The following is a 230,686-nucleotide window of genomic DNA, read 5'->3' as shown; positions in this document are numbered from 1 at the left end:
TGCTCGCTCCATTCCTGGTGGGCGGCGCGGAGGAAGAGGCTGATGACGAGGAGCGAGGTTGCCTTGGGATCGAGAAGTGCGCAGCCGTCTGTGCTGGCGTGGTGGAGGTAGTCAAGAACGCCGACGCTGTCCGTATGGAACAGGCCGTGGGCGATGTCCATGCCGATCGGACCTCCGAAGGCGGTGGTTTCCGGCTCGTACAGAGACGGCCACCAGCGCCTGACCACGCCTCGCGCGACCGCGCTGTCGAGGGCCTCGCTGATAGACCTCGTTGCATCCTCGATGGTGGTAGCCGGGCCGGAGGTAACACGGAGGCGCCAGCAGGGGTGCTTGCGGACGAACCACCAGCCGACGAGCGTCCCGGTCTCTGTCTCTTGCCGCAAGAGCGGTAGGAGGTGGGTGCTGAAGGTGCGCTCGGCATTCGAATAGTCGGTGAACTCGATGTTCACCTGGTGCCCCTGGGACGGTTTGGGTTGTGTGCCGAGGGCGGCTTGTCCGGCCGCGCGGTACCGCACGGCGGCTTCCTTAAGGAGATATGTGGACGAGTGTGCCCGTGCGGCGGCCTCTGCGATCGGGGCGCCGGTGAGGACGGCCAGGATGGCCTGCTCGACGGCACTGTTGTCGTGCGGCGGATCCATCCAGAACCCTTCAGCGGCGGGCATCAGATGAGAAGCAGACAGGCGTCCCAGTCGCCCATAGGTGTGCCTGCTTCGGCGTCTTGGAGGGCGAGGTCCGCGCCGGCTGCACCTTCGAGGAACCCGGCCTCTGTGGGAGGACCTACAGAGAGGAAGCGGTGCGTGAGCTGGGGCAGGTGGTCGGTGAAGAGGTGTGGTTCGTCGGCGTCCATGGCGACGCGTTGGACGGTACGTAGGAGGCCGCCGACACCATGACACAGACCGCGGTTGGTGAGGTGGTCGAGTTGGAGGGGGTCGGACAAGCAGTGCAGGAGCGCTCGTTCGGCCATTCGTTGGCGGTCGGTGTCGCCCAGGGCGAGGGCGGCAAGTTGCTGGGCACGGGCGAGGCCAGGGGTGCCGTAACACCAGGACGGCGCCGCTGAGTTCACGGGACTCACGGTGGTATCGGTGATCCAACGTGGCCATCGGGGTCCTCGGTGGTCGCTGACGCGTATCCGGTCCAGCCAGCGGCAGATGCGGATCATCGCCTCCTGGTGGCCGGGCACAGTGACGCCGCGCAGGTGGGCGAGTGCGAGGAGAGCCAGGGGTCCGGTGATGCCGTGGGCGAGCCCGGCGTTGGCGTGGCCACCGGGGGTGGGGTTGCCGAGGTTGACGGGGCTGTGGCCCACCCACCAGCCGGGCCGGGGGCGCCCGTTGGGGCCGGGGAGCGGTTCTGCCAGGCGTACGAGGTATTCCAGGACGGCTTGGATCTCCGCACCGTCGGGGGCGCGACGCAGGAGGAGGGCGCCGAGGCCGGTGAGGCCACGCAGTAGGTCGTACTCGGCGAAGCTGGCGGGTCGGCCGTGGTCGATGCGGGTGTGGGCTGCTTTCAGTCGGCGCCGGGTGTGGGTGGTCACGATCCGGTCGAGGGCGTTCAGGGCGCCGACGTACTGGTTGCTGCCGGCGGCGGCCAGGTGCAGGACGTACGTCATCGCGGGTGCGCCGAGAAACAGGCCCGCTGTGTCTCCGTCGAGCAGCGGGCCGACGCCAGTGAGTTGGCGGTGGACGTCCTGCCGCGATCCATCGCCCTGGCGGGCCCGCTCGATGTGGAGCAGGGCGATACCGAGAGAGCCGTGGGCGAGCGACTGCCGGAAGGCGGTGTCCTGTTCGGAGGCGGGTGTGACGGCGGTGGTCACTGCGGTACTCCTTCGGTGCGCGCGTTCCAAGACAGGGCGGCGGTGCGGGCGAGGCGGCGGCATGTGGCCTCGCTGTCGGGATCGATGCCGGCTGCCCGGTTGTGGTGCATGTGCAGCAGGGAGGGCAGGACGTCGGTGGGTTCGGCGCCGTGGTCGGCGAGCGCGGTCCGGTACGTCTTCAGCGCATCGCGGCGGTAGGCCCAGGCGGCGACGACGTGTTCGCCGCCGGGCAGGGCTCGCAGTGCGGCGAAGTCGCTGTCTGGGGTGGTCAGTTGTAGGGCCTGTGCTTGGACATCACGCGAAGGCATCTCGCCCTCTCCCTTGAGCAGGCGCTCGGTCAGCCAGCGGTTCCCGGCGGCCGGGCTGTCGGTGAAGGCGGCGGCAATGTCCGCGAAGCTGGCGGCGGTGACTGCTGGTTGCATGTGGGGAGGCAGGCCGAGCCTCAGTTGGGCGACCGCGGCGGTGGAATCAGCGGCGAAGGCTCGTTCGGCGACGGCCAAGGTGTCGCCGGTGCCGTAGCGGCCGGTCTCCGGTTCATCGGTGTCCCACTGGACGCGGCGGACCAGCCCGTCGTCGCGGAGTGCCGCCGCCCAGGCTCCGACGTGCTGCGCGGTGGTGCCGAAGGCGTCCGGGGTCGGCAGCCGGAGCCGTAGGCGCAGGTGGGTGTCCGGATCGCTGTAGCGCGTGTACCACCACAACGGTTCGCCGCCCTCCTGGTCTTGGAACAGGGTGGGCAGGTGCGTGGTGAGGATCTCCGGGGTGCGTTCGGAGTGGCAGTAGATCTTCAGGTACGCCCATGCGGAGGTGCCCGGCAGGCGGCTGCTGTCGCGTCTTACGACCGCTGTTGTTCGGGGGCGGTGGACCGCTGGTTCAGCTGTGGAGGCGAACGGCATGGTGATCTCGTGGGCGCGGCCCAGCCAGCCGTACGCCCCCTCCTCGGGCGCCTCGTGCAGCATCACCGTGCCGGTGCGCTCCAGTTCCATGCGCAGGAGCTGTTGGTGGGTGGAGTGGTCGAGGTCGAGGCGGAGGCGCTGGTCGTCGGTGCCGAGGAACACGGTGCGGGTCACGCCGTAGCGACAGCGCCAGTCGGTGAAGTGGCGTAGCCAGTCGGGATGGCCGTCGTGAACGAGGTCGTGTGTCCGGAGGCGCCAACAGGCGGGCGAGAGAATGGTGCGGCCGACGCGGACCTCGGGCAGGAACGGTAGTCGGGCGGCTGCTCCCCACGCGAAGGGGGCCAGTACCGCGCTGTGTGAGCGGTGCACTTCGGTGAGGAAGCGGACCAACGGGTGTGTGGCGTTGGTGAGTTCGACGGCGTTCATCGCCGACGGTTCGGCGAGGCGGCCGGTGGACAGCGAGACCAGGTAGAGGCGCTGGGGGTCTGCGGTCACGGCGAGGTCGTCTAGGTCGAGCGTGGCAGCGGAGTTGTGCTCGCCCAGCGAGAGTACGTGGCGTACGACGGCGGGGGCTCGGCTGACGTTCTGGGTGCGCAGCCGGAGCGGCGGGCTGGAGATCTGTACGCGGTCCGTGGTGGCGGTGAGCGTCGGCAGGGACGCGTACACGGTCGTCATGCGGTCGCGGTCGGCCGACGCAAGCATGGTTAGGAATCGGCCGGTCGTGGTGCCCGCCGCCTGGGAGAGACCCGCGGGGCTCAGTGTGTATCGGCCCTGGTTCAGGGCGCTCAGGGAGGTGGCGAGTACGGAGAAGCACAGCTCGACATGGGCGGGAACCTGGGTGACCTCGCCGACGGCGAGCGCGGCGAGGTCCTCTTCGGTCAGCGTGATCTCGCGTGCCTGGTTGATCGCGGCGTCCTGGGCGAGGGCGAGGAGGTGTTCGTCTCGGCGGGTGGTGGCCTGGACGGGACGCTTGAGGAGGGAGCCGCGGTAGCCGGCCGGGAATCCTAGGCCGATGTCGGGGTCGGTGAGGTCGCGGACGGGCACGAGGGCGCCCATGCTGTAGCGCTCTAGGAAGCGGGCGCGGTAGTCCTGCCAGGTCGGAGGCCCGGCAGGGTAGGGCGAGATACGTGCCATGACCTGGAGGGCTCGTTCTGCTTCCCGTGCGACCTCGGCGGGCAGGACGACATCGCAGTCGGGCCGCAGATTCACCACGAGGGTCCGCCCGTTCACGCCGGTCGCGGCTGTCATGCGCTTCGTGGCCTCGGCGCGGAGGGTCCGCTGCTCGTCGGCCAGAGCGTGGTTGTGGCGGATCAGGAGCTGGTGGATCCGGCGGAGGTGCCCGGCTGTCTCCGCCTGGAGATCTGTGCTTAAAGAATCGAGTTGGGCCACCAGGTGGCCGAGTGCGTCGTCGCAGGTCATGGGAGCCCGCAGGCTGGTGATGAGGATCCGGTGGGCGACGAGGTCCCGAACCATGTCCTCGATCACCGGCGTGGGTGTGCTGGGGTAGCTCGCGTGCAGCTTGGCGACGATGTCCTCGACAGCGATCGGCGCGCGGGCGAGTTCGAGCACTGCATCGGCAGCGGGGGTGCGGCGCAGGGTGACCTTGGCAGGACCGTCCCTACCCGGTTGATGCGGTACGGCGATTCTGGTGCCCCGGACGACGCACGTGTGATCGGCGATCACGGGCAGGTGCCGCAGCAGGTCGGTGTTCTGCTCCAGGGCGGTGACGATCTCCGTGAGCCACTCGGCGTCCGCTCGGACGGACGCCCGGTGTTCGGTACCCCATCGCACCTGGGCGCGGTCTCCGAGTCGTACGGGCGCGGGGCCGGCGAACAGACCGAAGGGCGTGGCACGGTGCTGCATCCGCAACAGGTAGCGCATCAGCGAGATGACAGCGCGCCGGACGGTGCGCGGTCGCTGGTTACGGCCGTCGAGTACGCCGTGCACGGCCTCGACCAGCAGAGGGCTGGCGACCTCGATGGCCGCTACTATGGCCTCGTCCGCCCAGACCTCGCCGATCCACTCCCGCCAACGCTCGACGTCGCCGGAGGTGTTGCCGCCGAGGTCCGGCCAGGGAGGCTGTGGGGCATCCAACGGCCGTGCGGCTGCTCTGATCAGAACCGCGTCGACGGCGTCGTACATCGCAATGCCTCCTTCGTTCGTCGTCTTGTGTGGCGAGGGGCGGTGCCGGTGACCCCGGCCCCGCCCCTCAGCGGTTGATCAGCCGCCGATGCAGGTGCTGTTGGAGCAGGCGGACTGGCAGGTGGAGGTGCAGCCGTCGCCGGTGTCGTTCAGCAGGCCGGGCACGACCGGAGCGGACGCGATGGTCTCGATGTCGAGGTCGAAGTCCGTATCGGTGCCGGACGTGAAGTCCGTCGCGGCCTTGAGCGTGGTGCTGCCCTGTGGTGCCATCTCGATTCCTCCTGAGTGAGTGGGATGTGCCTTGCTGTCCTGGCCGGTGGGCGCTCTCAGCTCTACGGCCAGGTGATCAGGACCCGCGTGTGCGGGCGGTCGACGACGCGGCCCGAGGGAAGCTGCCCGTCCGGTGCGCCCGTCGGGTGGATCTCGATCCGTGCTCGGTCGCTGCGGTGCTCGCGGTCCCAGACCTGGATCTCCTCGACCAGGCGCTCGGCGACCTTCTGGCCCTGCGGCCCGTGGCCGATGGCGCCGAGCTCGAACCGGTCCGGGTTTTCGGTACGCCGAACAGTTCGATAGGCGAAGCTGTCGCCGTCGACGAGCGTGGGGACCCCGAGCGGCGAGGCCGAGGCAACCAGGCCGCGCTCGCGGGCGGCCGGGGTCGCGGCCAGGAGCGGCAGGTTGTCCAGTGCGGTCGTCAGCCACATGTCCAGGTGCTCGCTGGACTCGTCGCCGGCGAGTGTCACTCCGGACCATGCTTTGACGCTGGGGCTGCGAAGGGCGGCCCGCAGTCCGTCGGCGTCCGGCTCGGGGTGACCGTCCAGACGCAGGCCCACTTCTTCGCCTTCGGCGTCGTGCAGGAGGACCAGGCGAACGCGGTTCTCGCCGACGCCCTGCATGGGCACGAAGCCGCACAACTCGACGCTGTCGCTCAGCAGTTGGTCGCCGTGGTGGACGAGCGCGACGGTACGGGTCATGCCACGCATCCGCAGAGGCACGACGATGCGGCCGCCGTCGACGAGCTGCTCGGTCCAGGCCGGCGGGATGTCGGCGGCTTGGACGGTGACGAGAACGCGGTCGTACGGAGCGTGGTCGGCCACGCCGTATTCGCCATCGGCGGTGACGACGCGCACCCGTTGGTCGTAGCCGGTCTCGGCCAGGAACTTCTCGGCGCGTGCGGTGACGTCGTGGTCGATGTCCACGGTGACGACGAGGCCCTCGGGGCCGACGATCTCGGCCAGATAGGCGGCGTTGACGCCGCCGGAGCCGATCTCCAGTACCCGCATGCCGGACCGGAGGTCGGCCTGTTCGATCTGCATGGCCTGGATGCGGGCGGCGGACACCGAGCTGATGGCCACACCGTCGGCGTCCTTCTTCGTGATCGCGGCGAACTCCGTCTGATAGGCCGTGGCTAGATCCAGCTCTGGGGTGGCCAGGTGCCGGGGGACCTTGCGGAACGCGGCCACGACGTGCGGGCTACGGACGGCGTCAACTTCGATCAGTTCTCGGACCATCTCGTCGCGCAATTGCTCGGCGGATGCGGGGGCTTCCTCTTGGTGGGTTGTCATATCGAGGACGTTATTCACGAGCTCTCTCTTTCTCGGCTGTCTCTGCCGAGCCGGTCGCGACGTGGAGGAGATGTGGGTTGTGTCGGATAGGGCTAGGGGACGGTTCCGTCGAGGTGGGCCAGCCCCTCTCTGTCAGCCTTGGGTGAGACATCCCGCTTTGTCGGGTTAGCCTGAGAGGGCACGACAGGAGAACCACCCCCTCATGACCAGCACCACGCCCGCCGGATCCGACCCGGCGCCCCGGCCGAAGCGCCGCACTTTCAGCCCCGAGTACAAGCTGCGGATCGTGGCCGAGTACGACGCCGCCCCGAAGAACGAGAAGGGCGCAGTCCTGCGCCGCGAGCGCCTGTACCACTCGCACGTCAAGGAATGGCGGGCCGCGCGGGATGCCGGGGCCCTGGAGAAGCTGGTCGACCAGCGCACCAGTCCGGCGAGGCCGAAGAAGCCTGCCGCCGAGGCGGAGAACGAGAAACTGCGCCGCCAGGTAGAACGGCTGGAGAAGGAACTGGCCCGGAACAAGGCCGCGTTGGAAGTCATGGGAAAAGCTTCCGCGCTCTTGGAAATGATCTCCGAGAGCGCGGACTGAACGCTGCCGCCGAACCGGTGCTCGACGACGCGTTCACCGGTGTCCAGGGCGAACTGGGCATCACGGCCGCGTGCCGGCTGACCGGCCGCTCCCGGGCCACCCACTACCGCCGGCTGCGGCCCCCGACCGAGCGAAAACCCAGAAAACCGCAGGTCCAGCCCTCATCCCTCACACCCGATGAGCGGGCGGCGGTCCTGGAGATGATGAACAGCGACGAGTACGCCGAGATGCCGCCCGCGCAGATCTGGGCCCGCGAGCTGGATGCCGGGCGTTACCACTGTTCCGTCTCCACGATGTACCGGATCCTGCGCGAGAAGGGGCAGTCCGGCGAGCGCCGCCGCCAGGCCACCCACCCGGCGAAGACGGTGCCCGAGCTGGTCGCCACCGGGCCCTCGCAGGTGTTCACCTGGGACATCACCAAGGCGGCCGGACCGGCCAAGGGCATCTGGTATCACGCCTACGTCATCATCGACATCTTCAGCCGCTACGTCGTCGGCCACACCGTCGAGCGGGCCGAATCAGCGCTGCGGGCCGAGGAGTTGATCCGCGAGACCATCACACGCAACGGCATCGTGCCCGAGACCGTCCACGCGGACCGCGGCACCTCGATGACGAGCAAGAAGGTCTCCCAGATGCTGATCGACCTCGGCGTCACCCGGTCGCACTCGCGGCCGAAGACCTCCAACGACAACCCCTACAGCGAGGCCCACTTCAAGACCACGAAGTACATGTCCGACTACCCCGAACGGTTCGACTCGCTGGCCCATGCCCGTGAGTGGTTCGAGGCGTTCATCGCGTACTACAACCACGAGCACCGGCATTCGGGCATCGGCTGGCACACACCGGCCAGCGTGCATTTCGGCACCGCCGAGGAGGTCCGCGACCAGCGTGCCGTCACCCTCGCCGAGGCCTACGCCTGCCACCCCGAACGCTTCGGCCGCCGCCCCCGACCACCCCGGATACCTCAGCAGGCATGGATCAACGACCCGGCCAAACGCAGAGAGTCCGCACCACAAACCTCATAGCGTCACGACCGTCTCACTGGACTTGAAATCTTCCGGCTCGGGGAGCGCAGGTTGGCCCACCTGCGAGGTAGCCACGGGGCTCAGTGATCGGCTGCACCAGACCCACTTGCCCCTACGCCTTCGTCGCGTACGGCATCCCCAGTCGTCGGAGAAGGCTTCCACCAGGGATAACCCGCGGCCGGACTCGCCCTCGGTGGACTGGGTGCGGGGCACCGGCAGACTGGGAGAGGTGTCGGCGATCTCGGCCAGGATGGTGTCGTCGCGCTGCTGCAGAACCATCACGATGGGGCCCTCGCCGTGTTGCACGGCGTTCGTGACAAGCTCCGACACGACCAGGACCATGTCGTCGGCCAAGTCGCCCAGGCCCCAAGAGGTCAGGGTGTCGCGCGTCGACCTACGTGCCTTGGACGCCGCGTGCGGATCGGACTCCAACGGGATGGCGATCGCTGTCAGAACGCGGCCGGCGTTCGTGCTCTGTCGAGGAATCGCCATCATGCCCACCTGCGCTGAGTGTCCCGGACCCGCCATACCGTCGGCGTGCTGTTGTCGAAGGCGCCCAAAGCCGCATGAACGCGTGCTCCACTGGCCGGAGTTGTCCATGGCTTCGCGGGCAACCGCACGGGCCAGGTCTGGCCGCACGGCTGGTGGGAGAGCGTCCGTCTGTCCTGGAGGGCCGGTGGGGGGCTTTCCTGCTTCACGGCGGTGCTCCTTGGGAAGAGACGGACTGTCCGGGCAGGGACGCCTCCAGCGGCGGGTACGTCGCAGGAGATGGTGTCCTCGCACTAGGTGACGGCGATCAGAGTGAGGCCGGGACGGATGTCGTCACCATGGCCCAGCGGGTAGCGTCTGCCGCTCTTCCAGGTGACGCACGTGGCACGCGGGTAGCTTCGAAGTGTCGTCTGCACCAAGGCGGTTGCGGCTCCCTCGTATGGCGGGGTCCCCTGAATGCGAGGGAGCCGCAGGCCAAAGGCCGACGATGGTTGGTCAGTGGTCTTCTTTGGCCGAGAGGGGCCGATGATGGATGAACGTCCCAGGACGCTGCTCAAGGCCCTGGTGGCCCAACGTCACTGGCGCTACGGCGACTTCGTGGGCCACTTCACCCGCACCGCCGAGAAGGTCATCAGGAAGGGCACCGCGAACCCGACGATCTCCGAGGCGCAGTTCCGCCGTTGGACCGCGGGCACCATCCGGACCCTGCCCGGCCCGGACGCCTGCCGGGTACTGGAGGAGATGTTCGGCGTCAGCGCAGCTGCCCTGTTTCAGGCGCCTCCCTCAGCCGAGTCACCCGCACCCGCGTTCAGCCTGAAAGACGAGATCGACATGACCGCACGCGACGCGTCCAACGAGGCTGGTGCTGCCGCCTCCGCGTCCATCTCCGACACCACACTCGACCAGCTGCGCGACGACGTCGCCGAACTCGCCCGCAGCTACCACTCCTTCTCGGCATTCGAAGTCCTCCAGACCGCACGGAAGTTGAGGGAGGAAGCCGAACAGCACCGCGACCGCACCCAGGTACCCGCCCAGCAGCAGGACCTGTTGGTCATCGCCGGACAAGCCTGCGCGCTGCTGTCCGCCGCAGCCTTCGATCTCGGCTCGCTCGACGGTGCCACCCGTCTCGCCCGGGCCGCCGCCCTGTATGGCGAGACCGCCCGCTTCACCCCACTGCGGGCTTTCGCTGGCGGTGCCCTCGCCTACATCGCCTACTTCTCGGGTCGGCCCGCCGAAGCGGCCCAGATCGCCCAGCGAGCGCAGATGTTCACGGGGCTCGGCGATGTCGCACATCGTCGCCTGGCGGCCATCGAGGCACGCGCGCACGGCCACCGAGGAGACGCTGCCTCGGCCCAGCAGGCGCTCAACGCCTCTCGCCAGGAAGGGCGTGGACACATCGACGACCTGCACGACGGCGTGGCGGGCGAGTTCGGCTTCCCCGACGACCGACTGGCCATGTCCAACGCCTCGACCTGTCTGCTGCTCGGCGACGGCGAACAGGCCGAGGCCGCTGCCCGCACTGCGCTCGACCTGGTGGCAGGCAAGCCCGAGGCCCTCCGCTCCGCACGCGTCGTGGGCGGGGCTGCCGCGGACCTGGCCGCGGCCCGGCTCCTGTGCGGTGACCTCGACGGCGCCGCCGACGCTCTCGAACGCGTCTGGATCGTGCCCGGCGAGCAGCGCGCCACCGGTCTGTTGACCCGTACCGCGCGCGTCCGCCGCGCATTGACCGACGAGCGGTTCCGACGGGCGCCCCTCGCTGACGAAATGAGTGAGCGCCTGGAACACTTCAGTCGCCTCGCAGCTCAGCACCAACTGGGCGTGGGAGCCGGCGCGGTGGCCGTTCTGGAGGGATGAGCCGACTCAGGAGGTGGAGGCCAGTGCAGCGAGGATCTTGGCCTCCTTTTCAGGGGCGATTCCGTGCTCCGCCCAGCGAGGGTGATCCACCGGGCGTCCGTCGGCCCGCAGCCAGGCCCACGTGTCCGTGATCGTCTCGGTCAGCGGTCGGCACCGCAGCCCGGCCGCCATTGCCTTGCTGGAGTCCACCGACCACACGCCGGCGTGGGTACGCCAGAGGGGCAGCTCGGTCCACTGCCGGACCTCGTGCTCGATGAGCACCTCGGGCTCCACCCACACCAGGTGATCGTTCGACTCGGTGACGGCAAGGCAGGCGAGCAGGAAGTCTCCGAACCTCATGCCCTCCGGATGGGCCAGGTTGTAGGCGCCGCCGGTGCTGGCAGCCGCCTGGTCCAGGGCGAAGGCCGCGACATCGCGCACATCGACCGGCTGGATGATCTGGTCGGCCGGAGCCGGTGCCAGCACCGATCCGCCCCGGCTCGCCCGGTTCAGCCACCACGGCAGCCTGCCCACGTACTCACCCGGCCCGAGGATGACCCCCGGCCGCAGGAACACCACCCCATCGCCGAACGCCTCGGCGACCGCCCGCTCCCCGCCGGCCTTCTGGAACCCGTACTTGGTGGGTGACCCGTCGGCGCCGGTGTAACCGAAGGACTCGTCCGCGTCCGACGGGCACTCCAGTACCTCGGACTCCTCGGTCAGTGTGTGGTGCGGCCACCCCGCGTACACCGACACGGTGGACACATGCACCCATCGGGGTGCCGCGTCGCGCAGGGCCTGTGCGGCCAGCCGCACGTCGCGCGGCGGAAACTCGGAACTCGACGTATCGATCACCGCGTCCCAAGGACCCTGGGCAGCAAGCCGGTTGAGATCCGCAACCTTGGTGCGATCGCCATGGACCGTGTGCACCTCGGACACGTCGTGCCCGGACCGGCCGCGGTTGAACGTTGTCACATCCCAGCCGCGGCGTAGCGCCTCCGCCACGATGCTCTTGCCCAAGAACCATGTACCACCCAAGACCAGAATCTTCATACCAAGATCCTGCCCTCCTCGATGGCACGGGAAAAGGGACCGCGGAACAAGTGGAAATCCTCCAGTTGCCGCGAACAAACCCGGGCTGGCTGATGCGGCGGCTGGTGCTGAGCGAGTGCCTCAGGGGGCGACGTCCGGAGCGTCAGGCAGGCGGTATTCAAACCACACGACCTTGCCAGTGCTGAGTCGAGTGCTGCCCCATCGGCTGGCGATCGTGTTGACCAAGTGCAGACCAAACTCGCCCTTATCCGGGGTCCATGGTTTTTTGAGCCGCGGAAGTTGGGGCGTGCCGTCGCCAACTTCGCAGCGCAGCACGTCTGTGCGCAGCAGTCGTAGCGTGATTGGCCCCGACGCATGGAGTATGGCGTTGGTCACAAGTTCGTTGATCAGAAGTACGACAGCATCGCTAGTGGCCTCCAAGCCCCAGCGTGCCAGCGCCTGGCGTGCCACTTGCCGGGCCCGGCCTGGCGCTTGGTACTTCGGGTCGAGGGACCAGTACGCCACGTTGCTTGGTGAAATTCCCTCGAAGCGGGCAGCGAGCAGCACGACGTCGTCGTCCTGGAAGCCGGAGCCGAGCATGTCGAGCACCTCGTCGCACAGCGCCTCGAGCGGCGGCGGATGGCCGGGGTCGGCCTGTTGGGCGACCCCGGCGAGCCTCTCGCGCAGCTGTTCTATCCCGGTCCACACGTCCTGCTCGCGCGACTCGACTAAGCCGTCGGTATACAACAGCAGCGTCGCCCCGGCCGGGGCATTTAGCTCCACGGCTTCATAGTTGATGCCGCCGACACCGACCGGCGCGCCCTCCGGCACCCGCAGGACCTCGGCCCGGCCGCTCAGGTGCAGCAGCACCGGCGGCGGGTGTCCCGCGTTGGCGATGGTGATGCGGTGCGAGACCGGGTCGTAGACCGCGTAGAGGCAGGTCGCCATGCGGTCGGTGCCGAGGCGCTGGGCCTGTTCGTCGAGGTGGTGCAGGACCTCCTGCGGGGGCAGGTCGAGGCTGGCCAACGTCTGGGCGGTGGTGCGGAGTTGGCCCATAATCGCGGCCGACGTCGTGGTGTGGCCCATGACGTCGCCGACGACCAGGGCGATCCGGCTGCCGGGCAGCGGGATCGCGTCGTACCAGTCGCCACCCACCTGGGCCGTCTGCGAGGCAGGAAGGTATCGGGCGGCGAGTTGGATGCCGCTTGACCGGGGCAGCGTCTCCGGCAGCATCGCACGCTGCAGTTCCTTGTTGCTGCCCGCCTCCTGCCCGTAGAGCACGGCCTTGTCGATCGCGATCGCGCTGTGCGTGGCCAGTTGGGCCGAGAGCAACAGATCGTCGCCCGCAAAGGGCACCCGGTCTCGGTCACGCAGAAAGACGACGGCGCCAATCACCCGACGGCGGCCACGCAAAGGCGCAAGGATGGCTCGCTGGCCACCCGCTGCGGTGTGTCCGTCGCCCAGAAGTTCGTTCAACGCATCGACGGAGGTGGGCGAATCCATGAACATGGGCCGTACTCGACGTAGCACGTCGGCGAGTGCGCCGTCGGGCAGCACCTCGCACAGCTCTGCGGCCTCTCCGACATCAGGCTCCGGAAGGAAGGAGGGCGCCAGGAAGTCCTCAGCGTCATAGCCCCTCCAGCTTCGGTCCGTACGCCATCGCCTCAGCACCACAGGGCCCAGGGGCCGCTCGTCGCCGACCGGCAAGGGGTCGCGCAGGTAGAGGACGAGGCCGTCAGCGAAACCCGGGATCGTGGTTTCGAACAAGGCACGGCTGATCTCATCGATGTCGAGTTCCCCAGCAATCCGAGCCGTCGCCGAGGCGACGACCGCCGCCATACCGGCTGGCTCGTCTTCGCCGTCGTCGGCGTTGAGCGCCCGTAGAACATCAAGGGCAGCCTGACCGAACGGCCTCATTTCGGCGGGGAGCCGGTGCAGCGCTTCTTGATCGTCCAAAACCGCGGGCACACTGGTACCGGGAGCGCAGACGCTCACGTATCTATCTAGCATCCCGTACAGTCGCCACGCCTCATGTTGAGGTAGCAGTCGCTTCAGTTCCTCTTCGGCGCCGCTGCGGAAGGTCACAACCAACGTGCCGTCGTCCTGAGGATGAAGAGACACGATGTCACTCGTGATCAGTTCGGCAATGTCGGCGACCGTGGCCTCGGGTACGAACTCCTGCCGGATCAAGTGGAGAACGGGCAAACTGACGCGTCCAGCCAATGCGCACAGGATGGCCAGTTTGGCCGCGTCTGGTGAAGCTGTCCGCACGAACGCTTGGACAGGGTCCACCCGGGCCACGTGGGTGTGGCGGACGTTGCCGCGCTGAACGCGCCCCGCTGGGGGAACGAGCACCGCGTCGCAGCCGCCTGGATCGCCGCGCATCTGCGCGCGTGCCCAGCGGCCGAATGAGTGAGGGCTCAACGAGAGGACGGGGACAGGGAACCACGGCGATCTATCGGTTCCCGAGTCCTGCAGGAGCAGCGGCATGTCAAAGCGCAGCGTGGTGCTGCCGTTGCCTGGCACAGGCTGCCTGGCGGTGACGCCTGGGAGGTCCAGCGCGCTGCGCCTCCAGAGCTTCGGAGGTAGCGGATCGAGCAGTGCCACCGGTGTCGACTGAGCCCAGGCGCGCAGCTGCCTCCAAACTTCCGCGCGGTACCACCCGTGGGCCGAGCAGTCGGAGATGACGAGGACCAAACGCCTCCCCTGGGGTGAGAGCACGTGGTCGGGGCCAGCCGCCGCCCCCTGGTGATCGTGGAGAAGGGGCTGCGAGCCCTCGAAAGTCAGCCCCCAGGTGCGCAGAAGGCGGAAGGCTCCAAGGTGGTTAAGCACGCGCTCCAGCTCGGCGATGGTTTCTTTCCACACCTGCATGGACAGCGTCCGGTCGACAATCAGCAACAGGTCGAACCACCGCTCCGGAGCCGCTCGGAACGCCGGGATCAGCTCACCGCTGCGCGCGTATCCGTCAATCGTCTGCTCGACGTCGAGTTCCGTGTGCAGGCCAGCCGCCCACGGCCGTTTGTAGGCCCGCAACGCACGTGACAGATCCAGGGCTTGGGGCAGGGCCCGGCCACGCGTGACGGCGACCAATTCGCCCGACACACTGCCCCGGCTGTCGGACAGCTGCTCATGTATCGCCATGCCAGACCGGGGCGAGCCCGCGACCGCCCGACCGCTACGCGGCCGGTGCCTCTGTGAACCGTCGGTCCGCGGCGTCACCGGTTCGGGTTCTTCGGTGCCTGTGTGCGACCGGACCGGTTTCCCACGGAACGTGGCAGCCAGCCAAACGGCTTCGGCCAGCGCCGTGTCATCCAGGTCCAGCGCCCCCTCCGCAAGGAGGTGATGCAACACATGCGACAAGTGGTCAGGCACGTGACAGCTCTCGCATCAGCAGTTCGACGACATACTGCCGTCTGCCGTCGCCCGGAACTGTGGTTCCGGACATCACATGAACGGCATTGAGTAGTTGATCGATGGCCAGGCTGTCGCCGCCGTCGACTCTGGCCACGAATTCCTCGACAAGGTCTTGGACCGGTCCTCCGTCCTCGATGTCGATCTGCAAATGAGCCATGATCATCTGGCGAAGCAAGGAAACCGTGGGCGGCTGCATGGTGTAGCGGATGCATCGGCGAAGGAAGGCGGCTGGGAAGTCACGCTCGCCGTTACTCGTCATGACGATGAAGGGAAACTGCGTGCAGCGCACACGGCCCCGCTCGATGTCGTGGTGCTCGTCGCCGCCCCACTGCCGGACGGAGACGACGTCCTCTTGGTAGCGGGCGAGTTCGGGGATCTCAAATTCGCCGCGTTCCAGGACGTCGAGCAAATCGCTGGGGAGATCGAGGTCGCTCTTGTCCACTTCGTCGATCAGTAGCGCGTTGGGCTGGTCCGAAGGCAGCAGGGCTGTGCCAAGCGGCCCCAATTGCATGAAAGGTGCGATGTTGTCGACCCCGCCTGATTGGCCGAGGCGTTGCGCATGGATGCGGCCCAGGGCGTCGTATCGGTACAGCGCGTCGGTCAGGGTACTGCGGGAGGTGATGTGCCAGCGCAGCACGCCTCCAAGTTTCAGCTCGCTGGCCACCTGCTCGATGACGGTTGATTTACCCGATCCAGCCGGGCCCGTCAGGAGCAATGGCCGCCGCAGGTGCAGCGCCGCGTTCACGGATTCCACGAGTCCTGCGGGCGGCTGGAATTCCTTCGCCATTGCACGGCGTGGGAACGTCCGCCACGGCGGAGGAGGTGCGAGTTCCACGTCTCGCGGGACGCCGTCCCCGGTGTAGTACGGACTCCAGGTCATGAAACGCTCCCGTTTACGACGTCGCGACTGTCGAACCAACTGCAGAAGTCGAGCCATTCGAGGTCGTGCCAGACAGATCTCAGATCGGCGAGCCGGTCAGACGGGGCAGCAGAACCGCCTTGCCAGCGCTGTCGGTACGCTTCGGCCAGTTCTGTCGGCAGACGGTCCCAGAACATATCCAGGAGAGTCTGTTCCGCCGATGAGAAGTCATTGTTTGTGTCGGGCCACAGCACGACCGGCACGTATGCCAGTAGCAGTTCCATCAGCTGCTTCAGATGAGCCGGCCGGTGCGCGAACGCCACGGCACGCGTGTACCTGCCAGCCCGCAACAGGTCTCCGAAGTCCTGCGGTTGGCCCGTGTCCTGTTCGGCCAGCCAGTCGACGGGAGCCTTGGTCGCGCAACTGCTCATCCGCTCCAGGCCCGCCCGAGCGTGATCGTTGATCCACCATAGGTGAGCAGGTGGGTTCAGGCGCATGCTCCAGCGCACCACCACGTCGTAGTTCACGCCCAGACGCACGCCGAAGTCGGTTTCTTCGGGCTTCCAACGAAGGAGCAGCGAAGTGGGGACGGCGACGTCCACGTGTTTCAGCGGCGCACGGCGCTGCCGCGCGTGCTTGCGGGCCCAGGCGACAGCTTCTCCGACCTTTGCCTCGACCGCCGCCTGCGTGGGCGCGCAGGCGATCTCCGCTCGTTCGCACACTGCGCCGTCGTCCAGCAGCCACAGGTCCAGCGACTCGGGCCAGTCGTCCGCCACCGTGGCGTGCAGGCTGACTACCAGCCGCAGTCGCCGCTCGGCTTGGCCGCGGGAGAGATTCTCCTGGGTGTCGTTGAGCTCGATCTGGGCCCCGCAGACGTCTGCCCATGTCGCAACTTCGGGAGCGGAGAGGTCCAGCCCGGCATCGGCTCCGAGCGCCGCGACGAAGCTGGTGAGTAGTGCTGTCCTACTGTCGCCGACCCGCGGTGCGCGTAGGACGAGCAGTTCGAGGAGATCCGTGAGCAGCGCAGTGCCCGTGGTGTGTGGCACTAGCGCGTGCGCGTCGGCAGGCATGGCAGGCAGTGCCTTGCGCAGCCGTTGAGTAGTCAGCTTGCTGCCCATCCAGGATGCGAGGAAGGACCGGCTGACGAGGCAGATACGCAGGCCGTCAACGATGTGCACCGCCCGTTGGACGAGGGCAGCCGGGCCGATTCCTGTGCCGGTCTCCTTGATCCGTTGAATCTCGTGTCGCACCCGGTCCAGCTCGTGCAGTGTCCAGGGTTCCGGCCAGGTCACGGCGGGGCCGACCGCTTCCAGAGCCAATCGAAGGTCCTCGTTACCGAACTTGCCAGGGCCAGGGCGATCGGCGCCGACGAGGCGGGGATTGTGCGACAGCCACAGCTCGTCCACCGCAAAGTGATCACCGTCGTGCTCCAGACTGACGACGTCCTGGCCGGTGACCACATGCCTCAGCGCCTCTCTGAGCGCGGATACCCCCATGTGTTTCCCTGCGCCCGAGAGGCCCTGTCTCAGCAATTCGGTGAGCTGCCGGCTGAACACGAGGTCGTAGGCTTTCTGGTCGGCCCCAGAGGCCATGAGCAGGGATACTCGGGTGCGCCCGCCCCGTACACCTGCCACCAGAGCCTTAACGTCGGGCACGGCTCCTGCAGCGTGGCAGGTGTCGACCAGACCGATGACGCCGTTGACTCCGGGCTGGTCCGCTGCCTCGATGATGAGATGGCCGACGTTCACCGCAGTACTGAGTACATCCGGCTTCGTGTCGGCCCCCATTACGTATAACTCCGAGCGTCCGGGCGGCGCCATGCCATGGCCGAGGAAGGCCAGGACCAGTGTGGCGCCGACGTCCCCGGCCCGCCGGGCGGCAGCACGCACTGCGGCCTCAATCCGGACCTGCGTCACTTCTGTGCCGTACAACAGGGCAACTCCGCCAGCCGGTGCGGGTAAGCACCGGCCCAGATCGTTTTGCTGGAGTACCTCCGCCAAGGCACGCGCGGCGCCTTCCAACTCGTCCAGATAGCCCACGACGGTGTTCTGGGGCGCCACGACGAGAAGCAGCCGTGAGTCGGTCATGCAGCTGTCCCCTCCCCGGCGAGCCGCATGGCCTCCACGACCGGACCGGCCACGCTTGCCTGCGCCAGGTATTTAGTGGCCGTGTGGACCCAGATGCCGTCCGAGTCCACCCGATCGCTCACCGGCAGGCAGCCACCAGCGTTGGGCAGTACGTCCCGCTCCAGCCATGGGCGAGGAGCGATGATGTCGTCCCGGTCCCAGAGGTTGAGCCAGCGCTCCACGCAGTCCGGGGTGGCAGGCGGCTGAGGGCGCAGCCGAGGGCGTACGACGGTGCGCATGCCTATCGGGGATCCCAAAGTCACGAGCAACGGGATGCGACCCCCATGGTGGTGTAGGGATTCCAGTGCCACGACGCTCCCGAGGGAGTGCGCTATGACGACTGTTGGCCTGCCGTTGTCCAGGAAGTCCAAGACGCGATTGCGGATGCGTTCGTCGAGAGTGCGTCCGTTGCTGTCCACCTCGGACCTGGCCAGATAACGGGTCACTTGGGAAAGGTGCCCTGCCATGAGGCGACCGCTCGCCCACTGGCCCCCGCGACGTAATCCCGGCAGGGCTAGCAAGGTTGTGCAGACATTCACCAGTCGTCGTGCGACATCTCCGCTCCCCTGAGCCTGCTGTGTAGCCGTCAGCTCCACGCGCGCGTACTGCAGGACGCGCCGTTCACTGTCGCCGGGGTAGAGCGCCAGCTGAGTGTCAATCAAGTCCTCCAGCATATGCCGGAACACTTCGCCCTCACCTACTTCGACGTGGGGCGCCGCGCCTCCTTGTGTTTGCGGGGGCGCGAACAGATCCCCGTAGTAGGCGAAGGCCGTGTCAACGAAGCCGTTTTGAGCCAGTGCCAATCCGTCCGGCGAATGACCCGCCTTGTGGGCTCCGACAGCCAGGGCCGCGAGCCAGGAGTCACGTTCCGTCTCGGGGTCTCGTGCGCCACCGATCCCATGAATGAACACCAAGGCAGGTCTCACGCCGTGGTCCCCCTCCCCGTCCCACCGCACATGTGCACTGGCCCAACAGCGCTGCACACAAAGGCAGTCGACACGGTCCGCGTTCTTAGAGAAAAGTCGAGATTAGCAAGCGGAGCCCTCGCGCGGGCACGGCTGCGCGAGGTTAGCCACCAGGGCAAGAGGAGCCTCCAGTTGGACGGTAGCGCTGTCCGGCACCATTTCCAGGTGGTCGGGCAGGCACTAGTGACCATTGAGCTCACGAGCCGTGGTGCTGCCTCGGCGGTGTTGGAGCCGGGCAGACGGCGCGGCTTGCGCTCGCTGACCAGCGCGTTCGCGGATATGGGCTGGCCTGGGACAGTCAGAGTCGGCGCGATCGCATCACTTCTTGCCGGGGCGCGGTCGCGACGGCGGGGACTGCAGTAGGAGTCGGCTTCGAACGGCCAGGCGGCGTGGTGATGTAACCGAGGTGGTGCAGCCTCCAAACCAAGACGTCGCTGGCCGAGTCGGCGCTGTCGAGTTCGCGTTGGGCTGCGGCTTTGGCCAGCAGGGCCGCCGTGTCGTGGCCAGCCTGTTCGGCCTGGTCGAGGACGGCTGTCAGTCCGTCCCAACCGGGCTCGGCTTGGAGGCGGTCGGCCAGGTGGGGGAGGGCGGTGCGGACCATGGCGGCGTGGCGTCGTCGGTTCGGGGCGGGCAGGCGTTCGCCGTGAGCGCGCAGTGTGGCCAGTGGGCCGGCAGCGGTGGCCTGGTAGGCGCTACGCAGGTGGCGAGCGGCGAGCTGTGCGGCCTCGGCCTGCTGGGCGTGGCCACGAGCGGCGTGCCAGTGGGCGGCAGCGACAACGGCCAGAATCACGACATCGAGGATCAGGGCGGTTGCGGCACCGTCCGGGCCGCGGCCGAGGGCCGTGCCGGAGTGGACGATCTGGCCGGCTGCACGGCGCAGGGCGTACATCTCCTCGTTCTTGGCGCGGATGTGGGAGCGACTTGCGCGCTCGAAGTGCCGTGCGGCTGCTTGCAGTTCGGCGCGGCTGGAGGGGGGTGAGGTCTGGGCGAGAGCGTCGAGGACCTCGCCGACCCCGGTCAGCTGGGCTGCCACTGTGTTGTCGTCCGCGGATGTCATCGACGCGAGGGCGGAGTCGGCGGCCTGGACGGCGACGTAGCGGGCGCGGGCTGGTGCCGAGGCGCCGCTCGGGTCCAGCGCCGTGGGCTGCGCGGCCGTGTCCGTGGGGGCGGTGAACCGTTTCCGGATTCGGGGCAGGGACAGATCGGGGGCGAGGGTGGATCCGGCGAACCAGATGGGCTCCTTATCCCCGTTGCGGTCGTCGGGCAGGGCGACCTTGTACCCCTGCAAGTCGCCGGAGGGCAGCATCTTGGTGCGTACGAGAAGTCCGGCGGTCTTGAGGCGGCCGAGGAACTCCTCCTCACTGCTCGCGCCGGCCACCGCGCGGCGCACAGCCTCGCGCAACTCCTCGCGGGCAGTACGGTCCCGGCCCTCGCGTTCGGCTTTGTGCCGTTCGGCGCTGGTTGGCCGCTTGGCGGCGGTCCCGTCCCCGGCTGGGACGCGGCGCAGGCTGTAATCGGCTTCGATGCGGCGGCACTCGGTCTGGGCACGGCGGGCCTCGTTGTGCAGGCGGGGTCGGCGGCCGTCGTCGCGTACGAGGGTGGCGATGATGTGGATGTGATCGTCGGCGTGCCGGATGGCTGCCCAGCGGCAGGCGGTTTCGTCGCCTTCGGGGGCGATGCCGGTGGTGGCGGCCATGCGGCGGGCGATGGCTGCCCAGTCCTCGTCGGACAGGATCGGGTCCTCGGGGGCGGCCCGTACGGACAGGTGCCATACGTGCTTTTCGGGGCGTTTGCTGGCGGGCAGGGCGTTGACGGGCTGGTCGAGCAGGTGCTGGAGCTGTTCGTAGGTGGCCTTGGGGTCGCGGCCGGGGTCGGGGGTGAGCGGGTCGAAGGCGGCCACCAGGTGCGGGTCGATGTGCTCCTCTTTGGTGCCGGGGCCGTAGAGGTAGCTGATGAGCCCGATCGTCTCGCTGCCGCGGTCGTGGATGCTGGGGATCACTCAGGCGCACCGCCGTCGCGGTGGGCGAGCAGAGCATCGGCGGCGTCCTCCATGCGGCGGGCGGCAGTGCCGACGGCTTGGGCCATGGCGTCCAGGTGGGGTGCGTCGGCGCCGGAGTTGAGGGCCTTGGCGACCTGGTTGAACAGGCCGTGGATGCGGCCCAGGTGCCGACGGGCGGCGAACAACTCGGCGATGACCTCTCGTTCGGTGGCGATCTCGGCGGCGGTGCGGGTCAGGTCACGGGCGGCCTTGTCGACGGAGTAGGCGAGGAAGGCGGCGTTGGACATCTCGCAGTGGGCGGCTGCGTCAGTGAAGCGCTTGAACTCGGCGTCGTTCATGCGGCAGCTGGGCTGGCGCAGGCGCTTGCGTGACTTCGGCTGACGGGCGCGCTGACGTCTCTTTGCAAGGGACTCGGCCTGCCGTTCCCTTCCCTGCTGCGGTCCGCCCTCGGTCGCAGCCTGACTGTCCGGTGCCCCCTGGTGCCGGGCTGTTCCCGCCACCCTCGGGGCGGGAACTCCGGAAGCATCGCTTCCGGTACAACTTGCTCCCGATGGCGCTGAGATGGTCATCTCCCTTTGGACTGTGGGCAGTTCGTGGTTCGAGCCGTGCATTGAGTGTTCTTCCTTGGGTGTTGAGATCGGAGCGGTTCAGTGGGGATGGTCGGCGTGAGCGGCCCTCAGCTCGGCCTTGACGGTGCGGACGACCTCCCCGGCGGTGTCGCTGGCGACGCTGTAACCGTCCTCGCGCACGGTGTCCTCCAGCAGATCGCGGGAGAGACGTCCGGTCTCGCCGTGGATTCGGTGGGCGTAGGAGGTGAGGACTTCCCGTGTCGCGCGCGGTCTGGGGCCCGGGCGGTTCGGCTTCGCCCGCGTGGCCTTGCCCGGATCGGCATCCGACGGTTCCTTGCCCGGATTTAGTTCTCGGCTCGTGGTGGTGCGGGCGGGCTGGTGCGGGCGGATTTCGGGCTCCCGGTGGGCGGTGTCATCGCCCGCGTCGCTCTCGGACGGGCGGCCCGGATTCTCGGCCCGCTTCGTCGCTACGGCGCGCGGGCGGGCAGTCGTAGAGCTGACCGTCCTGCCCGTGACGAGGGCGGGCCAACGCCGGGGCAGCGGAATGGAGGCCAGGGTGAGGGCCTGTTGGCGGGTGGCGAGCTTGCGCAGCAGCAACTCGTCCTGGCGCTCGTCGCGGTCGACATCGGCCTGTTCTAGGGCCTGGTGCAGGCGGCGGGTGAGGCGCCGGCCTCGCCAATTGGTGCGCTGATTGGGCGTCATTGTCTCTGCCCGGAGGATCAGGGTGACGGCTTGGTCGAGGGCGCGGTCGCGGATGATCCGGGCGGCGTCCGCATCCCGGTCGGCGATCCCGAGGCGTGCCAGAAGGCGTTCGCGTGCCTGTCGGGCGATGACGGCCGTCAGGCTGCGGGAGTCGGCGTCAGGGGTGCGGTGGCGCAGTTCGATGCCCATGGCCAGGTGCCACAGTAGGGCTGCCAGGACCGGGCCGACGAAGGCCCGCACGGTTCCGCCGACCAGCCCGGACTCGGCGTAGGCGGGCACGATCTGCACGCCGGTGATCACCCAGATGAGGGTGCCGGGCATACCGGGTGCTTGCTTCGGGCCGTTGAGGTTTGCCCGGGCGAGCAGGGCGGTGGAGAACAGCGCGAGTTCGGCGGCGGCGAACATCGCCGCCCGTTCGATGCTGCTGCCCATGTCGAGATAGTCGGCGGCGAACCGCCAGCTGGTGTCCGCGCTGTAGGCGGTACAGCCGATCGCGGCGATGGCGACGACCCGGACCGCGGCGGTGCTACGGCGCTGCTCGGGGTCCCGATTCTGTAGGCGCCGCCGTATGGACCATGCGACGGACAGGGCGACGGCGACCAGGACCGCGACGGGCACAGGCGCAGGGATCCAGTGCGGCCAGGCGGGTATGCCGGTGCCGTTGGCGCTGATGAGTGCGGTGGTGCCAGGGGTCATGCAGAGGCTCTCCAAGGGTCCACGCGAGCGAGTGCATGCCTCTTGCGTGGGCGGCGGGGTGAGGTGAGGGCGAGGGGGAGACGCGGGCTGCCGTCAGGCGGTGGGCGCGGTGCGGCGTCGGTCGGGTCCGGTGAGGATGACGCGTTCGGTCATCTCGGCGAGGCGGGAGGCGACGCGGTCGCCGAGTGCGGTGCGCAGCTCGGGGATCGGCAGGTTCGTGGTGATGAGGGTGGGGAGCATGTGCTCGTAGCGGTGGTTGATGAGCCGGTAGGTCAACTCCTCGGTCCACTTGCTGGTCTTGGCCGCGCCGAGGTCGTCCAGGAGCAGCAGGGGGCAGCGGGCCAGCGTCTGAAGCTCCCGCTCGCCGTCGTGCCCGGCGCGAGGGCGGAGGCGCGCGTGCAGGTCGGCGCTGGTGGTGGCTTCCCAGCGCAGGCGCACCCCTCGCGAGAGGAGGGCACGGACCGCGCCGTATCCCTGGTAGGTCTTGCCGGTGCCGGTGGGGCCGGCGATCAGCAGCGACGGTCCCTCGGCGATGCCCGGTCCGCCGGGTCCGGGGCGCCCGGCGCGGGCGATCCGGTCGGCCCAGGCGGTGATCTGCGGGTGGTCGGCCAGGGCACGACGGTAGCGGGCGGGGATGCGGGCGTCAGCAAGCTCCAGGGCGGTGACCGGTTCGGCGGGTGGTTCCTGGGCCGTGACCGCGGGGTCGATGCCGCGCGTGGCCAGGATGCCGTTGAGCCGGTCGGCGATCGGGCCGACCCGGTGGGGCTCGCGGGTGAGGATGGCGGTCAGAGGTCACCTCCGTAGGCGGCGTCGACATCGGCGGGATTCGTCCATGCCTTGTGGGTGGCTGGTACGGGCGCGGCGTTCATGACCTCGTGGACGAGACTCGGCAGGACGCTCGGGGACAGGCCCTTGAGCCGATGGAGTCTCAGAGCGGCCCGGAGGTAGTCGGTGGCGATGCCCTCGTCGAGCAGCTTGCGCACCTGTCCGCCGAGACGCTTCAGGACGTCGTCCGGTGGGCGGTGGTTGCACGCGCTGACGTACTCGGCAAGGAGCTCCCTGGCCGAGAGGGTGTCGGGCGTGTGGGCGCTTGCGCCCCCCGAAGGGGTATTTCCTAGATCCATGGTCCTAGGTCCTAGATCCGGACGGTGAGGCGTCACCGCCGATGCGGGGAGGGTTCCTGACTCCCTCACGGAGGGCTCCGTGAAATCGTTCTGACCTGCCGGTTTCCTATCAGATCCCGAATGCGGTGCAGGCTCGCGCGCTTCGCAGGAGGTCTCACGGAGGGTTCCGTGAGGCAACGGTGCGGACTCCGTGACGCTCGCCTCCGCCACCGGTGCGGCGGCAATCGGCCGGGTGCCGGACGGCCCGTTGTGGCGAGGGCAGCCGGGCAGACGGCTCACGCTCGGCCGGTTGATCTTCTGATGCTGGTGCCATGTGACGACGTGCAGGTACCGCTTGTCGTCCGGGCTTGTGTATCGGCAGATCAGTCCGGCGTCGGCGAGCTGGGCGAGGTCCGTCTCGACGTCGGAGGGTGTGTGGTCGGGGCGCAGGACCCACAGCTGCCCGGCGATGATGGCGGCGTGGTCGCGATGACGGCCCTGGTCGTCGGCCTGGGTAAGCAGGCCGAAGAAGGTGCGCTCGGCGGTCAGTGAGACGGCGGCCAGGGACTCGGAGACGAAGGCTTCGGGCTTGATGGTGCGGATTCGTGCCAAGAGGGGCGGGTCCTCACTCGGTTGCAGGTGGGCAGGTGCCCACGGCTCACCGTCGCTCGGCGGTACGGGCGTACGGGGTGGGGGAGTTGACCGGCCGGCGGCACGGGGCGCGCTAATGGCCGCTCGCGCTTTCCGGGGGTGTCGTCAACATAGCCACACCCAGGTCGCGCAAGTCCAGCCCCATCCCGCGCAATCTCTTACGGCAGAAAGGCAGCCGTAAAAGCAGGCGGTAGAGGGCGGTGGCAAAACGGTAAGGCACGATCGCCGGTTGACCAAATAGTTGTGCCGGTTTCCGAGCCAGAAGCATCACATCGGGAAGCCGTTGACGTGCTGGCGACGGGCAAGCTACAACACAACACCCCATGTCGCAGCAGTCACTGAGCGGCGATCAGCGCGGCGGCTCTCGGGTCATGTCAGCGCGGGGAACCGCTCCGCATGCGGACAACGCGGGGGAACATAGACCACGATCGCCGGTTAACCAAACCGGCGAATGGACGCTACAACTGGAGCCATGCCCGCACGCTCATTGGAAATCGGCCCCGCAGGAATACGGGCGGCCCGCACCATCGAAATCCTCCGCACCGAACGCGGCTTGTCGCAACGCCAACTCGCCCGCCACGTCACCGCACTTGGCCACCCGATGTCCAACACCATGCTGTCTCGCATCGAACGCGTTCAGCGCCGGTGCGACATCGACGACCTCGTGGCTCTCGCCGAGGCACTGCACGTCGCACCCCCAGTGCTCCTCGGAGACCCCACACTCGTCTGACCTGACCCCGGAGCTGGATTCACAGTCCGGGTCCGTCGGCGAGTGCTTGCCCCGGGCCGTACGGCTCGTACTCGCTGGGGCGTATAGCACGAGATCCCCGGTTACCGAAACCGGGGATCCTCCGCACCATTGATGGTGTTCGCCAACCGCGCTCGGCAGAGAGCGCCCCTTTCCAATGTCGCGCCGCCTGGCAGACCACACCCACCCCCGCGCCACACCCACGGAGGCCAACCATGCCTGCACGTCCGCCTTCTGCTCCGAAGCCGAGTTCTATCCAAGTTCCGGATGCCACCCCCACAACGCGCCAGGCATTCCTGAGCGTGAAAGACGCCGCCGAATACCTCGGTCTGTCCCCGCACACCCTCTACGTCTGGCGGCATCGCCGAAACGGCCCGCCCAGTTTCCGGATGGGGTCGCGTGGTCGCGTCATGTACCGGATAGAAGCGCTCGACGCCTGGATCCGCGAACAGGAGCAGGCCGACTCGCGTTCCAATACGACCCTGAGCCCATTGGATGCCGCACCGCAGAAACGCTCGGACTACGCCACGGGCGCCTGACCCCGGGCTGACTTCTACCGCACGCAACCTGCCATCGAGGGAAGTATTTGGCCGGCTACATAGAAGACCGTTGGATCAAGAAGAAGAAGGACCCCGACACCGGCAAGCGGGAACGCACCACCCGCTACGGCAAGGGCTCCCGGTACCGCGTCGCCGGTATCCCTGGCGTCCGGGACAAGTCGTTCGACGTGCTCGAAGACGCCAAGGCGTGGTTGCGCAGGGCCGGCACCGACAGTGAACGCGGTGAGTTCGTCGATCCCCGCGACGGCTCGATCACTCTGGACGACTACGTAACACGCTTTTGGCAGACAGGAGTTCGTGGAGCGCCCGGCACGGTCAAACGCATCGACGAACGCGTCCGCCTCCACATCCGGCCTCAACTGGGCACCGTCGCCCTGCGGGACATCAGTCCGGCGGTACTGCGCGAGTACATCGCCACGCTGGAAAGCGAACTCTCACCGCGATACGCCCGGCAGATCCTCGGCTCGCTCTCGAACATCTTCGAGACCGCCATCGACGACAAGCGCCTGGTGCGCAACCCGATGCGGGCCAAGTCCGTGCGGTGGCCCAAGCCGCCGGAGGATCAGAGGGAAGCCTGGCCCTTGGAGACCGCGCAGCGCGTACGAGACGCGATCAGCGCGCGCTACCGTGTCGCAGTCGTGCTCGCGCTGGGCTGCGGGCTGCGGCAGGGCGAGGTCTTCGGGTTGTCGCCGGAGGATGTCGACTTCGCCCGTGGAGTCGTGCGTATCCGCCGACAGGTCCAACTCCTCGGCGGGCGGCTGTACTTCACCTTGCCGAAGGGCGGCAAGACCCGCGTCGTCGACATGCCTCCGTCGGTCGCGGCTGCCCTGGCCCAGTACTTCATGGAGTACCCAGCGGTCGAGGTGGAGCTGCCATGGGGCGGTCCGGAGTCCGACCGGGAGACGAAGAAGTTCCCGCTCGTCATCACCACGACGTACGGCAACGCCCTTCGCGCGAACATCTTCAACGTCGAGGTGTGGAAGCCGGCCTTGGCAGCCGCCGGCGTCATCCCCATGCGGCAGAAGGGCGAGCGGTGGAAGGCGTCTCGCAAGGACGGCTTCCACGTGCTCCGGCACACGTACGCTTCGGTCATCCTCGAAGCGGGCGAGTCCGTCGTCACCCTGGCCCGCTGGCTCGGCCATTCGAGCCCGACCATCACCTTGGACTACTACGCCCACTTCATGCCGGAGGCCGGCGGCAAGGGGCGCGGCGCCATCGACGCCCTGCTCAGCCAGCCTGCACTGGTCGCGTAGACATCCGCTCAACACGACCCACGAAACGGGTGGGCACAGCGATCGGCTGTGCCCTCCCGTTTCGGCGTTCCGCGAGGGAAGTTCGCTACTCTCCGTGCTGATCCTTGCTCCCAGCCTGCGCTTCAACGGCGAGGCTTCCGCAGGTCAACGCCCGCGATCGCAGGACACCGCCCGCATCGGAGCGCGGCTCATTCTCCCCAGATTCTCCCCAGCGGCCTGGAAAGAGTCGCCGGAGCCTGCGATCCGGGCCGTGCCCACTCCCGGGAGTGCCTCCAGAGGCGATTACTCAGAGCCAGTCTTTCCGCTTGAAGATGACGTACAAACTGGTGCACACCACCGCCATCAGTAGGATTGCGAAGGGGTATCCAAGTACCCAGTGCAACTCCGGCATCCGATCGAAGTTCATCCCGTAGATCGTCCCCACCAACGTCGGCGCGAACAGAATCGCCGCCCAAGAAGAAATCTTCTTGATCTCCTCGTTCTGCTCGAACCCCGCCTCCGCCAACGCCCGCATCTCCGCGTTCTGTTGCTGGGTGACGAGGGTCGCGTTCACCGTGAGCATGTCCGTGAGGGCCTGGCGGAAGGCGTCGACGCGTTCGCTGGTGTGGGTGACGTGGTCGGCCACGTCGCGGAGGTAGCGCTGGAGTTCCTCGTCGGTGCCGTACTTCGCGAAGCCTGCCATCAGGCTGTGCAGCATGCCGACCAGGGGGCGGGTGGCGCGCTGGAACTCGACCATTTCGCGGGAGAGTTCGTAGATGCGGCGGGAGACCTCCGGGTCGCCGCGGAAGACCTCCGTCTCGATCTCGTCGATGTCGATCTGGACGCCGGCGACGACGGGCGCGTAGCCGTCGACGACCGCGTCGAGGATGGCGTACAGCACCGCCTCGGGGCCGAGTTTCAGCAACTCCGGGGATTCCTCCATGCGTTGGCGGACCGCCGACAGATCGGGGGCCGCGCCGTGCCGGACCGTGATCACGAAGTCCGGGCCGACGAAGACGTGCAGCTCGCCGAAGTCGACCTCCTCCGTGGTGTCCAGGTAGCGGGCCGCGCTCAGGACCACGAACAGCGTCTCGCCGTAGCGCTCCAGTTTCGGGCGCTGGTGGGCTTCCATCGCGTCCTCGACCGCCAGCGGGTGGAGGTCGAACTCCGCTGCCAGGGACAGGAGTTCATCTTCGGTGGGGCGGGCCAAGCCGATCCAGGCCATGCCGGACGGCTGTTCGCGCAGCTCGCGGAACGTGTCGGCGAGGGTGTCCGGTGCCGAGACGCGTACGCCGTCCCGGTACAGGGCTGCCTGGACGACGCTGCCCGCGTCGGACGGTTCCGAGGGGGTCGCGTCGGAGGTGGACACCGGGGGCTCGGGTGCGGGCGCCGGGGGCGGGGTCGGTGTGCGGCGCCAGCCGGACGTCCTGGCGGGCGGCCTGCCGTTTCTGCCGTTGTTCGACGTGGGGCGGGCGCGTCGCTGGGGCATCGCGGTGCCTCTCGATCGGGCCTACGTCTGCGTGATCACGGAGCACGAGCAGGATATACGGGGCAAAGGGTAAACGGCCTGGGTGTGGATCGGGATCGGGATCGGAGGTCTGGGGTCCGGGGTCTGGGGTCCAGGGTTCGGTGAGAGTTGCGGACAGAAGGTGTCCGCAATCACCGTTAGCGTGCGGAGCGTGACGACCAAGGCAACCAAGGCAACCAAGGTGACGAAGGCGGCGACCATGACGAAGGCCCCCGTACTCGACCCCCGCTCCCTCAACCGCGCCACCCTCGCCCGGCAACTCCTCCTCCGCCGCTCACCCCTCTCCGCTCACGCCGCCGTCGAGCATCTCCTCGGCCTCCAGGCCCAGAACGTCAAGCCGCCGTACTACGCCCTCGCCGCCCGCCTCGACGGATTCGCGCCCGAGGAACTGTCCGGGCTGATGGCCGAGCGCGAGGTCGTCCGGATCGTCAGCATGCGCTCCACCATCCACACCCACACCGCCGCCGACTGCCTCACCCTCCGCCCGCTCGTGCAGGCCGCCCGCGATCGTGAGCTCGGCAATTTCCGCAAGGGGCTCGTCGGCGTCGACCTGGACCGGCTCGCGGTACTCGCCCGTGAACTCGTCGAGGTCGAGCCGCGCACCATGAAGGAGTTGCGCGAGGCGCTTCTCGTCGAGTGGCCCGACGCCGACCCGCAGGCCCTCGGGATCGCCGCCCGCTGCAAGCTCCCGCTCGTCCAGGTCACCCCGCGCGGGCTGTGGGGCCGTAGCGGACAAGTCGCGCTCACCACCGCCGAGCACTGGCTCGGGCGGCCCGCCGAACCCGCGCCCGCCCCGGACGCGACCGTCCTGCGCTATCTCGCCGCCTTCGGGCCGGCCTCCGTCAAGGACATGCAGATCTGGGCGGGTCTGACCCGGCTGCGTGAGGCCTTCGAGCGGCTGCGTCCGCAGCTCGTCACCTTCTACGATCCGAACGGCGTCGAGCTCTTCGACCTCCCGGACGCGCCCCGGCCCGACGCGGACACCCCGGCCCCGCCACGTTTCCTGCCGGAGTTCGACAACCTGCTCCTCTCCCACGCCGACCGCACTCGGGTCGTACCGCCCGAGTACTGGGGCCGTGCCTGGTGGGGCAACGTCGCTCACCGCACGTTCCTCGTCGACGGGTTCCTCGCCGGGGTCTGGAAAGTCGACGAGGGGAACGGCCACCTCGTCGTCGAGCCCTTCGGCAAGCTGAGCAAGGTTCAGCGGGATGAGGTGGTCGCCGAGGGTACGCGGATGCTCGACACCATGCACAAGGGGACGTCGTACGACATCCGGTTCGGGACGGTCGTACAGAGGTAGAGCCAGAGAACCCGCGACCCGCGGACGGTGTCAGTCCGCGCGGCCCGTCACCGCGACCGTCACGCCCAGGCCGATCATCGTGCAGCCGCCCGCGCCGCCGATCAGGGACAGGCGGCGGTCGGAGCCGGCGAACCACGTGCGGGCCGCCGAGGCGGTGAGGCCCCAGAGGGTGTCCGTGACCAGGCCGATCGAGATCGGGATGAGGCCGAGCAGGAGCATCTGGAGCGGGACGTGGCCCGCGGAGTGGTTGACGAACTGGGGGAGTACGGCGGCGAAGAACACCACGCCCTTGGGGTTGGTGACGCCGACCAGGGCGCCGTCGAGGACCGTGCGGAGGTCGCCTCGGGGCTCCTGCCCAGGAGCGGTTCGCATCGCGGATGCCTTGAGGTCCTTGCGGTGGCGGAACGCCTGGACCCCGAGGTACACGAGGTAGGCCGCGCCCGCCAGCTTCACCGTCAGGTAGATCGTGACCGAGCGTTCGACCAGTGCGCCGATGCCGAACGCCACCGCCGTCACCAGCAGGTACGAGCCGAAGACGTTGCCGAGCGCCGTCGCCACCGCTGTGCGGCGGCCGTGGGCGAGTGCGCGGCCGATGACGAACAGGACACTCGGGCCCGGGATCACGATCACCAGCAACGACATCGCGGCGAAGGCGAGGAAACGGTCCGTGGACACCATGCGATCACTCCTATCCGGCGCTCATTGAAACAGGCGGGAAGGGGTCCGCTCTAGGGTCGAGGACTGCCCAGTACACATGGATAGGGTGCGTTGCGGGCTGCTCGTGGAAGCCCGCAACGCACCCTGGTTTTTCCCTGAGGAGTGCTCAGGAGTTCTTCCGGGTTACGAGTTGACCTGTGTGGTCACCAGGCTGGAGAACGTGGTCAGCCGGGAGTAGACACCCGGGTAACCCGCCTCGGCACAGCCCTCGCCCCAAGAAGTGATCCCTGCCAGGACGCCCCCGATGAGCAGGGGACCGCCGCTGTCGCCCTGGCAGGTGTCTACGCCGCCGGATGTGTATCCGGCGCAAACCATGTCGGACGCGATGAAGTCCGAACCGTAGGAGCTCTTGCAGCTGGAGTCGGACACGATCGGGACGGTCGCGGTCCGCAGCTGGTTGGAGGAGCTGCCGCTCTCCGAGGTGGTGCCCCAGCCGAGGATGCGGGCGGTGGTGCCGGCCGCGTACACGCTGGTCTGGGAGGAGGAGACGTACGAGGCCGTGGTGTACGGCATCGACGTCGACAGGGTCAGCACGGCCACGTCGTCGCCGTTGGTGGCGTCCGTGTAGCTGGGGTTGATCCAGATCTTGCTGACCTTGCTGACGGTGCCGTTCGTACCGTTGAGGTACGTACGGCCGCCGACCACGCGCACGCTGCTGGTGGTCTCGCCGACCATGCAGTGGGCGGCGGTGACCACCTTGGTGGCGGAGACGAGCGTGCCGCCGCAGAACTGGTTCTGCGAGGCGTCCGTGATCTGCATGACGAACGGGTACGACGTCGTCGTGGTCGTGGAACCGCCGACGATGGGCTGGGGGGCTGCCACAGCGGTGGGGGCGCTGAGCAGTGCGGTCGCTGCGGCAGCGGCGGCTGCTGCGACGACTGCGGTGGTTCTCTTGGCGCGGTTGAGCCCGAACATGAGTCTCCTCATTGGGTTGCCGGTGGGGGTCGCGCGGGTGTGGGGGGTGCAACGGGGGTCGCGGGACCGACCCCCGTATGCCCGGGCGAGCGGCACACCCATAAGCTAGAACCCGGAACACCCTGCTCCCAATGAGGGAACCCCCTAGGGGAGTTGGGCAGGGAAAACCCTCGGTCGCCGCACAGTAAACCCGTAGGGTCCTCAGTTCGGACGGCGCCCCGCCGCCAGTCGGACGATATCCACCCGGGAGCGGATCCCCAGCTTGCGGTAGACGCGGGTCAGGGTCGCCTCGACCGTCTTGACGCTGATGAACAGCCGGGCGGCGATCTCCCGGTTGGTGGCGCCCTCCATGACGAGCGCGGCGACCTGACGCTCCATCGAGGCCAGCCCGTCGAGTCCTTCGAGGGTGGGCGCGGGCGTGGGCACGGGCGCCGGCTCCGGCGCCCTGGTGACGGCAGCCTCGTCCACTTGGCGCAGCCAGGGCAGCGCCCGGCACCGGCGGAACAGCCGGGTCGCCTCGTCGTACGAGGTGGGTCCGGGCTGTCCGGTGCGCAGCGACGCCAGCGCGAAGGCGGCGCGGGCCTCCTCCAGGCCGTAGCCCAGTTTGGCGAGGCGGTCCTGAACCGACGTCAGTTGGGCTACGGCCTCGTCGTGTTCGCCGCGGGCCGCCCGGACGAGGGCCTCGGCGCGGTCGAGTACGGCGAGGACGCTCTCGCGGCCGAGGCGCAGCGCGCGTTCACGTGTCACGTCGATGACGTCCTGGGCCTCGGTGGTCTCGCCGATCCGGACGAGGGCCTCGGCGAGGTCGCCGTGCCAGCGGCCGCGCGCCGGGTCGGTCACCCCGAGGGCCTGCTCCAGCTCGCGGACCCGGCGCAGCGAGCGGACCGTGCCGTGCGCGTCCCCGGCGACCAACTGGGCGTACCCCAGGGCCCCGAGAGCACGGGAGAGATACATCTGGTCGCCGTCCTCCTCGGCGTGCTCCACCGCCTCGCGGGCCAGCGCCAGCCCCTCCTCGACGTCACCGCCGGAGGCCTCGGCGAGCGCGGTGAGCATCGCGGACGCCGTCTGGCCGATCCCGGAGTCGCGGGCCAGCCGCAGGCCCTCGCGGGCCAGGTCGAGGGCGCGGCCGCAGTGCCCGGAGCGCAGTTCGGTCTCGGCGAAGCCGCGCAGGAAGTGCACCTCACTCTCCACCGACCCGCGACGCCGCACCTCGCGCAGCAGCGCGGTGATGGTCGCGCGTGCCTCGGGCAGCTGATCGCTCATCACCAGCCAGCGGAACCGGGCCGAGCCCGCGCCGTTGTGATGGCACGCCACCCTCGGGTCCTGGGGCTCCTTCAACGCGCGCTTGATGGTGAGCGGGGCGTCCGGATGGCCCATCAGGGTCTCGGTCTGCGCCTGGAAGGAGAGTGCGAGGAGTTCGGTGCGCCGGTCACCGGCGCGGGCGGCGAGTTCGGCCGAGCGCGCGGTCTCGGCGCGGGCCTCGGCGAAGTCGCCCTCAACGAGCAGGGCGCGCCAGGCCAGTTGGTAGCGGACCAGGGCGAGCAGCCGGGGGTCGTCGCCCGCGTCGGCGAGGGCCTGCGGGAAGACGGCGTCGACGTCCGCCATGGAGTGGCCGGCGGTGTCGATCACGATGATCCAGGCCCGCACCCGCTCGGCGGGCACCGAGGTCCGGGTCAGCACCTCGCGCGCGATGTCCCGGGCGAGGTCCAGCTCGCCGGCGGTGATGGCGTCCTCGGATGCCTGCAACCGGCGCTCGTCGGGCCCCGGCACGCTGTCGCCGGGGGTGTGTCGGGCGGCCAGCAGTCCGAGCGACGCGGCGACCGAGGGGGCCCCGCGGTCGCGGGCCAGGGTCGCGGCCTCGGCGAGCCGGGCGGCGACCTCCGGGTTGGTGCCGGTGGTCGCGAGGGCCAGGTGCCGGGCGCGCTCGATGGGGTCGGAGGCCGCGGTCGAGAGCGCCGCGTGCGCGGCCCGCCGCTCCTGCGCGGGAGCCTCCGCGTACAGCGCGGCCGAGATCAGCGGATGCGCGAACCGTACGGCGGGAGCCTCGGACTCCGTTGCCAGCAGGCCGAGTTCGGCCGCCTGGGCGGTCTCGGCTTCGGCGTTCTCGCGGCCGGCCGTCTGGAGCAGGGCGACGGTGGGCCGGGCGCCCGCGCTCGCGACCAGCAGCGTGCGGCGCGCCTCGGCGGGCAGCATGTCGAGCCGGCTCAGCACCAACGCGCGTAGTGAAGTGGGCACGGGCAGCGGCTCGCCCGGTCTCGGCGGGGTCGGGTTCTCGGCCAGCGCGCGCCCCAACTCCAGCGCGAACAACGGGTTTCCGCCACTCGTACGGTGGATCTCGCGGACCGTGGAACGCGGCAGCCCGGTGTACCCGCGATGGTCGAGCAGCGCCGACACCTGCGCCCGGGACAGCGGACTGAGCCGGAACGCGAGGGTGTCCGGCGGCGACGCGCTCAGATACCGGTCGTACTCCTGGCCCTCGGTGCGCACCGCGAACACCATCTGCACCTGGGTGTCCCCGAGCCGCCGCGCGGCGAACCCGAGCAACTCCGCGCTGGCCGGGTCCAGCCACTGGAGATCGTCCGCTACGACGAGCACGGGACCGTCGGCCGCGAGGGCGCGCAGCGCGGACAGGACGGCCAGGCGCAGGGCGAGTCCGTCGCGCTGGAGGGAGGACTCGCCGCGGCCGGTGAGCGCGGATTCCAGTGCGGTGCGCTGGGCGGCGGGCAGTCGCTCGGACACCTCGTCCAGGACCAGACCAAGGAGGTCGGCGAGGGCCAGGAAGGGGAGATGGGATTCGGACTCCGTGGCCGAGCAGCGCAACACGGTGCGCGCCGTCTCGCCGTATTCCGCGGCCAACGCCCGCAGGACGGTCGACTTTCCTATTCCGGCGGGGCCGTGGAGCAGCACACTGCCACCCTCGGCGAGCTGGTCACGGGCGGCGTTGAACATCTCCTCCCGGCCGATGACCAGGTCGGGGCGCGTTCTGGCAGGCTCCTTGAAGTCCCGTCGCACGGTCACCGCTCCCCTCGTGTGTCGTGTCCGGGCCAATATTAGGCAATCAGTCCTTGAAATTCGGATGGACGGGGTCGTGAGGGAAATAACAACTGTGCAGCATCAGGAAATTCAAAGCTCCGATGAATGAATAGCCGCTCGTCGCGGGAGCCCCCTCAGGGGTCGCCGACGGGGCTACCACCACCCCTCTCACGGCAGTACCCCCGCCCGTCGCGCCGCCACCACGGCCTCCCCGCGGGTGTGCGCCCCGAGCCTCCGCATCGCCGAGCGCAGATACCCCTTCACCGTCTCCGGCCGCAGCCCGAGCCGCTCCGCCGCCACCGCGTTCGTCGCCCCGGCCGCCACACACGTCAGGACGTCCAGCTCCCGAGGCGCGAGTTCTACGACCCCGGTGGCGGCCTCCGCCGTCAACAGGCCGCAGGCGTCCAGCAGTTCGGCCCGCAGTGCCGGGTCCGGGATGCGCGGAGCCAGCGCCCGCAGCGCCGCGTGCGCCTCCCGCACCTGCTCCCACGCCGCGCTCGCCGCCGGGTCGGGGGCCGGTGCCGGGTGCGCCGCGCTCAGCAGCTCCCGCACCTCCTCCCGTACGACCAGCGCCTGTTCCACGTCCCGGGCGGCCTCCATCGCCGCGCTGAGCATCCGGTCGCCCAACGGCTGGGCGGTGCGCAGCGCGCCGTAGAGGACACCGCGCACCCGGCGGCGTACGACGACCGGGACCGCGAGGATCGCGCGGAGGCCCTCGGTGGCGACCGGGGCGTCGTACTCGTGGCTGATCTGGTGGGAGGACGAGTAGTCGGCGACGGCGCACGGGCGGGCGAGGGCGACCGCCTTGCCGCCGAGGCCGTTGCCCGAGGTGATCGCGAGGGCGCGCAGGGACGGGGTCAACGTGCCGCTCAGTTCGCTGATGCGCATCTGCTGCCGGCCGGTCTCCACCAGGCCGCCGAAGGCGACGGGCAGCCCCGTACCCCGCCGGAGCCGTACCAGCGCCGACTGAATCTCCACCATTCCCGCCGCGTCCGTCGCCACTCGCTTGCCCCTTCATTGCGGCCGCCGTGCTGCACACACCCCCGTACGGGGGTAGTGAGACCCACATCACGGATTACACGATGTCAGAGAGCCGCCCGGCAATGGTCCGGTACTTAGGAGGACAGATGACGACGGCGAGTGAGTCGTTCCGTAGCGCGAGGGATTTTCTGCTGGCGCACCGTACGGACTATGCCACGGCCTACGAGGGTTTCTCCTGGCCCAGGCCCGAGCACTTCAACTGGGCGCTCGACTGGTTCGACGCCATCGCGGCCGGCAACGACCGCACCGCGCTGCACATCGTCGAGGAGGACGGCACCGAGGCCGCCCTGTCCTTCGCGGAGATGTCCGAGCGCTCGAACCGGGTCGCCAACTGGCTGCGCGCCCAGGGCGTCCGCGCCGAGGACCGCATCCTCGTCATGCTCGGCAACCAGACCGAGCTGTGGGAGACGGCCCTGGCCGCGATGAAGCTGGGCGCCGTCGTCATCCCGGCCACCCCGCTGCTCGGCCCCGCCGACCTGCGCGACCGTGTCGAACGCGGCCGGGTCCGGCAGGTGATCGTGCGCTCCGGGGACGTCGACAAGTTCGACGAGGTGCCCGGGACGTACACGCGGATCGCGGTCGGCGGCGCGGTCGAGGGCTGGCGGACGTACGAGGACGCGTACGCGGCTTCCGCGGAGTTCACGGCGGACGGCCCGACCCTGGCCGACGACCCCCTGATGCTGTACTTCACCTCGGGCACGACCGCCCACCCCAAGCTGGTGGAGCACACTCACACGTCGTACCCGATCGGGCACTTGGCGACGATGTACTGGATCGGTCTGCGCCCCGGCGACGTGCACCTCAACATCTCCTCGCCCGGCTGGGCCAAGCACGCCTGGTCGAACCTCTTCGCGCCGTGGAACGCGGAGGCGACCGTCTTCATCCACAACTACACGCGCTTCGACGCGGCCCGGCTGATGGCCGAGATGGACCGTGCGGGGGTCACCACCTTCTGCGCCCCGCCGACGGTGTGGCGGATGCTGATCCAGGCCGACCTGAGCCAGCTGCGCACCCCGCCCCGCGAGGCGCTGGCGGCGGGGGAGCCCTTGAACCCCGAGGTGATCGAGCAGGTGCGGCGCGCCTGGGGCGTCACCATCCGGGACGGTTTCGGCCAGACGGAGACGGCCGTGCAGGTGTCGAACAGTCCCGGTCAGCCGCTGAAGACGGGTTCGATGGGGCGGCCGAGCCCGGGTTACCGGGTCGAGTTGCTGGACCCTGTGTCGGGTGCGCCGGGCGCGGCCGAGGGCGAGATCGCGCTCGACCTGTCCGACGCGCCGGTCGGCCTGATGACCGGCTACCACGGAGACCCGGACCGTACGGCGGAGGCGATGGCCGGCGGCTACTACCGCACCGGCGACATCGGCTCCCGCGACGAGGACGGCTACATCACCTACGTCGGCCGCTCCGACGACGTCTTCAAGGCCTCCGACTACAAGATCTCCCCGTTCGAGCTGGAGAGCGCCCTGCTGGAGCACGAGGCGGTGGCCGAGGCCGCCGTGGTGCCCGCGCCGGACGAGCTGCGGCTCGCCGTACCGAAGGCGTACGTCGTCCTCGCGGCGGGCTGGGAGCCGGGACCCGACACCGCGAAGGTGCTGTTCGAGCACTCGCGGGACGTCCTCGCCCCGTACAAGCGCATCCGCCGCCTGGAGTTCGCCGATCTGCCCAAGACCGTCTCCGGCAAGATCCGCCGGATCGAACTGCGGGAGGCGACGGCCGCGGGGTCGGACGCCGAGTACCGCGAGGAGGACTTCCGATGAACTCGCAGTCGAACGCGCCGATGAACTCGTACAGCCATGGAACCAGCGGGACTTCACTCCTCGGCGACACCATCGGGGCGAACCTCGACCGGGCGGTCGCCGCGTGGCCCGACCGCGAGGCGCTCGTCGACGTCCCGTCCGGGCGGCGCTGGACCTACGGCCAATTCGCCTCCGATGTCGACCAGTTGGCGTACGCGCTGCTCGCGAGCGGGGTCGCCAAGGGTGACCGGGTGGGGATCTGGGCGATCAACTGCCCCGAGTGGGTGCTCGTTCAGTACGCCACCGCCCGCATCGGCGCGGTCATGGTGAACATCAACCCGGCGTACCGGACCCACGAGGTCGAGTTCGTCCTCAACCAGGCGGGGATCTCGGTCCTGTTCGCCTCGGCCGGCCACAAGAGCAGCGACTACCGAGCGATGGTCGAGCAAGTCCGGTCCAAGTGCCCGCAGTTGCGGGAGACGGTGTACATCGGCGATCCGAGCTGGGACGCGATGGCAGCCCGGGGCGCGGCCGACCGTGCGGAGGAACTGCGGTCCCGCGAGGCCGAGTTGTCCTGCGACGACCCCATCAACATCCAGTACACCTCGGGTACGACGGGCTTCCCCAAGGGCGCCACTCTCTCCCACCACAACATCCTCAACAACGGTTATTTCGTCGGTGAGTTGATCGCCTACAGCGAGCAGGACCGGGTCTGCATCCCGGTGCCCTTCTACCACTGCTTCGGCATGGTCATGGGCAACCTCGCGGCCACCTCGCACGGTGCGTGCATCGTGATCCCGGCCCCGTCCTTCGACCCGGCGGCGACCCTGAAGGCGGTCCAGCAGGAGCGCTGCACATCGCTCTACGGCGTACCGACCATGTTCATCGCGGAGTTGAACCTCCCCGACTTCGCGTCCTACGACCTCTCGTCACTCCGCACCGGCATCATGGCGGGCTCGACCTGCCCGGTCGAGGTGATGAAACGGGTGGTCGCCGAGATGCACATGGCGGAGGTGTCCATCTGCTACGGCATGACGGAGACGTCCCCGGTCTCGCTCCAGACGAGGATGGACGACGACCTGGAACACCGCACCGGCACGGTCGGCCGCGTCCTCCCGCACCTGGAGGTCAAGGTCGTCGACCCGGCGACGGGTGTGACCCAACCCCGGGGCACGGCAGGCGAGTTGTGCACCCGCGGCTACAGCGTGATGCTCGGCTACTGGAACGAGCCCGAGAAGACGGCTGAGGCGATCGACGCGGGCCGCTGGATGCACACGGGTGACCTCGCGATGATGCGCGAGGACGGCTACGTCGAGATCGTCGGCCGCATCAAGGACATGATCATCCGGGGCGGCGAGAACATCTACCCGCGCGAGATCGAGGAGTTCCTCTACACCCACCCGAAGATCGCGGACGTCCAGGTGGTGGGGGTGCCGCACGAGCGCTACGGGGAGGAGGTGCTGGCGTGCGTGATCCCGAGGGATCCGGCGGACCCGCTGACCCTGGAGGAGCTGCGGGGGTTCTGCGAGGGAAGGCTGGCGCACTACAAGATTCCGAGTCTGCTCCAGATCATGGATGCCTTTCCGATGACGGTGTCGGGGAAGGTACGGAAGATCGAGCTGCGGGAGCGGGCCGTTCGGGGGCGGTGAGGTGGGGGAGTCCTCGGGTGCGGGTGGGTGTCTGAGGGCGTCGTGGTGGGCCGGGGTGCTGGGTTGCCGGAGTGTTGTCGGGTGACTTGGGTGGCCGGTCTGTCGGGGGCGTGTACGGGGCGTTGGGGCGTGGGGTGCTGGTACCCGGCGGGCCTGCCGTGACTCGCTGCGTGGCTGCGTACGGCGGCCTGAGATGCATCTGGCGGGACGGTTGGCGGCGGCTACGGCGGCTCCGGCGAGTCCGGCGGGCCTGCGGCTTGGGGCGCGGCCTCGTGGCAATGTCCCGCAGCCCGGTAGCTGCCCGCTGCCCGTTGCCCATGGCCCGGCGCCTGTCGTCGCGAACCGACCCCGGCCGCTCAACTAGCCCTCCGCTGAGTCGAGTTGGTTGGCCAGGCCGCTCACCGGCCGGAGTGTGCCGGTGAGGTCGAATGGGGCGGCCTGCGGCGAGGCCTGCGATGTACGGCCCGGCCTTGGGACAATGTCCCGCAGCTGCGGACGCAGCCGCACGTCGCCGTCGGCGGACGGCCTCCCGGGGGCCCGCGCCTTCGTCCAGCGGTCCGGCAGTCGCCCGCTGCGCGTCGCCCGGCGTCAGTCGTCGCGAACCGGCTGCGACCGCTCAACTAACTCCCGGCTGCTTTGAGTTGGCAGGCCGGGCCACTCGCCGGCTGGGGTGTGTCCGTGGGGTCGAGTGGGACGGTCTGCGGTGAGGTCGGCGACTTGGGGTGCTTCCTCGCCGTACCGTCAGGCAGTGGTCCGCCGCCCGCTGCCAGGCATCTGCCGTCACGAACCGGCCGTGGTCGCCGCGAACCGACCCCGCCCGCCCAACTAACTCCCCGCCGCGTCCAGTTGATCCGCCAGGTCGTTCACCGGCTGTGGTGTGCCCGTGAGGTCGAGGACGAACAGGGGGACTCGGAGGGCGTCCGCGCGGGCGCGGGCGTCGTCGGCGTAACCGGCGAGCGAGAAGTAGACACACTCCGTGGACTCCGTCATGGCCGTCAGCCACAGGCATTCCACGTCGCGCAGTGAGGCGGGCCGTACGGTCGGGTCGACCTGGGCCAGGATGCCGCGGGCGGCGAGGCCGATGCCGGACGGGGGTCGCTGGTCGGCGCGGCGGATGTCCCGGTAGCCGAGCCAGCGGAGGTAGAGCGCGGCGGCGGTGACCGCGTCGCGCGCGGTGCGGATCGTGACGGGCTGGAAGGCGGGGCGGCCCTCGACCTCGGCGCCGCCGACCTTCGTGGTCCTCGCGGCGGGTTCCGACGTCGGTTCCGCGCCCGCGACCGGTATCCGCAGCAGGGTCCCGCACGGGCAGCCCAGCTCCGGGTACGGCCACTCGTCGAGCCGGCCGCAGGCCGCGCAGCGGACCGCGATCCAGTCCTCGTCCCACACTCGGTGACTCACGACGGTCGCCACGCCGCGCTGGTCCAGCGGCGGGGCGACAGGGGCCCCGCACACACAGGGATACGACGGCGCGGCGTAGACGTGTTCTCTTCGGCACGCCGGACAGCGCACCGGCACGCTCTCGGACATGAGCCCCATAGTCCTCCTGAAAACCCCTGCTTGTCCGTCTCTTGACGGCCTTGGTCACCCCACTTACATTACTTCCAGATAGTAGAAGTTAGATTCCGCAATACGGAAAATGTGCGGAAGTCAGAAGCTCGCAAGGAGTTTTCACCGCAGGGCGCGCCGGTGATGTGATTCCGACAGCCGAAGCAGGAGTACTCCATGGCTCGTATGACCGCTGCCCGCGCGGCAGTCGAGATCCTCAAGCGCGAGGGCGTCAGTGACGCGTTCGGCGTCCCGGGCGCGGCGATCAACCCGTTCTACGCCGCGCTCAAGGCATCCGGCGGCATCAACCACACCCTCGCCCGCCACGTCGAGGGCGCCTCGCACATGGCCGAGGGCTACACCCGCACCGGCCCGGGCAACATCGGTGTCTGCATCGGCACCTCGGGCCCGGCCGGCACCGACATGATCACCGGCCTCTACTCCGCGATCGGCGACTCGATCCCGATCCTGTGCATCACGGGCCAGGCCCCGACCGCCGTGATCCACAAAGAGGACTTCCAGGCCGTCGACATCGCGTCGATCGCGGCCCCGGTGACGAAGATGGCGATCACGGTCCTGGAGGCGGCCCAGGTCCCCGGCGTCTTCCAGCAGGCCTTCCACCTGATGCGCTCAGGCCGCCCCGGCCCGGTCCTGATCGACCTCCCGATCGACGTGCAGCTCACGGAGATCGAGTTCGACCCGGACACGTACGAACCGCTGTCGGTCTACAAGCCGACCGCGACCCGCGCCCAGATCGAGAAGGCGATCGGGATGCTGAACGCCTCCGAACGCCCCCTGATCGTCGCGGGCGGCGGTGTCATCAACGCGGACGCGGCCGAACTCCTCGTGGAATTCGCCGAGTTGACCGGAACCCCCGTCGTCCCGACCCTGATGGGTTGGGGTGTCCTGCCCGACGACCACGAACTGAACGCCGGCATGGTCGGCCTCCAGACCTCGCACCGCTACGGCAACGCGACCTTCCTGGAGTCCGACTTCGTCCTCGGCATCGGCAACCGCTGGGCCAACCGCCACACCGGCAAGCTCGACGTCTACACGGCGGGCCGGAAGTTCGTCCACGTCGACATCGAGCCGACCCAGATCGGCAAGATCTTCGCCCCCGACTACGGCATCGCGTCCGACGCGAAGGCGGCGCTGGAGCTGTTCGTGGACGTGGCAAGGGAGTTGAAGGCTGCGGGCACCCTCCCCGACCGCTCGGCCTGGGCGGCATCGGCCCAGGAACGGAAGTCAACTCTCCAGCGCCGCACGCACTTCGACGACATCCCGATCAAACCGCAGCGCGTCTACGAGGAGATGAACAAGGCCTTCGGCCCGGAGACCCGGTACGTCTCCACCATCGGCCTCTCCCAGATCGCCGGCGCCCAGATGCTGCACGTCTACCGTCCCCGCCACTGGATCAACTGCGGCCAGGCGGGCCCCCTCGGCTGGACGATCCCGGCCGCACTGGGCGTCGCCAAGGCCGACCCCGACGCGTCCGTGGTCGCCCTCTCCGGCGACTACGACTTCCAGTTCATGATCGAGGAACTGGCGGTCGGGGCACAGCACCGGATCCCGTACGTCCATGTCCTGGTGAACAACGCCTACTTGGGCCTGATCCGCCAGGCGCAGATCGGCCTGGACATCAACTTCCAGGTCAACCTGGAATTTGAGAACATCAACTCGCCCGAGCTGGGCGTCTACGGCGTCGACCACATCAAGGTCGTCGAGGGCCTCGGCTGCAAGGCCATCCGCGTCACCGACCCCACCGAACTGGGCACGGCCTTCGAACAGGCCAAGAAGCTCGCGGCGGAGTTCAGGGTCCCGGTCGTGGTCGAAGCGATCCTGGAACGAGTCACCAACATCGCGATGAGCAAGACGAACGACATCAGCAACGTGGTGGAGTTCGAGGAGATCGCGACGGAACCGGGTCATGCACCGACGTCGATCAGGACGTTGAAGGTCTGAGAGGCGGGGGGAGACAGAGGGGGCGGCCCATCCGGGAGGATGGGCCGCCCCTGCTTTTTTGGGAGGCGCGAAGCGCCGACCAAAGGGGCGCGGGGCTGTGTCAATTTGCGGCTCCGCCGCGTGGGCGCGACCAGCTACATTCGACCCGCACCCCGCGACGAACAGTCCCAGGCAGGACCTACCCGGCCCCACAAGTGAACCCGCCCCCGGACCCCCCACCCCAGGTCTGCGGCAACCCCTCGTCCGCGATCCCGCCCCGCCCGATCAACCCCGCCGCCTCAGCAAACCGCGGCACAAGCGAGAGCAACGTCTTGTCCCCGTACAGGGCAACCGCCAGCAGAACATCGCCTGACGACACCCCCTCCCGCCCGACAGGTAGCGGGAGTTGAACCCGCAGGGATTTCAACAGCACGCGCGCAGCGCGAGTACGCCGAGGCGGAACCCTGCGCAGCAACCCCGCCGCCACAAGATCCCCACGCAACTCCCCGAGCGCCTCAACCACACCCCGCCGGTCAAGCAACTCCCGCATACCCGCCGGCCGGTACAGCGCGGAGTGCACAGCCTTCGTGAGCCGAGGAAGCGCCCCCGCCCCCGCAGCCACCCCCGACGTCCGCATCGTCCCGCGCCGCCCGGCCCGCACCTCACCCCGCAGATGCAAGGCGACCACCGCCACGGTCACGGCCGCCCGAGAACCGCCCCGCAGCAACGCGACCTCGTGAGGCTGGAGCCGGATCGTAGGATCACCGCTCATGACACCCCCTGATACGAGGCCCGCCGCCCCCGTGCCGGCGGGCCTCGTGCGACGAATGTGCCCGTGTGCAGGGGTGGTTGAAGCCTCGCGAGGGGGGTTCAGAGGTTTATTTGAGGTTCACTGATCGTGGTGCTCCGACAGACCGGGCCAGTGCTCGGGCCCGCCGCCCTGCCAGTCGATCAGGTCACTCTCCTCGACCTCGATCCGGTCCAGATCGGCGAGGCGCAGGATCTCGACGACGTCGTCCAGGTGCGAGGCGATACCGAGGGTCTCGTCGCCGGTGGTGACCCTGCGGGAGCCGTCCAGCGCCGGGGGATGGACCACGATGTGCGGGTGTTCCGATGGGTGTGCCATGCCTTCAGGCTGCTGTGCCCACGGCGGATCCGCACCCGGAAACACGGAAGAGCGCCGGATACGGAACCGTCCGTATCCGGCGCTCGTCGTGCTGGCCGTCCGACGGCGCGAGGCTGGGCGCGACAGGACGTTCGCGCCGCCGGACGGAGTCTGTGGGCTGGCGAGGGGAGCCCTTCTGCACAAAGGGGAGCCCCAGGGAGCCCTGCGTAAAGGAGTTCGGCTGGGACCGCGGCGGTCGCGACGGGACCGGGGTGCTTCTTCCCTCAGGTCGAGAAGTAGCCCCTGGAACCTTCACCACCGCACTGGCTCGCATTCCGCCGCGGTCCTGGCCCTGCCCGCGCGGTGCCGCCGACCACCCCTCATCCGGGTCGTCCGGCACACACGGGCCGTCTGTGGGATCTTTCGGTTCTCCGGTCCCCGGTTCAGTCCTCGCGCAGGGCGTGGACCGCCTCCTCCACGCGTCGGCCGTACTCCGGGTCGGCGGCGTGGAAGTGGGCGAGGTTCTTCTCGATCACGTCGTCGCGGGAGACCTGGGCGAGGCCGCCGGCGATGTTCGCGACGAGGCGGGTCCGCTCCTCGGGCGACATCAGGCGGTACAACTCGCCCGCCTGGTAGAAGTCGTCGTCCTTGGTGTGCTGCGGAGCCTCGTGCGTGCCCGTGTAGCCGGTGACCGCCAGTGGGGCGGACAGGGCGCGGCCGGTCTCGGCGGGACCGTCGTAGGAGTTCGGCTCGTAGTTCTTCGCCGCGCGGCCCTGGGCGGTGGAGTTGGACGCCATGAAGCCGTCCCGGCCGTAGTTCTGCGCCGTCGTCGCCTTCGGGGCGTTCACCGCGAGCAGGGTGTGGTTGACGCCCAGGCGGTAGCGGTGTGCGTCCGCGTAGGCGAACAGGCGGCCCTGGAGCATCTTGTCGGGCGAAGGACCGATGCCCGGCACGAAGTTGTTCGGGGAGAACGCGGCCTGCTCGACCTCGGCGAACACGTTGTCCGGGTTGCGGTCCAGGACCAGGCGGCCCACGCGCTGGAGCGGGTAGTCGCGGTGCGGCCAGACCTTGGTGACGTCGAACGGGTTGAAGCGGTACTCCGCCGCGTCGGCCGCCGGCATGAGCTGGACGTGCAGCGTCCAGGACGGGTTCACGCCCCGCTCGATGGCCTGAAGCAGGTCCGTCTGATGGGAGTTGGGGTTCTTGCCCGCGAGCTCCGCCGCCTGCTCGCCGCTCAGACTGCGCACGCCCTGGTTGGTCTTGAAGTGGTACTTGACGAAGAAGGCCTCGCCCTCCGCGTTCGTCCACTGATAGGTGTGCGAGCCGTAGCCGTTCATGTGGCGGTACGACGCCGGGATGCCGCGGTCGCCCATCAGCCAGGTCACCTGGTGCGTGGCCTCGGGGCTGTGCGCCCAGAAGTCCCATACGTTGTCCGGCTCTTGACGCCCCGTGAAGGGGTCGCGCTTCTGCGAGTGGATGAAGTCCGGGAATTTTATGGGGTCCTTGATGAAGAACACCGGGGTGTTGTTCCCGACCAGGTCGTAATTCCCCTGCTCCGTATAGAACTTGACCGCGAAGCCGCGCGGGTCGCGCACCGCGTCCGCGCCGCCGAGCGAGTCCGCGACCGTGGAGAAGCGCAGGAACGCCTCGGTGCGCTTGCCGACCGTGCTGAGGAAGTCGGTGTGGGTGAAGTCGGTTACGTCGTCGGTGACTTCGAAGTAGCCGTACGCGCCGGAGCCCCTGGCGTGCACCACGCGCTCCGGGATGCGCTCGCGGTTGAAGCGGGCCAACTTCTCCAGCAGATGCTGGTCCTGGAGGAGGAGCGGGCCGCCGATGCCGGCGGAGGCGGAGTTCTGGTTGTCGGCGACCGGGGCGCCGGACTCGGTCGTGAGCACGCGCTTCGACATGGGGAGCAATCCTCGATGATTCGTTGAACTCGTCGAATTCGTTGAACTGGTGGGCATGGTTCCGGGCGGCGCCAACGCCTGGGCGCGACAGGACAGTTGTCAGCGACGGCGCCGCCCGGGGTCTGGGGGGAGAGAGTGCTAGAGCCGCGCACCCGACAGGCGTTCCACGGCGCGCAGCAGCGCCGAGTGGTCGAGCCCGCCGTCTCCCTGCGCACGCAGGCTCGCGACCAGCTGCGCCACCACCGCACCCACGGGCAGCGCGGCGCCGACGTTGCGCGCCGCGTCCGTGACGATGCCCATGTCCTTGTGGTGCAGGTCGATCCGGAAGCCCGGCTTGAAGTCGCGGTTCAGGAAGTTGTCCTTCTTCCGCGTCAGCACGGTGGAGCCCGCGAGCCCGCCGTTGAGGACGTCGAGGGCGGCCGCGAGGTCCACCCCCGACTTCTCCAGGAAGACCACGGCCTCCGCGCACGCCTGGATGTTCACGGCGACGATCAGCTGGTTGGCGGCCTTCACGGTCTGGCCCGAGCCGTGCGGACCGCACAGCACGATGGTCCGGCCGAGCGCGTCGAAGATCGGCTCGGCCTCCTCGAAGTCGGACTGTCCGCCACCGACCATGATGGACAGCACGGCCTCGATCGCACCGGCCTCACCGCCGGAGACGGGGGCGTCCAGGACCCGAATTCCCTTTTCTACGGCGGCCTTTGCCAGGTCGACCGAGGTCTGCGGGGTGATCGACGACATGTCGATCAGGAGGGTGCCGGCGCGGGCGTTCTCCAGGATGCCGTCGGGGCCGTAGGCGATGGCCTCGACCTGCGGGGACGCGGGGACCATGGTGATCACCACGTCGGCGTCCCGCACGGCCTCGGCGATGGAGCCGGCCGCGGTGCCGCCGGCGGCGGTCAGGCGGTCCAACTTGTCCTGTTCCAGGGTGAATCCGGTGACGTTGTAGCCCGCCTTGATCAGGTTCTCGGACATGGGGGAGCCCATGATGCCGAGGCCGATCCAGGCAACCGCCGGGTGGGTCGGGTGGGAAGAGTCTGCGAGCTTGCTCATGCGGGTGCCTCTCTAACTGCTCTGCTGCGTCGGGGAGTTCAGCGCGCTGCGTGCGGGAGCCAGTCGAAGGCCTCGGCGCTCGGGCGGTCGCCGGGCTTGTACTCCAGGCCCACCCAGCCGTCGTAACCGGCCTTCCTCAACTGGTCGAGGAGATCCTCCAGTTGGAGCGTGCCGGTGCCGGGGGCGCCACGGCCCGGGTTGTCCGCGATCTGCACATGGCCGGTCTTCGCGGCGAACTGCTCGATCACGGACGGGAGTTCCTCGCCGTTCATGGACAGGTGGTACAGGTCCATGAGGAAGCGCGCGTTGCCGAGGCCGGACGCGGCGTTGACCCTGTCGACGACATCCACGGCGGCGGGCGCGCTGACGAGCGGGTAGAGCGGCGACTCGGGTTTGTTCAGGGCCTCGATCAGCAGGACCGCGCCGATCCGGTCGGCGGCGCGGGCCGCGAGGACCAGGTTCTCCAGCGCGAGCGCGTCCTGCTCGGCCGGGTCGACGCCGGCCACGCGGTTGCCGTAGAGCGCGTTGAGGGCCGTAGCGCCGAGCGAGTGGGCGAAGTCGGCGGCCACGTCGATGTTCGCGCGGAACCTCTCCGACTCCTCGCCGGGGATCGACAGGGCGCCACGGTCGGGGCCGGGGAGCTGTCCGGCGTAGAAGTTCAGGCCGGTGAGCTGGACGCCCGCGTCCTCCAACGCCCGTTTGAGCGCGTCCAGTTGGGACTGCTCGGGAGTGGGGGAGTCGACCCAGGGCCACCACAGCTCGACCGCGGTGAAGCCGGCCGCGGCGGCGGCCGCGGGGCGCTCCAGGAGCGGGAGTTCGGTGAAGAGGATCGACAGGTTGACGTTGAAGCGCTGGTCTTCGAATCCCATGGGGGCCGCGCTCCCTTCCGTGTCGAGAGTCCGTGTCGTAATTCCGTATTGCGGAAGTTCGTTTCTGCTTAATGGAAGATTGCCGTCGGGTGTCGGGGCTTGTCAAGGGGGCTCGGCGGAAAACGGCACCGCGCGTTAGGTTGTGCGCGTGCGATTGCGAGTGGAGTTCACGACAGAGCCCTTCGATCTCGACGAGGCGCCCGCGCATGCGCTGGTGGCCCGGGAGGTCATCGAGGCTGCGGAGCTGGACGCCGTGGACGTCGGGCCGTTCGGCAACACGGCCGAGGGTGGTACCGACGCGGTGCTCACCGCCGTCGACGCGCTGCTGCGCAGGACCCTGGAGGCCGGTGCGACCCGGGTCTCGCTCCAGCTCAACGTGATCGGCGAGGGCGACCGGTGACCGGTATCGCGGACGAGCCGTTCATCACGGCCGTGAAGCCGCTGGTCGACGCCATGGGCGGCGAGATGCTCCCGCCCGACGAGGCCGGCCCCGACGACGTCGTGCTCGCCTGGGAGGGCGCGGACGTGGTCGCCGTACGCCTGCCGCAGCTCGCGGACTCGCTGGACCACATCCTGGCCGCCATGGAACGCAAGAAGGGCAAGCCCCTCGCGGACCTCGACCGCAAGGCCAAGCAGGAGGTCGTACGGATACTGGAGGCGCGCGGCGCCTTCTCGGTCCGGCACGGAGTGGAGACCGTAGCGAGCGCCCTCGGGGTCAGCCGGTTCACCGTGTACAACTACCTGAACCGTGAGAAGGACGCCTGAGCGGGCTTCGCGCTGCGGGGTGCGTGTTCGGGGCGGGCGTGAGGTGGATTGGGCGGGGTGCTGGTCGCCGTGACGTGTTCGCCCGGGGCCTCCGGGGTGTGTCCGGCCCTCTCGGCCTCCGGCTTCCGGGGTGTGCCCGGCCGTGCCAGGTGTGCCCGCCGCCGCTGTCCGGCCTGCAACGGCTGCCTCGATTCCGTCCGCATGCGCCCGCAGGGAGTCGTCGTGCTCTCCGCGATCGCCCCCCCGGGGCGGACTTCCCGGCTTTGTTACCCGGAATTTTCAACAAAGTGTTGACGTGGTGTTCCGTGGGGCGTTAGCTACTGGGCAGCCCGTTCAGCACAAGGCCACGGAGGCTCCCGTGACTACGACTTCCATGCCGCCGGGGCTCGTCCGGTTCAACGTTCTGGAGGAGCACGCGGCGTTCGTCGCGCTCCTCGACGCATGTGCCTCCACGGCGTGGGCGCGACGGCTGCTCGCCGCCCGTCCGTACGCCGGATCCGAGGACCTGTACGCCGCGAGCGACTCCGCGATGGCGGAGCTGACCGCCGACGACCTGGCCGAGGCGATGGCCGGTCACCCGCCGATCGGCCGGCCCAAGCCCGGCGACCCCACCTCCGCCCGCGAGCAGCGCGGCATGGCGGGCGCCTCCGAGGACCTCAGGGCGGAGATGCTCGACCTCAACCTGGCGTACCAGGAGAGGTTCGGCCATGTCTTCCTGATCTGCGCCACCGGCCGCACCGGCGAGCAGATGCGCGACGCGGTCAGGGAACGGATCGGCAACTCGCCGGAGCGGGAACGCGAGATCGTCCGCACCGAGTTGGGCAAGATCAACCGTATCCGGCTCGCCCGCATCGTCGAAGAGGAAGCCCGCGCATGAGCACCAGCACCACCGCCTCGGTGTCCACGCACATCCTGGACACCAGCGTCGGCCGCCCCGCCGAGGGCGTCGCCGTCCAACTCGCCGCCCGGAGCGGCCCGTTGGGGGAGTGGCAGCCGCTCGGAGGTTCCGCCACCGACGCGGACGGCCGGTGCAAGGACCTCCCGGCGCTGCCGGAGGGCACCACACACGTACGGCTCGACTTCGCCGTGGAGCCGTATTTCGAAAAGAAGCAAGCCGATGCGCAGCAGGACGCCCCCGCGAATCGGGACAGCGATGCGACGACCGGAGTGTTCTTCCCGGAAGTGGCGATCACCTTCGCCGTGAAGCCTGGCGAGCACTACCACGTACCGCTGCTGCTCAACCCGTTCGGCTACTCCGTATACCGAGGGAGCTAGCAGACACATGCCTACGATCCTGGGCCAGAACCAGTACGGCAAGGCCGAGAACCGAGTCGTCAAGATCACGCGGGACGGCGCCACCCACCACATCAAGGACCTCAACGTCTCCGTGTCGCTGAGCGGCGACATGGATGAGGTCCACTACTCCGGCTCGAACGCCAACGTGCTGCCGACCGACACCACGAAGAACACGGTGTACGCGTTCGCCAAGGAGCACGGCATCGAGTCCGCCGAGCAGTTCGGCATCCACCTCGCCCGGCACTTCGTGACGAGCCAGGAGCCGATCAAGACCGCGCGCATCCGCATCGAGGAGTACTCCTGGGAGCGGATCGACACCTCCGACGCCAACTCCCAGTTCATCGGCGCCGACGAGGTCAAGCACTCCTTCGTCCGCAAGGGCCAGGAGACCAGGGTCACCCAGATCACCTACGACGGGGAGTCGTGGGAGGTCATATCCGGCCTCAAGGACCTCGTCGTGATGAACTCGACCAACTCCGAGTTCTGGGGCTACGTCAAGGACAAGTACACGACCCTCCCCGAGGCCTACGACCGCATCCTGGCCACCCAGGTCTCCGCCCGCTGGCGCTTCAACTGGTCCGACGACGAGCAGAAGATGCCGAGTTGGGAGAAGTCCTACGAGCAGGTGAGGAAGCACATGCTCCAGGCCTTCGCGGAGACGTACTCGCTGTCGCTCCAGCAGACCCTGTACCAAATGGGTTCGCGGATCATCAACAACCGCAGCGAGATAGACGAGGTCCGCTTCTCCCTCCCCAACAAGCACCATTTCCTTGTGGACCTGGAGCCGTTCGGGCTGAAGAACGACAACGAGGTGTACTTCGCCGCTGACCGGCCCTACGGGCTGATCGAGGCGACGATCCTGCGGGACGGCTGCGAGCCGAAGATCCCGGTGGATCTCACCAACCTCTGAGCAACTTCCTCTGGACCGGCGCCCTTTCGGCCGGTTCGCCTGCGGCACCCGTGGCCCGCCCGTCCCGTGCGGGCCGCGGTACTCAAATCCCCGGGTCCTGCCGTGCCCGTTCCACACAGTGAATAGGACGAACCATGGCGGCAGTTCAGCGCATCGTCATCGAGAACTGTTCGATCGCGACCGTCGACGCCAACGACACGGAGTACGCCACCGGTTACCTCGTCGTCGCCGGCAACCGCATCGAGTCCCTCGGCGCGGGCAGGGCGCCCGAGGGCCTGGAGAACGTCGTACGCCGTATCGACGCGTCGGGCCACCTGGTGACCCCCGGCCTGGTCAACACCCACCACCACTTCTACCAGTGGATCACTCGGGGCCTGGCCACCGACCACAACCTGTTCAACTGGCTCGTCGCGCTGTACCCGACCTGGGCGCGCATCGACGAGCCGATGGTCCGTGCCGCCGCGCAGGGTTCCCTCGCGATGATGGCCCGCGGTGGTGTCACCACCGCGATGGACCACCACTACGTCTTCCCGAAGGGCTCCGGCGACCTCTCCGGCGCGATCATCGGCGCCGCCCGCGAGATGGGTGTCCGCTTCACGCTGGCCCGCGGCTCCATGGACCGCAGCGAGAAGGACGGCGGGCTGCCTCCGGACTTCGCCGTCGAGACCCTGGAGGGTGCCCTCGCCGCGACCGAGGCGACGGTACGGGAGCACCACGACGCCTCCTTCGACGCGATGACCCAGGTGGCGGTGGCCCCCTGCTCGCCGTTCTCCGTGTCGACCGAACTCCTGAAGCAGGGCGCCGAGTTGGCGCGTCGGCTCGGGGTGCGGCTGCACACGCACGGCTCGGAGACGGTCGAGGAGGAGCAGTTCTGCAAGGAGCTGTTCGGCATGGGCCCGACCGACTACTTCGAGTCCACCGGCTGGCTCGGCGAGGACGTGTGGATGGCGCACTGCGTCCACATGAACGACTCCGACATCGCCGCCTTCGCCCGCACGAAGACGGGTGTCGCCCACTGTCCTTCCTCCAACGCCCGCCTCGCCGCCGGTATCGCCCGCGTCCCCGACATGCTCGCCGCCGGTGTCCCGGTCGGCCTCGGCGTCGACGGCACCGCCTCGAACGAGTCCGGCGAACTCCACACCGAGCTGCGCAACGCGCTCCTCATCAACCGCCTCGGCGCCCACCGCGAAGCGGCCCTCAACGCCCGCCAGGCGCTGCGCCTCGGAACGTACGGCGGCGCCCAAGTGCTGGGCCGCGCAGGGGAGATCGGTTCCCTGGAGCCGGGCAAGCTGGCCGACCTGGTGCTGTGGAACCTGGACACCCTCGCGCACGCCTCGATCGCCGACCCGGTGACCGCGCTGGTCTTCGGCGCGGCGGCCCCGGTCACCGCGTCGTTCGTGAACGGTCGTCAGATCGTCGAGGACAACCGGCTGTTGCACGTCGACGAGGACACGATCGCCCGCTCCACGCGGGAAGAGGCCCGGCGACTGGCGCGGATCGCCGCGCAGGGCTGACCACGCTCGGCATGAAGCGCCGTACGGCGTCGCTGAGTTGAAGATCTCCGGTTGAGGGGGACGGCCCTCGGCCGGTGGCCGTGGCCGGGGCGTGCATGGATGTGTGCGCCCCGGAACGGCCTTATCTACCCCTTTTGTTGGGTTCCGTCCCTCGGTCCCGCACGACCGCGCACCACCTCCATGAAACCCACGTCAGAGCCGACGTGTTAGCTGACCCGGAGGAACCGCCGTGACTACCCACCCCGTCGACGAGAAACTCCCCGCACTCAAGATGGCCACCACGGGCCTGCAACACGTGGCCGCCATGTACGCGGGAGTCGTCGCCCCGCCGCTGATCGTCGGTGCGGCCGTCGGCCTCTCCGGCACCGAACTCACCTTCCTCACCGGCGCCTGCCTCTTCACCGCGGGCCTCGCGACCTTCCTCCAGACCATCGGCGTCTGGAAGATCGGCGCCCGGCTGCCCTTCGTCAACGGCGTCACCTTCGCCGGAGTCGCCCCGATGACCGCGATCGTCGCCTCCACCAAGGACAAGTCCGACGCGCTGCCCGTCATCTTCGGCGCGGTGATCGTCGCCGGACTCCTCGGCTTCCTCGCCGCCCCCTTCTTCAGCAAGGCGGTCCGCTTCTTCCCGCCGGTCGTCACCGGCACCGTGATAACGCTGATAGGCGTGTCCCTGCTGCCCGTTGCCTTCGGCTGGGCGCAGGGACCGGACCCCTCGGCACACGACTACGGCTCGCGCACGTACCTCGGCCTGGCGGCGGCGACACTCGTCATCGTCCTGGTCCTCCGCCGCTTCACCCGCGGCTTCGTCAAGCAAATAGCCGTCCTGCTCGGCCTGTTGATCGGCACGCTGCTCGCGATCCCGTTCGGCGCAACGGACTTCAGCCCCGTCGCGGACGCGGACGTGGTCGGCTTCCCGAGCCCCTTCCACTTCGGCGCACCGCAGTTCCAGGTCGCCGCGATCGTCTCGATGTGCGTGGTGATGGTGGTCTCGATGACCGAATCCACCGCGGACATGCTGGCGTTGGGCGAGATCGTCGACCGCCCCGCCGACGAACGGACCATCGCCGCCGGCCTGCGCGCCGACACTCTCGGCTCGGCCCTCAGCCCCCTCTTCAACGGCTTCATGTGCAGCGCCTTCGCCCAGAACATCGGCCTGGTCGCCATGACCCGCATCCGCAGCCGGTACGTCGTCGCCACCGGCGGCGGCTTCCTGGTGCTGATGGGGCTGTGTCCGATGGCCGCGTCGCTCATCGCCGTCGTACCGCGCCCGGTGCTGGGTGGAGCGGGTGTCGTCCTGTTCGGCTCGGTCGCCGCGAGCGGCATCCAGACCCTCGTCAAGGCGGGCCTGGACCGGGACGACAACATCCTGATCGTGGCGGTCTCGTTGGCGGTCGGCATCATCCCGATCACGGCGCCGGACTTCTACCACGCGTTCCCGCAGACCGTCCGGATCGTCCTCGACTCGGGCATCTCCACGGGCTGCGTGGCCGCGGTGGCGCTGAACCTGGTCTTCCACCACCTCGGCCGGGCCCGCGAAGAGGCCGGGAGTACGACCGGAGCCGTACCCCTCGCCCGTCAGCCGATCTCGTAACTGTCCCCGTACACCTTCCACTTGAGCGGCGTGTCCAGGTCGAGGTTGCCCTGTTTCAGGAACACCCGTTGGGCCGTCTCGACCCGGGTCACGTCGCTGTGCGCCGCCTCCTGCTTCATCGCCCGGACGCGGGCGTCGAGGAAGGTGCCGAGATACGCCGTCTCGTCGCCGCCGTCGGTGGGCGTGGCCGCGTGTTTGCGGGCCCGGGCGCGGATGCCGCCGAAGGCGAGGGTGTCCGTGCCGGGGCCGTGCATGACCATCGCGTCGTAGTAGACGAACTGCCCGAGCGTGCCCACCCCGTCCTTCTTGGCGCGCGCCACGGCCGGGTCGAAGTAGCCGCGGTCCCGCTCGTCGCGCTGCGCTTTGCGGAACGCGGCGGAGGTCTTGGCGGCCTTGCGCCACGCAGCCGGGAAGCCCGGGGTCAGCCCCTTGTGCGAGGCGGTGCCGTCGACGGCGCGCAGCGCGGGCAGATAGGCGGCGAGGGCATTGCCCGGGGCCCGCTCCGTGTACAGCTCGACGAGGGCCAGCATGTCGCTGGTACCGGAGCAGAAGCCGATGATCCCTCCGGTGTAGCCGCGGCCGTCGCCGATGTCCTCGATGTACTTGTACTGCGCCTCCCAGTCCAGGGAGGAGTTCTCCGCGCTCGACACCAGCCGCATCGCGATCTCCTTCTTCGCCGGGGCGTCGAGCCCCGCCGAACCCGTCGTCGAGGCGTCGGCGGACGGCCACTGACTCGCGATCGCCGCGGTGCCGACAGCGGCGAGCAGGGTGCGGCGGGTGGCTTTTCTTCGGAAGAACGGCACGTCGACTCCAAGGCGGGCGCGATACACAACAATTCTGAAAGGCAGCTGAGACTCGCGCGTCAACTTGGGAGAGCCGTGGGGTGGTGTTAGCAGGTCACTGTGAATTCCCCTGCCACGCAAGGAAGTTGGCGTGCCCGAGTCCTCATGCCGAGACTCCCGGAGTGCCCGAACCGCATGCGCGTTCAGACGCGCCGGACCGACTGGCAGGGCATCGCCGCCGGGAGTCGTCCCGTGAAGTACGACCGGGGTGGCACACCCATCAGAGCGCGGAAGTCGGACGTCATGTGGGACTGGTCGTAGTAGCCGGTGACGGCGGCGAGTTGGGCCCAGGAGAGTTCGGTGGCGTGGGCGACGACGGCACGTACCCGGTTGATGCGGGCGTAGTGCTTGGGGGAGAGGCCGACCCCCTCGGCGAACAGGTTCCTCAACTGCCGCTCGCTGACGGCGAGTTCCCGGGCCACGTCGGGCACCGGGCCGGGCAGGTGCCCGGTGCGGATCGACATCGCGTCGACGCCGGCCCGGACGAGTCCGGTGCGCGAGGGGTCCGTGACGGCGGTGAGCCGGGCGGGGAGGATCTCCGCGAGCCGCTCCACCGTCCGCTCGGGTTCGGGACCCAACCAGCGCAGATCGTCGGCGAGTTGGCGGGCCTTCCGGTCGGGCAGGTCCCCGAGGTTCATCGCCCGGCCGACGAGATCGACCGCCGGAACACCCAGCAGCGGCAACGTCGTGCCCGGCGCCAGCCGTACCTCCACGCAGGACACCAGCGGCTTGCCCGCGTGGTACGTGGCCCGGACCCGCGGCCCGACGACGAGGACGCTGCGCCGGCCGTTCCCCTCGACCCGCACGACCACCTTCGTGTCCGCGTCCGGGAGATGCACGAACGGCTCCTTCGGCACGGCGTCCAGCCACAGGGCACCGATGCGCGTGATCCAGGGGCGCAGTTCGTCGGGCAGGGGCACGGCCCACTGCGACAGGGCGTTCGTCACCCCTCCACGGTAAGCGCGCCACCGGTCCGAACACGGCCCCCGAACGTGCCGGAATCTCCTAGAACCCAGGCCGTCTCCCCGCCCACTGTGGTGGCCATGATCCTCGTCACGGGTGCCACGGGCACCATCGGCAGTGAAGTCGTACGACAGCTCGCGGCGCGCGGTGAGAAGGTGCGCGCCCTGACCCGGGACCCCGCAAAGGCCCAATTCGCGGAGGGAGTTGAGACGGTGCGGGGCCACCACGCAGACCGGGCCTCGGTGGAGGCGGCGATGACCGGAGCCGAAGTCGCTTTCCTGGTGGGGGTGTTCGGCCCGGACGATTCCGCGCACGACCGGGGTCTCGTCGAGGCGGCACGGGCGGCGGGCGTACGCCGCATCGTGAAGCTCTCCGGGATCGGCGCCGGTGACCCCGCCGTCGGACCGGTCGGCACCTGGCACGTACCCGGTGAACAGGCCGTGCGGGAGAGTGAGTTGGAGTGGACGATCCTGCGCCCCTCGGCCTTCGCCACGAACACGCTCGGCTGGGCGGCGTCCGTGCGCTCGGGCAGCCCGATCCCGAACACGAGCGGCACCGGCGGCCAAGGGGTGGTCGACCCGCGCGATGTGTCCGAGGTGGCGGTCGCCGCGCTGCTCGACCCGGCCCACTCGGGGCGGACGTACACCCTGACCGGCCCCGAGGTGCTCAGCGTCCCGGACCAGGCCGCCGTCCTCGCCGGGGTCCTCGGCCGCCCGGTCGAGGTACGCGACCTGTCCTCGGCCGAGGCGCGCGAGTACCTGCTCGGGCTGGGCTTCAGCGACACGTTCATCGACGCCTCCGAGATCAGCAGGGAGTTCATCCGGGACGGCGGCAACGAGGTCGTGACCGGTGACGTAGGGGAGGTGCTGGGGCGGTCGGCGCGGACTTATCGGGAGTGGGTCCAGGACCACCGGGCGGCGTTCGGGGAGGGGTGATTCGGGCGGGGGTGGCGGGCGGAGTGTGCGGCCGGCCCGGGCGGGTGTGAGGGGCGGTGATGTGCGGCGCGGCGGGTGAGTGGAGGTGTGGGGCGGGCGGTCGTGATGGGTGCAGTGTGCGGCCGGCCCGGGCGGGGGTGAGGGTCGGTGGTGTGCGGCGCGGCGGGTGAGCGGAGGCGCGGGCGCGGGGCGTGGTGAAGGGCGGAGCGTGCCGTGGGTCCGAGCGAGGGTGAAGGCGTGCGGCGTGCGGCGCGGCGGGCGAGTGGCGCGGGGCAGGCGGCCGTGAAGGGCGCAGTGTGCGGAAGGTCCGAGCGAGGGTGAAGGCCCGCGGCGTGTGCGGAGGCGCGGGGCGGAGGCGTGGACGCGGGGCGGGCGGAGGCGTGGGCGCGAGGCGGAGGCGTGGGGCCGGCCGGGGCGTGACGCGGGCGGAGGCGTGCTGGCGCGGGGCGGTCAGACGCACTGGCGGAGGCGCTGGTCGACGTTGAAGCGTGGGCGCGCGGACGTGGGGGATGTCAGCCCCGCCCCCGCCCCGATCGAAGCACCGCCGCCGCCAGCACCAGGGCTGCCACCGCGATCAACGCGCCCGTCCGGAAGGCAAGTTGGTAGCCCTCCGCCGTCGCCGGAATCAACTCCGCACCCTTGGCGAGCAGTTCGTCGGTCCGGCCCGCCGCCAGCGTGGACAGCACCGCCAGCCCCAGCGAACCACCCACCACCTGCGTGGTGTTGAAGAGCCCGGAGGCAAGGCCCGCGTCCTCCTCCCATGCCCCCGACATGGCGAGCCCGGTCAGCGCGGGCATCGCGGCGGCGAACCCGGTGGCCAGCAGGAGCAGGGGCGGCAGAACGTCCGTGACGTAGGAGCCGTCGGCGGGGGCGCGGCCCAGCAGGGCCATCCCGGCGACGATGAGGACGAGTCCGGCCAGCAGTACCCGGTACGCGCCGAAGCGGCCGATGGTCCGTGCCGACAGGCCGAGCATCAGCACGCCGATCGCGACCGGCGCCGGCAGGAAGGCCGTACCGGTGAGCAACTCGCTGAAGCCGAGCACCCGTTGGACGTACAGGGCGCCGATGAACTGGAAGCCGAACATCGTGCCGATCATCAGGATCTGCACGGCGTTCGCCCCGGTCAGGAGGCGGGAGCGGAACAGTCGGAGGCGGAGCAACGGGCGGGCGGCCCGGGCCTGGCGGACGGTGAACGCGACGAAGAGGGCCAGGGTGAGGGCGGCCAGGAGGAGGTTGGTGGTGAGGGGGCGGTCTCCGGACCCGACGATCACGTACACGCTCAGCATCAGCGCGCCGGTGACCAGTGCGGCTCCCGGATAGTCGGCGCCCTTGCCGAGTCCGGCGCCCTCTTCCGGGGCGAGGACGCGGACCGCCGCGAGCCACGCCACGATGCCGATCGGGAGGTTGATGAGGAAGATCCAGTGCCAGTTCAGGGCCTGGGTCAGCGCTCCGCCGAGGAAGGTGCCCAGTGCTCCGCCACCGGCACCGACCGCGCTGAACACCGCGATGGCGCGGGCCTGTTCACGCGGTTCGGGGAAGAGGGCGACCAGCATCCCGAGGACCACCGCCGAGGCCATCGCCCCGCCGACGCCCTGCACCGCCCGGGCCGCGATCAGCATGCCCTGGCCGGTCGCGACCCCGCACAGCACGGAGGCCGTGGTGAACACGGCGAGCCCCGCCGTGAACATCCGCTTGCGGCCCACCAGGTCGCCCAACCGGCCGACGAGCAGGAGCAGTCCACCGAACGGGATCAGATACGCGTTGACGACCCAGGCGAGCCCCGGCCCCGAGAAACCGAGGTCGCTCTGGATCGCGGGCATGGCGACCGTGACGATGTTGCCGTCGAGGATCGTCATCAACGTCCCGGCACACAGCACGACGAGGGATGCCCAGCGGGAGTACGTTCGGGGCGACGGACGCGTCCGTGATGTCTTCGACTCGGACCCGGTGAGTGCCGTCATGACGGTCTGACCTCCGTGGATATCCAAAGGAACCATAGGTGCACGACTTGTAACGGAGTACATCGTCAGGAACCATGGAGGTCGTCGTAAGGAGGCACTTCAATGTCCCAGGGGAACACCGGTGTTACCGCCCAGGTCGTGAACGCGCACGCCTGTCCGGTGCGGGAAGTTCTTGACAGGGTCTCCGGCAAATGGAGCGTGCAGATCCTGGTCGCGGCGGCCCACGGACCCATCCGCTTCACCGAGTTGGAGCGCAGCATCGAGGGCATCAGCCGCCGCATGCTGACCCTCACCCTGCGCAACCTGGAGCGCGACGGACTCGTCACCCGCACCTTCCACCCGACGGTGCCACCGAAGGTCGAGTACGAACTCACCCCGGTGGCCCAGGAGTTGCACGAGACCCTGCAACGGCTGACGGACTGGGCGGAGCGCAACCGCGTCTACATCGCGGAGTCCCGTGCGGCCTACGACACCGAGCGCCTGCCGGAGTAGTACCGGCTCAGAGCCCGAACAGGCCCGGATTCGTGGTCAACTTCCGGAAGAACTCCTGCGGTTGGGTGACCAGCCTGCGCTTCTGGAGGTCCAGCAGTCCGCCGGTCGACACGATCTCAGCGGACACCGTGCCGTCCGCCTTGGTGATCGACTGCAACACGCGGAACGTCTTGCCCTCGCCCCACTCGAAGCCGCAGCTCACCGTCACCTCCTCGTCCACGCGCAGCTCGCGCAGATAGCGGATGGTGGTCTCCAGGACGACCGGCCCGATCCCCTGGGCGATCAACTCGGGCTGGCCCGCCCCCGCGGCGGTCAGCGCCGACCAGCGGGCGTGCTCCGCGTACTGCAGATACACGCTCTGATTGAGGTGCCCCAGGCTGTCGGTCTCGTATCCGCGGACGGTCACCGGGACGGAAAACGGCTCGCTCAACTGCGTTCCCTTCTCGCACTGACGGACGATCTGACCGACCGATCTTGGCATGCCCTTCAGGTCCGGTCAGGTCCGTTCACGTCCGACGCGGCGAGGCAAGCAGATAACTCGCCCCCGTTCGCGGCTCCTTGTGCTCGCTCACCTGCCAGCCCGCCCGCTCCAGCGTCCCCGCACAGGCGCGCAGCGCCTCCCCGTCCGGGTCCCGCACGGCGACGGCCTCGGGCTGCGGGGTCACACGCACCCGGTAGCCCTCCGCGTCCCGCCCGGCGGGCCGGTGCCCGGCGGCCTCCAGGGCCAGCGCGGCGGCCTGCACCAGATGCGTCCGCTCCCAGCCGCACGGTCGCTCCACGGAACCGTCCGGATTCGTCATCCGGCGCAGCTCCAGCAGCCCCTGCCAGGCGCTGTGCACTTCGCGGGTGCGGACAGCGGGGGCGATGCCTGTCTCCTCCTCCCCACCGATGCGCGCGGCGAACACCCCGGCGGTCGTGGTGGAGTTGGAGGTCGCGGCGGTTTCGGCAGCGGCGGCAGCGGCGGCGGGCTCGGCGGCCTCCGGTTCGGACTCCCGTATTCGATGCCCCGCCGGCGTCAGAAAGTGATCGTGCGGCGGGCGCGGATGCCGGAACGCCAGCTCCCGCTTCACCAGCGCGGCGAGCTGCGCCTCCGTACCCCGCAGCCGCCCGGTGACGGGATCGGCGGCGTCGATGACACGCCGTTGCGCGGCGGTCGGCGGTCGTGTCACGGCGTGCTCCTCTCCAGCCGGCGGCCCGTCGGGACGCCCTCGCGCGTCCCATTCGAAGATTACGACGGGGGTCTGACATTCCAGGCGGCGATGACCGGCCGTCCATGCTCCGTGCTCAGCCGGCACAGCGTCCCGGTCGCGAGCTGGAACAACGCGCCCTTCGACGGCGGCAGCCCGAGCCACCGCGCGGTGAGCACCCGTAGGAAATGGCCGTGTGCCACCAGGACGACCACGCCCTCGGTGTTGCCGAGGGCCGCGTCCACTTTGGACAGGGCGCGGTCGGCGCGCTCGCCCACCTGTTCCGGGCTCTCCCCGGGATGGTCCGGTGGTCCGGGGGCGACCCCGTCGGTGAACAGGAACCAGTCCGGGCGGGTGCGCTGGATCTCGACGGTCGTGATGCCCTCGTAGCCGCCGTAGTCCCACTCGCGCAGATCCACATCGATGCGGACGTCCGTGAGCCCGATCAGCTCGGCGGTCTCCCGCGCGCGCTGCATGGGGCTGACGAACGCGGCGCCGACCCGGTGCGAGCGGATCAGCGGCACCAGCCCGCGTGCCTCCTCCCGTCCCTTCGCGGTGAGCGGGACATCGGTCGAGCTGGTGTGCCGCCCCGACCGGGACCATTCGGTCTCTCCGTGCCGTACGAGGAAAAGATCGCCCATAGCTCACAGGCTATGGGCCCACCGCTCCAACGTCGCGAAATCGCCCTCCCGTAGACCCCTGCGCGGGTCCACCTTGAGGAGGAGAGCCGGCCCGTCGTGGTGGGCCTCGACATGCCGTACGTCCAGGTCGGTGACCAGGTCGTCGACCCAGACGAAGGGGCGGCCGGCCGCCCAGGCCACGATCTGGCGCGTCTTCCAGTAGAGGCCGTCCGGGTCCTCGGCGAACAGGTCGGTGAACTCGATCACCGGGAGGTCACCGGGGAGCCCGATGACCGGCGCGACCATCTCGTCGGCCTGGTGCATCCAGGTGGTGGCCCAGGCCGGCTCGTACGGCAGGGCCAGTATTCGCTCGCCGTGCCCGGGGTGCAGGCGCACCCGCAGCCCGCGCCGCAGCCGCCGGGAACCCGGCTCCTGCCGGGCCGACCAGTTCGCCGGCCACAGCCGACGGGTGACATAGCCGCGGTGGCGCAGGAACCGGGCGCCGTACGGGTTGAGGGGGCCGTCGACGTCGAGGAGCAGCAGGGGGCGGTCGGTCATGGGGAGGAGTTACCCAGGGCGGTGCGGAGGTATCTGCTACTGGCGATACCCGCCCAGGAAGCGCCCGATCCGGCCGATCGCCGCCTCCAGGTCGTCCGCGTACGGCAGCGTGAGGATGCGGAAGTGGTCGGGGGTCGGCCAGTTGAAGCCCGTGCCCTGGACGACCTGGATCTTCTCCCGGAGCAGGAGGTCCAGGACGAACTTCTCGTCGTCGTGGATCTTGTGCACCTTCGGGTCGAGCCGGGGGAACGCGTACAGGGCGCCCTTCGGCTTCACGCACGAGACCCCCGGGATCTCGTTCAGCTTTTCCCACACCACGTTGCGCTGTTCGTGCAGTCGCCCGCCGGGGACCGTCAGGTCGCGGATGGACTGGCGGCCGCCGAGCGCGGCCTGGATGGCGTACTGCGCGGGCGCGTTGGGGCACAGCCGCATGGAGGCCAGCATCGTCAGGCCCTCCAGGTAGTTCTTGGCGTGCTGCCTCGGGCCCGTGACCACCAGCCAGCCCGAGCGGAAGCCGGCCACGCGGTACGTCTTCGACAGGCCGCAGAAGGTGAGGACGACCAGGTCGGGGGCGAGCGCGGCGGCCGAGTGGTGCACGGCGTCGTCGTAGAGGATCTGGTCGTAGATCTCGTCGGCGAAGACCATCAGGCCGTGCCGGCGGGCGAGGTCGAGGATGCCCTCGATGATCCCCTTGGGGTAGACGGCGCCGGTGGGGTTGTTCGGGTTGATGATGACGACGGCCTTGGTGCGGTCGGTGATCTTCGCCGCCATGTCGTCCAAATCCGGGTACCAGTCGGCCTGTTCGTCGCAGAGGTAGTGGACAGCCTTGCCGCCGGAGAGGGTCGTCACCGCCGTCCAGAGCGGGAAGTCCGGGGCGGGGATGAGGATTTCGTCGCCGTCCTCCAGCAGCGCCTGTACGGCCATGGAGACCAGCTCGGAGACGCCGTTGCCGAGGAATACATCGTCTACGTCCACCTCCAGACCCAGGGTCTGGTAGCGCTGGGCGACCGCGCGGCGGGCCGAGAGGATGCCGCGTGAGTCCGTGTAGCCGTGCGCCTGGGGGAGCATCCGGATCATGTCCTGGATGATCTCCTCGGGCGCCTCGAAGCCGAAGAGCGCGGGGTTGCCGGTGTTCAGGCGCAGGACGCTGTGGCCTGCCTCCTCCAGTGCGTTGGCATGCTCGATCACCGGACCGCGGATCTCGTAACAGACCTCGCTGAGCTTGCTCGACTGCCGGAACTCCATTGCGCCCTCGCCCCATCGGGTTCGTGTGTTGCTTGGTTTTACCAAGTGTGAGCTTGGAAAGTCCAACAACCTGTCTAGACTGCGTCGCATGTCACCTCGCCGAAGCTACGACCAGTACTGTTCCGCGGCCCGGGCGCTCGACCTCGTCGGCGACCGCTGGACCCTGCTGATCGTCCGCGAACTCCTCGCCGGCCCGCGCCGCTACACGGACCTGCACGCCGATCTGCCGGGTGTCAGCACGGACGTACTCGCCTCACGGCTGAAGGACATGGAACGGGACGGGCTCACGACGCGACGGCGGCTGCCGCCTCCCGGTGCCGCCTTCGTCTACGAACTCACCGGTCGCGGGCGGGAGTTGCTGCCCGTGCTGCAAGCCCTCGGTGCGTGGGGTGCGTCCGAGCTGGGGGAGCGCCGGCCCACCGACGCGGTGCGGGCGCACTGGTTCGCGCTGCCGTTGCTGCGGGCGCTGGAGGGGGAGGGCCTGGTCGAAGTCCGGCTGGAGGAGGGGGAGTTCCACCTGTGGGTGGGGGCGGAGGGGGACGGGCCGGTCTACGGCGAAGGGCCCGCGCCCCGGGAGCCCGACGCCCGGCTCGTGCTCGGTGTCGACACGTGTACGGCTGTCGCACAAGGGGAGTCGAGCCTTCGCGACGCGGTGCGTGCCGGGCGCGTCGAGGTGAGTGGTGACGGGACGTTGGCGAAGGCGCTGCGGGAGGCGTGAGTCGGGCCTGAAAATGGCAGAAGGCCCGCTGTGGGCGGGCCTTCTGACGAGACGTCACAGACAGATCTACATGCCGGGCGGCGGGACCCGCCTCGGCCGTCCCGAACCCCGGGTCAGCGCGTACCCGCCGATCCCCGCGAGCGCGGCCAGCACACCGCCCACTCCGGTCCACACCCAGCGGTCGGACCACCAGCCGGAGGACCAACCGCCGTCGGGCTCGATGCTGGACAGTGCGGCCGAGGTCGAGGACGACGAACTGTCGTCATCGGACGTCGACTTGGCCGCGATCCCCGGCGTCAGCGGCTGCGCCAGCGAACCGTCCACCGCCGCCGAACCGCCGATGTCCTTGGAGTCCACCCGCAATTCGGTGCTCACCGGCTGGCCCAGGTCGGACGACGGGAGGTCCACGACGGTGAGCCGCACGTAGTACGTGCCCGGCAACGGGTCGTTGGCCCACTGCTCCGACCAGGCGCGGACGGTACGCAGCGTGCACGCCAGGTCCAGGGAGGTCGCGTCCTGCGCGGCGGTGCGCGTCGATGCCCCGTACTGGCAGGCCTGGCGGCGCCGCAGCCCGTCGTAGACGTCGAGCTGCCAGGTCTCGCCCGCGTGGGTGTCCGGCAGCTTCACCGTCGCCTTGACGGTGGGGCGTTGGCCGGCGTCCGCGGCGAACGACCAGTACAGGTAGTCGCCCGTGGAGCCGCTCGCGGTGGCCTGCCGGCCCTGGTCCAGTTCCGTCGCCGTACGGAAGGAGGTGCCCGCCTGGGTGGGCGCCGAGCTGTCGTCGGAGGGGCTCGCGGAGGGCGAGGAGTCCGCCGCAGCCGGCGCCGCCGCGAGTCCCGCCATCAGCAGGGCCGTGCTCAACACGCGTGTGATCCGCATCAGTTGGTCCTCCAGACCGCGAGACGCCAGCGGGACAGCCAGCCCCAGAGCAGACCCGCGACGAAGCCGGTCAGCACGAGGGCGGCGAGGAGCCACCAGCCGCGGCCGAGGCCGAAGGAGGCCACGTCGCTCGCCTTGCTCGGCCCGTCCACGACGTCCACGGTGAGTTCGAGGGGCAGACCGGGGGTGGTCTTCACCCCGGAGGCCGCCGAGAAGGAGTTGGTGACCTGCAAACAGACCGTCTCGGCAGGGGCGTTGTCGTCGTCGCTCTCCGCCTTCGGGTAACGCAGGCCGGTGGAGATGACGTCCGTGCGGCCATTGCCCGTGCCCTCGCCGCGCACGATCTCGCGGCCGTGCACGGTGACCGCCCGCAGCAACACCCCGTAGTCCGGGTTGACTTCACGGTCGGCGCCCACGCTCACCGAAGCGCGCAGCTCCTGGCCGGGGTCGACGTCGACGCGGTAGAAACGCTGCTTGCCGAACTCCTCGCGGTCCGTGTACAGGCCGGACTTGAGGGTCGGGGCGCTGGTGCACTGAGCCGTGCCCTCGGTGGCGACCGGGGTCACCACCGGGTCGGCGGCGCGGTCCACCAACTGGCCCACGCGGTCGGAGAGTTCCTCCTTGTGCTGCACGGAGGTGTACGTGCCGCCGGTCGCGTCCGCGATGCAGCTGAGCTGGTCGCGGGTCTTGGCGTCCGGCACGAGGCCCAGCGTGTCGATGGTCAGGCCGATGCCCTTGGCCGCGATCTCGCGGGCCACCTCGCACGGGTCCAGCGGCTGGCAGGTGTCCTCGCCGTCGCTGATCAGGACGATACGGCGGGTGCCGTCACCGCCGTTGAGGTCGTCCGCCGCCTTCAGCAGCGCGGGACCGATCGGGGTCCAGCCGGTGGGCTGGAGCGTGGCGACCGCGGTCTTGGCCTCGGTGCGGTTCAGGGTGCCCACCGGGTAGAGCTGCGCGGTGTCCTTGCAGCCCGTCTTGCGGTCGTTGCCGTGGTAGTTGGCGCCCAACGTGCGGATGCCGAGCTGCACTTCCTCGGGTGTCGCGTCGAGCACCTCGTTGAACGCCTGCTTCGCCGCTGCCATCCGTGAGCCGCCGTCCATGTCCTTGGCGCTCATGGATCCGCTGACGTCCAGCACGAGTTCGACCTTGGGGGAGGCCGCGGAGTCCGTCTCGTCGGCGACCGCTCCGGCAGGGAAGGCGACCCCGGCCGTGAGGGTGGCGAGCAGGGCACAGATCCCCGCCGCCAGCCGTTGTCTTGTGATCATCGCCGGATCCTATTGATCAGATGGACCGGGCTCCAAAACGAGCGGGTTCGGCAGCCCGGTCCACTGGTCCCCGGGCAGCTCCGGCGACAGCCGCATCAGCGTCAACGCCTTGCTCGGCAACGGCTGTTCAAGCAGCGTGCGCAGGTCCGGCGTGCGCGGCAGATCCGGTACGACGGCCGCCAGCGCCGCCCTGAGCGCCGTACCGGAACCGGCCGTACCCGCGAGGGCTCCCGCCACGAGGGAGCCGAACAGCTTGCGGCGCAGGGTGAGTTCGTCGTCGGTGACGATGCGTCCGCTCAGCTCGGGGATCGGAATGCCTTGCTCGGCAAGGCGCTTGGGGCTGACCCGGATGTCGGCGAGATCGCGGTAGACCAGGCGCAGCGGGGCACCCGTGCGGGACAGCACCACCAGCAGGTTCTGACCGTGCGCCTCAAGGGCCACACCGGACTCCAGCAGCCGCAGACAGACGACGAGGGCGAGACGGGTGAACTCGGCCAGCCAGGCGGGGGATCGGGGCAGGTCGGTGACCGCGAGGGCGGCCACCGGCAGAACCCGCTCGCCCGCTTCCGTGTCCGCGTACGTCTGCGGCGACTCGCGCAACACGGCCGCGAGATCGGGCGAGTCGGCCGTCGCGGCGCCCAGCGTGCGGGTCACGTGCAACAAGCCGTCCGAGCGCGCCGCCAGTGTCTCCCCGAACGCGGACAACGTCGCCGACAGCCCGATCGAGTAGACCGAGATGTCCCGCACCGAGGACGTCAGCCGGGCACTCAGCGCGGTCTTGACGTGCGGTCCGTCCGGCACGGCGAGGGTACGCAGGGACATCAGCGGATGCGCGCCCACCGGACCGTCCCCCGCCCGCTTCAGCACATGCGCCGCCTGCCACGGGTGCACCGGGATCAACAGCCGTCCGGCGTCCCGCAGTTCGTCCGGCCACACCCCGGTCAGCAGGCATTCCTCCGCCCGCACCGGCACCGATCCGAGCGCCACCACGGGCCGGTGCTCGGGGCCGTACGCGAGTTGCTCGGCCACCGAGAAGCCGGGCCGGGAGCGGCAGTTGGGGTGGAAGGGGTGCCCGTCGACGATCCGCTGCTCCCACTCCCAGTCGTGCACCGGCCAATCCTCCGAAGGGGCGGGCTGGTTGGCCCGGGACAGTGCCAACGAGGCGACACTGTGCCCGAGTTCGACCGCGAAGGCGGTCCCGTGCGGCACGGCGAGGTCGGTCATCAGGCGAGCCGGATCGTCGTAGGCGATGTCGTCGAGGTGGACGACGGTGACGTGGGCGTCGGTCGCGTACGGGTCCGCGCGCGGGCCGCGCAGCCGTCGGCCGTCGGAGAGCCGTAGGACGGGGCCCGGCGTCCTGTCGGCGATCCACGGCAGGGGTTCGAAGGCCAGCGCCCGCCACAGCCGGGTGAGCACCGCCGCACGGGCGCCGGGGAGTTCGGCCGCGTACCGTTGCACCAGGTCGGGCCGTACGGCGGCGAGTTCCTCGGCGACCTCGGTCTCGGGAAGCGGGGGACGGTCCACGGTCGACTCCTCGGGTGCGGACGGGGCGTCATGATCGGTGACGACGAGAGACAGGGCGGGGAGAGGGAGAGGCGGAGCTGGCGGAGACGGGACGGGCGGAGACGGGGCGTCGGGACACTGTGCGACGAGAGACATACTGATCGCGATCGCAGGACACGGACTGAGGGAACGTATGGATCGCGTCGACTTCACACCCCCGGGCGACGACGTGGCGGAGCGCGCCGACGCGTACGCGGCCGCGCCCCTGCTCAACTGTCTGCTCCGGGAGGTGGCCCAGCCGCTCCCGGACCAGGGGGAGCGGCACGTGTACCGGCTGCCGGGCAGCGGCCGGCTGCTGCGGGTGCGCGGCGAGCGGCGGCCCGCCGAGCCCGAGGTGTACGCGGACGGCGATTGGCGGCGCGTCGACCACAGCGAACTCGTGAAACTCGTAGCCGAGGAACTGACCCGCCACACCGGCGTGTCCAACCACGAACTGCCCGCCGAGATGACGGACAGCCGTGACGCCGTCGCCGCGCTGCTCACCGCGCGCGAGGGGGCGACGGCGCCGGACGACCCGTATCTCCGCTCCGAACAGTCCTTGATCACCGGCCATCCCTACCATCCCGCGCCCAAGGCACGCGGCGGCGGCCCCGTCGCGGGCTGGCTGCCCTACGCTCCGGAGGCGTACGCCCGTTTCCCGCTGGTGCTGCTCGGGCTGCGCGAGGACGCGGTGGTCGAGGAGGGCGACGTCTCGGCGCTGGACGCCTTCGGGGAGGCCCCGCCCGGATATCGGCTGCTGCCCGCGCACCCGTGGCAACTGGACCTCGTCGGCACCGGCCTCGCGGACGCCTTTGCGGACGGGCGGCTGATCCGGCTCGGTACGACCGGGGCGGAGGTGTGGCCGACGGCGGCGATCCGCACGGTGTACAGCCCCGGGTCCGCGGAACGCGGCGAGGATCTGTTCCTGAAGTTCAGCCTCGATGTGCGCATCACCAATGACGTACGCCGGCTGTGGCGCCACGACCTGCTGAAACTCCGGCGCACCGATGCGGCCGTCCGGGACGCCTTCGCCGCGATGGGCGGGCCGGCGGCCTGGCTCAGCGATCGCGGTTACCGCACCGCCGACTTCGCCTTCGAGGAACTCGCCGTCCTGGTCCGCGACGGGCTGCACGACCACCTCCTCCCCGGCACAACTCCGTTGCTGGCGGCGGGACTTGTGGAGGGGTTCGCGGGCAACCCGCTCGACGGTACGGGCGATCCGGGGGCCTGGTGGGAGGCGTATCTGCGGCAGGTCGTACCGCCCGCGCTGACCGCCTTCGCCGAGCACGGCGTCGTACTCGAAGCGCATCTGCAGAACACGCTGGTCGCCGTGGACGCGGACGGTACGCCCGTGCAGGCGCTGTACCGGGACGCGGAGGGCGTGAAGCTGCTGGCGGACGTGGACCGGGCCGCGGGGTGGGAGCGGCTGGTGTACTGCCTGGTCGTCAACAACATCGTCGAGATCGCCGGGGTGCTCGCCGAGCGACACCCGGGGCTGGACCCGTGGCCCGCGGTTCGCGCGGAACTGGCCCGGCACGACGTCCCCGAGGCCGCTGAACTCCTCGCCTCGCCCACCCTGCCCGGGAAGACGAACCTGCTGTTGCGCTGGACCGGGGCGGACGGCGCGGACGCTCGCTATCTGCCGTTGGGGAATCCGCTGGCGGGGTGAAGGGAACCGTCGACGGACTCGGTGCCGGTCCGTCGACGAGGACGGGAAACGACGGCGGAGCAACTCTGAACAGGCTCCGGGGTCCGTTCAGCGGAACATGCTGCTTGTGGGATGGGCGGTGGCTTTGGATATTTCCTGCCACCACTGGAGCCAGCGCCCATGGAGATTCGCTGTATGCGAACTGGAACAGCAGAGAAGGACGTGCCTGCCAGACAGACAGTACTGGCGGTAACAGGCATTACCAAAACGTTTCCCGGCGTCGTGGCGCTTTCTGACGTCAGCCTGGAAATCAACTCCGGCTCCGGAAGCAGCGGCGGCTCCCGCGAAATCGTCTACCTCAGCCCCGTGGCATCCCAGCCCGGGCAGCAGGACATCTTCTGGGCCATGCAGAAGGCCGGCAAGTCGCTCGGCTGGAGTGTGTCGCAGACCGACGCGAACCTGTCCCCGGACAAGCAGGTCGCCGGCGTCGACACCGCCATCACCCAGCAGAAGTCGGCCATCGCGAGCTGGTCGCTCGACCCGGACTCGGTCGCCGCCGCGTACCAGCGGGCCCGCGACGCCGGTATCCCGGTCGTCGGCGTGAACTCGCCCGGCAGAAACGTCAACACCGAAGTCCTGTGGCAGAACGCCACCTGTCCCAAGGGAGGTGTGCAGGACCAGACGGCCGCCTACCTCGCCAAACTCAAGCCCGGCGGGAACGTCGCCCTGATCAGCGGCCCTCCCACCCCGTCCGGCCTGAAAGCGCTGACGTGCTTCCGGAACTACCTCAAGGCGGACGGGCTGAAGATCGTCGCCGACACCGCCAACACCCAGGACTCGTCCGACGCCGCGTCCAGAATCGCCGCCGACCTGCTCACCGCGCACTCCGACATCGACGCGATCTGGACCTACAACGACTCGACCGCGCTCGGCACGTCCTCGGCGGTGATCAGCGCCCACAAGAAGGTCGCCAGTGCGGCCGACCCGGCCGACGGAGTCGTGGTGATCGGCTCGAACGCCGACAAGGACGCTCTCCAGGCGATCAAGCAGCACCGGCTCACCGCGACCTGGGACCCGGACAACATCGCGACGGGGTACGCGATCATCTACCAGATGAAGCGGCTGCTCGGCGGCAAGAAGACGGTCCCGGACATCACCATTCCGGCCCTCCTCGTCGACTCCTCCAACATCGCCGAACAGGGCAACGCCCGCACCCGCGCCTACACCCTGTCCGACTTCCCCGGCCTCAAGGGCGCGTCGTCATGACCTGGGCAGAGGTCGGCGCCGGTATTCGGCTCAAGCTCAGCGACCGCGGCGCCGCGGACGGCCCGGCGCTGGTCCTCGTACACGGCTGGAAGGGCTCGCACCGGATGTGGGACCGCCTGTCCTACCGGCTCAGGAACGACTTCCGCGTCGTCAGCTACGACCTGCGGGGCATGGGCGAGTCGGACAAGCCGCGGGCGGCGTACAGCTTCACGGAGATGGCCGACGACCTCACGGCGGTCCTGGAGCAGCTGGACATCCAGGACGCGACCCTCGTGGGCTCGTCGATGGGGTGCAGCGTCGTCCTTGAGTACATGCGACGCAGTGCGGCGCGGGTGGCCCGTGTCGTCCTGAACAACGGGCCGATCATGCTGACCACTCGCGACGACTTCAAGTGGGCGATGCCTCCTGAGCAGTTGAACGGCTACCTGGACGACATCGAGCAGCGCTGGCCGCTGTCCGAGTGGGACGACCTCGGCGACGAGCCGCTGGATCCGGCCCGGCGGATCTCGTCGTACCTGACCGCGTTGCAGACCCCCATGGACATCGCGCTGGCGGTGGTCCGGCAGCAGGCCACGCTGGACCACCGGGACGCCGTCAGGAACATGCCGGTCCCCGTCCTGGCCGCGTACTCGGTCCGGGATCCGTTCTACCCACCCGAGTTGGCGAAGTGGATCGCCGACAGTGCTCCGCAGGGATCGTTCGAACTCTTCCACGAGAGCGGGCACGCGACGCCCTACGAGGAACCGGAGAAGTTCGCCCAGGTCATCCGTGCGTTCGCGGGGATCGACGGCGGCCCACCGGACAGCTGACCGGCGGCCCGCACTCCCGTCCACCACCCCTCGCCGTCGATCACCCTCGGTTACAATGCTCACTTCAAGCCGAAGGCCGGAAGGGCTGAAGAGTGAGGTGGCCCGAGGACATGCTGAGAGAGGTCACCGCGACCCGCTACATCGAGCCCCTGCGCTCCGGCGGTTCCGTCCCCGGAGTCGTAGAGGCCGACGACCTCGGCACCTACGTCGTCAAGTTCACCGGCTCCGCGCAGGGCCGCAAGGCGCTGGTCGCCGAGGTGATCGTCGGGGAGCTGGCCCGCGCCCTCGGGCTGCGCTTCCCCGAGCTGGTGCTCGTGCACTTCGACCCGGAGATCGCCGACGAGGAACCCCACCAGGAGGTGCGGGACCTGCACAGCGCGAGCGCGGGCCTGAACCTCGGCATGGACTTCCTGCCGGGTGCCCAGGACTTCACTCCGGAGATCGCCGCCCGGTGCACGGTCGACCCGCTGGAGGCCGGGAAGATCGTCTGGCTCGACGCGCTGACCGTCAACGTCGACCGTACGGTGCACAGTTCGAACCTGATGATCTGGCCGACGCTCGGCATCGCACCCCCGCGCCTGTGGCTCATCGACCACGGCGCCGCGCTCGTCTTCCACCACCGCTGGGACGGCGCCGACCCCGCCAAGTCCTACGACTTCCGCCACCACGCCCTCGGCCACTACGACCCCGACACCCGCGCCGCCGACGCCGAGTTGGCGCCCAGGGTGACCGAGGAACTGCTGCGCCGCATCGCGGCCGAGGTGCCGGACGCCTGGCTGGCCGGCGAACCGGGCTTCGCGACACCCGACGCCGTACGGGAGGCGTACGTCGGCTACCTCCACGCGCGCGTGCAGGCCTCCGCGGCCTGGCTCCCCACCGACTTCCCCAGCAGGGAGGAGCGCGCCGCCGAGGAGGCCCTCCGCGCGGCGAAGACACAGCAGGGCCGCCCGAGTTGGCTCAAGCGGGTCCCCGACCTGCACGGCAGACCGGCGGCGGAACAGGATTGGTCGGTACACCTCGGATGACAGACACCCCGATCGACAACCCCGTACAGCCCGAGCACCGCGTACAGATCGAGTACTGCACCCAGTGCCGTTGGCTGCCGCGCGCGGCCTGGCTGGCGCAGGAGCTGTTGACCACCTTCGAGACCGAGTTGACGGAACTGTCCCTGAAGCCCGGCACCGGCGGTGTCTTCGTCGTCCGCGTCAACGACGAGGTCGTGTGGGACCGCCGTGAACAGGGCTTCCCGGAGCCCACGGCCGTGAAGCAGCTCGTACGCGACCGAGTGGCCCCGGACAAGTCCCTGGGCCACTCGGACAAGTGAGCTTTTCCTGACGCCTGTTGAGGGTCAGCCCCGCAGCTTCTCGTACGCCGGCAGCGTCAGGAAGTCCGCGTAGTCGTCGTCGAGCGCGACCTCCAGGAGGAGGTCGTGGGCCTGCTGCCAGTGGCCCGCGGCGAAGGCGTCCGCACCGATCTCCGCGCGGATGTTCTCCAGCTCCTCGGCGGCAACCTTGCGCGCCAGCTCGGGAGTTGCCTTCTCGCCGTTCTCGAACTCGACGCCCGCGTTGATCCACTGCCAGATCTGCGAGCGCGAGATCTCGGCGGTGGCCGCGTCCTCCATGAGGTTGAAGATGGCGACGGCACCGAGCCCGCGCAGCCACGCCTCGATGTAACGGATGCCCACCTGAACGGCGTTGACGAACCCCGGGTACGTCGGCTTGGCGTGCAGCGAGTCCACGGCGATCAGGTCGGCCGCCTTGACGTCGACGTCCTCGCGCAGCCGGTCCTTCTGGTTCGGCCTCTCGCCGAGCACCGCGTCGAAGGAGGCCATGGCGATCGGCACCAGGTCCGGGTGGGCCACCCACGACCCGTCGAAACCGTCCCCGGCCTCACGGTCCTTGTCCGCCTTGACCTTCTCGAACGCGACCTTGTTGACCGCCTCGTCACGGCGCGACGGGATGAACGCCGCCATGCCGCCGATCGCGTGCGCGCCGCGCTTGTGGCAGGTACGGACGAGGAGTTCGGTGTACGCCCGCATGAACGGGGCCGTCATCGTCACCGCGTTGCGGTCCGGGAGGACGAACTTGGGCCCGCCGTCACGGAAGTTCTTCACGATGGAGAACAGGTAGTCCCAGCGGCCCGCGTTCAACCCCGAGGCGTGGTCGCGGAGTTCGTAGAGGATCTCCTCCATCTCGTACGCGGCGGTGATCGTCTCGATCAGCACGGTCGCGCGGACGGTGCCCTGCGGGACGCCGACGTAGTCCTGCGCGAAGACGAACACGTCGTTCCACAGCCGGGCTTCGAGGTGCGACTCGGTCTTCGGGAGGTAGAAGTACGGGCCCTTGCCCAGGTCGAGCAGCCGCTGCGCGTTGTGGAAGAAGTACAGCCCGAAGTCCACGAAGGCGCCCGGGACTTGCTCACCGTCGACCAGAAGGTGACGCTCGTTCAGATGCCAGCCGCGCGGGCGCATGACCACGGTCGCCAGCTCTTCCTCGGCCTTCAGGGCGTACGACTTACCGGAGTTGGGGTCGGTGAAGTCGATGGCGCGGGTGTAGGCGTCGATCAGGTTGAGCTGGCCCGTGACGACGTTCTCCCAGGTCGGCGCGGAGGCGTCCTCGAAGTCCGCGAGCCAGATCCTGGCGCCCGAGTTGAGGGCGTTGATCGTCATCTTGCGGTCGGTGGGGCCGGTGATCTCGACCCGCCGGTCGTTCAGGGCGGCGGGGGAGGGGGCCACCTTCCAGGAGTCGTCGGCGCGGATCGCGGCGGTCTCCGGGAGGAAGTCGAGGGTGGAGGTGCGGGCGATCTCCGCGCGGCGCTCGGCCCGGCGGGCGAGGAGTCCGGCCCGGCGGGGCGTGAACCGGCGGTGCAGCTCGGCCACGAAGGCGAGGGCCTCGGTGGTGAGGACCTCCTCCTGCCGGGGGAGGGGTTCGGCGTCGACGACGACCGGCGAGGACGGCGCTGGTGCGGACATGAACTGTCACTTCCTTCAGCGTGGCACCGGGTGTCAGGTGACCCGGGTAGGGCTGGGAGCACCCGAGAGGCCGTCGGGCGCTTCTGAACAGTGGATACTAGTTTCCTCATCGTGGAAGTTCAATGGTTTGTTGACGTCGAGATTCTCCGGATCGAGCCAAAGTGGCGCTCAGTGCCACTCCGCTCACTCAAGGTGGACGAGATCCGCCTCAGTGTCGATGTCGTACGGCTCCGCCGCATCCCCGCACTCGACGAGCGTGACCGCGTCCGCGTGCGCCTTGAGATACGCCCGCGCCCCCCGGTCCCCGGTCGCGCTCTCGGCGATCCCGGCCCAGTGCGCGGCCCCGAACAGCACCGGATGACCGCGTACCCCGTCGTAGGCGGCCGAGACGAGCGAGTCAGCGTCCGTGAACCCGGCCAGCACCCGCGCCACCGCCTCCGCGCCGATCCCGGGCTGGTCGACGAGCGACACGAGCGCCGCCCGGGCTCCCGTACCCGCGAGCGAGTCGAGCCCCGCCCGCAGCGAGGACCCCATCCCCCGCTCCCACTCCGGGTTCTCCACGACCACGCACCCGGTCAGCTCCGCCTGCTTCCGTACGGCGTCGGCGCGCGCCCCCAGGACCACGTGGACGCGGGTGAGGCCGGCCGTGCGCAGGACCCCGACCGCGTGCTCCACGAGGGGCCGCCCCCGGTGCTGTAGCAGCGCCTTGGGCCGCCCGCCGAGCCGCCGGCCGCCGCCCGCGGCGAGCAGCAGCCCGGCGACCTGGTCTTCGTTTCGCGTCATGCGTCCTGCATACCTGACGCGGCGGCGACCGGACGGAATCCTCCTACTTAATTTCGGTCCATGGAGTGGCGCGCGCCGCACCGGGTGGCGTTTACTTGCCCGCGTCCCTCGGCGCCCGACCAGTGTTGCGGGGCGCGTGGCGGGACCGCGGAGTTCTTGCGCACGAAGACGTGCGAGGGGGGAGAGCTGTGTTGCGGAGCTTGGGGCAGAGGTCAGTGACCGGCAGCGACGAGGATCCGAGGGTGGCGGAACTGCGGACCGCGGTGTCCCGGTTGCGCCGCGAACTGGCCGCGCATCCGGCCGAGTTCCCCGACCGTGTCATCGCCGAGGACGAACTCGCGGCGCTGGCCGCGATGACCATCGACGGCACTCCCGAAATCCCGCGCCTGCGCCGCTCGTTGCTGCTGATCGCGGGCGCGATCGGCTCGGTGAGCGCACTCGCGAGGGGGCTGACGGACGTACGCAACGCGGTGGACCTGTTCGGTCAACCTCGGCGCGGGCAGGGCTAGTTCACGACCACGGGCGTGACGGGAACGATCCCCGGTAGCCCGCGTCCGCGGCCCGGTGCTCGAACTCCCCGCAGAGCCAGGTCTCCTGGACGAACTCGGTGTACTCGTCCCAGATCGCGAAGATCCCCGTCGGGCCGTGCTTGCCGTCGACCTGGCGGTAGCGGTCCTTCACGTCACGGAAGCAGGCCAGCCCCGCCATCAGCCCGTTGCCGGCCGGGTTGTAGTCGGACCAGGCGCACGCGATGCATGCCTGGAGCCTTACTCCTGAAGGGAGTTGGCGTTGGACGTCGTGCAAGGCAGACTCGAAGTCCCCCTGGCCGTCCTTGTTTTGGTACGTGCGCCCGTCGAAGCGCAGGGTCGTGGTCAGCGTCTCCGCGTCAAGACCGCGCCCCGGTCCGGCCGGACCTCCGAGCCGCAACGCGCAGTCCAGCACCGCCGTACGCACGCCCTGCCCCTCGACCGCGACCGGCATAGGTACCTCCCACTCCAACAGGCAGGAGCACAACGCCCCGTCGAAGAAGGCGAACGGGGCCTCCGGTGGCTCGCCGCCGAGCGCGCCGAGGTCGTCCATGCTGTCGCCCTCGAAGCGGACGCCCCGGATCGTCGTGCGGATCGACTCCCGGCCGTCCGACTCGAAGACGACGACCTCGGTGCCGTGCCGGTCGGTGTACCGGCCGGGCCAGAACTGCCCGGCGCTCACGCGGGGTTCTGGCTGGCCAGTGCCTCCGACAGTTCGCCGGCCACCTGCTGGAGCACCGGCACGATCTTGTCGGTCGCCGACTCGGTGACCCGGCCCGCCGGGCCCGAGATCGAAATCGCCGCCGCCGTGGGGGAGTTGGGCACGGAGACGGCGAGGCAGCGGACGCCGATCTCCTGCTCGTTGTCGTCGATCGCGTAGCCGAGGCGGCGCACGTCCTCCAGCGCCGCGAGGAAACCGTCGGGCGTGGTGATCGTCTTGTCGGTCGCGGCGGGCATGCCGGTACGGGCGAGCAGTGCGCGCACCTCGTGGTCCGGGGTGTTGGCGAGGAGGGCCTTGCCGACGCCGGTGGAGTGCGGCAGGACGCGCCGGCCGACCTCGGTGAACATGCGCATCGAGTGCTTGGACGGCACCTGCGCGACGTACACGATCTCGTCGCCGTCGAGCAGCGCCATGTTCGCCGTCTCGCCGGTCTCCTCGACCAGCCGGGCCAGATAGGGGCGGGCCCAGGTGCCGAGCAGCCGGGACGCGGACTCACCGAGGCGGATCAGGCGCGGGCCGAGCGCGTACCGGCGGTTCGCCTGCTGACGGACGTAACCGCAGACCACGAGCGTGCGCATCAGACGGTGGATGGTGGGGAGCGGCAGGCCGCTGCTCGCGGAGAGCTCGCTCAGGCCGACCTCACCGCCCGCGTCGGCCATCCGCTCCAGCAGGTCGAAGGCGCGCTCCAGGGACTGGACACCGCCCGTGGTGGACTTGGTGGAGTCGGTGCTGCTCACGCTGGACGGCGGCACGGCGCGTTCCTTTCGGCCCGGGCGGGAAGGGCTGAAGCCTACCCGGGGGTCGGTTGACTCCCCGCCTGTGCGTAGCTACGTTCTGCTTGCCGGAAGTTTAATTCCGCTTTGTGGAAACGTCCAGAGTGTGTGCGTGAGGCGCATCGTGGAGATGTGTGCCCTTGACGGTACGGGAGCGGGAGTGAAGACTCCTTCAACAGAACGTTGAATTCCGTTACGTGGAAGTAAATCCCGTTTCCCGGAAGTAACGGGCGTAGCGGGAGCAGCGGAAGTGACGACGACGGCAGAGAGAGGGGTCCGGGTGTCCGACGCTGAACTGGTGGTGCGCTCCACACGTGTCATCACTCCCGAGGGGACACGCGCAGCGGCGGTCGCGGTCGCCGGGGGAAAGATCACGGCCGTCCTCCCGTACGACGCCCAAGTCCCGTCCGGGGCACGGTTCGAGGACTTCGGCGACGACGTCCTGCTGCCCGGTCTGGTCGACACCCATGTGCATGTGAACGACCCCGGCCGCACCCACTGGGAGGGCTTCTGGACCGCCACGCGCGCGGCGGCGGCCGGCGGCATCACCACGCTCATCGACATGCCGCTCAACTCCCTCCCGCCGACGACGACGGTCGACAACCTCCGTACGAAGCAGCGAGTCGCCGCGGAGAAGGCCCACATGGACGTCGGTTTCTGGGGTGGCGCCCTGCCCGACAACGTCAAGGACCTGCGCCCGCTGCACGACGCCGGCGTCTTCGGCTTCAAGGCATTCCTGTCCCCGTCCGGCGTGGACGAGTTCCCGCACCTGGACCAGGACCAACTCGCCCTGTCCCTGGCCGAGATCGCCGGTTTCGACGGCCTGCTCATCGTCCACGCGGAGGACCCGCACCACCTCGAAGCGGCCCCGCAGCAGGGCGGTCCCAAGTACGCCGACTTCCTCGCCAGCCGCCCGCGCGACGCCGAGGACACGGCCATCGCGGGGCTGATCGCGCAGGCGAAGCGCCTCAACGCACGCGTGCACGTGCTGCACCTGTCCTCGTCCGACGCGCTCCCGCTCATCGCCGCCGCCAAGGCAGAGGGCGTCCGCATCACGGTGGAGACGTGCCCCCACTACCTCACCCTCACGGCGGAGGAAGTCCCGGACGGCGCAAGCGAGTTCAAGTGCTGCCCGCCGATCCGCGAGTCCGCCAACCAGGACCTCCTTTGGCAGGCGCTGGCCGACGGCACGATCGACTGCGTCGTCACGGACCACTCACCATCGACGGCCGACCTGAAGACCGACGACTTCGCCACGGCCTGGGGTGGCATCTCCGGCCTCCAGTTGAGCCTCGCGGCGGTGTGGACGGAGGCGCGCAAGCGGGGCCACGACCTGGCCGACGTGGTCCGCTGGATGTCCTCAAGTACGGCCGAGCTGGCGGGACTTGACCAGAAGGGCGCCATCGAGGCGGGCCGCGACGCCGACTTCGCGGTCCTCGCCCCCGACGAGACGTTCACCGTCGACCCGGCGGCCCTCCAGCACCGCAACCGCGTCACGGCGTACGCCGGCAAGACCCTCAGCGGCGTCGTGAAGTCGACCTGGCTGCGCGGCGAACGCATCGTGCTGGACGGCGAGTTCACCGAACCGAAGGGCCAACTCCTGTTCCGGCGGCCTTGATTCGGCTCCCCGCACTCACCCGCAGCGGCCCAGTTCTGAGAGGCGGACCCAGTAGTGAAGGCGACTCCGGCAACACCCTCGGCAGGGTCGTCGAGCCGACCCGGCTGCGCGGCGAACGCATCGTGCTGGACGGCGAGTTCACCGACCCGAAGGGCCAACTCCTGATCCGTACCCCCTGATTCACCCCCCCGCACCCGCAGCGGCCCACTCCCGAAAGGCAGACCCAGCAGTGACGGCGATTCCGAATTTCACCGGCGACGCGAACCCCTACGCAGGCGGTGACCCGTACGCGGACTACCGCACGGCCGACTTCCCCTTCACCCAGTACGCCAACCTCGCCGACCGGCAGTTGGGCGCCGGTGTCATCGCCGCCAACGACGAGTTCTTCGCCCAGCGCGAGAACCTCCTCGTGCCCGGGCCCGCCGAGTTCGACCCCGAGCACTTCGGGCACAAGGGCAAGATCATGGACGGCTGGGAGACCCGACGCCGTCGAGGCGCCTCGGCCGAGCACCCCTGGCCGACGGCGGAGGATCACGACTGGGCGCTGGTCCGCCTCGGAGCCCCCGGCGTCATCAGGGGCATCGTGGTCGACACGGCCCACTTCCGCGGCAACTACCCGCAGGCGGTGTCGGTGGAGGGCACGTCGGTACTGGGCTCCCCGTCCCCCGAAGACCTCCTCTCGGACGACGTGAAGTGGACGCCCCTTGTCCCGCGCACGCCGGTCGGCGGCCACGCGGCGAACGGCTTCTCGATATCCACCGAACAACGCTTCACCCACCTCCGCGTCAACCAGCACCCCGACGGCGGCATCGCGCGCCTGCGGGTCTACGGCGAGGTCGTCCCCGACCCCAACTGGCTCGCGGCGCTGGGCACGTTCGACGTGGTCGCCCTGGAGAACGGCGGCGGCGCCGAGGACGCCTCCAACCTCTTCTACTCACCCGCGAGCAACACCATCCAGCCCGGCCGCTCCCGCAAGATGGACGACGGCTGGGAAACCCGCCGCCGCCGCGACCAGGGCAACGACTGGATCCGCTACCGCCTGGCAGCGCAGTCCCAGATCCGCGCCGTGGAGATCGACACGGCGTACCTGAAGGGCAACAGCGCGGGCTGGGCGTCGGTATCGGTACGGGACGGCGAGACCGGCGACTGGACCGAGATCCTTCCGCGCACCCGCCTCCAGCCCGACACGAACCACCGCTTCGTGCTCCCCACTCCGGCGATCGGGACGCACGCGCGCGTGGACATCTATCCCGACGGTGGGATCTCGCGGCTGCGGTTGTTCGGGACGCTGACGGAGCAGGGCGCGGCGACGCTGGCGGCCCGGCATCAGGAACTGGGCGGCTGAGCCACCCCGTCGACGCCGGAGGGGCTGATTTTCAGCCCGTCCGGCGCTTGAGGACGAGGCCCTTCAGGCCGAAGGGGGGGGCTGGGGGCGCAGCCCCCAGGGACGCGAGCCACAACGCACCCGCACGTACCCGGCCAACCGCCGGAGGCCTACGCCGCATGCCCGCCGTCCACCGCGAACTCCGCCCCCGTGACGTAGTCCGCCCCCGCCAGATACGCGACCATCGACGCCACCTCGTCCGCCGTCCCGAACCGTCCCAACGCCGTCATGGCCGCCTGGTCGGCCGCGTACGGGCCGTCCGCCGGGTTCATGTCGGTGTCCGTGGGCCCCGGGTGCACGATGTTCGCCGTGATCCCGCGTCCGCCCAGCTCACGGGCGAGCGCCTTCGTCAGCCCGATCAGCGCCGACTTGCTCGTCGCGTAGAGGGTTCCACCAGGACCCGGCACCCGCTGCGTCATGCACGTACCGATCGTGATGATCCGACCCCCGGACGCCATCCGCGCGGCAGCCGCCTGCGAGGTCAGGAACACCCCGCGGACGTTCACCGCCAGGACCCGGTCCACGTCGGCGAGGGACAGCCCGTCCAGCGGGCCGAGCAATCCCATCCCCACGTTGTTCACCAGCACGTCGAGCCCGCCCAGCGCCTCCGCCGTACGTTCCACCGCGCCGGCCGCCTCGACGGCATCCGCGGAGTCCGCGCGCAGCGCGACCGCCCGCCGTCCCAACGCCTCTATCCGCTCTACGACGTCCTCGGCGGCCTCCTTGCCGTCCACGTAGGTGACCGCCACGTCCGCGCCGTCCCGCGCCAGCCGTAGTGCCGTCGCCGCGCCGATGCCGCGACCGCCGCCGGTGACCAGGGCGACCTTGCCGTTCAGGGTTCCGTAAGTCGTTGTCATGAGCCCATTCCAGTGGTCGGCGCACCCGCGTGCTGGCGGCGAACGGACGCCGACCTCGCGCGGCCGGAACTGATTCCACCACCTCCGGCGTTCTCCTCTCGTGACCCTTCAGCAAGAGATCGTCGGCAACGCCATGCAGATGGCGGTCGTCAACCTGAACCCCGGCCAGACCGTGTACTGCGAGGCCGGGAAGTTCCTCTTCAAGACGACGAACGTGACCATGGAGACCCGCCTCGGCGGATCGTCGAGCGGCGGCCAGCAACAGGGCGGCGGCTCGGGCGGTGGCGGTATGGGCGGCATGCTCCGGCAGGCCGTGGGGACGGCCATGCAGGTCGGCCAGCGCGCGCTCGCCGGTGAGTCGCTGGCGTTCCAGTACTTCACCTCCCAGGGCGGCGAGGGCACCGTCGGCTTCGCGGGCGTGCTCCCCGGGGAGATGCGCGCCCTGGAACTGGACGGCACGCGCGCGTGGTTCGCGGAGAAGGACGCCTTCGTGGCCGCCGAGTCCAGCGTCCAGTTCGGCATCGCCTTCCAGGGCGGCCGCACCGGCATGAGCGGCGGCGAGGGCTTCGTCCTGGAGAAGTTCACCGGGCACGGCACGGTGATCATCGCCGGCGCGGGCAACTTCATCGACCTGAACCCGGCCGACTTCGGCGGCCGCATCGAGGTCGACACCGGCTGCCTCGTCGCCTTCGAGGAGGGCGTCCAGTACGGCGTCCAGCGCATCGGCGGCCTCAACCGCCAGGGCCTGATGAACGCCGTGTTCGGCGGCGAGGGCCTGTCCCTGGCCACCCTGGAGGGCAACGGCAGGGTCATCCTCCAGTCCCTCACCATCGAGAGCCTCGCCAACGCCCTGAAGAAGGCCCAGGGCGGCGACAAGCAGGGCCCGACCGGCGGCATGTTCTCGACCCACGCCGGCTGAGATGTCGTAGCGAAGACCGGGAGATGCCGTAGCGAGGACCGATGAGTTGCGGGGGCCCGCGGGGTCTGAGCTGATGACACCATCCGCTCCCGCACCAGGAAGCAGGCACCCGACATGGGCAAGCTCGTCTCCACTCTCTTCGTCACCCTCGACGGCGTCTACCAGGCCCCCGGCGGCCCGGAAGAGGACACCCGCGGCGGCTTCGAGCACGGCGGCTGGAGTTTCGTCTACGGCGACGACGACTTCGGCCGGTTCGTGGTCGAGGTCTTCGACCGCTCCGGCGCCTATCTGCTCGGCCGTCGTACGTACGACATCTTCGCCGGGTACTGGCCGGACAAGACCGACCCCGCCGACCCGATCGCCGCCAAGCTGAACGCGCTGCCGAAGTACGTCGCCTCGTCGACCCTCACCGACCCCTCCTGGGCCGGCACCACCGTCCTCGGCGGCGACCTCGCCAAGGAGGTCACCGACCTCAAGGAGCGCACCGAGGGCGAAGTCCAACTGCACGGCAGCGGCGCCCTCGTCCGCTCCCTCCTCGCGCTCGGCCTCGTCGACACGCTCCACCTGGTGACCTTCCCGGTCGTGCTCGGCAGCGGTCTGCGCCTGTTCCCCGAGGGCACCGAGCCCATGGCCTTCCGGCACACGGGCGGGCGCGTGACCAGCACCGGCGTCTCCATCCAGTCGTACGACCTGGCGGGCCGCCCGACCTACGGCTCGTACGCGGACGCCGATGCGGAAAACGCCTAGTCAGCCGGGGGGCGCGCCGGTACGGTGATCGTTCCGTGTGGCAGCCACCGATGTCTCCACCCCTTCGTCGGAGACCGGGAGAGCCGCCCTCATGTCCTCGATCGCCGTACCGCGCACCGCCCTGCCCCGCCGGGCCTGGCTCACCGACCTGCCCGTCCTGCTGGTCGCGGTGGTCTGGGGCGCCAGTTATCTCGCAGCCAAGGACATCACCACGGCCCGTACGGTCCTCACCGTCCTGGTCCTGCGCTTCGCCCTGGTCCTCCCCGTCCTCGCGGTCGTAGGCCACCGCTCGCTGCGCGCCCTGACGGCCGCCCAGTGGCGCGGCGCGGCCCTGCTCGGGCTGATCCTCGCCGGGATCTTCCTCCTGGAGACCTACGGCGTCGTCCACACCTCGGCGACCAACGCGGGCCTCATCATCAGCCTCACCATGATCTTCACCCCGCTCGCCGAGGCTGCCGTGACCCGCACCCGGCCCTCCCGCGCCTTCCTCGGCGCGGCGGCTCTCTCCGTGCTCGGCGTGCTGCTGCTGACCCAGGGCGCGGGCTTCTCCCGCCCCTCCCTCGGCGACCTCCTCATGCTGCTCGCGGCGCTGGCCCGCACCCTGCACGTCCTCGCCATGTCCCGCACCAGGTCGGTCCAGGGCGCGGACGCGCTGCCCCTGACCACCGTCCAACTCGCCACCGCCGTCGCGGTGTTCGCGATCCTGTCGACCGGCGCCGACACCACACCGTGGGAGACGGCCGCCGACTTCGGGCCGCGCGAGTGGGCCGGGCTGCTGTTCCTGTCCGCGTTCTGCACCCTGTTCGCCTTCTTCGTCCAGATGTGGGCCGTACGCCGGACCTCGCCCTCCCGTGTCAGTCTGCTGCTCGGCACCGAGCCGCTGTGGGCCGCCGCGGCCGGTATAGCGCTCGGCGGCGAACGGCTCGGCGCGTTCGGGCTGGCGGGTGGTGTGCTCGTCCTCGTGGGGACGGGATGGGGGCGCGGGGCCGCACGGTGACTCCCGGAAGACTCAACGGCCGGCATCGGCCAGTCATCGGATAAATAGCCCGGAATATTCTTGAATCACCCCTTAAGTGGCCACGATTCGGGTGTGGTTCGGCCTAGAGGTCGGATCTTTTGGCTGCACGCCCATTGCTTGTTCCTCGGCGTCTCATTAATTTACGAATTAATCCCGACCCTCTCGCCCGAGGAGTTCCGCCGTGCCTCCTTCCTCCCGCCGTGACTTCCTTCGCCTGACCGGTGTCGCCGGTGGCGGCCTCGCCGCCTTCGGTGGCCTGCCCCCGTTCGTAGCGCACGCCGACCCCGAGCGTCCCGCGCACGCGAACATCGTCCCGGAGAGCGAGGCCACCACCCTCTGGTACCGGAAGCCGGCCGACGAGTCGCGCGTCATCCAGGAGGCGCTGCCCGTGGGCAACGGCAGGATGGGCGCGCTGGTCGGCTGCGACCCCGCGGACGACTTCCTGTACATCACGGACGGTTCGTTCTGGACGGGCGGACGCAACGACACCCCCACCAGCGACGGACAACTTCCCTACGGAGCCGATGACTTCGGCAGTTTCGGGCTGCTGGCCAAACTCCGGGTCACGCTGCCGGGCCACACCACGGAGGACATCAGCGACTACCGTCGCGGCCTCGACCTGAGCAACGGTGTGGTGTCGGCGACCTATCGGCACCGCGGAGCCCGTTTCCGCCGGGAGATCTACGCCAGCCACCCGGACGACGTGATCGTGGTCCGGCTCACGGGAGGCGGGAGCCATACCGGTGTGATCTCCCTGGAGGGCACGCACGGTGAGACCACGTCGGCGGACGGGAAGCGGCTGTCGTTCGCCGCGACGCTGAAGAACGGCCTGCGATACGCGGCTTCGGTGACCGCCGTGAGCAGTTCCGGAACCATCAAGGCGGAGGACGGAAAGCTGTCCTTCTCGGGCTGCCGCGAGGTGCTGATCGCCGTCTGTGCGGGTACCGACTACTCACCCGATGCCACCAAGGAATTCCGGGACTCGTCCATGGTCCCCCTCACGGTGGCCCGTACGAAGACCGCTGCCGCGGCGAAGATCTCCGGCACCGCTCTGCTCGCCACCCATGTGGTCGACTACCAGCGCCTCTACGACCGCTTCTCGATCGATCTCGGCAGATCCTCGGCGGTGCAGCGGTCGTTGGACTCGTGGTCGCGCATCGCCGTCCGATACACCGACGCGTCCACCCCGGACCCGGAGCTGGAGGCCGCCTATGTGCAGTACGGCCGCTACCTGACCATCACCGGGTCCAGGGACTGGCTGCCCATGAACCTCCAGGGGCTGTGGATCCACAACAACACCCCTGACTGGTACGCCGATTACCACACGGACATCAACGTGCAGATGAACTACTGGCTGGCCGACCCCGCCGGACTGGGCGACAACGCGGAGGCGCTCGCCCGCTACTGCCGGTCCCAGTTGCCGGTGTGGACCGATGTGACCAAGCGGCTCTTCAACAGCCCTGACAACCGTTTCCGCAACAGCACGGGTGAAGTGGCCGGCTGGGCCATCGCGTTCTCCACCAACATCTACGGCGGCAGCGGCTGGGCCTGGCACCCCTCGGGCAATGCCTGGCTCTGTGCCACGCTGTGGCGCCACTACGAGTACACCCAGGACCGCGCGTACCTGGAGACGATCTATCCGGTGGTGAAGGGAGCGGCCGAGTTCTGGAAGGCGCGGCTGATCACCACCAAGGTGACCGATGCGGACGGTTCGTCCCGCGACGTCCTGGTGGACGACACCTCCTGGTCGCCGGAGCACGGACCGGACGGCAAGGGAAACACCTACGGCCAGGAGCTCGCGTGGGAACTCTTCCGGGAGTTCGCCGCCGCGGCCCGCGTCCTGGACCGCGACGCGGACCTCGCCGCCGAGCTGGAATCGATGCGGGCCAGGCTCTACCTCCCGCGGGTCAGCCCGAAGAGCGGCTGGCTGGAGGAGTGGATGAGCCCGGACAACCTCGGTGAGACGACTCACCGTCATCTGTCACCGCTCATCGGATTCTTTCCCGGCGACCGGATCTCCGTCGACACCAGCCCGCGCGAACTGGTGGACGGCGTACGCGCACTCCTCACCGCCAGGGGAATGGACAGTTTCGGCTGGGCCTGCGCCTGGCGATCGCTGTGCTGGTCGCGGCTGAAGGACGCCGAAAAGGCCTACCAGCTCTATCTCACCGTGCTGCGCCCTTCGATGAACAACGGCAACGGGACCTCCGCGAACTGGTTCGACATGTACAGCCAGGGCAGTTACACGATCTTCCAGATCGACGCCAACCTCGGCGGCCCCACCGCCGCGCTGGAGATGATCCTCTACTCGAAACCGGGAGTCCTCGAACTGCTCCCGGCGCTGCCGAAGGCCTGGTCGGCGAAGGGTTCCGTCACCGGGATCGGCGCCCGCGGCGGATTCACGGTCGACTTCTCCTGGCGGGACGGCAAGGCGACCACGGTGACGGTCCGGAGCGTCGGGGGGACGGAGACCGAACTCCGCGCCGGGAAGTTCCGCAAGAAGATCTCCCTCAAGCCCGGGGCATCCGTGAAGATCGACCTCTCCTGAGCGACCGCGGAATCCGACGCCGGGATGATCTCGCGCGGTTGATGACGATGTCCTACGGTGTGGGCGGATCACGTTGGAGGTTTCATGTCGACCGTTGAACTCACCCGCTTCCGTGTCGAACCGGGGCGAGTCGCCGAGCTGCTGGACAGCAGGCCCGCGATGCTCGCCGACTTCCGGGCCGATCGTGCCGGTTTCCTCGGAGCCCGCCTGGTCCGCCTCCCGGACGACGAGTGGCTGGACATCGTGACCTGGCGGAGTTCGGAGGACTTCGCGGCCTCACGGGCCAAGGGAGCCAACCTGCCGGGCATCGCCGCCTTCTTCGCGGCGATCGCCTCGCTGGTGAGTTCGGAGGAGGGGGACGAGCCCGGGACCGGGGACGTCGAGTGGTGAGCGGCACCTGACGGCACGAAGGCGGAACACACGGCGATGCGAGTCCGCGCGGGACTCGCATCGCCTGGCTGTGTACGGCTCCGTCGGCGCTACTTGGTGGTGAGGAACAGGTAGTCCGCCGTGTAGGGGACACGGGCGGTGGGCTGCTCGGCCGGGTCGCAGGTGCCGGTCGGGGCGACGCCGCCGGCGGTGTTGAGCCGCAGCACCGATGTGGTCCTGGACAGGAGTCCTTCACTCTTGCCGGTCTGCCGCGCGCGGAGCAGGAGTTGGGGGATGTTGCCCTTGCCGTTGTCGAACTTGTTGAGGACGGTGCCGGTCACCGAGGAACCGTCGGGTGCGATCCACTGCGGGGGACCGGCGGGGCCGTGCTCGGCGAAGCTGTGCTGGATGCCGCCCTGGAGGGTGGCGTCGACGTTGTCCTGGGTGAAGGCGTAGGAGCCGTCGTCCTGCTTGGTGCAGGCGTAGATCTGGGCCCCCTTGACGACTCCGGCCAGGGACGAGTGCCGGATGGCGGCGGGCAGCGAGACGGCGCCCGGCAGCGCGACGGTCTGTCCGCGGACCGCGCCGCCGGGGAACTCGCCGGTGTGCAGGTTGAAGTAGAACTGGTCGGGATGTGCCTTGATGCTCCGCAGCAGGTCCGCGTCCTTGACCTTCACGGTGCCGAACACGAACGGCGTGCCGTCCTTGAGCTTCTCCATGAAGAACGGGATCTTCACGTCACCGTTGGTGCCCCGCGCACCCTGGTGGAGATGGGCCATGGTCGGGGTGCCGATACCGGTCCACGCGAACGCGAAGGACACCTCGTCGCCCTGGACCCGCATGAGGGCCACCGCGCTGCCGTCCTTGTCACCCACCGCCGGCTTGCCCTTGACGGGCACCTCGTTGTCACCGGTCAGGATGGACGTGAAGTACCGCGCCCCTGGGGCGTTCTCGGAGTAGCGGCCTATGGCACCCGCCGCCTGAGTCGCCCCGGCCGCCGGATGCGACACGGTGGCGTCGGCCGCACCGTCCGCGCCGTTGCAGGCGGTCAGGAGCAGGGTGCCGGTGAGCGCTGTCGCGGCGATGGTCCCGAATCGCTTGAACTTCATGTGTCTCGTTCTCCCCGTGATGGCCGATCCGCGGCTGACCCGCGGTCGTTCTCCCTCCATCACGGGGCCCCTGTGGCGATCCCTCACCCGATGACACTCCTGAGACACGCCTGAGAAGGGATGGCATCACTGAGGACACGATCTCGACATTACGACGCTCACCGGCCGCGCTGTGAGCGGCAGGGTGCGCGTGGTGCCCGGCCCGGGGAGGGCGGACGGCACGCGCTCCAGGACACCGCCCGCGAAGACGTCGTACAAGGGCAGGGACTCCAGGTGGACATAGCCGATGTGGCAGTCGCAGACGGCCAGCGGACACGCGCGCGGTCGCAGCGCCGCCCGGTAGGAACCGTCGTACAGGTTCCCCAGTTCGTCGCGGACGAAGTGGCAGCGGCGGACCGTGCCCGCGCCGTCGACCGAGATCACGGACTCGCCGGTACGGCACGGGAGTCCGGCGCTGCGGTGCGGGTGACGGCTGTACGGGAACAGGGGGTCGAGCGCGGTCCAGTCGTCGGCCTCCGCGTCGTCGTAGGTGTGTCCCTCGGCGGCGTTGATCCAGAGGTAGACGTGCGGGGGCAGGTCCTCGCGGAGGCGGCGGGCCACAGCCAGGTGGCCGGGCAGACCCACCACGCCGACGCTGAAGCGCACCCCGCGGTCGGCCAGTTCACGGCACTTGCCGAGGAAACGGTCGTAGGGGGTCTGGCCCGGATGGTAGGTGCACCACAGGGCGAGCGTGTCGAGGTCGGCCTCGGCGAGCCAGCCGGTGCGGCAGCTCAGGTTGGTCTGGATCGCGACCCTGCGGACATGCGGCAGCCGGGACAGCTCGGTCAGGGTCCGCCGGTACCAGGAGCGGACCAGGCCCTCGCCCCACGGTGTGAACAGGAGCGACAGGTCGTCCTCGCTGTCCGTCGCCCACCGCGCGAAGCGCTCCAACGCCTCCCGGTCCGCGCGGAGTTGGGCGGTCGAGTCGCGGCGCTTGGCGAACGGGCAGTAGGGACAGTCGTAGTCGCAGGACGCGAGCGGCCCCCGGTATAGGACGGTGAGATCCATGACGGTCCGTCACTTCCGTTCGTAGGAGGCCATCGCGGACCGCACCTCGGGGGAGAACAACTCCGGCCCCACGGCGTCGGAATGGGCCAGGCCCTCCGGGGTAAGTACAAGCAACTCGCCTGCCCTGTCGGTCAGCCAGCCGTGCCCGGCCAGCCGGTCGAGCTCCGTCCCGAAGTCGTCGTCGGGCGAACTCCCGAAGCGGGCGCGGTAGTCGGCGACGGACAGCCCCTCGGCCTGGAGGAGGGACTGAAGGAGATGACGGCGGCGCGCCTCGTGGCCGTCCATGTCGTAGCCGACCTCCGCGTGCGTGAAGTCGGTCGTCGTGACGTAGTCGTCGATGATGCCGCGGATCTCGTGCATGCCGACCGCGTAGTCGAAGGAGTAGTGCAGCGTCGACGTGTACGAGCGGGCCCCGCAGCCGAGCCCGATCATGCCGTCCGTCTGGCAGGCGTAGTCGTCGGTGCCCTGGGGCGGGGCGTCGGCCCGGCGGAACATCCGCATCGACTGCTGGACATAGCCCCGCGCGAGGAGGTGGTCGCGCCCCGCCCGGTACAGGCGCAGCCGCTGCGTGTCCCACTCCGGGTCGGTTCCGGTGTCCCCTTGGTGCCGGCCGAGGCCGGTCAACGGGCGGACGTAGAGCGGGTACAGGTACAGCTCCTCGGGCCGCCAGGCCAGGGCCGCGTCCAGCGAGGCGCGCCAGGTCCGCTCGGTCTGGCCGTCGATGCCGTAGATGAGGTCGATGTTGAGCACCGGGACGGCGGCGTCCCGGATCCGGCCGAGCGCGGCCTCCACGTCTGCACGGCGCTGCGGGCGTACGGCGGCCCTGGCCTCGGAGTCGACGAAGCTCTGGACGCCCAGGCTGAGGCGGGTCGCGCCGCGGTCCGCGAGGACGGCGAGCCGGTCCGCGGTGGCCGTGGCGGGCGAGGCCTCCACGGAGAGCGGGACCGCGCGCAGGTCGGCGCCCATGCGCCGCTCGGCGATGTCGCACAGGCGCTCCAGCTCGGACGCGGTGAGGAAGGTCGGGGTGCCGCCGCCGAACGCCGCGGTGGCGAAACGCACCGGCTCCCCGTCGCCGAGCGCCGCCCGGACGGCGTCCGCCTGCCGTTCCAGGGCGTCCAGATAGGCGCCGGTCAGGCCGTCCGGGGCACCGATGCGGGTGAAGAGGTTGCAGAAGCCGCAGCGGACCTCGCAGAACGGTATGTGCACATACAGCGAGAGGGCGCTTCGGTCCTGCGCAGCCCACAACTCCCGCAGCGCGGGCCGGTCTTGGAGGCGACGGTACGCCGTCTTGTGCGGATACGCGTACACGTAGTGCTGGTAGGGGCTGGTCTGTTGGGCGGTGGTCATCGGGCGGCCTCGGCGGGTTCGAGGAGGAAGTGGGCGTACGGCACGGTCCACACGGACTCGTGGCCCAGACGGTGGCCGGTGTAGCCGTCGTCGCCGTAGGCGGTGCCGTGGTCGGAGCAGACGATGACGAAGCAGCGGCGCCGGGAGCTCACCGCGGCGAACAGCCGCCCGATGTGCCGGTCGACGTACTCCAGCGCGGCGGCGTGCGTCTCCCGGGTGTCTCCCGCCTCGCGGGTCGCGCCCGGCAGGTGGAACCAGTTGGGCTGGTGCAGTGCCGACACGTTCACGAAGAGGAACAGGCGCTGTTCGGCGGGCAGTTGGCCCACCACCTGTTCCACGCGGTCGATCTGGTTCTCGAAGGAGTGCGGCGAGGTGACGCCGAACTCCTCCTCCCAGTGCGCTTCTTGGAACAGGCCGGGCAGTACGGAGCCCAGCGGACCGCGCCGGTTGAAGAAGCCCACGCCCCCGACGCAGACGGTGCGGTAGCCGGCCGCCGCCAGTCCGGACACCAGGTCGGGGGTGTCGTAGACGAAGGTGCCCTCGGCGGTGGTCTCGCTGCCGGCGAAGCTCGCCGCGAACAGCCGTGGATGCGGGCCGGGTTGGGCCGGAGTGGGCAGGAATCCGGCGAAGATCGCCTGGTGCGAGGCGTAGGTGAAACTGCCCGGAGCGTGCCTCTCCTCCCAGCGTCCGCCGGGCAGATGGCGGGCCAGGTGCGGGATGCGCCCCTCCGCCGCCAACTCGACGGCCACGTCGTGCCGTAGCGTGTCGAGGGTGACCAGCAGGATGTCGTGGTCGCCGACGATCGCGTTCATGTCGGGCTCAGGCATGGGCTGTTCCTGTTCTGTACGGGTGACGCGGGCCGCTTCCGGCCGGTGCGCGCAGGACGGCCGCCACCTGCGCGCCGTAGGTGTCCAGACCCTCGGCGCCACTGCCGGGCAGTCCGGTGAGCCGGGGCAGCAGGTCGCCGAAGGCGTTGACCTCGCCGACGAAGCTGCGGCGCCAGTCCACGGCCGGCAGCAGATCGACCCCCACGCACAGCGTGCGCGGGAAGCAGGACGCGGCGCGCTCGCACACGTCCAGGACGTCCGACCACCGGGCACCCGCGGCGGTGACGGCCCGCCGGACGCCGTCGAGGTCGCCGCGGCTGCCGCCCAGATGCAGGTTGGTCAGCGGCCAGCGACTGGCGCGCACCACCGCGTGGGTGGCCCGGCCCGCCACGACGACCACGCGGAGATCCGCGGCCCGGCCCGCCTGGGAGGCCTTCGGCACCCAGCGTTCGAGATGCAGCCCGTCCGGGGCCAGCGCGTCCACGATGCGGGCGACGTCCCGCTCGTCGTGATACCGCCGCACCCGGAGGGAGTTGTGGAGCGCGCCGTCCGGACCGGTCTCCACGGACGTGGTCGCCCTGATCCGGCCGCCGCCCGCCGTCTCGACCGCGAGGACACCCGACGCCGACGAACCGTGCGCGGGCTTGACGAACAGCCGGGGCATCCGGTGCTCGCGCATCAACGCCCGTACGTCGTCCCAGCCGTGCACGCGCGCGCCGTGCGGACCCGACGTGGGGGAGTCCGGGACGGGCACACCGGCCGCGTCCAGCACGGCGTGGCACGCCCGTTTGTCGAACAGCGCCGCCAGGTCGTCCGGGTCGGCGAGGGGGATGCCGCCGCGCAACGTGCGCAGCGCGGCGGTGAACCGCGTGTACCAGCGGGCCGAACCCTCCACCCGGGTCGGGTCCGTGACGTCCCGCAGCAGCCGGTCGACCTCGGGGTTCTCGCCGGGGGAGTCGACCCGGACGAACTCGTCGGCGGCGAAGTCCGCTCCCCGCGCGCGCAGGACGTCCGTCCAGGTGACGACGCGGGGTGCGGGCAGCCAGGCCGCGCGCACGGCGTCCGCGAAGAGGGACACCCTGCGGTTCTCGGGGTTGCCGACCACCGCGAACCGGGGCCCGGTACGGGCGGACGACGCGGCGGCGATCGGCCGGGCCGCGGTGGACGCGGTCACTCCCCGACGGCGACGTAGCGCCAGACCGTGCCGTCGTCCTCCGTGTCCTCCTCGGCGTCGTCACGGTCCAGGTCGACGTCCACGCCCACCGGCACCAGCGTCTGCCGTACCCGCTCCGCGACGGCCTCGCTGAGGTAGTTGTGGTGCAGATCCAGCTTCTTGAGATGCGTCAGCGGCTGCCCGCTCAGCAGCGCCACGGCGCCCTCGTCGGTCAGTACGCCCATCGACAGGTCCAGCACCTCCAGGCGCTCCACCACCGGGGCGGCGGCGACCGCGGCGGCCACCGCGTCCTGCATCTCGCTGTTGCGCAGGGCCAGATGACGCAGGCGCGGCAGCCGCGCACCGGACAGGATCGGCTCCAGGTCGGCGGCCTCGCTGTCACCGCCGTAGTCCGGCGTGCCCAGCCACAGGTCGAGGTGCTCCAGGGCGGGCAGGTCACTGGCGCCGATGCCGCGCACCACCCCGACGGGCAGCCCGCCCGTCTCCGCCACCAGCCGGCGCAGCGCACCGTGCCGCAGCGCGGTGAACTCCAGCCCGGTGCCGCCGCGCACTCCGAACTCCTCCAGCGCCGGGTAGGCGTTGAGCAGCGGTGCGACATCGGTCTGGTTGATCCAGGAGATCTCGCACTCCTCCATCACCAGGTCGCCGACGAACAGCGCGCGCAGTGCCGGGAAGACGTCCCGGGCCTCCACCAGCGCCTCGAACATCTCGGTGGGCGCGCTGTCGTAGGCATCTGCCCAGGCGCCGATGATCAGCGCCCGGACCCGGTTCGTGTCGACGGCGGCACGGAAGCGGGTGAACATGTCGGTCCACGCCTCGTCGGAGTCGTACACGTCGCTGTCCAGGCGCCAGGCGACCGAGTCCGGCTCGGGCAGCCGGTCGGCCGGGGCACCCGGCCCGGGAAAGGTGAACGAGGGCAGCCCGTGCAGTGCGTCGAGGTGCTCACCGATGGTCATGCGGCCGCTCCTGAGAAGGAAGTGTGCGTGGTCTGTGGTGCCGCATTTCTACCAACCGCCACTGACAGTGCCCGTCGGCGGGGCGGGCCAGGGGCCGTTGTCAGTGGTGACGCCTAACGTCGTGGTCATGAAGCCGGTGCGCGGCGCACCCGGCGGTGAGGGGACAGCCATGTACCGACAGGGAGACGTGCTGATCGTGCCGGTCGCGCGGGACGCGGTGCCCGCTCACGCGGCACACGCCCCGAGGGAGCGGCGCGACGGACGCGGGCGGCTCGTGCTGGCGCTGGGAGAGGTGACGGGGCATGCCCACGCGGTCGTCGGGCCGGGGGAGTTGGTGCGCGAGCCGGGCCCCTACGGTCCGTTGCTGCTCCATCTGCCCCAGGGCGGGCGGGTGGTGCACGAGGAGCACGCGGCGATCGCGCTGCCCAAGGGGTGGTTCCGGGTCGTCAGACAGCGGGAGTACGTGCCCGGGTCCGTACGGATCGTGGCCGACTGAGCCACCGGGACGCATCGGCATCAGGACAGAACCGGGCGGGACAGGGGAGGAAGCGCACGTGAGCGGGACGGACACCGGGGTGGACAGGATGACGGGCCTGAAGTCGGGCGGCACACCGGACTCGGTGGCGGGGAGCGTGGTGACCGGGCCCTCCGGTGACCTCGCGGAGTGGCGGGCGTGGGCCTCGGCGACGGGGCCCGCGGACCGGGCGCGCGCAGAGGAGGGCGTCCGGCGGGCCTACCGGCTGGCGGGACTCGCGGAACCGGAGCGCGTGGTGTGGGTGGGCTCGCCCCGCGCGGCGGTCGCTCTCCTCCGGGAGCGGGCGGACCGGGGCCCGAGCGTCCGGGAGGCGGTGCGCAGTGCTCCGTGGGCGGCGGCGAGACGGCGGCTGCACGCCGAGTTGGGGCCCGCGGGGTGGTCGGCGCACTGGGCGGCGACCGGCGGACGGCTGTGGCCGTCGACGCAGGCACTGGTGGACCGCATCCGTACCGGCGTGATCGAGGAACTGGCCGGAAGGGACACCGGAAAGGAGGCCGCGGAGATCCGGCTGATCCTCCTGGACGCCGTGCTCGGACAGCACGACGCGCCGTGGCTCGCGGCGTTCCCCGCCGACGACGGTCCGATCGACGCGCTGGCCGCGGTGTGCCGCGGCGCCGGCTGGTGGTGGCCGTTCGCGCGGGTCGCCGTCCTGTCGGAGCGCCCCTCGGCCCTCCACCGCGACGAGGCGGGACGACTGGACCACGGGGACGGCCCGGCGCTCGCCTACCCGGACGGCTTCGCCCTGCACGCCTGGCGCGGCATGCCGGTTCCGGCCGCCTTCCTGGCCGAACTGCCCACGCTGACCCCGGAACGCATCCGCGCCGAGGAGAACGCCGAGCTGCGCCGCGTGATGCTGGAGTACTACGGCTACGACCGGTACCTCACCGATTCGGGCGCCCGCCCCCTGCACCGGGACGAGACGGGCACGCTGTGGCGGATCGACCTGGCCGACGACGAGCCCGTGGTCATGGTGGAGGTCCTCAACTCGACCCCGGAACCCGACGGCACCCACCGCACGTACTGGCTACGGGTCCCCCCGTCGACGCGCACGGCCCGAGCGGGGGTGGCCTGGACCTTCGGCCTGGACGCCGAGGCGTACGCACCCGAGCGGCAGACCTGAGAGCCCCCCCGGCGGCAGGACGTGCCTCGCCCCGCGACCCATGAACGTGGGGGGAGCCGCGGGGCGAGGGGTGAGCGATGGTGCAGCCGGTGGGGGCCGGACGCCCGGGTGGCTACGGGCCGGACCTACAGCCGGGCACGTCGTTCCTTCGGGCGCCGAACCTGACCGATCGGCTCAGCAGCCGAAGTTGATCAGGTTGAAGGTGACGTAGTGGTCCGAGGTGTAGTAGTCCTCCTGGGTCTTCGTTCCGGTGACGATGCGGCGCGCTCCTCGCGTGGACGAGCCAGGAGTCTTGACCGTGTACTCGTGGTAGTAGCCGGACGCCTGGCTGGGGAGGACGCCTTCCTGGTTGCGGAAGACGACGCCGTCCTGCGAGTAGGGGAAGGGGCCGTTCGTCGCGATCAGGTCGAGCGTGTCGTACGCCTGGGAAGGCAGGGCGCTGTAACAGATGCTGCCGACCGCGGCGGCGGCCGGGGTCGCGGTGGCGACGGTGCCGCCGACGAGGAGAGCGGACAGGACGGCGGCTGATGCGCCGATGCCGGTGATCCGTGGGGGGAATCTCATGCCCTCATGATGACGCGCGTAGATAGTGGCATGTCAATGACAACAGCGGAGATTTTCCCGCCAAGTCCGATGAGTTTTCAGGGAGTTAACCTGGCGCGCGCCGTCTCCACACGGTCTGCGCACGGGCAGGGAACCTTGGCCTTGAACCGCCCGTCGCGTGGTTCGCGGGGCGAGGCCTGTCCGCCGAAAGTCTGTGATCGCGCGACTTTGGTCGCCGTTCCCCCGCACGGGGTGGGTGACCGGACCCGGTGCCGCATAGATTTGTCGACCGTGACAGGTGACAGGACCGCGAAGGTACCGCAGGCGTTCGCGGGGCGCCGATGGCTGCTGCCGTCGGCCGTGGCCGACGAACTCGACCCCGACGTCGAACGGCGCGGACGGCCCCGCCGTACCGCACGCGACTGGGTCGTCGACACCTGCTGCTTCCTGCTGGCCGTGGGCATCGGACTCGCCGCCGCGCAGACCCTCGACAGCGACACCGCGACCCCGCACTCCCTCGCCGTCGTGGACCAGTTCTTCGGGGTCCTCGCCTGCGGCGCGGTGTGGCTGCGCCGCCGCTGGCCGGTCGGTCTCGCGGTCGCGATGATCCCCGTCGGCTTCGTGTCGAACACGGCGGGCGGCGCCGCCATGGTCGCCGTGTTCACCCTCGCCGTGCACCGCCCCTTCCGCTACGTCGCCTGGGTCGGCGGCGTCCAACTCGCCCTGGCCCCGCTGTTCTTCTGGCTGCGCCCCGACCCCGATCTGCCGTACGCCGGCGCGGTCGTGTTCACCGAACTGCTCACCCTCACCGTCATCGGCTGGGGCATGTTCGTGCGCTCCAAGCGGCAGCTCATGCTGAGCCTGCGCGACCGCGCCCGGCGCGCGGAGACGGAGGCGGAACTGCGCGCCGAGCAGGCCCAGCGGCTCGCCCGCGAGGCCATCGCGCGCGAGATGCACGACGTGCTCGCCCACCGGCTCACCCTGCTGAGCGTGCACGCGGGCGCGCTGGAGTTCCGGCCGGACGCGCCCCGCGAGGAGGTCGCGCGGGCGGCCGGTGTCATCCGGGAGAGCGCCCACGAGGCACTCCAGGACCTACGGGAGATCATCGGCGTCCTGCGCGCGGGCGAGCCCGACGAGACGGGCCGCCCGCAGCCCACGCTCGGCGCCCTGGACGCGCTGGTCACTGAGTCCCGCGAGGCCGGCATGAAGGTCACCCTCGCCAACCGGGTCACCGACCCCGCCGCGGTCCCCGCCTCGGTCGGCCGCACCGCCTACCGCATCGCCCAGGAGGCCCTCACCAACGCCCGCAAGCACGCTCCCGGCACGGAGGTCACGGTGACGGTCACCGGCACCCCGGGCGACGGCCTGGTGATCGTCGTACGCAACCCGCCTCCGGAGGGGGAGGTGCCCCATGTCCCCGGTTCCGGCCAGGGGTTGATCGGGCTGACCGAGCGGGCGACGTTGGCAGGGGGACGACTGGAACACGGGCCGGAGGCGGGCGGGGGGTTCCAGGTGCGGGCTTGGCTGCCGTGGGGGTGAGGCTCGTTCGGCGCCACGGGCAACTCCCGTCCTGGGCAAGGAGGATGGAGGCCGCTCAGGGAGTGAGGTGAGGGAGTGCGCGCCGCGCGGCCCGGTCCGCTCCGGTGCCGCCCACGCGAACTCCGGCCAACTGGCCGACTCCGCCGACGTGTTGGCGTAGGACAGCAGCCGGATCAGGGTGTCCAGGGCGCTGCCGTGGAGTACCGGTCGCCCTGCCGTCCCGCCGCCCCGGAGCCGCTCCCCGAGGATCATCCCGCTCGTGCCGCCTCGGTGGCCGCTGCGCGTACGTCTCCCTGGGCGCCCCGCCCGGCACCGCGGACCGCGCCACCACCCGCCGCGTCGCCATGGTTACGTAGCCCCATGACTGCGATCAGACTGCTCCTTGTCGACGACGACCCGCTGGTGCGGGCCGGGTTGTCCTTCATGATGGGCGGCGCCGCCGACATCGAGATCGTCGGCGAGGCCGCCGACGGCAGCGAGGTCGAGGAACTCGTCGACCGTGTCCACCCGGACGTCGTGCTGATGGACATCCGCATGCCGTCGGTCGACGGGCTGACGGCGACGGAGCGGTTGCGCGCCCGCGGCGACGCAGGGCCGCAGATCGTCGTCCTCACCACCTTCCACGCCGACGAACAGGTGCTACGGGCCCTCCGCGCGGGCGCCGCCGGCTTCGTCCTCAAGGACACCCCGCCCGCCGAGATCCTCGACGCCGTACGCCGGGTCGCGGCCGGCGATCCCGTGCTGTCGCCCGCGGTCACCCGCCAGTTGATGGAGCACGCGGCGGGCACCGCCACCGACACCCGTCGGGCACGCGCGCGTGAACGCGTCGCCGCCCTGGGGGACCGCGAACGCGAGGTCGCCGTGGCCGTCGGCCAGGGACTCGCCAACGCCGAGATCGCCACCGGCCTCTTCATGAGCGTCGCCACCGTCAAGACCCACGTCTCCCGCATCCTGGCCAAGCTGGACCTCAACAACCGAGTACAGATCGCCCTGTTGGCGTACGACGCGGGTCTGCTCGAAGAGGACGGGGAAGGCGGGCACTAGCGGCGCACGCCGTCCGTTCCCACTGCACTGGGAGACCTCGGGGGATCGACCAGGAGGGGGCAGGCATGACCGAAGTGATCGATCTGGGGGAGTTCGGCGAGACGTTCCGGCGGGACCCGCATCAGGTGTACGCCATGCTGCGGACGTCGGGCCCGGTGCACCGCGTACGGCTGCCCGCGCCCGACGAGCACCACGTGACCTGGCTGATCGTGGGGTACGAGGAGGCGCGCTCGGCGCTCACGGACCCGCGACTGGCCAAGGACGGCGGCAAGATCGGGGTGACGTTCCTCGACGAGGAGCTGATCGGCAGATACCTGCTGACCACCGACCCGCCGGACCACACCCGCCTGCGTGGGCTGGTCAGCCGCTCGTTCACGATGCGCCGGGTCGAGGAACTGCGCCCGCGCGTCCAGCGGATCACCGACGACCTGCTCGACGCCATGCTGCCGTCCGGCCGCGCCGACCTCGTCGAGGCGCTCTCCTACCCCCTGCCGATCACCGTGATCGGCGAGCTTCTGGGCGTGCCCGAGATGGACCGCGCAGAGTTCCGCAAGCTGTCCACGGAGGCGGTCGCGCCCAGCAGTTCGGGCACCGAGTACGACGCGATCGTGCGGCTCGCCGAATACCTCGGCGACCTGATCGAGGACAAACGCTGCGCCGGGCCCAGCGGCGACCTGCTCAGCGACCTGATCCGCACCACCGCCGAGGACGGCGACCGGCTCTCCCCGCAGGAACTGCGGGGCATGGCCTTCATCCTGCTCATCGCCGGCCACGAGACCACCGTCAACCTCCTCACCAGCGGCATCCACGCTCTGCTCACCCACCCCGCCCAACTCGCCGCCCTGCGCGCCGACATGACCCTGCTCGACGGCGCGATCGAGGAGATGCTGCGCTACGAGGGCCCGGTGGAGAACGGCACGTTCCGGTTCGCCGCGGAGCCCCTGGAGATCGCCGGCACCTCGGTGGAGCGGGGCGATCCGGTCATGGTCGGCCTGACCGCCGCCGACCGCGACGGGCACCGTTTCCCCGCCCCGGACCGCTTCGACATCCGCCGCGACACCCGCGGCCACCTCGCCTTCGGCCACGGCATCCACTACTGCCTCGGCGCCCCCTTGGCCCGCCTGGAAGCACGCACGGCGATACGCACCCTGCTGGAGCGCGCCCCCGCCCTCACCCTGTCGGGCCCTCCCGGCGACTGGCTCCCGGGCATGCTGATGCGCGGGATGCGCGCGCTGCCGGTGCGCTGGTAGAACGGCTGCACGGAACAGTCGCCGTAGCCGTAGAAGTCGTAGCAGCCGCAATGTCGTGGACCCCGTAGGAGGCCCGCCCTCGTGACCGCAAGCGCCGAGTTCGCCGAGTTCGACCTGACCATGGCTCGGAAGGCGCTGGAGAGCCAGCCCTTCAGCAGGCTGATCGGAGCGCGGCTGAGTGCTTTCGGGGACGGCGTCGCCAGGCTGGAGATCGACATCAGGGAGGACCTCCAGCAGCAGAACGGGTTCGTGCACGGCGGAGTCCTCGCCTACGCCGCCGACAACGCGCTCACCTTCGCCGGCGGCACGGCACTGGGCCCCGCGGTCCTCACCGGCGGTCTCTCCATCCAGTACGTCCGCCCGGCCGCGGGTCGCCTCCTGCGCGCCCACGCGGAGGTCGTGCAGGCCGGTCGCCGCCAGGCCGTGGTCCGCTGCGACGTCCTCGCGGTCGCCGACGACGGCACGGAGTCCCTCTGCGCGGTCGCCCAGGGGACGGTGCTGGCGGTCCGTACGTCCTGAGCCTCCCCTGAAGGGAGCGCGGGCGGATCACCGTCTACGAGACGACTGCTCAGCTGTAGGGGAAGGCGCCCGCGATCTCCGCGAGGCGGACCGGTCTGTGTTCGCGTCTGGACACTTCGCAGGCCTCGGCGATACGCAGCGCCTGGAGGGCCTCGCGGCCGTCGCACGGGTTGGTGCGCTGGCCGACGACGACCTCGACGAAGGCGATCAACTCGGCCTCGTAGGCGGGCCCGAAGCGCTCCAGGAAGCCGGTCCACGGCTTGGTCGCGGCCGGAGGGCCGGTCGGCTCGGTGGACGCGATCGGCGTGCGGTCGTCCAGGCCGACGACGACCTGGTCGAGTTCTCCGGCCAGCTCCATGCGGACGTCGTAGCCCGCCCCGTTCAGGCGCGCGGCCGTCGTCGTGGCCAGCGTGCCGTCGTCCAGGGTGAGGACCGCGGCGGCCGTGTCGATGTCACGGGCCTCGCGGAACATCGCGGGACCGGCGTCCGAGCCGGTCGCGTACACGTCGACGACCTCGTGCCCGGTCACCCAGCGCAGCATGTCGAAGTCGTGGATCAGGGTGTCGCGGTACAGCCCGCCGGAGATCGGCAGATAGGCGGCCGGGGGAGGCGTCTGGTCGGAGGTCATCGCGCGGACCGTGTGCAGCCGTCCCAGCCGCCCCGAACGCACCGCCTCCCGGGCGCCCGTGTAGCCCGCGTCGAACCGGCGCTGGAACCCCATCTGAAGGATCGTTCCCGCCGTCTCGACCTCGGCGATCGCCTGCAACGAACCCGGCAGATCGAGCGCGATGGGCTTCTCGCAGAACACCGGGAGCCCCGACCGCGCCGCTCTCCCGATTAATTCGGCGTGCGCCGACGTCGCCGTAGTGATCACCACGGCGTCCACGCCCCACTTGAAGATCTCCTCCGTACTCGGTGCCGCCGTTTCCCCCAGCCGGTTCGCCAGCTCCTGGGCCCGAACCGGGTCCACGTCCGTGAGGATCAGCGAACCGACCTCGCGATGACGGCTGAGCGTCCTGGCATGGATGGTCCCGATGCGGCCCGTACCGATGACTCCGATGCGCATGGGAACAAACTGAGGGCCGACCAGCCACGCTGTCAATGCGTATGTCCGGACAATCGAACTACATCACTTCCCGTCAACCATTCACACAGCTACGCTCGGCCCCGTGCCGAAACCAGATGTGGACCCGACAGTGCCGCTCGAACTCAGCGTGGACCGGAGCAGCCCGGTGCCGTTGTACTTCCAGCTGTCCCAACAGCTGGAGGCCGCGATCGAACACGGCTCGCTCACCCCCGGCAGCCTGCTGGGCAACGAGATCGAACTGGCGGCCCGGCTCGGCCTGTCCCGGCCCACCGTCCGCCAGGCCATCCAGTCACTGGTCGACAAGGGTCTCCTGGTGCGCCGCCGGGGCGTCGGCACCCAGGTCGTGCACAGCCAGGTCAAGCGCCCGCTGGAACTCAGCAGCCTCTTCGACGACCTGGAGGCGGCCGGACAGCGCCCCGCCACGAAGGTCCTCGTCAACAGCATCGTCACGGCGTCCGCCGAGGTCGCGGCGGCACTCGGCGTGGCCGAGGACAGCGACGTACACCGCATCGACCGGCTGCGCCTCGCACACGGCGAGCCGATGGCCTACCTGTCCAACCACCTGCCGCTCGGCCTCCTCGGCCTGGACACCGCGCAACTGGAGGCCACCGGCCTGTACCGCATGATGCGCACCGCCGGAATCACCCTGCACAGCGCCCGCCAGTCCATCGGCGCCCGCGGAGCCACGGCGGAGGAGGCCGAACGCCTGGCCGAACCCGAGGGCGCCCCCCTGCTCACCATGCAGCGCACGACGTTCGACGACACGGGCAGAGCGGTGGAGTTCGGCAGCCACACCTACCGGCCGACGCGTTACTCGTTCGAGTTCCAGCTCCTGGTACGTCCCTAGAGCGCGCAATTCCGCCCGCGACGTTCGTCATAATGTCCGGACAATAAGATTCGATCGGCGCCCACGACAGCGCCCCTTCAGGGGCGCGGGGCTGTGTCGATATGCGGCTCCGCCGCAGGGCGCGACCAGCCACGACGAACCCGCACAAGACAACGATCCGCATCCCCCTTGACGCCCCCGCACAGCACCGACCGTCACGGTGAGGCAGAATCGGGCCCGATGAGCACCTACGGCAACTTCAGCGCCCCCATAGGCTCCCGGCGTGCCCCCGCACTCAGGACGGTCGGCACCCGCGAGCGAAGGTCGCACCTCACGGCCCCCCGCGTGCCCACCGTCGGCATCGACATCGGCGGCACCAAGGTCATGGCGGGCGTCGTGGACGCCGACGGCAACATCCTGGAGAAGCTCCGCACGGAGACCCCGGACAAGTCCAAGAGCCCCAAGGTCGTCGAGGACACCATCGTCGAACTGGTCCTGGACCTGTCCGACCGCCACGACGTGCACGCGGTCGGCATCGGCGCGGCCGGCTGGGTCGACGCCGAGCGCAACCGCGTCCTGTTCGCCCCTCACCTGTCCTGGCGGAACGAGCCCCTCAGGGACCGCATCACGAGCAGGCTCTCCGTACCGGTCCTGGTGGACAACGACGCGAACACCGCCGCCTGGGCCGAGTGGCGCTTCGGCGCGGGCCGCGGCGAGGACCACCTCGTCATGATCACGCTCGGCACCGGCATCGGCGGCGCGATCCTGGAGGACGGCCAGGTCAAGCGCGGCAAGTGGGGCGTCGCCGGCGAGTTCGGCCATATGCAGGTCGTGCCTGGCGGCCACCGCTGCGCGTGCGGCAACCGCGGCTGCTGGGAGCAGTACAGCTCGGGCAACGCCCTGGTCAGGGAGGCGCGGGAGCTGGCCGCGGCGGACTCCCCGGTGGCGTACGGGATCATCGAGCACGTCAAGGGCAACATCGGCGAGATCACCGGGCCGATGATCACCGAGCTGGCCCGTGAGGGCGACGCGATGTGCATCGAGTTGCTCCAGGACATCGGCCAGTGGCTCGGCGTCGGCATCGCCAACCTCGCCGCCGCCCTCGACCCGTCCTGCTTCGTGATCGGCGGCGGTGTCTCGGCCGCCGACGACCTGCTGATCGGCCCCGCGCGGGACGCCTTCAAGCGCCAGCTCACCGGCCGCGGCTACCGCCCCGAGGCCCGCATAGTGCGCGCCCAGCTCGGCCCCGAGGCCGGCATGGTCGGCGCCGCGGACCTCGCCCGCCTGGTCGCCCGCCGCTTCCGCCGCGCCAAGCGCCGCCGGGTCGAGCGGTACGAGCGCTACGAGCGGTTCGCGGAGTTCCGGCGCGGCAGCCAGGACACGGCATGACCGCATCGCTGCCCCGCCAGGCCATGCCCCGTGACGAGCCGCCCCGACCACCCGAGGACCCCCGCCACAAGGCCCGCCGCCGAGCGATCACCCTGCTCATCATCGTGCTGCTCATCGGCGTACCGGCCGTCTATCTGGCGATCTCCGCCAACCAGAGCCGCAACAGCGGCAAGGACAAGGAGTACAAGTACTCGGCGACCGGGCTCACCGTGGGCTGGCCCTCGAAGGTGCAGCGGCGCCTCTACCAGGTACCGGTCCCGCACCCGGCGGAGAAGGTCGCGTTCTACGAGACCAACAACTGGAAGACCAGCCGCCTCTACGTCCAGTTCGAGACCACCGACGCGGGCCTGGACACCTTCCTCGCCGGGATAAACGTCGACCGGGGCACGCTGAAGAAGAAGGACATCACCATCAGCGCCCGCGACCAGAAGATCACCGGCTGGAAGTTCACCGGCCCCGGCCCCTGGTGGGGCGTCGTCAACAAACAGAAGGACCCGGCCCCCACCCAGGACATCGTGGTGAACCTGTCCGATCCGAAGCTCCCCATGGTCTTCGTCGTCTCCCGCACGGTTCCCTAGCAGGTGGCCCCGGCCGGTCGCCGGGGCCGATTGTCAGACCCCGCCCGTAGAGTCGAAGACAGCTGACACGACTGACGGGCGGGAGGTGACAGGACGTATGACGGACACGGCGATGACGGAGCAGATCTCCGTAAGACTGGCCGCGGTCTTCCTGCCGTCCCCCGTCGTCCCGCGCGAGGGCCGCATCGCCTTCTGGGACCCCGACGGCGAGCGCGCACTCCCTGAAGCGGAAGTGGGCGTGGAACAGACCGAGTTGACCGTCGTACGACGACAGGGCACCGTGGTCCGCCGCAGGTCCGCCCCCGCACTGACCCTGCCGATCGAGGCGGCCCTCCCGCTGCTCGTGCGCGCCCGCCGTGACCCCGCCGCCCACCCCGCCACGGCCTGCTGGGGCGCCGCCGCCCTGCACGCGCTACGGCTCGCCGCCCGTGGCCGACTGCTCCCCGGCCTCACCGCCGCAGGCCATGACGCGTGGCGCGCGGGCCCCCTGGAGCCGGAGGACATCGCGCACGTCCGCGCGGTGGCGGCGGCCCTTCCGTACGAGGGCCACGCGGTCCCGCTGCCCGGCCCGGGCCCGCTGCGGCTGCCCGAGCCGGAAGCGCTGATGCGGTCCTTCCTGGACGCGGTCGCGGACACCCTGCCCCGCACCCCGGCCGCGCCGTACACCTCCGGAATGCCCTTCGCGGCCCGCAAGCCGCAGCGCCTGCGGGACGCCCAGGACTGGGCCGCGGAGGTCGCCGCCGGTATGGACGCGGGCGTGCGGATCTCGCTCCGCCTGGACCTGTCGGCGTACGACCTGTTCGACGACGGCGGACGGGTGCGCAGTGCGGGCGCGGCGATCGTCCAGGTGCACAGCCTCGCCGACCCGACCCTCGTGGTCGACGCGGCGGCCCTGTGGGCGGGCACGGCCGACACCGCCTTCGGCCCCCGCGCGCGCGTGGACGCCGCGCTGGCCGTACGACGGGCCGCGCGCGTATGGCCTCCGCTGGACCGTCTCTCCGAGCTGGACGTGCCCGACGTACTCGCCCTGTCCGAGGAGGAGTTGGGCGACCTGCTCGGCATGGCGGCCACCCGGCTCGCGGCGGCCGGGGTCGCCGTCCACTGGCCCCGGGACCTTGCACAGGACCTGACGGCAGCGGCCGTGGTCCGGTCGGCGCCGGGCTCCGCGACCGATGGCACCGGCTTCTTCGAGAGCGAGGAACTCCTCCAGTTCCGCTGGCAGTTGGCGCTCGGCGGCGACCCGCTCACCGAGGCCGAGATGGACATGCTGGCCGAGGCCCACCGTCCGGTGGTACGTCTCCGGGACCAGTGGGTGCTGGTCGACCCGGCCCTCGTCCGCAAGGCCCGCAAACGCGAACTCGGCCTGCTCGACCCGGTGGACGCGCTGTCCGTCGCGCTCACCGGCACGGCAGAGGTCGACGGCGAGCGGGTGGAGGCCGTCCCGGTGGGCGCGTTGGCGACCCTGCGCGACCGCCTCACGGCCGGCATCCAGCCCGCCGAACCACCCCCGGGACTGGACGCCACCCTCCGGGACTACCAACTCCGGGGCCTGGCCTGGCTCGACCTCATGACCTCCCTCGGCCTGGGCGGCTGCCTGGCCGACGACATGGGCCTGGGCAAGACGATCACCCTCATCGCCCTGCACCTGCGACGGGCCCACCGCGCCCCCACCCTGGTGGTCTGCCCCGCCTCACTCCTCGGCAACTGGCAGCGGGAGATCACCCGCTTCGCCCCCGGAGTCCCCGTCCGCCGCTTCCACGGCGCGGACCGCACCCTGGAGGACCTGACCGGCGGCTTCGTCCTCACGACGTACGGCACGATGCGCTCGGCCGCGTCCACATTGGCCCAACAGCAGTGGGGCATGGTCGTCGCGGACGAGGCACAGCACGTGAAGAACCCGTACTCGGCGACGGCGAAGGCCCTGCGCACGATCCCGACCCCCGCGCGCGTGGCGCTGACCGGCACCCCCGTGGAGAACAACCTCTCCGAACTCTGGGCCCTGCTGGACTGGACGACCCCCGGACTCCTCGGCCCCCTGAAGTCCTTCCGCGCCCGGCACGCGCGTGCGGTGGAGAACGGCGAGGACGAGGAGGCGGTGACCCGGCTCGCCCGCCTGGTCCGCCCGTTCCTGCTGCGCCGCAAGAAGTCCGACCCGGGCATCGTCCCCGAACTGCCGCCCAAGACGGAGACGGACCACCCGGTCCCGCTCACCCGCGAACAGGCCTCGCTGTACGAGGCGGTGGTACGGGAGTCGATGCTGGCCATCGAGACGACGGAGGGCATCGCCCGCCGGGGCCTTGTCCTGAAGCTCCTCACCTCCCTCAAACAGATCTGCGACCACCCGGCGCTGTACCTGAAGGAGGAGCACGCGGCAGCACAGGCTACCGGAGACCGCCTCGCCGCCCGTTCCGGCAAACTCGCCCTGCTGGACGAGCTGTTGGACACCCTGCTGTCGGAAGACCGTTCCGCGATCGTTTTCACGCAGTACGTCGGCATGGCCCGCCTGATCACCGCCCACCTGTCCGCCCGCGCGGTCCCGGTGGAGCTGCTCCACGGCGGCACACCGGTACCGGAGCGGGAGCGCATGGTGGACCGCTTCCAGGCGGGCGCGACCCCGGTCCTGGTCCTCTCCCTGAAGGCGGCGGGCACCGGCCTCAACCTCACCCGCGCGGGCCACGTCGTCCACTTCGACCGCTGGTGGAACCCGGCCGTCGAGGAACAGGCCACCGACCGCGCCTACCGCATCGGCCAGACCCAGCCGGTCCAGGTCCACCGCCTCATCACCGAGGGCACGGTAGAGGACCGCATCGCCGAAATGCTCGAATCCAAGCGGGCGTTGGCAGACGCGATCCTCGGCTCCGGTGAGTCGTCGTTGACCGAGCTGTCGGACCGGGACCTGTCGGACCTTGTGTCATTGCGGAGGTCGGAGTGACGGGGGATGTGCGGCGGGGTGCGGGCGTGGGGTCGGTTCGCGGTGCCGAGGAGCGTCGTCGGGGCGCTGAGGCCGCGGAGGGTGCCGAGGTGACGCCGGAGGTGGAGGACGAGCGGGGGCCGGACGCGGCGTCGGCGGGAGGAGTACCGGAGGGGTCGCGGGGCTCGGTGGACGACGCGGCGGGGGTGCGGGTGCGGTCGGCGGGGGAGGCGTCGCGGGGCCCGGCGGATGAAATGCCGGGGGCGGAGCGGGACTTGGCGGTAGAAGGGCCGCGGGGCCTGGCGGAAGACATGGCCGAGGTGCTGCGGGGCCTGGCGGCGAAGGGGGTGCGGGGTCAGGTGTCCGAGGCGTCGGTGGCAGAAGTGGCGGAGGTGGAGCGGCATTTGGCGGTGGAAGGGTCGCGGGGCTCGGTGGACGACGCGGCGGGGGTGGAGCGGCACTTGGCGGGGGAGGCGTCGCGGGGCCCGGCGGATGAAATGCCGGGGGCGGAGCGGCAGTTGGCGGGGGAAGAGCGCCCCGCGGACGTAGTGCGGCGGGCGTTGCAGGTGGCCCGTGAACGCGGGGGCCAAGGGGTGGACGCGGAAGTCGCCGGGCCTCCGGAGTCTTCTCGGGCACCTAGGTCTCCTCACGCACCGGGCGCGGACCGTACGGCAGTCGACAAGGCGTCCGAGCCCCAGGCCCGGCCGGGGGACGCGGCACGCGCGGCGCTGCGACGGGCCGTCGCCGAGCGGCGCGCTGTCGGCGCCCCGGGAGAAGACGCCCACGCGTCGGGTGACGGTCCGGCCCAGGATGCCGGAGCGAGTAGTCCGGGAGGCAGCTCCGGAGAAGGAACAGCGGACGGGCTGCGAGACCCGGTGCGGTCCGGAGCGGCCGTTCCGGACGCGGGAGTTGGTGAAACCGGTGAAGCGGAGCGGTCCGGGGACGCCACGGGTGACGAGTCGGCCGGCCTTCCGAACGCGACCATCCTTCAGGACTCGGAGACCGTTCAGGAACCGGCGACCGTCGCGGACGGCGGTTCGACGCGCCCCGCGGATGCCGCGCGTGAGGCGTTGCGGGCGGCCCGTGGCGCGGCGCGGAAGGCCCGTGAGGATGTCGGGGCCAGGGGAGTGGAGCCGGTGTCCCGGCCGGCGGCTCGTGCGGGCGCCGGTTCCGAGGGGCGACGTGGTATGCGTAGCGGCGCCGGTGAGGCCGGGGCCCGTGAGCTGCGGGACTTCCTCGCCGGGGCCTTTCGGTTGCCGGCCGATGTGACGGAGCCGGACGATGTGACGTCGGCTGCCGAGGAGGCCGTACCGGACAACGACCCGGCGACACCCGGGAGTTCACACTCCGAGGCGTTCACCTCGACGTCCGTCCACGCGTCCGGGGTCTCTGCCCGCACATCTGAAACGCCCGCCCATACGCCCGACCGGACCGACCCCCCGTCACACTCGTCGCTCATCGCCCCCGACTCGACCTCTGCCCCTGTACTCGCGCCCGACCCCGACCTCACCCCCGCACCCCCCCGAACCCCCACCTCCATGGCCTCCCCCTCCCGCGACAGCGACCTCCGCCGCACTTTCCCCGCCTTCTCACCCCGCCCCTCGGACAGGGACAAAGACAAAGACGGCGGCGGAGCCGCCAACGCCCGCTTCGCCGACACCTGGTGGGGCAACGCATGGGTCACCGCGTTGGAAGAAGGTGCCCTGGATCCCAAGCGGCTGCTGCGGGGGCGGAGTTACGCGGAGAAGGGGCACGTCGACGCGATCACCGTGACGCCGGGGCTCGTGCTCGGGTATGTGCAGGGCAGCCGCGCGCGGCCGTACCGCGTGCAGGTGCGCTTGCGGACGCTGGACGACGCCGACTGGGAGCGGTTCCTGGACGCCGCCGCCGACCGGCCCGGGCACATCGCCGCGCTGCTCGACAAGGAGATGCCCAAGTCCCTTGCCGAGTGCGGGGTTTCGTTGCTGCCGGGGCCCGGCGACCTCGCCCCGCAGTGCAGTTGCCCTGATTCCGGGCATCCCTGCAAGCACGCCGCCGCCCTCTGCTACCAGACCGCCCGCCTCCTCGACGCCGACCCCTTCGTCCTGCTCCTGCTCCGCGGCCGGGGCGAACGCCCCCTGCTCGACGCCCTGTCCCGGCGTAGCGCGGCCCGTGCCGCCCGCGCCGCTCAGGAGCAGGAACCGGCGCCTCTCCCCGGCGTAAGGGCCACGGACGTCCTCGCGGAGCAGGGGAAGCGCCGACTCCCCCCGCTCCCACCCCCGTTGCCCATGCCCCCACACCCCGAGCAGCCTCCCGTGTATCCAGCCGCGCCCGGCGGCCCGGACCCCTTCGCGCTCGACCAGTTGGCGACCGACGCCGCCGCCCGCGCGCACGCACTGCTCAGCACCGGCCGGGACCCGGTGGGCGGCCTGACGCTGTGGCAGGACGCGGTACGGCTCGCCGCGGCCCGACCCGGTTCGGGGCTGACCGTCACCACCCGTTCCCTCTACGCCTCCCTCGCCAAGGCCACCGGACGCACCACGGCCGAGCTGGCGCGCGCGGTCGCCGCCTGGCGGCAGGGCGGCATCGAAGGGCTCGCGGTGCTCGAAGAACCCTGGGACCCGCCGGCCGGCCGCTTCGACCGGGCCCGCCCCCTCCTCCTCGCCGCCGACCTCCCGGCCTTCCGCCCCTGGCACAACCACCTCACCCACCCCCACGGCCACGTCCAACTCCGCCTGGGCCGCGACGGCCTGTGGTACGCCTACGAATCCGAACCGGGCGACGAGGACTGGTGGCCCAGAGGCACCCCCGACCTGGACCCGGTCGGCGCGCTCACGGGCCTGGGCGCGCCGAGCGAACTCTGAGTCGCCGAGAGACACCGAGAGACACCGAGGTTCACCGGGATTCGCCGAGTGTCCTTCGACACAGAGGCCCACCGGTCTCACCGGTCTCACCGGTCTCACCGGTCCAGCAACCCCACCGGTCCCACCTGACCCACCGGTCCACAACCCTCCCGCTCCCACCCCCGTCCCGTGAAGGCGATGTGAGGGTTCCCCACTGATGTGTGGGAGCCGAGTGGGGAGACCGGGGGCCCCACAGCCGGACCGTAAGAAACGGCGGATACGTTGGAGCGGTGAGCGACATGAAGACCCCCGCACTCCAGTACCGCTTCGACGGCCCCGAAGACGCGCCCGTTCTCATCCTGGGCCCGTCCCTCGGGACGACGTGGCACATGTGGGATCGCCAGGTGCCCGAGCTGATGAAGCAGTGGCGGGTCTTCCGGTACGACCTGCCGGGCCACGGCGGCTCGCCCGCGCACCCGACCGGCTCGGTCGCCGACCTGGCCGACCGGCTGCTGGCCACGCTCGACGCCCTCGGCGTGCAGCGCTTCGGCTACGCGGGCTGCGCGCTCGGCGGCGCGGTCGGCCTCGAACTGGTCCTGCGCCACCCGGAGCGCGTGGCATCCCTGGCGCTGATCGCCACCTCGCCGCGCTTCGGCACGGCGGACGAGTTCCGCCAGCGCGGCGTGATCGTACGGACGAACGGGCTCGACCCCATCGCCCGCACCTCGCCCGACCGCTGGTTCACCACCGGGTTCGCCGCCTCGCAGCCCGCGATCACCGAGTGGGCCGTCCAGATGGTGCGCACCACCGACCCCGGCTGCTACATCGCCGCGTGCGAGGCACTGGCCGCGTTCGACGTACGGTCCGAACTCGGCCGCATCGGTGTGCCGACCCTCGTCCTCGTCGGCTCCGACGACCAGGTCACCGGCCCCGCCGAGGCCCGCACGCTGGTCGCCGGCATCCCGGACGCACGCCTCGCCGTCGTACCCGGCGCCTCGCACCTGGTCCCGGTCGAACAGCCCGCGGCCGTGACCGACCTCCTCGTCCGGCACTTCTCCACCGCCTGGCAGCCCGCCTACGAGCACTCCACCGGGCAGTTCGCCATCGCGGCGACCCCGGTCAAGCCGGTCCTCGCCCCGCCGCCGCAGCTCGCGCCGATCGCCGAGATCGCGCCGCCGCCTCCCGTACCGCCGCAGGTCATGGGCCGTCCGGACCCCTACGACGCCGGGATCAAGGTCCGCCGCGAGGTCCTCGGCGACGCGCATGTCGACCGGGCGCTGGCGCAGGCCGACGAGTTCTCCGGGGACTTCCAGGACTTCATCACCCGCTACGCCTGGGGCGAGATCTGGGACCGGCCCGGCCTCGACCGGCGCTCGCGCAGCTGTGTCACCCTCACCGCGCTGGTCGCGGGCGGCCACCTGGACGAGCTGGCCTTCCACACCCGGGCGGCGCTGCGCAACGGCCTCACCCCGGCCGAGATCAAGGAAGTGCTGATGCAGGCGGCCGTGTACTGCGGGGTTCCGGCCGCGAACAGCGCGTTCAAGGTCGCCCAGCAGGTCATCCGCGAGGAGACGACCCCCACCGAGTGACCCACCTGGTGACCCCACGGAGTGATCTTCAGACGGGCACCGAAAGCACCAGCCTCACCCGCCCGTCCGCCGTTCCGGCGCGGCAGGATGGACCCATGAAGCTCACCAAGAAGTCGCACGCCTGTATCCGTCTGGAGAAGGACGGCCGGTCGCTCGTCATCGACCCGGGCTCCTTCACCGAGGAGGACGCCGCGGTCGGCGCGGACGCCATCCTGGTCACCCACGAGCACCTCGACCACTTCAACGAGGACCGGCTGCGGGCCGGCCTGAAGGCCAACCCGGCGGCCGAGATCTGGACGCTGAAGTCGGTCGCGGACCAGCTCTCCGCCGCTTTCCCGGGCCGCGTGCACACGGTCGGCCACGGCGACACCTTCACGGCGGCGGGCTTCGACGTCCAGGTGCACGGCGAACTGCACGCCGTGATCCACCCGGACATCCCGCGCATCACGAACGTCGGCTTCCTCGTCGACGGCGGCCGCGTCTTCCACCCGGGCGACGCCCTCACCGTCCCCGACCACACCGTAGAGACGCTGATGCTCCCGGTGATGGCCCCCTGGAGCAAGATCTCCGAGGTCATCGACTACGTCCGCGAGGTCAAGCCGCAGCGCGCCTACGACATTCACGACGCCCTGCTCACCGACCTCGCCCGCCCGATCTACGACATGCAGATCGGCGCGCTCGGCGGTGCGGAGCACCTGCGGCTGGCGCCCGGCGAGGCGGCGGACCTGTGAGTGTCAGACCTGCCCGGTAGGTTGTGGGGCATGCGCATCGCGACCTGGAACGTGAACTCGATCACCGCCCGTCTGCCGAGGCTCCTGGCCTGGCTGGAGAGCAGCGGCACCGACGTGCTGTGCCTCCAGGAGGCCAAGCTGGCCGAGGCGCAGTTCCCGTTCGACGCGCTGCGCGAGGCGGGCTACGAGGCGGCGGTCAACGCGACCGGGCGGTGGAACGGAGTGGCGGTGCTCTCCCGCGTAGGGCTCGACGACGTGGTCAAGGGCTTTCCCGGGGACCCCGGTTACGACGGCGTCCAGGAGCCCCGCGCCGTCGCGGCGACCTGCGGCCCGGTCCGCGTCTGGTCGGTGTACGTGCCGAACGGCCGCGAGGTGGACCACCCCCACTACGCGTACAAGCTCCAGTGGTTCGAGGCCCTCAGGGCGGCCGTCGCCGACGACGCGCAGGGCACCCGCCCGTTCGCGGTGCTCGGTGACTACAACGTGGCGCCGACGGACGACGACGTCTTCGACGTGGCCGCCTTCGAGGGCCTCACCCACGTCACCCCCGCCGAGCGCGCCGCCCTGACCGCCCTGCGCGACGCGGGCCTGTCCGACGTGGTCCCGCGCCCCCTCAAGTACGACCACCCGTACACCTATTGGGACTACCGCCAGCTCGCCTTCCCGAAGAACCGCGGCATGCGCATCGACCTGGTCTACGGCAACGAACCGTTCGCGAAGGCCGTCACCGACTCCTACGTCGACCGCGAGGAGCGCAAGGGCAAGGGCGCCTCGGACCACGCGCCCGTGGTCGTCGACCTGGACGTCTGACCCGAGGCACCCGCCGAGACACCCCGAGGCACCGGCCCGCCGCTCAGCCCAGGGACGCGAACCACCGTACGACGGCCGCCGTCGCCGCCCGCTGGGAGCCGAGGTGGCGCGAGCCGCCGTAGTCCGGAGTGCCGAGGTCGACCAGGGGCGCCTCGACACCCCGGGCGCGGAACGAGGCCTGGCAGTGCTCGCTGTTCCCGTTCACGGCCTGCTCGTCGCCCTCGGCGTAGTACAGCCGCACCGGAGCCTGTGGCGTCCAGTCCGCGCACACCCCGTCGGTGACGCGCAGCGCGTCGGCCAGCCCATCCGTCGGATGCGCGAGCAGTGCCCGCCCGCGCGCGGTGAGCAGCTCATCCACGGTGTCCGGGGTCCGGGCCATCACCTCCTGCCCGGTGTGCGTGCCGTCCAACAGGCCCTCGATCGTGCCGGAGTACGGCGCCCGGAAGACCTCGCCGGGGCTGTCGTAGACGTGATGGAGCCGGTTGAAGGAGACGAGGGCCAGCGCGGTGTAGATCACGCCGTCCTTCGGGTCCGCGTGCCCGTCCAGCAGGGCGGGCAGCGCCACGTCCCGGAAGGCGTACGCACCGCTGACCGGTGCCAGCGCCTTGACCCGGAAGCGGGGATCGGCCCCCTCCTGCAAGGCCCGCGCCAGTCCGAGCGCGGCCGAAGCCCCTTGCGAGAAGCCGGTGATGAACACGTCCCGCCCCAACTGCCGCCCGATCGTGGGCGCGTAGGAGTCCGCGGCCCGCAGCAGGTCCAGCGCGGTGGTCGTCTCGGAGGGGATGTCCATCCACTGCTGCCGACCGGGGCCGAGGCCCAGGCCGAGGTAGTCCGGGAGGACGACGGCGAAGCCCGCGGACGCGTAGGTCAGGGCGGGCGCCTGGCTCCACACTTCGGACGACACCGAGGCGACGTCTTCCTTGAAGAGCTCGGTGCCGTGGGCGAACGAGACGGTGCGCAACCGTCGTTCACCGTTGCGCGGGAAGGCCAGCAGCCCGCTGGCGGTGGTGGGCCGGCCCTTCGGATCCACCGTGCGGTACACCACCCGATAGGTGTCGACGCCGTGGCGGACGGCCCCGGCGTCCCACGCACCGTCCTCGTCGCTCCGCAGCTCGGCGGCCACCTCCCGCGCGGACAGCGTCCGCAGATGCACCACCGACACCAGCCGCCCCCGCGCCGTATCGGGCGCCCCGTGCGCCGACACAACAACAACAGCCCCCGCCCCCACGGCACCCGCGGACACCGAACCGCTCATCACCAGGGCGACGGTCACCGACGACAGCACCATCAACTTGCCTGTCCGATTCATACCGCGACCGTACGAAGGGGACATCGCGCCCACCATCCGGCCAACCCGCCCTCGGCAGAAGGGTTTTCCCCCTTTCGGGCCGGGGGCTGACACGCCACCCGCGACGCCCTGTGGTGCGTACGGCGGTACGAATGACACGCTGGGAGTATGAACATCCCTTTCCTGGGCAACCGGGGCGAGAAGCGCGGTCTGCACGACCCCGAAGGCATCGCCGAACCGCTGTCCGAGTGCGAACTGCTCCGCTCCCACGCGGCCCGGGAGGGCGTCCAACTCGACGACTCCGTGGGCTCGTTGGAGGCGCTCGACCAACTGGTGCCCCGCTGGCGGGACGACGAGGAGACCATGTCCTGGCTCGGCAACGACGCCGGTCTGTATCTGGGGACGGTGATCGTACGGACCGTGCCGGGCGCCGCCTGGGCGATCCGGCCGGACGGCCAGCCCGTCGTACGGCTCGACTCCGGGCGGGAGTTCGACGTCGTGGCCTCCGGACACGAGTGGGCCGCCAGCGGTGTGCCCGAACTCTCGCAGCTGTACGCCGAGGTCGCGGAAGAGTAACGCCGGGCTTAAATACGGCTAATGCCCGAAAAGTGCGTGTCGTGCCTTAACTCCACTCTTGTCTGGATAGTTTGCGGCGACCACGACACAGCTGAGAGTGAGTAGGGCTGGGCATGGCCGTCGATCCGTTGATCGAACTGCGTGACGTCAACAAGTACTACGGGGAGCTGCATGTCCTCCAGGACATCAACCTCACCGTCGGCAAGGGGGAGGTGGTCGTGGTCATCGGCCCTTCGGGGTCGGGGAAGTCGACGCTGTGCCGGGCGATCAACCGGCTGGAGACCATCGAGTCCGGGACGATCCAGCTCGACGGGCGGCCGCTGCCCGAGGAGGGCAAGGCCCTCGCGCGGCTCCGCGCCGAGGTCGGCATGGTCTTCCAGTCCTTCAACCTGTTCGCCCACAAGACGGTCCTCCAGAACGTCTCGCTGGCCCAGGTGAAAGTCCGCAAGCGCAAGCGCGAGGACGCCGACAGACGGTCGATGGAGCTCCTGGACCGCGTGGGACTCGCCTCCCAGGCGCCCAAGTTCCCCGCGCAGCTCTCCGGCGGCCAGCAGCAGCGCGTGGCCATCGCCCGCGCCCTCGCCATGGAACCCAAGGCGCTCCTCTTCGACGAGCCGACCTCGGCCCTCGACCCGGAGATGATCAACGAGGTCCTTGAGGTCATGCGCCAACTCGCCCACGAGGGCATGACGATGGTCGTCGTCACCCACGAGATGGGCTTCGCCCGCTCCGCCGCCAACCGCGTCGTGTTCATGGCCGACGGCCGCATCGTCGAGGACCGCACCCCCGAGGAGTTCTTCACCAACCCGCGCAGCGACCGGGCCAAGGACTTCCTGTCCAAGATCCTCAAGCACTGAGCGGGGGAGTGCGATCCATGTTCCGTACCACCCGTGCGCCCCTCGCCGTCGCCGTGCTCGCCGTGCTGTGCGCGAGCGCCTGCGGCAAGGAGGGCAGCCCGCCCGTCAAGGGACCGGCCGCCGAGAAACTCCCCAACTACGAAGTGGCGCAAGGCTTTCAGCTCCCCGACTCCAAGACCTGGAAGCGGGCGAAGAAGCGCGGCTACTTCACCGTCGGCGCCAAGGAGGACCAGCCCTACCTCGGCGAGAAGGACCCGGCGACGGGCGCCTACTCCGGCTTCGACATCGAGATCGCCAAGATGATGTCGGCCTCCCTCGGCTTCGCCCCGAAGACGATCCACTTCCGCACGATCGCCTCCGCCAACCGCGAAACCGCCCTCCAGAACGGCCAGATCGACTACTACGTCGGCACCTACACCATCAACGACATGCGCAAGAAACTCGTCGGCTTCGCCGGCCCCTACTACATGGCCGGCCAGTCGCTCCTCGTCCGCACCGACGAGCACGACATCCACGGCCCGCAGGACCTCGCCGGCAAACGCGTCTGCTCGGCGGCCGGCTCCACGCCGTACCAGCGCATCAAGGACGACTATCCGAAGGCCCAACTCGTCGCCTACGACACGTACTCGGTCTGTGTCGACAACCTGCTCACCTACCAGGTCGCCGCCGTCACCACCGACGACGCGATCCTCATCGGCTACGCGGCGAAGGTCCCCGACCAGCTCAAGGTCGTCGGCAAGCCCTTCTCGAAGGAGCCGTACGGCATCGGCGTCCCGCACGGCGACAACGCCCTGCGGTTCGCCCTCGACGACGCGTTGGAGGCCCGTGAGAAGAACGGCGACTGGAAGAAGGCGTACGAGGCGACGCTCGGCCTGTCCGGAGTGCCCGCGCCCACCCCGCCCGCGATCGACCGCTACCCGGCGAGCTGAGGGAGGCAGACGTGAACGTACTGACCGACAACTTCTCGACCTTCGGCGACGGCTTCCTCGGCACCGTCGAACTGACCGTCTACGCCTCGGTGTTGGCGCTCGTCCTCGGCTTCCTCATGGCGTCCTTCCGGGTCGCCCCGGTCGGCTCGCTGCGGGTCTTCGGGACGGTGTGGGTGACCGTGCTGCGCAACACCCCGCTCACCCTGCTGTTCTTCGCGGTGCTGCTCGGCCTGCCGCGCTTCGGACTCGTGCTGCCCTTCAAGGTGTTCGCGGTCCTCGCGCTCGGCTGCTACACCTCGGCGTTCATCTGCGAGGCGCTGCGCGCGGGCATCAACACCGTGCCCAGGGGCCAGGGGGAGGCGGCCCGCAGCCTCGGGATGTCCTTCGGGCAGAGCCTGAGCCTGGTCGTCCTGCCGCAGGCGTTCCGCTCGGTGATCCCGCCGGTCGGCTCCACCCTCATCGCCCTCGCCAAGAACTCGGCGATCGCCGGCGCGTTCAGCGTCACCGAACTCCTCGGCACCTACCGGACGTTGAGCGAACTCGGCTACAACATCGTCTGGACGTTCGTCTGGATCGCCGTCGGCTACCTGATCATCACCCTCGCCATCAGCGCGCTGTTCAACGCGCTGGAGAGGAAGTGGGGAGTCGCCCGATGACCACCGCCAACGCCCTCTACGACGTCCCAGGGCCCAAGACCCGCAAACGGCACCGCCTTTACGGCATCGCGTCCACGGTCGTCATCCTCGCGCTGCTCGGCTGGATCCTCTATCTCCTGTTCGACACCGACCAGTTCACCTACACGAAGTGGATGCCCTTCGAGTACAAGGGAATTCAGGAACTGCTGCTGCGCGGCCTCGGCAACACGCTCAAGGCCTTCGGGCTCGCGGCCGTACTGTCACTGGCACTCGGCACCCTGCTCGCCGTGGGACGGCTCTCGGACCACCGTCCCGTGCGCTGGCTGTCGACGCTCGTCGTGGAGTTCTTCCGCGCCATGCCCGTCCTGGTGATGATCTTCTTCATCTTCGTGGCGCTCAAGGTGCAGCCGCTGCCCGCACTGGTCGCGGGTCTCACGCTCTACAACGGCTCGGTGCTCGCCGAGGTCTTCCGCTCCGGCGTCAACAGCGTCGAACGCGGCCAGCGGGAGGCCGCGTTCGCGCTCGGCATGCGCAAGGTCCACGTCATGTCGTACGTCCTCGTCCCGCAGGCCGTACGGGCCATGCTGCCCGCGATCATCAGCCAGTTGGTGGTCGCGCTGAAGGACACCTCGCTGGGCTATCTGATCACCTATGAGGAGTTTCTCCATGCCGGGAAGCTGATCGCGTCGAACCTCGACTACGATTTGCCGTTCATCCCCGTGGTGATGGTGATCTCGCCGATCTACATCGGGATGTGCATGCTGCTCTCGTGGTTCGCCGGTTGGGTGTCCCGTCGGGAGCAGCGCAGTCCCAAGACCGGGGCCGTGGATGTGGCCCCGGCGGAACCAGGGACGCTGCTGCCGCGGGAGCAGTAGTCGAGAGGGCACTTGCCCGGCCGGCAGCAGCCGGAGATCACTGCTCGCGGAGCGGGATCGACACGTACGACGGGTCGTTCGCCGGCGAGGAGAAGGTCAGCTGCGCGCCGGACGGGTTGTGCTCGATGTAGAGCGGGTCGACCGTGTCGACGACCAGGGCGAGACGATGCCCTGCCGGGACGTCGTAGGCCGTGGAGAACAACTCCAGGTCCACACCGAACGGTTGGCCGGGCGTCTGCCCGTGCCAGGTGTACGGCGCGTTGCTGACCAGCTTGCCGAGGCCGAGCGGGCCCACGTCGTAGAGGTACGCGACGAGGGTGCCGCTCTCCTTGGTGTCCGTGACCGTGGTGTGCAACTTGACGGTGCCGCGCACCTGTTGGGCGCTCGCGTACTTCCCCGACTGCCATACGGCGGCCCAGCGGCGCGGGAGCAGCGGGACGTACGCCACCGGCGGCACCTGGGCGACCTGGTCGAGGATGCTGGACAGGAAGACGATCCCGCCGTCCGCGCCCGAGTCGACGTTGGTGTGGATGGTGGTCGTGCCCGCGAGGTCGATCTTCTTCCGGGTCGCGCCGACCGACTTCCAGTCCGGGTAGCCCTCGTAGCCGCCCGTGGAACGGGACTTGAGTTCCACCGGCTGCTCGCGATTGATCCCGTTGTCCTCGCCCTTGAGGTAGTGGTCGAGCCAGCGCTCGGTGTCCGTCCACACGTCGTTGGGCAGTCCGAACAGTCCGGTCAGCTCGGCGGTGGCGTGGTCGCCGGGGCGGAGTTCGAGCCGCTTGGGACCGGTCAACTTCCCGTAGAAGTCGGCTATTTGATTGGGCGGGAAGATCGTGTCGCCCCAGGCGTTGGCGAGCATGATCGCCGCGCCGTTCTTGTTGATCTGATCGACGTAGGTCGAAGCCGAACGCACCTTCCCCCAGTCGATCAGCTCCTGTTCCTTGGACAGGTCGGAGGCGAAGAAGTCCTTGAAGACCTGGCTCGTCTCCGCGCTCGGCCGGCCGGTCACGAGGCCGACGCCGTCCAACAGGGCGGTCGCCTGGGAGTGTTCGGTGCGGCCCGAGTAGATCGAGTCGATCAGGTCCGCCCAGCCGCTCAGCGAGGCGACCGCCTTGATCCGCTTGTCGTGTGCGGCCGCGAGCAGACTGATTCCGGCGCCGTACGACACGCCCGCCATGCCGATGTGCCCCGCGTCGGACGGGGTGTTGGCGAGCGCCCAGTCGATCACCTTGGACGCGTCGGCCACGTCCTTCGGGCCCGCCACCTCTATCCCGCCGCCGGACTGCCAGAACCCGCGGACGTTGTAACTCACCACGACATAGCCCGAGTTCGCGAGCTTCTCGGCCTGGGCCAGGTACTGAACCTGGGGGAATCCCCAGGCGGTGGGCATGACGAGCAGCGGGTAGCTGTGCGAGCCGTCCGCGCCCGCGGGCGTGACGACGTTCGCCGCGAGCTTCGTACCGCCGTCGCCGGCGATGTCGACGAACCGGACGTCGTTCGTGGCGGCCTGGGCCGCGGGTGCGAGCCCGAGGACACCTCCGGCGATCAGGGTCGCGGAGACGGCGCCCGCGGCGGTCGTACGCAGGGCCTGGCGATGGGTTCGCACGGGTCACTCCTCACACGTGTCAATGCAAAGTGACCCGACGGTAACCGGGATTCCCTACCTCGGGTAACCCGCCAGTAAGTTACGTGCCAGTAAAGATTGTTGACGTGTGTGCGAACTCAGGTGGCGCGGTGTGTGCTTCGAGGAGCCGGTGCAGGCAGCGGGGTCTCCGCGGCCCGTGTCACGTCCGCGACCAGCTCCACCACATCGGGGCCGTACGCCTGCGAGTTGACCACCTTCAGCAGCAGGACGAAGGTGTTGCCGCCGTGTTTGCGGGCCAACTTCTCATGGTTGCGGGCGAGATAGCGCGACGCCGCCTGGTTGGTGATCGCGCGCTGGCCGCAGAAGAGGAACACCGGGCGCGCGCCGCCCAGTTGGCCGGCGGTGAGGCGGGCGAGGAGGACGTACTCGCCCTTGCCGGGCTCAAGTCGGTAGCGCTCGCTGCCTATTTGGAACGCGCCCCGGTCCGGACCCGGTTCCGGGTCGACGTTGACGCGGATGCCGGGGAGCAGGGACGCCAGATGTGCGGCCATGCGGCGGTTGGAGGAGGGGCCGCCGACGCAGAACTCGGTGCGTTCGCCGAAGCTCTGCTGGGCCGCGTCGTGCGCGACGACCTGGGCGTGCGCGTTGCAGTCCTTGATCAGGGCGGCGAGTTCGAGCAGCGCGAACACGTCGTGCCGCATCACCGAGAGTTCGGCGCCGCCCGCCTCGCGGTTCACCACGAGCAGCGACTCGGAGTTGTCGGGCAGCCCGAAGAACGCCTGCTTGCGCCGGAGTTTGCGCCGCCACAGATAGGTGCGGGCGAGCCAGCCGAGCGCGGCGCTGATGCCGGCGGCGGCCACGCCCAGAACGATGTTGCGCACGTCGTCATTCATGGGCGCGCATGTTAGCGGCCCAGCATGGCTGGTACGTACCGGTGTTCGACGTGTGGCACTCGTGTGACAGTGGCGCGAGGTGGTCTGTTGGGGTCATGGCAATGTGGCTACGCTGCGCGGACGGTCCTGACTGGAGGTATGGATGCGTCGCCCTGTGGCACGGAAACTGTCGGTCCTGGCGGTCTCGGCCGCCGTCGTGTCGGTCGGGGCAGCGGCCCCACCGGCGGCAACGAGCAGCACACCGACGAAGGTTCCGGTCGCCGTCGGCTACGGCGGTGCTGTGGCGAGCGTCGACGCGGACGCCACCGCCGCCGGTATCGAGGTCCTGAAGAAGGGCGGCAACGCGGTCGACGCGGCCGTCGCCACCGCCGCCGCGCTCGGCGTCACCGAGCCCTACTCCTCCGGCATCGGCGGAGGCGGCTACTTCGTCTACTACGACGCCAAGTCCCGTACGGTGCACACCATCGACGGCCGCGAGACCGCGCCGCTGACCGCCGACTCCAACCTCTTCGTGGAGAACGGCAAGGCCCTCGCCTTCAACGACGCCGTCAGCAGCGGCCTCAGCGTCGGCACCCCGGGCACGCCGGCCACCTGGCAGACGGCCCTCGACCAGTGGGGCAACGAGAAGCTCGGCACGGTGCTCAAGCCCGCCGAGCGGATCGCCAGCGACGGCTTCACGGTCGACGACACCTTCCGCAGCCAGACCGCGTCCAACGAGACCCGCTTCCGCTACTTCCCGGACACCGCCAAGCTGTTCCTGCCGGGTGGCGCGCTGCCCGTCGTCGGCTCCACCTTCAAGAACCCCGAACTCGCCAAGACGTACAAGGAGTTGGGCAAGAAGGGGATCGGCACGATCTACCGCGGCGACCTCGGCAAGGACATCCTTGCCACGGTCAACACCCCCAAGGTGGACGCGAGTTCGGGCTGGAACGCCCGCCCCGGCAAGCTGTCCGCCAAGGACCTCGCCGCGTACCGCGCCAAGCTCCAGGCACCCACGAAGACGTCGTACCGCGGACTCGGCGTCTACTCCATCGCGCCCTCGTCCTCCGGCGGCACGACCGTCGGCGAGGCCCTCAACATCCTTGAGAAGACGGACCTTTCGAAGGCCAGCGAGGTCCAGTACCTGCACCACTACATCGAGGCCAGCCGGATCGCGTTCGCGGACCGGGGGCGCTGGGTCGGCGACCCCGCCTTCGAGGACGTACCGACGAAGGAACTCCTCTCGCAGAAGTTCGCCGACTCGCGTGCCTGCCTCATCAAGGACGACGCGGTCCTCACCAGCCCGCTGGCACCCGCCGACCCGCGCAACCCGACGGCCTGCACCGCCAAGGGAACGGCCGCGCCGACGACGTACGAGGGCGAGAACACCACGCACCTCACCGTCGCCGACAAGTGGGGCAACGTCGTCTCCTACACGCTCACCATCGAGCAGACCGGCGGCAGCGCGATGACCGTGCCCGGCCGCGGTTTCCTGCTCAACAACGAGCTGACCGACTTCTCCTTCACCCCGGCAAACCCGGCCGTCCACGACCCGAACCTGCCCGGCCCTGGCAAGCGCCCGCGCTCGTCGATCTCGCCGACGATCGTCCTCGACAAGCACAACAAGCCTGTTGTGGCGCTCGGTTCACCCGGTGGCGCGACCATCATCACGACCGTGTTGCAGACCCTCACCGAGTTCCTCGACCGGGGCCTGCCGCTGGTGGACGCGATCGCGGCGCCCCGCGCCAGCCAGCGCAACGCGGCCAACACGGAACTCGAACCCGCGCTCTACAACAGCGACTTGAAGAAGCAGCTGGAGGCCATCGGGCACTCCTTCGCCCTGAATCCGGAGATCGGCGCGGCGACGGGTGTGCAACGGCTGCCGAACGGGGAGTGGCTGGCCGCCGCCGAGAAGGTACGGCGGGGTGGCGGGTCGGCGGCGGTCGTCAACCCGGTTCCGTAGCGAGCCGGTTGGGGTCGGGCGGTGGTGCATCCGTCTGGAACGCGAGCCGTCCGTCCTCCACGTCCACCGTCACCCGGCCGCCCTCCGCGATGCGGCCGTCGAGGAGCAGCCGGGAGAGCTGGTTGTCGACCTCGCGCTGGATCGTGCGGCGCAGCGGGCGGGCGCCGTACTCGGGCTGGTAGCCCTGGCGGGAGAGCCAGTCGACCGCCGGGTCCGTGAACGCGACCGTGATGCCCTGCGCGTGCAGGAGACGGCGGGTGTGTTCCAGCAACAGCCCGGTGATCAGCCGGAGTTGCTCGGCGGTGAGCCGGCGGAAGACGACGATCTCGTCGATGCGGTTGAGGAACTCGGGGCGGAAGTGCTCGCGCAGCGGGCGCAGGATCTGCTCGCGCCGGGCCTCCTCGTCCGCGTCGGCGCCGCCAGGCCCGAAGCCGATACCGGCACCGCGCCGGGTGATCGCCTCGGAGCCGAGGTTGCTGGTCATCACGATCACCGTGTTGGTGAAGTCGACCGTGCGGCCCTGCGCGTCGGTCAACCGGCCGTCGTCCAGGACCTGGAGCAGGATGTTGAACACGTCCGGGTGCGCCTTCTCGACCTCGTCGAGCAGGAGCAGCGAGTACGGGTGCCGGCGTACGACCTCGGTGAGCTGCCCGGCCTCCTCGTGGCCGACGTAGCCGGGCGGGGCGCCGACCAGCCGGCTGACCGTGTGCCGTTCCTGGTACTCGCTCATGTCCAGGCGGACCATCCGGTCCTCGCTGCCGAACAAGGACTCGGCCAGCGCCCGGGCAAGTTCCGTCTTGCCGACGCCGGTTGGGCCCAGGAAGAGGAAGCTGCCGATCGGCCGGTCCGGGCTCGCCAACCCGGCGCGGGAGCGCAGCACCGCGTCCGACACGACCCGCACCGCCTCCTCCTGGCCGACGACCCGCCGGTGCAGATGCTCCTCCAGACCGAGCAGCCGGTCCTTCTCCTCCGCCGTCAGACTGCTCACCGGGATACCGGTCTGCCGCGACACGACCTCGGCGATCGCCTCACCGGTGACCTCCAGGTTCTGGCCTTCGTCACCCTGGTCCTCACCACCGGCCTCGGCCAGTCGCACCTTCAACTCGCTGATCCGGTCCCGGAGTTGGGTCGCCTTCTCGTAGTCCTCGTCGGCCGCCGCCTGGTCCTTGTCCCGGGCGAGCTGCTCCATCTCGCGTTCCAGGGCCCGTACGTCAGTGCCCTTCGTGCGTGCGCGCAGCCGTACCCGCGCGCCTGCCTGGTCGATCAGGTCGATCGCCTTGTCGGGGAGGCGGCGGTCGGTGAGATAGCGGTCGGAGAGTTCTACGGCGGCCATCAACGCCTCGTCGGTGTACCGGACTTGGTGGTGCGCCTCGTAGCGGTCGCGCAGGCCGCGCAGGATCTCGATCGCGTCCGGGACGGTCGGTTCGGGCACGAGGATCGGCTGGAACCTGCGGGCCAGCGCCGCGTCCTTCTCGATCCGGCGGTACTCCTCCAGCGTCGTAGCGCCCACGATGTGCAACTCGCCCCGGGCCAGGGCCGGTTTGAGGATGTTGCCGGCGTCCATCGAACCGCCCTCGCCGCCACCGCCCGCGCCGACCACGGTGTGCAACTCGTCGATGAACACGATCAGTTCGTCCGAGTGGGCGCGGATCTCGCCGACGATGTTCGTCAGCCGCTCCTCGAAGTCGCCCCGGAAACGGGTGCCCGCGACGACACCGGTGAGGTCGAGGGCGACGACTCGCCGCCCGACCAACACGTCCGGTACGTCGCCGTCCGTGATGCGCTGCGCGAGGCCCTCCACGATCGCGGTCTTGCCGACGCCCGCGTCGCCGATCAGCACCGGGTTGTTCTTGCCGCGCCGGGACAGCACCTCGATGGTCTGCTCGATCTCCTCGTCGCGGCCGATCACCGGGTCGATACGGCCGTGGCGGGCCAGGTCGGTGAGGTCGCGGCTGTACTTGTCGAGGGCGGGGGTGCCGGTGGGGCGGGGCTGGTCGGTGCCGGGCTGGATGCCGTCCGGTGCCTCGGGCGGCAGGCCTGTGGGGGCGTAGCGGGCCGCGTTCAGGATGTGTCCGGCGGCGGAGTCCGGGTTCGCGGCGAGTGCGCCGAGGACGTGTTCGGGGCCGATGTATCCGGTGCCGCCCGCTCTGGCGAGGTCGTGGGCGTCCAGGAGGGCGCGTTTGACGGCTGGGGTGAGGGCGAGGGACGTGCCGTCCGGGGGGTGGGCCGGTCCCGAGCGCTCGTCGATCTCCGCGGCGAGGGAGTCGGGGTCCGCGCCTGCCCGCGTGAGGAGGCCGCGGGTCGGCTCCGCGGAGAGGGCGGCGCGGAGGAGGTGCTGGGTGTCCAGGTCGTGGCTGCCGTGTTCTGCGGCGTACTGGGCTGCGCCTCGGACGAGGTCCCTGGCCGGTTGGCTGAGTAGGCGGCCTATGTCCACGTGCCGCGGGCCGGGCGGGGCTGCTCCGCCCGGCCCGCTCGTGGCTCCGCCGAAGAACCGGGCCAGGAAGTCGCCGAAGGGGTCGTTTTCGGGGTCTGTGTAGCCGCTGGTCATCAATCCACCATGGCACGGGCCACTGCGTGGGGCATGTGCAGGTTTGCGCGGATTACGGTTGATTTTCGTCTGCGGCTTCATCGTGGCTGGTCGCGCCCACGCGGCGGAGCCGCAAATCGACACAGCCCCGCGCCCCTTCAGGGCGCTTCCCTTAGCGGCGCTCGGTCAGCACCCTTGGGCCCGCCTCCGTGATCGCCACCGTGTGTTCCACGTGGGCCGCTCTTGAGCCGTCGTTTGTCTTGAGGGTCCAGCCGTCCTTCGCCGCGTGGTAGTCGTCGCGGCCGCTCGCGATCAGCATGGGCTCGATCGCGATGACCATGCCGTGGCGGAGGGGGAGGCCGCGGCCGGGGCGGCCCTCGTTCGGGACGCCCGGGTCCTCGTGCATCTGGCGGCCGATGCCGTGGCCGCCGAAGTCCTCCATGATGCCGTAGCCGGCGGTGCGGCACACCGTGCCGATCGCGTGCGCGATGTCGCCGATGCGATTGCCGACCACGGCCGCCTCGATGCCCGCCGCGAGGGCGCGCTCGGCGGCGTCGATCAGGCGGACGTCGGCGGGGCGCGGCTCGCCGACGATGAAGCTGATCGCCGAGTCGCCGGCCCAGCCGCCCAGCTTGGCGCCGAAGTCGATCGAGACCAGGTCGCCGTCGAGGAGGCGGTAGCCGTCCGGGATGCCGTGCACGATCGCGTCGTTCACGGAGGCGCAGATGACCGCGGGGAACGCGGTGGGCGCGAAGGCGGGGCGATAGCCGAGGAAGGGCGAACTCGCGCCGGCCGCGCGCAGCACGTCGTGCGCCACCTCGTCCAGTTCCAGCAGGGATACGCCCACGTCGGCGGCCTCCCGCACGGCCGTGAGGGCACGGGCCACGACCTGGCCCGCCTCGTACATCGCATCGACAGACGTGTCCGTCTTCAGTTCCACCATGCCAATTACTATACCGGTATTAGAATGACGGCATGGTACGCACCCCTCTCACCCCCGAAGAGCGCGAACGCGGCGAACGGCTCGGCCGGCTGCTCCGCGAGGCCCGTGGTGGCCGGAGCATGACGGACGTGGCGGCGCACGCGGGCATCTCGGCGGAGACCCTCCGCAAGATTGAGACGGGCCGGGCTCCCACGCCGGCCTTCTTCACCGTGTCCGCCCTCGCCGAGGCGCTCGGGCTGTCCATGGATGAACTCGTGGTCAGGTGTGCGCCGTTGGCGGCCTGAGGCGGAGAGTGTGACCGGACCGCGCCCTGGTGGGGAACGTGTGCCGGAACGGCCGGTGCGTGCCGCCCTGTGGTGCTCGTGCGCGGTTCCGCGCCGGGGCCGCTTCTCGCCCTGCCCGGAGTTCGCTGGTTCCCCCCTTTCCCGCCCGGGTGTTGCCAGATCGCCCATCAACCGGACGGGCGCACAGTCGGGAGGCGTAGGCTCCGAGATCTCTGCGCCCGGCTCGAAAAGCTTCCGTAGCCGCGTCGTAACACAAATGGTGTTTTCTACGGATCGGAGCATTCCGGTCTGGCGGGAGTTGGGGCATGGCTGTGGATCAACTCCCCGGACAGGTACGGGAGTTCGCGAACTATCTCGACGGACTGCTGGCGCGCCTGGACCAGGGCGGCGGCTGGTGCGGAGTGTTCTGGCAGCGTGATCCCGATGGCATGCAGGCTTGTCTGAGCGGGCGTGAGGTACCGCCCTGGGACGTCGTGGAGGCGCTGCTTCAGGACCTCGCCGCGGAGTACGGCCACGGTGTCGCGAGCCAGGAGAAGGAGCGGGCCCGCGCTCTGCACGCCGCCGCGCTCGCCGCGTTCGACGTCCGGCCCGGCAGCCGGGACGCGCTGAGCGATCGGCTCGACGTGATGCTCCGTGAGCAGAAGTACGCGGCCGAAACGCAGGCGAAGCTGGGGCGGTTGCTCAACTCCGCCACCACTCAGGAAGCGGCCGACGCCCTCCGCCTCGACCTCGCCTGGGCCCGTGACGACCACGATCGCGCCACCGCCCGCTGCGCCGAACTCCGCGCCCGCATCGAGCAGTTGGACAACCGCGTCCACCTCCAGGGCGGTCAGGCCGTCCACCGCGACCGGCACGGCAACGTGTTCCGCGTCGACGAGCCGTTCCAGGACCAGAACAGCGCCACGTACGACCGGAACCAGGCCGCGCACCGACTGCCCCGCCAGCGCGACACCGAGCAGGTGCCGGTCACCGGATCGCAGGGCGGATACGGCAGTTCCGACGGTGCCGAGGCGGCGTACCGCGAAGGCCGGAACCCGGACACCCGCCACGGCTACGAGGAGTTCGAGCGCGCGAACCCCGGCTACGGCGATCCGGACCCCACGTGGGCCGACCTCGCGAGCCCCGACGCCGCCACCCCTACGACCGAGACCGAGACCCCCGACCAGGCCGACGCCGAGGCCGAGACCACCGCCCCCGCCCCCAAGCAACGCAAGCGCCGCCGAGGCAGCGCCCGCTTCGCCGGCCTGGCCGAGGACGACGACGCTGCCACCGCGGCCCCGGGCCCCGCGGCCGTCGTACCGGAACTCCCCGCTCCCGCGCCCGCCGCTCGCCGGACCCCGCGCGGAGCCCGTTTCGCCGGGGCCGCCCGGCCGGTCGAGCGGGCGCAGCCGAAGCGGGAGCCGTTGGACGCGGAGGCGCGGCAGGCGACCGTGGAGGCCGTGCAGCGGCTCGTGGGGCTGCGCCGCGAGGGCCGTAGCGGCGAGGCGCACGCGCTGCTCGTCGAGGCCGCGTACTGGCCCGCCGCGCGCTTCCCGCTGCTCGCGGCCGAGTTGCAGCGCGCCGGGCTCGGCGCGGACTGGGCGACGCTGCTGTGGGAGGCCGCCTCGCTGCCCGCCGAGCGGCTGGTCGGCGCGGCGGACGCGCTGGTCGCGGCGGGCCGTACGGCGGACGGTGAGCAGATCCTGCGGCAGGGCGTGGCCCGTCCCGCGGGCGAGATAGGCGAGGCCGTGCTCGCGCTGGCCGCGGAGGGGCGCCGCCGGGAGATCCACGCGCTTCTTGACGCCTACGTCCGGGTCCGCACCCCCGAGGAGGCGGCCCGCAGCGTCGCGGCCGACCCCCAGCAGCTCGTACCGCTCCTCGTGGAGGCCGCCCAGGGCGCCTCGGACGAATGCCACTGGGACCTCGTCCACGCCCTGCGAGTGGCCGGCTTCAGCGCGTGAGCGCTCCGCTGGGTTAGCGGTTGGGTACGTGGTTTTTTGGCCGCGCGTCGGTGGGGGCTGGTCGCGCAGTTCCCCGCGCCCCTGCGGGGCCCGGCCCGGCTAGCCGGCCCAGCGGCTCACCCACCGGAGGGTGAAACGTGATCGACTCCGCGGGTTAACGGTGATGGTCTTGGCAAGGCTCCTCCGGAGGCTTACGTTCATCCCTCTACGGCCTTGTCTACGGGCGTAGAGGCTCTGGCGTCCCGTCGAAGGAGCAGCTCATGGCCAACGTCGTACGCGCCGCTCTGGTCCAGGCCACCTGGACCGGCGACACCGAGTCCATGGTGGCGAAACACGAGGAACACGCCCGCGAGGCGGCCCGCCAGGGCGCCCGGATCATCGGGTTCCAGGAGGTGTTCAACGCCCCCTACTTCTGTCAGGTCCAGGAACCCGAGCACTACAGCTGGGCCGAGCCGGTGCCCGACGGGCCGACCGTGCGCCGTATGCAACAGCTCGCGCGCGAGACCGGCATGGTGATCGTCGTCCCGGTCTTCGAGGTCGAGCAGGACGGCTTCTACTACAACACCGCGGCCGTGATCGACGCCGACGGCACCTTCCTCGGCAAGTACCGCAAGCACCACATCCCGCAGGTCAAGGGCTTCTGGGAGAAGTACTACTTCAGGCCGGGCAACGCGGGCTGGCCCGTCTTCGACACCGCCGTCGGCAAGGTCGGTGTCTACATCTGCTACGACCGCCACTTCCCCGAGGGCTGGCGTCAACTCGGGCTCAACGGCGCCCAGTTGGTCTACAACCCGTCCGCCACCTCGCGCGGCCTCTCCGCCTACCTCTGGCAGCTGGAGCAGCCGGCCGCCGCCGTCGCCAACGAGTACTTCATCGCCGCGATCAACCGTGTGGGACAGGAGGAGTACGGGGACAACGACTTCTACGGGACGTCGTACTTCGTCAACCCGCGGGGCCAGTTCGTCGGCGAGGTCGCAAGCGACAAGGACGAGGAACTCGTCGTGCGCGACCTGGACTTCGGGTTGATCGAGGAAGTTCGCCAGCAGTGGGCGTTCTACCGCGACCGGCGTCCCGACGCCTACGAAGGGTTGGTGCAGCCGTGACCAAGGACCTGCTGGGACGCCACCGGGACGTGCTCCCCGACTGGCTCGCCCTGTACTACCAAGACCCGTTGGAGCTCACGCACGGCGAGGGCCGGCATGTCTGGGACGCCGAGGGCAACAAGTACCTCGACTTCTTCGGCGGCATCCTCACCACCATGACCGCGCACGCGCTCCCCGAGGTCACCAAGGCGGTCAGCGAGCAGGCCGGGCGGATCATCCACTCGTCCACGCTCTACCTCAACCGGCCGATGGTCGAACTCGCCGAGCACGTCGCCCAGTTGTCCGGCATCCCCGACGCCCGCGTCTTCTTCACCACCTCGGGGACCGAGGCCAACGACACCGCCCTGATGCTGGCGACGTCGTACCGCAAGAGCAACCAGATCCTGGCCATGCGCAACAGCTACCACGGCCGCTCCTTCAGCTCGGTCGGCATCACCGGCAACCGCGGCTGGTCCCCGACCTCGCTGTCCCCGCTCCAGACGCTGTACGTCCACGGGGGTGTTCGGACCCGCGGTCCCTACGCCGACCTGAACGACGCCGAGTTCATCGCGGCCTGTGTCGAGGACCTGAAGGATCTCCTCGGTCACGTCCGCCCGCCCGCCGCCCTGATCGCCGAACCGGTGCAGGGCGTGGGCGGGTTCACCTCCCCGCCCGACGGCCTCTACGCCGCCTTCCGTGAAGTCCTCGCCGAGCGCGGGGTGTTGTGGATCGCCGACGAGGTGCAGACCGGCTGGGGGCGTACCGGCGACCACTTCTGGGGCTGGCAGGCGCACGCGGAGAACGGGCCGCCGGACATCCTCACCTTCGCCAAGGGCATCGGCAACGGCATGTCCATCGGCGGAGTCGTCGCCCGCGCCGAGATCATGAACTGCCTCGACTCCAACAGCATTTCGACCTTCGGCGGCACCCAGATCACCATGGCGGCCGGCCTCGCCAACCTGACCTACCTGTTGGAGCACGACCTCCAGGGCAACGCCCGGCGCGTCGGCGGCCTCCTCATCGAGCGGCTACGGGCCGTCGTCGCCCAGCATCCCGGTGTACGGGAAGTGCGCGGGCGCGGGCTGATGATCGGCATCGAGCTGGTGAAACCGGGCACCGACGAGGCCGACCCGGATGCCGCGTCCGCCGTACTCGAAGCGGCCCGCGAGGGCGGCCTGTTGATCGGCAAGGGCGGCGGACACAACACCAGCGCCCTGCGCATCGCCCCACCGCTGTCCCTGACCGTCGCGGAGGCCGAGGAGGGCGCCGCGATCCTCGAACAGGCTCTGAGGAGCACGCAGTAGAGCACAACGGGCTCCGCGGAGCACGCTGAACAAGGGAAGACCGTCATGACCACCTCCTTGGGAACCCCGCGAACCCTGGACGCCCTGGAGCCCGCCCTGTCGGTGCGCCAGATCCTCGGCCTGGAACGGGTCCTCGCCGGGGAACCCGAGGTGGTGGCCGGCGCGAGCCAACTCGACCGGCCCGTGCGCTGGGTGCACGTCGCCGAGGCCGCCGACGTCGGCGTGATGCTCACCGGCGGCGAGATGGTCCTCACCACCGGCGTGCTCCTCGCCGGTGACGAGGCCGCCCAGGCCGAGTACATCCAGTCCCTGCACCGCGCGGAGGCATCCGCCGTGGTCCTGGGGCTCGGTCGCGCGTTCCCCGCCCCGCCGGACGTGATGCGCCGGGCCGCCGAGCGGTGCGGGCTGCCCATGGTGGTGCTCCACCGCCCCTTCCCCTTCGCGGAGTTGACGGAAGAGGTCCAATCCCGGCTGGTGCGGCGGAAGTTCGCCGCCGTCAGCCTCTCCGAGGCCGTACGGACCGCGCTCACCGGACTCATCACTGGCGGCGCCCCGCTCCAGAGCCTGCTCGACGAGATCGCCGGGCACAGCGCCTGTCCGGTCGTCGTCACCAACCTCGCCCACCGCGTCCTCGCCACGGCGGGGGAGCGGTCGGCCGTCGACGACGTGCTGCGCGACTGGGAGCGCATCTCGCGGCAGGCCGGCGGCAGCGAGGGCGACGGCTGGATCCGCGCCGAACTGGGCGGACGCGGCGAACGCTGGGGCCAGATCATGCTGTGCGGCTACCGCGGCGACACCGCCACCGGACGCCTCCTCGCCGACCGCGCCGCCGAGGCCCTCGTCCTGCACCGCATGCTCGGCGGCTCCGCCCACACCTGGGAGGAACAGTCCGCCCAGAGCCTGATGACCGACCTCGCGAGCGGTGTCGTGCCGGCCCGCCAGCTCCTGCCCCGCGCCCGCGCGGCCGGACTCCCGGTCAACCGGCGCACCTTCGTCCCGATGGTCGTACGCGACGGCGACGCGGCCCAACTCGACCGGGTGCTACGGCTGTTGGGGCTCCCCGGACTCGTCGCCGAACTGGCCGACGGTGTCACCGCCGTCCTCCTCAGCCTGCCCCGCGACCAGGACGCGGACGCCCTCGCCGCGCACTTCGCGAGCCGACTGCGCACCGAGTCAGGGGCGTTGAAGGCGGTGGTGGCCGCCGCCGGGCAGCGCACCGTCTGGGACGACGTGCCCGCCGGTCTGCGCGAGGCACAGCACGTCGCCGACGCCGTGGCCGACTCCAAGGACCTCCTGGACCTCCCCGCCGTCGTACGCCTCAAGGACGTTCATCTGCGCGGCCTGATCCGGCTGTTGAGGGACGACCCGCAGGTGCAGTCGTTCGCCGAACGGGAGTTGGACGGGCTGCTGTGCGCGGCCGACGAGGACCTGCTCGCCGTACTGCGGACGTATCTGGCCACCGGCCGCAACAAGTCGCGCACGGCTCAGCTACACCACGTGTCGCGGCCCGCGCTGTACCGCCGGCTGGAGGCGATAGAGGGGCGGCTCGGGGTGGACCTCGACGACTTCGAGCAGGCCGCGTCGGTGCACATCGCGCTCCTCGCGCACGACGCGCAACAGGGGTGAAACATGGGACTACCTGGGAAAACGGCGGTGAAACATGCGCCCACGACAGGGTGACACCGTGGAACGCCACGCGCCCGCAGACGTGACACCGTGCAACTCAAACCGGACATCAGGACTTCCTAGGCTCCTCACACACCTAGCGACCGGAGGTCCCGATGAGCACAGTGATTCGTGCCGCTCTCTTCCAGACAGCCTGGACGGGCGACAAGGAGTCCATGATCCAGGTACACGAGCAGGCGGTCCGCGACGCGGCCGCGCAGGGTGCTCAAGTCCTGTGCTTCCAGGAGCTGTTCTACGGACCGTACTTCTGCCAGGTCCAGGACAAGGCGTTCTACGAGTACGCCGAGGCGATCCCGGACGGCCCGATCGTCAAGCGCTTCCAGGCGCTCGCCAAGGAGCACGGCATCGTCCTGGTCCTGCCGATGTACGAGGAGGAGCAGCCCGGCGTCCTCTACAACACGGCCGCCGTGATCGACGCGGACGGCTCCTACCTCGGCAAGTACCGCAAGCACCACATCCCCCAAGTACCGGGATTCTGGGAGAAGTTCTACTTCCGCCCGGGCAACAGCGGCTGGCCGATCTTCGACACCAAGGTCGGCAAGATCGGCGTCTACATCTGCTACGACCGCCACTTCCCGGAGGGCTGGCGTGCGTTGGGCCTCGCCGGTGCCGAGATCGTCTTCAACCCGTCGGCGACCTCGCGCGGCCTGTCCGCCTACCTGTGGCAGCTGGAGCAGCCCGCGGCTGCTGCCGCCAACGAGTACTTCGTCGGCGCCATCAACCGTGTCGGCGTAGAGGAGTTGGGCGACAACGACTTCTACGGCACGACCTACTTCGTCGACCCGGAGGCCCAGTTCGTCGGCGAGGTGGCCAGCGACAAGGAGCCCGAACTCGTCGTCCGGGACCTGGACTTGGCGAAACTCCGAGAGGTCCGCGACCGCTGGCAGTTCTACCGCGACCGCCGCCCGGACGCGTACGGCCCCCTGACCGCCCCGTAAGACAGGCAGGGCTTTCGCGCCCCTGGGGAGCGCAGCTCCCTCAGGGGCGCGGGGCAGCGTCCATTAGCGGCTTCGCCGCGAGGCGCGCCCAGCCCCCACAGACCCGCACCCGACCACAACCCAGCGGAGTCAATCGATGAGCACCCGTACCGTAATCCGCGGCGGCCTAGTCATCACCGCGTCCGACGAACTCCACGCCGACGTCCTGATCGAGGACGGCCGAATCGCCGCCCTCGCGGCCTCCGGCACCACCGTCGCCGAGGGCTGGACCGCCGAGAAGGTCATCGACGCCACCGGGAAGTACGTCATCCCGGGCGGTGTGGACGCCCACACCCACATGGAGATGCCGTTCGGCGGAACGAAGGCGGCCGACACCTTCGAGACCGGCACCCGGGCCGCCGCCTGGGGCGGTACGACGACCATCGTCGACTTCGCCATCCAGAGCGTCGGCGGAGCCCTCCGCGAGGGCCTCGACGCCTGGCACGCCAAGGCCGAGGGCAACTGCGCCATCGACTACGGCTTCCACATGATCGTGTCCGACGTCAACGAGGACACCCTCAAGGAGATGGACCTGCTGGTGCAGGAGGGCGTCACCTCCTTCAAGCAGTTCATGGCCTACCCGGGCGTCTTCTACAGCGACGACGGCCAGATCCTGCGCGCCATGCAACGCGCCGCCGACAACGGCGGGTTGATCATGATGCACGCCGAGAACGGCATCGCGATCGACGTCCTCGTCGAGCAGGCGCTGGCCCGCGGCGAGCGGGACCCCCGCTACCACGGCGAGGTCCGCAAGGCCCTCCTCGAAGCCGAGGCCACCCACCGCGCCATCAAGCTCGCCCAGGTCGCCGGAGCACCTCTCTACGTCGTGCATGTCTCCGCGATGGAGGCGGTCGCCGAGATCGCCCGGGCACGCGACGAGGGCCTCCCCGTCTTCGGCGAGACCTGTCCGCAGTACCTGTTCCTGTCGACGGACAACCTCGCCGAGCCCGACTTCGAGGGCGCGAAGTACGTGTGCAGCACGCCCCTTCGGCCGAAGGAGCACCAGGCCAAGCTCTGGCAGGGCCTGCGCACCAACGACCTCCAGGTGGTCTCCACCGACCACTGCCCCTTCTGCTTCGTGGGCCAGAAGGAGCTGGGCCGGGGCGACTTCTCGAAGATCCCGAACGGCATGCCGGGCGTCGAGAACCGCATGGACCTGCTCCACCAGGGCGTCGTCGACGGGCACATCAGCCGCCGCCGCTGGATCGAGATCGCCTGCGCCTCCCCGGCGCGGATGTTCGGCCTCTACCCGAAGAAGGGCACCATCGCCCCGGGCGCGGACGCCGACGTCGTCATCTACGACCCGCACGCCGAGCAGACCGTCTCCGCCGAGACCCACCACATGAACGTCGACTACTCGGCGTACGAGGGCAAGCGCCTCACCGGCCGCGTCGAGACCGTCCTCTCGCGCGGCGAACCCGTCATCACCGAGCGGGAGTACACCGGGCACGCGGGCCACGGCGTCTACACCCCGCGTGCCACCAGCCAGTACCTCAACTAGGAGCGGCGCCAATGGACTTCGGACTCGTACTCCAAACCGACCCGCCGGCCTCGCGGGTCATCAGCCTGATGAAGCGCGCCGAGCGCAACGGCTTCACCTACGGCTGGACCTTCGACTCCGCCGTGCTGTGGCAGGAGCCGTTCGTGATCTACAGTCAGATCCTGGCCAACACCACGAAGTTGACGGTCGGCCCGATGGTCACCAACCCGGGCACCCGCACCTGGGAGGTCACCGCCTCCACCTTCGCCACCCTGAACGACATGTTCGGCAACCGCACGGTCTGCGGTATCGGCCGCGGCGACTCCGCGATGCGGGTGGCGGGCCGGACTCCCAACACCCTGGCCCGGATCAGCGAGGCCATGAAGGTCATCAGGGCGCTCGGCTCCGGCCAGGAGGCGGACCTCGGCGGCACGGTCATCAAGTTCCCCTGGGCCAAGGAGGACGCCCAACTCCCGGTCTGGATGGCCGCGTACGGCCCCAAGGCGCTGAAGATGACCGGCGAGGAGGCCGACGGCTTCATCCTCCAGCTCTCGGACCTCTACCTCACCGAGTACATGGTCAAGGCGGTCAAGGACGCGGCCGTCGCCGCCGGACGCGATCCGTCCGAGGTCAAGATCTGCGTCGCCGCCCCGGCCTACGTCACCGAGGACGACTCGCCCGAGGCGCTCGCCCACGCGCGCGACCAGTGCCGCTGGTTCGGCGGCATGGTCGGCAACCACGTCGCCGACCTCGTCGCCAAGTACGGCGAGCACTCCGCCGCCGTACCCGACGAACTCACGGACTACATCAAGGCCCGTGAGGGGTACGACTATTCGCACCACGGTCGCTCCGACAACCCCGACACCGCCTTCGTGCCCGACGAGATCGTCGACCGGTTCTGCATCATCGGATCGGCCGAGAAGCAGATCGAAAAGCTCAACGCCCTGCGCGAGTTGGGCGTCGACCAGTTCGCCGTCTACGACATGCACGACGCGCAGGAGGCCACGATCGACGCCTACGGGTCGAAGATCATCCCGGCCGTCAACGCCTGACGCACACCCGCACCACCGCTCAACTCCCCGTCCCCCCACTCCAGTTCTCCCCCTCCCCACCGTCCTGGGGAGGGGGGTGGCGGGGCCGGGGAAGGGCAGGCACGCCCCCACGACGCCCGGCACGCACTCTCGCCGCACCGGGCGAAGGCCCAAGTAGCTCCGCCACGAGGACCTTCGCCCGGCACGCCGAGAGCACGCACCGAACGACGCGGGAACGCACCCGCCCTTCCCCGGCCCCGCCCAGCCCCCGCACGGCCTTTCCGGATCCGCCCCTCGTTTGATTGGCCTGCCCATGACCGACACCGCTCCCGCGGCCATACCGCCGACCGCTCAAGTCACCCTCGCCGACGGGCGGGTGGAGCTCGCCCCGGGGTCTCCGCTGCCCAGCGGTCCTTACGCCAACGACGATCTGCTCCCGGTTCCCGTCGAGAAGCGCACCTGGACCACGTACAACTTTTCCGCACTGTGGGTCGGCATGGCCCACAACACGGCCTCCTGGACGCTTGCTTCGGGTCTCATCGCCGTCGGCATGGACTGGAAGCAGGCGGTGTTCACCATCGCCCTGGCCAACCTGATCGTGCTCGTGCCGATGCTGCTCACCGGGCACGCGGGGCCGAAGTACGGCATCCCCTTCCCGGTCTTCGCGCGTGCCTCGTTCGGCGTGCGCGGCGCCAACCTCCCCGCTGTCGTACGGGCGTTGGTGGCCTGTGGCTGGTTCGGCATCCAGACCTGGATCGGCGGTGAGGCGATCTTCTTCCTCGCCGGCAAGCTGATCGGGGACAGTTGGGCCGACGCCTCGCACATCGGCGGGTACGCCTGGACGATGTGGCTGTCGTTCGCGCTGTTCTGGGTGCTCCAAGTGGCCATCATCTACCGGGGTATGGAGACGATCCGCCGCTTCGAGAACTGGGCGGCGCCCTTCGTGCTCGTCGGCGCCTTCGTGATGCTGTGGTGGATGAGCGACAAGGCCGGCGGCTTCGGCCCGCTCTTCGACCAGCCGTCGAAGCTGGGTTGGGGCGGCAGCTTCTGGAAGCTGTTCTGGCCCTCCCTGATGGGCATGATCGGGTTCTGGTCCACGTTGTCCCTGAACATCCCGGACTTCACCCGCTACGGCAAGAGCCAGAAGGCCCAGACATGGGGCCAGGCGCTCGGACTGCCGACCACGATGACCCTGTTCGCGTTCCTGTCGGTCATGGTCACCTCCGGTTCGCAGGCCGTCTACGGCACGGCGATCTGGGACCCGGTGCAGCTGGCGGCGAAGACGGACAACGTCGTGGGCCTGCTGTACGCGCTGGTGACCGTGCTGGTCGCGACCCTGTCCGTGAACATCGCGGCCAACCTGGTCTCGCCTGCCTTCGACTTCTCCAACATCGCGCCCCGGAAGATCAGTTTCCGCACCGGCGCCCTGGTGACCAGCGTCCTCGCGGTGCTGATCTTCCCCTGGAAGCTGTACTCCGACCCGCAGGGCTACATCTTCACCTGGCTCGGCCTGGTCGGCGGTCTGCTCGGCACGGTCGCCGGCATCCTCATCGCCGACTACTGGATCCTGCGCCGCGGCAAGCTCGACCTCGCCGACCTGTACCGCAAGGGCGGCCGCTACTGGTACGACGGCGGCTGGAACTGGCGGGCCGTCGTCGCCTTCGTGGTGGGTGGCGTGCTCGCCGTCGGCGGCGCCGACTTCCACCCGCTGATCGACGGCCGGCCCATCCCGGCCCTGTCCTCGCTCGCCGACTACGGCTGGGCCGTGGGCCTGGGCACGTCGATGCTGCTCTACGTAGTCCTCACGTTGCTGACCGGAAAGCGGACGGAACCGGTGCCGGAAGCGGCACCGGAGACCGTCGAGGCGTAAGGACTCCGCGACTCGGGGGGCGGCCGAGGCTAGCTGGCCTTGCCGCCCTCCAGCGCGGTCACCGCCTCCTTGGCGGCCTTGATCGCACCCTTGTTGATGACGTCCGTACTCGGCGCCTTCTTGTTCTCGAAGTCGCTGCCGTTGTACGTGATGGTCACCAGCGCGTTGCCCGCGCGGACGACGACCGTGCCCTCACGCGTCTGCTGCTTGTCCTCTGTGGTGAGGTTCACGATGGAGTAGGCCTGGTCGCCGAGTCCGGGAACCGCGCCGCCGCCGCTCTTCTCCGTAGTCGTCTCGGTGTACGACTTCTGTGCCGCCGCGTCCGATTCCGTGATCTCGTACGACACGTCGAGCCAGCGGTAGTCGTACCCCTTGAGCGCGTTCCACGAGCAGGTGCGGCGCACCTGCGTGTCCGTCGACGGGATCTCCTTGCCGGCCGTCTTCGCGCCCGGCACCAGCGACTTGATCGTCGCCACCGCCACGCTTCCGCACGGGGCGGGGGAGGTGGAGTACGTCTTGGCCACGGGTGCCGTCGACGGGGCCGAGGTCCCGGACGAGGCGCCGGCCTCGGGCGTCGACTTGTGGTCGGCGGTCGTCGTCGCGGCGAACGGCCCGGACGTCAGGGCCCAGCCCATCGCGGCGAGCACGACGACCGGCGACAGACGCGCGGTGAGAGCGAGCGGCAGAGGAAGAGAACGCAAGTCGCACTTCTCGTGGGGGATCACGTGCGGAGCGGGTCCGCACTGCGGACGGGGACGGCCAGTGTCACATGACTGCCTGTGAGGCGGAAGTGTGAACTCGCTCCGTGCCTGTGCGGTGACAGTGCCTCACTGTCGACGGGCTGTGTGTCCCCAAATGTCCCTCCCTTGTGGGTGCATCAGGGCCGGGTGACGGGCACGCGCATCGTCGTCTCGATCCGTTCGACGGCCGCGAACGCCCCGTACGCGATCAGCCGCACGAGACTCGCGTCACTGTGCCGCGCCCCGCGCCAGGCGGCGACATCCTCCTCCGTGATCCGGTACGGCGCGAGCGCGGCCAGCACCGCGAGGCGCGCCGCGGGCCGCTCCCGCCGGTTCGGGAAGCCGCGCAGGACGACCGGCGGATGCGAACCGTCCCAGGCCCACAGCGTCTCCCGTACGAGCGTCCGGTCGTCGGCGTCGAGCAGCTCGGTGCCCACGTGCGCGGCCGTACGCAACGCGTCGTAGGCCGGGCCCACCGGCGTTCCGGCCGCCCAGTCCGGGCCGGGGCCCGGCGCGTCGAGCAGGGGAAGTGCCGCTCCCGGTACGGCACTTCGGCGCACGGTGCGGGCGACGCTGCGGCCCGCGAGGCTCCGGACGGCCCGGAAGCGCTGGGCGTTGCCCGGGAGGAGCTGTTCGGTCAGCAGGGCCGACACGACGCGGTTGATGAAGTGGAAGGCGAGGGCGGTCCCCAGGTAGGCGGGCGCCTGCTCGCGCGGGAACGGGTACGGCGTGAGGGCCGCACCCGGGACCCGCGTCCGGCGGCCCCAGTCGAGCACGCGCGCGTGCTCCTCGTTCTCCGGGGTGCCGCCCCGGGCCAGGTGCTCGGCGAGGGCGTGGTCGCCGGTGGCGTGCAGCAGGACGGTGTGCGCGTCCGCGCAGAACGGGCACTTGTTGGCGAGTGAGACACCGAGCGCGGCCAGCTCCCTGCCGGTGCGGCTGCCGGCGCCCGCGATCAGCGACTCCCGCATCAACGCCCAGGCGGGCGCGAGGAGTTCGGGCGCGGAGGAGAGGACCACGAAGGTCGGGGGCCGTTCGATCCCGAAGTCGACGGCGATCTGCTCGAAGACCTCGGCGGTGCGGCCGGTGGCGGACTTCGGCGACGGGGGCTGAGTGTGCCGGAAGGGTGTGGGCATGGCAGCAGCGTGCGCCGCGGGGGCGGGCCGGGTCGTCGTACGGGCGAAGGCAGTTGAGGCTACGACGGGGAGGTCCGGGGCGGCGCGGACTACTGCGGGGGGAGTAGTCCAGGAGTTGTCCACAGGGCTGACGCCCGTGTCGGCGCGGCGGTCTAGTGTGCGGACATGAGCGGGTATCCGGTCGATGTGACCCCACGCAGGCGGCTCGCCGACGCGTCCCTCGCGGTCGTGATCGGCGGCCTCGTCGTGACGGTCGCGGCCTTCGACGCGGACACGACCGCCGTCGACTACGTGCTGATGGCCTTCGCTGCGGCGGCGCTGGCGTTCTACCAGACGGCTCCGAGAGCGGTCCTCGCCGTGACCACGGCGACGGAGGCGGCCTACGTCCTGCACGCCCACCCGGGGCCGGTCGCCGGTCTGCCCGTCTTCGCCGCCATGCACACGGCGGCCCGCGCGGGACACCGCGGTACGGCGGCCGTGGGCGGCGGGGTGTTCCTGGTGGCGTACTTCGCGACCGGGCCGACGACCCAGCAGGTGGTCGAGCGGACCGCGCTGCTGGCCGGCTGGTTCCTGTGCGCGGTGGTCACCGGCCTCGCCGACCGCAACTGGCAGGCGTATCTGCGCCAGACCGAACAGCGCGCCCTGGAGGCCGAACGCACCCGCGAGGAGGTCGCGTTGCGGCGCGCGGGCGAGGAACGCCTGCGCATCGCGCGGGAGTTGCACGACTCCCTCACCCACAGCATCTCGATCGTCAAGCTCCAGGCGGGAGTCGCCGTCCACCTCGCCCGCAAGCGCGGCGAAGAGGTGCCGCCCGCGCTGCTCGCCATCCAGGAGGCGGGCGGTGAGGCGATGCGCGAACTGCGGGCCACCCTGGAGATCCTGCGCACCACCGAGGAGCCCACCGGCACCCCCGCGCTGCTCGTCGAGCGGGCCTGCGCGGCCGGCCTCGCCGTCGAACTCGCGGTGACCGGCGAGGAACGCCCCCTCGCCGCGACGGTCGACCGCGCGGTGTACCGCATCGTCCAGGAGGCCCTCACCAACGCGGCCCGGCACGCGGGCCCGGCAAAGGTCAACGTCCAACTCGACTACGGCGACGAGGACTTGACGATACAGGTCGAGGACGACGGGGCCGCCGACCCCGACTGCCCGCCGAAACCGGGCATCGGCCTCACCGGCATGCGCGAGCGCGTCAGCGCGCTGGGCGGCACCCTGCACACCGCCCCGCGCGCGGAGGGCGGCTTCTCGGTCCGGGCCGAACTGCCGCTGGGGGAGGCGGGATGATCCGGGTCGCGGTCGTCGACGACCAGGCCCTGATGCGCGCGGGCTTCCGCGCCCTGCTCGACGCCGAGGAGGGCATCGAGGTCGTCGGCGAGGCGGCCGACGGCGAACAGGGCCTGGCCCTCGTCCGCGCACAACTCCCGGACATCGCGCTGATCGACGTACAGATGCCGGTGATGACGGGCATCGAGGCCACCCGCCGCATCGCCGCCGACCCGGCACTCTCCGCCGTCCGGGTCGTCATCCTCACCAACTACGGCCTGGACGAGTACGTCTTCGAGGCGCTGCGCGCGGGCGCCAGCGGCTTCCTCCTCAAGGACACCGACCCGGCGGACCTGCTCCAGGCGATCGCGATCGTGGCCGGCGGCGAGGCACTCCTCTCCCTGGCCGTCACCCGCACCCTCATCGGCGAGTTCGTGTCCCGGCCCCCGGACCGCTCCACCCCCTCCGGCCTGGAACACCTCACCCGCCGCGAGCGCGAGGTCACCGCGCTGGCCGCGCGCGGTCTCACCAACGAGGAGATCGCCGCCCACATGGTCATCAGCCCGTTCACGGCGAAGACCCACATCAGCCGGGCGATGACGAAGCTCGGAGCCCGGGACCGCGCCCAACTCGTCGTGTTCGCCTACGAGTCGGGGCTGGTGACGGCCCGCACGCCGGAATCCCGTTGCGAGGCGGACACGCCGGATCGCACCCTGGGGCGATGACCGAGACGACACGCGCGCAGGACCCCGCCGTCGGTGTTCGCGAGGAGATCCTCGACTACTACGCCCAGGGCAAGGAGGACGGCCGCCTCAGACAGGGCTCCGACAGGCTGGAGTTCTGGCGCACCCAGGACGTGCTGCGGCGGCTGCTCCCGGCGGCCCCCGCGAAGCTGCTGGACGTCGGTGGAGGCAGCGGTATCCATGCCGAGTGGCTCGCGCGGGACGGGTACGAGGTCCGACTCGTCGACCCCGTACCGCTGCACGTGGAACAGGCGGGCCGGCTGCCCGGGGTCGACGCCCGCGCCGGGGACGCCAGAGCGCTGCCCGCCGAAGACACCTCGTACGACGTGGTGCTGCTGCTCGGACCGCTGTACCACCTGCCCGAACGGGCCGACCGGGTACGGGCGTTGAGCGAGGCGCGTCGGGTGGTGCGGCCGGGCGGTCTGGTGGTCGCGGTGACGATCAACCGGTTCGCGGGCCTGCACGACCTGCTCAAGCAGGAGCTGTACTTCACCGCCCCGCACCGCGCGCGGGTCGACCGGGAGACGGAGGAGGGACGCCACGACTCCCAGGACGGCGGCCTCTTCACGACCGCCTACTTCGCCCGACCGCACGAGGCCCCCGAGGAGTTCGCGGAGACCGGCCTGACCGTCGAGGGCCAGTACGGCCTCGAAGGCGTCGCCTGGCTGATGGGCGGCATCGAGGACTGGCTGGACGACCCCGACCGCCGCGAGGCCGTCCTGGCGGCCACCCGCCGGATCGAGTCCGAGCCCACGCTGCTCGGCACCAGCGGACATCTGCTCACCGCGGGCAGACGGCCCCGCTGACCGTACGCCTCGCCCTTTACGGTCAGCCGGCCGTCCTCGTGAGTTCGAGGAGCAGGGCCTGCTCGGGGTTGAGGTTCGGCAGGGGCAGGCCGGCGACGGTGAGGACGGAGCCGGGGAGGGACAGGCCGTCGGCGAGGGCCGCGGGCAGCCAGGCGGGTTCCGTCACCTCGTGGAAGGACGGCCGGCCCAGCTCGCTGCGCACCCGCACCCGATAGGTCGCCTCGGGATCGAGGCCGGGCAACGGCACCCGCCCGTACTGTCCCTCGGGGGAGGTGGCGAGCCGCGCCCAGCAGTACAGCGCGGCCGACCCGTCGTGGGCCACGACTCCGTGCAGCAGGGTCGACTCGTCGGCGAGATCGGCGCGGACCGTGCGCCCGCCGTGGAGCAGCGGACGCAGCTCGCGGTGGAGCGCGGTCCAGGCGGTGAGCCGGGCGAGTTCCTCCGGGGAGCAGCGGGTGAGGTCCTGTTCGATGCCCGCGTGCCCGAACAGGGCGGTGGTCAGGCGGAGTTGATCGGAGCTGGCGCGGTCCGTGGTGTGGCTGGTGTGCGGGCCCACATGGGTGCCGACCAGTTCGGGGGGCAGCAGCTGCGCGGTCCAGCGTTGGATGGTCTGGCGCTCCACCGGGTCGTTGCAGTCCGAGGCCCAGACCCGGTCGGTCCGCTCCAGGATGCCCAGGTCGACCCGTCCGCCACCGGCGGCGCAGCTCTCGATCTCCAGCGCCGGATGGCGCTCCCGGAGCGCGTCGATCAGCCGGTAGAGGGCCACCACCTGGGCGTGCGCCACGGGACGGTCGGCGGCGGAGTGCACGGTCTCGTGGAGTTCCCGGTTGTGGTCCCACTTGAGATAGGCGATGGCGTACTTCTCCACCAGCGCGTCCAGCGCGTCCAACAGGTACTGCCAGGCATCGGGGTTGGCCAGGTCCAGCACATGCTGATGACGTGCCGCGGGACCGACCCCGCGGGCGGGGCCCAGCACCCAGTCGGGGTGCTCGCGGGCCAGGTCGGAGTCCAGGTTGATCATCTCCGGCTCGACCCACAGGCCGAACTCCATGCCGAGCGAGCGCACATGGTCCACCAGCGGGGTCAGTCCCTCGGGCCACACCACCGGGTCGACGGTCCAGTCGCCCAACCCGGCGTCGTCCGAACGACGGCCCCGGAACCAGCCGTCGTCCAGCACGAACCGCTCGACCCCGACCTCGGCGGCCCGGTCGGCCAGCCGTAGCAGCCGGTCGAGATCGTGGTCGAAGTACACCGCCTCCCAGCTGTTGAGGATCACCGGGCGGGGGCCGCGAGGATGGGCGGGGCGGGCCCGGAGCAGGGTGTGGAAGCGGTCGGCGAGCCCGTCCAGGCCCAGGTCGGACCAGGCGAAGTGACAGACCGGGGCGGTGTACGACTCGCCGGGTGCGAGCCGGATCTCCCCGGCCCGCAGGAGTTCGCCGCCGCCGAGCACCGCCGCATGGGTGCCCGCGCCCTCCGGCAACTGCTCGGCCAGATACCGCTGGTCGCCGCTCCAGGCCACGTGAACGGCCCAGATCTCCCCGGCGCGGAAGCCGAATCCGGGCACGCCCACCGCCATGACGTACGGCGAGTCCAGTCCCGGCTTGCCCCGCCGCACCTCACGGGCATGGGTGCCGAAGCCCAGCGGCTGCCGCTGGGGTGAGCGCTCCCGGCTCCACTTGCCGGTGAAGTCGAGGACCTCACAGGCGCGGCGCGGCAGCGGCAGCAGCGTGGTGATGTGCGCCAGGTCGTACGGTGCCGGGTCGGCGTCCGGCCGACGGGTGAGCGTGGTCCGTACGCCCAGTACTCCGGAGGGTTCCAGACGGTAGGAGAGGGTGACGTCGAGTCCGGTTCCGGGGTCGGTGAGGTAAAGGGTCAACTCCCCGCCCGCCGCCCGTGGTCGGCAGGAACTGTCGGCCAGGGTCAGCCGGGGCGCGGCGAACGCGCCGGCGAGATGGCCCTCCTGGGCCGGGGTGCCCGACCAGGCGTCGGCCTCGGTGGGCCAGACGGTGAACCGGCGCGGGATGTCGACGGAGTTGTTGAGCACGGCGGGTTCGCCGGTCAGGGCGAGCGCGGCCAGGGCGTCCTGCGAGAGGTCACCCAGGTCGGCCCCCCAGTGCAGCACTCTGGGCACCGGCTCGGTGAGCTCCACGACGAGGGCGGTGCCCGCCGCGCGCAGGATGTGGATCCGCGCCGTGGGGTCAGACATGCGGAGTTCCTTTCCGGTCGTCCGGCTCCACCGGACAGGCCCGGCTCAGTGGGCCCGTCCGGCGGTCGGACAGGGAGTGCGGAGGGGTGGTGGGGTCACTTCTTGGCGAGCAGCTGCTTGCTCTGCTTCTGCATGTCCGTGAAGACCGAGTCGCTCTTCTGTCCGGCGAAGTAGCCCTGGAACAGCGGCTGCAGGGCGTCCTGGAGGGCCGCGCCGTTGCCGTAGACCGGGGACGGGTAGAGAACCTTGTCCTTGATCATGTCCGTGAAGACGGACAGGTCCACGCCCGTCTTGGCCAGTGCCTTGGCCGAGGCGTCCATGGAGGCGGGGATCGACGGGAAGAAGGTGCCGGTCAGGGAGGCCTTGGACTGGCAGGCCTCGCTGCCCATGTAGGAGACCCACTTCCAGGCCAGGTCGGGGTTCTTGGTGCCGGCCCAGATGTTGTTCCCGTTGGAGTTGCTCAGCACGGCCCGGGTCTTGCCGTCGGGGCCGTAGGGAGTGGGTGCGATGCCGACCTTGAGGCCGGGGATCTTCACGAAGGTCGAGGCCTCCCACGAACCGCCGGTCTCCATCGCGACCTTGCCGGAGGAGAGCAGGTCGACGTCGCTGACGCTGTCGGTGAACTGCCCGATCTTGGGCGCGTAGCCCTTGTCGGTCAGCGAGCGGATCCAGTTCATGGTCTTCACGAACCGCGGGTCGGAGTAGTTGAACACCGTCGGCCAGCTGGCCTTGTCGCCCAGCCGCCAGCCCGTGGTGCTGACCAGCGGGCTCCAGGTGGTCTGGCCGATGAAGTCCTTGGCCGCGATCTCCCCGTAGCCGTAGGTCTTGATGTGGGACTTGTCGAAGCCCTTCTCGTCGCCCCGGCGCCCCTTGGTGTCGATCGTCAGGTGGGCGATCATCTTGCCCAGCGTGCCGCCGTTGTCGGGGTTCCAGTTGAGCGAGTCGACGTCCTTCTCGGTGTACCCGGCCTTCTTGACGGCGTCGTCGTTGAAGTAGAGGCCGGCCGCCGCCCAGTCCAGGGGCAGGGCGTACTGCTTGCCGTCGGTGAACTTCCAGGCGTCCACACCGACCGAGAACCGGGACAGGTCGAAGTCGTCCTTCTTGATGTAGTCGTCCATCGCCAGCAGTTGGTGCTGGGAGGCGTACGCCTGGAAGAACTGGACGCTGTTCTGGAAGGCGTCGGGCGCGCTGCCGGCCACGAATCCGGCGGTCAGCTTGGTGAAGTAGTCGTTCACGTTGTACTGCGTGATCTTTACCGTGGTGCCGGGGTTGGCCTTCTCGAAGTCCGTGGCGCACACCTTGTACGCGGCGGCCTGCTTGTCGTCCCAGGTCCACCAGTTGACGGTCTTGGAACCGCCGGCGGAGGAGGAGCCGTTGGAGCACGCGGAGAGCAGGGCGGCCAGCGTGAGCGTGGCGCCCAGCGCGACCGTCTTTCGAACTCCCTTGATTCTTCTCATTGTTCCTTCTTTCGGGATGACGCGGTGGGTGCGGGGGACGGCAGCACCGCCGGATGGGACGACGTCTTGAGGAGGGCGCCGAACGCGCCCAGGGCGACGGCCAGGTCCTCGGACCCGCCGGCGTCGTGGCCGTTGAACTCCCACAGCCGCAGCTCCTTGGGGCCGGCGTAGGCGTGGTAGGCGGCGATCGCGGTGACCGGCGGGCACACCTCGTCGCGCAGCCCGGCGGAGAACCGGGCCGGGGCGGTCGCGCGGCGGGCGAAGGCGAGTCCGTCGAAGTAGCCGAGGGTGTCGAAGGTTTGCTCCACCCGGTCCCGGCGGGCCGCCAGATAGCCGATGATCTCGGCGTACGGTTCGGCGGAGGTGAGCCGGGTGGCCTGCCGGATGTCGCAGAGGAACGGCGACTGGAAGTGGGCCGCCGCCAGACCGGGCACCAGTCCGGCGACCGCGAGGGCGATGCCGCCGCCCTGGCTGGGGCCGACCAGGGCGACCCGGTCCGGGTCGACGAGGTCGGTGCGGGCGCGCAGCGCGTCGACCGCGCGGACGGCGTCGGTGAACACCCGCCGGTAGACGTAGGTGTCCTTGTCCTCGATGCCCCGGGTGAGGAAACCGGGATGCGCCGGGCCGCTGCCGACCGGGTCGGGGGTCGCGCCCCCGCCCGCCCAGGCGCCGCCCTGGCCGCGCGCGTCCACCAGCAGATGCGCGTACCCGGCGGACGGCCACAGCAAGTCGTCGATCGGGGCGCCGCGCCCGCTGCCGTAGCCGTGGAACTGGACCACGGCGGGCAGCGGGCCGCCGCGGTGCCGGGGCATCCGGAGCCAGGCGTGGACCGGGTGGCCGCCGAAGCCCGGGAGGACGGCGTCGAAGACGTCGACCGTCTCCAGGCCGGTGGCGACCTCCGTCAGCCGCAGTTCGGCTTCCTGTCCGGCGCGGGTCTCGGCGAGGGTGCCCTTCCAGAAGGTGTCGAAGTCGGCGGGTTCGCGATAGGCGCTGCGGTAGGCGAACAGCTCGGGGACGTCCTGTTCGCTCAGCACGGCACCGGCTCCCCCCGGGGCCGCAGCAGAGCGTCCAGCTCCACCTGGTGACCGGCCGGAAGCAGCAGCTCGGCGGTGCGGCCGAGACACCGGATCCGCACGGTCTCGGCGGAGTCACCGGTGAGCCTGCGCACGGTCGCGCCGGTCAACTCGCCCTCGTTCCAGGCGAAGTCGACGGCCAGGCCGCCACGGCAGCGCAGGTCCCGGGCCTCACCCTCGGTCCACTCGGCGGGCAGCGCGGGCAGCAGGTCGAGGACGCCGGTGTGGCTCTGCACCACCATCTCGGCCACGGCGGCCATCAGCCCGTAGTTGCCGTCGATCTGGAACGGCGGATGCGTGGAGAACAGGTTGGGCAGCAGCCCGCCCCAACGGGAGCCGTCCACAGGGGCGTCCACCCCCGCGTCACCGTCGAGCGGCCGGATCGCCTCAAGGAACAGCGAGCGCGCGGTCGGGGCGTCACGCAGCCACGCCCGCAGAACGATCTTCCAGGACCACGACCAGCCCATCGCCCCGGGCCCGCGCAGATCCATCGACTTCCGTGCGGCGGCGGCCAGTTCGGGGGCCGAGTCGGGATCGATCAGACCGAGCGGGTGTACGGCGATCAGGTGCGAGAGGTGACGGTGGTGCGGGTCGGCCTCGGTCAGGTCCTCGGCCCACTCCTGGAGCCGTCCCTCCGGCGAGAGAGGCAGCGGGCGCAGCCGGGGCAGCGCCGCACGTATCTCGCCGGTCAGCGGTGTGTCCAGACCCAGCAACTCGGCTGCCGCCAGGGTCCGTTGGAAGGTGGCCCGGATCAGCGCCAGGTCCATGGCGGCGGAGCGGGTCAGTGACCTCGGGACGCCGTCGGCCAGGAACAGGTTCTCCGGGGAGGTAGACGGCAGGGTGTCGAGATGCCCCGTGCCGTCGTCGACGAGCCAGTCGAGCAGGAACTCCGCGCAGCCGCTGAGCAACGGCCAGGCGCGCTCCCGCAGGAAGCCGAGGTCGCGGGTGAAGTCGTAGTGGTCCCACAGGTGTTGGGACAGCCAGGCGCCGCCCATCATCCACAGTGCCCACGAGGTGTTGCCGTGCCCCATGCCGACCGGCAGCGCCCACCCCCAGGGATCGGTGTTGTGATGCGCCACCCAGCCGCGCGCACCGTACAACTCCCTTGCCACGTGCGCGCCTTGTACGGCCAGGCGGTCGAGCAGGTCGAACAGGGGCTCGTGGCAGGCGCTGAGCCCGACCGCCTCCGCGCCCCAGTAGTTCATCTGCGTGTTGATGTTGATCGTGTAGTTGGACGACCAGGCGGGGCGCGGGTCGGCGTTCCAGATGCCCTGGAGGTTGGCCGGCGGGCCGGTGTGCGGGCGGGAGGCGGTGGCCAGGAGATGGCGGCCGAGCTGGAACAGCACGGTGGCGGTGAGGAGTTCGTCGTCGCCGCCGAGGATGTCGCGGGCGACGTCGTAGGTGCCGGAGCGGCGCGGCCCGACACGCAGGGAGGTGCCGCCCGACAGGGCCCGTACGTCGGCCTCGTGGTCCTTGAGGAGACGGTCGGCGCCCTGTGCGAGGGCCCGCGCCGCGAGCTCGCCGGCCTCGGCCAGATGAGCGGCGCGGTCCAGGGCCGGAGCCCCGCTCCAGTCGCGGTCGGCCGCGGTGGAACTGGCGAGGGTGAGCAGGACGCGGGAGGCGCCGGTGACGCGCAGTCCTCCCTCGTCGTCCACGGTCGGCGTGCCGTCGGTGTGCACGGCGAGCGCGAGGGCGCCGAAGGGGTCGTAGCCGTCGACGGGACCGTCCGCGTAGCGCAGCGGTTCCGCGACCCCGGGTTCGTGGTCGGGGGCGCCGTCCACCGGTATCGCGATGCCCAGTGTGATGCCGTCGGGGGCGGCCGAGCGCAGTATCTCCCGCAGTGGGGTGGAGAGTTCGACGGCCAGGTCCACGGTGCCGCCGTCCGCGTCCAGCGTCACGCACAGCGCGCCGCTGACGGCGTCGGCCCAGACCCGGCGCCGTACCGAAGTCCCGTCGAGGTCGAAGCCGTCCTCGGCGACCGCGGTGTCGAGGTCGAGCGTCCTGCCGCGGTACTCGGCGCGCTCGCCGCCTGCCACCGTCAAGTAGAGGTCGGCGTACGGCAGGTACTCCTGGGTGTAGGGCCCCTCGAAGGTCATGAGCAGGGACTCGGCGCGGTCCTGGTCGCCGGCGCGCAGCGCGGCGCGGACCTCTTCGAGCCGCTCCGGTCCGGCCCCCTGCGCACGGAGTGCGGCGAGGGCGGTGGCCGGGCCGGTAGGGGTGCCGGACCAGACGGTGGAGTCGTTGATCTGGATACGGGCCCGGCCGGTGCCGCCGAAGACCATCGCGCCGATCCTGCCGTTGCCGACCGGGGCGGCCTCCGCCCAGGTGGCGGCGGGCGCGGGCCAGCTCAGCACCAGGTCGCTGGAGTGCATGGCTGTGTCGTCCAATCGCGGGGTACGGCCGGTCACTTGAGGCCGGAGAAGCCGATGGAGTTGACGATGCGCTTGCCGAAGGCGACGAACAGCAGCAGCATCGGCAGCGCCGCGACCAGGGCGGCGGCCATCAACCCCGCCCAGTCGGGGGCCGCTTGGGGCGAGGACTGCTTGAAGACGCCGAGCGCGAGGGTCAGCGGTTGCACGTCCTGGCTGTTGGTGATCAACAGCGGCCAGAAGTAGTCGTTCCAGGCGTTGACGAACATCAGCAACGACACGGTCGCGATCGGCGCGGTCGACATCGGCAGGATGATCCGGAAGAAGATCCGCAGCGGGCCCGCGCCGTCGATGATGGCGGCTTCCTCGACCTCGGTGCTCAGGCCGAGCATGAACTGCCGCAGGAAGAACAGCGTGAAGGCCTGGAAGAGCGCCCCGGGCAGGATCAGTCCGGCGAACGTGTTGGTCAGTCCGAGGTCTTTGACGAGGACGAAGTTGGGCAGCAGCGTGAACACGCTGGGCACCATCAGCGCGGTGATCAGGATGTTGAACACCAGGTTGCGGCCACGCCAGTGCAGCCGGGAGAACGCGTAGGCGCCGGCCGAGGCGAACAGGACGATCAGCACCGTCTGCACGGACGCGTAGATCAGCGAGTTGCGCAGATAGAGCGCGATGTTGATGGCCGCGCCCGAGCCGCCCTGGGCCTGTGCCTCGGCGGTGGAGGCGATCCCGAGGACGCGTTCGAAGGCGCCCCAGGTGAAGCCCACCGGCAGGGGCGACGACGGGTGCGTCGACAGCTTGTAGTTGTTGGACAGCGAGGTGCGCAGGATCCAGTAGAAGGGGAAGAGCGTGATGAGGACGACGATGCCCAGATAGATCCAGGCGACGATCCTGCCGGGGGAGAGGCTCCGGCGGTTCTTCCGGGGCCGGGCGGTGGCCGCCCGGCCGGGGGCGAGGGTGACTGCCATGACGGGCTCCTTCAGCTCAGGTCGGATTCGTTGGCGCGGGCGAGCCGCAGCTGGGTGAAGGTGACCGTGATGAGCAGGGCGAACAGGGCCAGCGAGAGGGTGGCGGCGTAGCCGAAGTCGAACTGCCTGAACGCCTTGCTGTAGATGTACATCTGCAGCACGTTCGAGGCGTTCGCCGGGCCGCCCTGGGTGGTGACCTGCACGATGTCGAACACCTGGAAGGAGTTGATCACCGTCAGGACGACCACCATGACGAGGATCGGCCGCAGCAGGGGCACCGTGAGGCGCCGGAACATCTGCACCTCACTGGCGCCGTCCACCCGACCCGCCTCGTAGATGGTGGTCGGGATGGTCTGTAGTCCGGCGAAGATCAGCAGGGAGTAGTACCCCATCCACTTCCAGATGCTGATCGCGGCGAGGGACGGGATGGCCCAGCCGCTGCTGCCGAAGAAGAGGATGGAGTGGCCCGTCAGATGCTGAAGGACGAGGCTGACGACACCGAGGGACGGGTCGAGCATCCACTGCCACACCAGCGCGGCGATCACGTTGGAGATCAGGAACGGCAGCAGGATGACGCCGCGCAGTGCCGACGACTTGGTGACCCGGTGCAGCACCACGGCCGTCACCAGGGAGGCCAACGTGCCGAAGACGACGGCCAGGATCACGAAGTAGACGGTGACGAGGAGCGAGTGCCAGAAGACGTCGTCGCCGAACATCTGGTGGAAGTTGGACAGTCCCACCCAGTTCGGCGGGGTGAGGACGTGGAAGTCGGTGAAGCTGAGGTAGATGCCGCGCAGGGTCGGATAGGCGTAGAAGACGGCGAATCCGACGACGGAGGGAATGATCAGCAGGAGGGCGACCGGCAGGTCGCGGCGGCGGGCCGCCGCGGACCTGGTCGGCGCGTAACGGCTCGCCCTGCGGGCCGAACGGGTCTTGCGGACGTGGGGGGTCGAGCCGGGGGCGGTGGCCGTGGTGGTCACCGCGGCGGACGGCGGTGTGGTCGGCGTCTTGGGCTCGCCCTGTGATGTGACCACCACGGAACTCTCCTCGGATGTCGGTCGGTTGGAGGCTGGTCAGGTCGGACGGACGACGGTCAGAGGGTGATGCGGTCCACGTCGGAGGCGTAGTCCGAGGCGTTGCCGAAGGCGATGGTGTTGTCGCCGGCCTTCAGCTGGACGGGCACGGTGATCGAACTGGGTCGGCCCCAGTTGTTGTCGTTGCTGCCCGGCAGGAACTGCTGGAAGGAGCTGCCACCCGTGCTGATGATCATCGTGCGGCCGGTGTCGCCGTCGAGGTAGTCGACCTTCATCAGGTAGGTGCCGTCACGGGGCGCGGTGACGTGGTTGACCGCCAGGGTTCCGGTGCCGCCGAGGTTGCCGACCTTCTTGCCGCCCGAGCACGCGGAGCAGTCGCCCACGGAGGCGTTGCCGCTGAGCGTGTTCCCGGAGGCCTCGGCCTCGTAGGAGACAGGCCCGCCGGCCGCCGGGGTGGTGACGTCAACGCCCTTGCTGGGGCTGGACTTTCGGCCCTTCGCGTCGTGGGCGACCACGGTGAGGGAGTAGGCGGTACCGGCCTTCAGACCGCTCACGGTGGCGGAGGTGCCGGTGACGGTGGCCTTCTTGGTGCCGTTGGCGTACACGTCGTAACCGGTGCTCTTCGTACCGGAGTTCACCGCGCTCCAGGCGAGCGAGACACTGTCGCCGGTCGACGCGGTGCCGTGCACGTTGAGCGGCACACCCGGGTGGCTGCCGGTGCCCGGAGGCGTGATGCGCAGCAGACGCGAGCCGTGCGGGGCCAGGTTGTCGGTGAACTTGCCGCTCACCGAACCGAGGTTCTTGTGGCTCCACAGGTCGCGGACCTTGGCCTTGCCGCTGATGCCGAGGTCGCTGAAGTCGGCGGTCACGTCCGAGTAGCCCTTGCCCAGGTTGAACAGGGCCACGGTGTAACTGCCGTCCGCGTTGCGGGTGTACCAGGTCTGCTGCGGGGTCTTCTGGCTGACCGGCCTGGCGGGGGTGCCCGCCTGGTCGACCGCGATGACCTCGTCGTTGGTGAGCAGCTTCAGGCCGTACTTGTCGAGTTTGGTGAGGTCGTCACCGATGTACAGCGGCGCGGCCTCGATGGCCCACAGCGTCATGTAGCTCTGCCGCTCGGTCTGGTTGACGCCGTCCATGACGTCCGAACCCACGTCGAGCGAGTCGAGGTTGTTCCAGTGGCCCGGCCCGGCGTCGTCGATCCACGGCACGACGTCGTTCCAGCGTGCCTTCACGGAGTTGTTCCACGTCACCAGGGTGTCGCAGTAGCACTCGACGTCCGTGTCGACGCGCCAGCCGTTGGAGTTGGCCTTCCAGACGTCGGCCTGGTTGTGGCTGAGCGACCAGGACAGGGTGAACTCGATGGGCCGCCCGGTGTTCTTCAGGGCGGTGTGCCACGCCTGGATGTCGGGGACGTTGTTGTGCGCGTCGTCGCCCTGGTTCGAGCCGGGGCCCACCCCGTCGATCTTGAGGAAGTCGACGCCGAACGAGGCGAGTTGGTCGGCCTCGGACTGGATGTACTTGGTGGTGCAGGGGCTGGCGAAGTTCAGCTGGTACGAGACGTCGTCCCAGCCGCTGGTCTTGCGCAGGTCCGGGTAGACGATGTCCTTGGTGGTGCAGCCCGGGGCGTTGTAGATGGGCGTCTTGCCGTCGTTGTACGCCTGCTGGTAGAGGCCGACGGCCAGATAGAGGCCGAACTTCAGTCCCTTGCGGTGGAGTTGGTCCGCGAGGTACTTCATCCCGTGCGGGAACTTCGTCAGGTTCGGGGTCGGCCGGGCATAGGCGTCGCCCTTGGCGTCGTTCCAGCCGGCGTCCACGTTCACGTAGTTGTAGCCGTGCGACTTCAACTTCGAGGACAGTACGTCCGCCTGTTGCAGGACGTGCGCCTCGGTGAGCCAGTCCCCGCCGTAGCCGGGGAAGTTGGTGGATTCGACGCTCCAGGTGCTGTAGCCCATGTACGGCTTGGCGGCCACGAGGGGCGTGCTCGTGGCACCGGACGCCTGGGCCCCCGAGGCGTCCGCGCCGGTCGCGGCCCGTGCGGAGGCGGGCACGATGAGGGCCGCCGTGAGCGCGGTGAGGCAGGTGAGGGTTCTCAGACGTGTGGGTCGAGCTGGACGAGGCATGTGTGTACTCCGTCAGGGCGCGGCTACAGGCGGGGTTCCCGCCTGAGGTGTCGGGTGCGGGGAGCCTCTCGGTGGTGGTCGTCCCGGGACATCACCGAGAGGGTTCGCTGGGACCAACGGGCGAGTGGGTGGGGGCCACACACTCCTCACCGGCGCAGGACCGTCCCGTCCGCCCCGACGAGGAGTGCGGCGAATCTAGGCTTAGTTTCCTTCCAGCGTCAACATAGTCAACGCGTAGAAAACTCCGACCTTTGTGAGGCCAGGTGGGGGGTTTCGGCCACCTGCTGTCGAATGACCTGCGGTTTCAGGCCGATAGGGCCGATGTATAGGCCTTGTCTTACTTTCCAAAGGAAAGGTAACGTCGCCCCATGAGCCTCGCCGACCAGCCACCCGCGGCCGCCCTCGTCCTGCAGACCCTGCTCCAGCACGGTCCGCTGAGTCGCGCCGAGATCGGCCGGCGGACCGGGCTGACCCCGGGAGCCGTCACCAAAGTGGCCACCTCGCTCATGGCCGACGGCTGGATCACCGAGGGCGGCCGGCCCGCCACCGAGCGGACGAACGGCCGCCCGGCGACCCCGGTCGAAGTACGGGCCGAACGCGCCCTGTTCGCCGGTGTGAAGGTCACCGGCGAGGAACTCATCGGCGTACTGGCCGACTTGACGGCCCGTCCACTGGCCTCCCGGCGCGTCCGCCTCGACTCACGCGACGTGGGCACCGTGGTGCTGGCCATCGCCCGGCTGGTCGACGAACTGCGCACGGCGGCGAACCTGGAGGGCACCACCGGCCTCCACGGCATCGGCGTCACCATCTCCGGCGACGTGGACAGCCAGTTGGGCACGGTCCAGTACTCGCCCTTCCTCGACTGGCGCCGGGTGCCGCTCGCCCAGCTCGTCGAGACGGCCACCGGGACACCGACGGTCATCGAGAACGACGTACGGGCCCTGACCGTGGCCGAGCAGTGGTTCGGCGCCGGCGTCGGGCTGTCGATCTTCGCCCTGGTCACCGTCGGCGTCGGCATCGGCGCCGGGCTCTGCGTCGCCGGCCGGGTGGTCTCCGGAGCGCACGGCGTGGCGGGCGAAGTGGGGCACCTGCCGGTGAGCGGTACCGACCGGGTCTGCACCTGCGGCAACACCGGGTGCGTGGAGGCGGTCGCCTCCACCCACGCGATCGTCGAGCAGGCCCGACAGGCCACCGGCGACGCGGAGTTGACCATGGACGGCGCGATCCGCCTCGCGCACACCGGCGACCCCGCCGTCCGGACCGTCTTCGCCCGCGCCGGACACGCCGTGGGCCTCGCCCTGGCCTGCGTCGCCAACCTCATCGGACCGGAGCGGATCATCATCTCCGGCGAGGGCGTCGCCTCCTACGACCTGTTCGCCGACCACATCCGGCAGGCCTTCGTGGACCACGCCTTCGGTGCCGCGGTGGACTGCGATCTCGTGGTCCGCCCCCTGCCGTTCGAGGAGTGGGCACGCGGCGGGGCGGTCGTCGCGGCCCAACGCGTCTTCGCTCCCGCGAAGTAGGGCCGCGAAGCGTGAACGCGCCCGGTCGATAGTCTGCTGCCCGACCAGGGCGACCGGAGCCGAGCCCCGGCGCACGCGCGCGAACACCGAGGTGAGATATGCACTTCACCACCCGACCCACGCTCCAGGGCACCTTCGGCATGGTGTCCTCGACCCACTGGCTGGCCTCGCAGTCGGCGATGGCCGTCCTGGAGGACGGCGGCAACGCGTACGACGCCGCCGTCGCCGGGGCGTTCGTCCTGCACGTCGTGGAACCGCACCTCAACGGCCCCGCCGGCGAGGTGCCCATCCTCCTCGCCCCGGCGGGCGGCGAGGTGCGCGTCCTGTGCGGACAGGGCGTCGCCCCCGCGGGCGCGACGATCGACCACTACAGGGGACTCGGTCTGGATCTCGTACCCGGTACGGGCCCCCTCGCGGCGGCCGTTCCCGGCGCCTTCGACGCCTGGATGCTCCTCCTCAGGGACCACGGCACGAAGTCCCTGGCCGACGTCCTGAAGTACGCCATCGGGTACGCCGAGGACGGCCACGCGTGCGTGGAGAACGTCGGCGCGACCGTCGAGGCCGTACGGGAGCTGTTCGAGACGGAGTGGACCTCGTCGGCGGACGTGTACCTGCCCGGTGGGAAGGCACCCCGGCCCGGCGAGCTGTTCCGCAATCCCGCCCTCGCCGCCACCTGGAAGCGGCTCCTCGCCGAGGTGGCCGGGGCGGGGGACCGGGAGGCCCAGATCGAGGCGGCACGGGAGGTGTGGCGGTCGGGATTCATCGCCGAGGCCCTTGTACGACAGTCCGCGCGGCCCACCATGGACACCAGCGGCGAGCGCCACACCGGCACCCTCACGGCCGCCGACCTGGCCTCCTGGTCCGCGTCCTACGAGGCCCCGGCGACGTACGACTGGAACGGCTGGACCCTGTGCAAGGCCGGCCCCTGGAGCCAGGGCCCGGTCCTCCTCCAGCAACTCGCCCTGCTCCCGCCCGAGTTGCCCGCCTACGGATCCGCCGACTACGTCCATCTCCTGATCGAGGGCTGCAAGCTCGCGATGGCCGACCGGGAGGCCTGGTACGGGGACGCGGACCCTGACGCCGTACCGCTGGGGGAGTTGCTGTCGGTGGACTACAACGCGGCGCGGCGGGAGCTGATCGGCGCGAAGGCGTCGTACGAGCTGCGGCCGGGCAGTCCCGGAGGGCGCGCGCCGCGCCTGTGCGGGCACGCGCGCGTGGTGGCGCCCGAGGAGTCCGGCTTCGACCCGATGGGGGCGGGGGAGCCGACCGTCGCGCGGGTGAGCGCCGACGGCGGTACCCGCGGCGACACCTGCCACCTCGACGTCGTCGACCGCTGGGGCAACATGATCGCGGCCACGCCCAGCGGCGGCTGGTTGCAGTCCAACCCGGTGGTGCCCGAGCTGGGCTTCCCTCTCGGTACCCGGCTCCAGATGGCCTGGCTGGAGCCCGGCCTGCCCAACTCCCTTGTCCCGGGCCGTCGTCCGCGCACCACGCTCACCCCGTCGATCGCCCTGCGCGACGGAGTGCCGGTCCTGGCGTTCGGCACACCAGGCGGGGACCAGCAGGACCAGTGGCAGCTGCACTTCTTCCTGGCGGTCGCCGCGCGCGCGAAGGCACGCGGCGGCCTCGACCTCCAGGGCGCGATCGACGCCCCGAACTGGCACAACGACAGCTTCCCCGGCTCCTTCTACCCGCGCGGCATGCGCCCCGGGAGCGTCACCGTCGAGTCCCGCATGGACGAGGCGGTGGTGGAGGAGCTGCGGCGACGCGGCCATGACGTGACCGTCGGCGACGCCTGGTCCGAAGGGCGGCTGTGCGCGGTCGCCCGGGACCCGGAGGCCGGGATCCTGTCGGCGGCGGCGAATCCGCGGGGCATGCAGGGGTACGCGGTGGGGCGCTGACCTGCCGTGGGAGGGACCGGCTCCCGGTGATCTCCGGAGCCGGGTGTTCATGGTGATTCCACCCGGAGTGCACCGGGCGGGTGGGGATTGTCAGTGACGCGTGCTCTCATGGAGGCATGATCGAAGACACCGAAACCATCGACGAGTTTCTCGTACAGCACACGGCCGACGTCGAAGAAGCAATCCGCAGGGCGGCGGCCACGGAGATCATGCCCCGCTTCCGCCAGCTCGCGGCGCACGAGGTCGACCAGAAGAGCGGCCCGCACGACCTGGTCACGGACGCCGACCGCAACGCCGAGCTGTATCTGACCAAGGTGCTCGGCTCCCTCCTGCCCGGCTCCGTCGTCGTCGGCGAGGAAGCGGTGCACGCCGACCCGGAGACGTACGAGGCGATACAGGGCGACGCCCCGGTCTGGATCGTCGACCCGGTCGACGGGACACGGCAGTTCGTGCGCGGCGAGACCGGCTTCTGCACCCTGGTCGCGCTCGCCCGGCACGGAGAGCTGCTCGCCTCCTGGACCTACGCGGCCGCCCGCGACCAGATGGCCACCGCCGTCAAGGGCCGCGGTGCCTTCCTCGACGGCGTACGGCTGCGCTCCGGCGCCCCGGACCCCGCCCGGGACCTGGAAGTGGCCACCTCCCACCCGGACTACACGACGGACGCCCAGAAGCGCGCCCTGCTCGGCCTGTGGGCGGACGGCGTGCACACGCGCCCGTGCGGCTCGGCCGGCCTTGAGTATCTCGCCGTCGCCCGGGGCGAGTTGGACGCCACGGCCTTCTCCTGGGAGGCCGCCTGGGACCACGCGGCGGGCCTGCTCCTCGTCGAGGAGGCGGGCGGCGCCCACCGCACGCTCACGGGAGAGCCGTTCCGCATCACCGGTGGAAACGCGCTGCCCTTCACGGCGGCCCGGGACGCGGCGACCGCACAGCGCGTGATGGAGCTGCTGAGGGCGTCGTAGGGTCACGGGTTGCGCTCACCTGGTGGGCTGACCCCGGGAGTGTCAGTCCCGCGGCATATCCTGATGTCGAGTGGCCATCGGCTGACGAAGGGGTCCCAAGGTGCCGTCGATGCTCGATGCGGTCGTGGTGGGTGCGGGGCCGAACGGACTGACGGCCGCCGTGGAGCTGGCCCGGCGCGGTTTCTCCGTGGCCGTGTTCGAGGCCCGGGACACCGTGGGCGGAGGCGCCCGCACCGAGGAGCTGACCCTCCCCGGTTTCCGGCACGACCCCTGTTCGGCGGCGCACCCGCTCGGCATCAACTCGCCCGCGTTCCGCGCCCTGCCGTTGGAGCGCTACGGCCTGGAGTGGCTGCACCCCGAGCTGCCCATGGCGCATCCCTTCACCGACGGCAGCGCGGCCGTGCTGTCGCGGTCGGTCGCGGAGACGGCCGCGTCGTTCGGGCCGCGTGACGCGGGCGCGTACCGCAGGCTGGTCGAGCCCTTCCTCCCCAAGTGGGACACCCTGGTCCGCGACTTCATGTCCCTGCCGCGCACCGCCCTGCCGCGCGACCCGGTCACCCTCGCCCGCTTCGGACTGACCGGCCTGCCCCCGTCGACCTGGCTGACCAGCCGCTTCCAGGACGAGCGCGCCAAAACCCTGTTCGCCGGACTCGTCGGCCATGTCATGGCCCCCCTCAGTGGCTTCGCCACCGGCGCGATCGGCCTGGTCTTCGCCCTCGCGGCACACGCGCGTGGCTGGCCGGTGGCGCGCGGCGGCTCCCAGTCCATCTCGGACGCCCTGGCCGCCTACCTGAAGGACCTCGGCGGCGCGATCCACACCGACTACGAGGTCAAGCGCCTCGACGACCTCCCGCCGGCCCGCGCCTACGTCTTCGACACCTCGCCCACCGCCCTGGCGAAGATCGCGGGCTTCGGCGACTACTACGCCAACTACCGTTACGGCGCAGGCGTGTTCAAGGTCGACTACGCCCTGGACGGCCCGGTGCCCTGGACCGCCGAGGAGGCGCGCACCGCCGGCACGGTTCAGATCGGCGCCGACAGCACGGAGATCGGCACCGCCCTGCGCGCCGCGTCCCGCGAGAACCGCGCTCCCGACAAGCCGTTCATGATCACCGTGCAGCCCAGCATCGTCGACCCCACCCGCGCCCCGGCCGGGAAGCAGGTCTTCTGGGCCTACGGCCATGTCCCCAGCGGCTGGACCGGCGACCTCACAGACGCCCTCGAACGCCAACTGGAGCGCTTCGCCCCGGGGTTCCGCGACCGCGTCCTCGCCCGCGCGACCGCAGGGCCGCCCGAACTCGCCGCCCGCAACGCCAACTACGTGGGCGGCGACATCGGCTCCGGCGCGGTCACCGGACTCCAGATCCTGCTGCGCCCCAAGCTCTCCCTCTCCCCGTACGGCACCCCGCACCCGGCCGTCTTCATCTGCTCCTCGGCGACCCCGCCCGGCCCCGGAGTGCACGGCATGTCGGGACACAACGCGGCGAAGGCCGTCTGGCGACGACTGAGGCAGTCATGACCACCGTCACCATCACCCTCGTCCGGGGTGACATCACCCGCCAGAGCGCCGACGCGATCGTCAACGCGGCCAACTCCTCACTCCTGGGCGGCGGAGGAGTCGACGGCGCGATCCACCGCCGAGGCGGCCCCGCGATCCTGGCGGACTGCCGCAAGCTCCGCGCCTCGCACTACGGCAAGGGCCTGGCCACGGGCAAGGCGGTCGCGACGACGGCCGGCGAACTGGACGCGAGGTGGGTGATCCACACGGTGGGGCCGGTGTACTCCCGCGAGGAGGACCGCTCGGAGCTGCTGACCTCCTGCTACCGCGAGTCCCTGCGCGTCGCCGACGAACTCGGCGCCCGTACGGTCGCGTTCCCCGCCGTCTCGGCCGGGATCTTCGGCTGGCCGATGGACGACGCGGCGCGGATCGCCGTAGAGACGGTTCGGGCGACGGAGACATCGGTCGAGGAGGTCACGTTCGTGCTCTTCGACGAGGCGGCGTACGAGGCGTTCGGCCGGCAGACCCGCTGACCGCCAGCCGGGGCCCGGCCACCCGACTCGTGTCCTCACGCGTCGATCACGACGTCCTCCAGCGGCTTTGAACAGCACAGCAGGATCTTGTTCTGGGTGATCTCGCGCGGCCGGATGCCCCCGTTGTGCTGCATGTCGACGGAGCCGGAGAGCAGGGTCGCCTTGCAGGTGCCGCACATGCCCTGGGCGCACGAGGCCGGCAGGCTGAGGCCGGCCCGGGAGGCGGCGGCGAGGAGCGAGGTGTCGGGGTCGCAGTCGAGGGTGCGGCCGCTGCGCGTGAACTCGACCTTGAATCCGGCATCCGTGGCGGTGGCCGGCGAGGCCTCGGCCTGTGTGGCCGGTGTCTCGAAGGTGAAGCTCTCCTCGTGGTAGTGGTCCATGTCGAGGCCCGAGTCCGCCAGCATGTGCCGTACGGCGGCCATGTAGGGGGCGGGACCGCAGGTGAAGACCTCCCGTTCCTGGAAGTCCGGCGCGACCTGGCGAAGGGTCTCGATCGTGAGGCGGCCGCGGTATCCGCCCCAGGGGGCGTACGGGCGGTCCTCCTCGCAGATGTGGACCACTCGGATGTTGGGCGCGGTCGCGGCGATGAGGTCGAGTTCATGGCGGAAGACGATGTCCGCCGGGGTGCGCGCGCTGTGCACGAACACCACGTCGGCGGGGTCGGCGAGGTCGTACAGCGTCCTGGTCATCGACATCGACGGCGTCACCCCGACACCCCCGGACAGGAACAGGTACTTGGGCGCCGGATGCCGGGCCGTGCTGAACTCGCCGAGCGGTCCGTGCGCCCGCACGGTGTCGCCGGGGCGCAGCCGATCGTGCAGCCGGTTCGACACGAGCCCGCCCGGGATGCGCTTCACCGTGATCGAGAGCAGGAACGGGCGGGTGGGCGACGAGGAGATGGTGTAGCAGCGCTGGACCGGCCGGCCGTCGATGTCGAGGGTCAGCGTCAGGAACTGGCCCGGGTCGTGCCGGAACAGCCGGGGCTCGGCGTACTCGAACACGAACGTGGACACGTCGTGCGTGAGCGGGTGCACCTGACGGCAGACCAGCAGCTCTTCGGTCTCGCTCATGGCTGGAGCTCCAGGTGTGCCTTGAGCCTGGTCACATACCAGTTCACGAACGCCTCGACCTGCTCCTCCGTCGGGCCGTACGGGCCCGGCAGATAGGCCGGGCTGCTGATGCCCTGGTGGGCGCGGGCCACCAGCACCGCGTCCTGGTCGTTCGTGGCCTTCCACACCTTCGTCATCGTGTCGAGGTCGTAGTCGATCCCCTCCACGGCGTCGGCGTGCACGAGCCAGGTGGTGCGGACGAGCGTGCGGTCCGGGCCGAGCGGGATCGTGGAGAACGTGATCGCGTGGTCGGCCATGAAGTGGAACCAGGAGTTGGGCTGGATGTGCATGGAGAGCCGGCCCAGGCGGGCCGTGGGGAAGTCCGCCAGCAGGCGTGTGCACGCGGCCGTGCCGTCCGGGGTGTAGGACTCCCCGGCCAGGTCGAGGGGTTCGCGCTGGATGCGGAAACCGGTGGGGCGGGTGTCCAGTTCCTCGATCTCGGCGTAGGGCAGGCCCAAGGAGTCGTAGGTTTTTCGGGCCTCGGCGTCGGCCAGCAGGAAGCGCTCGTAGGCGGGGCGCAGGGCGGGCGGGATGTCCTGCTCCTGGTAGCCGTAGATGGGGAAGTAGCAGGCCTGGAGCTCGGGATGGCCCACGCAGTGGTAGCACTCCCGGTTGTTCTCCATGGTCAGCTTCCAGTTGCCGTTCTCGATCAGGTCGATCTGCGTGGCGACCTTGGCCTTGGCCAGGTTGTGGGGTGCGAGGTACGGCTCGATGCGGGCGGCGACCTCGTCGAAGTCGGCGGGCGGTTCGTCGGCCAGGCAGATGAAGACCAGCCCGGCCACCGTGCGCGCGTGCACGGTGCGCAGCCCGAAGCACGACGGGTCGAAGCCGGGCGCCTGGGACTCGGCGTGCAGCAGTTTGCCGTCCACGCCGTACGTCCAACGGTGGTACCCGCAGACGATGTTGCCCACCGAGCCGCGCTCCTCGTTGAGGACGCGCGCGCCGCGATGGCGGCAGACGTTGTGGAAGGCCCGGACGTCCTCGTCGTCGTCGCGCACGACGATGACCGAGTACGACCCGATGTCGACCGTCACGTAGTCGCCGGGCTCGGGAAGCTCCGCCTCGGCGGCCACGAACAGCCAACTCCGGGCGAAGACGGCCTCGATGTCGAGGTCGAAGAACTCCTCGCCGACGTAGAACGGGGCTTCGAGGCTCTGACCGGCGGGACGTCGGGCAACGAGGTCGCCGACGTCGGGGGTCGCTTGCTTCATCTCATCTCTCCGGTACGACTGGGGAGTTGACGTGCGGACGGGGTGGCGCTCAGACCGGCAGACACAGCCGCAGTCCGTCGTAGACCGCGGCGTGCACGGTGCGGGCGGCCACGGCGTCGCCGATGCGGAACAGCTGGTAGCGGCCCGCCTCGTTGCGGACCACCGACTGCTCCTCGTACGCCAGCAGGGCGCGGTGGTCGACCTCGCCGAGGTTGGTCGAGCCGGGGAGGAGTTCGACGTACAGCTCGTCGTTCGGGAGGGTCCCGTGCTCCACGATCACGTGGTCCACGGTCCGTTCGGTCTCCGTCTCGGTGTACTCGCTGTACAGGGTCGCGGTGAGCCGCCCGTCCCCGGACCGGCGTACGGAGCGCAGCCGCCGGGCGAGCGTGGTGGTGACGTCGTGCTTCGCGAACGCCCGTAGATAGGCAGGGGAGTTCATGCTGCCGACGTCAGGGGCGAGGGTGCGCTCCGGGGTGACGTACTCGATCCGGACGCCGGGCGACGCGGTGAGGACCTCCACGGCGTCCATCGCCGGGTAGCCGCCGTGGTCGTCGTAGACCAGGATCTCGCCGCGCGGTCGGCGCAGTGAGCCCGTCATCACGTCCCAGGTGTCGGAGACCAGGTCCTGGCCCGCGGTGAGGAAGCTGCGGTTCGGCAGGCCGCCGGTGGCGACGATCACGAGGTCGGGGCGTTCGGCGAGGATGTCGTCGGCCTCGGCGTACGTGCCCAGGCGCAGGTCGACGCCGAGGTGTTTGCACTCGGCGAGGCGCCAGTCGACGATCTGGATCAGGTCGGCCCGGCGCGGGTTCGACGCGGCGAGCCTGATCTGCCCGCCGGGCCGGTCGCCCGCCTCGAACAGGACGACGTCATGGCCGCGTTCACCGAGCACACGCGCCGCTTCCAGTCCGGCCGGGCCCCCGCCGACCACAACTGCCCTTCTGCGGCGGCCGATTGTGGCGGCGACGATGTGCGGTACCTGGAGTTCGCGGCCGACGGCCGGGTTGTGGATGCACTTGGTGTCGCCGGAGTCGTAGATCGCGTCGAGGCAGTAACTCGCCCCGACGCAGGGCCGGATGCGGTCCTCCTGGCCGGCCGTCACCTTGGCGACCAGGTGCGGATCGGCGATCTGCGCGCGGGTCATGCCGACCAGGTCGAGCAGTCCCTCGCGCAGGGCGTGCCGCGCGGTGGCGACGTCGGCGATGCGGGCCGCGTGCATCACGGGGACGGAGAGGCGCCGTTTTATCTCGCCGGTGAAGTCCAGGTACGGGCCGAGGGGGGTGCCGATGGACGGGATGGCCTTCGCGAGGGACGCGTCGCTCTCGATGGAGCCGTGGATGACGCTGAGGAAGTCGATGCCGTCGGCGGCGTACCGCTCGGCGGCGGTGAGCGCTTCGTCGAAGGCGAGACCGGAGAGGCCACCGGGGTGCGCCTCGTCGAGCGACATCCGGATGCCGACCACGAAGTCCGGGCCGACGGCCTCGCGGACGGCCCGGATCACCCGGCGCGGAAACGCCATCCGGTTCTCCAGGCCGCCGCCCCACTCGTCGTCGCGGTGGTTGGTCGCGGGGGACAGGAAGCTGTCCAACAGGTGGCCGTACGCCTCCAGTTCGATGCCGTCCAGGCCGCCCTCCTGGCAACGGACCGCCGCGGCCGCGTAGTCGGCGACGATCCGGTCCAGGTCCCAGGACTCGGCGGCCTTGGGGAAGGCGCGGTGCGCGGGTTCGCGGAGCGCCGAGGCGGAGACCACCGGGAGCCAGTCGCCGGTGAAGTTGCTTGTGCGGCGGCCCAGATGGGTGACCTGGCACATCACCGCGGCCCCGGCCTCGTGCACGTCGTCGGTGAGCCGGCGCAGCCACGGCACGATGTCGTCGCGGTACAGGAGCAGGTTGCCGAACGCCGGCGGGCTGTCGGGCGAGACCACCGCCGAGCCGCCGATCATCGTGAGGCCGACCCCGCCCCGCGCCTTCTCCACGTGGTAGGCCCGGTAGCGGTCCTTGGGCATGCCGTCCTCGCCGAACGCCGGTTCGTGGGAGGTGCTGACCACGCGGTTGCGCAGGGTGAGGTGCTTGAGCCGGAAGGGCTGGAGCAGGGGATCCAGGACGTGTGCGGGCACAGCGGCGGGTGAGGGCACAGCAGCGGGTGAGGGCACAGCAGCTCCTCAGGAGAGCTCCGAGCGGATGGTTTCGCTATGCGAAACAGCTCCGCGATACGAAACAAATGGTGGAGCTGGGAATCCCCACCCGTCAAGAGCCCGCCGTGTTAACTCGCCGTGCGCGCGGCGCTCATCCGCGTTTCACGTACCCCCGGCGCCAGGAGATCTTCGCGGCGGCGGCCAGCACCTGTTCCGCGAGACCGGGCACCGTGTCCTCGTTGATGCGGAAGGTCGGCCCCGACAGGGTCACGGCCGCGATGACACTGCCGTCCAGGGCGCGGACCGGGGCGGCGATCACGGCCAGCCCGATCTCGTGCTCCTCGCTGGTGGTCGCGTAGCCCCGCTCGCGGATCGCCTTCAGCGCCGCCGCGAGGGGCGCCGGGTCGACGATGGTGTACGGGGTGTACTTCTCCACCCCGCGCGCGAGGATCTCCGCGACCTGTCCGGGGGACATGTGCGCCATGAAGAGCTTGCCCGCGCCGGTGGCGTGCATCGGGGTGCGCCTGCCGACCCAGTCGATGCTCGTGATCGCCGCCGCGCCGATCGCCTGGTCGATGCTGATCACGTCGTGCCCGTCGTGGATCGCCACGTTCACGGTGTCACCGACGGCCGCGGCCAGTTCCTGGCAGACGGCGCGGCTCAGCAGGGAGAGGTCGTTCACCTTGCTCGCCCCGGCGGCGAGTTCGACCATCGTGTACCCGATGCGGTACCGCCCGCGCTCGGTGTCCTGCTCGACCAGCCCCCGTGACTCCAGCGTCGCCAGCAGCCGGAACACGGTCGACTTGTGGACACCCAGCTCCTCGGCGATCTCCGTCACACCACTGGGCCCCCGCGTGGCCAGCACCTGGAGGATCGACACCGCCCGGTCGACGGACTGCACCGAATGATCGCGCGGGCGGCTTCCGTTGCTGGTCATGGCGGAAGGGTAATCGAGGGGGAGGGGCCGTCCGTGAGCCCGGTGAGCCGCCGCCCGGAGCGACGCTGAGGCCGTCTCCCGGCTCGACGGTGAGGCCGTCTCCCAGCGCGAAGGTCAGGCCGTCTTCCAGAGGGTCAGCTCGGTGACGTAGTCGCGGGCCTCGATGCCGGACGCGTCCTTCTGGACGACGACATCCTTGATCTTGAGCATCGCCAGGTTCTTCTCGTCGGTGACGGTGCAGAGCAGCGTGCCCTTGGTCAGTTCCTTGCCCTGGTCGGTGCCCGCGAGTTGAGAGGGCAGCGCGTTCGCCGCCGCGCCCTCGGCGCACTGCTCGGGAGTGGGGCCCGCGCTCTTTCCCGTGGTCGTCACGAGGTTCAGGGTGTGGGTGGTGCCCCACTCCGCGTACTGAAGCTCGGCCCCGGTCGTCGAGCTGGAGGCGTGGGTGTCGATCCGCGGCGAGTCCAGGTCGACGTTGGTGTACGAGCTGCGGCCCGTCGTGAACTGGGCGCGCAGGGTGAGCGGCTTGTCCTTGAAGACCGCGGTGTAGCCGCCGGCCGTCGAACTCGTGGAGGGTGACGCGGTGCTGCCGGTGGGCGCCGACGAGGCTGTCTGCCCGGTGCCGCCCTTCGCGCCGGTGTCCTTGTCGTCGTCACGGGTGAGGACCCAGGCCGCCGCCGCTACGACTACCACGGCGAGCGCGGCGGCGCCGACCGCCAGCGGGGTCCGGCCGCGGGCCGGTGCCGTGGCGGAGGGCGGTGTCCCGGGCGGGAACGAGGGTGCCGGTCCTGAGGCAGGCTGCGGCGGGCGCGTCGGCGCGTGCTGTGTCGGCTGGTCGGACCCCGGTGTGTGGGTGGGCGTATATCCGCCGGGCGACGGGGAGTTGGGCGGCACGGCACCGTGAGAGCCACCGCCGGGCGGCACGGCACCCCGAGCCCCGCTGCCGGGCGGCACGGTCGTCGCGCCCGCCGCTCCTGCGGAGTCGCCCGAACCCGCGGACACCTCGGCCTCGGCAGAGGCACCCGCGAGATCCCCGCCACCCTCCAATGCCCCCTGCTCGCGCGCGAGTTGCTCCTGCCGGGCGATGTCCGACGCGACGGGCACCGGCAGCCAGCCGGTGAAGTCCCGCAACCGCCGCTCGGTCAACTCCTCGCACAGGGCGGCCAGTTCGGAAGGAGAGGGCCGGGCGGCGGGGTCGGCCGCCAGCGTGCGTTCCAGGGCCGCGCGCAGCGGCTCGGGATACGACGTCAGGTCCGGCGGCCGGAACTCGGTGTTGGCGATCTTCGTGGCCAGCGTGATGGCCCCGGAGTCGCCGTACGGATGGCGGCCGGTAGCGGCCACGGCGGCGATCAGGCCGAGGGAGAAGACGTCGGCGGCCGGGGTCTGCTCCTGGCCGTTCGCGTGCTCCGGCGACATGAACTGCGGGGTGCCGATCAGCCCGCCGCTGCGCGTGAGTTGGGTGGCGTCGGCGGCCCGCGCGATGCCGAAGTCGATGATCCAGGGGCCGTCGGAGCCGATGAGGATGTTGCTCGGCTTCATGTCCCGGTGGATCACACCGGCCTTGTGCACGGCGTGCAGTGCCTCCGCCGCGCAGCCCGTCAGCTGGAGCACCGTGGGCAGCGGGAGCGGCCCGTGCAGGGCGAGGACCCGGTCCAGGGCGAGGCCGGGGACGTAGACGGTGGCGAGCCAGGGCTGTGGGCCGGTGGTGTCGTGGTCGACGACCGGGACGATGTGGTAGCCCTGCACGCGGCGGGCGGAGGTCGCCTCCTGCTCGAAGCGGCGGCGGAACTCCTCGTCCTGGGCGTACTCCCGGCGGATCACCTTCAGGGCGACCGGCTGGTTGCCGCGCGTGCGGGAGAGGTAGACGGACCCCATGCCGCCCTCGCCGATCCGGGCGAGCAGCCGGTAACCGGCCACGTCCCGCGGGTCGTCGGGGCCCAGAGGTCTCAAGTGGCCACCGTTTTCAGCACTGTTCAAGATGTACAGCCCCCCTCGCCAGGCGTGTGATCGTACCGGCGCAAGCCGGTCATCGGGAAGTATCCGAGGGGATCAAGGAAAATGGGCGAAGATCGAGGAGAATCAAGGCAGTTGGCAGGTTCCGTCGGACTGTGAGGCGTGCGTATGGAACATCATCTGGTCCCTTCGGCGGAGGGCGCCGACTATCTGCTGGAACTCTCCAACGTCGTACGCCAGACCTCCATCGGCCCCCGGGGACCGCGCTCGCTGCACCGACTGGCGCTCGTTCTGCGGGCGTTGACAGAACTCACCGGGGACCCGGACGTCTCCGTCTACCTGGTCGCCGACACCAGTCTGCTGGGCGGGCACCGGGAGTTCGGCGATCCGGCCGAGGTGCGCAGGCTGCGCCGTTGGGTCGCGGACGGGCTGGTCGAGGAGGTCGACGACGCCGACGAACGCATCCTGGACCTGGCCCGGATGACCGGTACCCGGGTCGTCACCGGCGACCAGTACGTCGACCATCGCGTCGAACACCCGTGGATCCAGGGCAACACCTGGCAGTTCCTCAGACCGGAACCCCGCCCCTGCGGCTCGGTCGCCGTCGTCCCCATGGACATGGGCGTGCGCACGGAGGCCGAGATCTCCTACCGCATGGAACTCGCGGCCCTCAAGAAGCAGGGCCTGCTCGGCCCGGCCCGCACCCCGCTGACCGAGGTCATCATGCGCAACTGGCGCTGCCCGGAACCCCGTTGCACGCTCTACGACGTCCATCGGGGCGACCGCGTCCTGCTGCCCCGGATGCGGCGCGGGGTCCCCACCTGCGAGGTGCACGGCAGCCCGCTGACCGACCAGGGGCGAAGGCCCGCCGCGGCACAGCTCAAGGTGGTCATCGACCATACCTGCGTGGCCCGTTACACCCTCGACGACGGTTCCGAGGTGCATGTCGGACGGCTGCCGGGACCGGCGGGCATCGCCCTGCACAGTCTGCTCTCGCCGGAGATCGCCGCGCAGGTCAGCCGTCGGCATGTGGCGGTCTCCGCGCGGGGCGGGACGGTCCTGGTCCGTGACGTCAGCACGTACGGGACACGGACGCGCAGAGCGGGTCGCAGGGGTGTGCCCGGACCGTGGGAGACGCTGCCGCCGGAGAGCGACCGGTCGTTCCGTCCCGGCGACGAGGTCGAACTCGCCCCCGGTGTCGTCCTCACCCGCAGCGGCCGGCGCTTCCCCGCCGAACTCGCCGACGCCTGGCGCACGGAGGCCGGCGGGATCGCCGTACCGCCGACCGCGGCGGCACCCACACGACGGGTCTGACCACAAGGGGAGTTGGCGGTGCGATCCCCGACCGCACCGCCAACTCCCCGTCCGTCAGAGAAGATATCCGTCAGCCGACGATGCGGTGAGTCGTCCAGAACGAGGTCAGGTCCGTGGTCGTCGCGGCCTGGGCGGCCGCCTTGAACTCGGCCGTGGTCGAGACGCCGTACCAGTGTGAAGTGGCGTAGTCCTTCAGGAGTTTGGCCATCACGGTGTCGCCGAGGGTGCGGCGCAGGTCGTGCAGGGCGCACTTGCCGTAGCCGTAGACGACGGTGGAGTAGCGGGACGAGTGGGCGTCCCAGTAGGCCATCGAGTTGGTGATGTTCTCCGCCGAGGAGGCCCAGGAGACGTTGTTCCAGCAGTTGGTGCCGGTCAGGCCCTGGGCGAGGTCGGTGGCGTAGTCGGTGAACGCCTCGTCCAGCCAGGGGCTGTTGTACTCGTCGTCGCCGACGATGCCGTAGAACCACTGGTGGCCGATCTCATGGGTGAGGGCCGTGGTGCTGACGAGGTCGAGGACGAAGCCGGGGTACTCCATGCCGCCGAACCAGAAGTTGTTGTCGATGACGGCGTCCAACTCGCCGTACGGGTAGGCGCCGAAGCGCCCGGCGTGGGCGTCGACCGCGGACTTGGCGGTGGTCAGCATCGACTGGGCGTTGGACGAACTGATGCCCGTGACCGAGTAGATGTTGATCGGGGTGCCCGCCGTCGACGTACCCGAGATCTTGGTGAACGGGCCCGCCGCCCACGCGAAGTCGCGGACCTTGGACGCGGTGGCCGTGGTCACCGTGCGGCCGCTGGTGCCGGGGGTGTCGACCGAGGCGCCCGTGGCCGGGACCAGCAGGGTGGTCGGGTGGTCCAGGGTCACCTTGAAGTCGGCGGCCAGGGAGTAGAAGGACTCGCCGTTGTTCGTGTACGGGTCCAGGTGCCAGCCCGAGCCGTCCTTGATCGCGAGGACCGGCAGCGCGTTGCCGATCATGCTGAACGCGCCGTCGTAGCCGAACCGGTCCGCGCCGCTCGGGACGGTGATCCCCAAGTCGAAGCCGATCGTGGTCGATTGACCCTGCGCGAGCGGGGTCGGGAGCGCGATCTGGAGGGCCGTGCAGGCGACCGAGAGGGCGCCCGCGGTGCCGCCGGTGACGTTGGTGACCGTGATCGGCGGTGCGGAGCAGGTGCCGTGGTAGTTGTCCCACAGCCGCAGGTACACCTCGGTGAGCGGGGTGGCCGAGGCGTTGGTGAAGGTCGTACTCTCGTGGCCGGTCCAGACCGTGCCGGCGGTGTTGCTGCTCAGACTCACGGTGTACGCCGGGGCGGCCGGCGTGCGCGTCGAGTCGGCCGGCGGGGCCGTGTCGCCCGAGGTGTTCAGCGCGATGTCGTCCAGGACGAAGCTCGTCTGGAGGCTGGAGTCCTCGGTGCCGCTGAAGGCGAGGCTCACGGTCTGGCCCGCGAACGACGACACGTCGAACGACTTCTGGACGTACCCGGTGGCCTTGTTCAGGTTCGAGTACGTCGCGAGCGTCGTGCTGCCGATCTTCGCCGTGAGCTTGTCGTACGCGGTGGACGAGGTCGTCTCGGCGGTGTCGATGTGCAGCCAGAAGGTGAGCGTGGCGCTGCTGCACCCGGACGGGATCGTGACGCTCTGGCTCAGGCTGTCGGTGTGCGTGCCGCCGGTGCCGTCCAGCCAGGCGAAGTTGGAGCCGGCATGGGCACTCTGGCCGGTGCGGCTGGTGATGACCGTCGTAGAGGACTGGGTCCAGGACGAGGTGCCGCTCTCGAAGTCGCCGCCCGTGACCACCTGCGCCGGGGTGCAGGCGGCGGCGAGCGGGGCGGCCGTCGGCTCGGCGGCGGCCGGGGTGACGGGGAGTGCAAGGGCGGCCACGGCGGCGACGGCGAAGACGCCGGCGGCCAGGGCCTTGTGGGGGGTCGATCTCACACGGAACTCCTTATACGGCGGCCGGGATTCCGGCCTGCTCGGTGGCCGCCGGGCCGGACTGGGTGTTCCGGTGGGCGGCCGTGGGAACGCGCGTAGCGCTTGCGTGATCGCGGGGGAAGCTTCGCAGATTTGACCGGGCCATGCCATAAGGAGAGGGAAGTGTGTGCGTGCGGTGGAGGGAGGGGTGCGTGAGGAGCGGAGAGGGGTGTGTGCACACCGGCGTTGCACGGGCCATGCCTCGATTTGGCCTGCGGTTGGCCGAATGTACGCCTTCGGTTGCTTCCATCGAACGATGGACCACATCACGTTCCTCGTGGCGGTCGTCATCGTCACGGCCTTGGCCTTCGACTTCACCAACGGATTCCACGACACCGCCAACGCGATGGCGACGTCCATCGCCACCGGGGCGCTGAAGCCCAAAACGGCGGTCCTGATCAGTGGGGCCCTCAACCTCGTCGGTGCCTTCCTGTCCACGGAGGTCGCCAAGACGATCTCCGGCGGCATCGTCGACGACACCCTGGTCACACCAGGGATGATCTTCGCGGGGCTCGTCGGGGCGATCCTCTGGAATCTCCTGACCTGGCTGCTGGGACTGCCGTCCAGTTCCTCGCACGCCCTGTTCGGCGGCCTGATCGGCGCCGTCTGGGTCGGTGCGGGTGCCAACGGCGTCCACTTCGACAAGGTCGTGGAGAAGATCCTGATCCCCGCGGTGGCCTCCCCGCTCGTGGCAGGGATCGCCGCTCTCCTCGCCACCTACCTCGCCTACAAGATCACCGCCCGGGCCCGCAAGGACTCGGTCACCAAGGGCTTCCGGCTCGGCCAGATCGCCTCGGCCTCCCTGGTCTCCCTCGCGCACGGCACGAACGACGCCCAGAAGACGATGGGCGTCATCACCCTGACCCTGATCTCCGTGGGCGCGCTCGGCCACGACGCCGGTCCGCCGGTGTGGGTCATCACCGCGGCGGGACTCGCGATCGGCCTGGGCACCTACATCGGCGGCTGGCGCATCATCCGCACGATGGGCAAGGGCCTCACCGACATCCAGTCCCCGCAGGGCTTCGCGGCCGAGGCCGCCTCCACGACCGTCATCCTCACCTCCGCCCACCTGGGCTTCGCGCTGTCCACCACGCAGGTCTGCTCCGGCGGCATCCTGGGCGCGGGCCTCGGCCGACGCCTGGCCGAGGTGCGCTGGGGCACCGCCGGCCGTATGGTCATCGCCTGGCTGGTCACCCTCCCGGCCGCCGCCGCGGTCGGCGGTCTGTCCGCGACCGTCGTCAAGCACGGCGGCAACCTCGGTACGGCCCTGATCGCGCTGATCGCCGCCGCCGTGGCCCTGTTCATCGTCATCGCCTCGCGTCGCAACCCCGTCCACGCGGACAACGTCAACGAGACCCACGAGGTCACCATCCGCAGCGAGGCGTCCTCGGACGTCCGTACGGCCGCCTGAACCAAGGGAGTTGAGCAATGAGTGTGGACTGGAACTCCCTCGGCGAGGTCTTCGCGGTGAGTGTCGGCGTGACCGTCGGCGTGGTCGTCGTCTTCGCGCTGGGCATCCTCGGCCTCGCCCGGGTCGAGGCCGCGCGCGAAGTGGACGGCGGCACACACGCCCTCGGTCTGACGCAGGCGGGGTTGTGCTTTCTCGCGTGTGCGGCTGTCGTGGCGTACGGCATCTATCTGATCGTGCCGCAGTTCCACTGAGTACGGCGGATCACCACCGATCACCTCTGAGTCACTGAACCCCCTTGAGAGGAGGCCGGGATGACCGAACTGCTGGCCGGGCTGCGGGTCGACTACACCGACGCCGACGACCCGGTGCTGGTGCGGCCCGACGGCAGCACGGTGGACACCTGGCGGGAGAACTACCCGTACGAACAGCGCATGGAGCGCAAGGAGTACGACTGGCACAAGCGGCTCCAGCAGATAGAACTGCTGAAGCTGCAACGCTGGGTCAAGGAGACCGGCCGTCGTCTCGTCATCGTCTGCGAGGGACGCGACGCGGCCGGCAAGGGCGGCACGATCAAACGGTTCACCGAGCACCTGAACCCGCGTGGCGCCCGCGTGGTGGCGCTGGAGAAGCCGAGCGAGCGCGAGAGCGGTCAGTGGTACTTCCAGCGCTACGTCCAGCATCTGCCGACCGCCGGCGAGATCGTGCTGTTCGACCGGTCCTGGTACAACCGGGCGGGCGTGGAGCGCGTGATGGGGTTCTGCTCGGACGACGAGTACCGCCGTTTCATGCGCCAGGCCCCGCTGTTCGAGCGGATGCTGGCGGACGACGGCATCGACCTGATCAAGTTCTGGTTCTCCGTCTCACAGGGTGAACAGCGCACCCGTTTCACGATCCGCCAGGTGGATCCCGTACGGCAGTGGAAGCTCAGCGCGATGGACCTGGAGTCCCTGGACCGCTGGGACGACTACACGGCCGCCAAGGTCGCGATGTTCCGGGAGACCGACACGGAGCACGCGCCCTGGACCGTGGTGAAGAGCAACGACAAGAAGCGGGCCCGGGTCGAGGCCATGCGCAGCGTGCTGGCCCGCTTCGACTACGCCGACAAGGACGAGGAGGTGGTCGGCAGCCCCGACCCCCGCATCGTCGGCGCGGCGGCGACCCTGCTGGAGGAGGGGGAGGACGACACGGCGGCGGTGTTCTAGGGACCGGGCCCCTTCGGGCTGTTCCTAGTCGCCGTCTCGTGGCACGAGCGTCACCCGGTGGAAGTTGCAGCCGGTCGCGGGCGGGCTCCCGGACGGGGGCCCGCCCGCGTGTGCCTTCAGGGCGACGCTGACCAGGCTGAGCAGCAGGTCGACGTCCGTCTCGCAGTCCAGGTGGACCGTCACCCAGCGGGAACCGGGGATGATCCGGATCGCGGTCGACTCACTGAGGTCGTGATGGAACCGGAGGATGGCCCCGACGGTGAGATGCAGGTCCACATCGTGGTCCGAGTGGAAGTGCACGATCTCGCTGTGGGCGGACCGCAGCGCCCGCCCCGTACCGCAACTGGCCGGGACCGCGCTGAGGTCGCGCCAGCCTTCCAGTCGCTGCATGGCTCGCTCGGCCAGGGTCATGTGCCCATCGTGTACTGCTCATCGCTTCGCAACCAGGGGTTGAGCGATTTGTAACCGGGGCGTGAGGTGCCGCACACAGGGAGGGAGGCCGGTGTGCGTGGGTATCGGACGTTCGGTCAGACCTGGACCTGCCCGCCGTCGACGAAGTGCTCGGCACCGGTGATGAACGAACTCTCCGGCCCGGCGAGGAAAGCGGCCAGCGCCGCGACCTCCTCGGGGCGCCCCATGCGCTGCAACGGCAGTTGCGAGGCCAGCGCGCGGTGGAGGTCCTCGGTGCTCTGACCGAACTTGTCGGCCAGGCCGTCGAGCGCGGGTGTGGCGATGGGGCCGGGCGTGATGACGTTGACGCGCACACCGCGCGGGGCGAGTTCCGCGGCCCAGGTCCGGCCCAGGCTGCGTACGGCCGCCTTCGACGCGGCGTAGACGCCCATTCTGTCGACGCCTTGGTGGATGGTGGTGGACCCGAGAAGGATCACCGACGCGGGGCGCGCGAGCAGGGGCAGTGACTTCTGCACGGTGAGCAGGCTGCCCTTGGTGTTCACGCCGAAGACGTGGTCGAACTGTTCCTCCGTGACGTCCGTGAGCAGAGCCCCGTCGCCCAGGCCGGCGTTGGCCACGACGGCGTCGAGCCGCCGTCCGTCGCCGCGGACGACGTCCATGACGCGGTCGAGGTCGGCCGCCCGCGAGACGTCGCACGGAACGGCGACCGCGTCGGGGCCGATCTCCTCGGCCGCGGCTTCGAGTTCGTCCTTGCGCCGGCCGGTCAGGTAGACGCGGGCGCCGTCCTCTGCGAAGCGCTTCGCGATCGCTCGTCCGATGCCGCTGGAGGCGCCGGTGACCAGAGCTGTCTTTCCGTCCATGGGGCGCATGGCACCCGTCCTTTCGAGAGCACTGTGCCGTGCACGCTGCTCGTGGCCGTGGCACGACGTGACGGGCGGCCAGTCATTCTTGACCGCCTCGTCCAGAACGTAGCTGATTCTGGACGAGGCGGTCAAGAACGGATATCGTGGAGCCATGGCAAGACCCCGAAGCTTCGACGAAGGCGAGGTGCTGCGCGCCGCCAGGGACCAGTTCTGGTCGATCGGTTACGCAGCCGCGAGAGTGGACGACATCGCCGCGGCCACCGGTCTGGGAAAGGGCAGCCTCTACGGTGCCTTCGGCGACAAGCGCCAACTGTTCCTGCGAACCTTCGACGACCACTGTGCCGAACTGGTCGACGCCGTACGGCAGGCGCTCGACGGTCCGGACGCCGGCGCCCTCGAACGGCTGCGCGCGCATGTACTGGAGGTGGCGGACGCCACCGCCTCGGACGCGTCTCGGCGCGGCTGCCTGCTGGCCAAGGGCACCGCCGAGCTCTCAGGGCAGGACCCGGCCGTCGAGGAGACCGCCCGCCGGACGTTCGCCGCCATCGGGGAACTGCTCACGTCCTGCGTCGCCGGAGCGCAGCGGGCGGGTGACATCAGGCAGGACGAGGACCCCGCTCGGCTGGCCGGGCTCCTGCTCGCGGTGCTGCGCGGGATCGAGGCGCTGGGCAAAGGCGGAGGCAGCCCCGACTCGTTGCGCGCGATCGCCGAAACCGCCTTGGCCGTCCTGCCCCGGCCGTAGCACGGCTGCGGCCCCGACCGGGACCGAGTTGGGCCGGGCCCGGCCGGGCCGGAAAGTCGTCCGGCAGGTCAACTCGCCTCGGCCGCAAGCCTTTCGTAGCCCACCAGCCGTACGCAGGTGGCCACCCCCTCGATGATCTCCTCGATCTCCGAGAGGTCGGGGAAGGAAGGGGCGATACGGATCGTCCGGTCCCTCGGGTCGTCCCGGTACGGGTGCGTGGCGCCCGCCGGAGTCAGGGCGAGACCGGCGTCCGCCGCGCGCCGCACCACCTCGCGGGCGCAGCCGTCGGGCACGTCGAGGGTGATGAAGTAGCCGCCCCGGGGCGTGGACCAGGATGCGAGACCGGTGTCGCCCAGCCGTTCGGCGAGGATGCGCTGCACGGTGTCGAACTTCGGCCGGAGCAGCTCACGGTGCTTGCGCATATGGGCACGCACCCCGTCCGCATCGCGCAGGAACATCGCGTGCCGCAGCTGGTTGACCTTGTCGGGGCCGATGGAACGCTTGGCGCTGTAGCCGCGCAGCCAGGCCACGTTGGCCGGGGACGAGCCGAAGAACGCCACGCCCGCACCGCCCAGGGTGATCTTCGAGGTGGACCCGAAGACGAAGACCCGGTCGGGATGCCCGCTCGCGGCACAGGCGGCGAGCATGTCGGCGATCTCCACCTCCTCGTCGGTGAGGTGGTGCACGGCGTAGGCGTTGTCCCAGAAGACCCGGAAGTCGGGCGCGGCCGTCGGCATGGCGGCGAGCCGCCGTACGGTCTCGTCGCTGTAGCAAGTCCCGTCCGGATTGCTGTACTTGGGCACGCACCAGATGCCCTTCACCGCGGGGTCCTCGGCGACCAGCCGCTCCACCACGTCCATGTCGGGACCCTCGGCGGTCATCGGCACGGGGATCATCTCGATGCCGAACCGCTCGCACAGCGCGAAGTGCCGGTCGTAGCCGGGGACCGGACACAGGAACGCGACCCGCTCCTCGTCCGCCCACCGGCGCGCGGCCCCGGGAAGCGTGCCGAGCAGCGCGTGCACGAGGCAGTCGTGCATCAGCTCCAGGCTGGAGTTCCCTACGGCGAGCAGCTGGTCGGCCGGGACCTGGAGGAACCCGGAGAAGATCTCCCGGAGTTCCAGCAGCCCGTCCGCGCCACCGTAGTTGCGGCAGTCCGTGCCGTCGGCGGAGGTGTAGCGGTCGCCGGGCAGCGAGAGCAGTTCGGCGGACAGGTCGAGCTGGCGGGCGGAGGGCTTGCCGCGGGTCAGGTCGAGCTTGAGCCCCTTCGCGAGAAGGGCTTCGTAGTCGCTCCGGGCCGCGTCGAGCAGGGCCGGGAGGGAGTCTGCGGAGTGCGCAGACGGGGGAGGAGGCGTCACGGGAGCCGACGCTACAAAGCCGGAGGTCACACCACAAACGCATAACCCGCCCGCACCCAGGACGCCTGCGCCGGATGTACGGTGATCCGTGCCTGACCAGGCCACACAAGGTTGATGTCGGATTCCCGCCAGCCCCGGTCCGCCCCGTATCGGATGCTGGACGTATGCAGAACGGGATGCACACCGACACGGAGCGCTGTGTGCGCGCGGTCCAGTCCAAGGACGCGCGCTTCGACGGCTGGTTCTTCACGGCCGTGCTGACCACCCGCATCTACTGCCGGCCCAGCTGCCCGGTCGTCCCGCCCAAGCCGGAGAACATGACGTTCTACCCGAGCGCGGCGGCCTGCCAGCAGGCGGGTTTCCGGGCCTGCAAGCGCTGCCGCCCGGACACCAGTCCCGGCTCCCCGGAGTGGAACCAGCGGGCCGACCTGGTGGCCCGCGCGATGCGCCTGATCGCCGACGGGACGGTGGATCGCGAGGGCGTCCCCGGCCTCGCCGCCCGCCTCGGCTACAGCACCCGCCAGATCGAACGCCAGCTCCTCGCCGAACTCGGCGCCGGCCCCCTCGCGTTGGCCCGCGCCCAACGCGCCCAGACGGCAAGGCTGTTGATCGAGACGACCGCCCTTCCGATGGCGGAGATCGCCTTCGCCGCCGGCTTCTCCTCGATCCGCGCCTTCAACGACACCGTGCGCGACGTCTTCGCCCTCTCCCCGAGCGAGCTGCGCAACAGGCGCCCGAAGACAACGGTGTTGACCCCCGGCACCCTCACGCTCCGCCTGCCGTTCCGCGCGCCCCTCAACCCCGACAACCTCTTCGGCCACCTGGCGGCGACCGCCGTACCGGGCGTGGAGGAGTGGCGCGCCGGCGCGTACCGCCGCACTCTCCGCCTCCCCTACGGCCACGGCATCGCGTCCCTGACTCCCAAGTCCGACCACATCGCCTGCCGTCTCACGCTCAGCGACCTGCGCGATCTGCCGGTGGCGATCAGCCGCTGCCGCCGCATGCTCGACCTGGACGCCGATCCGGTCGCGGTGGACGACCAGTTGAGGACCGACCCGGTCCTGGCACCGCTGGTGGACAAGGCGCCGGGCCGCCGCGTCCCGCGCACGGTCGACGAGGCGGAGTTCGCCGTACGGGCCGTCCTCGGCCAGCAGGTCTCCACGGCGGCGGCCCGCACCCACGCGGCCCGCCTGGTCACCGCGCACGGCGAACCGGTCGACGACCCCGAGGGCGGCCTGACCCACCTCTTCCCGTCCCCCGAGGCCTTGGCCGCGGTGGACCCGGAGTCACTGGCGATGCCCCGCGCCCGCCGCACGACGTTCACCACGCTGGTGGGCCAACTGGCGGACGGCACACTCCACTTGGGAGTCGAGAGCGACTGGACGGAGATCCGCGCCCAGCTCCTCTCCCTCCCCGGCTTCGGCCCCTGGACGGCCGACGTCATCGCCATGCGCGCCCTCGGCGACCCCGACGCCTTCCTCCCCACCGACCTCGGAATCCGGCGCGCCGCCCAGGAGTTGGGCCTCCCGTCGACCCCGGCCGCCCTCACCGCACGCGCGGCGGCCTGGCGGCCGTGGCGGGCGTACGCGGTCCAGTACCTGTGGGCGACGGACAGCCACCCGATCAACTTCCTTCCCGTGTAAGGGGATTGCAGCAGCCATGAAGCACCACACGGTGATCGACAGCCCGTACGGCCCGCTGACCCTCGTCGCCGACGACGACGGCGCCCTCTGCGGCCTCTACATGGTCGACCAACGCCACCGCCCCCCGGAGGAGAACTTCGGCATCCCCGACGACACCCCCTTCGCCGAGACAACCGCCCAACTACAGGCGTACTTCGCAGGCGAGTTGAAGGAGTTCACCCTCCAACTCCGCCTGCACGGCACCCCGTTCCAGCAGACGGTCTGGGACCAACTCCGCCGCATCCCCTACGGCGAGACCCGCTCCTACGGCGACCTCGCCGACGCCCTCGGCAACCCGGGCGCCTCCCGCGCGGTGGGCCTCGCCAACGGCAAGAACCCCGTCGGGATCATCGTCCCCTGCCACCGGGTCGTAGGCGCGAACGGCAGCCTCACGGGCTACGGCGGCGGTCTGGACCGCAAGCAGCGGCTGCTGGACTTCGAGAGCGGGGCGGCGCTTTTCTAGTGCCTCCGGCGGTTCCGGTGCCGGCGGGGTGTCATGACAGCAGCCGTCGCTCCTTGGCGGCGGCCACCGCCCCGGACCGCGTCTCCACTCCCAACTTGCCGTAGATCCGCCCGAGATGGGTCTTGACCGTCGCCTCGCTGATGAAGAGGGCCCGGGCGATCTCCCGGTTGCCCAGGCCGCGGGCCAGCTGGCCGAGGATCTCGCGCTCGCGCTCGGACAGGGTGGGGTGCGGGCTGCGCATCCGCGCCAAGAGCCGGTCGGCGACCGGGGCCGAGAGCGCCGTACGGCCGGACGCCGCGCTGTGGATCGCGGTGAACAGTTCCTCGGGGCGTTCGGCCTTGAGGAGGTAGCCCGTGGCGCCCGCCTCGACGGCGCGGGTGATGTCGGCGTCGGTGTCGAACATGGTGAGGACGAGGACACGGGGGCCGTCACCGGCGGTCAGTTTCCTGGTGGCCGTCACTCCGTCCATGCCGTCGCCGAGTTGAAGGTCCATCAGCACCACGTCGGGACGGACCCGGGCGGCCAGGGCGAGGGCCTCCTCGCCGCTGCCCGCCTCACCGACCACCTCGATGCCCTCGGCGCTGGACAGCAGCGCGCGCAGTCCGGCCCGCACGACGGCGTGGTCGTCGCACAGCAGCAGACGTACGGGTACGGGTGCTACGGGTGTGTTCACGGGACGAGCTCCTCACGGGAATCACGGACACCAGGCTCGCCAGGGACGACAGGGACGGCGACCGACACGACCGTGCCCTCGCCGGGGGCCGACTCCACGCTCAGCGTGCCACCGGACTGCCGGGCCCGGATCCGCATGGCGGGCAGCCCGTGGCCACGCACCCGGCCCGGCGCGGACACCGGGGGTGAACCGGCGTCGAAACCACGGCCGTTGTCGGCGACGTCCAGGGAGATCTGGTCGTCGAGGCAGGTCAGGGTGAGCGCGGCCCGGGTCGCGGCCGCGTGCTCGCGTACGTTGGCCAACGCGCCCTGGGCGATGCGCAACAGCGCCGCAGCGGACCGCTCGGGCAGCGGGCCCGGATCGCCGTCGAGCCGGAACTCCACCATCAGGCCCGGACCGCTCTCCCGCTCGGCGAGCGCGCGCAGCGCCACGGGCAGGGAGTGCTCGACGAGGTCGGCCGGTGCCAGGTCATGGACGAACCTGCGTGCCTCGGCGAGACCGCGGGAGGTGATCTCGGTGGCCTTGAGCACGTGCGCGTGGGCCGCTTCCGGGTCCGTCCGCCACAGCCGTTCGGCGGCCTGCAACAGCATCTGCTGACTGGACAGGCCCTGCGCGACGGTGTCGTGGATCTCCGTGGCCAGCCGCTGCCGCTCCGCCAGGACACCGGCCCGCCGCTCGGTGGCCGCGAGGTCGCGGCGGGTGCGGACCAGGTCGTCGATCAGGACGCGCTGCCGGGCCGCCTGCCGCTGCAACTGGACCAGCACGGCGGTGGCGACCGCCGCGAGGGCCGGCGGGGCGACGACCATGTTGGGGTTGAGGGTGCCGTCCGCCACCCGTATCTCGGAGGCCACGACGAGCGCGGTGAGTACGGCGGCCAGCGGCACCGCGAACCGTGGCGGCAGCGCGTACAGGCCGGCGAACAGCAGGGGCATCGCGCACCAGGTGGCACTCGGCGCGAGGGCGAGCAGCACGGTCCAGACGGCGGACACCGAGCCCAGCCAGGCCAGATGCCGCGTGCCGGGCGCGGAACCCGGGCGGGGCGCCGGAGCCAGGAACTGCCCGAGGACGTACAGCAGACAGAAGACCGCGTACAGCGCGAGCACCCAGCCGGTGCGGGCCCCGCCCTGGTCGCGGGTCAGGAAGCGCACGAACGAGGAGCCGAGCAGCAGGAAGAACGCGGCGTGCACGACCGCCGGCAACAGGCGCTCTTCCGGCCCGACGCGCCCCGTCCTCGGTTGTCCCGTGTGTCCCATCCTCTGTGTCTAACGCGATCGACGGGACGGCGCATCAACCGATCGGCTGACATCCGGATCACCCGAACCGCCCGCGGATCACCGCCCCTTGACCGAGCCGGACACCCGGCCACCGCACCGAGGCTGGCATCAACACCCGCCACCCACCTCGGAATTCGGAAAGGCGACGATCCCGTGCCCACCAAGAACCTCACCGCCAACCGCGCCGCCCTCGGCCACCGCATCGCCTACGCCCTGCGCCACCCCGACCGCGTCCCCCGCCACCTGGCCCGTGCCACCCGGGACGCCTGGCTGCGCCATCGCCACCCGGACCACGTCTCCTACTACCGCGCCGTGATGCGCTCCGACACCCGGGCCGACCCGGACGCGGCGGTCGGCAGCGCGAGCCGTGAACGCTGGCTGGCGCTGGGCGCGTTGCAGTTCGACTACCTCCTCGGCCACGGTCTGCGCCCCGAGCACCGCATGCTGGAGATCGGCTGCGGAAACCTGCGCGGCGGCTGGCGCTTCATCCGCCACCTCGACCCCGGGCACTACTACGGCATCGACATCTCGCCCGACATCCTGGCGGCGGCGCAGGGCACGGTCGTGGAAATGGGCCTCCAGAAACGCCTCCCCACCCTCACCCCCGTACACGACCTGACCCTGCGCTTCCTGCCCGACGCGCACTTCGACGTCGTCCACGCGCACAGCGTGTTCTCGCACTCCCCGCTCCCGGTCATCGAGGAGTGCCTGGCCAACGTCGGCCGCGTGCTGGCGCCGGGCGGCTGGTTCGACTTCACCTTCGACCGCACGGAGGGCGAGGAACACCACGTCCTGCGCGAGGACTTCTACTACCGCACCGAGACGTTGGTCGCGCTGGCGGCCCAACACGGCCTGAAGGCCCACTTCTTGGAGGACTGGGAACAACTCCCGCACGGCCAGTCGAAGCTCCGCGTCACCCGCTGAGTCCGCGGAGCAGCCGGGGCAGCGCCGTCCCGATCGGCTCCCGTACGACCTCGTCGGCGAGTTCGTCGTACGGCGTCGCCTCGGCGTTGACGATGACGAGCCGTGCCCCGTGATCGGCGGCGACACCGGCGAGCCCGGCGGCGGGCTGCACCTGGAGGCTGCTCCCGACGGCGATGAACACCTGGCAGGCCTTGGTGATGGCGACGGCCTCGCCGAGGACGACGGGGTCGAGCCGCTCGCCGAAGAAGACGGTCGCGGACTTCAGGATCCCGCCGCACTCCAGACACCCGGGATCGTCCTCCCCGGCCTCGACCCGGGCGACGGCGTCCTGCATCGGCCCGCGCACATGGCACACCGTGCACACGAACTCCCGCGCGGTGCCGTGCAGTTCGACCACCTTGCGGGCGGGCAGCCCGGCGAGCTGATGCAGGCCGTCGATGTTCTGCGTGATGACCCGCACGGGTACGCCGGACTTCTCCAGTTCTACGACGGCCCGGTGCGCGGCGTTGGGCTCGGCCTGGAGGGCGCGGTTCTTGCGCCGCATCTGCCAGGACCGGCGCCGGATCTCCGGGTCACCCATGTAGTACTCGTAGGTGACGAGCTTCTCGGCCTCGGGGTCCTTGCGCCACAGGCCGTTGGGGCCGCGGTAGTCGGGGATCCCCGAATCGGTGGAGATACCCGCGCCACTGAGGATCGCTACGAGAGGCCTGTCCATGGGCCGAGAGTAGGACGCCTGCCCACGCGGAGCGAACGGATATCGGGGTGCGCTTCTCGCCTTCCGCCGCCCGCGAGGGCCGCTGCCCCGGCGAGCAGTGTTCGTAGCGCCCCTGCCGCCCGCGTCAGTTGGGGATCCCCGCTGCGTCGAGGTGTCGGTGCATGGTTTCCACGGGAAGGCTCGGGTTGCTGAGAGCGTCGGCGGAGGTCTCCGGATGTTCGCAATATTCGAGGATGAGATCGACCGGCAGCGCGGGGTGTGCGGTTGCCCTGGCACGTACGAGATCGTCGGGGTCGGCAAGCAGCCGGACCAGAGTGGCGACGGGCACATCAGGGTCCAGCAGCGCCAGCCGGCGCTTCGCCGGATCGGGGTCGTCGGCGAAGCGTTGCCCGTTGCCCGCGCGCGGGAAGTTCGGGTGGGCCTGCAGAGCACCTCTGGTGATGACCCGGCATTCCAGATACGTCTCCAGCACCACCTCGCCGTCGACGGTCGGCTGGTTCTCGCACAGCAGGAGTCGTACGGGGTGGTCCTCGTCCTCCGAGAGCAGGTCGACGGCGTCGGCGGGCAGGTGCGAGCTGTAGGCGGCGCTGCGCCGTAGCAGCGTGTTGGCCGACGTGGCGCATTGGCGCAGGACGTCGGGATCGGCGCAGAGAAGAACCCATTCGACGGGGTCGAGCCGGTCGGACGGGCTGATGGTGACGTCGATGGAGTTGCGTTCCGTCTCGGTCAGTTCGGGGCGTACCGATACCGCCAGCCGTACGCTGTGCGCCTCGTCGTCCGCCAGCGTCCGGACGATGTCGATGGGAACGTTGAGGTTGGCCGCCAACTCCCGCCGGTCCGTCGATTCGGTGCTTGCCGCGAGCCGTTCGGCGGTCGCTGTGCTCATGGCGCCGTAGCGGATCACTTCCCACCTGGCGAGGCTGCCGATTCCCGCGTCGGGATCGTCGGGAAGGCCGAGAAGGAGGTCCGTGCAGGCCGCGTCCTCGCGGGAGGCCTGGATCAGGGCCGCCCGGCGGACTCCGTCATCGGCGTCGTGGAGCAGACGGCTTCGGGTGTCCTCGGACAGCGAGGCCCACTCGCGGCAGGCCGCCTGTCGAAGCTCCGCCTCCTGGTGGTCGGCAAGCCCGGCGACCAGGCTCGGAGCGGTGTCGTGGCACTGGGCCGCGCTTCGGCGGACCTTCGGTTCCGGATCGTCGAGCAGGCGCCGCTGAGCGGACAGGGGCAGCGGCGGCGTGGGGACGCGGAACCAGTCGGGTCCGATGGCCAGACCGAGGCGGACGTGTGGATCGGGATCGTCCACGAGCCTGGCGCGCTGTTCCGCCGGTATCGAGATGTTCTCGGTGAGCAGGGCCCGCAGTTTGCGGTCGGGGTGCGCGACGATGGCGTCGACCACCTCGTCCGGCAGGGCGCGCCAGGCGAGCGTGTTCCATGCCGCCTTGGCTTCCTCGCACAGCAGCCTGGTCAGGACGTCGGCCGGCGCCGAGGCGTTGCGCGCGATCGAAGCAATCGTCTCACGGTGACCGCAATCTCCACACACGGTGGGCCTCCCTGTTCGCCGACGGCCGTCGCGGGCCCGCAGATTGTGCGCAGGTCGGGTGTGCGCGGTCAACGTCGGTGATCATGTTCTGCCGCACATTCGGAGAGCGGGGACCGGGACCGGGACGTGGCACCGGGACCGGCGAGCGGCTTTCCGAGGGGGGCCTGGGATCCGGATCGCAGGCGACCGCCCGAACGCCGACCGTCGTTGCCGAGGTGTGTCACATGGCAGCACGGACTCGCCAGGACCGGTGTGTCCTGGCCGATCGGTGTCGCCAAGGCCGAGGCCCCACGACCGGACGACCGGACGAACTCCAAGGTTCTTGAGGCCTACGGCTGAGCGATGCGAGCCGGGGCTGTGTCGCATCCACGGCACACAGGATCCACGGCGGCAACGGATTCACGGGTGCGTGGGACGACGGGACGGCGGATATCGCGTCGTCAGCCGGCTCCCACGTACCGGATCACCGAGACCACGCCCGACACGACGGTCGGCCCCACCCACCACCACCCCATGACCCGCCGCACGGACGGCAGCAGCCACACCCCCACCACCGCACCGGCGCCCCCGATGGCGAGCACACACGCGAGAACGATGCCGGCGTGCGCGTCGTCGTCCCCGGAGCCGGACGGACGGATGGTCAGCGCCGTCCAGCAACAGGACACGGCGACAAGGGTGAGCAGCACGAGGGGAACGGCGAGGACGATGCGCAGGCAGCCGCGGTCATTGTCCGAGGGGGAAGTGCTCGTCATCAACGGGGAGTTGTTCCTCGGTCCCGGTCCCGGTCTCGTCCCGATGTTCGGGGCGCGGCGGCGGATGTTACCGTCCGCACATGGCCAAGGTGACCGTCTCGCTCGACGCGGCTCTCGTCGTGGAAGTCATGGTGCTCGCAGGCGTGGGCAACCCGCAGGACGCCGTCGAACTCGTCGTCCGCGACTACATCGAACGCGGCCACCGTACGGAGGCCAGGGCCGAGACCCGCGACGACGCGCTGCGCGAGGCGGACGTGAAACCCCGGGAGGTCGAGGGCTGAGCCCTGCGGGACCGGGGCGGCGGATGCGGGCCAACTTGCCTGGCTGCCACCGGCGTTATCGACCTCACCCACCCCACGGCCCAGTCGCCCTGCGCCGCCCACTGCGCCCGCCCTGGCCTCCCGTCCGGCGTGAGCCGAGGCGTCCCCGGGGTGGCTGATGCCGGTCAACTTGCCTGGCCGTGCCGGGTGTTGTCGACGTCGCCGTGCTCCGGCCTTGCGTTCGGTGTGAGCCGTCGTGGCTGGCTGCCCAGTCTTCCGGCCCAGTGTCGGTCATTCGTCCCAGTGCCGTCCGGCGCGCCAGCCCTACGGCTTCTGCCTGGCGTGAGCCGGCGCGCTCGGGGTGGCTGATGCCGGTCGACTTGCCTGGCCGTGCCGGGTGTTGTCGACGTCGCCGAGCTCCGGCCTTCCGCTCGGCGTCAGCCGTCGTGGCCGGCCGCCCAGCCCTCCGGCCCGGTGTTAGTCACCTGTCCCAGCATCGTCCAGCGCGTCCGCCCTACGGCTTCCGCCTGGCGTGAGCCGATGCATCCTGGGTGGCTGACACCGGTCAACTCGCCCGGCCGCCAACGGCGTTGTCCACGTCGCCCGCTCGCTGGCTCAGCCGTCAGCCGTCAGCCGTCATGTGCTGTGCCCGCCCCGCCGGCGGCGTAAGCCACCCTGCCGGGGCGCTCAGCTTGGCGCCCGGTGTCAGCCAGCCGCCCAGCGTCACCCGTCGCGCCCCGCGCTCGCCCCGGCGTCGGCCGACGTGCCCCCTGGCCACTCCGCCCGGCGTGAGCCCCCCTGGGCCCTCCGCCTCGCGTCAGCCGATCCGTGCTCGGCGCCCCGCCACCCCGTCAGCCGACCCGCCGCCCGTTCTCCAACTCCGCAGTCCCCGACCCCTCTTCCAGCACATCCAGCGCGACCAGAACCCGCAGCCCAAGTGAACCCGGCAGGTACTCGGTGACTTCCTCGCGCGGGACGAGCCGCCACGACAACAACTCCTCCTCCTGGAGTTGGATCGACTTGAGGTCGTTCGCGGTGAGGACTCCGCCGTCGTACAGGTAGGCCACCAACGGCGGGTATTCCGGGCCGTGGTAGACCCAGTCGACGGCGAGCAGTTGGCCGAGTTCGACGTCGAGGCCGATCTCCTCCAGGGTCTCGCGGCGCGCGCCCTGGCGGGGTGTCTCACCGTCGTCGGACTCGATCGTGCCGCCCGGAAGGGCCCAGCCCTCACGGTAGTTGGGCTCGACGAGGAGGACCTGGCCCTCGGTGTCACGGAACAGGGCGGCGGCCCCGGCGAGGATGCGGGGGAGGCCCGCGAGGTACGTGGCGAAGTCTGTCGTGGTGGTCATTAGGGAAGGGTAACCAGCCCGCGCAGCCGCCTCTCCGACTCGCTGCCCGGCACCGGGAAGTGACAGACCAGGCTCAACCAGGGCGCCTCCTGCACCGCGAGCCGTACGAACGACACCTCGATGTCACCCGCGCGGGGGTGGTGGTAACGGCGCAGCGAGGACCGGAACTCCACCACCTCGTGTGCCTCCCACAGGCGTGCGAAGTGCGGGCTGGTGGTGACCAGTTCGTCGATCAGCTCCGCGAACCGCGGGTTGTCCAGCTCGTACGCCGCCTGTTGCCGCAGCAGACCCGCCATCCACTCGGTCTCCGCCTCCCACTCGGGCATCAGGGCACGGATGCCCGGTTCCCTGAACAGCAGCCAGGCGCTGTTGAGTTCGCGGCGCGGCCGGTCGAGGAGGGCGGGGCCGAGGATCGCCTCCTGGGCCCGGTTCCAGGCCAGGACGTCGAAGCAGCGGTCGATGACGAAGGCGGGGTTCGGCATGAGTGTGTCCAGGAACGCCCTTACGACGTCCGGGACTTGGAGGGACCGCTCGGCCGGCTCGGGCGCGGTGCGGCCCGCCAGCCGGAACAGGTGCGCCCGTTCCACGTCGTCCAACTGCAACGCGCGGGCCAGGGCCAGCAGGATCTGCGGGGAGACGTTGATGTCCCGGCCCTGTTCCAGCCAGGTGTACCAGGTCAGGCTCACGCCGGAGAGCAGCGAGACCTCCTCGCGTCGCAGGCCCGGGGTGCGGCGGCGGCCACCCGGTGGCAGCCCCGTCTCCGCCGGGTCGGCACGCTCGCGGCGGGAACGCAGGAAGGCGGCGAGGGCCTTGCGGCCGTGATCCGTGGCTTCCGGTGATTCCCTGGCTTCTGTTGGTGGTGTCGGGGGCACCAGTAAATTCTGCACTCTTCAACTGGGCCGCCACTCGGCGCAGGGTGGGAGGGACACCGGACCCGCAGGTCCGAGGTGATCCCAACTCCCTGCCGAAAGGCGGCCCTTGTGGCTGAGCTGTCCCTGTCCACTCCCCGCACCGTCCTGGTCACCGGCGCCACCGGCGGTGTGGGTTCCGCTGTCGCCCGCCGTCTGCACGCCGACGGCTGGACCGTGTACGCCGCCCACCGCGAACCGGCGGACGCGGAAGCGCTCCGGGACGCCGGCTTCACCCCCGTACGCTTCGAACTGACCGACGAGGACTCCGTCACCGCAGCGGCGGAACAGGTCGGCCCCCGTCTGGACGGGCTGGTGAACAGCGCCGCGATCATGGGTCAGGGTCCTGTCGAGCTGACCCCCACCGAGGCGTGGCGCCGCCAGTTCGAGATCAACGTGATCGGTCAGGCGACCGTGATCCGCGCCTTCCTGCCCGCGCTACGGGCGTCCGGCGGCCGGATCGTGAACGTCGGCGCCGTCTCGGCCCGCGTCCCGCCGCCGTTCTTCGGCCCGATCGCCGCCTCCAAGGCCGCCCTCGCCGCCCTCACCCACTCCCTGCGCGCGGAACTTCGCCACCAGGGCGTCAAGGTCACCCTCGTCGAACCCGGCGCCATGGACACCCCCATCTTCGCCACGGCGGACAAGGCGAACTCGGAGATGGGCTGGGCCGGTTCACCGGAGACCCGGCGCCACTATGCCCGCGCCCTGGACGCCGTACGAACGACAGCCGCCCGCCAGCCGCTCGGCCCGGTCACCCCGGCCGTCGACGCCGTCGTACGCGCGCTGACCGCCCGCCGCCCCGCGACCCTCACCACCACGGGCAAGGACGGCCGCGCCCTCGCCCTGCTGCGCTTCCTGCCGGACGGCCTGCGCGACCGGCTGATGCTGCGCGCGTTCGGCGTGACAGCGGAGGCGTTCGAGGCCACAGAACCTACGGCGACGGCGTCCGCAACCCATCCACAATGAGGTCCAGAATCCGCCCGGCCCGCGCCTCCCCGCCCCGCGCCGGATCGAGCCGCCACAACACGCTCAACTGAAGCAGCACGTCCTCCGGATCGAGCCCGGACTTGAGCGACCCGTCGGCGGCGCCCGCCTTCAGGAGTACGGCAATTGCGGCCACGAAGGGCGCGAAGTACTCGTCGTCGGCACCCCCGTCCGTCGCCGCGTGGATGACCTCGGCGACGCCGTACTTGAGCCTCCCGTAGTGGGCGACCTCGTCCAACCAGAGGCGTAGGGCTACGAGCGGGGGATGGTCTGCGAGAAGCACCGGCGCGCGGTCGATCAGGTGCTGTATGTCGTGGCGGTACAGCTCCAGGATCAGCGCCTCCCGGGTGGGGAAGTGGCGGTAGAGCGTCCCGATGCCGACGCCCGCCTCCTTGGCGATCGCGGTGAGGGACGCGCTGCTTGACGCGGCGATCGCCTCGCGGGCGACGGTCAGGATGCGCTCCCGGTTGTCGAGGGCGTCACGGCGGGTCGGTTTCGGGTTCACGGGTCTGGGGCGTCCGTCCGGTGTCGGATTGCTAAGCGGAGGGCCCTCCGGTACGTTGAGAGATGTACCGGAGGGGCCTCCGTTTCGCTCTCCATTCTGGCACACCCCCATCCGACACCGCAGGGAGCACCGTCATGCCCGAACTCGTCCTCGTCACCGGAGGCAGCGGCTACATCGCAGGCTGGTGCGTCGCCGAACTGCTCCGCCGCGGCTACGACGTCCGTACGACCGTCCGCGCCCCGGGCAAGGAACGCGCGGTCACCGACGCCGTCGCGGCCGTCGTCGACCCCGCGGGCCGGCTGAGCTTCGCCGTCGCCGACCTCACCGCCGACGAGGGCTGGGAGGCCGCGCTCAAGGGCGTCGACTTCGTCCTGCACGTCGCCTCTCCGCTCGGCGCCGCCTCTGACGACCCCGACGAGCTCATCGTCGCGGCCCGTGGCGGAGCGTTGCGCGTTCTGCGCGCGGCCACCGAGGCGGGCGTACGACGCGTGGTGATGACCTCGGCCGCGAACGCCGCGAGCCCCTCGTCGTACGCCTCCGAAGGCGTCACCGACGAGTCGCTTTGGACCGATCCAGAGGACCTCACCCTGATCCCGTACCGCCGCTCCAAGACCCTCGCCGAGCGCGCCGCCTGGGACTTCATGCGTGACTACGACGGCCCGACCGAGCTGACCACCGTCCTCCCCGGCGCGGTCTTTGGACCGGTCCTCACCACGGCGAACATGGGCTCCGTCGGCATCATCGCGCGCATGGTGAGCGGGAAGATGCCCGGCGTGCCCCGCATCGGTCTCGAAGTCGTGGACGTCCGGGACCTGGTCGACGTCCACATCCGGGCGATGGAATCACCGCGGGCCGCCGGTCAACGCTTCCTGGCCACCGGGGAGTTCGTGTGGATGGAGGACATCGCCCGCACCCTGCGCGAGGGCCTCGGCGAGCACGGCCGTACCGTCTCCACGCGCCGCCTCCCGGACTTCGCCGTCCGCCTCGCGGCCCGCTTCCGGGACCCGTCCCTGCGCGAGATCACCCCCGCGCTCGGCCGCCGCAACCGGCACAGCACGGAGAAGGCCCGCCGCGTCCTCGGCTGGGAACCGCGCCCCGCGCGCGAGGCTGTCCTCGACTGCGCCCGGAGCCTCATCGCGCAGGGCGCCGTCTAGGCGTCGACGGCCTCCGCCAACTGCACGGTCCGCGCCGCCAGTTCACTGATCCGCACCCCGTCGAAGCCGAACACCGCACTGCGCACGGTGTCCTCCAGCGGGTCCTTCCGTTGGTTCGGGATCGCGTCCGCGCCGGTGAGGACCCCGGCGACCGAACCCGCCGTCGCGCCGTTCGAGTCGGTGTCCAGGCCGCCGCGGACGGTCAGCGTGATGGTGCGGGTGAAGTCGCCGTCGCCGTACAGGAGTCCGGCGGTGAGGACGGCCGCGTTCGGGATCGTGTGGATCCAGCCGAGCCCGGCGGTCTCCTCGGACAGTGTGGTGAGCGTGTCCTCCCAGGTCATCCGGGTCTCGTGCAGGGTGAGCACCCGGCGCACGGTCCGCGCGAGCCGGCAGCCCGGCGGGATCACCGTCAACGCCGTATCCAGGGCGTGCCGCACGGTCGGCGCGGTGAACGCCGCCGAGACGAGAGCGGCGGCCCACATCGCGCCGTAGACACCGTTCCCGGAGTGGGACAACACCGCGTCCCTGCGCGCGAGTTGGGCAGCGCGGCGCGGGGCGCCTGGACCGGTCCAACCGTAGATGTCGGCGCGGATCAGGGCGCCGATCCACTCCTGGTACGGGTTGTCGTGCGTCGCCGTCAGCGGTGGCTTGAGGCCGTTGGCGAGGTTGCGGTAGGCGGCGCGTTCGGCCGTGAAGGTCTGTAGGTACGGCAGTCTCCGCAGCCACAGTTCGCCGACCTGCTCGGTGCTGAAGCCGAAGCCGTGGGTCTCCAGGAGGTCGAGGCCGAGGATCGCGTAGTCGACGTCGTCGTCACGGCAGCTGCCGTGGATCCGACCGCGTACGCACCGCTGCCACTCGGGGCGCAACTCGAAGCCGTCGTGCTCGCTCGGCGGCTCGGGGAGGTAGTCGGTCAGCGGCAGGGCGGCGGCCTGCCGGAGATAGCGGTCGATGCGGTCGCGTGTCCACAGGTCGCCCTGCTCGACCGGCTTGCCGAGCATGTTGCCCGCGATGCGGCCCAGCCAGCCCCCGAGGATGCGGTCCGCGAGCGCCGGCTCAGTGCCTACAGGGGTCATACCTCCGGTGTACCCGATTCCGGGCCCGGCTGCGGCACAGGGTCTGCTCAGCCCGGTCCCAGCGTTCGGTCGGGGCATGACGTCGGGGGCGTCCGCCGGTTAAGGTCGCAGCGGCGCGACTGGCCCCTGAACGCGCGGGGGCCCGTAGAGCAAGGGGATCGCAAGGTGGCGGACGCTGCACAGAGGGGCACCCACAGGGTGCTCATCGCCGCGGACAAGTTCAAGGGGTCGCTGACGGCCGTGCAGGTCGCCGAGCGGGTGACGGCCGGGCTGCGCCGGGTCGTACCCGATCTGGACGTGACGGCGATGCCGGTCGCCGACGGCGGCGACGGCACGGTGGACGCGGCCGTCGCGGCGGGCTTCGAGCGACGGGAGATACGGGTCGCCGGACCCCTCGGCGACGAGGTCACCGCGGCCTTCGCGGTACGCGGCGACACGGCCGTCGTGGAGATGGCCGAGGCGAGCGGGCTGCAACGCCTGCCCAAGGGCGTCTTCGCCCCGTTGACCTCCTCGACGTACGGCTCCGGCGAACTGCTGCGGGCCGCGCTCGACGCGGGCGCCCGCACGATCGTGTTCGGCGTCGGCGGCAGCGCCACGACGGACGGCGGCGCGGGCATGCTCTCCGCGCTCGGCGCCCGCTTCCTGGACGCGGAGGGTGAACCGGTGTCCCCGGGCGGCGGTGGCCTGACCGACCTGGCCTCGGCGGACCTCACGGGCCTCGACCCGCGCCTCACCACCGTCGACCTCATCCTCGCGAGCGACGTCGACAACCCCCTCACCGGCCCCAAGGGCGCCCCCTCGGTCTACGGCCCCCAGAAGGGTGCGGCGCCGGACGACGTGGACGCCCTCGACGCGGCCCTCGGCCACTACGCGAAGGTCCTTGAGGAAGCGATCGGCACCAAGGCCGCCGAGTACGCCGCCGCACCCGGAGCGGGTGCTGCCGGCGGCATCGGCTACGGCGCCCTCCTCCTCGGTGCCCGCTTCCGCCCCGGCATCGAGGTCATGCTCGACGTCCTCGGCTTCGCCGCCGCCCTGGAGGGCGCCACCCTCGTCATCACCGGCGAGGGCTCCCTCGACGAACAGACCCTCCACGGCAAGGCCCCGGCAGGCGTCGCCGCGGCGGCCCGCGCCGAGGGCAAGGAGGTCGTCGCGGTCTGCGGCCGCCTCGCCCTGCCCCCGCAGTCCCTGGGCCACGCCGGCATCCGCCGCGCCTACCCGCTCACGGCCCTGGAACCGGACGTCGTGAAGTGCATCGCGGAGGCGGGACCGATCCTGGAGCGGGTGGCGGAGAACATCGCACGGGACTTTCTGGTCTGAGTCCCGCCCAAGGAACGCGGAAGGGCCCGAGCCAGGTGGCTCGGGCCCTTCGCCATGTCTCCTACGACCGCTACGGCAGCTGTGCCGCCCGCGCCTCACGCCGGTTGCCGCGGAAGTTGTTCACGCGGCGGGCCGTCGCGAACAGCGGGATCACCGCGCCCATGACCAGCTGGAGCGCGCAGCCCGTCTGGAGGAGCAGCTGACCGCCCGGGGCGTCGAACGCCCAGGATGCCAGCAGGCCCATCGACAGGACGATCCAGGCGAGCATCGCGACCGCGAGGCGACCGCGCGGCTTCGGGTACTCGACCCGGCTCACCATCAGCCAGGCGGTGCCCAGGATCGCGAGCAGCGTTGCCACGAAGGGCAGTTCGAGCAGCACGATCGAGACCACCGTCAGCGCGCCGAACGGGGAGGGCATGCCCTGGAACATGCCGTTCGGTGGTGTCACGCACGAGAAGCGGGCCAGTCTCAGCACCACCGCCAGCAGCACCACGATCGCCCCGACCGCGGCCACTCTCTGGTGCGCGTCGTCGGCGACCATGCCGTAGACGAGGACGAAGTACGCCGGCGCGAGGCCGAAGCTGATCAGGTCCGACAGGTTGTCCAGCTCCGCGCCCATGGGGGAGGAGCGCAGCTTGCGGGCGACGAGGCCGTCGAAGAGGTCGAAGACCGCCGCGCACAGCATCAGGATGACCGCGGTGGCCGCGCTGTGGCGGGCCATGCCGGTCGACTCGTCGTTGCCCGTCAGGTGCGGGATCAGGATGCCGGTGGTGGTGAAGTACACCGCCATGAAGCCGCAGGTGGCGTTGCCGAGGGTGAGGGTGTCCGCTATTGAGAGGCGGAGAGAAAGAGGCATCTCCTCCTCGTCGTCCACCTCATCGGCCTCGGGCACCCAGCCCGCCTGTGTCTCCGGATCAACCACGGTCAATGCGAGTCACCCCAGCCACGGTCTTCTGGCCGACCTCCACGTCCACCTCGACACCCTCGGGGAGGTAGATGTCGACACGCGAACCGAAGCGGATCAGTCCGATGCGCTCGCCCTGCTCGACCTTCGTGCCCTGCGGAACGTAGGGGACGATGCGGCGGGCGACGGCGCCGGCGATCTGGATCATCTCGATGTCACCGAGTTCGGTGTCGAAGTGCCAGACGACCCGCTCGTTGTTCTCGCTCTCCTTGTTGAACGCGGGAACGAAACCACCCGGGATGTGCTCGACCGACGTCACCGTGCCGGAGAGCGGCGCGCGGTTGACGTGGACGTTCAGCGGGCTCATGAAGATGGCGACGCGGGTGCGACCGTCCTTCCACGGCATGATGCTCTGCACCACACCGTCGGCGGGAGAGATGACCCGGCCCTGGGTGATCTCGCGCTCGGGGTCGCGGAAGAACCACAGCATGCCCGCCGCGAGCGCGGTGGCGGGTACGGCCACGACCTTGGCGGCGCCGGACTTGCGCGCACGTACCAGGCTGAGGGCTGCGGTGGCGACGGTCGGCAGGAGCCACGGCGATGCTCCGCGCGCGAGGCGTACGCCTGCCAGGCTGTCGCGTGGTGCAGAGGTTTGGCTGTGGGGCATGGATGACCTTCGTAGCGGATGATGCCGCGCAGTAAACGGGGGACGGCGGCTTTCCCGGGATCGTACCGGTCGCGGGCCACAACTGGGCAAGCCAGGAAGCCGAGTCGGCGGCTGAGGAGCGTTGACGGGGTGTGATCTTCTTCTCGAAGAAAACACCCCGAAACGGACAATCAGCCCTGGAATCGATACTCTTCGAGCAACCTGCGCCCGATGATCATTTTCTGGATTTCGGCGGTACCTTCGCCGATCAACAGCATCGGCGCCTCGCGGTAAAGGCGTTCGATCTCGTACTCCTTGGAGAAGCCGTACCCGCCGTGGATCCGGAAGGCGTCCTCGACGACCTCCTTGCAGTACTCGGAGGCGAGGTACTTCGCCATCCCTGCCTCAAGGTCGTTTCGTTCCCCGGAGTCCTTTTTGCGTGCCGCATTGACCATCATCGCATGGGCGGCCTCGACCTTGGTAGCCATCTCCGCGAGCTTGAACTGGATCGCCTGGTGCTGGGCGATGGGCTTCCCGAAGGTGTGACGCTGCTGTGCGTACGAGACGCCCAGTTCGAAGGCACGCTGAGCGACACCGCAGCCACGCGCCGCCACATTGACGCGGCCCACCTCGACTCCGTCCATCATTTGGTAAAAACCTCGGCCGGTGTCTCCGCCGAGGACCCGATCGGCCGGAATCCGCAGGCCGTCCATGATCAACTCGGTGGTGTCGACGCCCTTGTAGCCCATCTTGTCGATCTTCCCGGGGATGGTGAGACCGGGCCGGACCTCACCGAAACCGGGCTCCTTCTCGATCAGGAAGGTCGTCATCGACTTGTGGGGCGCGGTGCCCTCCGGGTGTCCTTCGTCACTTCGCACGAGGACGGCGACGAGTGACGACGTACCGCCGTTCGTCAGCCACATCTTCTGGCCGGTCAGGACGTACTCGTCACCGTCCTTCACCGCCTTCGACGTGATCGCCGAGACGTCCGAACCGAGCGCGGGCTCCGACATCGAGAACGCGCCCCGGATGTCGCCGGCCGCCATGCGCGGCAGGAAGTGGTCCTTCTGCTCCTGCGTGCCGTGCTGCTTGAGCATGTAGGCCACGATGAAGTGGGTGTTGATGATCCCGGACACGGACATCCACCCGCGCGCGATCTCCTCCACACACAGGGCGTACGTCAACAGGGACTCGCCCAGGCCGCCGTACTCCTCCGGGATCATCAGGCCGAAGAGGCCCAACTCCTTGAGCCCGTCGACGATCTGCTGCGGGTATTCGTCGCGGTGCTCCAGCTCGGTGGCGACCGGGAGGATCTCCTTGTCCACGAAGCCGCGGACGGTGGACAGGATTTCCCGCTGGATGTCGGTGAGACCGGCGGTCTGGGCGAGTCGCGCCATGGCTACTTCTCCTGCTCCTTGAGCTGGGGGCGGCCGGGCTGCTCGCCGCCGCGCTCCTTGATGTACGTCTCGGTCGGCACCATCACCTTGCGGCGGAACACGCAGACCAGCGTGCCGTCCTGCTTGTAGCCCTTGGTCTCGACGTACACGATCCCGCGGTCGTTCTTCGACTTCGAGGGCGTCTTGTCGAGGACCGTCGTCTCGCCGTAGATCGTGTCCCCGTGGAACGTCGGCGCCACGTGCTTCAACGACTCGACCTCCAGGTTGGCGATCGCCTTGCCCGATACGTCCGGCACCGACATGCCGAGGAGCAGCGAGTAGACGTAGTTCCCGACGACCACGTTCTTGCCGAAGTCCGTTGTGTTCTCGGCGTAGTTGGCGTCCATGTGGAGCGGGTGGTGGTTCATCGTCAGGAGGCAGAAGAGGTGGTCGTCGTACTCCGTGACCGTCTTCCCGGGCCAGTGCTTGTAGATCGCGCCGACCTCGAACTCCTCGTAGGTGCGTCCGAACTGCATGGTGCTCAGGCCTCCGGGGCTTCGAACTTGGACGTGCGCTCCATACCGGCGGCCCGGCCCTTGCCCGAGATGACGAGCGCCATCTTGCGGCTGGCCTCGTCGATCATCTCGTCGCCGAGCATCGCGGAGCCCTTCCTGCCGCCCGCCTCGGACGTGTAGTAGTCGTACGCGTCCAGGATCAACTCGGCGTGGTCGAAGTCCTCTTGAGAGGGCGAGAAGATCTCGTTGGACGCCTCGACCTGGCCCGGGTGCAGCACCCACTTGCCGTCGAAGCCGAGCGCGGCGGCCCGCTGGGCGACCGCGCGGTAGCCGTCGAGGTTGCGGATCTGGAGGTAAGGGCCGTCGATCGCCTGGAGGTTGTTGGCGCGGGCGGCCATCAGGATCTTCATCAGGATGTAGTGGTAGGCGTCCGCCGGGTAGCCGGGCGGCTGCTCGCCCACGACCAGCGACTTCATGTTGATCGACGCCATGAAGTCGGCCGGGCCGAAGATGATCGTCTCGACGCGCTGCGAGGCCGTGGCGATCTCGTTGACGTTGTTCAGACCCTGGGCGTTCTCGATCTGCGCCTCGATGCCGATCTTGCCGACCTCGAAGCCCATCGTCTTCTCGATCTGCGTGAGCAACAGATCGAGCGCTACGACCTGTTGGGCGTCCTGCACCTTCGGCAGCATGATGCAGTCGAGGTTCTGGCCCGCGCCCTCGACGACCGTGACGACATCGCGGTACGTCCACTCGGTCGTCCAGTCGTTGACGCGCACGACCCGCGTCTTGCCCGTCCAGTCGCCCTCGTTGAGGAACTTGACGATGGTGTGCCGCGCCTCGGGCTTGGCGAGCGGCGCGCACGCGTCCTCCAGGTCGAGGAAGACCTGGTCGGCCGGGAGGCCCTGCGCCTTCTCCAGGAAGCGCGGGTTGCTTCCCGGGACCGCGAGACAGGAGCGCCGCGGGCGAAGCCGGTTGACGGGGGCGGGCGTGGTCATGCGGGGACCTCCAAGGGGTCGAGCAGGGGGTCGAGCTTGTTCGCTTTCCGGATCTCGTCGACGATACGGCCGATGATTCCCGTGATGTCGAAGTCCTTCGGGGTGAAGACCGCGGCCACTCCCGCGGCCCTGAGCAGCTCGGCGTCGGCGTTCGGGATGATCCCGCCCGCGATCACCGGGATGTCGGCCGCGCCGGCCTCGCGCAGCCGGTCCAGCACGTCCGGCACCAACTGGGCGTGCGAGCCGGACAGGATGGACAGGCCGACCGCGTGCACGTCCTCGGCGAGGGCCGCGTCCACGATCTGCTCGGGGGTGAGTCGGATGCCCTGGTAGACCACCTCGAAGCCGGCGTCACGCGCGCGTACGGCGATCTGCTCGGCGCCGTTGGAGTGCCCGTCCAGGCCCGGCTTGCCGACCAGGAAGCGCAGCTTCCCGGCACCCATCTCGCGGGCCGTCACATCCACCTTGCGGCGGACCTCGGCCATCGCCGAGCCCTCCTCGGCGGGCACCGCGACCGGCGCCGACGAGACGCCCGTGGGCGCCCGGAACTCGCCGAACACCTCGCGCAGGGCCCCGGCCCACTCGCCGGTCGTGACACCGGCGCGGGCGCACTCCAGGGTGGCCTCCATGAGGTTGCCGGTGCCCTTGGCGGCCTCCTTCAGCCGCTCCAGCGCCTTGCACGGGCGCGGGTGGTTGAACGGCGGCTGGTAGCGCGTGTCCCGCCAGTGCCGCAACGACTCGATGACCCGGGCCTCGACGGCCGGGTCGACCGTCTGGATCGCCGTGTCGAGGTCCGCGGTGAGCGGATTGGGCTCGGTCGTGTTGAAGATGTTGACGCCGACGATCTTCTCCTGACCGGACTCGATACGGGCCCGGCGCTCGGCGTGCGAGGAGACGAGCTGCGACTTCAGGTAGCCGGACTCGACGGCGGCCATCGCGCCGCCCATCTCCTCGATCCGGTCCATCTCGGCGAGGGACTCCTCGACCAGGGAGGCCACCTTCGCCTCGATGACGTGCGAGCCGTCGAAGATGTCCGCGTACTCCAGCAGGTCGCTCTCGTAGGCCAGCACCTGTTGCATGCGCAGCGACCACTGCTGGTCCCAGGGCCGGGGCAGCCCCAACGCCTCGTTCCACGCCGGGAGTTGCACGGCGCGCGCGCGTGCGTCCTTCGACAGCGTCACGGCCAGCATCTCCAGCACGATCCGCTGGACGTTGTTCTCCGGCTGCGCCTCCGTCAGGCCCAGGGAGTTGACCTGGACGCCGTAGCGGAAGCGGCGCTGCTTCGGGTTCTCGATGCCGTAGCGCTCGCGGGTGACCTCGTCCCAGATGCGGCCGAAGGCGCGCATCTTGCACATCTCCTCGATGAAGCGGACACCCGCGTTCACGAAGAAGGAGATGCGGGCGACGACATCGCCCCTGCGGTCCTCGGGGATCTGGCCGGACGCGAACACCGCGTCCAGGACGGCGATCGCGGTGGACATGGCGTACGCGATCTCCTGGACCGGGGTGGCCCCGGCCTCCTGGAGGTGGTAGCTGCAGATGTTGATCGGGTTCCACTTGGGGATGTGGTTGACCGTGTAGCAGATCATGTCGGTCGTCAGCCGGAGCGAGGGCACCGGCGGGAACACGTGCGTGCCCCGCGACAGGTACTCCTTGACGATGTCGTTCTGGGTCGTCCCCTGGAGCAGGGTGATGTCGACGCCCTGCTCCTCCGCGACGACCTGATAGAGCGCCAGCATCCACATGGCGGTGGCGTTGATCGTCATCGAGGTGTTCATCTGGTCCAGGGGGATGTCCTGGAACAGCCGGCGCATGTCCCCGAGGTGCGCGATCGGCACGCCGACCCGGCCGACCTCGCCGCGGGCGAGGATGTGGTCGGAGTCGTAGCCGGTCTGCGTCGGCAGGTCGAACGCGACCGACAGACCGGTCTGGCCCTTGGCGAGGTTGCGCCGGTACAGCTCGTTGGACGCTTCTGCCGTGGAGTGACCGGCATACGTGCGCATGAGCCACGGCCGGTCTTTCTGACGCTCAGTCATCTACGTGACCTCAGATGTTCCGGAAGCGGTTGATGGCGTCGATGTGCTGGGCGCGCTTCTCCTCGTCGCGCACACCGAGGCCCTCCTCGGGGGCGAGGCACAGGACGCCGACCTTGCCCTGGTGGAGGTTGCGGTGGACGTCGTAGGCGGCCTGACCGGTCTCCTCCAGGGAGTACACGCGGGAGAGCGTCGGGTGGATCTTGCCCTTCGCGACCAGCCGGTTGGCCTCCCACGCCTCGCGGTAGTTGGCGAAGTGCGAGCCCACGATCTTCTTCAGGGACATCCACAGGTAGCGGTTGTCGTACTCGTGGTTGAACCCGGAGGTCGACGCGCACGTGACGATCGTGCCGCCCTTGCGGGTGACGTAAACGCTTGCGCCGAAGGTCTCGCGGCCCGGGTGCTCGAAGACGATGTCCACGTCCTCGCCGCCGGTGAGTTCACGGATCCGCTTGCCGAAGCGCTTCCACTCGCGCGGGTCCTGGTTGTGCTCGTCGGCCCAGAACTTGTAGTCCTCGGCGGTGCGGTCGATGATCGCCTCGGCTCCCATCGCGCGGCAGATGTCCGCCTTCTGCGGCGAGGAGACGACGCAGATGGGGTTGGCGCCGCCCGCGAGCGCGAACTGCGTGGCGTACGAGCCGAGTCCGCCGCTCGCGCCCCAGATGAGGACGTTGTCGCCCTGCTTCATGCCGGCGCCGTTGCGGGAGACCAGCTGCCGGTAGGCGGTGGAGTTCACCAGGCCCGGGGCGGCGGCCTCCTCCCACGACAAGTGCCCCGGCTTGGGCATCAGTTGGTTGGACTTGACGAGCGCGATCTCGGCGAGCCCGCCGAAGTTGGTCTCGAAGCCCCAGATCCGCTGCTCGGGGTCGAGCATCGTGTCGTTGTGCCCGTCGCTCGACTCCAGCTCCACGCTCAGGCAGTGCGCGACGACCTCGTCACCGGGCTTCCAGGCGTTCACGCCGGGGCCGGTGCGCAGGACGACGCCCGCGAGGTCGGAGCCGATGATGTGGTACGGCAGGTCGTGCCGCTTGGTGAGCTCGCTGAGCTTGCCGTAGCGCTCCAGGAAGCCGAAGGTCGCCATCGGCTCGAAGATCGACGTCCACACGGAGTTGTAGTTGACCGAGGAGGCCATCACGGCCACCAGGGCCTCGCCCGGGCCGAGTTCGGGCACCGGGACGTCGTCCAGGTGGATCGACTTGCGGGGGTCCTTGTCGCGGGTGGTGAGACCCGCGAACATGTCCGTCTCGTCCTTGTGCACGGTGATCGCGCGGTACGACTCGGGGAGCGGCAGGGCGGCGAAATCGGCCGGAGTCGAGTCCGGCGACTGGATCGCTTCGAGGATGTCCTTGACGGTCACGGTGTTGCCTCCGGCGAAGTGCGCCCTGAGGGAGGGGCGCCGATGGTTACGTCGGTGCTGCTGCTGAGGGTGGGTGCTGAGGTGCCGTCGGTTCGGCGGGGTGGTGCTTCGGCAGCGCTTTGTGGCGCGGAGGTTGCCTGTGACGCAGGCGTCCGGGCGCGCAGCCCAGTGGTGGGTTGCGGGGACAGCCGACGTACGAGAGGTCTCTGTACGCCGGCCGCCCGGACCTCTTCAACGTATGACACTGCGTGTCACCCCGCAAGGCACCGAGTGCCATGAATCGCTCTCAGGTGAAATCTTTACGTAACAAATGAGCGATGATCGATCGAACGAGGCCTGAAAGGTGCGTGAAAAGGGGCTCTGGCATGCCAAAACGGCCACCCCGTGGGGTGGCCGTCATCACGGAGGGGTGGGGAGGTCAGCGGTCTCTCAGTGCCTCTTCGATGGTCCGCATGACCTCGTCCAGCGGGGCGTCGGTGCGGGCGACGGTCACCAGGACCTCGCCCTGCTGGTGCACCATCGCCGTGGCCGGCTTGGGGGTCGTGGTGCGGCCGGCGCCGATGCCGCTGCCGAACGTCTTCCGTACGATCCCGAAGGCGTGGTCGAGCTGCGCCTCGACGTCGCCCTGGCCGCCGGCCCGCAGCCAGCGCCGCAGCACGTGGTTGTGGGCGGTGACCACGGCCGAGGCGGCGACCTCGGCGAGCAGCGGGTCGTCGTTGGCGTCGTCGTCGTGCGCGTGCTCGTCGAAGTGGCCCAGAAGATAGCGCGTGAACAGCCGCTCGTAGCGGGCCACCGACGCGATCTCGGCCTCGCGCAGGGTGGGCACCTCGCGCGTCAGCTTGTAGCGGGCGACCGAGATCTCCGGCTGGGCCGCGTACATGCGCATGACTTCCTTGATGCCCCGGCACACCGTGTCGAGCGGGTGCTCGTGCGCGGGGGCGGCATTGAGTACCGCCTCGGCCCGGATCAACGTGTCGTCGTGATCCGGGAAGATCGCCTCTTCCTTGGAACGGAAGTGGCGGAAGAACGTCCGGCGCGCGACCCCGGCCGCGGCCGCGATCTCGTCGACGGTGGTCGCCTCGTACCCCTTGGTCGCGAACAGCTCCATCGCGGCCGCCGCCAACTCGCGCCGCATCTTGAGGCGCTGGGCGGCGGCACGACTGCCCGCGGCACTCTCCGGTGCGTCGGGCGTGGCAGGTGTACGGGAGGGCTTGGCGGGCTGGGGCATGACCCGAACGTACTGCATGTGCGCAGCTTGGCGCGCACGTCCGGGGTTTCCCCCGCCCGCTGTGGGCAGGGGTTCTCCGGTGGGATCGAGCAGCCCGCCCCAGTCGCCGTCGACGTCGAACCGGTCCTCCGGACGCTCAGCGGCGGGCATATTCGCGGAAGCCGCGGCCCGTCTTGCGGCCGAGGCAGCCCGCGGCCACCAGGTGCTCCAGGAGCGGTGCCGGAGCGAGGCCCGGGTCGCGGAACTCGCGGTGCAGGACCTTCTCGATCGCCAAGGAGACGTCCAGTCCGACGACGTCCAACAGCTCGAAGGGGCCCATCGGGTAGCCGCCGCCCAGCTTCATCGCGGCGTCGATGTCGTCAAGCGACGCGTAGTGCTCCTGCACCATCTTGATCGCGTTGTTGAGGTACGGGAAAAGCAGTGCGTTGACGATGAATCCGGCCCGGTCACCACAGTCGACGGCATGCTTCTTGATCTTGACGCACACCTCGTGAACTGTTGATTGGACGTCGGCATCCGTCAGCACCGTACGGACGACCTCGACCAGCTTCATGGCCGGTGCGGGGTTGAAGAAGTGCATGCCGATCACGTCCTGCGGGCGCGAGGTGGCGCGGGCGCACGCGACGACCGGGAGCGACGAGGTCGTGGTGGCCAGGACCGCGCCCGGCTTGCAGACCTTGTCCAGCGTCGCGAACAGCTGCTGCTTGATCTCCAGGTCCTCGGCGACCGCCTCGACGGCCAGATCGACGTCGGCGAAGGAGTCGTAGGAGCCCGCCGGAGTGATCCGCTCCAGGGTCTGCGCGGCGGCCTCGGCGGTCATCCGGCCCTTGTCGACGGAGCGCGAAAGCGACTTGCCGATACGGGACTTGGCGACCTGCGCCTTCTCCTCGCTGCGCGCGGCGAGCACGACCTCGTACCCGGCCTTGGCGAAGACCTCGGCGATACCGGACGCCATGGTCCCGGAACCGGCGACACCGACGGAGCGCACGGTGCGGCCGGGGGTGAGCCGCGCGCCCTCGACCGGGGTCAGCGCGTCCCGCACGAGGGTCGCGCTGCCGGGAGTCTCGTAGGAGTAGAAGCCGCGACCCGTCTTACGGCCGGTCAGGCCCGCCTCGCTGAGTTGTTTCAGGATCGGCGCGGGGGCGTGCAGGCGGTCGTGGGACTCGGCGTACATGGCCTCCAGGACCGTGCGCGCGGTGTCGATGCCGATGAGGTCGAGGAGCGCGAGCGGGCCCATGGGCAGCCCGCAGCCGAGCCGCATCGCGGCGTCGATGTCCTCGCGGGAGGCGTACTTCGCCTCGTACATCGCGGCCGCCTGGTTGAGGTAGCCGAACAGCAGGCCGTCCGCGACGAACCCGGGCCGGTCGCCGACCGCGACGGGTTCCTTGCCCAGCTCGATGGCCAGCTCGGTGACGGCGGCGACGGCGGCGGGCGCGGTCAGCACCGAGGAGACGACCTCGACCAGCTTCATCGCGGGCGCCGGGTTGAAGAAGTGCAGCCCCAACACCCGCTCGGGGCGTGCCGAGTCGGCCGCCAGCCGGGTCACGGAGAGGGCGTTCGTGCCGGTCGCGAGGATGGTGTCGGGGCGCACGACCCCGTCCAGCTCGCGGAAGATCTGGTGCTTGATCTCGTACGACTCCGGGGCCACCTCGATCACCAGGTCGGCGTCGGCCGCGGCGCTCAGGTCGGTGGAGGTGCGGACGCGGGCCAGGGCGTCGGTGCGCTCCTGCTCGGTCAGCCGGCCGCGTCGCACGGCGTGGGCGGTCGCGGTCTCCAGGGCGGCGACGGCGTGCGCGGTCGCGGCCTCGCTGACGTCGATGCCGACGACCTCGCGGCCGGCCCGGGCGAGGACCTCGGTGATACCGGTGCCCATCGTGCCGAGACCGACGACGGCAATGGTCTTGAACGGGGACAGGGGAGCGTCGGACAGGGGAGCTGCCATCGTGGGACTCCTGGAATGAGGGTGACGACTGGGAGCGCACTCCGTACGCCGAGGGGCGCACGGAGTGCGAGAAGGAGTGCGGGTGATACCGGGCAACGAGCGCACACGCCCGGCGAGAAGAGGGAGTTCCGACCGGCCCTGTCCCAGGCCTGGTCGTACCGCGGTACACGAGGCACCGAACCGACTGCACTCACGGCGGCTGCGTCACCAGGCCGCCGTAAGGAGATACGCGAGTGGGTAACTCGCTCACCTGAGCTTAACCGGTGAGTAACGAGCGCGCCAGCCCCCGAGTTTGTGATGTAGGTCCCGGGCTTCCTGTGACACCCATAGGCTCGGTTTCATGGACGAAGAGTTGCGATCACTCACGGAGCGCTTACGGCAGGAGTCGGGAGGAGCGGTGCCGTACGAGCGACTCGTGGCGACCGGCGACCTCGACGAACTGGCGGAGGTCCTCACCGCCCCCGGCCATCCGCTGTGGGCAAGGGAGTTGGCCGCGTTCCGCCTGGGCCTCGCCGGCGACCGACGTGCCTTCGAGTCTCTCGTCCTCCTCCTCAACCACCGTGACCCGCAGCGCTGCGCCTCCGCCGCGTACGCCCTGGCCCGCCTCGACGACCCCCGCACCGCCCGCGCGGCCGCCGCCCTCGCCACCAACGAACTCCGCGTCGCCTACGCCCTGCACCCCGTCCGCCTCCTGGCCGACCTCCACGCCCCCGAGTCCGTCCCCGCGCTCATCACCACCCTCCAGCGCCGCCTGCGCCCCCACGACCCGTACCGCCGCGTGGCGCTGGCCTGCGTGGAGGGCCTCGGCGCACTGGCCGACCCGCGCGCCAGACCGGTACTGAACGACGCGCTCGCCCACCCGGCACTGGCGGAGGCGGCGGTGCACGCGCTGGGGCGGATTCCGCGGCAGCGGTGAGTTGTCGGCCCGGTGCGGCGCTCAGCCCCTCAGTTCCTTGACGTACCGCAGCTCGGGCACCGCGACCCCTTCCACCTCGTACGGCTCCTCCGTGCCGTCCGCCCGGAAGCCCGCGCGCTCGTAGAAGCGGCGGGCGCGGGCGTTGCCTCGGACGACCCAGAGGTAGACGCGGTGGTGACCGCGGTCCGCGCACTGCCGTAGGGACTCCTGCACGAGGGCCCGGCCGGCGCCGATGCCCACGTACCGGGGGTCGAGATAGATCGCGTACAACTCCGCCTCTCCGGTGCGGAGTTCACCGTCGCGGTACGGTCCGATCGCTGCCCAGCCGACGAGTTCGGCACCCCGGGTCGCGACCAGGTTCAGCACGCTGCCGTCCCCTTGCTCGAAGCGGGCCCGGCGGCGTTCGGCGTCGGCCTTCGCGCTGAGGGTGTCGAGGAATGGCTGCGGCATGAGGCCCCGGTACGCGAACTGCCAGCCCAGGACGCGGATCTCGGAGACACGGTCGCAGTCGGCGAGGGTCATGGGGCGGATGCGGAGGGGCTCGGCGTCGTCCATGGCGGCACCCTAGGGAGGTGGCGACCGCGCCCGCCTCCGAATTAGCCGCGCCTGCCTCCGAACTACTCGGCCTGCTCGGCTTGTTCGCCTTGTTCGGCGATCACCGCGAACGCCTCGATCTCCAACAGGAACTCCGGTCGCACCAGCGCGGCGACCTGGACGGCCGAGGCGGCAGGCAGCCGGTCGTCGGGTATGTGTGCCGCGCGGGCCGTGCGGATGGCCGGCATGTGGGCCATGTCCGTGACGAAGTAGGTCAGTTTGACCACGTCGTCGAAGGTGGCACCCGCGGAGGCCAGGCAGCGGCGGAGGTTCTCGAAGACCTGGCGGGCCTGGGCCGCCGGATCGCCCTCGCCGACGAGCTTGCCGTCCTCGTCCAGGGCGAGTTGGCCGGAGATCGCGACGAAGCGGCCGGTGCCCATGACGACGTGCGTGTAGGCCGTCGCGGGGGCGACGCCGTCGGGGGCGGGAATCCTCGTCAGCTCACTCATGCGTCCATGGTGGACCATGGGTCTGACAACGAGGATTCCCGCCCCCGGGGGACAGTCAAGCCGTGCTCAGCCGCGGAAGCCCAACAAGCCGTGCAGCGTCGAACCGTGTGCCGTGCTCGTCGCCGCCTTCGCCGTGGTCAGTGGCTTCGGGTCCGGCGTCTTCTGGCACACCGCGTCGATCTCGCCGCCACTGCGCGGCACCTTGCCGTCGGTCAGATACGTCGCCAGGTACTTGTCCAGGCAGGCGTTGCCGCTCAGCGTGATGCCGTGGTTCCCGCCGCCCTGCTCGACCACGAAACTCGAACCGGCCAGCATCTGGTGGACCGTGGCGCCGCCCTCGTACGGAGTGGCCGCGTCGTTCGTCGCCTGGAACAGCAGCACCGGCGGCAGCTTGCCGTTGGCGATGTTGATCGGCTGCTTCGTCTGCGTCGGCCAGAACGCGCACGGCGCGTTGTACCAGGCGTTGTTCCACACCATGAACGGCGCCTTGTCGTAGGCCGCCCAGTTGTCCTTGCGCCACTGGTTCCAGTCGCGCGGCCAGGACGCGTCACGGCACTGCACCGAGGTGTAGACGCTGTACCCGTTGTCCCCGGAGGCGTCGATCGCGGCGAAGTTCTCGTACGTCTCGACCAGGGGATCGGCGTTCTTGTCGTTCACGTACGCCGCGAACGCCTCGGCCAGATAAGGCCAGTAGCCGTTGTAGTAGCCGCCCGGGACGAAGGTGTCCTCCAGTTCGGAGGCCCCCACCTTCCCGCCCGCCGGCTTCTTCGCGAGCGCCTTCCGCATCGCGTACCACTTGGCCTCGATCTTGGCCGGGTCGGTGCCGAGCTTGTACGTGGTGTTGTACTTCGCGATCCACGCCATGAGCGCCTGCTGGCGGTCGTTGAAGGCGTAGTCCTGCCCGAGGTTGTCGTCGTACCAGACGCCGGTGGGATCGACGATGGAGTCGAGGACCAGGCGGCGCACGCGCTGCGGGTAGAGCTTCGCGTACACGGCGCCCAGGTAGGTGCCGTACGAGTAACCGAAGTAGTTGATCTTCTTCGCGCCGAGTGCCGCCCGGATCGAGTCCATGTCCCGCACGGCGCTGATCGTGTCGATGTACGGCAGGACGCTCGCGTACTTCTTGCCGCAGGCGGCCGCGAACGCCTTCACGCGCGTGAGGTTGGCCTTTTCCAGCGCCGGGGTGCTGGGCACCGAGTCGGGGCGCACCGGGTTGAAGTAGCCCGGCTCGCAGTCCAGGGCGGGGGTGCTCTTGCCGACGCCGCGCGGGTCGAAGCCGATGACGTCGTACTGGGACGCCACCGCCTTGGGCAGCGAGGACGCGACGAAGCCCGCGAGGGTCAGTCCGCTGCCGCCGGGGCCGCCGGGGTTGACCAGCAGTGGGCCCTGGTACGTCTTCGCGGTGTGCGGGACGCGGGACAGGGCGAGCGAGATCTGCTGGCCGTGCGGGTTCGCGTGATCGAGCGGCACCTTGACGCTTGAGCACTGGAGCGTCGGATAGTCCGTGGTGGCACAGCTCTTCCAGCTGAGCTTCGCCGCCTGGACGGTGGTCGTGGGGTGCGCGGTGCTCGCGTCGGCAGGGAGAGCGGTGACCGTCCCGGCCACGACGACGGCGGCACCGCACAGTACGGCTGCGCGTTTTCTCATACGTCCTCCCAGGACGGAGAGGCGGCGGACAGCGGGTTTCGCGGTCCGTCCTCGCCGCATAGTCCCGAAATCTCGGGGCGGAAGAACCTGTTCAGCCGATACTTGACCCAATTGGGCCGCCGGATGCGCTCGAACGCCCTCGGTTCGGTGAGAAGCGCTCCCGGATCAGATCAGGGACGAACACCCTCAGATCAGCGTGAGCTGCGTCGGCTCGGACACCGGCTGATCCGCCGGGTCCGGCGACTCGGGGATCCGGCGCGGCATCCCCGCGCGCGCGGGACCGATGCCGTACTCCTGCGCCAGGTCGTGGACCTGACGGGTGATCCGGCGCTGGTACCACTTCGGGGCGTACGCGCCCTCCGCGTACAGCCGCTCGTAACGGCGCACCAGGTGCGGGTGGTGCTGCCCGAGCCAGGCCATGAACCACTCGCGGGCGCCGGGCCGCAGATGCAGCACCAGGGGAGTCACCGAGCTCGCCCCGGAGGCCGCTATCGCCCTTACCGTGGCGCGCAGTTGGGCCGGGTCGTCGCTCAGGAAGGGGATCACCGGGGCCATCAGGACCCCGACGTCGATGCCGTGCCCGGTCAGGGTCCGTACGGCGTCCAGGCGCCGCTCCGGGGAGGGCGTGCCGGGCTCCACCGTGCGCCACAGTGCCGGGTCGGTGAAGCCTACGGAGACGGAGATGCCGACGTCGGTGACTTCGGAGGCCTGCACCAGGAGGTCCAGGTCGCGCAGGATCAGCGTGCCCTTCGTCAGGATCGAGAAGGGGTTCGCGTGGTCGCGCAGGGCGCCGAGGATGCCCGGCATCAGCCGGTAGCGGCCCTCCGCGCGCTGGTAGCAGTCGACGTTCGTGCCCATCGCTATGTGCTCGCCCAGCCAGCGCCGGGAGCCGAGCTGGCGGCGCAGCAGGTCCGGCGCGTTCACCTTGACCACGATCTGCGAGTCGAAGCCGAGGCCGGTGTCGAGGTCCAGGTAGCTGTGCGACTTGCGGGCGAAGCAGTACACGCACGCGTGCGAGCAGCCCCGGTACGGGTTGACCGTCCACTCGAAGGGCATGCGGGACGCCCCCGGCACCCGGTTGATGATCGAGCGGGCCCGCACCTCGTGGAAGGTGATCCCGCGGAACTCGGGTGTGTCGAAGGTACGGCTGACCACGGCGTCCGCGCCGAACAGCGCGGCGTCGGCCGTCCGGCTGTGGCCGCCGGAATCGACGGTGAGGTTCTCCCAGCGCATGACGCCTCCTAAGTAGGCCTGCCCTCCGAGTGAAACACTTGTTCGAATTACTGTGCAAGTGTCATTCCCGAGCCGTTCCCGATCGCTTCCGGCGCCTTGAGGCACCCCGATTTGGGTGGCCGTAGGCGGGGGTGGTTGGCTTGCCCCGACCCCGAGAACCGATGTCCTGACTCATGTCCTGGAGGAAACCGATGGCGCAGGTCGAGGCGACTACCGAGCGGGTCGTCGCAGCCGACGCGGAGGCTGTCTTCGACGCCCTCGCCGACTACAGCGGCACGCGCGCGAAGGTGCTGCCCGAGCAGTTCAGCGAGTACGAGGTGCGCGAGGGCGGCGACGGCGAGGGCACCCTCGTCCACTGGAAGCTCCAGGCCACCAGCAAGCGCGTCCGCGACTGCCTCCTGGAGGTCAGCGAGCCCACCGACGGCGAACTGGTCGAGAAGGACCGCAACTCCACCATGGTCACCACCTGGCGGGTCACCCCGGCCGGCGAGGGCAAGTCCCGCGTCGTCGTGACCAGCACGTGGGACGGTGCCACCGGCATCGGCGGCTTCTTCGAGCGCACCTTCGCCCCCAAGGGCCTCGGCCGCATCTACGACCTGGTCCTCGACCGGCTCGCCGCCGAGGTCGAGAAGTAGGCCTCAAGGGCCAAGCCGCCAGGGCGCGTTGGCGCTCCGGCCGCGTTCCTCACCGGTTCGAGTGGATCTCCGTTCGAGCCGGGCGTACGCCGTAACTCGTCACGCTTGCTCGCAGTTGTCGCCTAAAGCGGGAATTGTGCGGCAGGCGCGACGAGGGGAGCGGTACGTGGGCGGGACGACTCTGGTGCAGGACGAACAGGCCCCGGCACCCCCGGAGACACCCGTCCCCGCACCCGTCGAGAAGGCCGAACTGAGCCCGCGCCGCGTGCGGTTGGTGTTCCTCGGCCTGATGCTCGCGCTGCTGCTGGCGGCCCTCGACCAGATGATCGTCGCCACCGCGCTCCCGAAGATCGTCGGCGAACTGCACGGCCTGGACAAGATGTCCTGGGCGATCACCGCCTACCTCCTCACCTCCACGGTCGGCCTGCCGGTCTACGGCAAACTCGGCGACCTCCTGGGCCGCAAGAGCGTGTTCCAGTTCGCGATCGGCGTCTTCGTCATCGGCTCCGCGCTCTCGGGCCGCGCCCAGTCCATGGACCAACTCATCGCGTTCCGCGCGGTGCAGGGCATCGGCGCGGGCGGGCTCATGATCGGCGTGCAGGCGATCATCGCGGACATCGTGCCGCCTCGGGAGCGCGGTCGGTTCATGGGCCTGATCGGCGCCACCTTCGGACTCGCCTCCGTGGCAGGGCCGTTGCTCGGCGGGTACTTCACCGACCACCTCTCCTGGAGGTGGTGCTTCTACATCAACGTGCCGTTCGGCGTGGTGACGTTCGCCGTCGTCACCGCCGTACTGAAATTGCCGAAGCCGACCGTCAAGGCGCGCCTCGACATCGTTGGCGCGCTGCTGCTCGCCGCTGCCTCGACCTGCCTGGTCCTGCTGACCAGTTGGGGCGGCACCGAGTACGCCTGGGGCTCGCACGTCATCCTCGGGCTCGGCGCCGGAGCCGTGGCCGCCGCGGTCCTGTTCCTCGTCGCCGAGCGGCTCGCGCCCGAACCCCTCATCCCGCTACGGCTGTTCAAGGACGCCGTCTTCAACGTCACCGCCCTCGTGGGCCTGGTGATCGGGGTCGCACTGTTCGGGGCGGCCAGTTATCTGCCGACTTTCCTCCAGATGGTCGACGGGGCCAGCGCCACCGAGTCCGGGCTGCTGATGCTGCCCATGATGGGCGGCATCGTCGGCGCGTCCATCGTCTCCGGGCAACTCATCAGCCACACCGGCCGCTACAAGATCTACCCCCTCCTCGGCAGCGCCCTCGCGACCCTGGGCATGTGGCTGCTGTCCCGCCTCGAAGTCGACACCTCCCGGCTCCAGTACAGCGTCTGGATGGCCGTCCTCGGCGCCGGCATCGGCATGGTGATGCCCGTCCTCGTCCTCGCCGTGCAGAACTCCGTACGGCCCGCCGACCTCGGCACCGCCACCAGCGCCAACAACTACTTCCGGCAGATCGGCGGCAGCGTCGGCGCCGCCGTCTTCGGCACCCTGTTCGCGAACCGGCTCACCGACGCCCTGCGCGACCGCATCCCCCCGCGCGCGGGTGCCGGTCTGCCCGACCCCGAGTCCATCACCCCGCAGCTCGTCCACACGCTGCCCCCGGCCCTGCGCGACGGCTACATCCAGGCGTACGCCGACGCCATGCCGCGGATCTTCCTCTACCTGGTGCCGGTGCTCGCCCTCGGCCTGCTCATCGCCTTCTTCCTCAAGGAGAAACCGCTGGTGTCCCACAACGCCCCCGCCGAGATGTCCGAGGTCGCGCCCCTCAACTCCCCCATCCCGCAGGCCCTCCCCCAGCCTTCGGCCGGGGGGACCCCCATCTCGCTTCGCTCGTCGTACGCGGCCGGAATCCCGGTCTGCGGCACGGTGCAGCACCCCGACGGGACCGTCGTGCCCCGGGCCGCGCTCACCCTCATCGACGTCTCCGGACAGCAGATCGGGCGAGGTGCCAGCGGCGCGGACGGGCGGTACGCGCTGTCGACGCCCGGCTCCGGGTCGTACGTCCTGATCGCGGCGGCCGGCGGGCACCAGCCGCAGGCGGTGTCCGTGACCGTCGGCGAGCGGCCCGTGGAGCTGGACGTCGTCCTCGGCGGCGCCGGACGCCTCGCCGGGAGCGTGCTCACCGCGGACGGCACCCCGGTGCGGGAGGCCGCCGTGACACTCACCAACGTGCACGGCGAGGTCGTGGCCAGTACCCGCAGCGGGCGCGAAGGCACCTACGTGATCAGCGAGTTGGTGGCCGGCGAGTACACCCTCGCGGCCAGCGCGCCCGCGTTCCGCCCGGCCGCGCTCCCCGTCAGCGTCCAGGCGTCCCGCGAGACCCGCCAGGACGTCGAACTCGCCGGCGGCGCCGTCCTGCGCGGCACCGTCAGGGCGAGCGGCGGACGGCCCGTCGAGGACGCGCGCGTGACGCTCCTCGACGCGGCCGGCAATGTCGTGGACACCCTCACCACGGGACCCGACGGAACGTTCCGGTTCATCGACCTGTCCTCCGGCGAGTACACGGTGATCGCCGCCGGGTACCCGCCCGTGGCCACCGTGCTCCAAGTGGCGGGCGGGGGACGCACCGAGCGCGACCTCCAACTCGGGCACGAGGACTGAACTCCCGCCCCACAGAGCGCGGAGGCGCACGCCGGTGCGATGGAGTGGAACCAATTCCAGGAATGCCACACATCGCCACCGGCCGCCCCCGTAGCGTGGTCGGTGGCGGTACAGATCTTGCGGAGCCGTGGGGAGAGAGGGCCTGGGCCATGGACCGTGGCACCGAGCGGGAGACACCTCCCGGCCGCGGGGCCGGGGACGACGTGGTGCTCGAACACACGGCGACGGGCCGTGTCCCCCTCGCCGTGATCCTCATCGACCGCGACGGCCTCGTCTCGCACTGGAGCCGCGGTGCCCGACGTCTGTTCGGCGCCACGAAGGAAGAGGCGATCGGCCAGACGGCCCTCGACCTGCTCCCCGTCTCCGGCGCCCTGCCCGACGACGAGGAGATCAGCCCCTACGGCGGGTTCACCGCCTACGACGGACTCGGCCCCGACCTGGAGTCCTCCCTCGACGGCCGCCTGTCCTACCCGGCCGCCGGACGCGCCCGCCTCACCGTCCCCGAGCGAGGCGAGACGGGGGTGCCCGCGGCCGAAGGCTGGGGGAGCGACCGCGTGGACGTCCTGTGGTGGGCGTATCCGCTCGTCGGCCCCGGACAGGAACGGCTGTTGGTGCTCGCCGCCGACGCGGGCGGCCTGCGCCAGGACCTCCCCGAAGGGGACCGCGCCTTCGAGCGCATAGCACCGGGCTTCGCCCTGCACACCGACTTCCCCGGGGCCGACGAACTCGCCCGCAGGCTCCCCGAGATCCTGCCCAGCATGAGCGTCGACGAGAGCGCCCGTATCGTCGCCCAGGTCCTCGAACTGGGCTATCCCGTCCTGGAGTTCAGCCAGAACGAGCGGGTGCCGGTGACCCCCGACTGGGGCGTCGCCCGCCGCGCCGAGCGCAAGGCCCGCCGCGAGCGCGCCGCCCTCGCGGTCGCCGAAGGCCTGCCCGTGCCGCAGGAGATCGCGGACGAGGGCGAGGACCTCGAATACGTCGCCGTACGCGAGCGGTTGGAGTTCCTCAACGAGGTCAGCGGCCGCATCGGCACCTCGCTCGACCTCGCGCAGACCATCGTCGAGGTCAGCAAGGCCGTCGTCCCCAAGTTCACGGACGTCGCGGGCACGTACCTCCGCGAACAGGTCGTCGCCGGCGAGGGGTTCCCGGACGGCGTGCCCGACACCACCACCATGTGGCACCGGGTCGCCCTGGAGCACACCGACGAACCCGGCCGCTGGGACGACGTCGTACCGGTCGGCGAGGCCATGCCGTTCCCGGCCCACACCCCGTTCTTCCAGTGCATGACCACCGGCGAACCCGTCCTCGTGCCGCGCATCAGCGAGCAGATGGGGCACATGATCGCCTCGCAGTTCGAGAAGCGCGACATCAGGCCGCTGATCACCGGCCGCTCCATGCTGGTCGTCCCGCTCAAGGCCCGCAACGTCGTCCTCGGCTTCATGATCCTGTTGCGCCACCCGGAGCGCGTCGAGTTCAACGACATGGACCGCGTCACCGGCGCCGAACTCGCCGCCCGCGCGGGCCTCGTGCTCGACAACGCGCGCATGTACACCTACCAGGAGAGCGTCGCCGAGACCCTCCAGGACAGCATGCTGCCGCACATCCCGCCGCGCATGGCGGGCTGCGACATCGCCACCCGCTATCTGCCCGGCACGCTGCTCGGACGGGTCGGCGGCGACTGGTTCGACTCGGTGAAACTGCCCGGCGCCCGCACCGCGCTCGTCGTCGGCGACGTCATGGGCCACGGCCTCAACTCGGCCGCCATGATGGGCCAGTTGCGCACCGCCGTGCAGACCATGGCCGCCATGGACCTCCCGCCCGCCCAACTCCTGCGCAACCTCGACGACCTGGCGCAGCGCCTCGGCGACTCGTACCTCGCGACCTGCCTGTACGTCGTCTACGACCCGATCGCGAGCGAACTCCACATAGGCAACGCGGGCCACATCCCGCCGGTGATCGTGCGTGCCGTGGACGGCCGCAGCGAACTGCTCGACCTGCCCACCGGCGCGCCCATCGGCGTCGGCGGGGTGCCCTTCGAGGCGGTACGCGTGCGCGTGGAGCCCGGCGACCGGCTCGTGATGTGCACCGATGGTCTCGTCGAGGTGCGCGGCGAGGACATCGGCGTAGGACTCGCGGCCCTGAGCGAGTCGGCCGCGCATCCGGCCGCGTCCATGGACGACGCCTGCGACACCATCATCCGCACCCTCAACACCCGCGGCGGCCGCAAGGACGACGTCGCGCTCCTGATGGCCCGCCTCAACGGCATCGAGCCGGACGACGTCACCGAGTGGCGGCTCACCGTCGACCCGGTCGAGGCCGGCCGGGCCCGCGCGGTGGTCCGCGAACAGCTCCACGAGTGGGGCCTGCCCAAACTCGCCGACACCGCCGCCCTGTTGGCCGGCGAACTGGTCACCAACGCCGTACGGCACTCCCACCGCCGCCGCATCGCACTGCGCCTGGTGCGCGGCGACACGCTGATGTGCGAGGTGGACGACGACGACCCCACCCTGCCGTCCCTGCTCGGCGCGGGCCCCGACGACGAGTTCGGCCGCGGACTGCACCTGGTCGGCGTGCTCGCCCGCGAGTGGGGCGCCAGCCGTACGACCACGGGCAAGACCGTCTGGTTCGAACTCACCCTGCCCCGCCGCTGAAGCGGGCGCGACAGGCGGGGCACAAGGGGCGCACAACGGCGTACACCGGTCGAAAGAGCGGTGAAGGAATGCGCCGTGTGCTTGTGAGCAGGACCGGGGCGCGATAGACCGTACTGGCCCGTCACTTATGGCGGAACGGCCTCGCATCCTGGGGAGTTGGGCATGAGCGTGACCAGTCGGTACCGGGAGGCCTGGGAAGGTTTCTGGCGCGAGGCGCCCGACGGACAGGGAGCCGTCTTCTGGGACGCGGCCGCGGCGCAGACAGTGGGGCTCCATCTCGCCCTGTTCGAGCCTAAGTTGCGCGACCCCGGCCTTCAGATGGTGGACCTCGGCTGCGGCAACGGCACGCAGACCCGGTTCCTCGCCGACCGGTTCAGCCATGTCGTCGGCGCCGACCTGTCCGCCGCGGCCCTCGACCACGCCCGGCACGACGACCCGGCGGGGCAGGCGGCCTACCGACTGCTGGACGCCGCCGACAAGACCGAGGTCGAGACCCTGCACGCCGAACTCGGCGACGCCAACGTCTACATGAGGGGCGTACTGCACCAGGTCGAGCCCGACGACCGGCAGCCGCTGGTGGAAGGAATCGCCACGCTCATCGGCGAGCGCGGCCACGCCTTCCTCGTCGAACTCTCCGAGGCCGCCCGCCCGATCCTCGGCGAACTGGCCCAGGACCCGGCGGGCCCGCCGGCGAAACTCGCCCCGGTCCTCCGCCACGGCATCGCCCCCGGCGAGGTGCCCGACGACGAGGTGCCGGAACTCCTGCGCGCGGCCGGCCTCACCGTCATCGCGAGCGGCGAACTGCCGCTGATCACCACCGAGTTCACCGCGGACGGCGCGCGTATCGAACTGCCGTCGAAGTGGGTGATCGCGAGCCGCACCGCCTGAAAGCGGTACGTCTCCTGTTGTTGGTCCCCTTGCGCGGAGCCGGTGCCGGTGTGGTGCGATGCCCTGGGCGTGCCACGATCCGGCGCCCGTGCGGGCCCGGGACGGTCCGCACGTCGTCACACAGGGGAGAGCAGACATGCCAGGACCGCCGGGTCACGGGCCGGGCTTCGAGATCAGACGCCAGAAGATCATCGACACCGCCGCCTCCCTGTTCGCGCGGCAGGGCTACGCGGCGACCTCCATCAACGACCTGGGCCGCGCGGTCGGACTCGCCAAAGGCGCCCTGTACTACTACATCGGCTCCAAGGAGAACCTGCTCATCGAGATCCAGTCCCGGGTCCTCGGACCGCTGCTGGCCCGCGCCCAGGAGATCGCGGCCCTCGACGAGACGCCCCTGCTGCGACTGCGGCTGCTGTCCGAGTCGTTGCTGACGATCATCTTCCGCCGGCTCGACCACATCTGGGTCTACGAGCACGACTACCGCAGCCTCGGCGGCGCGGAGTTGGAGACGGTGCTGCGCCAACGCGCCGACTTCGAGCGGCTGATCACCGGCCTGCTCACGGAGGCCGTCGAGGAGGGGACCTTCCGCGCGGTCGAACTCGACCTGGCCACCCGGCAGTTCGTCAACCTCCACCACCACACCTACCAGTGGGTGCGGCCGGAGGGCCGGTGGGACGCCGCGTTCCTGTCCGCCGAGTACTGCTCGACCCTGTTCCGCGGTTTCGCCGCGTCCGTCGACGGACTCCCGGACGTCGAGGCGCTGGCCGCCGAGTTCAAGCGGGCCCGGCCGGCACTGCACCTCGACCCCGAGGCGACCTGGGAAGCGGTCTCCGCGGCGAGTTGAGACGCCTCCCGCTTCCGCACGGCAAACGAACCGCGCTCACCGCTCGGGCGCGGGCCGCACGGTGAGCATCTGTAGCGCGTGCCCCACGGGGCCGTCGACGTCGTGCAGGACCGTGCTCGTCAGACCCTGACCGGTGGGCCCGAAGGTGACCGTCGTGTCCAACCCGGTCCAGTCGCCCACGGGTTGGCGGTGCAGGTGGACGGTCAGGTCGACGTTCGGGTAGATCCAGGCGGTCGGCGGCTGTCGTACGGCGATGCCGTTCGCGGTGTCGACGAGCGCGAGATAGGACGCCAGCGGGCTGCTGGGCTCACCGGCGACGAGGGCGTGCCGGGTGGAGATCCAGGCGGTCGTACGGCCCGGCCGGGGTGGCGCGAGCGGTCGTACGTCCACGGAGGCGATGTATCCGCCGGGCCACAGCGCGCTCATCTCCCAGGGGGCCAACTCCTCGGGAGGGGTGAGGCGTTCGTCGGAGCCGCCCGCGACGCCGGAGGTGTCGATCGCGGCGAGGAACCAGGCCCGGGCCCGCACCACCGGCCGGTCGGCGACCAGCACCACGGCTTCGACCAGTTCGATCGTGCGGCCGGGGCGGACCACCTCCACCTGGATCTCGCACTCGTCTAGGGCGAGCCGGCCCAGGATGTCGTAACTGATCCGCGCCATCACGAGCCCGTCGCCGCCCGGCCGCTGCGCCAGCCGGCGCTCGATGGCGTGGACGACGAGCCCGCCGAGCGGGCTGAAGTGCAGCTCGTCCGGGTCCCAGGCGCCGCCCGCGTGGGCGGTGGGCTTGTAGCGGTGCTCGTCGATGCGCTCGTAGTAGCTGTCGGGGACCGTGGTGCCGGAGTTCAACGGACTTCTCTCCCAAGACTGTTCTCGCCGTGCGTGCGATGTTCCGGTGACCACTCTGCCACCTGCGGAAAGGTCCGTACCGGACGCGTCAAGTGATGGAGGAAGAGGGCCGATCGGAGCAGGATCCGTGGTCGGGTCCTGAACGGATGCCCGGCCCTGGGCGCCCGCATCGACGAACTGCCGTTCATTCGGCTTCAGTTGTTGACGACGGGCGAGGGCGGGACTACAACCCGGGGAGAGCGCTCCCAACCCCGCTGAGGAGACCCCCCGTGCAGATGCCCGCCGGTACATCCGCCAGACCGCCGACCGGAGCCGTGCGCTCCCGTACGGCTCTCGGTCTGGCCGTCGTCCTGATCGTCGCCTTCTTCGCCGCCCTGAGCCCCTCACCCGCCCGCGCCGCCGACCAGTTGCTGTCCCAGGGACGGCCCGCCACCGCGTCCTCGACCGAGAGCGCGTCCTTCCCCGCGAGCGCGGCCGTCGACGGCAACACCGGCACCCGCTGGTCGTCCGCCTTCGCCGACCCGCAGTGGCTTCAGGTGGACCTTGGAACGGTCCAGCAGATCACCCGCGTCTCGCTCAACTGGGAGGCCGCGTACGCCACCGGCTACCAGATCCAGACCTCCACCGACGCGACCACCTGGACCACGGTCTACTCCACCACGACCGCCACCGGCGGCACCCAGAACCTCACCGTCACCGGCAGCGGCCGCTACGTCCGCCTGTACGGCACCGCCCGCGCCACCCAATGGGGCTACTCCCTCTGGGAGTTCCAGGTCTACGGCCCCGGCAGCACCACCCCGCCCGACGACTTCTGGGGCAGCACCAGTGACATCCCGGCGGCCAACAACGCCGTGGAGGTGAAGATCCTCAACCGCACCAACGGCAAGTACCCGGACAGCCAGGTGTACTGGAGCTTCAACGGGCAGACGCACTCCATCGCCGAGCAGCCCTACCTCGACATGCCCGCCAACTCCGCGGGCCGCATGTACTTCTACCTGGGCTCGCCCACCAGCTCCTACTACGACTTCATCGAGTTCACGGTCGGCGGCAACGTCTTCAACGGCAACACCACCCGCGTCGACGCCTTCGGCCTCAAGCTCGCCATGCGCCTGCACAGCAAGGACGGTTACGACACGGAGGTCGGCGAGAACCGGGCGACCTTCGCCGAGGACCGCGCGACCACCTTCCAGCGGTTCACGGACGCGGTGCCGGCCCAGTTCAAGGTGCTGGCCCAGACCCAGGCGCCGTACCGGATCATCGCGCCCGGCAGCGACCCGAGCTTCCGCGCGGGCGGCGCCAACGCCAACTACTTCACGTCGTACGCCCAGTCGGTCGGCGTGAACGCGGCCACCTCCGACATCTTCGGCTGCGCGGGCTCGTTGGCCGCCAACCCTGACATGTGTGCCGGACTCAACCGGCATGTGGCGACGCTGCCGGCTTCGCAGCAGTCCGACCCGGCGCAGTTCTACAAGGCGGCGCCCGCGAACTACTACGCCAAGTTCTGGCACGACAACGCCATCAACCAGCTTGCCTACGGCTTCCCTTACGACGACGTCGCGGGCCAGTCCTCGTTCATCTCGCACGCCAACCCGCAGTGGCTCCTGGTCGCCGTCGGCTGGTAGGTACGACGGACACATCGCGAAACGGGGCCGCCCTCGTCAGGAAGGGCGGCCCCGCTTCAGCTTCTCCTGGAGGGAGTTACTGGACGTTGATCGTGAAGGTGGACGTGGTGTTGCGGATGTCCTGGGCGTTGCCGCTCATCCGCAGGTTGACGAAGGTCGCCGACCCGACGGCGGGTCCCTGACCGGGTTCGGGCAGTTCGTTGGCCCAGATGCCCCACCCGGACTTGGCGTCGAACGCGTCTCCGCTCTTCTTGGAGTTGGTGATGGAGATGTCGGTGAAGATCGTGTCCTTCACCGGGAACTGTGCTTGTCCGCCTACGTAGTTGGTCTGGAACATCACTCCGCCGTACGTGGAGTTGTCGATGTCCACGTCGTTGACCCGGATGCCCTGGAAGACCTTCGAGGCCGAGAACGCTCAGATGGCCGGGAAGACCTGGGAGCCCCAGAAGTGGCCGCCCGTTCTGTCCAGGGAGACGTTCTCGATGGTCGTCGGATCGGTCCCGAAGCCGTTCATCGGGTAGCCGAAGTCCAGCGAGGAGATCGTGATGCCGGAGTAGACCAGGGTGTCGGCGACCCTGATGTTGCGGAAGGTGTTGTCGAAGCCGCCGTAGACCGCGATACCGGCCGCACGCCAGGTGAGTGTCGACGTCAGGTTCTCGTAGAGGTTGTTCTTCTCGTCGGAACCGCCCGCGTCGATCGCGGAGAAGAGCGCGAAGCTGTCGTCACCCGTGGCCCGGGCGTCGTTGTTGACGACGTGGTTGTCCGTGGAGCCGTTCGTCATGTTGATGCCGTCGGCGAACGTGTCACGGATGCGGGAGTTCTTGATGGTCATGCTGTCGGTGTTGGCGCCCCAGTACATGCACACCATGTGCTCGACCCAGATGTCGTCGATGGTGATGTTGGAGACGTTGGAGAAGTCGAAGACCTTTCCTGGACCGTCGATTCGGGACGTGTAGTTCCCGAAGTAGGCGAAGCCGGTGAACGACGAACCGTTCGCGGTGGCCTCGGCCCGGATGCCGACATCGGTGTTCTCCTGCGAGGCGGGAGCGTGGAAGCGGGTGAACCACGACCCGGCTCCGACAACCTTGACCGCCTTGCCGTAGACCTGCAACTTGCTGGAGGTCTCGTAGTCGCCGGCGGGCAGATAGACGCCGACGAGCTTGCCCGTGGTGTCCATGCGGACCGTGTCGAGCGCGTTCTGCACGTCCTGCTGCGCGAAGCCGGCCGGGACCACGTAGGCGGCCGGGTCGGGGTTCGGAGTCGCCGTCGCCTGCTCGGTGTTGATGAAGTCGATCGCGTACGTGGGCGACGTGTTGGCCGCGTCCTTCTGGAGCCGGATCTTGGAACCGGCCGGAACTGTCTTGCCCAGCAGGAGATTCGCCTCGTCGTAGATGTGGCGCTGGGCACCGGAGCTCGGCGAGTTGCCGGGCGCGGTCTCGGCGCCGTACAGCCAGGCGTACTTGGAGGTGAGGTCGATGGCCTTGAGGAACTGGCCGTCGACGTAGACGTCGAGGGTGGTGTCGGTGCCGTCGGGGATGGAGAAGCGGGTGACCAGGGTGTTGGTCGCCGCGCGGGTGGTCCATTCGACGTACTGGCCGGTCGAGTTGAGGGTCACCGCCTTGCGGCCGCTCGCCTCCCCGGCGATGTCGCCGATGGTGCGGTTCGGTCCGACGACCTGGGCGCCGCCGCCCACTGTGCCGTCCTCGGCTTCGTACATGTCGTAGGGCATGTCGGCGCCGCGGCCGACGAACAGGTTCTGCGTGGTGGTGTTGTTGGTCCGCTTGACCGGGAGTTCGTTGGTGTCGTCGGCGATGACCGTCTTGACGGTGAACTTGCCGTTGACGGCCGTCCAGGAGCCGAGGCTGACCGGTGCGGTCGTCTGGCCGGCGGCGATCGTGCCGCTGTAGGAGCCGGTGAGTGTCTTGACGGTGGCGCCGTTGGCGTCCAGGAGCGTCAGCGTGACGCCGTGGGAGCCGGCGGCCGAGTCGATCGAACCCTGGTTCTTGATCGCCACGGTGAACGTGACGTTGTCGCCCGCCGAGGGGCTCGACGGGGTCCAGGCGACCGGCGCGGCGACCAGGTCGGAGCTGGAGACCGGCTTGACGACGAGGGCGTCGGGGGCGGTGTAGACGTTGTTGCCCTCGTTCTGCTCGATGACCTTGTTGGACGGGTCCACCTCGGCGCCGAGCGGGTAACTCCCCGCGTCCCGGGTGCCGATGCTCGCCGTGACCGTCGTCGACGCGCCCGCCGCGAGGGCCGGTACGTCCGCCGTGGCGGCCTTCGTGCCGCCGAGCGTGAAGTTGAGGTCGGTGGCCTTGGACGCCTTGCTGCCGCTGTTGGTGACCGTCGCCGTCAGGCTGATGGCGTCCGACTCGACCGGGGCCGCGGGCGTGTGGGTGATGCCGGTGACCTTGAGGTCCGGGTTGGCGGCCGGGGTGCCGATCACCTGGAACTCGGCGACCTGACCGCCCGGGGCACCGGTGTTGGAGGCGAACTTGAGCTGGATGTCGGCGGCGGCGCCGGAGACCGGGATGGTCACCGTGTTGCCGCTGGCCGGGTTGAAGACGTAGTCCTTCGCCGCGACGAGACTCGTGAACGCGGTCGCGTCCTGGTCCCGGCCCAGCACCTGGATGTTCTGCGTACGCGTCGACCACGCGGGGTCGGGGTTCAGCTTGACGACGACCTGGCTGAGGTCGGCGTTGGCACCCAGCTTGGTGGTGAGGGTGGCCGGGTAGGCACCGCCCCCGCCCTCCCAATAGGTCGCGATCTGGCCGTCGTTGGCGTTCGCGGCGACATAGGTGAAGGTGTACGAGGAGGCCTCGATGGGCTTGCCCTGCGCGAGGTCGGAGCCCGCACCGTTACCGGCCCGGGTGACGCTGTTGCTCGCCACCGACACGTTCCCGGCGGCGTCCTTCGCCTTCACGTAGTAGGTGACGGTGGCAGTCGCCGAAGGGGTGTCGGTGTACGAAGTCACGTCCCCTGCAACGGACTTGACCACCTGGTCGTTCGCGTAGATGTCGTACCCGGTGACCTGCACGTTGTCGCTCGACGCCTGCCAGGTCAGCTTCACGTCGCTGCCCGACTGCGTGTAGGCGAGGTTGCCCGGCGCGGTCGGGGCCTGGGTGTCGCCGGTCGAGCCCTTGCGGGTCACACTGTTGCTGTTGGCGGAGACGTTGCCCGCCGCGTCCTTGGCCCGCACGAAGTACGTGATGTCGCTGCCGGCCGGCTGCGTGTCCGTGTACGTCAGGACGTTCCCGGCGACGCTCGACCTCAACTGCCCGTTGGCGTAGATGTCGTAGCCGGTCACCGCCGTGTCGTCGGTGGCCGCGGCCCAGTTCAACTCGATCTGCCCGGTGGCCGGTTCGGTGTAACTCAGGTTCGTCGGCGCGGTGGGCGCCTGCGTGTCACCGGTCGCCGGTCCGTAGACCTCCAGCTCGGACACCTGCCCGGCGGGCCAGCCGGTGTTCGCCGTGATCAGCACCCGCACGTACCGCGTGGTCGTCGCGTCGAAGGCGATGGTCGTCGACTGGTCGGTGGAACTGTCGAAGGTGTACGCCTTCGAGGCCGTCAGGTCGGTGAAGTTCTGGTTGTCGGTCGACCCCTGGATCTTGAGCGTCTGGTTACGGCTCGGCCAGCTACTGGGCAGCCGCAACGTCACCTGGTTGACCTTGACCGACGAGCCGAGGTCGACCTGGAGCCACTGCGGGAACGCGTTGTTCGTGCTCTCCCAGTAGGTGTTCCGGTTGCCGTCACCGGCGTTGGCCGCGCCGTAGACATCGGCGTGCCCGCTCTCGCTGAAGGGCTTGCCCTGGGCGAGGTTGGCGGTCTCGGCGGTGGCCGTGAGGACCTGCATCTCGGCCAACTGGGCCGTACCGGCGACCGAGTTGGCGCTGAAGTCGGCCCGCACGTACCGGGCCAGGGTCGAAGGCACCGAGATCTTCACGGTGTTGTCGTCACCCGGGCTGAAGACGTACTGCGCCGACGACTTGAGCGTCGCGAAGCTCTTGCCGTCGTCGCTGCCCTGGAGCGCCAGCGTCTGCTTACGGGTCTGCCAGCCCTCGGGCAGCCGCAGCACGACCTGCCGGACGCGCTCACTCTTCCCGAGGTCGGTCTGCACCCACTGGGCCGACTTCTTCCCGGCCTGCCAGTAGGTGTCGGTGTCGCCGTCGGTGATGGCGGTGGCCTTGTGCGCGCCGCGGGTGCTGCCCGCGGTCGTCTTCGCGTCCGCGGCGACGTTGGGACCGCCGGCCGCGTGCGCGCCTACGGCGGGCAGGCCCAGCACCATCACGGCGGAGGCGAGCACGGCGACGGCCGCGCGCCGTCTGGGGGATCTCTGCTTGTGTCGAGTCGGTCGAGTCATACGGGTCACTTCCTGCGGAGGCTCGCGCGCCGGTGGGGGCGGCGAGGGCGGCTCGTTCCTGGCGGAGGGAGTGGTGCAGGAGCAGAAAGGTGCGAGGTGACGAGGTGCATGCTGCCTCTGAGAGGCAGGTTTTTGCGTTGTTTCATCGAAATATTGCAGAGCAAGGTGAGCGGGTCTACAGCTGGAACAGCACAATATTCACCAGAAGCACTCACCGCCCTGGAGTTACGCGGGAGTTGGCTTGCGTGCGCTTGCGTCTACTGAACGAAAGTGAACGCAAGTCGCGCAAAATCTTGCGCGATCTAATGTCGTTCAATTCCGCACCGCTTCTTCCTGGCGGATTCCTCGTCGACGCGTAACGTGATGCCCCATGAAGATCCTCATCAGCGCCGACATGGAGGGTGCGACCGGCGTCACCTGGCCGGCCGACGTGTTGCCGGGGACACCGCAGTGGGAGCGGTGCCGCTCGATGTTCACCTCGGACGTGAACGCGGCCGTCCTCGGCTTCTACGACGGCGGCGCCGACGAGGTGCTCGTCAACGAGGCCCACTGGACGATGCGCAACCTGCTGCTCGAACAACTCGACGAGCGCACCGAGATGCTCACCGGGCGCCACAAGTCCCTCTCCATGGTGGAGGGCGTGCAGCATGGCGATGTCGACGGCATCGCGTTCGTCGGCTACCACGCGGGCGCCGGCATGGAGGGCGTCCTCGCCCACACCTACCTCGCGAACTCGATCACCGGCGTGTGGCTGAACGACGTGCGCGCGAGCGAGGGACTCCTCAACGCGCATGTCGTCGCCGAGTACGGGGTACCGGTGGTCCTGGTCACGGGTGACGACGTGGCCTGCGAGGACGCCCTCGGGTACGCGCCCGAGGCGCTGAAGGTGGCCGTCAAGGACCATGTGTCGCGGTACGCGGCCGTGTGCCGCACGCCGGCCAGGACGGCCGCCGACATCCGCGAGGCGGCGAAGGAGGCGGCGAAACTGGCGGTCCGTCAGGAACCGGTGCGGGGTGGCCCGTTCACCGTCGCCCTCGAATTCGACGCCGAACACCTCGCGATGGCCGCCACCGTGGTCCCCGGAGTCGCACGGGTCGGGGAGCGGAAGGTGGCGTACACCCACGACACCATGTACGAGGGCATCCGGACCTTCAAGGCGGTCACCACGATCGTCTCGGCCGCGGTGGAGGAGCAGTATGGCTGACATCGACCAGCGGGCTCTGGACGAGGTCGTGACGTTCACCTCGGACCTGATCCGCATCGACACGACCAACCGGGGCGGCGGCGACTGCCAGGAGAGACCCGCGGCCGAGTACGCGGCCGGGCAACTGGCAGGTGCGGGGCTCGAACCCACCCTCTTGGAACGCTCCAAGGGCCGCACCAACGTCGTCGCCCGCATCGAGGGCACCGACCCCTCCGCGGACGCCCTGCTCGTCCACGGTCACCTGGACGTCGTGCCCGCGCAGGCCGACGAGTGGAGCGTGCACCCCTTCTCCGGCGAGATCCGCGACGGCGTCGTCTGGGGGCGCGGCGCGGTCGACATGAAGAACATGGACGCGATGATCCTCGCCGTCGTCCGCGCCTGGGCCCGACTGGGCGTACGGCCCCGGCGCGACCTCGTGATCGCGTTCACCGCCGACGAGGAGGCGAGCGCCGAGGACGGCTCCGGCTTCCTCGCAGACCGGCACGCCGGGCTCTTCGAGGGCTGCACCGAAGGCATCAGCGAATCAGGCGCGTTCACCTTCCACGACGGCACCGGCCGGGAGATCTACCCCATCGCCGCCGGCGAACGCGGCACCGGCTGGCTGAAGTTGACCGCGCACGGTCGCGCGGGTCACGGCTCCAAGGTCAACCACGAGAACGCCGTCACGCGTCTCGCCGCCGCGATCACCCGCATCGGCGAACACGAATGGCCGCTACGGCTCACCCCGACCGTCCGCGCGGCCCTCACCGAACTCGCCGGCCTGTACGGCATCGAGGCCGACCTCGACGACGTCGACGGCCTTCTCGCCAAGCTCGGCCCGGCGGCGAAACTCGTCGAGCCCACGGTCCGCAACAGCGCCAACCCGACCATGCTGGACGCCGGTTACAAGGTCAACGTGATCCCCGGCGAGGCCGTGGCCCATGTCGACGGACGCTATCTCCCGGGTGGCGAGGACGAGTTCCGCACCACCCTGGATCGGCTCACCGGACCCGACGTCGACTGGGAGTTCCACCACCGCGAAGTGGCCCTCCAGGCACCGGTCGACTCCCTGACCTACGCTCGGATGCGGGCCGCCGTCGAGGAGTTCGCGCCCGAAGGGCATGTGGTCCCGTACTGCATGTCGGGCGGCACGGACGCCAAACAGTTCTCGCGCCTCGGCATCACCGGCTACGGCTTCGCACCGCTGAAGCTCCCCGAGGGCTTCGACTACCAGGCACTGTTCCACGGAGTCGACGAACGCGTCCCCGTCGAGGCACTGCACTTCGGCGTCCGTGTCCTGGACCGCTTCCTGAGGACGGCCTAGCAAGTGGGGGAGAACATGCGGACTTCGGCGTACGGCTCGTGGCCCTCGCCCATCGACGCGGCGCTCGCCGCCGCGCACGACGGGCATCCCGAGTACGTCGGTTTCGTCGGCGACGAGGCCTGGTGGACCGAACCAAGGCCCACCGAGGGTGGCCGCCGCACCCTGGTCCGCCGCCGTGCGGACGGTTCCGAGGAGTCGGTGCTGCCCGCCCCGTGGAACGTCCGCAGCAGGGTCATCGAGTACGGCGGACAGCCCTGGGCTGGAACGGTCCAGGACGGTCAACCCCTCGTGGTCTTCGTGAACTTCGCCGACCAGCGCCTCTACCGCTACGACCCCGGAAGCGAGTCGAGCCCGCTCACCCCCGTGTCCTCGGTGGGTGACGGACTCCGCTGGGCCGAACCGCAGGTGCGCCTGGACCTGGGTGAAGTGTGGTGCGTCCTGGAGGAGTTCACCGGCGACGGACCCGGTGACGTGCGACGCGTGCTGGCCGCCGTACCGCTGGACGGATCCGCCGCCGAGGACCGGGGCGCCGTACGCGAACTCACCGACGACCGGCACCGGTTCGTGTCCGGGCCCCGCGTCTCGCCCGACGGGCGGCGGGCGGCCTGGCTCGGCTGGGACCATCCCCGGATGCCGTGGGACGGCACGGAACTGCTGCTCGCCGAGGTCGCGGACGACGGCACGTTCGGGGCGCCCCGGACCGTCGCCGGGGGTCCCGAGGAGTCGATCGCGCAGGTCGACTGGGGCTTCGATGGCTCGCTGCTCTACGCCAGTGACCGCACCGGCTGGTGGAACCTCTACCGCGACCACCGGCCGCTGTGCGCCCGCGAGGAGGAGTTCGGCGGGCCGCTGTGGAAGCTCGGCCAGCGCTGGTTCGCACCCCTGGAGAGCGGCCCGATCGCCGTCGTGCACGGCCGGGGCGCCACCCTGCTCGGCCTCCTGGACCCGGAGACCGGCGAGGTCGTCGACGCGGCCGGACCCTGGACCGAGTTCGCCTCCACCCTCGCGGTGAACGGCGAGCGGATCGTCGGCGTCGGGGCCAGCCCGCGCAGCGCCTACGAGGTCGTCGAACTCGACACCCGCACCGGCAGAGCCCGGGTGATCGGCGCCGCCCACGACGACCCCGTGGACCCCGCCCACTACCCCGAACCGCAGATCCGCACCTTCACCGGACCCGCCGGACGCGACATCCACGCCCACATCTACCCACCGCACAGCCCGAGTCGGGCCGCGCGGGGCGACGAACTGCCGCCGTACGTCATCTGGGCGCACGGCGGACCCACCAGCCGGGCACCGCTCGTCCTCGACCTGGAGATCGCCTACTTCACCTCACGCGGCATCGGTGTCGCCGAGGTCAACTACGGCGGCTCGACCGGGCACGGCCGGGAGTACCGCAACCGGCTGCGCGAACAGTGGGGGGTCGTCGACGTCGAGGACTGCGCCGCCGTCGCGCTGGCCCTCGCCGACGAGGGCACCGCCGACCGCGCCCGGCTCGCCGTCCGGGGCGGCAGCGCGGGCGGCTGGACCAGCGTCGCGTCCCTCGTCACGACCGACGTCTACGCCTGCGGCACCATCATCTATCCCGTCCTCGACCTGGCCAACTGGGCCACGGGGGAGACCCACGACTTCGAGTCCCGCTACCTGGAGACCCTGGTCGGCCCCCTCGCCGACGTACCCGCCCGCTACGCCGAACGCTCACCCGTCGAGCACGCGGACCGCGTCACCGTGCCCTTCCTGCTGATGCAGGGCCTCGCCGACGTGATCTGCCCGCCCGTCCAGTGCGAACGCTTCCTGGAGCGGATGCGCGGACGCCAAGTACCGCACGCCTACCTCGCGTTCGAGGGCGAGGGCCACGGCTTCCGCCGCGCCGACACCATGATCCGCGCCCTGGAGGCCGAACTCTCCCTGTACGCCCAGGTCTTCGGCATCGACCCACCCGGCGTCCCCACCCTGGAGCTCACCAAGTGACCCCGCTCGTACGGCCGTTCCGACTCGCCCCCGGCGCCCGCGTGGCCGTCGTCGCACCCAGCGGGCCGGTGTCCGAGGAACGGCTGGAGGCCGGCCTCGACATCCTGCGCGGCTGGGACCTCGACCCGGTCGTGGCACCCCATGTCCACGACCGGCACGGCGAGTTGGGCTATCTGGCGGGTGCGGACGCCGACCGCGCGGCCGACCTGCAGAGCGCCTGGTGCGACCCGTCCGTGGCCGCCGTGCTCTGCGCCCGCGGCGGCTACGGCGTGCAGCGCATCGTCGATCTCCTCGACTGGGAGGCGATGCGGGCCGCCGGTCCGAAGGTGTTCGTCGGCTTCAGCGACCCCACCGTGCTGCACCAGGCGTTCGCCGCCCGGCTGGGCCTCGTCACCCTGTACGGGCCCGCCGCGGCCGGCGTCGACTTCATCAAGAACGCCCGCACACAGGAGCACTTGAGGGCGACGCTCTTCGACCCGGAGTCCGTACGGACCATCCACGCCGCCCCGACCGGCGGCGCACTGGTGCCGGGGCGGGCCCGGGGCGTCACCCTCGGCGGCTGTCTGAGCCTGCTCGCCTCCGACCTCGGCACCCCGCACGCGCCCGCCGGTGCGCGCGGCGGGCTGTTGATGATCGAGGACGTCGGCGAACTGGCGTACCGCATCGACCGGATGCTGACCCAACTCCTGCGCGGCGGCTGGCTCGACGGCGTCGCCGGGATCGCGCTCGGCTCGTGGGCCGACTGCGGACCGTACGAGAAACTCCGCCCGGTGCTCGTCGACCGGCTCGGCGGACTCGGCGTACCCGTCGTCGAGGAGTTCGGCTTCGGGCACGGCGACGGGGCGCTGACGATACCGCTCGGGGTGGCGGCCGAACTGGACGCGGACGCGGGCACGTTGACGCTGGACGAGCCTGCGCTGCGCTAGCCGCGGCCTTGTCCGATCGCTTGTTGAATCGCTGTCAAGAAACACCCTTTGCGGTGATTGACCTGGCCTGACGCGTGTCACACCATGGGCGTGAACCGGTACTTACCGGTCGGTAAGTCGCTGTTGTCTCAGTCGGGTTGCCCTCAGTGTGGAGGTCCCTGTGTCCCGTCGTGCGCCCGGAATCCGCGCCGCGCTGGCTCTCACTCTCACCGCCCCGCTCACCCTCACCGCACCGCTCGTCCTGGGCCGCCCCGCCGCGGCCGCCGCCCAGTACACCGTCACCGCACTGAAGTTCACCGTCCTCGCGGGCGGCCGTGACTGCACGGTCGACGCCGATCTGTACCGGCCCGCGGGCGTGGACCGCGCCCACCCGGCGCCCGCCGTGCTCACGACCAACGGCTTCGGCGGCAGCAAGTCGGACGGCTCCACCGACGCCATCGGCAAGGACTTCGCGCGGCGCGGCTATGTCGGACTCGTCTACTCCGGGCTCGGCTTCGGCAGGTCGGGCTGTCTCATCTCGCTCGACGACCCGGACATCGACGGGAGGGCCGCGTCGGGGCTGATCGACTTCCTGGCCGGCACCCGGGCCGCCGACGACGGGACCAGGGCCGACTTCGTGACCCTCGACGCGAAGGGGGATCCCCGCGTCGGGATGATCGGCGGATCGTACGGCGGCGCGATCCAGCTGGCGACGGCGGCCGTGGACCACCGGGTCGACGCCCTCGTCCCCCTGATCACCTGGAACGACCTGGCGTACTCCCTCGACCCCAACAACGCGGTGGGCAAAGGCGGTCGGGCCGTGCCCGGCGCCTTCAAGTGGCAGTGGGCCAACAGCTTCTACCTCGCCGGTGAGACCCAGCCCCTGACCGTGCCGAGCCTCGACCCGACCCGGATCAACTCCCTCACCTGCCTGCACTTCGTCACCCCGGCCTGCGCCATGTTCCGCACCCTGAACTCCGGGAGCTACCCGGCCAGGGCGACGGCCGGCCTGCTCGCGTACCTGCGCAGCGTCTCCCCGGTGTCGTACCTGAACCGGGTGAAGGCCCCGACGCTCCTCGTCCAGGGCCAGGCCGACACCCTCTTCAACCTCGACGAGGCGACGGCGACGTACAAGACGCTGAAGGCGCAGGGCACGACCGCCAAGATGATCTGGCAGTCGTGGGGTCACAGCGGCGGCATGACCGACCCGGCCGCCGGTGAACTCGACCTGAGCCAGGGCGACTTGGAGTCGAGCTACGTCGGCCGGCGCATCCTGGCCTGGTTCGACCGGTACCTGCTCCAGCGAAAGAACACGGACACGGGACCGGCCTTCGCCTACTACCGCGACTGGATCACGGACCCGGCCGACACCTACGCCACGGCCGGCCAACTCCCCGCGCTCGACGAGAAGTTCTACCTCTCCGGCGACGGCAAGCTCGTCGACAACCGGGCGAAGGTGGCGCGCGGCAGCCGGGACTACTCCAACCGGCTTGTCCCCACGAGCCATTCGGAGAACTCGCTGAGCGGGACGATCGGCCTGCCGGACCCGGCGCCGTACGACACGGCGGGCACGTACCTCGGGTGGACCAGCGAACCCCTGACCCGCACCACGGATGTCGTAGGTGCCCCGAAGGCCACGCTCAAGGTCGTCTCCCCGAAGGCGCGGCGCGTCCAGAACTCCGGCGACGCCGCCGACAACCTCGTCCTCTTCGCCAAGCTCTATGACCTCGCTCCCGACGGCACCAAGACGCTTGTCCACCGGTTGGTCGCTCCTGTCCGCGTACCGGACGTCACGAAGGGCTTCACGGTGACCCTGCCGGGGATCGTGCACCGGTACGCGAAGGGGCACCGGCTCCAGTTCGTGATCGCGGCGAGCGACGACGCGTACACCGGGAACCGGGGGATCAAGCCGGTCACGGTGGTCAGCTCGCCGCAGGACACCGGGGTGCTGGAGCTGCCGGTCGTTGCGGACTGAGTCTCACCGTGCGTGATGGGCGATTCGGGCTCACCCTGGAGGCATGAGCCCGAAGACCACCGAGAGCGGCGGTGGGACCGGCCGGCGGGAACGCGTGCTGACGCCCGCCCGGATCACGGTTCTGCTGCTCGCCGTCCTGGCCCTGATCTTCATCTTCGAGAACACCCGCGCCACGAAGATCCGCCTGCTGATCCCCGAGGTCACCATGCCTCTGTGGATGGCGCTGCTGGGCACGGCGATCATCGGCGCCCTGTGCGGGTGGTATTTCATGCGACGGCGCCGCTAGCCCGGATTAGGGTGACGGGATGCCGCACACCGCGTCCCGTTATCTCGCCGAGAGCCCCCGTGTGGGCATCCGTCACTTCACGTACGACGACGGTGCCGAGTTCACCGCGCGGGCCAGGGAGAGCAAGGACCTGCACCAGCCCTGGCTGTTCCCGCCGGCGAGCGGGGACGCGTACACCGCCTATGCCCGGCGGCTGATCCAGGATCCGTCCAAGGCCGGGTTCCTCGTGTGCGAGGTGGACGGCGGGGGCATCGCCGGGTTCATCAACATCAACAACATCGTCGAGGGCGGCTTCCAGTGCGGAGCGCTGGGCTACGGCGCCTTCGCGCACGCGGCCGGGCGCGGGCTGATGCGCGAGGGGATGAACCTCGTGGTGGGACACGCCTTCGGGCCGATGCGGCTGCACCGGCTCGAAATCAACGTGCAGCCCACCAACCTTCCCTCGATCGCCCTGGCCCGCAGCTGCGGGTTCCGGCTCGAAGGCTTCTCGCCGGACATGATCTACATCGACGGCGCGTGGCGGGACCACGAGCGCTGGGCGATCACCGCCGAGATGCGGACTTCCGGTTGACCTTCATCGTGTCCAGGTCCGTGACCGTCGACTTCAGGTCACGGAAGCCGTAGCCGAGGCCCTTCAGCGCGGTCTCGGCGCGGTCCTCCGCGAGCGCCGCCGCCATCTCGGCACCGTCGGCCGCGTCCGACACCACCACATACCGCCACGAGAAGTGCTTGAGCGGCGCAGGTTCGTAACTGAGCGAGCCCTCCTCGGTGAACCGCATGCTCGGCATCCCGTGCTCCGCCGCCTCGCCCAGCAGCCGCTCCCGCGCCTCGTCCGTCAGCGCGTCCCAGGTGCCCCGGACGATCACCCGGTACGTGTGCTGCTCGCCCATCAGCCGTTCCATCCCTCGGTCCATGTCGTCGAACGGCCCGACTGTACGTCGCCGAGGGCGCGGCGCACGCGGAATTTCGTGGCGCCCGGTGCTCCCGCCTTTGCGGAATCCTGACCGGTAGCGCCCCTGGCCACCGCACCCGTTGCCGGGTTCCATGGTGATCGTGACGACGATCCGACGTGAGGTACTGACGCTGCCCGCCGCGGAGTTGGGTCCCGACAACCCGCTGCCCCCACTGCGTCCGCTCGACGAGGCACATGGCATAGACGACCGCGACCGCGAGGACCTGCCGCGCGACATGGCCCGCCAGGTCGGCTACGAACCCCTCCGCAGCCTGCTGCCGACCCGCGTCCGGGACGGCTACGACAGAGACCGCACACCCCGCCGCATCGACGCCCTCGTGATCGAGAACGACCGGCTCCGCGCCACCGTGCTCCCCGCCCTCGGCGGCCGCATCGCCTCCCTCGTCCACAAGCCCACCGACCGTGAACTCCTGTACCGCAACCCGGTGTTGCAGCCCGCCAACTTCGCCCTCAACGGCGCCTGGTTCTCCGGCGGTATCGAGTGGAACATCGGCGCCACCGGCCACACCACCCTCTCCTGCGCACCCCTGCACGCCGCCCGTGTCCCCGCCCCCGACGGCGGCGAGATGCTCCGCCTCTGGGAGTGGGAACGCCTCCGCGACCTCCCCTTCCAGGTGGACCTCTGGCTTCCGGACGGCTCCGACTTCCTCTACGTCGGCGTCCGCATCCGCAACCCGCACGAGCGGCCCGCGCCCACCTACTGGTGGTCCAACATCGCGGTACCGGAGGAACGCCGGGTCCTCGCACCGGCGTTGGAAGCCTGGCACTTCGGGTACGAGCGGCGGCTGCGCCGGGTGCCCGTGCCGTCGTACGACGGAGTGGACCGGTCCTATCCCCTCAACAGCCCTTACGCCGCCGACTACTTCTACGAGATGCCCGACGGGCGGCGCCGCTGGATCGCCGCCCTCGACGCGGACGGGCACGGGCTGGTGCAGACGTCGACCGATGTGCTGCGGGGGCGCAAGTTGTTCGTGTGGGGCAGCGGCAGCGGTGGCCGGCGCTGGCAGGAGTGGCTCACCGAGCCGGGTACCCGTGGCTACTGCGAGATCCAAGCGGGCCTGGCCCGCACCCAGCTAGAGCATGTGCGGCTCAAACCGGAGAGCGAGGTGTCCTGGCTGGAGGCGTACGGTCCGCTCGATGCCGAGGCGGCGGGGGAGTGGTCCGCCGTCGTGGACGGTGCCGAGGCGCGGCTCGAAACCGCCCTGCCCCGCGCCGACTTGGACGCGGCCTACGCCGCCTGGAAGCCGCACGCCGACAC

The 230,686-nt window shown here is 70.2% G+C and carries 196 protein-coding genes and 2 pseudogenes (2 of these 198 only partly in view); 98 read left to right on the top strand and 100 right to left on the bottom strand.

The features are described from left to right. From OG194_RS09060 to fxlM, 5 genes are all read right to left on the bottom strand, one after another. On the bottom strand, positions 1–638 hold the 5' portion of the coding sequence (locus tag OG194_RS09060) for a thiopeptide-type bacteriocin biosynthesis protein (RefSeq protein WP_327400336.1). Its footprint begins 343 nt before the window's first position; the window shows 638 of its 981 coding nt (coding positions 1–638); it begins with the start codon at positions 636–638; its stop codon lies beyond the left edge, outside the window. 23 nt (positions 639–661) lie between these two features. Continuing rightward, positions 662–1,810 carry a lanthionine synthetase C family protein gene (locus OG194_RS09055; protein WP_327400335.1) on the bottom strand — a complete coding sequence of 383 codons (1,149 nt, stop codon included), beginning with the start codon at positions 1,808–1,810 and terminating at the stop codon, positions 662–664. After that, the gene (locus tag OG194_RS09050) at positions 1,807–4,845 is read right to left on the bottom strand and encodes a lantibiotic dehydratase (protein WP_327400334.1); all 3,039 of its coding nucleotides are present in this window, start codon (positions 4,843–4,845) and stop codon (positions 1,807–1,809) included. The genes OG194_RS09055 and OG194_RS09050 overlap by 4 nt, the downstream gene beginning before the upstream one ends. Positions 4,846–4,923: 78 nt before the next feature. After that, entirely contained in the window at positions 4,924–5,115 is a 192-nt protein-coding gene (locus tag OG194_RS09045) for an FxLD family lanthipeptide (RefSeq protein WP_200678509.1), read from the bottom strand. Between the two features lie 62 nt (positions 5,116–5,177). Continuing rightward, positions 5,178–6,407, bottom strand: coding sequence for a methyltransferase, FxLD system (gene fxlM / locus OG194_RS09040; RefSeq protein ID WP_327400333.1), 1,230 nt, complete (start codon positions 6,405–6,407; stop codon positions 5,178–5,180). Positions 6,408–6,609: 202 nt separating this feature from the next. On the opposite strand from fxlM, the gene OG194_RS09035 reads away from it, so the two are divergent. Then, complete coding sequence (locus tag OG194_RS09035; protein WP_327398715.1) at positions 6,610–6,993, top strand: hypothetical protein; 384 nt, start codon at positions 6,610–6,612, stop codon at positions 6,991–6,993. Between the two features lie 17 nt (positions 6,994–7,010). Then, positions 7,011–8,018, top strand: a complete 1,008-nt coding sequence (locus OG194_RS09030; protein WP_327398716.1) for an IS3 family transposase — start codon at positions 7,011–7,013, stop codon at positions 8,016–8,018. Here the strand turns inward: OG194_RS09030 and OG194_RS09025 are convergent. Beyond that, entirely contained in the window at positions 8,013–8,513 is a 501-nt protein-coding gene (locus tag OG194_RS09025; protein WP_327407020.1) for an ATP-binding protein, read from the bottom strand. The genes OG194_RS09030 and OG194_RS09025 overlap by 6 nt on opposite strands. Positions 8,514–9,035: 522 nt before the next feature. On the opposite strand from OG194_RS09025, the gene OG194_RS09020 reads away from it, so the two are divergent. Further along, positions 9,036–10,361: a DNA-binding protein gene (locus OG194_RS09020; RefSeq protein WP_327400332.1), complete on the top strand. Its 1,326-nt coding sequence runs from the start codon at positions 9,036–9,038 to the stop codon at positions 10,359–10,361. Between the two features lie 6 nt (positions 10,362–10,367). Here OG194_RS09020 and OG194_RS09015 read toward each other — a convergent pair whose 3' ends face one another. The 11 genes and pseudogenes from OG194_RS09015 to OG194_RS08965 all read right to left on the bottom strand — a co-directional run bounded on the left by OG194_RS09015 (position 10,368) and on the right by OG194_RS08965 (position 24,417). Then, positions 10,368–11,393, bottom strand: coding sequence for an NAD-dependent epimerase/dehydratase family protein (locus OG194_RS09015; RefSeq protein WP_327400331.1), 1,026 nt, complete (start codon positions 11,391–11,393; stop codon positions 10,368–10,370). Between the two features lie 120 nt (positions 11,394–11,513). Beyond that, entirely contained in the window at positions 11,514–13,382 is a 1,869-nt protein-coding gene (locus OG194_RS09010) for an ATP-binding SpoIIE family protein phosphatase (RefSeq protein ID WP_442811786.1), read from the bottom strand. Further along, positions 13,377–14,723 (bottom strand): annotated as a pseudogene (locus tag OG194_RS09005) (SAV_2336 N-terminal domain-related protein); the annotation flags it as partial. The gene OG194_RS09010 and the pseudogene OG194_RS09005, both read right to left, overlap by 6 nt. Before the next feature lie 13 nt (positions 14,724–14,736). After that, positions 14,737–15,666 carry an AAA family ATPase gene (locus OG194_RS09000; protein ID WP_327400330.1) on the bottom strand — a complete coding sequence of 310 codons (930 nt, stop codon included), beginning with the start codon at positions 15,664–15,666 and terminating at the stop codon, positions 14,737–14,739. Beyond that, on the bottom strand, positions 15,663–17,732 hold the full coding sequence (locus OG194_RS08995) for a hypothetical protein (RefSeq protein ID WP_327400329.1): 2,070 nt from the start codon (positions 17,730–17,732) through the stop codon (positions 15,663–15,665). Before OG194_RS08995 ends, OG194_RS09000 begins: the two co-directional genes overlap by 4 nt. Next, positions 17,729–18,010 (bottom strand): hypothetical protein, encoded by a 282-nt coding sequence (locus tag OG194_RS08990; RefSeq protein WP_327400328.1) that lies wholly within the window; start codon positions 18,008–18,010, stop codon positions 17,729–17,731. Before OG194_RS08990 ends, OG194_RS08995 begins: the two co-directional genes overlap by 4 nt. Positions 18,011–19,034: 1,024 nt before the next feature. After that, entirely contained in the window at positions 19,035–20,735 is a 1,701-nt protein-coding gene (locus OG194_RS08985; RefSeq protein ID WP_327400327.1) for a relaxase/mobilization nuclease domain-containing protein, read from the bottom strand. Further along, on the bottom strand, positions 20,732–21,073 hold the full coding sequence (locus OG194_RS08980; protein ID WP_327400326.1) for a plasmid mobilization relaxosome protein MobC: 342 nt from the start codon (positions 21,071–21,073) through the stop codon (positions 20,732–20,734). The genes OG194_RS08985 and OG194_RS08980 overlap by 4 nt, the downstream gene beginning before the upstream one ends. 309 nt (positions 21,074–21,382) lie before the next feature. After that, positions 21,383–22,702, bottom strand: coding sequence for a hypothetical protein (locus OG194_RS08975; RefSeq protein WP_327400325.1), 1,320 nt, complete (start codon positions 22,700–22,702; stop codon positions 21,383–21,385). 93 nt (positions 22,703–22,795) lie between these two features. Beyond that, the gene (locus OG194_RS08970) at positions 22,796–23,491 is read right to left on the bottom strand and encodes an ATP-binding protein (RefSeq protein WP_327407019.1); all 696 of its coding nucleotides are present in this window, start codon (positions 23,489–23,491) and stop codon (positions 22,796–22,798) included. Continuing rightward, entirely contained in the window at positions 23,488–24,417 is a 930-nt protein-coding gene (locus OG194_RS08965; protein ID WP_327400324.1) for a hypothetical protein, read from the bottom strand. The genes OG194_RS08970 and OG194_RS08965 overlap by 4 nt, the downstream gene beginning before the upstream one ends. Positions 24,418–24,928: 511 nt before the next feature. Between OG194_RS08965 and OG194_RS08960 the strand changes: the two genes are divergently transcribed. The 3 genes from OG194_RS08960 (at position 24,929) to OG194_RS08950 (ending at position 27,017) form a co-directional block, all read left to right on the top strand. Then, positions 24,929–25,186, top strand: a complete 258-nt coding sequence (locus tag OG194_RS08960) for a helix-turn-helix domain-containing protein (protein ID WP_327400323.1) — start codon at positions 24,929–24,931, stop codon at positions 25,184–25,186. Positions 25,187–25,419: 233 nt separating this feature from the next. Then, a complete protein-coding gene (locus tag OG194_RS08955; protein WP_327400322.1) occupies positions 25,420–25,743 on the top strand; it encodes a helix-turn-helix transcriptional regulator in 324 nt (107 codons plus the stop codon). 47 nt (positions 25,744–25,790) lie between these two features. Further along, positions 25,791–27,017, top strand: a complete 1,227-nt coding sequence (locus tag OG194_RS08950) for a tyrosine-type recombinase/integrase (protein ID WP_327400321.1) — start codon at positions 25,791–25,793, stop codon at positions 27,015–27,017. 286 nt (positions 27,018–27,303) lie between these two features. Here the strand turns inward: OG194_RS08950 and OG194_RS08945 are convergent, their stop codons facing one another. Next, the gene (locus OG194_RS08945; RefSeq protein ID WP_327400320.1) at positions 27,304–28,485 is read right to left on the bottom strand and encodes a magnesium and cobalt transport protein CorA; all 1,182 of its coding nucleotides are present in this window, start codon (positions 28,483–28,485) and stop codon (positions 27,304–27,306) included. Between the two features lie 238 nt (positions 28,486–28,723). Between OG194_RS08945 and OG194_RS08940 the strand changes: the two genes are divergently transcribed. Further along, positions 28,724–29,824: a winged helix DNA-binding domain-containing protein gene (locus OG194_RS08940; RefSeq protein ID WP_327407018.1), complete on the top strand. Its 1,101-nt coding sequence runs from the start codon at positions 28,724–28,726 to the stop codon at positions 29,822–29,824. A gap of 30 nt (positions 29,825–29,854) precedes the next feature. Here OG194_RS08940 and OG194_RS08935 read toward each other — a convergent pair whose 3' ends face one another. The 4 genes from OG194_RS08935 to OG194_RS08920 form a co-directional block, all read right to left on the bottom strand. Further along, a complete protein-coding gene (locus OG194_RS08935; RefSeq protein WP_327400319.1) occupies positions 29,855–30,502 on the bottom strand; it encodes a LysE family translocator in 648 nt (215 codons plus the stop codon). A 162-nt stretch (positions 30,503–30,664) separates the two neighbouring features. Then, the gene (locus tag OG194_RS08930; RefSeq protein ID WP_327400318.1) at positions 30,665–31,456 is read right to left on the bottom strand and encodes a S1 family peptidase; all 792 of its coding nucleotides are present in this window, start codon (positions 31,454–31,456) and stop codon (positions 30,665–30,667) included. A gap of 201 nt (positions 31,457–31,657) precedes the next feature. Continuing rightward, positions 31,658–34,474 (bottom strand): ATP-binding protein, encoded by a 2,817-nt coding sequence (locus OG194_RS08925; protein WP_327400317.1) that lies wholly within the window; start codon positions 34,472–34,474, stop codon positions 31,658–31,660. 183 nt (positions 34,475–34,657) lie between these two features. Further along, the gene (locus tag OG194_RS08920) at positions 34,658–35,470 is read right to left on the bottom strand and encodes a helix-turn-helix transcriptional regulator (protein WP_327400316.1); all 813 of its coding nucleotides are present in this window, start codon (positions 35,468–35,470) and stop codon (positions 34,658–34,660) included. A 146-nt stretch (positions 35,471–35,616) separates the two neighbouring features. On the opposite strand from OG194_RS08920, the gene OG194_RS08915 reads away from it, so the two are divergent. Together OG194_RS08915 and OG194_RS08910 are read left to right on the top strand one after the other, a co-directional pair. Next, entirely contained in the window at positions 35,617–37,287 is a 1,671-nt protein-coding gene (locus tag OG194_RS08915) for an AMP-binding protein (RefSeq protein ID WP_327400315.1), read from the top strand. A gap of 20 nt (positions 37,288–37,307) precedes the next feature. Beyond that, a complete protein-coding gene (locus OG194_RS08910) occupies positions 37,308–38,915 on the top strand; it encodes an AMP-binding protein (protein WP_327407017.1) in 1,608 nt (535 codons plus the stop codon). Between the two features lie 825 nt (positions 38,916–39,740). Here OG194_RS08910 and OG194_RS08905 read toward each other — a convergent pair. Further along, positions 39,741–40,451: a hypothetical protein gene (locus OG194_RS08905; RefSeq protein ID WP_327400314.1), complete on the bottom strand. Its 711-nt coding sequence runs from the start codon at positions 40,449–40,451 to the stop codon at positions 39,741–39,743. 186 nt (positions 40,452–40,637) lie between these two features. On the opposite strand from OG194_RS08905, the gene gcl reads away from it, so the two are divergent. Then, a complete protein-coding gene (gene gcl, locus OG194_RS08900; RefSeq protein ID WP_327400313.1) occupies positions 40,638–42,422 on the top strand; it encodes a glyoxylate carboligase in 1,785 nt (594 codons plus the stop codon). Between the two features lie 178 nt (positions 42,423–42,600). Here the strand turns inward: gcl and OG194_RS08895 are convergent, their stop codons facing one another. The 5 genes from OG194_RS08895 to OG194_RS08875 all read right to left on the bottom strand — a co-directional run bounded on the left by OG194_RS08895 (position 42,601) and on the right by OG194_RS08875 (position 47,335). Next, on the bottom strand, positions 42,601–43,173 hold the full coding sequence (locus OG194_RS08895) for a TIGR04222 domain-containing membrane protein (protein ID WP_327400312.1): 573 nt from the start codon (positions 43,171–43,173) through the stop codon (positions 42,601–42,603). Between the two features lie 117 nt (positions 43,174–43,290). Then, on the bottom strand, positions 43,291–43,527 hold the full coding sequence (locus OG194_RS08890) for a hypothetical protein (protein WP_327400311.1): 237 nt from the start codon (positions 43,525–43,527) through the stop codon (positions 43,291–43,293). Positions 43,528–43,949: 422 nt separating this feature from the next. After that, positions 43,950–45,413, bottom strand: a complete 1,464-nt coding sequence (locus OG194_RS08885) for a catalase (RefSeq protein ID WP_327400310.1) — start codon at positions 45,411–45,413, stop codon at positions 43,950–43,952. A 138-nt stretch (positions 45,414–45,551) separates the two neighbouring features. Next, positions 45,552–46,466: a 2-hydroxy-3-oxopropionate reductase gene (locus tag OG194_RS08880; protein ID WP_327400309.1), complete on the bottom strand. Its 915-nt coding sequence runs from the start codon at positions 46,464–46,466 to the stop codon at positions 45,552–45,554. A gap of 38 nt (positions 46,467–46,504) precedes the next feature. Beyond that, a complete protein-coding gene (locus OG194_RS08875; RefSeq protein WP_327400308.1) occupies positions 46,505–47,335 on the bottom strand; it encodes a TIM barrel protein in 831 nt (276 codons plus the stop codon). A gap of 148 nt (positions 47,336–47,483) precedes the next feature. On the opposite strand from OG194_RS08875, the gene OG194_RS08870 reads away from it, so the two are divergent. From OG194_RS08870 to OG194_RS08840, 7 genes are all read left to right on the top strand, one after another. Beyond that, complete coding sequence (locus OG194_RS08870; RefSeq protein ID WP_033279483.1) at positions 47,484–47,735, top strand: hypothetical protein; 252 nt, start codon at positions 47,484–47,486, stop codon at positions 47,733–47,735. Continuing rightward, the gene (locus OG194_RS08865; RefSeq protein WP_327400307.1) at positions 47,732–48,100 is read left to right on the top strand and encodes a helix-turn-helix domain-containing protein; all 369 of its coding nucleotides are present in this window, start codon (positions 47,732–47,734) and stop codon (positions 48,098–48,100) included. Before OG194_RS08870 ends, OG194_RS08865 begins: the two co-directional genes overlap by 4 nt. Before the next feature lie 358 nt (positions 48,101–48,458). Continuing rightward, positions 48,459–48,977 carry a 2-oxo-4-hydroxy-4-carboxy-5-ureidoimidazoline decarboxylase gene (gene uraD / locus OG194_RS08860; protein WP_327400306.1) on the top strand — a complete coding sequence of 173 codons (519 nt, stop codon included), beginning with the start codon at positions 48,459–48,461 and terminating at the stop codon, positions 48,975–48,977. Beyond that, complete coding sequence (uraH, locus tag OG194_RS08855; protein ID WP_327400305.1) at positions 48,974–49,375, top strand: hydroxyisourate hydrolase; 402 nt, start codon at positions 48,974–48,976, stop codon at positions 49,373–49,375. Before uraD ends, uraH begins: the two co-directional genes overlap by 4 nt. Positions 49,376–49,382: 7 nt before the next feature. Then, positions 49,383–50,306 (top strand): factor-independent urate hydroxylase, encoded by a 924-nt coding sequence (gene pucL, locus OG194_RS08850; RefSeq protein WP_327400304.1) that lies wholly within the window; start codon positions 49,383–49,385, stop codon positions 50,304–50,306. A gap of 134 nt (positions 50,307–50,440) precedes the next feature. Beyond that, positions 50,441–51,820 (top strand): 8-oxoguanine deaminase, encoded by a 1,380-nt coding sequence (locus OG194_RS08845; RefSeq protein WP_327400303.1) that lies wholly within the window; start codon positions 50,441–50,443, stop codon positions 51,818–51,820. Between the two features lie 229 nt (positions 51,821–52,049). Beyond that, positions 52,050–53,414: a nucleobase:cation symporter-2 family protein gene (locus OG194_RS08840; protein WP_327400302.1), complete on the top strand. Its 1,365-nt coding sequence runs from the start codon at positions 52,050–52,052 to the stop codon at positions 53,412–53,414. Here OG194_RS08840 and OG194_RS08835 read toward each other — a convergent pair. Both OG194_RS08835 and OG194_RS08830 read right to left on the bottom strand, forming a co-directional pair. Continuing rightward, a complete protein-coding gene (locus OG194_RS08835) occupies positions 53,399–54,217 on the bottom strand; it encodes a chitosanase (RefSeq protein ID WP_327400301.1) in 819 nt (272 codons plus the stop codon). The genes OG194_RS08840 and OG194_RS08835 overlap by 16 nt on opposite strands. A gap of 182 nt (positions 54,218–54,399) precedes the next feature. Further along, a complete protein-coding gene (locus OG194_RS08830) occupies positions 54,400–55,203 on the bottom strand; it encodes an AraC family transcriptional regulator (RefSeq protein ID WP_327400300.1) in 804 nt (267 codons plus the stop codon). 96 nt (positions 55,204–55,299) lie between these two features. On the opposite strand from OG194_RS08830, the gene OG194_RS08825 reads away from it, so the two are divergent. Then, complete coding sequence (locus OG194_RS08825) at positions 55,300–56,154, top strand: NAD(P)H-binding protein (protein ID WP_442811514.1); 855 nt, start codon at positions 55,300–55,302, stop codon at positions 56,152–56,154. Positions 56,155–56,666: 512 nt separating this feature from the next. On the opposite strand, the gene OG194_RS08820 is transcribed toward OG194_RS08825, so the two are convergent. Beyond that, positions 56,667–58,115: an MFS transporter gene (locus OG194_RS08820; protein WP_327400299.1), complete on the bottom strand. Its 1,449-nt coding sequence runs from the start codon at positions 58,113–58,115 to the stop codon at positions 56,667–56,669. 102 nt (positions 58,116–58,217) lie between these two features. On the opposite strand from OG194_RS08820, the gene OG194_RS08815 reads away from it, so the two are divergent. Further along, the gene (locus OG194_RS08815; protein WP_327400298.1) at positions 58,218–58,607 is read left to right on the top strand and encodes a winged helix-turn-helix transcriptional regulator; all 390 of its coding nucleotides are present in this window, start codon (positions 58,218–58,220) and stop codon (positions 58,605–58,607) included. Between the two features lie 7 nt (positions 58,608–58,614). Here the strand turns inward: OG194_RS08815 and OG194_RS08810 are convergent, their stop codons facing one another. The 5 genes from OG194_RS08810 to OG194_RS08790 form a co-directional block, all read right to left on the bottom strand. Then, on the bottom strand, positions 58,615–59,037 hold the full coding sequence (locus tag OG194_RS08810) for an acyl-CoA thioesterase (protein ID WP_327400297.1): 423 nt from the start codon (positions 59,035–59,037) through the stop codon (positions 58,615–58,617). Between the two features lie 76 nt (positions 59,038–59,113). After that, positions 59,114–59,776 carry a hypothetical protein gene (locus tag OG194_RS08805; RefSeq protein ID WP_327400296.1) on the bottom strand — a complete coding sequence of 221 codons (663 nt, stop codon included), beginning with the start codon at positions 59,774–59,776 and terminating at the stop codon, positions 59,114–59,116. Positions 59,777–59,835: 59 nt separating this feature from the next. Beyond that, entirely contained in the window at positions 59,836–60,435 is a 600-nt protein-coding gene (locus OG194_RS08800; RefSeq protein ID WP_327400295.1) for a histidine phosphatase family protein, read from the bottom strand. Positions 60,436–60,438: 3 nt separating this feature from the next. Then, on the bottom strand, positions 60,439–60,972 hold the full coding sequence (locus tag OG194_RS08795; RefSeq protein ID WP_327400294.1) for an HAD domain-containing protein: 534 nt from the start codon (positions 60,970–60,972) through the stop codon (positions 60,439–60,441). Positions 60,973–61,008: 36 nt separating this feature from the next. Next, entirely contained in the window at positions 61,009–62,217 is a 1,209-nt protein-coding gene (locus OG194_RS08790) for a pyridoxal phosphate-dependent aminotransferase (RefSeq protein ID WP_327400293.1), read from the bottom strand. A gap of 88 nt (positions 62,218–62,305) precedes the next feature. Here OG194_RS08790 and OG194_RS08785 point away from each other — a divergent pair, with 88 nt between their 5' ends. Continuing rightward, on the top strand, positions 62,306–62,935 hold the full coding sequence (locus OG194_RS08785) for a winged helix-turn-helix transcriptional regulator (protein WP_327400292.1): 630 nt from the start codon (positions 62,306–62,308) through the stop codon (positions 62,933–62,935). A gap of 66 nt (positions 62,936–63,001) precedes the next feature. On the opposite strand, the gene OG194_RS08780 is transcribed toward OG194_RS08785, so the two are convergent. The 3 genes from OG194_RS08780 to OG194_RS08770 are packed head-to-tail and all read right to left on the bottom strand — an operon-like array spanning position 63,002 to position 66,603. After that, positions 63,002–63,814, bottom strand: a complete 813-nt coding sequence (locus OG194_RS08780) for a hypothetical protein (RefSeq protein WP_327400291.1) — start codon at positions 63,812–63,814, stop codon at positions 63,002–63,004. Next, positions 63,814–65,079 carry a VWA domain-containing protein gene (locus OG194_RS08775; protein WP_327400290.1) on the bottom strand — a complete coding sequence of 422 codons (1,266 nt, stop codon included), beginning with the start codon at positions 65,077–65,079 and terminating at the stop codon, positions 63,814–63,816. The genes OG194_RS08780 and OG194_RS08775 overlap by 1 nt, the downstream gene beginning before the upstream one ends. Positions 65,080–65,088: 9 nt before the next feature. Next, entirely contained in the window at positions 65,089–66,603 is a 1,515-nt protein-coding gene (locus tag OG194_RS08770) for an IucA/IucC family siderophore biosynthesis protein (RefSeq protein WP_327400289.1), read from the bottom strand. 172 nt (positions 66,604–66,775) lie between these two features. Between OG194_RS08770 and OG194_RS08765 the strand changes: the two genes are divergently transcribed. The 5 genes from OG194_RS08765 (at position 66,776) to OG194_RS08745 (ending at position 71,668) form a co-directional block, all read left to right on the top strand. Then, the gene (locus tag OG194_RS08765; protein ID WP_327400288.1) at positions 66,776–68,290 is read left to right on the top strand and encodes an IucA/IucC family protein; all 1,515 of its coding nucleotides are present in this window, start codon (positions 66,776–66,778) and stop codon (positions 68,288–68,290) included. Positions 68,291–68,551: 261 nt separating this feature from the next. Next, positions 68,552–69,535: a sugar ABC transporter substrate-binding protein gene (locus OG194_RS08760; RefSeq protein ID WP_327400287.1), complete on the top strand. Its 984-nt coding sequence runs from the start codon at positions 68,552–68,554 to the stop codon at positions 69,533–69,535. After that, a complete protein-coding gene (locus tag OG194_RS08755; protein WP_327400286.1) occupies positions 69,532–70,344 on the top strand; it encodes an alpha/beta fold hydrolase in 813 nt (270 codons plus the stop codon). Before OG194_RS08760 ends, OG194_RS08755 begins: the two co-directional genes overlap by 4 nt. A gap of 110 nt (positions 70,345–70,454) precedes the next feature. Then, positions 70,455–71,369 (top strand): HipA family kinase, encoded by a 915-nt coding sequence (locus tag OG194_RS08750; RefSeq protein ID WP_327400285.1) that lies wholly within the window; start codon positions 70,455–70,457, stop codon positions 71,367–71,369. Further along, on the top strand, positions 71,366–71,668 hold the full coding sequence (locus OG194_RS08745) for a SelT/SelW/SelH family protein (protein WP_327400284.1): 303 nt from the start codon (positions 71,366–71,368) through the stop codon (positions 71,666–71,668). Before OG194_RS08750 ends, OG194_RS08745 begins: the two co-directional genes overlap by 4 nt. Before the next feature lie 24 nt (positions 71,669–71,692). On the opposite strand, the gene aceB is transcribed toward OG194_RS08745, so the two are convergent. After that, on the bottom strand, positions 71,693–73,315 hold the full coding sequence (aceB, locus tag OG194_RS08740) for a malate synthase A (RefSeq protein WP_327400283.1): 1,623 nt from the start codon (positions 73,313–73,315) through the stop codon (positions 71,693–71,695). Between the two features lie 183 nt (positions 73,316–73,498). Then, a complete protein-coding gene (locus OG194_RS08735) occupies positions 73,499–74,098 on the bottom strand; it encodes a nucleotidyltransferase family protein (RefSeq protein WP_327400282.1) in 600 nt (199 codons plus the stop codon). 188 nt (positions 74,099–74,286) lie between these two features. Here OG194_RS08735 and OG194_RS08730 point away from each other — a divergent pair, with 188 nt between their 5' ends. Further along, positions 74,287–74,607, top strand: coding sequence for a DUF5955 family protein (locus tag OG194_RS08730; RefSeq protein ID WP_327400281.1), 321 nt, complete (start codon positions 74,287–74,289; stop codon positions 74,605–74,607). Between the two features lies 1 nt (position 74,608). Here OG194_RS08730 and OG194_RS08725 read toward each other — a convergent pair whose 3' ends face one another. Further along, positions 74,609–75,307: a DUF6304 family protein gene (locus tag OG194_RS08725; RefSeq protein ID WP_327400280.1), complete on the bottom strand. Its 699-nt coding sequence runs from the start codon at positions 75,305–75,307 to the stop codon at positions 74,609–74,611. Continuing rightward, positions 75,304–76,098, bottom strand: coding sequence for an IclR family transcriptional regulator (locus tag OG194_RS08720; RefSeq protein WP_327400279.1), 795 nt, complete (start codon positions 76,096–76,098; stop codon positions 75,304–75,306). Before OG194_RS08720 ends, OG194_RS08725 begins: the two co-directional genes overlap by 4 nt. 301 nt (positions 76,099–76,399) lie before the next feature. Between OG194_RS08720 and allB the strand changes: the two genes are divergently transcribed. The 3 genes from allB to alc are packed head-to-tail and all read left to right on the top strand — an operon-like array spanning position 76,400 to position 79,082. Next, positions 76,400–77,737, top strand: a complete 1,338-nt coding sequence (gene allB / locus OG194_RS08715; RefSeq protein WP_327400278.1) for an allantoinase AllB — start codon at positions 76,400–76,402, stop codon at positions 77,735–77,737. Then, on the top strand, positions 77,734–77,916 hold the full coding sequence (locus OG194_RS08710; protein WP_327400277.1) for a hypothetical protein: 183 nt from the start codon (positions 77,734–77,736) through the stop codon (positions 77,914–77,916). Before allB ends, OG194_RS08710 begins: the two co-directional genes overlap by 4 nt. A gap of 50 nt (positions 77,917–77,966) precedes the next feature. Next, a complete protein-coding gene (gene alc / locus OG194_RS08705) occupies positions 77,967–79,082 on the top strand; it encodes an allantoicase (RefSeq protein WP_327400276.1) in 1,116 nt (371 codons plus the stop codon). Between the two features lie 149 nt (positions 79,083–79,231). Here alc and OG194_RS08700 read toward each other — a convergent pair whose 3' ends face one another. Next, positions 79,232–79,978, bottom strand: coding sequence for an SDR family oxidoreductase (locus tag OG194_RS08700; RefSeq protein WP_327400275.1), 747 nt, complete (start codon positions 79,976–79,978; stop codon positions 79,232–79,234). A 100-nt stretch (positions 79,979–80,078) separates the two neighbouring features. Here OG194_RS08700 and OG194_RS08695 point away from each other — a divergent pair, with 100 nt between their 5' ends. From OG194_RS08695 to OG194_RS08675, 5 genes are all read left to right on the top strand, one after another. Further along, entirely contained in the window at positions 80,079–80,897 is an 819-nt protein-coding gene (locus OG194_RS08695) for an AIM24 family protein (RefSeq protein WP_327400274.1), read from the top strand. A 114-nt stretch (positions 80,898–81,011) separates the two neighbouring features. Then, a complete protein-coding gene (locus tag OG194_RS08690; RefSeq protein WP_327400273.1) occupies positions 81,012–81,644 on the top strand; it encodes a dihydrofolate reductase family protein in 633 nt (210 codons plus the stop codon). Between the two features lie 91 nt (positions 81,645–81,735). Further along, complete coding sequence (locus OG194_RS08685) at positions 81,736–82,641, top strand: DMT family transporter (RefSeq protein WP_327407015.1); 906 nt, start codon at positions 81,736–81,738, stop codon at positions 82,639–82,641. A 202-nt stretch (positions 82,642–82,843) separates the two neighbouring features. Then, positions 82,844–85,210, top strand: coding sequence for a glycosyl hydrolase family 95 catalytic domain-containing protein (locus OG194_RS08680; protein ID WP_327400272.1), 2,367 nt, complete (start codon positions 82,844–82,846; stop codon positions 85,208–85,210). An 84-nt stretch (positions 85,211–85,294) separates the two neighbouring features. After that, positions 85,295–85,600 (top strand): antibiotic biosynthesis monooxygenase family protein, encoded by a 306-nt coding sequence (locus tag OG194_RS08675; RefSeq protein WP_327400271.1) that lies wholly within the window; start codon positions 85,295–85,297, stop codon positions 85,598–85,600. Positions 85,601–85,689: 89 nt separating this feature from the next. On the opposite strand, the gene OG194_RS08670 is transcribed toward OG194_RS08675, so the two are convergent. From OG194_RS08670 to OG194_RS08645, 6 genes are all read right to left on the bottom strand, one after another. Next, the gene (locus OG194_RS08670; protein ID WP_327400270.1) at positions 85,690–86,688 is read right to left on the bottom strand and encodes a CHRD domain-containing protein; all 999 of its coding nucleotides are present in this window, start codon (positions 86,686–86,688) and stop codon (positions 85,690–85,692) included. A gap of 126 nt (positions 86,689–86,814) precedes the next feature. After that, positions 86,815–87,735: an STM4011 family radical SAM protein gene (locus tag OG194_RS08665; RefSeq protein WP_327400269.1), complete on the bottom strand. Its 921-nt coding sequence runs from the start codon at positions 87,733–87,735 to the stop codon at positions 86,815–86,817. A gap of 9 nt (positions 87,736–87,744) precedes the next feature. Beyond that, on the bottom strand, positions 87,745–89,082 hold the full coding sequence (locus OG194_RS08660; RefSeq protein ID WP_327400268.1) for an STM4012 family radical SAM protein: 1,338 nt from the start codon (positions 89,080–89,082) through the stop codon (positions 87,745–87,747). Continuing rightward, entirely contained in the window at positions 89,079–89,894 is an 816-nt protein-coding gene (locus OG194_RS08655) for an STM4013/SEN3800 family hydrolase (protein ID WP_327407013.1), read from the bottom strand. The genes OG194_RS08660 and OG194_RS08655 overlap by 4 nt, the downstream gene beginning before the upstream one ends. A gap of 7 nt (positions 89,895–89,901) precedes the next feature. Next, complete coding sequence (locus OG194_RS08650) at positions 89,902–91,083, bottom strand: STM4014 family protein (protein ID WP_327400267.1); 1,182 nt, start codon at positions 91,081–91,083, stop codon at positions 89,902–89,904. Next, entirely contained in the window at positions 91,080–92,039 is a 960-nt protein-coding gene (locus OG194_RS08645) for an STM4015 family protein (protein ID WP_327400266.1), read from the bottom strand. Before OG194_RS08645 ends, OG194_RS08650 begins: the two co-directional genes overlap by 4 nt. A gap of 169 nt (positions 92,040–92,208) precedes the next feature. On the opposite strand from OG194_RS08645, the gene OG194_RS08640 reads away from it, so the two are divergent. Together OG194_RS08640 and OG194_RS08635 are read left to right on the top strand one after the other, a co-directional pair. Continuing rightward, a complete protein-coding gene (locus OG194_RS08640; RefSeq protein ID WP_327407012.1) occupies positions 92,209–92,535 on the top strand; it encodes a hypothetical protein in 327 nt (108 codons plus the stop codon). 88 nt (positions 92,536–92,623) lie between these two features. Further along, on the top strand, positions 92,624–93,694 hold the full coding sequence (locus OG194_RS08635) for a DUF6745 domain-containing protein (protein ID WP_327407011.1): 1,071 nt from the start codon (positions 92,624–92,626) through the stop codon (positions 93,692–93,694). A 174-nt stretch (positions 93,695–93,868) separates the two neighbouring features. On the opposite strand, the gene OG194_RS08630 is transcribed toward OG194_RS08635, so the two are convergent. Further along, complete coding sequence (locus tag OG194_RS08630) at positions 93,869–94,258, bottom strand: ribonuclease (protein ID WP_327400265.1); 390 nt, start codon at positions 94,256–94,258, stop codon at positions 93,869–93,871. A gap of 261 nt (positions 94,259–94,519) precedes the next feature. Here OG194_RS08630 and OG194_RS08625 point away from each other — a divergent pair, with 261 nt between their 5' ends. The 4 genes from OG194_RS08625 (at position 94,520) to OG194_RS08610 (ending at position 98,589) form a co-directional block, all read left to right on the top strand. Next, positions 94,520–95,776 (top strand): sensor histidine kinase, encoded by a 1,257-nt coding sequence (locus tag OG194_RS08625; RefSeq protein WP_327400264.1) that lies wholly within the window; start codon positions 94,520–94,522, stop codon positions 95,774–95,776. Positions 95,777–96,136: 360 nt separating this feature from the next. Continuing rightward, positions 96,137–96,820, top strand: a complete 684-nt coding sequence (locus OG194_RS08620; RefSeq protein WP_327400263.1) for a response regulator transcription factor — start codon at positions 96,137–96,139, stop codon at positions 96,818–96,820. A gap of 65 nt (positions 96,821–96,885) precedes the next feature. After that, entirely contained in the window at positions 96,886–98,070 is a 1,185-nt protein-coding gene (locus tag OG194_RS08615; RefSeq protein ID WP_327400262.1) for a cytochrome P450 family protein, read from the top strand. A 120-nt stretch (positions 98,071–98,190) separates the two neighbouring features. Beyond that, positions 98,191–98,589, top strand: a complete 399-nt coding sequence (locus OG194_RS08610; protein WP_327407010.1) for a PaaI family thioesterase — start codon at positions 98,191–98,193, stop codon at positions 98,587–98,589. A 49-nt stretch (positions 98,590–98,638) separates the two neighbouring features. Here OG194_RS08610 and OG194_RS08605 read toward each other — a convergent pair whose 3' ends face one another. Further along, complete coding sequence (locus OG194_RS08605; RefSeq protein ID WP_327400261.1) at positions 98,639–99,655, bottom strand: Gfo/Idh/MocA family protein; 1,017 nt, start codon at positions 99,653–99,655, stop codon at positions 98,639–98,641. 130 nt (positions 99,656–99,785) lie between these two features. Between OG194_RS08605 and OG194_RS08600 the strand changes: the two genes are divergently transcribed. The 8 genes from OG194_RS08600 (at position 99,786) to OG194_RS08565 (ending at position 111,332) form a co-directional block, all read left to right on the top strand. After that, a complete protein-coding gene (locus OG194_RS08600) occupies positions 99,786–100,523 on the top strand; it encodes a GntR family transcriptional regulator (protein ID WP_327407009.1) in 738 nt (245 codons plus the stop codon). 219 nt (positions 100,524–100,742) lie between these two features. Next, positions 100,743–101,891 carry an ROK family glucokinase gene (locus OG194_RS08595; RefSeq protein ID WP_026151184.1) on the top strand — a complete coding sequence of 383 codons (1,149 nt, stop codon included), beginning with the start codon at positions 100,743–100,745 and terminating at the stop codon, positions 101,889–101,891. Further along, positions 101,888–102,469 (top strand): sugar kinase, encoded by a 582-nt coding sequence (locus OG194_RS08590; protein ID WP_327400260.1) that lies wholly within the window; start codon positions 101,888–101,890, stop codon positions 102,467–102,469. Before OG194_RS08595 ends, OG194_RS08590 begins: the two co-directional genes overlap by 4 nt. A 97-nt stretch (positions 102,470–102,566) precedes the next feature. Beyond that, complete coding sequence (locus OG194_RS08585; protein ID WP_327400259.1) at positions 102,567–105,401, top strand: DEAD/DEAH box helicase; 2,835 nt, start codon at positions 102,567–102,569, stop codon at positions 105,399–105,401. Positions 105,402–105,877: 476 nt separating this feature from the next. Beyond that, positions 105,878–108,223: an SWIM zinc finger family protein gene (locus tag OG194_RS08580; protein WP_327407008.1), complete on the top strand. Its 2,346-nt coding sequence runs from the start codon at positions 105,878–105,880 to the stop codon at positions 108,221–108,223. A gap of 278 nt (positions 108,224–108,501) precedes the next feature. After that, positions 108,502–109,791 carry a bifunctional 3-oxoadipate enol-lactonase/4-carboxymuconolactone decarboxylase PcaDC gene (gene pcaDC / locus OG194_RS08575; protein WP_442811785.1) on the top strand — a complete coding sequence of 430 codons (1,290 nt, stop codon included), beginning with the start codon at positions 108,502–108,504 and terminating at the stop codon, positions 109,789–109,791. Between the two features lie 95 nt (positions 109,792–109,886). Further along, the gene (locus OG194_RS08570) at positions 109,887–110,522 is read left to right on the top strand and encodes an MBL fold metallo-hydrolase (protein WP_327400257.1); all 636 of its coding nucleotides are present in this window, start codon (positions 109,887–109,889) and stop codon (positions 110,520–110,522) included. 30 nt (positions 110,523–110,552) lie between these two features. Then, positions 110,553–111,332 carry an exodeoxyribonuclease III gene (locus tag OG194_RS08565; protein ID WP_327400256.1) on the top strand — a complete coding sequence of 260 codons (780 nt, stop codon included), beginning with the start codon at positions 110,553–110,555 and terminating at the stop codon, positions 111,330–111,332. Between the two features lie 43 nt (positions 111,333–111,375). Here OG194_RS08565 and OG194_RS08560 read toward each other — a convergent pair whose 3' ends face one another. Beyond that, positions 111,376–112,641, bottom strand: a complete 1,266-nt coding sequence (locus OG194_RS08560) for a lipase (protein WP_327400255.1) — start codon at positions 112,639–112,641, stop codon at positions 111,376–111,378. A gap of 147 nt (positions 112,642–112,788) precedes the next feature. Here OG194_RS08560 and OG194_RS08555 point away from each other — a divergent pair, with 147 nt between their 5' ends. The 5 genes from OG194_RS08555 (at position 112,789) to OG194_RS08535 (ending at position 116,492) form a co-directional block, all read left to right on the top strand. After that, positions 112,789–113,196, top strand: a complete 408-nt coding sequence (locus OG194_RS08555) for a DUF6278 family protein (RefSeq protein ID WP_327400254.1) — start codon at positions 112,789–112,791, stop codon at positions 113,194–113,196. 113 nt (positions 113,197–113,309) lie between these two features. Beyond that, positions 113,310–114,053: an amino acid ABC transporter ATP-binding protein gene (locus tag OG194_RS08550; protein ID WP_327400253.1), complete on the top strand. Its 744-nt coding sequence runs from the start codon at positions 113,310–113,312 to the stop codon at positions 114,051–114,053. A gap of 17 nt (positions 114,054–114,070) precedes the next feature. Beyond that, positions 114,071–114,982, top strand: a complete 912-nt coding sequence (locus tag OG194_RS08545; protein WP_327400252.1) for a glutamate ABC transporter substrate-binding protein — start codon at positions 114,071–114,073, stop codon at positions 114,980–114,982. An 11-nt stretch (positions 114,983–114,993) separates the two neighbouring features. Then, positions 114,994–115,638 (top strand): amino acid ABC transporter permease, encoded by a 645-nt coding sequence (locus OG194_RS08540; protein ID WP_327400251.1) that lies wholly within the window; start codon positions 114,994–114,996, stop codon positions 115,636–115,638. Beyond that, positions 115,635–116,492, top strand: a complete 858-nt coding sequence (locus OG194_RS08535; RefSeq protein ID WP_327400250.1) for an amino acid ABC transporter permease — start codon at positions 115,635–115,637, stop codon at positions 116,490–116,492. The genes OG194_RS08540 and OG194_RS08535 overlap by 4 nt, the downstream gene beginning before the upstream one ends. A 37-nt stretch (positions 116,493–116,529) precedes the next feature. Here OG194_RS08535 and OG194_RS08530 read toward each other — a convergent pair whose 3' ends face one another. Beyond that, positions 116,530–118,098 (bottom strand): alpha/beta fold hydrolase, encoded by a 1,569-nt coding sequence (locus tag OG194_RS08530; RefSeq protein WP_327400249.1) that lies wholly within the window; start codon positions 118,096–118,098, stop codon positions 116,530–116,532. A gap of 116 nt (positions 118,099–118,214) precedes the next feature. After that, positions 118,215–118,970: a hypothetical protein gene (locus OG194_RS08525; protein ID WP_327400248.1), complete on the bottom strand. Its 756-nt coding sequence runs from the start codon at positions 118,968–118,970 to the stop codon at positions 118,215–118,217. A gap of 142 nt (positions 118,971–119,112) precedes the next feature. Between OG194_RS08525 and ggt the strand changes: the two genes are divergently transcribed. Next, positions 119,113–120,912 (top strand): gamma-glutamyltransferase, encoded by a 1,800-nt coding sequence (gene ggt / locus OG194_RS08520; protein ID WP_327400247.1) that lies wholly within the window; start codon positions 119,113–119,115, stop codon positions 120,910–120,912. Here the strand turns inward: ggt and OG194_RS08515 are convergent. Beyond that, positions 120,896–123,460, bottom strand: coding sequence for an ATP-dependent Clp protease ATP-binding subunit (locus tag OG194_RS08515; RefSeq protein ID WP_327400246.1), 2,565 nt, complete (start codon positions 123,458–123,460; stop codon positions 120,896–120,898). The two genes, ggt and OG194_RS08515, sit on opposite strands and share 17 nt — an antisense overlap. Positions 123,461–123,611: 151 nt before the next feature. Then, positions 123,612–124,382: a type I methionyl aminopeptidase gene (gene map / locus OG194_RS08510; RefSeq protein ID WP_327400245.1), complete on the bottom strand. Its 771-nt coding sequence runs from the start codon at positions 124,380–124,382 to the stop codon at positions 123,612–123,614. 32 nt (positions 124,383–124,414) lie between these two features. Between map and OG194_RS08505 the strand changes: the two genes are divergently transcribed. From OG194_RS08505 to OG194_RS08465, 9 genes are all read left to right on the top strand, one after another. Further along, positions 124,415–124,666 (top strand): helix-turn-helix domain-containing protein, encoded by a 252-nt coding sequence (locus tag OG194_RS08505; RefSeq protein WP_019062010.1) that lies wholly within the window; start codon positions 124,415–124,417, stop codon positions 124,664–124,666. Positions 124,667–124,971: 305 nt separating this feature from the next. Continuing rightward, a complete protein-coding gene (locus OG194_RS08500; protein WP_327400244.1) occupies positions 124,972–126,606 on the top strand; it encodes a hypothetical protein in 1,635 nt (544 codons plus the stop codon). A gap of 260 nt (positions 126,607–126,866) precedes the next feature. Continuing rightward, the gene (locus OG194_RS08495; protein WP_327400243.1) at positions 126,867–127,709 is read left to right on the top strand and encodes a nitrilase-related carbon-nitrogen hydrolase; all 843 of its coding nucleotides are present in this window, start codon (positions 126,867–126,869) and stop codon (positions 127,707–127,709) included. Beyond that, on the top strand, positions 127,706–128,992 hold the full coding sequence (locus tag OG194_RS08490; protein WP_327400242.1) for an aspartate aminotransferase family protein: 1,287 nt from the start codon (positions 127,706–127,708) through the stop codon (positions 128,990–128,992). The genes OG194_RS08495 and OG194_RS08490 overlap by 4 nt, the downstream gene beginning before the upstream one ends. 45 nt (positions 128,993–129,037) lie before the next feature. After that, entirely contained in the window at positions 129,038–130,618 is a 1,581-nt protein-coding gene (locus tag OG194_RS08485) for a PucR family transcriptional regulator (RefSeq protein ID WP_327400241.1), read from the top strand. A 155-nt stretch (positions 130,619–130,773) separates the two neighbouring features. Further along, complete coding sequence (locus tag OG194_RS08480; RefSeq protein WP_019071248.1) at positions 130,774–131,616, top strand: nitrilase-related carbon-nitrogen hydrolase; 843 nt, start codon at positions 130,774–130,776, stop codon at positions 131,614–131,616. Between the two features lie 136 nt (positions 131,617–131,752). Further along, positions 131,753–133,156 (top strand): dihydropyrimidinase, encoded by a 1,404-nt coding sequence (hydA, locus tag OG194_RS08475; protein ID WP_327400240.1) that lies wholly within the window; start codon positions 131,753–131,755, stop codon positions 133,154–133,156. Between the two features lie 11 nt (positions 133,157–133,167). Continuing rightward, positions 133,168–134,187, top strand: a complete 1,020-nt coding sequence (locus OG194_RS08470) for a TIGR03842 family LLM class F420-dependent oxidoreductase (RefSeq protein WP_327400239.1) — start codon at positions 133,168–133,170, stop codon at positions 134,185–134,187. A 292-nt stretch (positions 134,188–134,479) separates the two neighbouring features. Beyond that, positions 134,480–136,036 carry an NCS1 family nucleobase:cation symporter-1 gene (locus tag OG194_RS08465; RefSeq protein WP_327400238.1) on the top strand — a complete coding sequence of 519 codons (1,557 nt, stop codon included), beginning with the start codon at positions 134,480–134,482 and terminating at the stop codon, positions 136,034–136,036. A gap of 29 nt (positions 136,037–136,065) precedes the next feature. On the opposite strand, the gene OG194_RS08460 is transcribed toward OG194_RS08465, so the two are convergent. Next, positions 136,066–136,737, bottom strand: coding sequence for a hypothetical protein (locus OG194_RS08460; protein ID WP_327400237.1), 672 nt, complete (start codon positions 136,735–136,737; stop codon positions 136,066–136,068). A gap of 176 nt (positions 136,738–136,913) precedes the next feature. Further along, entirely contained in the window at positions 136,914–137,909 is a 996-nt protein-coding gene (locus OG194_RS08455) for a carboxymuconolactone decarboxylase family protein (RefSeq protein WP_327400236.1), read from the bottom strand. A 165-nt stretch (positions 137,910–138,074) separates the two neighbouring features. On the opposite strand from OG194_RS08455, the gene OG194_RS08450 reads away from it, so the two are divergent. The 3 genes from OG194_RS08450 to OG194_RS08440 are packed head-to-tail and all read left to right on the top strand — an operon-like array spanning position 138,075 to position 140,718. After that, a complete protein-coding gene (locus OG194_RS08450; RefSeq protein ID WP_327400235.1) occupies positions 138,075–139,190 on the top strand; it encodes a sensor histidine kinase in 1,116 nt (371 codons plus the stop codon). Then, on the top strand, positions 139,187–139,894 hold the full coding sequence (locus tag OG194_RS08445; RefSeq protein ID WP_327400234.1) for a response regulator transcription factor: 708 nt from the start codon (positions 139,187–139,189) through the stop codon (positions 139,892–139,894). The genes OG194_RS08450 and OG194_RS08445 overlap by 4 nt, the downstream gene beginning before the upstream one ends. Continuing rightward, a complete protein-coding gene (locus OG194_RS08440) occupies positions 139,891–140,718 on the top strand; it encodes a class I SAM-dependent methyltransferase (RefSeq protein ID WP_327400233.1) in 828 nt (275 codons plus the stop codon). The genes OG194_RS08445 and OG194_RS08440 overlap by 4 nt, the downstream gene beginning before the upstream one ends. Positions 140,719–140,740: 22 nt before the next feature. On the opposite strand, the gene OG194_RS08435 is transcribed toward OG194_RS08440, so the two are convergent. The 7 genes from OG194_RS08435 to OG194_RS08405 all read right to left on the bottom strand — a co-directional run bounded on the left by OG194_RS08435 (position 140,741) and on the right by OG194_RS08405 (position 151,945). Beyond that, on the bottom strand, positions 140,741–142,924 hold the full coding sequence (locus OG194_RS08435) for an alpha-galactosidase (RefSeq protein WP_327400232.1): 2,184 nt from the start codon (positions 142,922–142,924) through the stop codon (positions 140,741–140,743). Positions 142,925–143,019: 95 nt separating this feature from the next. Beyond that, complete coding sequence (locus tag OG194_RS08430) at positions 143,020–144,381, bottom strand: ABC transporter substrate-binding protein (RefSeq protein ID WP_327400231.1); 1,362 nt, start codon at positions 144,379–144,381, stop codon at positions 143,020–143,022. Next, a complete protein-coding gene (locus OG194_RS08425; RefSeq protein WP_327400230.1) occupies positions 144,378–145,415 on the bottom strand; it encodes an acetylxylan esterase in 1,038 nt (345 codons plus the stop codon). Before OG194_RS08425 ends, OG194_RS08430 begins: the two co-directional genes overlap by 4 nt. Further along, a complete protein-coding gene (locus tag OG194_RS08420; protein ID WP_327400229.1) occupies positions 145,409–147,826 on the bottom strand; it encodes a glycosyl hydrolase family 95 catalytic domain-containing protein in 2,418 nt (805 codons plus the stop codon). Before OG194_RS08420 ends, OG194_RS08425 begins: the two co-directional genes overlap by 7 nt. Before the next feature lie 32 nt (positions 147,827–147,858). Then, positions 147,859–148,791, bottom strand: a complete 933-nt coding sequence (locus OG194_RS08415; RefSeq protein WP_327400228.1) for a carbohydrate ABC transporter permease — start codon at positions 148,789–148,791, stop codon at positions 147,859–147,861. Between the two features lie 11 nt (positions 148,792–148,802). Further along, entirely contained in the window at positions 148,803–149,828 is a 1,026-nt protein-coding gene (locus OG194_RS08410; protein ID WP_327400227.1) for a carbohydrate ABC transporter permease, read from the bottom strand. 56 nt (positions 149,829–149,884) lie between these two features. Beyond that, positions 149,885–151,945 (bottom strand): fibronectin type III domain-containing protein, encoded by a 2,061-nt coding sequence (locus tag OG194_RS08405; protein ID WP_327400226.1) that lies wholly within the window; start codon positions 151,943–151,945, stop codon positions 149,885–149,887. 368 nt (positions 151,946–152,313) lie between these two features. On the opposite strand from OG194_RS08405, the gene OG194_RS08400 reads away from it, so the two are divergent. The 5 genes from OG194_RS08400 (at position 152,314) to OG194_RS08380 (ending at position 158,359) form a co-directional block, all read left to right on the top strand. Continuing rightward, positions 152,314–153,468 carry an ROK family transcriptional regulator gene (locus OG194_RS08400; protein ID WP_327400225.1) on the top strand — a complete coding sequence of 385 codons (1,155 nt, stop codon included), beginning with the start codon at positions 152,314–152,316 and terminating at the stop codon, positions 153,466–153,468. Between the two features lie 98 nt (positions 153,469–153,566). Further along, positions 153,567–155,369 carry a gamma-glutamyltransferase family protein gene (locus OG194_RS08395; RefSeq protein WP_327400224.1) on the top strand — a complete coding sequence of 601 codons (1,803 nt, stop codon included), beginning with the start codon at positions 153,567–153,569 and terminating at the stop codon, positions 155,367–155,369. A 116-nt stretch (positions 155,370–155,485) separates the two neighbouring features. Next, complete coding sequence (locus OG194_RS08390) at positions 155,486–156,328, top strand: inositol monophosphatase family protein (protein WP_327400223.1); 843 nt, start codon at positions 155,486–155,488, stop codon at positions 156,326–156,328. A 109-nt stretch (positions 156,329–156,437) separates the two neighbouring features. Beyond that, complete coding sequence (locus OG194_RS08385; RefSeq protein WP_327400222.1) at positions 156,438–157,847, top strand: phytoene desaturase family protein; 1,410 nt, start codon at positions 156,438–156,440, stop codon at positions 157,845–157,847. After that, the gene (locus OG194_RS08380; RefSeq protein WP_327400221.1) at positions 157,844–158,359 is read left to right on the top strand and encodes an O-acetyl-ADP-ribose deacetylase; all 516 of its coding nucleotides are present in this window, start codon (positions 157,844–157,846) and stop codon (positions 158,357–158,359) included. The genes OG194_RS08385 and OG194_RS08380 overlap by 4 nt, the downstream gene beginning before the upstream one ends. Positions 158,360–158,394: 35 nt before the next feature. Here the strand turns inward: OG194_RS08380 and OG194_RS08375 are convergent, their stop codons facing one another. The 5 genes from OG194_RS08375 to OG194_RS08355 all read right to left on the bottom strand — a co-directional run bounded on the left by OG194_RS08375 (position 158,395) and on the right by OG194_RS08355 (position 165,661). Further along, a complete protein-coding gene (locus OG194_RS08375; protein WP_327400220.1) occupies positions 158,395–159,429 on the bottom strand; it encodes a hybrid-cluster NAD(P)-dependent oxidoreductase in 1,035 nt (344 codons plus the stop codon). Further along, positions 159,426–160,679, bottom strand: a complete 1,254-nt coding sequence (locus OG194_RS08370) for an aromatic ring-hydroxylating oxygenase subunit alpha (protein ID WP_327400219.1) — start codon at positions 160,677–160,679, stop codon at positions 159,426–159,428. The genes OG194_RS08375 and OG194_RS08370 overlap by 4 nt, the downstream gene beginning before the upstream one ends. 49 nt (positions 160,680–160,728) lie before the next feature. Next, on the bottom strand, positions 160,729–162,828 hold the full coding sequence (locus OG194_RS08365) for an oxidoreductase (RefSeq protein WP_327400218.1): 2,100 nt from the start codon (positions 162,826–162,828) through the stop codon (positions 160,729–160,731). Positions 162,829–162,961: 133 nt separating this feature from the next. Then, positions 162,962–163,747 carry an IclR family transcriptional regulator gene (locus OG194_RS08360; protein WP_327400217.1) on the bottom strand — a complete coding sequence of 262 codons (786 nt, stop codon included), beginning with the start codon at positions 163,745–163,747 and terminating at the stop codon, positions 162,962–162,964. A 114-nt stretch (positions 163,748–163,861) separates the two neighbouring features. Beyond that, complete coding sequence (locus tag OG194_RS08355; RefSeq protein ID WP_442811784.1) at positions 163,862–165,661, bottom strand: protein kinase domain-containing protein; 1,800 nt, start codon at positions 165,659–165,661, stop codon at positions 163,862–163,864. A 204-nt stretch (positions 165,662–165,865) separates the two neighbouring features. Between OG194_RS08355 and OG194_RS08350 the strand changes: the two genes are divergently transcribed. Continuing rightward, positions 165,866–167,011: an FHA domain-containing protein gene (locus tag OG194_RS08350; RefSeq protein WP_327400215.1), complete on the top strand. Its 1,146-nt coding sequence runs from the start codon at positions 165,866–165,868 to the stop codon at positions 167,009–167,011. Positions 167,012–167,081: 70 nt separating this feature from the next. On the opposite strand, the gene OG194_RS08345 is transcribed toward OG194_RS08350, so the two are convergent. Next, positions 167,082–168,941: a M1 family aminopeptidase gene (locus OG194_RS08345; RefSeq protein ID WP_327400214.1), complete on the bottom strand. Its 1,860-nt coding sequence runs from the start codon at positions 168,939–168,941 to the stop codon at positions 167,082–167,084. A gap of 292 nt (positions 168,942–169,233) precedes the next feature. On the opposite strand from OG194_RS08345, the gene OG194_RS08340 reads away from it, so the two are divergent. From OG194_RS08340 to ppk2, 3 genes are read left to right on the top strand one after another with little or no spacing between them, the layout of a single operon-like run. After that, positions 169,234–170,388 (top strand): inorganic phosphate transporter, encoded by a 1,155-nt coding sequence (locus tag OG194_RS08340; RefSeq protein WP_327400213.1) that lies wholly within the window; start codon positions 169,234–169,236, stop codon positions 170,386–170,388. Positions 170,389–170,405: 17 nt separating this feature from the next. Continuing rightward, the gene (locus tag OG194_RS08335; protein ID WP_019062951.1) at positions 170,406–170,639 is read left to right on the top strand and encodes a hypothetical protein; all 234 of its coding nucleotides are present in this window, start codon (positions 170,406–170,408) and stop codon (positions 170,637–170,639) included. Between the two features lie 60 nt (positions 170,640–170,699). Beyond that, positions 170,700–171,590 (top strand): polyphosphate kinase 2, encoded by an 891-nt coding sequence (gene ppk2 / locus OG194_RS08330; RefSeq protein ID WP_327400212.1) that lies wholly within the window; start codon positions 170,700–170,702, stop codon positions 171,588–171,590. 24 nt (positions 171,591–171,614) lie between these two features. On the opposite strand, the gene OG194_RS08325 is transcribed toward ppk2, so the two are convergent. Beyond that, positions 171,615–172,001, bottom strand: a complete 387-nt coding sequence (locus OG194_RS08325; protein WP_327400211.1) for a luciferase domain-containing protein — start codon at positions 171,999–172,001, stop codon at positions 171,615–171,617. Between the two features lie 116 nt (positions 172,002–172,117). Then, entirely contained in the window at positions 172,118–172,870 is a 753-nt protein-coding gene (locus OG194_RS08320; protein WP_327400210.1) for an SDR family NAD(P)-dependent oxidoreductase, read from the bottom strand. Between the two features lie 145 nt (positions 172,871–173,015). On the opposite strand from OG194_RS08320, the gene OG194_RS08315 reads away from it, so the two are divergent. Then, the gene (locus tag OG194_RS08315) at positions 173,016–173,606 is read left to right on the top strand and encodes a TetR/AcrR family transcriptional regulator (protein ID WP_327400209.1); all 591 of its coding nucleotides are present in this window, start codon (positions 173,016–173,018) and stop codon (positions 173,604–173,606) included. A 68-nt stretch (positions 173,607–173,674) separates the two neighbouring features. Here OG194_RS08315 and OG194_RS08310 read toward each other — a convergent pair whose 3' ends face one another. After that, positions 173,675–174,964 carry an aminotransferase class I/II-fold pyridoxal phosphate-dependent enzyme gene (locus OG194_RS08310; RefSeq protein ID WP_327400208.1) on the bottom strand — a complete coding sequence of 430 codons (1,290 nt, stop codon included), beginning with the start codon at positions 174,962–174,964 and terminating at the stop codon, positions 173,675–173,677. Positions 174,965–175,128: 164 nt separating this feature from the next. On the opposite strand from OG194_RS08310, the gene OG194_RS08305 reads away from it, so the two are divergent. Next, the gene (locus OG194_RS08305; RefSeq protein WP_327400207.1) at positions 175,129–176,607 is read left to right on the top strand and encodes an AlkA N-terminal domain-containing protein; all 1,479 of its coding nucleotides are present in this window, start codon (positions 175,129–175,131) and stop codon (positions 176,605–176,607) included. Positions 176,608–176,623: 16 nt separating this feature from the next. Next, positions 176,624–177,109: a methylated-DNA--[protein]-cysteine S-methyltransferase gene (locus OG194_RS08300; protein ID WP_327400206.1), complete on the top strand. Its 486-nt coding sequence runs from the start codon at positions 176,624–176,626 to the stop codon at positions 177,107–177,109. Between the two features lie 31 nt (positions 177,110–177,140). Here OG194_RS08300 and OG194_RS08295 read toward each other — a convergent pair whose 3' ends face one another. Both OG194_RS08295 and OG194_RS08290 read right to left on the bottom strand, forming a co-directional pair. Continuing rightward, the gene (locus tag OG194_RS08295) at positions 177,141–177,782 is read right to left on the bottom strand and encodes a response regulator transcription factor (protein WP_327400205.1); all 642 of its coding nucleotides are present in this window, start codon (positions 177,780–177,782) and stop codon (positions 177,141–177,143) included. Then, entirely contained in the window at positions 177,779–179,035 is a 1,257-nt protein-coding gene (locus OG194_RS08290) for a sensor histidine kinase (RefSeq protein ID WP_327400204.1), read from the bottom strand. The genes OG194_RS08295 and OG194_RS08290 overlap by 4 nt, the downstream gene beginning before the upstream one ends. Before the next feature lie 174 nt (positions 179,036–179,209). On the opposite strand from OG194_RS08290, the gene OG194_RS08285 reads away from it, so the two are divergent. Next, positions 179,210–179,980 carry a class I SAM-dependent methyltransferase gene (locus OG194_RS08285; RefSeq protein ID WP_327400203.1) on the top strand — a complete coding sequence of 257 codons (771 nt, stop codon included), beginning with the start codon at positions 179,210–179,212 and terminating at the stop codon, positions 179,978–179,980. Here the strand turns inward: OG194_RS08285 and OG194_RS08280 are convergent. The 3 genes from OG194_RS08280 to OG194_RS08270 all read right to left on the bottom strand — a co-directional run bounded on the left by OG194_RS08280 (position 179,970) and on the right by OG194_RS08270 (position 182,984). Next, positions 179,970–180,695 carry an SIR2 family NAD-dependent protein deacylase gene (locus OG194_RS08280; protein ID WP_327400202.1) on the bottom strand — a complete coding sequence of 242 codons (726 nt, stop codon included), beginning with the start codon at positions 180,693–180,695 and terminating at the stop codon, positions 179,970–179,972. The genes OG194_RS08285 and OG194_RS08280 overlap by 11 nt on opposite strands. A 124-nt stretch (positions 180,696–180,819) precedes the next feature. Further along, positions 180,820–182,232 carry a hypothetical protein gene (locus tag OG194_RS08275; protein WP_327400201.1) on the bottom strand — a complete coding sequence of 471 codons (1,413 nt, stop codon included), beginning with the start codon at positions 182,230–182,232 and terminating at the stop codon, positions 180,820–180,822. Positions 182,233–182,672: 440 nt separating this feature from the next. Continuing rightward, complete coding sequence (locus OG194_RS08270) at positions 182,673–182,984, bottom strand: hypothetical protein (RefSeq protein WP_327400200.1); 312 nt, start codon at positions 182,982–182,984, stop codon at positions 182,673–182,675. 80 nt (positions 182,985–183,064) lie between these two features. Here OG194_RS08270 and OG194_RS08265 point away from each other — a divergent pair, with 80 nt between their 5' ends. Further along, positions 183,065–183,265 (top strand): DUF2191 domain-containing protein, encoded by a 201-nt coding sequence (locus tag OG194_RS08265; protein WP_327400199.1) that lies wholly within the window; start codon positions 183,065–183,067, stop codon positions 183,263–183,265. An 830-nt stretch (positions 183,266–184,095) separates the two neighbouring features. On the opposite strand, the gene OG194_RS08260 is transcribed toward OG194_RS08265, so the two are convergent. Further along, positions 184,096–184,593 carry an NUDIX hydrolase gene (locus OG194_RS08260; RefSeq protein WP_327400198.1) on the bottom strand — a complete coding sequence of 166 codons (498 nt, stop codon included), beginning with the start codon at positions 184,591–184,593 and terminating at the stop codon, positions 184,096–184,098. Beyond that, complete coding sequence (locus OG194_RS08255) at positions 184,593–185,465, bottom strand: helix-turn-helix transcriptional regulator (protein WP_327400197.1); 873 nt, start codon at positions 185,463–185,465, stop codon at positions 184,593–184,595. Before OG194_RS08255 ends, OG194_RS08260 begins: the two co-directional genes overlap by 1 nt. Positions 185,466–185,573: 108 nt before the next feature. Between OG194_RS08255 and OG194_RS08250 the strand changes: the two genes are divergently transcribed. Further along, on the top strand, positions 185,574–186,467 hold the full coding sequence (locus tag OG194_RS08250; protein WP_327400196.1) for an SDR family NAD(P)-dependent oxidoreductase: 894 nt from the start codon (positions 185,574–185,576) through the stop codon (positions 186,465–186,467). Here the strand turns inward: OG194_RS08250 and OG194_RS08245 are convergent. Continuing rightward, positions 186,433–186,990, bottom strand: coding sequence for a TetR/AcrR family transcriptional regulator (locus OG194_RS08245; protein ID WP_327400195.1), 558 nt, complete (start codon positions 186,988–186,990; stop codon positions 186,433–186,435). The two genes, OG194_RS08250 and OG194_RS08245, sit on opposite strands and share 35 nt — an antisense overlap. A 134-nt stretch (positions 186,991–187,124) precedes the next feature. On the opposite strand from OG194_RS08245, the gene OG194_RS08240 reads away from it, so the two are divergent. Beyond that, complete coding sequence (locus OG194_RS08240) at positions 187,125–188,144, top strand: NAD-dependent epimerase/dehydratase family protein (RefSeq protein WP_327400194.1); 1,020 nt, start codon at positions 187,125–187,127, stop codon at positions 188,142–188,144. Here OG194_RS08240 and OG194_RS08235 read toward each other — a convergent pair. Further along, positions 188,141–189,217 (bottom strand): ADP-ribosylglycohydrolase family protein, encoded by a 1,077-nt coding sequence (locus OG194_RS08235; RefSeq protein ID WP_327400193.1) that lies wholly within the window; start codon positions 189,215–189,217, stop codon positions 188,141–188,143. The two genes, OG194_RS08240 and OG194_RS08235, sit on opposite strands and share 4 nt — an antisense overlap. Before the next feature lie 198 nt (positions 189,218–189,415). Here OG194_RS08235 and OG194_RS08230 point away from each other — a divergent pair, with 198 nt between their 5' ends. Further along, on the top strand, positions 189,416–190,534 hold the full coding sequence (locus tag OG194_RS08230; protein WP_327407007.1) for a glycerate kinase: 1,119 nt from the start codon (positions 189,416–189,418) through the stop codon (positions 190,532–190,534). A 70-nt stretch (positions 190,535–190,604) separates the two neighbouring features. Here the strand turns inward: OG194_RS08230 and pssA are convergent, their stop codons facing one another. From pssA to OG194_RS08185, 9 genes are all read right to left on the bottom strand, one after another. Then, positions 190,605–191,426, bottom strand: coding sequence for a CDP-diacylglycerol--serine O-phosphatidyltransferase (pssA, locus tag OG194_RS08225; RefSeq protein WP_019062931.1), 822 nt, complete (start codon positions 191,424–191,426; stop codon positions 190,605–190,607). Between the two features lie 22 nt (positions 191,427–191,448). Then, on the bottom strand, positions 191,449–192,105 hold the full coding sequence (locus OG194_RS08220) for a phosphatidylserine decarboxylase (protein WP_200688558.1): 657 nt from the start codon (positions 192,103–192,105) through the stop codon (positions 191,449–191,451). 170 nt (positions 192,106–192,275) lie between these two features. Beyond that, complete coding sequence (locus tag OG194_RS08215; RefSeq protein WP_327400192.1) at positions 192,276–193,481, bottom strand: acyl-CoA dehydrogenase family protein; 1,206 nt, start codon at positions 193,479–193,481, stop codon at positions 192,276–192,278. 2 nt (positions 193,482–193,483) lie between these two features. Further along, positions 193,484–193,996 (bottom strand): MaoC family dehydratase, encoded by a 513-nt coding sequence (locus tag OG194_RS08210; protein ID WP_327400191.1) that lies wholly within the window; start codon positions 193,994–193,996, stop codon positions 193,484–193,486. A gap of 5 nt (positions 193,997–194,001) precedes the next feature. After that, on the bottom strand, positions 194,002–194,973 hold the full coding sequence (locus OG194_RS08205; RefSeq protein ID WP_327400190.1) for an HpcH/HpaI aldolase/citrate lyase family protein: 972 nt from the start codon (positions 194,971–194,973) through the stop codon (positions 194,002–194,004). Then, complete coding sequence (locus tag OG194_RS08200) at positions 194,970–197,009, bottom strand: protein meaA (protein WP_327400189.1); 2,040 nt, start codon at positions 197,007–197,009, stop codon at positions 194,970–194,972. The genes OG194_RS08205 and OG194_RS08200 overlap by 4 nt, the downstream gene beginning before the upstream one ends. 10 nt (positions 197,010–197,019) lie before the next feature. Continuing rightward, positions 197,020–198,363 (bottom strand): crotonyl-CoA carboxylase/reductase, encoded by a 1,344-nt coding sequence (gene ccrA, locus OG194_RS08195; RefSeq protein WP_327400188.1) that lies wholly within the window; start codon positions 198,361–198,363, stop codon positions 197,020–197,022. 418 nt (positions 198,364–198,781) lie between these two features. Continuing rightward, the gene (locus OG194_RS08190; protein WP_033279584.1) at positions 198,782–199,609 is read right to left on the bottom strand and encodes a TetR family transcriptional regulator; all 828 of its coding nucleotides are present in this window, start codon (positions 199,607–199,609) and stop codon (positions 198,782–198,784) included. A 118-nt stretch (positions 199,610–199,727) separates the two neighbouring features. Beyond that, the gene (locus OG194_RS08185; protein ID WP_327400187.1) at positions 199,728–201,533 is read right to left on the bottom strand and encodes a 3-hydroxyacyl-CoA dehydrogenase family protein; all 1,806 of its coding nucleotides are present in this window, start codon (positions 201,531–201,533) and stop codon (positions 199,728–199,730) included. A 340-nt stretch (positions 201,534–201,873) separates the two neighbouring features. On the opposite strand from OG194_RS08185, the gene OG194_RS08180 reads away from it, so the two are divergent. Next, the gene (locus OG194_RS08180; RefSeq protein WP_327400186.1) at positions 201,874–202,449 is read left to right on the top strand and encodes an adenylosuccinate lyase; all 576 of its coding nucleotides are present in this window, start codon (positions 201,874–201,876) and stop codon (positions 202,447–202,449) included. A gap of 21 nt (positions 202,450–202,470) precedes the next feature. On the opposite strand, the gene OG194_RS08175 is transcribed toward OG194_RS08180, so the two are convergent. The 4 genes from OG194_RS08175 to OG194_RS08160 all read right to left on the bottom strand — a co-directional run bounded on the left by OG194_RS08175 (position 202,471) and on the right by OG194_RS08160 (position 206,372). Further along, a complete protein-coding gene (locus OG194_RS08175) occupies positions 202,471–203,004 on the bottom strand; it encodes a GNAT family N-acetyltransferase (RefSeq protein ID WP_327400185.1) in 534 nt (177 codons plus the stop codon). Positions 203,005–203,066: 62 nt separating this feature from the next. Beyond that, positions 203,067–203,492: a RidA family protein gene (locus OG194_RS08170; RefSeq protein WP_327400184.1), complete on the bottom strand. Its 426-nt coding sequence runs from the start codon at positions 203,490–203,492 to the stop codon at positions 203,067–203,069. Positions 203,493–203,558: 66 nt separating this feature from the next. Then, positions 203,559–205,139 (bottom strand): alpha/beta hydrolase, encoded by a 1,581-nt coding sequence (locus tag OG194_RS08165; protein WP_327400183.1) that lies wholly within the window; start codon positions 205,137–205,139, stop codon positions 203,559–203,561. A 186-nt stretch (positions 205,140–205,325) separates the two neighbouring features. Continuing rightward, a complete protein-coding gene (locus OG194_RS08160) occupies positions 205,326–206,372 on the bottom strand; it encodes an Rv2578c family radical SAM protein (RefSeq protein WP_327400182.1) in 1,047 nt (348 codons plus the stop codon). Positions 206,373–206,563: 191 nt separating this feature from the next. On the opposite strand from OG194_RS08160, the gene OG194_RS08155 reads away from it, so the two are divergent. The 5 genes from OG194_RS08155 (at position 206,564) to OG194_RS08135 (ending at position 213,986) form a co-directional block, all read left to right on the top strand. Continuing rightward, positions 206,564–207,007 (top strand): SRPBCC family protein, encoded by a 444-nt coding sequence (locus OG194_RS08155; RefSeq protein ID WP_327400181.1) that lies wholly within the window; start codon positions 206,564–206,566, stop codon positions 207,005–207,007. Between the two features lie 166 nt (positions 207,008–207,173). Continuing rightward, complete coding sequence (locus OG194_RS08150) at positions 207,174–209,603, top strand: MFS transporter (RefSeq protein WP_327400180.1); 2,430 nt, start codon at positions 207,174–207,176, stop codon at positions 209,601–209,603. A 149-nt stretch (positions 209,604–209,752) separates the two neighbouring features. Continuing rightward, the gene (locus tag OG194_RS08145) at positions 209,753–212,254 is read left to right on the top strand and encodes a SpoIIE family protein phosphatase (protein WP_327400179.1); all 2,502 of its coding nucleotides are present in this window, start codon (positions 209,753–209,755) and stop codon (positions 212,252–212,254) included. Between the two features lie 162 nt (positions 212,255–212,416). Beyond that, positions 212,417–213,142: a class I SAM-dependent methyltransferase gene (locus OG194_RS08140; protein ID WP_327400178.1), complete on the top strand. Its 726-nt coding sequence runs from the start codon at positions 212,417–212,419 to the stop codon at positions 213,140–213,142. A 136-nt stretch (positions 213,143–213,278) separates the two neighbouring features. Then, a complete protein-coding gene (locus tag OG194_RS08135; protein WP_327400177.1) occupies positions 213,279–213,986 on the top strand; it encodes a TetR/AcrR family transcriptional regulator in 708 nt (235 codons plus the stop codon). Positions 213,987–214,022: 36 nt separating this feature from the next. On the opposite strand, the gene OG194_RS08130 is transcribed toward OG194_RS08135, so the two are convergent. Further along, positions 214,023–214,832 (bottom strand): thioesterase family protein, encoded by an 810-nt coding sequence (locus tag OG194_RS08130; RefSeq protein WP_327400176.1) that lies wholly within the window; start codon positions 214,830–214,832, stop codon positions 214,023–214,025. A gap of 275 nt (positions 214,833–215,107) precedes the next feature. On the opposite strand from OG194_RS08130, the gene OG194_RS08125 reads away from it, so the two are divergent. Next, positions 215,108–216,454 carry a beta-1,3-glucanase family protein gene (locus tag OG194_RS08125; RefSeq protein WP_327407006.1) on the top strand — a complete coding sequence of 449 codons (1,347 nt, stop codon included), beginning with the start codon at positions 215,108–215,110 and terminating at the stop codon, positions 216,452–216,454. A gap of 76 nt (positions 216,455–216,530) precedes the next feature. Here the strand turns inward: OG194_RS08125 and OG194_RS08120 are convergent. After that, positions 216,531–220,814 (bottom strand): annotated as a pseudogene (locus OG194_RS08120) (discoidin domain-containing protein). 370 nt (positions 220,815–221,184) lie between these two features. Between OG194_RS08120 and OG194_RS08115 the strand changes: the two are divergent. The 7 genes from OG194_RS08115 to OG194_RS08085 all read left to right on the top strand — a co-directional run bounded on the left by OG194_RS08115 (position 221,185) and on the right by OG194_RS08085 (position 229,026). Next, a complete protein-coding gene (locus OG194_RS08115) occupies positions 221,185–222,018 on the top strand; it encodes a M55 family metallopeptidase (protein WP_327400175.1) in 834 nt (277 codons plus the stop codon). Then, entirely contained in the window at positions 222,011–223,321 is a 1,311-nt protein-coding gene (locus tag OG194_RS08110; RefSeq protein ID WP_327400174.1) for a M20/M25/M40 family metallo-hydrolase, read from the top strand. The genes OG194_RS08115 and OG194_RS08110 overlap by 8 nt, the downstream gene beginning before the upstream one ends. 15 nt (positions 223,322–223,336) lie before the next feature. After that, positions 223,337–225,289 (top strand): prolyl oligopeptidase family serine peptidase, encoded by a 1,953-nt coding sequence (locus tag OG194_RS08105; RefSeq protein ID WP_327407005.1) that lies wholly within the window; start codon positions 223,337–223,339, stop codon positions 225,287–225,289. After that, on the top strand, positions 225,286–226,215 hold the full coding sequence (locus OG194_RS08100; protein WP_327400173.1) for a S66 peptidase family protein: 930 nt from the start codon (positions 225,286–225,288) through the stop codon (positions 226,213–226,215). Before OG194_RS08105 ends, OG194_RS08100 begins: the two co-directional genes overlap by 4 nt. Before the next feature lie 160 nt (positions 226,216–226,375). Beyond that, complete coding sequence (locus OG194_RS08095) at positions 226,376–228,169, top strand: CocE/NonD family hydrolase (protein ID WP_327400172.1); 1,794 nt, start codon at positions 226,376–226,378, stop codon at positions 228,167–228,169. A 43-nt stretch (positions 228,170–228,212) separates the two neighbouring features. Further along, positions 228,213–228,455 (top strand): LapA family protein, encoded by a 243-nt coding sequence (locus OG194_RS08090; RefSeq protein WP_327400171.1) that lies wholly within the window; start codon positions 228,213–228,215, stop codon positions 228,453–228,455. Positions 228,456–228,474: 19 nt separating this feature from the next. Beyond that, complete coding sequence (locus OG194_RS08085; RefSeq protein ID WP_327400170.1) at positions 228,475–229,026, top strand: GNAT family N-acetyltransferase; 552 nt, start codon at positions 228,475–228,477, stop codon at positions 229,024–229,026. On the opposite strand, the gene OG194_RS08080 is transcribed toward OG194_RS08085, so the two are convergent. Then, entirely contained in the window at positions 228,998–229,345 is a 348-nt protein-coding gene (locus tag OG194_RS08080) for a DUF6204 family protein (RefSeq protein WP_327400169.1), read from the bottom strand. The genes OG194_RS08085 and OG194_RS08080 overlap by 29 nt on opposite strands. 154 nt (positions 229,346–229,499) lie before the next feature. Here OG194_RS08080 and OG194_RS08075 point away from each other — a divergent pair, with 154 nt between their 5' ends. Beyond that, on the top strand, positions 229,500–230,686 hold the 5' portion of the coding sequence (locus OG194_RS08075) for a DUF5107 domain-containing protein (protein WP_327400168.1). 775 nt of this gene lie beyond the right edge of the window; 1,187 of the gene's 1,962 nt are visible here — the first part of the coding sequence; the start codon lies at positions 229,500–229,502; its stop codon lies off the right edge, out of view.

Origin of the sequence: Streptomyces sp. NBC_01288 (genome assembly GCF_035982055.1) — a bacterium.
In the GTDB taxonomy this organism is placed as follows: domain Bacteria; phylum Actinomycetota; class Actinomycetes; order Streptomycetales; family Streptomycetaceae; genus Streptomyces.
This window is presented reverse-complemented; position numbering and strand designations above follow the sequence as displayed.

Bases quoted from the DNA above. Each gene is read 5' to 3' on its own strand.
- OG194_RS09050 (WP_327400334.1), bottom strand. From the start codon at position 4,845: ATGTACGACGCCGTCGACGCGGTTCTGATCAGAGCAGCCGCACGGCCG.
- OG194_RS09045 (WP_200678509.1), bottom strand. From the start codon at position 5,115: ATGGCACCACAGGGCAGCACCACGCTCAAGGCCGCGACGGACTTCACG.
- fxlM (WP_327400333.1), bottom strand. From the start codon at position 6,407: ATGACAACCCACCAAGAGGAAGCCCCCGCATCCGCCGAGCAATTGCGC.
- OG194_RS09035 (WP_327398715.1), top strand. From the start codon at position 6,610: ATGACCAGCACCACGCCCGCCGGATCCGACCCGGCGCCCCGGCCGAAG.
- OG194_RS09025 (WP_327407020.1), bottom strand. From the start codon at position 8,513: ATGATGGCGATTCCTCGACAGAGCACGAACGCCGGCCGCGTTCTGACA.
- OG194_RS09020 (WP_327400332.1), top strand. From the start codon at position 9,036: ATGGATGAACGTCCCAGGACGCTGCTCAAGGCCCTGGTGGCCCAACGT.
- OG194_RS09015 (WP_327400331.1), bottom strand. From the start codon at position 11,393: ATGAAGATTCTGGTCTTGGGTGGTACATGGTTCTTGGGCAAGAGCATC.
- OG194_RS09010 (WP_442811786.1), bottom strand. From the start codon at position 13,382: ATGCTAGATAGATACGTGAGCGTCTGCGCTCCCGGTACCAGTGTGCCC.
- OG194_RS09000 (WP_327400330.1), bottom strand. From the start codon at position 15,666: ATGACCTGGAGTCCGTACTACACCGGGGACGGCGTCCCGCGAGACGTG.
- OG194_RS08995 (WP_327400329.1), bottom strand. From the start codon at position 17,732: ATGACCGACTCACGGCTGCTTCTCGTCGTGGCGCCCCAGAACACCGTC.
- OG194_RS08990 (WP_327400328.1), bottom strand. From the start codon at position 18,010: ATGCGCACCGTCGTACGCCCTCGGCTGCGCCCTCAGCCGCCTGCCACC.
- OG194_RS08980 (WP_327400326.1), bottom strand. From the start codon at position 21,073: ATGAACGACGCCGAGTTCAAGCGCTTCACTGACGCAGCCGCCCACTGC.
- OG194_RS08975 (WP_327400325.1), bottom strand. From the start codon at position 22,702: ATGACCCCTGGCACCACCGCACTCATCAGCGCCAACGGCACCGGCATA.
- OG194_RS08960 (WP_327400323.1), top strand. From the start codon at position 24,929: ATGCCCGCACGCTCATTGGAAATCGGCCCCGCAGGAATACGGGCGGCC.
- OG194_RS08955 (WP_327400322.1), top strand. From the start codon at position 25,420: ATGCCTGCACGTCCGCCTTCTGCTCCGAAGCCGAGTTCTATCCAAGTT.
- OG194_RS08945 (WP_327400320.1), bottom strand. From the start codon at position 28,485: ATGCCCCAGCGACGCGCCCGCCCCACGTCGAACAACGGCAGAAACGGC.
- OG194_RS08940 (WP_327407018.1), top strand. From the start codon at position 28,724: ATGACGAAGGCCCCCGTACTCGACCCCCGCTCCCTCAACCGCGCCACC.
- OG194_RS08935 (WP_327400319.1), bottom strand. From the start codon at position 30,502: ATGGTGTCCACGGACCGTTTCCTCGCCTTCGCCGCGATGTCGTTGCTG.
- OG194_RS08930 (WP_327400318.1), bottom strand. From the start codon at position 31,456: ATGTTCGGGCTCAACCGCGCCAAGAGAACCACCGCAGTCGTCGCAGCA.
- OG194_RS08920 (WP_327400316.1), bottom strand. From the start codon at position 35,470: ATGGTGGAGATTCAGTCGGCGCTGGTACGGCTCCGGCGGGGTACGGGG.
- OG194_RS08915 (WP_327400315.1), top strand. From the start codon at position 35,617: ATGACGACGGCGAGTGAGTCGTTCCGTAGCGCGAGGGATTTTCTGCTG.
- OG194_RS08910 (WP_327407017.1), top strand. From the start codon at position 37,308: ATGAACTCGTACAGCCATGGAACCAGCGGGACTTCACTCCTCGGCGAC.
- OG194_RS08905 (WP_327400314.1), bottom strand. From the start codon at position 40,451: ATGGGGCTCATGTCCGAGAGCGTGCCGGTGCGCTGTCCGGCGTGCCGA.
- gcl (WP_327400313.1), top strand. From the start codon at position 40,638: ATGGCTCGTATGACCGCTGCCCGCGCGGCAGTCGAGATCCTCAAGCGC.
- OG194_RS08895 (WP_327400312.1), bottom strand. From the start codon at position 43,173: ATGAGCGGTGATCCTACGATCCGGCTCCAGCCTCACGAGGTCGCGTTG.
- OG194_RS08890 (WP_327400311.1), bottom strand. From the start codon at position 43,527: ATGGCACACCCATCGGAACACCCGCACATCGTGGTCCATCCCCCGGCG.
- OG194_RS08885 (WP_327400310.1), bottom strand. From the start codon at position 45,413: ATGTCGAAGCGCGTGCTCACGACCGAGTCCGGCGCCCCGGTCGCCGAC.
- OG194_RS08880 (WP_327400309.1), bottom strand. From the start codon at position 46,466: ATGAGCAAGCTCGCAGACTCTTCCCACCCGACCCACCCGGCGGTTGCC.
- OG194_RS08875 (WP_327400308.1), bottom strand. From the start codon at position 47,335: ATGGGATTCGAAGACCAGCGCTTCAACGTCAACCTGTCGATCCTCTTC.
- uraH (WP_327400305.1), top strand. From the start codon at position 48,974: ATGAGCACCAGCACCACCGCCTCGGTGTCCACGCACATCCTGGACACC.
- pucL (WP_327400304.1), top strand. From the start codon at position 49,383: ATGCCTACGATCCTGGGCCAGAACCAGTACGGCAAGGCCGAGAACCGA.
- OG194_RS08845 (WP_327400303.1), top strand. From the start codon at position 50,441: ATGGCGGCAGTTCAGCGCATCGTCATCGAGAACTGTTCGATCGCGACC.
- OG194_RS08825 (WP_442811514.1), top strand. From the start codon at position 55,300: ATGATCCTCGTCACGGGTGCCACGGGCACCATCGGCAGTGAAGTCGTA.
- OG194_RS08820 (WP_327400299.1), bottom strand. From the start codon at position 58,115: ATGACGGCACTCACCGGGTCCGAGTCGAAGACATCACGGACGCGTCCG.
- OG194_RS08815 (WP_327400298.1), top strand. From the start codon at position 58,218: ATGTCCCAGGGGAACACCGGTGTTACCGCCCAGGTCGTGAACGCGCAC.
- OG194_RS08800 (WP_327400295.1), bottom strand. From the start codon at position 60,435: ATGGGCGATCTTTTCCTCGTACGGCACGGAGAGACCGAATGGTCCCGG.
- OG194_RS08795 (WP_327400294.1), bottom strand. From the start codon at position 60,972: ATGACCGACCGCCCCCTGCTGCTCCTCGACGTCGACGGCCCCCTCAAC.
- OG194_RS08790 (WP_327400293.1), bottom strand. From the start codon at position 62,217: ATGGAGTTCCGGCAGTCGAGCAAGCTCAGCGAGGTCTGTTACGAGATC.
- OG194_RS08785 (WP_327400292.1), top strand. From the start codon at position 62,306: ATGTCACCTCGCCGAAGCTACGACCAGTACTGTTCCGCGGCCCGGGCG.
- OG194_RS08780 (WP_327400291.1), bottom strand. From the start codon at position 63,814: ATGCGGATCACACGCGTGTTGAGCACGGCCCTGCTGATGGCGGGACTC.
- OG194_RS08775 (WP_327400290.1), bottom strand. From the start codon at position 65,079: ATGATCACAAGACAACGGCTGGCGGCGGGGATCTGTGCCCTGCTCGCC.
- OG194_RS08765 (WP_327400288.1), top strand. From the start codon at position 66,776: ATGGATCGCGTCGACTTCACACCCCCGGGCGACGACGTGGCGGAGCGC.
- OG194_RS08755 (WP_327400286.1), top strand. From the start codon at position 69,532: ATGACCTGGGCAGAGGTCGGCGCCGGTATTCGGCTCAAGCTCAGCGAC.
- OG194_RS08750 (WP_327400285.1), top strand. From the start codon at position 70,455: ATGCTGAGAGAGGTCACCGCGACCCGCTACATCGAGCCCCTGCGCTCC.
- OG194_RS08745 (WP_327400284.1), top strand. From the start codon at position 71,366: ATGACAGACACCCCGATCGACAACCCCGTACAGCCCGAGCACCGCGTA.
- aceB (WP_327400283.1), bottom strand. From the start codon at position 73,315: ATGTCCGCACCAGCGCCGTCCTCGCCGGTCGTCGTCGACGCCGAACCC.
- OG194_RS08735 (WP_327400282.1), bottom strand. From the start codon at position 74,098: ATGACGCGAAACGAAGACCAGGTCGCCGGGCTGCTGCTCGCCGCGGGC.
- OG194_RS08700 (WP_327400275.1), bottom strand. From the start codon at position 79,978: ATGACAACGACTTACGGAACCCTGAACGGCAAGGTCGCCCTGGTCACC.
- OG194_RS08690 (WP_327400273.1), top strand. From the start codon at position 81,012: ATGGGCAAGCTCGTCTCCACTCTCTTCGTCACCCTCGACGGCGTCTAC.
- OG194_RS08685 (WP_327407015.1), top strand. From the start codon at position 81,736: ATGTCCTCGATCGCCGTACCGCGCACCGCCCTGCCCCGCCGGGCCTGG.
- OG194_RS08675 (WP_327400271.1), top strand. From the start codon at position 85,295: ATGTCGACCGTTGAACTCACCCGCTTCCGTGTCGAACCGGGGCGAGTC.
- OG194_RS08670 (WP_327400270.1), bottom strand. From the start codon at position 86,688: ATGAAGTTCAAGCGATTCGGGACCATCGCCGCGACAGCGCTCACCGGC.
- OG194_RS08665 (WP_327400269.1), bottom strand. From the start codon at position 87,735: ATGGATCTCACCGTCCTATACCGGGGGCCGCTCGCGTCCTGCGACTAC.
- OG194_RS08660 (WP_327400268.1), bottom strand. From the start codon at position 89,082: ATGACCACCGCCCAACAGACCAGCCCCTACCAGCACTACGTGTACGCG.
- OG194_RS08655 (WP_327407013.1), bottom strand. From the start codon at position 89,894: ATGAACGCGATCGTCGGCGACCACGACATCCTGCTGGTCACCCTCGAC.
- OG194_RS08645 (WP_327400266.1), bottom strand. From the start codon at position 92,039: ATGACCATCGGTGAGCACCTCGACGCACTGCACGGGCTGCCCTCGTTC.
- OG194_RS08640 (WP_327407012.1), top strand. From the start codon at position 92,209: ATGTACCGACAGGGAGACGTGCTGATCGTGCCGGTCGCGCGGGACGCG.
- OG194_RS08635 (WP_327407011.1), top strand. From the start codon at position 92,624: ATGACGGGCCTGAAGTCGGGCGGCACACCGGACTCGGTGGCGGGGAGC.
- OG194_RS08630 (WP_327400265.1), bottom strand. From the start codon at position 94,258: ATGAGATTCCCCCCACGGATCACCGGCATCGGCGCATCAGCCGCCGTC.
- OG194_RS08620 (WP_327400263.1), top strand. From the start codon at position 96,137: ATGACTGCGATCAGACTGCTCCTTGTCGACGACGACCCGCTGGTGCGG.
- OG194_RS08615 (WP_327400262.1), top strand. From the start codon at position 96,886: ATGACCGAAGTGATCGATCTGGGGGAGTTCGGCGAGACGTTCCGGCGG.
- OG194_RS08610 (WP_327407010.1), top strand. From the start codon at position 98,191: ATGGCTCGGAAGGCGCTGGAGAGCCAGCCCTTCAGCAGGCTGATCGGA.
- OG194_RS08605 (WP_327400261.1), bottom strand. From the start codon at position 99,655: ATGCGCATCGGAGTCATCGGTACGGGCCGCATCGGGACCATCCATGCC.
- OG194_RS08595 (WP_026151184.1), top strand. From the start codon at position 100,743: ATGAGCACCTACGGCAACTTCAGCGCCCCCATAGGCTCCCGGCGTGCC.
- OG194_RS08590 (WP_327400260.1), top strand. From the start codon at position 101,888: ATGACCGCATCGCTGCCCCGCCAGGCCATGCCCCGTGACGAGCCGCCC.
- OG194_RS08585 (WP_327400259.1), top strand. From the start codon at position 102,567: ATGACGGACACGGCGATGACGGAGCAGATCTCCGTAAGACTGGCCGCG.
- OG194_RS08580 (WP_327407008.1), top strand. From the start codon at position 105,878: ATGCCGGGGGCGGAGCGGCAGTTGGCGGGGGAAGAGCGCCCCGCGGAC.
- pcaDC (WP_442811785.1), top strand. From the start codon at position 108,502: ATGAAGACCCCCGCACTCCAGTACCGCTTCGACGGCCCCGAAGACGCG.
- OG194_RS08570 (WP_327400257.1), top strand. From the start codon at position 109,887: ATGAAGCTCACCAAGAAGTCGCACGCCTGTATCCGTCTGGAGAAGGAC.
- OG194_RS08565 (WP_327400256.1), top strand. From the start codon at position 110,553: ATGCGCATCGCGACCTGGAACGTGAACTCGATCACCGCCCGTCTGCCG.
- OG194_RS08560 (WP_327400255.1), bottom strand. From the start codon at position 112,641: ATGAATCGGACAGGCAAGTTGATGGTGCTGTCGTCGGTGACCGTCGCC.
- OG194_RS08555 (WP_327400254.1), top strand. From the start codon at position 112,789: ATGAACATCCCTTTCCTGGGCAACCGGGGCGAGAAGCGCGGTCTGCAC.
- OG194_RS08550 (WP_327400253.1), top strand. From the start codon at position 113,310: ATGGCCGTCGATCCGTTGATCGAACTGCGTGACGTCAACAAGTACTAC.
- OG194_RS08545 (WP_327400252.1), top strand. From the start codon at position 114,071: ATGTTCCGTACCACCCGTGCGCCCCTCGCCGTCGCCGTGCTCGCCGTG.
- OG194_RS08535 (WP_327400250.1), top strand. From the start codon at position 115,635: ATGACCACCGCCAACGCCCTCTACGACGTCCCAGGGCCCAAGACCCGC.
- OG194_RS08525 (WP_327400248.1), bottom strand. From the start codon at position 118,970: ATGAATGACGACGTGCGCAACATCGTTCTGGGCGTGGCCGCCGCCGGC.
- ggt (WP_327400247.1), top strand. From the start codon at position 119,113: ATGCGTCGCCCTGTGGCACGGAAACTGTCGGTCCTGGCGGTCTCGGCC.
- OG194_RS08515 (WP_327400246.1), bottom strand. From the start codon at position 123,460: ATGACCAGCGGCTACACAGACCCCGAAAACGACCCCTTCGGCGACTTC.
- map (WP_327400245.1), bottom strand. From the start codon at position 124,382: ATGGTGGAACTGAAGACGGACACGTCTGTCGATGCGATGTACGAGGCG.
- OG194_RS08505 (WP_019062010.1), top strand. From the start codon at position 124,415: ATGGTACGCACCCCTCTCACCCCCGAAGAGCGCGAACGCGGCGAACGG.
- OG194_RS08500 (WP_327400244.1), top strand. From the start codon at position 124,972: ATGGCTGTGGATCAACTCCCCGGACAGGTACGGGAGTTCGCGAACTAT.
- OG194_RS08495 (WP_327400243.1), top strand. From the start codon at position 126,867: ATGGCCAACGTCGTACGCGCCGCTCTGGTCCAGGCCACCTGGACCGGC.
- OG194_RS08485 (WP_327400241.1), top strand. From the start codon at position 129,038: ATGACCACCTCCTTGGGAACCCCGCGAACCCTGGACGCCCTGGAGCCC.
- OG194_RS08480 (WP_019071248.1), top strand. From the start codon at position 130,774: ATGAGCACAGTGATTCGTGCCGCTCTCTTCCAGACAGCCTGGACGGGC.
- hydA (WP_327400240.1), top strand. From the start codon at position 131,753: ATGAGCACCCGTACCGTAATCCGCGGCGGCCTAGTCATCACCGCGTCC.
- OG194_RS08470 (WP_327400239.1), top strand. From the start codon at position 133,168: ATGGACTTCGGACTCGTACTCCAAACCGACCCGCCGGCCTCGCGGGTC.
- OG194_RS08465 (WP_327400238.1), top strand. From the start codon at position 134,480: ATGACCGACACCGCTCCCGCGGCCATACCGCCGACCGCTCAAGTCACC.
- OG194_RS08455 (WP_327400236.1), bottom strand. From the start codon at position 137,909: ATGCCCACACCCTTCCGGCACACTCAGCCCCCGTCGCCGAAGTCCGCC.
- OG194_RS08450 (WP_327400235.1), top strand. From the start codon at position 138,075: ATGAGCGGGTATCCGGTCGATGTGACCCCACGCAGGCGGCTCGCCGAC.
- OG194_RS08445 (WP_327400234.1), top strand. From the start codon at position 139,187: ATGATCCGGGTCGCGGTCGTCGACGACCAGGCCCTGATGCGCGCGGGC.
- OG194_RS08440 (WP_327400233.1), top strand. From the start codon at position 139,891: ATGACCGAGACGACACGCGCGCAGGACCCCGCCGTCGGTGTTCGCGAG.
- OG194_RS08435 (WP_327400232.1), bottom strand. From the start codon at position 142,924: ATGTCTGACCCCACGGCGCGGATCCACATCCTGCGCGCGGCGGGCACC.
- OG194_RS08430 (WP_327400231.1), bottom strand. From the start codon at position 144,381: ATGAGAAGAATCAAGGGAGTTCGAAAGACGGTCGCGCTGGGCGCCACG.
- OG194_RS08420 (WP_327400229.1), bottom strand. From the start codon at position 147,826: ATGCACTCCAGCGACCTGGTGCTGAGCTGGCCCGCGCCCGCCGCCACC.
- OG194_RS08415 (WP_327400228.1), bottom strand. From the start codon at position 148,791: ATGGCAGTCACCCTCGCCCCCGGCCGGGCGGCCACCGCCCGGCCCCGG.
- OG194_RS08405 (WP_327400226.1), bottom strand. From the start codon at position 151,945: ATGCCTCGTCCAGCTCGACCCACACGTCTGAGAACCCTCACCTGCCTC.
- OG194_RS08400 (WP_327400225.1), top strand. From the start codon at position 152,314: ATGAGCCTCGCCGACCAGCCACCCGCGGCCGCCCTCGTCCTGCAGACC.
- OG194_RS08395 (WP_327400224.1), top strand. From the start codon at position 153,567: ATGCACTTCACCACCCGACCCACGCTCCAGGGCACCTTCGGCATGGTG.
- OG194_RS08390 (WP_327400223.1), top strand. From the start codon at position 155,486: ATGATCGAAGACACCGAAACCATCGACGAGTTTCTCGTACAGCACACG.
- OG194_RS08385 (WP_327400222.1), top strand. From the start codon at position 156,438: ATGCTCGATGCGGTCGTGGTGGGTGCGGGGCCGAACGGACTGACGGCC.
- OG194_RS08380 (WP_327400221.1), top strand. From the start codon at position 157,844: ATGACCACCGTCACCATCACCCTCGTCCGGGGTGACATCACCCGCCAG.
- OG194_RS08375 (WP_327400220.1), bottom strand. From the start codon at position 159,429: ATGAGCGAGACCGAAGAGCTGCTGGTCTGCCGTCAGGTGCACCCGCTC.
- OG194_RS08370 (WP_327400219.1), bottom strand. From the start codon at position 160,679: ATGAAGCAAGCGACCCCCGACGTCGGCGACCTCGTTGCCCGACGTCCC.
- OG194_RS08360 (WP_327400217.1), bottom strand. From the start codon at position 163,747: ATGACCAGCAACGGAAGCCGCCCGCGCGATCATTCGGTGCAGTCCGTC.
- OG194_RS08350 (WP_327400215.1), top strand. From the start codon at position 165,866: ATGGAACATCATCTGGTCCCTTCGGCGGAGGGCGCCGACTATCTGCTG.
- OG194_RS08340 (WP_327400213.1), top strand. From the start codon at position 169,234: ATGGACCACATCACGTTCCTCGTGGCGGTCGTCATCGTCACGGCCTTG.
- OG194_RS08335 (WP_019062951.1), top strand. From the start codon at position 170,406: ATGAGTGTGGACTGGAACTCCCTCGGCGAGGTCTTCGCGGTGAGTGTC.
- ppk2 (WP_327400212.1), top strand. From the start codon at position 170,700: ATGACCGAACTGCTGGCCGGGCTGCGGGTCGACTACACCGACGCCGAC.
- OG194_RS08325 (WP_327400211.1), bottom strand. From the start codon at position 172,001: ATGACCCTGGCCGAGCGAGCCATGCAGCGACTGGAAGGCTGGCGCGAC.
- OG194_RS08320 (WP_327400210.1), bottom strand. From the start codon at position 172,870: ATGCGCCCCATGGACGGAAAGACAGCTCTGGTCACCGGCGCCTCCAGC.
- OG194_RS08315 (WP_327400209.1), top strand. From the start codon at position 173,016: ATGGCAAGACCCCGAAGCTTCGACGAAGGCGAGGTGCTGCGCGCCGCC.
- OG194_RS08305 (WP_327400207.1), top strand. From the start codon at position 175,129: ATGCAGAACGGGATGCACACCGACACGGAGCGCTGTGTGCGCGCGGTC.
- OG194_RS08300 (WP_327400206.1), top strand. From the start codon at position 176,624: ATGAAGCACCACACGGTGATCGACAGCCCGTACGGCCCGCTGACCCTC.
- OG194_RS08290 (WP_327400204.1), bottom strand. From the start codon at position 179,035: ATGGGACACACGGGACAACCGAGGACGGGGCGCGTCGGGCCGGAAGAG.
- OG194_RS08280 (WP_327400202.1), bottom strand. From the start codon at position 180,695: ATGGACAGGCCTCTCGTAGCGATCCTCAGTGGCGCGGGTATCTCCACC.
- OG194_RS08270 (WP_327400200.1), bottom strand. From the start codon at position 182,984: ATGACGAGCACTTCCCCCTCGGACAATGACCGCGGCTGCCTGCGCATC.
- OG194_RS08265 (WP_327400199.1), top strand. From the start codon at position 183,065: ATGGCCAAGGTGACCGTCTCGCTCGACGCGGCTCTCGTCGTGGAAGTC.
- OG194_RS08260 (WP_327400198.1), bottom strand. From the start codon at position 184,593: ATGACCACCACGACAGACTTCGCCACGTACCTCGCGGGCCTCCCCCGC.
- OG194_RS08240 (WP_327400194.1), top strand. From the start codon at position 187,125: ATGCCCGAACTCGTCCTCGTCACCGGAGGCAGCGGCTACATCGCAGGC.
- OG194_RS08235 (WP_327400193.1), bottom strand. From the start codon at position 189,217: ATGACCCCTGTAGGCACTGAGCCGGCGCTCGCGGACCGCATCCTCGGG.
- OG194_RS08220 (WP_200688558.1), bottom strand. From the start codon at position 192,105: ATGCCCCACAGCCAAACCTCTGCACCACGCGACAGCCTGGCAGGCGTA.
- OG194_RS08215 (WP_327400192.1), bottom strand. From the start codon at position 193,481: ATGGCGCGACTCGCCCAGACCGCCGGTCTCACCGACATCCAGCGGGAA.
- OG194_RS08210 (WP_327400191.1), bottom strand. From the start codon at position 193,996: ATGCAGTTCGGACGCACCTACGAGGAGTTCGAGGTCGGCGCGATCTAC.
- OG194_RS08205 (WP_327400190.1), bottom strand. From the start codon at position 194,973: ATGACCACGCCCGCCCCCGTCAACCGGCTTCGCCCGCGGCGCTCCTGT.
- OG194_RS08200 (WP_327400189.1), bottom strand. From the start codon at position 197,009: ATGACTGAGCGTCAGAAAGACCGGCCGTGGCTCATGCGCACGTATGCC.
- OG194_RS08190 (WP_033279584.1), bottom strand. From the start codon at position 199,609: ATGCAGTACGTTCGGGTCATGCCCCAGCCCGCCAAGCCCTCCCGTACA.
- OG194_RS08185 (WP_327400187.1), bottom strand. From the start codon at position 201,533: ATGGCAGCTCCCCTGTCCGACGCTCCCCTGTCCCCGTTCAAGACCATT.
- OG194_RS08180 (WP_327400186.1), top strand. From the start codon at position 201,874: ATGGACGAAGAGTTGCGATCACTCACGGAGCGCTTACGGCAGGAGTCG.
- OG194_RS08175 (WP_327400185.1), bottom strand. From the start codon at position 203,004: ATGGACGACGCCGAGCCCCTCCGCATCCGCCCCATGACCCTCGCCGAC.
- OG194_RS08170 (WP_327400184.1), bottom strand. From the start codon at position 203,492: ATGAGTGAGCTGACGAGGATTCCCGCCCCCGACGGCGTCGCCCCCGCG.
- OG194_RS08165 (WP_327400183.1), bottom strand. From the start codon at position 205,139: ATGAGAAAACGCGCAGCCGTACTGTGCGGTGCCGCCGTCGTCGTGGCC.
- OG194_RS08160 (WP_327400182.1), bottom strand. From the start codon at position 206,372: ATGCGCTGGGAGAACCTCACCGTCGATTCCGGCGGCCACAGCCGGACG.
- OG194_RS08155 (WP_327400181.1), top strand. From the start codon at position 206,564: ATGGCGCAGGTCGAGGCGACTACCGAGCGGGTCGTCGCAGCCGACGCG.
- OG194_RS08145 (WP_327400179.1), top strand. From the start codon at position 209,753: ATGGACCGTGGCACCGAGCGGGAGACACCTCCCGGCCGCGGGGCCGGG.
- OG194_RS08140 (WP_327400178.1), top strand. From the start codon at position 212,417: ATGAGCGTGACCAGTCGGTACCGGGAGGCCTGGGAAGGTTTCTGGCGC.
- OG194_RS08135 (WP_327400177.1), top strand. From the start codon at position 213,279: ATGCCAGGACCGCCGGGTCACGGGCCGGGCTTCGAGATCAGACGCCAG.
- OG194_RS08125 (WP_327407006.1), top strand. From the start codon at position 215,108: ATGCCCGCCGGTACATCCGCCAGACCGCCGACCGGAGCCGTGCGCTCC.
- OG194_RS08115 (WP_327400175.1), top strand. From the start codon at position 221,185: ATGAAGATCCTCATCAGCGCCGACATGGAGGGTGCGACCGGCGTCACC.
- OG194_RS08110 (WP_327400174.1), top strand. From the start codon at position 222,011: ATGGCTGACATCGACCAGCGGGCTCTGGACGAGGTCGTGACGTTCACC.
- OG194_RS08105 (WP_327407005.1), top strand. From the start codon at position 223,337: ATGCGGACTTCGGCGTACGGCTCGTGGCCCTCGCCCATCGACGCGGCG.
- OG194_RS08090 (WP_327400171.1), top strand. From the start codon at position 228,213: ATGAGCCCGAAGACCACCGAGAGCGGCGGTGGGACCGGCCGGCGGGAA.
- OG194_RS08085 (WP_327400170.1), top strand. From the start codon at position 228,475: ATGCCGCACACCGCGTCCCGTTATCTCGCCGAGAGCCCCCGTGTGGGC.
- OG194_RS08080 (WP_327400169.1), bottom strand. From the start codon at position 229,345: ATGGGCGAGCAGCACACGTACCGGGTGATCGTCCGGGGCACCTGGGAC.